The 224,479-nt window shown below is 70.9% G+C and carries 211 protein-coding genes, 2 tRNA genes and 1 riboswitch; of the genes, 123 read left to right on the top strand and 90 right to left on the bottom strand.

The window, feature by feature from the left end:
• Positions 1-669 carry a TetR/AcrR family transcriptional regulator gene (locus KVS71_RS11960; protein ID WP_217584646.1) on the bottom strand — a complete coding sequence of 223 codons (669 nt, stop codon included), beginning with the start codon at positions 667-669 and terminating at the stop codon, positions 1-3.
• A 70-nt stretch (positions 670-739) separates the two neighbouring features.
• On the opposite strand from KVS71_RS11960, the gene KVS71_RS11955 reads away from it, so the two are divergent.
• Positions 740-2,353, top strand: coding sequence for an amidohydrolase (locus KVS71_RS11955; RefSeq protein WP_217584645.1), 1,614 nt, complete (start codon positions 740-742; stop codon positions 2,351-2,353).
• A gap of 52 nt (positions 2,354-2,405) precedes the next feature.
• Positions 2,406-3,851 (top strand): Na+/H+ antiporter NhaC family protein, encoded by a 1,446-nt coding sequence (locus KVS71_RS11950; protein WP_217584644.1) that lies wholly within the window; start codon positions 2,406-2,408, stop codon positions 3,849-3,851.
• Between the two features lies 1 nt (position 3,852).
• Here KVS71_RS11950 and KVS71_RS11945 read toward each other — a convergent pair whose 3' ends face one another.
• Both KVS71_RS11945 and KVS71_RS11940 read right to left on the bottom strand, forming a co-directional pair.
• Complete coding sequence (locus tag KVS71_RS11945; protein WP_144881884.1) at positions 3,853-4,152, bottom strand: hypothetical protein; 300 nt, start codon at positions 4,150-4,152, stop codon at positions 3,853-3,855.
• Positions 4,153-4,172: 20 nt separating this feature from the next.
• A complete protein-coding gene (locus tag KVS71_RS11940) occupies positions 4,173-5,456 on the bottom strand; it encodes an Nramp family divalent metal transporter (RefSeq protein WP_368874700.1) in 1,284 nt (427 codons plus the stop codon).
• 127 nt (positions 5,457-5,583) lie between these two features.
• Between KVS71_RS11940 and KVS71_RS11935 the strand changes: the two genes are divergently transcribed.
• Complete coding sequence (locus tag KVS71_RS11935) at positions 5,584-6,249, top strand: TrmH family RNA methyltransferase (protein WP_217584643.1); 666 nt, start codon at positions 5,584-5,586, stop codon at positions 6,247-6,249.
• Positions 6,250-6,276: 27 nt separating this feature from the next.
• Here the strand turns inward: KVS71_RS11935 and KVS71_RS11930 are convergent, their stop codons facing one another.
• Together KVS71_RS11930 and KVS71_RS11925 are read right to left on the bottom strand one after the other, a co-directional pair.
• Positions 6,277-6,603, bottom strand: coding sequence for a hypothetical protein (locus KVS71_RS11930; protein WP_217584642.1), 327 nt, complete (start codon positions 6,601-6,603; stop codon positions 6,277-6,279).
• Positions 6,604-6,713: 110 nt separating this feature from the next.
• A complete protein-coding gene (locus KVS71_RS11925; RefSeq protein ID WP_217584641.1) occupies positions 6,714-8,036 on the bottom strand; it encodes an MATE family efflux transporter in 1,323 nt (440 codons plus the stop codon).
• 94 nt (positions 8,037-8,130) lie between these two features.
• On the opposite strand from KVS71_RS11925, the gene KVS71_RS11920 reads away from it, so the two are divergent.
• The 4 genes from KVS71_RS11920 (at position 8,131) to KVS71_RS11905 (ending at position 12,443) form a co-directional block, all read left to right on the top strand.
• Positions 8,131-8,676 (top strand): DUF1992 domain-containing protein, encoded by a 546-nt coding sequence (locus tag KVS71_RS11920; RefSeq protein ID WP_105950554.1) that lies wholly within the window; start codon positions 8,131-8,133, stop codon positions 8,674-8,676.
• A 45-nt stretch (positions 8,677-8,721) separates the two neighbouring features.
• Positions 8,722-10,707: a M13-type metalloendopeptidase gene (locus KVS71_RS11915; RefSeq protein WP_217584640.1), complete on the top strand. Its 1,986-nt coding sequence runs from the start codon at positions 8,722-8,724 to the stop codon at positions 10,705-10,707.
• A 111-nt stretch (positions 10,708-10,818) separates the two neighbouring features.
• Positions 10,819-11,784 (top strand): serine hydrolase, encoded by a 966-nt coding sequence (locus tag KVS71_RS11910; protein ID WP_060921515.1) that lies wholly within the window; start codon positions 10,819-10,821, stop codon positions 11,782-11,784.
• 260 nt (positions 11,785-12,044) lie between these two features.
• The gene (locus tag KVS71_RS11905) at positions 12,045-12,443 is read left to right on the top strand and encodes a hypothetical protein (protein WP_217584639.1); all 399 of its coding nucleotides are present in this window, start codon (positions 12,045-12,047) and stop codon (positions 12,441-12,443) included.
• A 90-nt stretch (positions 12,444-12,533) separates the two neighbouring features.
• Here the strand turns inward: KVS71_RS11905 and KVS71_RS11900 are convergent, their stop codons facing one another.
• The gene (locus tag KVS71_RS11900) at positions 12,534-13,973 is read right to left on the bottom strand and encodes an MFS transporter (RefSeq protein WP_217584638.1); all 1,440 of its coding nucleotides are present in this window, start codon (positions 13,971-13,973) and stop codon (positions 12,534-12,536) included.
• Between the two features lie 56 nt (positions 13,974-14,029).
• Between KVS71_RS11900 and KVS71_RS11895 the strand changes: the two genes are divergently transcribed.
• Both KVS71_RS11895 and KVS71_RS11890 read left to right on the top strand, forming a co-directional pair.
• The gene (locus KVS71_RS11895) at positions 14,030-14,650 is read left to right on the top strand and encodes a hypothetical protein (protein WP_060921517.1); all 621 of its coding nucleotides are present in this window, start codon (positions 14,030-14,032) and stop codon (positions 14,648-14,650) included.
• A 47-nt stretch (positions 14,651-14,697) separates the two neighbouring features.
• Complete coding sequence (locus tag KVS71_RS11890; RefSeq protein WP_060921518.1) at positions 14,698-15,387, top strand: GNAT family N-acetyltransferase; 690 nt, start codon at positions 14,698-14,700, stop codon at positions 15,385-15,387.
• A 12-nt stretch (positions 15,388-15,399) separates the two neighbouring features.
• On the opposite strand, the gene KVS71_RS11885 is transcribed toward KVS71_RS11890, so the two are convergent.
• Positions 15,400-16,869: a peptide MFS transporter gene (locus tag KVS71_RS11885; RefSeq protein WP_105950549.1), complete on the bottom strand. Its 1,470-nt coding sequence runs from the start codon at positions 16,867-16,869 to the stop codon at positions 15,400-15,402.
• Positions 16,870-16,985: 116 nt separating this feature from the next.
• Here KVS71_RS11885 and KVS71_RS11880 point away from each other — a divergent pair, with 116 nt between their 5' ends.
• The 3 genes from KVS71_RS11880 to KVS71_RS11870 all read left to right on the top strand — a co-directional run bounded on the left by KVS71_RS11880 (position 16,986) and on the right by KVS71_RS11870 (position 21,058).
• A complete protein-coding gene (locus KVS71_RS11880; protein ID WP_060921520.1) occupies positions 16,986-18,371 on the top strand; it encodes a glycine--tRNA ligase in 1,386 nt (461 codons plus the stop codon).
• A gap of 46 nt (positions 18,372-18,417) precedes the next feature.
• The gene (locus KVS71_RS11875) at positions 18,418-19,098 is read left to right on the top strand and encodes a hypothetical protein (RefSeq protein ID WP_217584637.1); all 681 of its coding nucleotides are present in this window, start codon (positions 18,418-18,420) and stop codon (positions 19,096-19,098) included.
• Between the two features lie 280 nt (positions 19,099-19,378).
• A complete protein-coding gene (locus KVS71_RS11870; protein WP_217584636.1) occupies positions 19,379-21,058 on the top strand; it encodes an ABC-F family ATP-binding cassette domain-containing protein in 1,680 nt (559 codons plus the stop codon).
• Positions 21,059-21,148: 90 nt separating this feature from the next.
• On the opposite strand, the gene KVS71_RS11865 is transcribed toward KVS71_RS11870, so the two are convergent.
• From KVS71_RS11865 to KVS71_RS11855, 3 genes are read right to left on the bottom strand one after another with little or no spacing between them, the layout of a single operon-like run.
• Positions 21,149-21,574, bottom strand: coding sequence for a DUF1801 domain-containing protein (locus KVS71_RS11865; protein WP_217584635.1), 426 nt, complete (start codon positions 21,572-21,574; stop codon positions 21,149-21,151).
• Positions 21,574-22,164 carry an HhH-GPD-type base excision DNA repair protein gene (locus tag KVS71_RS11860; protein ID WP_025104879.1) on the bottom strand — a complete coding sequence of 197 codons (591 nt, stop codon included), beginning with the start codon at positions 22,162-22,164 and terminating at the stop codon, positions 21,574-21,576. Before KVS71_RS11860 ends, KVS71_RS11865 begins: the two co-directional genes overlap by 1 nt.
• A 25-nt stretch (positions 22,165-22,189) precedes the next feature.
• Positions 22,190-23,506: a glutamyl-tRNA reductase gene (locus tag KVS71_RS11855; RefSeq protein WP_217584634.1), complete on the bottom strand. Its 1,317-nt coding sequence runs from the start codon at positions 23,504-23,506 to the stop codon at positions 22,190-22,192.
• Positions 23,507-23,578: 72 nt separating this feature from the next.
• Here KVS71_RS11855 and hemE point away from each other — a divergent pair, with 72 nt between their 5' ends.
• The gene (hemE, locus tag KVS71_RS11850) at positions 23,579-24,601 is read left to right on the top strand and encodes a uroporphyrinogen decarboxylase (protein WP_060921526.1); all 1,023 of its coding nucleotides are present in this window, start codon (positions 23,579-23,581) and stop codon (positions 24,599-24,601) included.
• A gap of 51 nt (positions 24,602-24,652) precedes the next feature.
• On the opposite strand, the gene KVS71_RS11845 is transcribed toward hemE, so the two are convergent.
• Complete coding sequence (locus tag KVS71_RS11845; RefSeq protein WP_217584633.1) at positions 24,653-25,546, bottom strand: NAD(P)H-binding protein; 894 nt, start codon at positions 25,544-25,546, stop codon at positions 24,653-24,655.
• 66 nt (positions 25,547-25,612) lie between these two features.
• Between KVS71_RS11845 and KVS71_RS11840 the strand changes: the two genes are divergently transcribed.
• The 11 genes from KVS71_RS11840 to KVS71_RS11790 all read left to right on the top strand — a co-directional run bounded on the left by KVS71_RS11840 (position 25,613) and on the right by KVS71_RS11790 (position 34,472).
• Positions 25,613-25,924 carry a metalloregulator ArsR/SmtB family transcription factor gene (locus KVS71_RS11840; RefSeq protein WP_060921528.1) on the top strand — a complete coding sequence of 104 codons (312 nt, stop codon included), beginning with the start codon at positions 25,613-25,615 and terminating at the stop codon, positions 25,922-25,924.
• Between the two features lie 92 nt (positions 25,925-26,016).
• Positions 26,017-27,525, top strand: coding sequence for an FAD-dependent oxidoreductase (locus tag KVS71_RS11835; RefSeq protein ID WP_217584632.1), 1,509 nt, complete (start codon positions 26,017-26,019; stop codon positions 27,523-27,525).
• A gap of 169 nt (positions 27,526-27,694) precedes the next feature.
• Positions 27,695-28,108 (top strand): hypothetical protein, encoded by a 414-nt coding sequence (locus tag KVS71_RS11830; RefSeq protein WP_060921530.1) that lies wholly within the window; start codon positions 27,695-27,697, stop codon positions 28,106-28,108.
• Between the two features lies 1 nt (position 28,109).
• A complete protein-coding gene (locus tag KVS71_RS11825) occupies positions 28,110-28,517 on the top strand; it encodes a phage holin family protein (RefSeq protein WP_025104873.1) in 408 nt (135 codons plus the stop codon).
• Positions 28,504-28,776 (top strand): hypothetical protein, encoded by a 273-nt coding sequence (locus KVS71_RS11820; protein ID WP_025104872.1) that lies wholly within the window; start codon positions 28,504-28,506, stop codon positions 28,774-28,776. The genes KVS71_RS11825 and KVS71_RS11820 overlap by 14 nt, the downstream gene beginning before the upstream one ends.
• A gap of 79 nt (positions 28,777-28,855) precedes the next feature.
• Positions 28,856-29,533, top strand: a complete 678-nt coding sequence (hemQ, locus tag KVS71_RS11815) for a hydrogen peroxide-dependent heme synthase (RefSeq protein WP_174521419.1) — start codon at positions 28,856-28,858, stop codon at positions 29,531-29,533.
• Between the two features lie 5 nt (positions 29,534-29,538).
• A complete protein-coding gene (gene hemC, locus KVS71_RS11810) occupies positions 29,539-30,540 on the top strand; it encodes a hydroxymethylbilane synthase (protein ID WP_144881916.1) in 1,002 nt (333 codons plus the stop codon).
• The gene (locus KVS71_RS11805) at positions 30,537-31,334 is read left to right on the top strand and encodes a uroporphyrinogen-III synthase (RefSeq protein WP_060921535.1); all 798 of its coding nucleotides are present in this window, start codon (positions 30,537-30,539) and stop codon (positions 31,332-31,334) included. The genes hemC and KVS71_RS11805 overlap by 4 nt, the downstream gene beginning before the upstream one ends.
• A complete protein-coding gene (gene hemB, locus KVS71_RS11800) occupies positions 31,331-32,308 on the top strand; it encodes a porphobilinogen synthase (RefSeq protein ID WP_062637133.1) in 978 nt (325 codons plus the stop codon). The genes KVS71_RS11805 and hemB overlap by 4 nt, the downstream gene beginning before the upstream one ends.
• A gap of 90 nt (positions 32,309-32,398) precedes the next feature.
• On the top strand, positions 32,399-33,721 hold the full coding sequence (locus tag KVS71_RS11795) for a glutamate-1-semialdehyde 2,1-aminomutase (protein ID WP_217584631.1): 1,323 nt from the start codon (positions 32,399-32,401) through the stop codon (positions 33,719-33,721).
• Between the two features lie 301 nt (positions 33,722-34,022).
• The gene (locus KVS71_RS11790) at positions 34,023-34,472 is read left to right on the top strand and encodes a hypothetical protein (protein WP_025104866.1); all 450 of its coding nucleotides are present in this window, start codon (positions 34,023-34,025) and stop codon (positions 34,470-34,472) included.
• A gap of 57 nt (positions 34,473-34,529) precedes the next feature.
• Here the strand turns inward: KVS71_RS11790 and KVS71_RS11785 are convergent, their stop codons facing one another.
• On the bottom strand, positions 34,530-36,524 hold the full coding sequence (locus KVS71_RS11785; protein WP_217584630.1) for an ATP-binding cassette domain-containing protein: 1,995 nt from the start codon (positions 36,522-36,524) through the stop codon (positions 34,530-34,532).
• Between the two features lie 110 nt (positions 36,525-36,634).
• Between KVS71_RS11785 and KVS71_RS11780 the strand changes: the two genes are divergently transcribed.
• The gene (locus tag KVS71_RS11780; protein WP_368874696.1) at positions 36,635-37,696 is read left to right on the top strand and encodes an enoyl-CoA hydratase/isomerase family protein; all 1,062 of its coding nucleotides are present in this window, start codon (positions 36,635-36,637) and stop codon (positions 37,694-37,696) included.
• An 8-nt stretch (positions 37,697-37,704) separates the two neighbouring features.
• Here the strand turns inward: KVS71_RS11780 and KVS71_RS11775 are convergent, their stop codons facing one another.
• Both KVS71_RS11775 and KVS71_RS11770 read right to left on the bottom strand, forming a co-directional pair.
• On the bottom strand, positions 37,705-38,100 hold the full coding sequence (locus KVS71_RS11775) for a GntR family transcriptional regulator (RefSeq protein WP_217584628.1): 396 nt from the start codon (positions 38,098-38,100) through the stop codon (positions 37,705-37,707).
• On the bottom strand, positions 38,097-39,119 hold the full coding sequence (locus KVS71_RS11770) for a hypothetical protein (protein WP_217584627.1): 1,023 nt from the start codon (positions 39,117-39,119) through the stop codon (positions 38,097-38,099). The genes KVS71_RS11775 and KVS71_RS11770 overlap by 4 nt, the downstream gene beginning before the upstream one ends.
• A 203-nt stretch (positions 39,120-39,322) precedes the next feature.
• Here KVS71_RS11770 and KVS71_RS11765 point away from each other — a divergent pair, with 203 nt between their 5' ends.
• Both KVS71_RS11765 and KVS71_RS11760 read left to right on the top strand, forming a co-directional pair.
• Entirely contained in the window at positions 39,323-41,050 is a 1,728-nt protein-coding gene (locus KVS71_RS11765) for an ABC transporter ATP-binding protein (protein ID WP_060923393.1), read from the top strand.
• Positions 41,047-43,356 (top strand): ABC transporter ATP-binding protein, encoded by a 2,310-nt coding sequence (locus KVS71_RS11760; protein WP_217584626.1) that lies wholly within the window; start codon positions 41,047-41,049, stop codon positions 43,354-43,356. The genes KVS71_RS11765 and KVS71_RS11760 overlap by 4 nt, the downstream gene beginning before the upstream one ends.
• Positions 43,357-43,414: 58 nt before the next feature.
• Here the strand turns inward: KVS71_RS11760 and KVS71_RS20010 are convergent, their stop codons facing one another.
• A complete protein-coding gene (locus tag KVS71_RS20010) occupies positions 43,415-44,902 on the bottom strand; it encodes a D-alanyl-D-alanine carboxypeptidase family protein (RefSeq protein ID WP_144881923.1) in 1,488 nt (495 codons plus the stop codon).
• Positions 44,903-44,972: 70 nt separating this feature from the next.
• A riboswitch (TPP riboswitch) is annotated at positions 44,973-45,082 on the top strand.
• Here KVS71_RS20010 and KVS71_RS11750 point away from each other — a divergent pair.
• The 5 genes from KVS71_RS11750 to KVS71_RS11730 all read left to right on the top strand — a co-directional run bounded on the left by KVS71_RS11750 (position 45,075) and on the right by KVS71_RS11730 (position 50,912).
• Positions 45,075-45,716 carry an ECF transporter S component gene (locus KVS71_RS11750; RefSeq protein ID WP_060923390.1) on the top strand — a complete coding sequence of 214 codons (642 nt, stop codon included), beginning with the start codon at positions 45,075-45,077 and terminating at the stop codon, positions 45,714-45,716. Its footprint overlaps the riboswitch before it by 8 nt.
• Positions 45,716-47,170, top strand: a complete 1,455-nt coding sequence (locus KVS71_RS11745) for an ABC transporter ATP-binding protein (RefSeq protein ID WP_197676700.1) — start codon at positions 45,716-45,718, stop codon at positions 47,168-47,170. Before KVS71_RS11750 ends, KVS71_RS11745 begins: the two co-directional genes overlap by 1 nt.
• A complete protein-coding gene (locus KVS71_RS11740) occupies positions 47,167-47,958 on the top strand; it encodes an energy-coupling factor transporter transmembrane component T (protein ID WP_217584625.1) in 792 nt (263 codons plus the stop codon). The genes KVS71_RS11745 and KVS71_RS11740 overlap by 4 nt, the downstream gene beginning before the upstream one ends.
• A 101-nt stretch (positions 47,959-48,059) precedes the next feature.
• Positions 48,060-49,430: a glutamate decarboxylase gene (locus KVS71_RS11735; protein WP_217584624.1), complete on the top strand. Its 1,371-nt coding sequence runs from the start codon at positions 48,060-48,062 to the stop codon at positions 49,428-49,430.
• Between the two features lie 9 nt (positions 49,431-49,439).
• Positions 49,440-50,912 (top strand): amino acid permease, encoded by a 1,473-nt coding sequence (locus tag KVS71_RS11730; RefSeq protein WP_254635696.1) that lies wholly within the window; start codon positions 49,440-49,442, stop codon positions 50,910-50,912.
• A gap of 13 nt (positions 50,913-50,925) precedes the next feature.
• Here the strand turns inward: KVS71_RS11730 and KVS71_RS11725 are convergent, their stop codons facing one another.
• Complete coding sequence (locus tag KVS71_RS11725) at positions 50,926-51,651, bottom strand: aminoglycoside 3'-phosphotransferase (protein ID WP_217584623.1); 726 nt, start codon at positions 51,649-51,651, stop codon at positions 50,926-50,928.
• Positions 51,652-51,784: 133 nt separating this feature from the next.
• On the opposite strand from KVS71_RS11725, the gene KVS71_RS11720 reads away from it, so the two are divergent.
• Together KVS71_RS11720 and KVS71_RS11715 are read left to right on the top strand one after the other, a co-directional pair.
• The gene (locus KVS71_RS11720) at positions 51,785-52,543 is read left to right on the top strand and encodes an SDR family NAD(P)-dependent oxidoreductase (RefSeq protein WP_144881931.1); all 759 of its coding nucleotides are present in this window, start codon (positions 51,785-51,787) and stop codon (positions 52,541-52,543) included.
• 79 nt (positions 52,544-52,622) lie between these two features.
• Positions 52,623-53,456, top strand: a complete 834-nt coding sequence (locus KVS71_RS11715) for an NAD(P)-dependent oxidoreductase (protein ID WP_217584622.1) — start codon at positions 52,623-52,625, stop codon at positions 53,454-53,456.
• Positions 53,457-53,599: 143 nt separating this feature from the next.
• Here the strand turns inward: KVS71_RS11715 and KVS71_RS11710 are convergent, their stop codons facing one another.
• Genes KVS71_RS11710 through KVS71_RS11700 form a run of 3 tightly spaced genes read right to left on the bottom strand, consistent with a single transcriptional unit; the run spans position 53,600 to position 55,719 of the window.
• Entirely contained in the window at positions 53,600-54,349 is a 750-nt protein-coding gene (locus tag KVS71_RS11710; RefSeq protein ID WP_060923668.1) for a sulfite exporter TauE/SafE family protein, read from the bottom strand.
• Positions 54,346-55,047, bottom strand: coding sequence for an ankyrin repeat domain-containing protein (locus tag KVS71_RS11705; protein ID WP_217584621.1), 702 nt, complete (start codon positions 55,045-55,047; stop codon positions 54,346-54,348). Before KVS71_RS11705 ends, KVS71_RS11710 begins: the two co-directional genes overlap by 4 nt.
• A 33-nt stretch (positions 55,048-55,080) precedes the next feature.
• Positions 55,081-55,719 carry a bifunctional 4-hydroxy-2-oxoglutarate aldolase/2-dehydro-3-deoxy-phosphogluconate aldolase gene (locus tag KVS71_RS11700; RefSeq protein WP_060923635.1) on the bottom strand — a complete coding sequence of 213 codons (639 nt, stop codon included), beginning with the start codon at positions 55,717-55,719 and terminating at the stop codon, positions 55,081-55,083.
• Positions 55,720-55,851: 132 nt separating this feature from the next.
• On the opposite strand from KVS71_RS11700, the gene rlmN reads away from it, so the two are divergent.
• On the top strand, positions 55,852-57,141 hold the full coding sequence (gene rlmN / locus KVS71_RS11695; protein ID WP_231919663.1) for a 23S rRNA (adenine(2503)-C(2))-methyltransferase RlmN: 1,290 nt from the start codon (positions 55,852-55,854) through the stop codon (positions 57,139-57,141).
• A 122-nt stretch (positions 57,142-57,263) separates the two neighbouring features.
• Positions 57,264-58,754, top strand: coding sequence for a DUF4407 domain-containing protein (locus tag KVS71_RS11690; protein ID WP_217584620.1), 1,491 nt, complete (start codon positions 57,264-57,266; stop codon positions 58,752-58,754).
• Here the strand turns inward: KVS71_RS11690 and KVS71_RS11685 are convergent.
• Complete coding sequence (locus tag KVS71_RS11685) at positions 58,742-59,071, bottom strand: hypothetical protein (RefSeq protein ID WP_217584619.1); 330 nt, start codon at positions 59,069-59,071, stop codon at positions 58,742-58,744. The two genes, KVS71_RS11690 and KVS71_RS11685, sit on opposite strands and share 13 nt — an antisense overlap.
• Before the next feature lie 19 nt (positions 59,072-59,090).
• Here KVS71_RS11685 and KVS71_RS11680 point away from each other — a divergent pair, with 19 nt between their 5' ends.
• The 3 genes from KVS71_RS11680 to KVS71_RS11670 are packed head-to-tail and all read left to right on the top strand — an operon-like array spanning position 59,091 to position 62,157.
• On the top strand, positions 59,091-60,584 hold the full coding sequence (locus KVS71_RS11680; RefSeq protein ID WP_217584618.1) for a PLP-dependent aminotransferase family protein: 1,494 nt from the start codon (positions 59,091-59,093) through the stop codon (positions 60,582-60,584).
• Positions 60,585-60,593: 9 nt separating this feature from the next.
• Entirely contained in the window at positions 60,594-61,091 is a 498-nt protein-coding gene (locus tag KVS71_RS11675; protein WP_060923270.1) for a hypothetical protein, read from the top strand.
• A 52-nt stretch (positions 61,092-61,143) separates the two neighbouring features.
• Positions 61,144-62,157, top strand: a complete 1,014-nt coding sequence (locus KVS71_RS11670; RefSeq protein ID WP_217584617.1) for an aldo/keto reductase family protein — start codon at positions 61,144-61,146, stop codon at positions 62,155-62,157.
• Between the two features lie 66 nt (positions 62,158-62,223).
• Here KVS71_RS11670 and KVS71_RS11665 read toward each other — a convergent pair whose 3' ends face one another.
• The 4 genes from KVS71_RS11665 to KVS71_RS11650 form a co-directional block, all read right to left on the bottom strand.
• Positions 62,224-63,144, bottom strand: coding sequence for a carbohydrate ABC transporter permease (locus KVS71_RS11665; protein ID WP_217584616.1), 921 nt, complete (start codon positions 63,142-63,144; stop codon positions 62,224-62,226).
• Complete coding sequence (locus KVS71_RS11660) at positions 63,141-64,088, bottom strand: carbohydrate ABC transporter permease (RefSeq protein ID WP_025105358.1); 948 nt, start codon at positions 64,086-64,088, stop codon at positions 63,141-63,143. Before KVS71_RS11660 ends, KVS71_RS11665 begins: the two co-directional genes overlap by 4 nt.
• A gap of 3 nt (positions 64,089-64,091) precedes the next feature.
• Positions 64,092-65,414 carry a sugar ABC transporter substrate-binding protein gene (locus KVS71_RS11655; RefSeq protein ID WP_217584615.1) on the bottom strand — a complete coding sequence of 441 codons (1,323 nt, stop codon included), beginning with the start codon at positions 65,412-65,414 and terminating at the stop codon, positions 64,092-64,094.
• 61 nt (positions 65,415-65,475) lie between these two features.
• Positions 65,476-66,711 (bottom strand): aminotransferase class V-fold PLP-dependent enzyme, encoded by a 1,236-nt coding sequence (locus KVS71_RS11650; RefSeq protein ID WP_217584614.1) that lies wholly within the window; start codon positions 66,709-66,711, stop codon positions 65,476-65,478.
• 166 nt (positions 66,712-66,877) lie between these two features.
• Here KVS71_RS11650 and KVS71_RS11645 point away from each other — a divergent pair, with 166 nt between their 5' ends.
• A complete protein-coding gene (locus tag KVS71_RS11645) occupies positions 66,878-67,555 on the top strand; it encodes a FadR/GntR family transcriptional regulator (protein ID WP_060922368.1) in 678 nt (225 codons plus the stop codon).
• Between the two features lie 104 nt (positions 67,556-67,659).
• On the opposite strand, the gene KVS71_RS11640 is transcribed toward KVS71_RS11645, so the two are convergent.
• The 5 genes from KVS71_RS11640 to KVS71_RS11620 all read right to left on the bottom strand — a co-directional run bounded on the left by KVS71_RS11640 (position 67,660) and on the right by KVS71_RS11620 (position 71,522).
• Complete coding sequence (locus KVS71_RS11640) at positions 67,660-68,175, bottom strand: glycine cleavage system protein R (RefSeq protein WP_062637081.1); 516 nt, start codon at positions 68,173-68,175, stop codon at positions 67,660-67,662.
• Between the two features lie 21 nt (positions 68,176-68,196).
• Positions 68,197-69,255 (bottom strand): PLP-dependent cysteine synthase family protein, encoded by a 1,059-nt coding sequence (locus KVS71_RS11635; RefSeq protein ID WP_102209423.1) that lies wholly within the window; start codon positions 69,253-69,255, stop codon positions 68,197-68,199.
• Positions 69,256-69,328: 73 nt separating this feature from the next.
• Positions 69,329-70,141 (bottom strand): GntR family transcriptional regulator, encoded by an 813-nt coding sequence (locus tag KVS71_RS11630; protein WP_025105364.1) that lies wholly within the window; start codon positions 70,139-70,141, stop codon positions 69,329-69,331.
• Entirely contained in the window at positions 70,141-70,545 is a 405-nt protein-coding gene (gene rbsD, locus KVS71_RS11625; protein ID WP_105950520.1) for a D-ribose pyranase, read from the bottom strand. Before rbsD ends, KVS71_RS11630 begins: the two co-directional genes overlap by 1 nt.
• A gap of 14 nt (positions 70,546-70,559) precedes the next feature.
• Positions 70,560-71,522 carry a ribokinase gene (locus KVS71_RS11620; RefSeq protein WP_136051837.1) on the bottom strand — a complete coding sequence of 321 codons (963 nt, stop codon included), beginning with the start codon at positions 71,520-71,522 and terminating at the stop codon, positions 70,560-70,562.
• Between the two features lie 118 nt (positions 71,523-71,640).
• Between KVS71_RS11620 and KVS71_RS11615 the strand changes: the two genes are divergently transcribed.
• The gene (locus tag KVS71_RS11615; protein ID WP_025105367.1) at positions 71,641-72,303 is read left to right on the top strand and encodes a transaldolase family protein; all 663 of its coding nucleotides are present in this window, start codon (positions 71,641-71,643) and stop codon (positions 72,301-72,303) included.
• 4 nt (positions 72,304-72,307) lie between these two features.
• On the opposite strand, the gene KVS71_RS11610 is transcribed toward KVS71_RS11615, so the two are convergent.
• On the bottom strand, positions 72,308-72,985 hold the full coding sequence (locus KVS71_RS11610) for a FadR/GntR family transcriptional regulator (protein ID WP_025105368.1): 678 nt from the start codon (positions 72,983-72,985) through the stop codon (positions 72,308-72,310).
• Positions 72,986-73,032: 47 nt separating this feature from the next.
• Between KVS71_RS11610 and KVS71_RS11605 the strand changes: the two genes are divergently transcribed.
• On the top strand, positions 73,033-73,932 hold the full coding sequence (locus KVS71_RS11605; protein ID WP_217584613.1) for an amidohydrolase family protein: 900 nt from the start codon (positions 73,033-73,035) through the stop codon (positions 73,930-73,932).
• A 357-nt stretch (positions 73,933-74,289) separates the two neighbouring features.
• Here KVS71_RS11605 and KVS71_RS11600 read toward each other — a convergent pair whose 3' ends face one another.
• On the bottom strand, positions 74,290-75,081 hold the full coding sequence (locus tag KVS71_RS11600; protein ID WP_060922360.1) for an SDR family NAD(P)-dependent oxidoreductase: 792 nt from the start codon (positions 75,079-75,081) through the stop codon (positions 74,290-74,292).
• Positions 75,063-75,923, bottom strand: coding sequence for a fumarylacetoacetate hydrolase family protein (locus KVS71_RS11595; RefSeq protein ID WP_217584612.1), 861 nt, complete (start codon positions 75,921-75,923; stop codon positions 75,063-75,065). The genes KVS71_RS11600 and KVS71_RS11595 overlap by 19 nt, the downstream gene beginning before the upstream one ends.
• A gap of 123 nt (positions 75,924-76,046) precedes the next feature.
• Between KVS71_RS11595 and KVS71_RS11590 the strand changes: the two genes are divergently transcribed.
• Genes KVS71_RS11590 through KVS71_RS11580 form a run of 3 tightly spaced genes read left to right on the top strand, consistent with a single transcriptional unit; the run spans position 76,047 to position 78,742 of the window.
• A complete protein-coding gene (locus KVS71_RS11590) occupies positions 76,047-77,342 on the top strand; it encodes an L-fuconate dehydratase (protein ID WP_217584659.1) in 1,296 nt (431 codons plus the stop codon).
• Positions 77,329-78,297, top strand: coding sequence for an aldo/keto reductase (locus KVS71_RS11585; RefSeq protein WP_060922367.1), 969 nt, complete (start codon positions 77,329-77,331; stop codon positions 78,295-78,297). Before KVS71_RS11590 ends, KVS71_RS11585 begins: the two co-directional genes overlap by 14 nt.
• A 25-nt stretch (positions 78,298-78,322) precedes the next feature.
• Complete coding sequence (locus KVS71_RS11580; protein ID WP_025105374.1) at positions 78,323-78,742, top strand: RbsD/FucU family protein; 420 nt, start codon at positions 78,323-78,325, stop codon at positions 78,740-78,742.
• A gap of 95 nt (positions 78,743-78,837) precedes the next feature.
• On the opposite strand, the gene KVS71_RS11575 is transcribed toward KVS71_RS11580, so the two are convergent.
• Complete coding sequence (locus tag KVS71_RS11575; protein WP_217584611.1) at positions 78,838-79,839, bottom strand: LacI family DNA-binding transcriptional regulator; 1,002 nt, start codon at positions 79,837-79,839, stop codon at positions 78,838-78,840.
• A 188-nt stretch (positions 79,840-80,027) separates the two neighbouring features.
• On the opposite strand from KVS71_RS11575, the gene KVS71_RS11570 reads away from it, so the two are divergent.
• The 4 genes from KVS71_RS11570 to KVS71_RS11555 all read left to right on the top strand — a co-directional run bounded on the left by KVS71_RS11570 (position 80,028) and on the right by KVS71_RS11555 (position 84,750).
• Complete coding sequence (locus KVS71_RS11570) at positions 80,028-80,897, top strand: sugar phosphate isomerase/epimerase family protein (protein ID WP_217584610.1); 870 nt, start codon at positions 80,028-80,030, stop codon at positions 80,895-80,897.
• A 179-nt stretch (positions 80,898-81,076) separates the two neighbouring features.
• Positions 81,077-82,579 (top strand): sugar ABC transporter ATP-binding protein, encoded by a 1,503-nt coding sequence (locus KVS71_RS11565; RefSeq protein ID WP_025105377.1) that lies wholly within the window; start codon positions 81,077-81,079, stop codon positions 82,577-82,579.
• Positions 82,579-83,613: an ABC transporter permease gene (locus KVS71_RS11560; RefSeq protein ID WP_174521432.1), complete on the top strand. Its 1,035-nt coding sequence runs from the start codon at positions 82,579-82,581 to the stop codon at positions 83,611-83,613. The genes KVS71_RS11565 and KVS71_RS11560 overlap by 1 nt, the downstream gene beginning before the upstream one ends.
• 135 nt (positions 83,614-83,748) lie before the next feature.
• Positions 83,749-84,750 carry an ABC transporter substrate-binding protein gene (locus tag KVS71_RS11555; RefSeq protein ID WP_060922356.1) on the top strand — a complete coding sequence of 334 codons (1,002 nt, stop codon included), beginning with the start codon at positions 83,749-83,751 and terminating at the stop codon, positions 84,748-84,750.
• A 166-nt stretch (positions 84,751-84,916) separates the two neighbouring features.
• Here the strand turns inward: KVS71_RS11555 and KVS71_RS11550 are convergent, their stop codons facing one another.
• The 7 genes from KVS71_RS11550 to KVS71_RS11520 all read right to left on the bottom strand — a co-directional run bounded on the left by KVS71_RS11550 (position 84,917) and on the right by KVS71_RS11520 (position 91,296).
• Positions 84,917-85,213: a putative quinol monooxygenase gene (locus tag KVS71_RS11550; RefSeq protein ID WP_060922355.1), complete on the bottom strand. Its 297-nt coding sequence runs from the start codon at positions 85,211-85,213 to the stop codon at positions 84,917-84,919.
• A 23-nt stretch (positions 85,214-85,236) separates the two neighbouring features.
• Positions 85,237-86,205 (bottom strand): aryldialkylphosphatase, encoded by a 969-nt coding sequence (locus KVS71_RS11545; RefSeq protein WP_217584609.1) that lies wholly within the window; start codon positions 86,203-86,205, stop codon positions 85,237-85,239.
• Positions 86,205-87,149 carry a shikimate dehydrogenase gene (locus KVS71_RS11540; protein ID WP_217584608.1) on the bottom strand — a complete coding sequence of 315 codons (945 nt, stop codon included), beginning with the start codon at positions 87,147-87,149 and terminating at the stop codon, positions 86,205-86,207. Before KVS71_RS11540 ends, KVS71_RS11545 begins: the two co-directional genes overlap by 1 nt.
• Positions 87,146-88,147 carry a phosphoglycerate dehydrogenase gene (locus KVS71_RS11535; protein WP_217584607.1) on the bottom strand — a complete coding sequence of 334 codons (1,002 nt, stop codon included), beginning with the start codon at positions 88,145-88,147 and terminating at the stop codon, positions 87,146-87,148. Before KVS71_RS11535 ends, KVS71_RS11540 begins: the two co-directional genes overlap by 4 nt.
• Positions 88,123-89,613: a xylulokinase gene (gene xylB / locus KVS71_RS11530; protein WP_060923619.1), complete on the bottom strand. Its 1,491-nt coding sequence runs from the start codon at positions 89,611-89,613 to the stop codon at positions 88,123-88,125. Before xylB ends, KVS71_RS11535 begins: the two co-directional genes overlap by 25 nt.
• 9 nt (positions 89,614-89,622) lie before the next feature.
• On the bottom strand, positions 89,623-90,198 hold the full coding sequence (locus KVS71_RS11525; protein ID WP_217584606.1) for a glucose-6-phosphate isomerase family protein: 576 nt from the start codon (positions 90,196-90,198) through the stop codon (positions 89,623-89,625).
• A gap of 123 nt (positions 90,199-90,321) precedes the next feature.
• Complete coding sequence (locus KVS71_RS11520) at positions 90,322-91,296, bottom strand: acetylxylan esterase (protein WP_217584605.1); 975 nt, start codon at positions 91,294-91,296, stop codon at positions 90,322-90,324.
• 80 nt (positions 91,297-91,376) lie between these two features.
• On the opposite strand from KVS71_RS11520, the gene KVS71_RS11515 reads away from it, so the two are divergent.
• The gene (locus KVS71_RS11515) at positions 91,377-92,186 is read left to right on the top strand and encodes a DeoR/GlpR family DNA-binding transcription regulator (RefSeq protein ID WP_025105387.1); all 810 of its coding nucleotides are present in this window, start codon (positions 91,377-91,379) and stop codon (positions 92,184-92,186) included.
• Positions 92,187-92,197: 11 nt separating this feature from the next.
• Here the strand turns inward: KVS71_RS11515 and KVS71_RS11510 are convergent, their stop codons facing one another.
• The 6 genes from KVS71_RS11510 to KVS71_RS11485 form a co-directional block, all read right to left on the bottom strand.
• A complete protein-coding gene (locus KVS71_RS11510; protein ID WP_231919662.1) occupies positions 92,198-93,085 on the bottom strand; it encodes a LacI family DNA-binding transcriptional regulator in 888 nt (295 codons plus the stop codon).
• A 68-nt stretch (positions 93,086-93,153) separates the two neighbouring features.
• On the bottom strand, positions 93,154-95,415 hold the full coding sequence (locus KVS71_RS11505; RefSeq protein WP_217584604.1) for an FAD-dependent oxidoreductase: 2,262 nt from the start codon (positions 95,413-95,415) through the stop codon (positions 93,154-93,156).
• Between the two features lie 37 nt (positions 95,416-95,452).
• Positions 95,453-97,258 carry a BNR-4 repeat-containing protein gene (locus KVS71_RS11500; protein WP_217584603.1) on the bottom strand — a complete coding sequence of 602 codons (1,806 nt, stop codon included), beginning with the start codon at positions 97,256-97,258 and terminating at the stop codon, positions 95,453-95,455.
• A gap of 11 nt (positions 97,259-97,269) precedes the next feature.
• Positions 97,270-98,595: an extracellular solute-binding protein gene (locus KVS71_RS11495; protein ID WP_217584602.1), complete on the bottom strand. Its 1,326-nt coding sequence runs from the start codon at positions 98,593-98,595 to the stop codon at positions 97,270-97,272.
• Positions 98,596-98,645: 50 nt separating this feature from the next.
• Positions 98,646-99,551, bottom strand: coding sequence for a carbohydrate ABC transporter permease (locus KVS71_RS11490; RefSeq protein ID WP_217584601.1), 906 nt, complete (start codon positions 99,549-99,551; stop codon positions 98,646-98,648).
• Complete coding sequence (locus tag KVS71_RS11485) at positions 99,548-100,402, bottom strand: carbohydrate ABC transporter permease (RefSeq protein ID WP_174235390.1); 855 nt, start codon at positions 100,400-100,402, stop codon at positions 99,548-99,550. Before KVS71_RS11485 ends, KVS71_RS11490 begins: the two co-directional genes overlap by 4 nt.
• A gap of 245 nt (positions 100,403-100,647) precedes the next feature.
• On the opposite strand from KVS71_RS11485, the gene KVS71_RS11480 reads away from it, so the two are divergent.
• The 4 genes from KVS71_RS11480 (at position 100,648) to KVS71_RS11465 (ending at position 106,592) form a co-directional block, all read left to right on the top strand.
• The gene (locus KVS71_RS11480; RefSeq protein ID WP_105950504.1) at positions 100,648-101,091 is read left to right on the top strand and encodes a hypothetical protein; all 444 of its coding nucleotides are present in this window, start codon (positions 100,648-100,650) and stop codon (positions 101,089-101,091) included.
• A 161-nt stretch (positions 101,092-101,252) separates the two neighbouring features.
• Positions 101,253-105,326 carry an Ig-like domain-containing protein gene (locus KVS71_RS11475; protein WP_217584600.1) on the top strand — a complete coding sequence of 1,358 codons (4,074 nt, stop codon included), beginning with the start codon at positions 101,253-101,255 and terminating at the stop codon, positions 105,324-105,326.
• Positions 105,317-105,922, top strand: a complete 606-nt coding sequence (locus KVS71_RS11470; protein WP_217584599.1) for an SGNH/GDSL hydrolase family protein — start codon at positions 105,317-105,319, stop codon at positions 105,920-105,922. Before KVS71_RS11475 ends, KVS71_RS11470 begins: the two co-directional genes overlap by 10 nt.
• A 19-nt stretch (positions 105,923-105,941) precedes the next feature.
• On the top strand, positions 105,942-106,592 hold the full coding sequence (locus KVS71_RS11465; protein WP_105950849.1) for a GntR family transcriptional regulator: 651 nt from the start codon (positions 105,942-105,944) through the stop codon (positions 106,590-106,592).
• Positions 106,593-106,901: 309 nt separating this feature from the next.
• Here KVS71_RS11465 and KVS71_RS11460 read toward each other — a convergent pair whose 3' ends face one another.
• From KVS71_RS11460 to KVS71_RS11425, 8 genes are all read right to left on the bottom strand, one after another.
• Positions 106,902-107,711, bottom strand: coding sequence for an amidohydrolase family protein (locus tag KVS71_RS11460; RefSeq protein WP_217584598.1), 810 nt, complete (start codon positions 107,709-107,711; stop codon positions 106,902-106,904).
• A gap of 21 nt (positions 107,712-107,732) precedes the next feature.
• Positions 107,733-108,677 (bottom strand): aldo/keto reductase, encoded by a 945-nt coding sequence (locus tag KVS71_RS11455; RefSeq protein WP_060922548.1) that lies wholly within the window; start codon positions 108,675-108,677, stop codon positions 107,733-107,735.
• On the bottom strand, positions 108,647-109,429 hold the full coding sequence (locus KVS71_RS11450; RefSeq protein ID WP_060922547.1) for a dimethylmenaquinone methyltransferase: 783 nt from the start codon (positions 109,427-109,429) through the stop codon (positions 108,647-108,649). The genes KVS71_RS11455 and KVS71_RS11450 overlap by 31 nt, the downstream gene beginning before the upstream one ends.
• A complete protein-coding gene (locus KVS71_RS11445) occupies positions 109,426-111,342 on the bottom strand; it encodes a hypothetical protein (RefSeq protein ID WP_217584597.1) in 1,917 nt (638 codons plus the stop codon). The genes KVS71_RS11450 and KVS71_RS11445 overlap by 4 nt, the downstream gene beginning before the upstream one ends.
• Positions 111,339-112,193, bottom strand: coding sequence for a carbohydrate ABC transporter permease (locus tag KVS71_RS11440; protein ID WP_017204137.1), 855 nt, complete (start codon positions 112,191-112,193; stop codon positions 111,339-111,341). Before KVS71_RS11440 ends, KVS71_RS11445 begins: the two co-directional genes overlap by 4 nt.
• A complete protein-coding gene (locus KVS71_RS11435; protein WP_231919661.1) occupies positions 112,193-113,176 on the bottom strand; it encodes a carbohydrate ABC transporter permease in 984 nt (327 codons plus the stop codon). The genes KVS71_RS11440 and KVS71_RS11435 overlap by 1 nt, the downstream gene beginning before the upstream one ends.
• Before the next feature lie 99 nt (positions 113,177-113,275).
• A complete protein-coding gene (locus KVS71_RS11430) occupies positions 113,276-114,544 on the bottom strand; it encodes an ABC transporter substrate-binding protein (RefSeq protein ID WP_060922545.1) in 1,269 nt (422 codons plus the stop codon).
• 140 nt (positions 114,545-114,684) lie between these two features.
• Positions 114,685-115,221 carry a CGNR zinc finger domain-containing protein gene (locus KVS71_RS11425; protein WP_217584596.1) on the bottom strand — a complete coding sequence of 179 codons (537 nt, stop codon included), beginning with the start codon at positions 115,219-115,221 and terminating at the stop codon, positions 114,685-114,687.
• A 38-nt stretch (positions 115,222-115,259) separates the two neighbouring features.
• On the opposite strand from KVS71_RS11425, the gene KVS71_RS11420 reads away from it, so the two are divergent.
• The 6 genes from KVS71_RS11420 (at position 115,260) to KVS71_RS11395 (ending at position 122,484) form a co-directional block, all read left to right on the top strand.
• Positions 115,260-116,204 carry an EamA family transporter gene (locus tag KVS71_RS11420; RefSeq protein WP_217584595.1) on the top strand — a complete coding sequence of 315 codons (945 nt, stop codon included), beginning with the start codon at positions 115,260-115,262 and terminating at the stop codon, positions 116,202-116,204.
• Between the two features lie 194 nt (positions 116,205-116,398).
• Complete coding sequence (locus KVS71_RS11415; RefSeq protein WP_025105405.1) at positions 116,399-117,064, top strand: GntR family transcriptional regulator; 666 nt, start codon at positions 116,399-116,401, stop codon at positions 117,062-117,064.
• Complete coding sequence (locus tag KVS71_RS11410) at positions 117,061-118,587, top strand: MmgE/PrpD family protein (protein WP_217584594.1); 1,527 nt, start codon at positions 117,061-117,063, stop codon at positions 118,585-118,587. Before KVS71_RS11415 ends, KVS71_RS11410 begins: the two co-directional genes overlap by 4 nt.
• Positions 118,588-118,705: 118 nt before the next feature.
• Positions 118,706-119,614 (top strand): methylisocitrate lyase, encoded by a 909-nt coding sequence (gene prpB, locus KVS71_RS11405; RefSeq protein WP_217584593.1) that lies wholly within the window; start codon positions 118,706-118,708, stop codon positions 119,612-119,614.
• Positions 119,615-119,691: 77 nt separating this feature from the next.
• Positions 119,692-120,825, top strand: coding sequence for a bifunctional 2-methylcitrate synthase/citrate synthase (locus KVS71_RS11400; protein ID WP_217584592.1), 1,134 nt, complete (start codon positions 119,692-119,694; stop codon positions 120,823-120,825).
• Positions 120,826-120,996: 171 nt separating this feature from the next.
• Positions 120,997-122,484 carry an MFS transporter gene (locus tag KVS71_RS11395; protein ID WP_217584591.1) on the top strand — a complete coding sequence of 496 codons (1,488 nt, stop codon included), beginning with the start codon at positions 120,997-120,999 and terminating at the stop codon, positions 122,482-122,484.
• A gap of 13 nt (positions 122,485-122,497) precedes the next feature.
• Here KVS71_RS11395 and KVS71_RS11390 read toward each other — a convergent pair whose 3' ends face one another.
• Together KVS71_RS11390 and KVS71_RS11385 are read right to left on the bottom strand one after the other, a co-directional pair.
• The gene (locus tag KVS71_RS11390) at positions 122,498-123,100 is read right to left on the bottom strand and encodes an antibiotic biosynthesis monooxygenase (RefSeq protein ID WP_254635694.1); all 603 of its coding nucleotides are present in this window, start codon (positions 123,098-123,100) and stop codon (positions 122,498-122,500) included.
• A gap of 154 nt (positions 123,101-123,254) precedes the next feature.
• The gene (locus tag KVS71_RS11385; protein ID WP_217584590.1) at positions 123,255-124,229 is read right to left on the bottom strand and encodes a hypothetical protein; all 975 of its coding nucleotides are present in this window, start codon (positions 124,227-124,229) and stop codon (positions 123,255-123,257) included.
• A gap of 394 nt (positions 124,230-124,623) precedes the next feature.
• Between KVS71_RS11385 and KVS71_RS11380 the strand changes: the two genes are divergently transcribed.
• The 4 genes from KVS71_RS11380 to KVS71_RS11365 all read left to right on the top strand — a co-directional run bounded on the left by KVS71_RS11380 (position 124,624) and on the right by KVS71_RS11365 (position 129,120).
• A complete protein-coding gene (locus KVS71_RS11380) occupies positions 124,624-126,123 on the top strand; it encodes a CoA-acylating methylmalonate-semialdehyde dehydrogenase (protein ID WP_217584589.1) in 1,500 nt (499 codons plus the stop codon).
• 61 nt (positions 126,124-126,184) lie between these two features.
• The gene (locus KVS71_RS11375) at positions 126,185-127,366 is read left to right on the top strand and encodes an acyl-CoA dehydrogenase family protein (protein ID WP_217584588.1); all 1,182 of its coding nucleotides are present in this window, start codon (positions 126,185-126,187) and stop codon (positions 127,364-127,366) included.
• Positions 127,363-128,241 (top strand): 3-hydroxyisobutyrate dehydrogenase, encoded by an 879-nt coding sequence (mmsB, locus tag KVS71_RS11370; RefSeq protein ID WP_217584587.1) that lies wholly within the window; start codon positions 127,363-127,365, stop codon positions 128,239-128,241. The genes KVS71_RS11375 and mmsB overlap by 4 nt, the downstream gene beginning before the upstream one ends.
• A gap of 102 nt (positions 128,242-128,343) precedes the next feature.
• The gene (locus KVS71_RS11365; protein ID WP_217584586.1) at positions 128,344-129,120 is read left to right on the top strand and encodes an enoyl-CoA hydratase; all 777 of its coding nucleotides are present in this window, start codon (positions 128,344-128,346) and stop codon (positions 129,118-129,120) included.
• Positions 129,121-129,212: 92 nt separating this feature from the next.
• On the opposite strand, the gene KVS71_RS11360 is transcribed toward KVS71_RS11365, so the two are convergent.
• Genes KVS71_RS11360 through KVS71_RS11350 form a run of 3 tightly spaced genes read right to left on the bottom strand, consistent with a single transcriptional unit; the run spans position 129,213 to position 130,659 of the window.
• Complete coding sequence (locus KVS71_RS11360) at positions 129,213-129,656, bottom strand: YdeI/OmpD-associated family protein (RefSeq protein WP_217584585.1); 444 nt, start codon at positions 129,654-129,656, stop codon at positions 129,213-129,215.
• Entirely contained in the window at positions 129,653-130,123 is a 471-nt protein-coding gene (locus tag KVS71_RS11355; protein WP_217584584.1) for an SRPBCC family protein, read from the bottom strand. The genes KVS71_RS11360 and KVS71_RS11355 overlap by 4 nt, the downstream gene beginning before the upstream one ends.
• On the bottom strand, positions 130,123-130,659 hold the full coding sequence (locus KVS71_RS11350) for a MarR family winged helix-turn-helix transcriptional regulator (RefSeq protein ID WP_025105418.1): 537 nt from the start codon (positions 130,657-130,659) through the stop codon (positions 130,123-130,125). The genes KVS71_RS11355 and KVS71_RS11350 overlap by 1 nt, the downstream gene beginning before the upstream one ends.
• A 175-nt stretch (positions 130,660-130,834) precedes the next feature.
• Between KVS71_RS11350 and KVS71_RS11345 the strand changes: the two genes are divergently transcribed.
• The 5 genes from KVS71_RS11345 to KVS71_RS11325 are packed head-to-tail and all read left to right on the top strand — an operon-like array spanning position 130,835 to position 135,902.
• Positions 130,835-131,611, top strand: coding sequence for an electron transfer flavoprotein subunit beta/FixA family protein (locus KVS71_RS11345; protein WP_217584583.1), 777 nt, complete (start codon positions 130,835-130,837; stop codon positions 131,609-131,611).
• 1 nt (position 131,612) lies between these two features.
• On the top strand, positions 131,613-132,584 hold the full coding sequence (locus tag KVS71_RS11340) for an electron transfer flavoprotein subunit alpha/FixB family protein (RefSeq protein WP_217584582.1): 972 nt from the start codon (positions 131,613-131,615) through the stop codon (positions 132,582-132,584).
• 2 nt (positions 132,585-132,586) lie between these two features.
• Positions 132,587-134,260 carry a cytochrome b/b6 domain-containing protein gene (locus KVS71_RS11335; RefSeq protein ID WP_217584581.1) on the top strand — a complete coding sequence of 558 codons (1,674 nt, stop codon included), beginning with the start codon at positions 132,587-132,589 and terminating at the stop codon, positions 134,258-134,260.
• 3 nt (positions 134,261-134,263) lie between these two features.
• Positions 134,264-134,737, top strand: coding sequence for an ASCH domain-containing protein (locus KVS71_RS11330; RefSeq protein ID WP_217584580.1), 474 nt, complete (start codon positions 134,264-134,266; stop codon positions 134,735-134,737).
• Between the two features lie 13 nt (positions 134,738-134,750).
• On the top strand, positions 134,751-135,902 hold the full coding sequence (locus KVS71_RS11325; RefSeq protein ID WP_217584579.1) for an acetyl-CoA C-acetyltransferase: 1,152 nt from the start codon (positions 134,751-134,753) through the stop codon (positions 135,900-135,902).
• A 53-nt stretch (positions 135,903-135,955) separates the two neighbouring features.
• Here the strand turns inward: KVS71_RS11325 and KVS71_RS11320 are convergent, their stop codons facing one another.
• Positions 135,956-136,465, bottom strand: coding sequence for a GNAT family N-acetyltransferase (locus tag KVS71_RS11320; RefSeq protein WP_060922628.1), 510 nt, complete (start codon positions 136,463-136,465; stop codon positions 135,956-135,958).
• A 130-nt stretch (positions 136,466-136,595) separates the two neighbouring features.
• Here KVS71_RS11320 and KVS71_RS11315 point away from each other — a divergent pair, with 130 nt between their 5' ends.
• The 7 genes from KVS71_RS11315 to rocD all read left to right on the top strand — a co-directional run bounded on the left by KVS71_RS11315 (position 136,596) and on the right by rocD (position 145,438).
• Positions 136,596-137,156 carry an acyl-CoA thioesterase gene (locus tag KVS71_RS11315; protein WP_025105424.1) on the top strand — a complete coding sequence of 187 codons (561 nt, stop codon included), beginning with the start codon at positions 136,596-136,598 and terminating at the stop codon, positions 137,154-137,156.
• Between the two features lie 64 nt (positions 137,157-137,220).
• Entirely contained in the window at positions 137,221-140,895 is a 3,675-nt protein-coding gene (locus tag KVS71_RS11310) for a bifunctional proline dehydrogenase/L-glutamate gamma-semialdehyde dehydrogenase (RefSeq protein WP_217584578.1), read from the top strand.
• Positions 140,896-141,429: 534 nt separating this feature from the next.
• Positions 141,430-141,864, top strand: coding sequence for a hypothetical protein (locus KVS71_RS11305; protein WP_217584577.1), 435 nt, complete (start codon positions 141,430-141,432; stop codon positions 141,862-141,864).
• Positions 141,864-142,094: a helix-turn-helix transcriptional regulator gene (locus KVS71_RS11300; protein WP_060922632.1), complete on the top strand. Its 231-nt coding sequence runs from the start codon at positions 141,864-141,866 to the stop codon at positions 142,092-142,094. The genes KVS71_RS11305 and KVS71_RS11300 overlap by 1 nt, the downstream gene beginning before the upstream one ends.
• The gene (locus KVS71_RS11295; protein WP_217584576.1) at positions 142,091-143,089 is read left to right on the top strand and encodes an NAD(P)-dependent alcohol dehydrogenase; all 999 of its coding nucleotides are present in this window, start codon (positions 142,091-142,093) and stop codon (positions 143,087-143,089) included. The genes KVS71_RS11300 and KVS71_RS11295 overlap by 4 nt, the downstream gene beginning before the upstream one ends.
• 163 nt (positions 143,090-143,252) lie before the next feature.
• Positions 143,253-144,131 (top strand): dimethylargininase, encoded by an 879-nt coding sequence (gene ddaH, locus KVS71_RS11290; RefSeq protein ID WP_060922634.1) that lies wholly within the window; start codon positions 143,253-143,255, stop codon positions 144,129-144,131.
• A complete protein-coding gene (rocD, locus tag KVS71_RS11285; RefSeq protein WP_217584575.1) occupies positions 144,128-145,438 on the top strand; it encodes an ornithine--oxo-acid transaminase in 1,311 nt (436 codons plus the stop codon). Before ddaH ends, rocD begins: the two co-directional genes overlap by 4 nt.
• A gap of 90 nt (positions 145,439-145,528) precedes the next feature.
• On the opposite strand, the gene KVS71_RS11280 is transcribed toward rocD, so the two are convergent.
• From KVS71_RS11280 to KVS71_RS11270, 3 genes are read right to left on the bottom strand one after another with little or no spacing between them, the layout of a single operon-like run.
• Positions 145,529-145,813 (bottom strand): hypothetical protein, encoded by a 285-nt coding sequence (locus tag KVS71_RS11280; protein WP_060922636.1) that lies wholly within the window; start codon positions 145,811-145,813, stop codon positions 145,529-145,531.
• A 60-nt stretch (positions 145,814-145,873) separates the two neighbouring features.
• Positions 145,874-147,205, bottom strand: coding sequence for an MFS transporter (locus KVS71_RS11275; RefSeq protein WP_060922638.1), 1,332 nt, complete (start codon positions 147,203-147,205; stop codon positions 145,874-145,876).
• 5 nt (positions 147,206-147,210) lie between these two features.
• Complete coding sequence (locus tag KVS71_RS11270; protein ID WP_060922637.1) at positions 147,211-147,651, bottom strand: MarR family winged helix-turn-helix transcriptional regulator; 441 nt, start codon at positions 147,649-147,651, stop codon at positions 147,211-147,213.
• A 71-nt stretch (positions 147,652-147,722) separates the two neighbouring features.
• Between KVS71_RS11270 and KVS71_RS11265 the strand changes: the two genes are divergently transcribed.
• The 5 genes from KVS71_RS11265 (at position 147,723) to KVS71_RS11245 (ending at position 153,102) form a co-directional block, all read left to right on the top strand.
• Positions 147,723-148,481, top strand: coding sequence for a copper homeostasis protein CutC (locus KVS71_RS11265; RefSeq protein ID WP_144882015.1), 759 nt, complete (start codon positions 147,723-147,725; stop codon positions 148,479-148,481).
• Between the two features lie 9 nt (positions 148,482-148,490).
• Positions 148,491-149,345 carry an alpha/beta hydrolase gene (locus KVS71_RS11260; protein ID WP_217584574.1) on the top strand — a complete coding sequence of 285 codons (855 nt, stop codon included), beginning with the start codon at positions 148,491-148,493 and terminating at the stop codon, positions 149,343-149,345.
• A 917-nt stretch (positions 149,346-150,262) separates the two neighbouring features.
• A complete protein-coding gene (locus KVS71_RS11255; protein WP_217584573.1) occupies positions 150,263-151,000 on the top strand; it encodes a DUF1684 domain-containing protein in 738 nt (245 codons plus the stop codon).
• 33 nt (positions 151,001-151,033) lie between these two features.
• Positions 151,034-152,083, top strand: coding sequence for a biotin/lipoate A/B protein ligase family protein (locus KVS71_RS11250; RefSeq protein WP_217584572.1), 1,050 nt, complete (start codon positions 151,034-151,036; stop codon positions 152,081-152,083).
• A 101-nt stretch (positions 152,084-152,184) separates the two neighbouring features.
• Positions 152,185-153,102, top strand: a complete 918-nt coding sequence (locus KVS71_RS11245; protein ID WP_217584657.1) for a site-specific DNA-methyltransferase — start codon at positions 152,185-152,187, stop codon at positions 153,100-153,102.
• A 23-nt stretch (positions 153,103-153,125) separates the two neighbouring features.
• Here KVS71_RS11245 and KVS71_RS11240 read toward each other — a convergent pair whose 3' ends face one another.
• The 3 genes from KVS71_RS11240 to KVS71_RS11230 are packed head-to-tail and all read right to left on the bottom strand — an operon-like array spanning position 153,126 to position 155,370.
• Positions 153,126-153,476 (bottom strand): cupin domain-containing protein, encoded by a 351-nt coding sequence (locus KVS71_RS11240; RefSeq protein ID WP_217584571.1) that lies wholly within the window; start codon positions 153,474-153,476, stop codon positions 153,126-153,128.
• Positions 153,473-154,876 carry an FAD-dependent oxidoreductase gene (locus KVS71_RS11235; protein WP_217584570.1) on the bottom strand — a complete coding sequence of 468 codons (1,404 nt, stop codon included), beginning with the start codon at positions 154,874-154,876 and terminating at the stop codon, positions 153,473-153,475. Before KVS71_RS11235 ends, KVS71_RS11240 begins: the two co-directional genes overlap by 4 nt.
• A 26-nt stretch (positions 154,877-154,902) precedes the next feature.
• Positions 154,903-155,370: an Lrp/AsnC family transcriptional regulator gene (locus tag KVS71_RS11230; RefSeq protein ID WP_025105441.1), complete on the bottom strand. Its 468-nt coding sequence runs from the start codon at positions 155,368-155,370 to the stop codon at positions 154,903-154,905.
• Between the two features lie 99 nt (positions 155,371-155,469).
• On the opposite strand from KVS71_RS11230, the gene KVS71_RS11225 reads away from it, so the two are divergent.
• Entirely contained in the window at positions 155,470-156,918 is a 1,449-nt protein-coding gene (locus KVS71_RS11225) for a gamma-aminobutyraldehyde dehydrogenase (protein ID WP_254635693.1), read from the top strand.
• A 13-nt stretch (positions 156,919-156,931) separates the two neighbouring features.
• Here KVS71_RS11225 and KVS71_RS11220 read toward each other — a convergent pair whose 3' ends face one another.
• A complete protein-coding gene (locus KVS71_RS11220) occupies positions 156,932-157,459 on the bottom strand; it encodes a GNAT family N-acetyltransferase (RefSeq protein WP_217584569.1) in 528 nt (175 codons plus the stop codon).
• Positions 157,460-157,627: 168 nt separating this feature from the next.
• Here KVS71_RS11220 and KVS71_RS11215 point away from each other — a divergent pair, with 168 nt between their 5' ends.
• From KVS71_RS11215 to KVS71_RS11205, 3 genes are read left to right on the top strand one after another with little or no spacing between them, the layout of a single operon-like run.
• The gene (locus KVS71_RS11215; protein WP_217584568.1) at positions 157,628-158,773 is read left to right on the top strand and encodes an ROK family transcriptional regulator; all 1,146 of its coding nucleotides are present in this window, start codon (positions 157,628-157,630) and stop codon (positions 158,771-158,773) included.
• A gap of 23 nt (positions 158,774-158,796) precedes the next feature.
• Positions 158,797-159,723, top strand: a complete 927-nt coding sequence (locus KVS71_RS11210) for a polysaccharide deacetylase family protein (RefSeq protein WP_217584567.1) — start codon at positions 158,797-158,799, stop codon at positions 159,721-159,723.
• Complete coding sequence (locus tag KVS71_RS11205) at positions 159,720-161,045, top strand: MFS transporter (RefSeq protein ID WP_217584566.1); 1,326 nt, start codon at positions 159,720-159,722, stop codon at positions 161,043-161,045. The genes KVS71_RS11210 and KVS71_RS11205 overlap by 4 nt, the downstream gene beginning before the upstream one ends.
• A 2-nt stretch (positions 161,046-161,047) precedes the next feature.
• Here the strand turns inward: KVS71_RS11205 and galE are convergent, their stop codons facing one another.
• The 3 genes from galE to galT are packed head-to-tail and all read right to left on the bottom strand — an operon-like array spanning position 161,048 to position 164,440.
• Positions 161,048-162,025, bottom strand: coding sequence for a UDP-glucose 4-epimerase GalE (galE, locus tag KVS71_RS11200; protein WP_217584565.1), 978 nt, complete (start codon positions 162,023-162,025; stop codon positions 161,048-161,050).
• A gap of 46 nt (positions 162,026-162,071) precedes the next feature.
• A complete protein-coding gene (gene galK / locus KVS71_RS11195) occupies positions 162,072-163,256 on the bottom strand; it encodes a galactokinase (protein ID WP_217584564.1) in 1,185 nt (394 codons plus the stop codon).
• Complete coding sequence (galT, locus tag KVS71_RS11190; protein ID WP_368874682.1) at positions 163,253-164,440, bottom strand: galactose-1-phosphate uridylyltransferase; 1,188 nt, start codon at positions 164,438-164,440, stop codon at positions 163,253-163,255. Before galT ends, galK begins: the two co-directional genes overlap by 4 nt.
• Positions 164,441-164,521: 81 nt before the next feature.
• Here galT and KVS71_RS11185 point away from each other — a divergent pair, with 81 nt between their 5' ends.
• On the top strand, positions 164,522-165,511 hold the full coding sequence (locus KVS71_RS11185) for a LacI family DNA-binding transcriptional regulator (RefSeq protein ID WP_254635692.1): 990 nt from the start codon (positions 164,522-164,524) through the stop codon (positions 165,509-165,511).
• 6 nt (positions 165,512-165,517) lie between these two features.
• Here the strand turns inward: KVS71_RS11185 and KVS71_RS11180 are convergent, their stop codons facing one another.
• Both KVS71_RS11180 and KVS71_RS11175 read right to left on the bottom strand, forming a co-directional pair.
• A complete protein-coding gene (locus KVS71_RS11180; RefSeq protein WP_217584563.1) occupies positions 165,518-167,473 on the bottom strand; it encodes a DUF2264 domain-containing protein in 1,956 nt (651 codons plus the stop codon).
• Positions 167,470-168,483 carry a hydroxyacid dehydrogenase gene (locus KVS71_RS11175; protein ID WP_217584562.1) on the bottom strand — a complete coding sequence of 338 codons (1,014 nt, stop codon included), beginning with the start codon at positions 168,481-168,483 and terminating at the stop codon, positions 167,470-167,472. The genes KVS71_RS11180 and KVS71_RS11175 overlap by 4 nt, the downstream gene beginning before the upstream one ends.
• Before the next feature lie 136 nt (positions 168,484-168,619).
• Between KVS71_RS11175 and KVS71_RS11170 the strand changes: the two genes are divergently transcribed.
• From KVS71_RS11170 to KVS71_RS11120, 11 genes are all read left to right on the top strand, one after another.
• Positions 168,620-170,455 (top strand): heparinase II/III family protein, encoded by a 1,836-nt coding sequence (locus tag KVS71_RS11170; protein ID WP_217584561.1) that lies wholly within the window; start codon positions 168,620-168,622, stop codon positions 170,453-170,455.
• Positions 170,452-171,552, top strand: a complete 1,101-nt coding sequence (locus KVS71_RS11165; protein WP_060922876.1) for a substrate-binding domain-containing protein — start codon at positions 170,452-170,454, stop codon at positions 171,550-171,552. Before KVS71_RS11170 ends, KVS71_RS11165 begins: the two co-directional genes overlap by 4 nt.
• A 102-nt stretch (positions 171,553-171,654) precedes the next feature.
• Complete coding sequence (locus KVS71_RS11160) at positions 171,655-172,824, top strand: Gfo/Idh/MocA family protein (RefSeq protein ID WP_217584560.1); 1,170 nt, start codon at positions 171,655-171,657, stop codon at positions 172,822-172,824.
• On the top strand, positions 172,821-174,041 hold the full coding sequence (locus KVS71_RS11155; RefSeq protein WP_217584559.1) for a DUF993 family protein: 1,221 nt from the start codon (positions 172,821-172,823) through the stop codon (positions 174,039-174,041). The genes KVS71_RS11160 and KVS71_RS11155 overlap by 4 nt, the downstream gene beginning before the upstream one ends.
• A complete protein-coding gene (locus tag KVS71_RS11150; RefSeq protein WP_217584558.1) occupies positions 174,038-174,955 on the top strand; it encodes a sugar phosphate isomerase/epimerase family protein in 918 nt (305 codons plus the stop codon). The genes KVS71_RS11155 and KVS71_RS11150 overlap by 4 nt, the downstream gene beginning before the upstream one ends.
• 102 nt (positions 174,956-175,057) lie before the next feature.
• A complete protein-coding gene (locus KVS71_RS11145; RefSeq protein ID WP_217584557.1) occupies positions 175,058-175,822 on the top strand; it encodes a sugar phosphate isomerase/epimerase in 765 nt (254 codons plus the stop codon).
• A 43-nt stretch (positions 175,823-175,865) separates the two neighbouring features.
• On the top strand, positions 175,866-176,933 hold the full coding sequence (locus KVS71_RS11140) for a LacI family DNA-binding transcriptional regulator (protein ID WP_217584556.1): 1,068 nt from the start codon (positions 175,866-175,868) through the stop codon (positions 176,931-176,933).
• Positions 176,930-178,033, top strand: a complete 1,104-nt coding sequence (locus KVS71_RS11135) for a glycerate kinase (protein ID WP_217584555.1) — start codon at positions 176,930-176,932, stop codon at positions 178,031-178,033. The genes KVS71_RS11140 and KVS71_RS11135 overlap by 4 nt, the downstream gene beginning before the upstream one ends.
• A gap of 141 nt (positions 178,034-178,174) precedes the next feature.
• On the top strand, positions 178,175-179,026 hold the full coding sequence (locus KVS71_RS11130; RefSeq protein ID WP_025105461.1) for an ABC transporter permease: 852 nt from the start codon (positions 178,175-178,177) through the stop codon (positions 179,024-179,026).
• A gap of 30 nt (positions 179,027-179,056) precedes the next feature.
• On the top strand, positions 179,057-180,091 hold the full coding sequence (locus KVS71_RS11125) for an ABC transporter substrate-binding protein (RefSeq protein ID WP_217584554.1): 1,035 nt from the start codon (positions 179,057-179,059) through the stop codon (positions 180,089-180,091).
• Positions 180,092-180,102: 11 nt separating this feature from the next.
• A complete protein-coding gene (locus tag KVS71_RS11120; RefSeq protein ID WP_217584553.1) occupies positions 180,103-180,921 on the top strand; it encodes an ABC transporter ATP-binding protein in 819 nt (272 codons plus the stop codon).
• A 419-nt stretch (positions 180,922-181,340) separates the two neighbouring features.
• Here the strand turns inward: KVS71_RS11120 and pgm are convergent, their stop codons facing one another.
• The gene (pgm, locus tag KVS71_RS11115; RefSeq protein ID WP_217584552.1) at positions 181,341-182,984 is read right to left on the bottom strand and encodes a phosphoglucomutase (alpha-D-glucose-1,6-bisphosphate-dependent); all 1,644 of its coding nucleotides are present in this window, start codon (positions 182,982-182,984) and stop codon (positions 181,341-181,343) included.
• A gap of 45 nt (positions 182,985-183,029) precedes the next feature.
• On the opposite strand from pgm, the gene pheA reads away from it, so the two are divergent.
• Positions 183,030-184,013 carry a prephenate dehydratase gene (pheA, locus tag KVS71_RS11110; RefSeq protein ID WP_060923520.1) on the top strand — a complete coding sequence of 328 codons (984 nt, stop codon included), beginning with the start codon at positions 183,030-183,032 and terminating at the stop codon, positions 184,011-184,013.
• 166 nt (positions 184,014-184,179) lie between these two features.
• Here pheA and KVS71_RS11105 read toward each other — a convergent pair whose 3' ends face one another.
• The 5 genes from KVS71_RS11105 to KVS71_RS11085 form a co-directional block, all read right to left on the bottom strand.
• The gene (locus KVS71_RS11105) at positions 184,180-184,386 is read right to left on the bottom strand and encodes a hypothetical protein (RefSeq protein ID WP_025105466.1); all 207 of its coding nucleotides are present in this window, start codon (positions 184,384-184,386) and stop codon (positions 184,180-184,182) included.
• A 105-nt stretch (positions 184,387-184,491) separates the two neighbouring features.
• Positions 184,492-185,427, bottom strand: a complete 936-nt coding sequence (locus KVS71_RS11100) for a hypothetical protein (protein ID WP_217584551.1) — start codon at positions 185,425-185,427, stop codon at positions 184,492-184,494.
• A gap of 386 nt (positions 185,428-185,813) precedes the next feature.
• Positions 185,814-186,851, bottom strand: coding sequence for an LLM class flavin-dependent oxidoreductase (locus tag KVS71_RS11095; protein WP_217584550.1), 1,038 nt, complete (start codon positions 186,849-186,851; stop codon positions 185,814-185,816).
• Positions 186,852-186,887: 36 nt separating this feature from the next.
• A complete protein-coding gene (locus tag KVS71_RS11090) occupies positions 186,888-187,115 on the bottom strand; it encodes a DUF2795 domain-containing protein (protein WP_217584549.1) in 228 nt (75 codons plus the stop codon).
• A gap of 67 nt (positions 187,116-187,182) precedes the next feature.
• Positions 187,183-187,605: an Hsp20/alpha crystallin family protein gene (locus tag KVS71_RS11085; RefSeq protein ID WP_060922486.1), complete on the bottom strand. Its 423-nt coding sequence runs from the start codon at positions 187,603-187,605 to the stop codon at positions 187,183-187,185.
• Between the two features lie 129 nt (positions 187,606-187,734).
• Between KVS71_RS11085 and KVS71_RS11080 the strand changes: the two genes are divergently transcribed.
• Together KVS71_RS11080 and KVS71_RS11075 are read left to right on the top strand one after the other, a co-directional pair.
• Positions 187,735-188,043 (top strand): MerR family transcriptional regulator, encoded by a 309-nt coding sequence (locus tag KVS71_RS11080; RefSeq protein ID WP_060922487.1) that lies wholly within the window; start codon positions 187,735-187,737, stop codon positions 188,041-188,043.
• Positions 188,044-188,088: 45 nt separating this feature from the next.
• A complete protein-coding gene (locus KVS71_RS11075) occupies positions 188,089-189,819 on the top strand; it encodes a sodium:proton antiporter (RefSeq protein ID WP_060922488.1) in 1,731 nt (576 codons plus the stop codon).
• Between the two features lie 170 nt (positions 189,820-189,989).
• Here the strand turns inward: KVS71_RS11075 and KVS71_RS11070 are convergent, their stop codons facing one another.
• From KVS71_RS11070 to KVS71_RS11045, 6 genes are all read right to left on the bottom strand, one after another.
• Positions 189,990-191,411, bottom strand: coding sequence for a dicarboxylate/amino acid:cation symporter (locus KVS71_RS11070; RefSeq protein WP_217584548.1), 1,422 nt, complete (start codon positions 191,409-191,411; stop codon positions 189,990-189,992).
• Between the two features lie 142 nt (positions 191,412-191,553).
• Positions 191,554-191,895, bottom strand: a complete 342-nt coding sequence (locus tag KVS71_RS11065) for a hypothetical protein (RefSeq protein WP_025105474.1) — start codon at positions 191,893-191,895, stop codon at positions 191,554-191,556.
• A 162-nt stretch (positions 191,896-192,057) separates the two neighbouring features.
• A complete protein-coding gene (locus KVS71_RS11060) occupies positions 192,058-192,294 on the bottom strand; it encodes a helix-turn-helix transcriptional regulator (protein WP_060922489.1) in 237 nt (78 codons plus the stop codon).
• A complete protein-coding gene (locus KVS71_RS11055) occupies positions 192,291-193,043 on the bottom strand; it encodes a hypothetical protein (RefSeq protein ID WP_144882040.1) in 753 nt (250 codons plus the stop codon). The genes KVS71_RS11060 and KVS71_RS11055 overlap by 4 nt, the downstream gene beginning before the upstream one ends.
• Positions 193,043-193,678: a hypothetical protein gene (locus KVS71_RS11050; protein WP_217584547.1), complete on the bottom strand. Its 636-nt coding sequence runs from the start codon at positions 193,676-193,678 to the stop codon at positions 193,043-193,045. The genes KVS71_RS11055 and KVS71_RS11050 overlap by 1 nt, the downstream gene beginning before the upstream one ends.
• On the bottom strand, positions 193,678-194,301 hold the full coding sequence (locus tag KVS71_RS11045) for a hypothetical protein (RefSeq protein ID WP_217584546.1): 624 nt from the start codon (positions 194,299-194,301) through the stop codon (positions 193,678-193,680). The genes KVS71_RS11050 and KVS71_RS11045 overlap by 1 nt, the downstream gene beginning before the upstream one ends.
• A gap of 175 nt (positions 194,302-194,476) precedes the next feature.
• Between KVS71_RS11045 and KVS71_RS11040 the strand changes: the two genes are divergently transcribed.
• The 4 genes from KVS71_RS11040 to KVS71_RS11025 all read left to right on the top strand — a co-directional run bounded on the left by KVS71_RS11040 (position 194,477) and on the right by KVS71_RS11025 (position 199,080).
• On the top strand, positions 194,477-197,008 hold the full coding sequence (locus tag KVS71_RS11040) for an ATP-dependent Clp protease ATP-binding subunit (RefSeq protein WP_025105479.1): 2,532 nt from the start codon (positions 194,477-194,479) through the stop codon (positions 197,006-197,008).
• Between the two features lie 203 nt (positions 197,009-197,211).
• The gene (locus KVS71_RS11035) at positions 197,212-197,712 is read left to right on the top strand and encodes an amino-acid N-acetyltransferase (protein ID WP_217584545.1); all 501 of its coding nucleotides are present in this window, start codon (positions 197,212-197,214) and stop codon (positions 197,710-197,712) included.
• 60 nt (positions 197,713-197,772) lie between these two features.
• Positions 197,773-198,417, top strand: coding sequence for a hypothetical protein (locus tag KVS71_RS11030; RefSeq protein ID WP_217584544.1), 645 nt, complete (start codon positions 197,773-197,775; stop codon positions 198,415-198,417).
• Positions 198,418-198,660: 243 nt separating this feature from the next.
• Positions 198,661-199,080: a dehydrogenase gene (locus tag KVS71_RS11025; RefSeq protein ID WP_217584543.1), complete on the top strand. Its 420-nt coding sequence runs from the start codon at positions 198,661-198,663 to the stop codon at positions 199,078-199,080.
• A gap of 18 nt (positions 199,081-199,098) precedes the next feature.
• Here the strand turns inward: KVS71_RS11025 and radA are convergent, their stop codons facing one another.
• The gene (gene radA, locus KVS71_RS11020; protein WP_060922496.1) at positions 199,099-200,466 is read right to left on the bottom strand and encodes a DNA repair protein RadA; all 1,368 of its coding nucleotides are present in this window, start codon (positions 200,464-200,466) and stop codon (positions 199,099-199,101) included.
• A 100-nt stretch (positions 200,467-200,566) separates the two neighbouring features.
• Here radA and KVS71_RS11015 point away from each other — a divergent pair, with 100 nt between their 5' ends.
• From KVS71_RS11015 to cydC, 5 genes are read left to right on the top strand one after another with little or no spacing between them, the layout of a single operon-like run.
• Positions 200,567-201,241: a metalloregulator ArsR/SmtB family transcription factor gene (locus KVS71_RS11015; protein WP_060922497.1), complete on the top strand. Its 675-nt coding sequence runs from the start codon at positions 200,567-200,569 to the stop codon at positions 201,239-201,241.
• Complete coding sequence (locus KVS71_RS11010; RefSeq protein ID WP_060922498.1) at positions 201,228-202,643, top strand: cytochrome ubiquinol oxidase subunit I; 1,416 nt, start codon at positions 201,228-201,230, stop codon at positions 202,641-202,643. Before KVS71_RS11015 ends, KVS71_RS11010 begins: the two co-directional genes overlap by 14 nt.
• A 14-nt stretch (positions 202,644-202,657) precedes the next feature.
• On the top strand, positions 202,658-203,686 hold the full coding sequence (gene cydB / locus KVS71_RS11005; protein WP_060922499.1) for a cytochrome d ubiquinol oxidase subunit II: 1,029 nt from the start codon (positions 202,658-202,660) through the stop codon (positions 203,684-203,686).
• Positions 203,683-205,341, top strand: coding sequence for a thiol reductant ABC exporter subunit CydD (gene cydD, locus KVS71_RS11000; protein ID WP_217584542.1), 1,659 nt, complete (start codon positions 203,683-203,685; stop codon positions 205,339-205,341). Before cydB ends, cydD begins: the two co-directional genes overlap by 4 nt.
• Positions 205,338-207,005, top strand: a complete 1,668-nt coding sequence (gene cydC, locus KVS71_RS10995) for a thiol reductant ABC exporter subunit CydC (RefSeq protein ID WP_217584541.1) — start codon at positions 205,338-205,340, stop codon at positions 207,003-207,005. Before cydD ends, cydC begins: the two co-directional genes overlap by 4 nt.
• Before the next feature lie 3 nt (positions 207,006-207,008).
• On the opposite strand, the gene KVS71_RS10990 is transcribed toward cydC, so the two are convergent.
• A complete protein-coding gene (locus KVS71_RS10990; protein ID WP_217584540.1) occupies positions 207,009-207,791 on the bottom strand; it encodes a hypothetical protein in 783 nt (260 codons plus the stop codon).
• 175 nt (positions 207,792-207,966) lie between these two features.
• On the opposite strand from KVS71_RS10990, the gene KVS71_RS10985 reads away from it, so the two are divergent.
• From KVS71_RS10985 to KVS71_RS10960, 6 genes are all read left to right on the top strand, one after another.
• Complete coding sequence (locus KVS71_RS10985; RefSeq protein ID WP_060923424.1) at positions 207,967-209,013, top strand: hypothetical protein; 1,047 nt, start codon at positions 207,967-207,969, stop codon at positions 209,011-209,013.
• 45 nt (positions 209,014-209,058) lie between these two features.
• Positions 209,059-209,149 (top strand) — tRNA-Ser (locus KVS71_RS10980).
• A 265-nt stretch (positions 209,150-209,414) separates the two neighbouring features.
• On the top strand, positions 209,415-210,479 hold the full coding sequence (locus tag KVS71_RS10975) for a DUF2510 domain-containing protein (protein WP_217584539.1): 1,065 nt from the start codon (positions 209,415-209,417) through the stop codon (positions 210,477-210,479).
• 406 nt (positions 210,480-210,885) lie between these two features.
• Complete coding sequence (locus tag KVS71_RS10970) at positions 210,886-211,521, top strand: uracil-DNA glycosylase (RefSeq protein WP_217584538.1); 636 nt, start codon at positions 210,886-210,888, stop codon at positions 211,519-211,521.
• A gap of 190 nt (positions 211,522-211,711) precedes the next feature.
• Positions 211,712-212,011, top strand: coding sequence for a hypothetical protein (locus tag KVS71_RS10965; RefSeq protein ID WP_217584537.1), 300 nt, complete (start codon positions 211,712-211,714; stop codon positions 212,009-212,011).
• Positions 212,008-212,268, top strand: a complete 261-nt coding sequence (locus tag KVS71_RS10960) for an SHOCT domain-containing protein (RefSeq protein ID WP_368874673.1) — start codon at positions 212,008-212,010, stop codon at positions 212,266-212,268. Before KVS71_RS10965 ends, KVS71_RS10960 begins: the two co-directional genes overlap by 4 nt.
• Positions 212,269-212,533: 265 nt before the next feature.
• Here the strand turns inward: KVS71_RS10960 and KVS71_RS10955 are convergent, their stop codons facing one another.
• A complete protein-coding gene (locus tag KVS71_RS10955) occupies positions 212,534-213,601 on the bottom strand; it encodes a hypothetical protein (protein ID WP_217584536.1) in 1,068 nt (355 codons plus the stop codon).
• An 8-nt stretch (positions 213,602-213,609) separates the two neighbouring features.
• A complete protein-coding gene (locus KVS71_RS10950) occupies positions 213,610-214,215 on the bottom strand; it encodes a GIY-YIG nuclease family protein (protein ID WP_217584535.1) in 606 nt (201 codons plus the stop codon).
• Between the two features lie 20 nt (positions 214,216-214,235).
• On the opposite strand from KVS71_RS10950, the gene KVS71_RS20350 reads away from it, so the two are divergent.
• Positions 214,236-214,667 carry a histone-like nucleoid-structuring protein Lsr2 gene (locus KVS71_RS20350; protein WP_306663921.1) on the top strand — a complete coding sequence of 144 codons (432 nt, stop codon included), beginning with the start codon at positions 214,236-214,238 and terminating at the stop codon, positions 214,665-214,667.
• Positions 214,668-214,708: 41 nt separating this feature from the next.
• Here KVS71_RS20350 and KVS71_RS10940 read toward each other — a convergent pair whose 3' ends face one another.
• Both KVS71_RS10940 and KVS71_RS10935 read right to left on the bottom strand, forming a co-directional pair.
• Positions 214,709-215,467 (bottom strand): hypothetical protein, encoded by a 759-nt coding sequence (locus KVS71_RS10940; RefSeq protein ID WP_217584533.1) that lies wholly within the window; start codon positions 215,465-215,467, stop codon positions 214,709-214,711.
• Positions 215,464-215,844 (bottom strand): hypothetical protein, encoded by a 381-nt coding sequence (locus KVS71_RS10935; RefSeq protein ID WP_217584532.1) that lies wholly within the window; start codon positions 215,842-215,844, stop codon positions 215,464-215,466. The genes KVS71_RS10940 and KVS71_RS10935 overlap by 4 nt, the downstream gene beginning before the upstream one ends.
• An 896-nt stretch (positions 215,845-216,740) precedes the next feature.
• Here KVS71_RS10935 and KVS71_RS10930 point away from each other — a divergent pair.
• The 7 genes from KVS71_RS10930 (at position 216,741) to KVS71_RS10900 (ending at position 224,167) form a co-directional block, all read left to right on the top strand.
• Positions 216,741-217,814, top strand: a complete 1,074-nt coding sequence (locus KVS71_RS10930; RefSeq protein WP_217584531.1) for an SIR2 family protein — start codon at positions 216,741-216,743, stop codon at positions 217,812-217,814.
• The gene (locus tag KVS71_RS10925) at positions 217,811-219,547 is read left to right on the top strand and encodes an ATP-binding protein (protein WP_217584530.1); all 1,737 of its coding nucleotides are present in this window, start codon (positions 217,811-217,813) and stop codon (positions 219,545-219,547) included. The genes KVS71_RS10930 and KVS71_RS10925 overlap by 4 nt, the downstream gene beginning before the upstream one ends.
• 26 nt (positions 219,548-219,573) lie before the next feature.
• Positions 219,574-220,077 (top strand): SLATT domain-containing protein, encoded by a 504-nt coding sequence (locus KVS71_RS10920; RefSeq protein ID WP_217584529.1) that lies wholly within the window; start codon positions 219,574-219,576, stop codon positions 220,075-220,077.
• Positions 220,078-220,458: 381 nt separating this feature from the next.
• Positions 220,459-220,531: transfer RNA gene (locus KVS71_RS10915), tRNA-Ala, on the top strand.
• Positions 220,532-220,677: 146 nt separating this feature from the next.
• On the top strand, positions 220,678-221,406 hold the full coding sequence (locus tag KVS71_RS10910; RefSeq protein ID WP_217584528.1) for a GntR family transcriptional regulator: 729 nt from the start codon (positions 220,678-220,680) through the stop codon (positions 221,404-221,406).
• 151 nt (positions 221,407-221,557) lie between these two features.
• Positions 221,558-222,772 (top strand): alpha-hydroxy acid oxidase, encoded by a 1,215-nt coding sequence (locus KVS71_RS10905; protein ID WP_144882062.1) that lies wholly within the window; start codon positions 221,558-221,560, stop codon positions 222,770-222,772.
• 42 nt (positions 222,773-222,814) lie between these two features.
• The gene (locus KVS71_RS10900) at positions 222,815-224,167 is read left to right on the top strand and encodes an MFS transporter (protein ID WP_234024162.1); all 1,353 of its coding nucleotides are present in this window, start codon (positions 222,815-222,817) and stop codon (positions 224,165-224,167) included.
• The last annotated feature ends 312 nt before the right edge of the window (positions 224,168-224,479 follow it).

Raw genomic sequence — 224,479 nt, 5'->3', positions numbered from 1 at the left:
CTACGGCGCGGACCGGTCTCCGCCCCCGCGCGCCCAGGCCGTGAGGCCCCGGATGAGGGCGCGCACACCGATCTCGAACGTCCGTCGGGCGGGGTCGTCGCTGAGCTCGGCCCTGGCACTCTCCGCCGCGGCGAAGGTGGGGTAGGCGGGGGCGAGCTCCTTCGGCGCCATGTTGTCGGCCGGAGCGAGGGCGTCCAGCGCGGAGCCGATGATGAACGACTCCAGCGCGACGATGGCGTCGACGATCGTCTCGCGGGGCCAGCCGTCGTCGGAGAGCAGCACCGCGATCTGCTCGTAGTCCGCGAACGAGCCCTCGTCGGCATCGATGGGGGAGCTCGCGAGCATGACCATGGCCTGCGGGGCGGCGACGGCCGCGTCGCGATAGCTGTGCGCCCAGGCCAGCAGGGCCTCCTCCAGCGGCCGTTCGCGGGGCACCGGGGTGGCGAGGGAGCGGCTCACGCGGCCGCGCATGGCCCGGATCACGGCGTCGCGGTTCTCGAAGTGGTGATAGAGCGCCGAGGTGCGCACCCCGAGGGATTCCGCGAGCGCGGTCATGGTGAAGCGCTGCGGGGTGCGTTCGGCGCTGAGTCGGAAGGCGGCATCGAGGATCCGCTCCTCGGTGAGCACCCGGCCGGAGGGGCGGCCCACGCTGCGGGGAGTCTTCGTCATCGGGGCTCGATTCGGGTTCCGTGTCTGCTACTTTATTGAAACTCTTTCAATTCGCTCGAGGAAGAACGTCATGACGGGTTTCGACGCCGACACTATCGTCACCGGCGCGCGCGTCGTGACGATGGACCCCCGCCGCCCGGAGGCCACGGCCTTCGCCATCCGCGACGGGCGCTTCCTGGCGGTCGGCGACGACGACCTCGTCCGCGAGCTGCGCGGGACCGGCACCGTCGTGCATGACCTCGGCGGCGCCGCCGTCACCCCCGGGCTCATCGACGCGCACCTGCACCCGCTGCAGGGCCTCGAGCTCACCGCGGGAATCGACCTCGGGGGCATCACCACCGCCGCGGCGTTGCGCGCCGCCCTGCGCGCCGAGGCGGACCGGGCGCTCGCCGAGGACGCCGAGCCGTGGGTGCGCGGGTGGAATCTCGACTACGACGTCTTCCACGAGGTCCCCATGACCGCCGACGCCATCGAGGACGCGGTGCGCGGCCTCCCCGCGCTGCTCATCGTGTTCGACGGGCACACCGCGCTGGCCAGCCGCGAGGGGCTGCGGCGCGGCGGCATCACCGGGCCGCGCGAGACGGACGACTCCTCCCTCGTCGTGGTCGACGCCGAGGGGATCCCGACCGGCGAGCTGCGCGAACTCGGCGCCTACGAGCCCGTGCGCCTCGCCGCCCCCGCCCTGGACCGTGCGCAGACGCTCGCCGCCGGCCACGAACTGCTGCAGGGGCTCCGGTCCTCCGGCCTCACCGGCGGCACGATCATGGACGGCGGCTTCGCGACCCTGGACCTGCTGGACGCCATGGAGCAGGGGCCGGGTCTACCGATCCGCATCGTCTCCGCCATCGACCACGAGCCCGGGTTCGACACCGCCCGCACGGCCGAGAACCTCCGGATGCGCGACCGCCGAGGAGAGCGCTGGCGGGGCGGGGTCGTCAAGCTCTATGCCGACGGTGTGGTGGAGACGGGAACCGCCTGGCTGTACGAGCCCGACACGGCGGGGGAGGGGACCGCGCCGTTCTGGAAGGACGCCGCCGCCTACGCCCGCACCGTGCGCCGCTATGCCGAGGCCGGCTTCCAGGTCGCGACGCACGCCATCGGCGACCGAGCGGTGGGGGAGGTCATCGATGCGTACCTCGCCGCCGGGGTCCGCAGTGCCGGTGGCGCACCCCACCGGATCGAGCACCTGGAGACCACGACCGATCGTGACGTCGCGCGCCTCGCGGCCGCGGGGATCACCGCCTCGATGCAGCCGCTCCACCTGCAGTGGCGCAAGGCCGACGGCTCGGACGACTGGTCGCGGCGTCTCGGACCGGCCCGTGCCGCCCGTGCCTGGCGCGTGCGCGACTACTGGGAGGCCGGAGCCCCGGTCGCCCTGGGATCGGACTGGCCCATCGCCCAGAACGACGCCCGCATCGGCCTCGCCTGGGCCCAGCTGCGCCGTCGTCCCGGCGACCGCGACGCCCCCGTCTTCGAGCCCCACCAGGTGCTCACCCCCTACCAGGCGCTGCACGGCTACACCGTGGGTGCCGCGCGTGCTCAGGGCGACACCGACCTCGGCCGGATCGCCCCCGGGTTCCGCGCCGACTACGCCGTGTGGGCGGAGAACCCGCTGCACGTCGCCCCGGACGACCTCCCCGACCTGCCCGTACAGCGGACGGTCGTCGGCGGCGTCGAGCCCTGACCCCCGCTCGACCCCTCATACCCCCTTCCTTCTTCACACCGAGGTGAACCCCATGCCCGAATTCGGCGCCCTCGCGCTCCTGCCCATCGCGGTGATCCTCGTGGTCGCCGTCGCCACCCGGCGCACCCTCTTCGCCCTGCTCTGCGGCACCGTCGCCGGCGCCCTGATCCTGGGCGGCTGGGGCGGCTTCGACGTCTGGGTCGAGTACACGGGAACAGCGCTGTCCAACGAGACCGCCCAGTGGCTGCTGCTCATCGTGGCGCTGTTCGGCATCCTCATGATGCTGTTCGAGAAGTCGGGCATCGTGACCGACTTCGCCCGCTGGGTGGAGCGGTTCGTGACCTCCCGCCGGAAGTCGACACTGCTGACGTTCCTGCTCTCGGTGGTCCTGTTCGTGGACGACTACCTCAACGTGCTCACCACCGGCACCTCGATGAAGCAGGTGACCGACCGGTACCGCGTCCCTCGTACGCAGCTCGGCGCGATCATGAAGATGACCGCCGCGCCGATCGCGGTGCTCGTCCCGGTCTCGACCTGGGCGCTGTTCTTCTCCGGACTCTTCGAGGCCCAGGGCGTGACCGTCGGAGGCAGCGGCTTCGGCGCCTACCTGCAGTCGATCCCGTTCATCTTCTTCGGGTGGACGGCGATCGCGGTCGCCCTGCTGATGAGCATCGGCTGGCTGCCCCGATTCGGTCCGCTGAAGAAGGACGCCCTGCGGGCGGAGCGCGACGGCGACGTCTTCCCCCTCGGCACGACGGATGCGGAACGCCGCGCGGAGGGCGCGGCCCTGCTCTCCGAGCTGCGCGCGGACGACCCCGACGGTTCGACGGCGCAGCGGGTCGCCGTGGCGCTGGAGACCTCGACGGAGGAGGGGCGCCGCCCCCAGCCGTGGTCGTTCCTCCTCGCGATGGCGGTCCTCGTGGGTGTCACCATCGCGACCGACGCCAACGTCGTCGCCGGCACCGCGGCCGCGCTCGCGGTCACGATCGTGCTCGTCCTCGTGCAGCGCCGCCTCTCCGTGCGGGGCGTGCTGGACGCGGCGCTGGAGGGCATCGAGAGCATGCTCTTCGTGATGGTGCTCACCGTGCTGGCGTTCATGGTGCAGGAGATGAACATCACTCTGCAGCTCGCCGAGTTCGTCATCCAGGTCACGGAGCCGGTGCTCACCCCGGCGCTGCTGCCCGCCATCGTGTTCGCCGTCTGCGGCGTGTACGCCTACGCGACCGGCTCGTTCTGGGACCTGGCGGCGGTCATCACCCCGGTGGTGCTGCCGCTCGCGCTGGCCCTCGGCGCGGACCCGATCCTGGCGGGCGCGGCGGTGTTCTCCGGGGCGGCGCTGGGCAGCACGACCTGCCTCTACGGGGACGGCATCATCCTCGCGTCGCGGTCCGTCGGCATCAAGCCGATCAACCTCATGCTGGCCATCCTCCCCTACGCGGGGATCGCCGCCGGGATCTCGCTCGTGCTCTACCTCGTGACGGGCTTCGTCGCGGCCTGAATCAGGCGCCCGCGGAGCCGAGCAGGATCACGGCCGCCTGCCCGGCGAAGAAGAGCACGAGGAATCCCAGGAGGGCGGCGGCGAGCGACAGACGCCCGTCGAAGCCCTCCACCTCGGCGATGCCGACCTTGCGGGCGCGGAACGCGAAGATCAAGGTGGCGACGCCGAGCGCGAGCTGCACCCACGGGCTGGCGGGGCCGATGACCTTCGGGAACGCGATGAGCAGACCGCCGATGACGCCGGTCGCGAAGCCGCTCCAGGTGAGGAGGCGGACGGTGCGACGGGCGGAGGCGGCAGACATGATGTCGAGCCTATCCGGCGTCATGCCCCCGTCAGCACCAGCCAGAGCAGGGCGCCGTTCAGGGCGATGAGGAGCACCGAGGCCACGATGCCGGCGGCTGTCGTCCACGCCCGGTTGACCCAGACGCCGAGCGTGCGGCGCTGCGCCGTGAGGGCGACGAGCGGGATCAGCGCGAACGGGATGCCGAAAGACAGCACGACCTGGCTGAGGACGAGGGCGAGCGTGGGGTCCACCCCGATGCCGAGGATCACCAGCGCGGGGATGAGCGTCACGAGGCGGCGGGCCAGCAGGGGGATGCGCACGTGCAGGAGGCCGTGCATGATCTCGGCGCCCGCGTACGCGCCGACGGAGGTCGAGGCGAGACCCGAGGCGAGCAGTCCCACGGCGAAGAAGGTCGCCACGACCGGGCCGAGACCCGCGGCGAGGGCGGCGTGTGCGCCCTCCAGCGAGTCGGTCCCCGCGACGCCCGCGAGGTTCGCCGCCGCGAGCAGGAGGATGCCGAGGTTCACGGAGCCCGCGATGACCATCGCGATCGTCACATCCCAGCGCGTCGCCGTGAGCAGGCGGCGGATCCGCGAGGTCTCGATCCGGGCCGCCTCCTCTGTCGTCTCGGCGCTCGTCGCACCGAACCGGTCGCGGGCCAGGGAGGAGTGCGCGTAGATCGCGTGCGGCATGATCGTCGCGCCGAGGATCGAGGCGGCGAGGAGCACGGACCCCGTGTCCTCGAAGCGCGGCACGAGGCCGCTCACGACGCCGCCCGGGTCGGGTGGCGCGAGGAACAGGCCGGCCATGAAGCCGATCGTGATCACGAACATGAGGCCGATGATCACGAACTCGAACGGCCGGGCGCCGCGACGGTTCTGCACGGCGAGCAGGACCATGGACACGGCCCCGGTGATGAGGCCGCCCCACAGCAGCGGGACGCCGAAGAGCAGGTTCAGGGCGACGGCGCCGCCGATGACCTCGGCGAGGTCCGTCGCCATCGCGACCAGCTCCGCCTGCAGCCAGTAGGCGCGGCGGGCCCAGGGGCGGCGCAGCCGCTGGCCCAGCACCTCCGGGAGGCTCTGGCCGGTGACGACGCCGAGCTTCGCGGACAGGTACTGGATCAGCCAGGCCATCACGTTGCCGGCGACGACCACCCACACGAGCAGATAGCCGTACTGCGCCCCCGCCGTCATGTTGCTGGCGACGTTGCCCGGGTCGAGGTAGGCCACGCCCGCCACCAGCGCCGGTCCCAGCAGCCACAGCAGGCGCGGTGAAGCGGTGCGAGCGGGGATCACGGAGGCGGCGGGATTTTTAGGCACACCGAAACCGTAGCGTATTTTTCGGCACACCTAAATATCGTGTCGTGATGGCCGGGACCCCTTCGACGACGGGGCGCCGGCTCCTCCGCCCGACGGCGACAGGCGGAGGCGGCGATAGCCTGGCGGGATGGAAGCGCAGCGCCCCGAGAGCACGGAACCGACCGCCCCCGGGGGGTCCTCGGCGCAGCCCGGATACGGCGTCGGCCCCTGGCCCGGAGGGCCGTCGGCCTGGCCTGAGGGAGAGCAGTACGATCCCGAGCTCCTCGCGCACGGCGACACGCGAAACGTCATCGACCGCTATCGCTACTGGCGCATGGAGGCGATCGTCGCTGATCTCGATACGCGGCGTCATCCGTTCCACGTCGCGATCGAGAACTGGCAGCACGACATGAACATCGGTTCCATCGTGCGCAGCGCCAACGCGTTCCTCGCCGATACGGTGCACATCATCGGCCGCCGTCGCTGGAACAAGCGCGGCGCCATGGTGACCGACCGCTACCAGCACGTCGTGCACCACGAGGACATCGCGACCTTCGCCGTCTGGGCGGCCGCCGAGGGGCTGCCCGTCATCGCGATCGACAACGTCGACGGGGCCGTGCCGGTGGACCGCGCCGACCTGCCGCGCTCGTGCGTGCTCCTCTTCGGTCAGGAGGGGCCGGGGCTGTCGCCGGAGGCACTGGCTGCCGCCTCCGGTCACATCGAGATAACGCAGTACGGCTCGACCCGCTCGATCAACGCGAGTGCCGCCGCCGCCGTCATCATGTACGAGTGGTGTCGTCGCCACGCGGAGTGAGCACGAGGAGCGGTCGTACCTGCTCTGTCAGGCCGGATCGATGCCGAAGAGGTGCCGCGAGATCGCGCTGACGTCGCGGTCGAGGCCGTCCATGCGCCGGCTCAGACCGTGCACCTCCTTCCGGAGATCCCCGATCTCGGCTTTCACGCCGACGATCTCGCCCTTGATCCCGCCGATCTCGCCCTTGATCCCACCGATCTCGGTGTGGATCCCGCCGATCTCCGTGCGGACCGTGCCGATCTCCGTCTTGATGATCCTCACGAACATCGTCGCCATGAGCGTGATCGTGGCGTACATGCCCGAGGCGAGAACCCCGATCGTCGTCCATACCTGCGCGTCGTTCATCCCCAGCATCCCTTCAGTGTCGCTCCATGCTGGACCGGAGCGACAGAGTGGCGGGGCGCTGTATTCCGCTGTGCCCGGGGGCGGGGGATAAGTCGTTCTTCGGGTCGACTGTGGAGGAGCTACGCCGACGCGGCGAGCCATCGCCCGGAGCGCACTCGCCACCCCAGCGTCGCCAGCCGTGCGAGCAGGTACACCCCGAAGAACGCGACGGCGAGCCACACGAGGCCGGCGGTGCCGTCGACCCCCGTCGCGGCGATGATCGCCAGGGTGGGCAGGAACGGCACGAGGTTCAGACCGCCCGCGATCGCCAGGTACCGGGCGTCGTTCGCTCCCATGAGCACTCCGTCCAGCACGAACACCACGCCCGCGACCGGCTGCGCCACCGCGAGCACGATCAGGGCCGGCTGCACCACCTCTGCCACGCCCTGATCGCCGGTGAAGACGATGCCGAGCACCCCGGAGAGGGCGGCGATGACGGCGCCGACCACGACGCCGAACCACGCTCCCCACGCGACCGTCCGCGCCAGCACTCGGCGCACCTGCTCCTCGTCACCGGCACCCAGCTCCTTGCCGATCAGCGCCTGCGCGGCGATCGCGAGCGCATCGAGGGCGAAGGCCGCCGCCGAGAAGATGGTGAACACGATCTGCCACCCGGCGAGCTCCTCCGTGCCGATCCCGGTCGCCACGGCCACGGTCGCGAGCAGGGCGACGCGCAGGCTCACGGTGCGGAGGAACAGCCAGCCGCCCGACGTCGCGGTGTGGCGCAGGCCCTCCCGCTGGGCGCGCAACGAGGCGCTGTGCCGGGTCGCCAGACGCCGGACCACGAGCGCGTACGCCGCGACCATGCCCCATTGCGCCGTCACCGTACCTGCCGCGGAGCCGGCGATGCCCCAGCCGAGGCCGTAGATGAAGAGCCAGTTCAGCAGGGCGTTCGCCGCGAAGCCGAGCCCCGCGATCCACAGTGGGGTCATGGTGTCCTGCATCCCGCGCAGCAGCCCGGTGGCGGCGAACACGATGAGCATCGCCGGGAGCCCCCACATCGAGATCACGAGGTACTCGTTCGCCTGTGCCGCGACCTCCGCGCTCGCGCCGAACAGGGAGACGAGCCAGGGCGACGAGACGGCGCCGACGACGGCGAGCACGGCACCCAGGCCGAGCGCGAGCCACATGCCGTTGATCCCGACCGAGACCGCCTCTCCCGGACGCCCGGCCCCGAACCGACGCGCGACCGCGGGGGTCGTGGAGTACGCGAGGAACACCATGAGGCCGACGATCGTCTGCAGCACGGCTCCGGCGATGCCGAGCCCGGCGAGGGGGACGGTGCCGAGATGGCCGACGAGGGCGGCGTCGACGATGAGGAAGGCCGGCTCCGCGATGAGCGCACCGAGGGCGGGGACCGCCAGGCGCAGGATCTCGCGGTTCAGGGAGGTGCGGGCGGCCATCCTCCGAGCCTATGACCTGTCGTCGACACCCGAGACCGCCGGCCTCGACCGGACGTAGGGTGAAGGAGGAGCTCCCAGCGGACGGAGGCGCACCATGACGGATCCCCGGGAGGCGGCCGCGCGCTATCGAGCGCGGCAGCAGCAGGGCGGCAGTGCTGAAGACGACAGCGAAACCGGCACCCCGTCCGCGGCCGCGGCGGTCGATAGAGCCGCCTTCGTCGAATCCGCCATCCAGGTCGCCATCCGTCGCGGCGACTTCGACGATCTGCCGGGAGCCGGGAAGCCGCTCGAAGGGCTCGGCGACCACCACGACCCGGACTGGTGGATCCGTCGGAAGATCGAGACGGAGGGACTGACCGGGCTCGGCCCTCCCGCGATCCTGCTGCGCACCGAGGACCGGGAGCTCGACGCCCAGCTCGACCTCCTCGGCAGGGAATCCGACGTCCGCGAGGTGCTCGAGGACTTCAACCGCCGCGTGCGCGAGGCACGCAGGCAGCTGCAGGGCGGGCCACCCGTCGTGACACCGCTGCGCGACGTCGACGCCGAGGTCGCCGCATGGGCGGAGCGCCGGGCCGCGCGGACACCGGTGCCCGAGACGTCACCCCGGCGCCGACGCTTCGGGCGCCGACGCCGGGACTGAGGTCTTCTGGACACCGTGGGGGACCCCGGCCATAGGCTGGAGCGCATGACCGACGTGCTTCCCGCGGGCCTCGCGCTCGACGACCTCAGCCCCGACATCCGCCCGCAGGACGACCTGTATCGCCACGTGAACGGCGCCTGGATCGCTCGCACCGAGATCCCCGGAGACAAGGCGCGCTGGGGCTCCTTCCATCTGCTGGCCGAGCAGGCCGAGAAGGACGTCCGTGCGATCGTCGAGGAGTCGCAGGACGCGCAGGAGGGCACCCTCGCCCGCAAGATCGGCGACCTCTTCGCGAGCTTCATGGACACCGACCGCATCGCCGCGGCCGGCGTGACCCCGCTGGCCGAGACGTTCACCGAGATCGACGCGATCGATGGCATCCCGGCCTTCCTGCGCACCGTCGGCGCCTACGACCGGGAGGGCCGGGCGGCGGTGATCGGCCTCTACGTCGACGGCGACCCCGGGAACCCGGAGCGCTACCTGCCCGTGCTCGTGCAGGCCGGACTCTCGCTGCCGGACGAGAGCTACTTCCGACTCGACACCTTCGCGGAGACCCGCGCGGCGTACCGGGAGCACCTGGAGCGCCTGCTCTCGCTCGCCGGCGTGACCGATGCCGCGGCGCAGGCCGAGCGCTCCATCGCGCTGGAGACTGAGCTCGCCGGACACCACTGGGACAACGTGCGCAGCCGTGACGCGGTGGCGACCTACAACCTCAAGACGTGGGACGAGCTGCAGGAACTCGCGGGCGTCGACCTCACTCCGTGGCGCGAAGCCGTGACGCCGACGAACCCGCAGGCGTTCGACGAGGTCGTCGTCGCGCAGCCGAGCTTCTTCGAGGGGCTGGGCGCTCTGCTCACTCCGGAGCGGCTGGACGACTGGAAGGCCTGGCTGCGTGCGAAGGTCGTGCACGCGGCGGCGCCCTACCTCACCGACGAGCTCGTGCAGGAGAACTTCTCGTTCTACGGCACCCAGCTCACCGGCGTTCCGACGCTCCGCGAGCGCTGGAAGCGCGGCGTCTCCGTCACCGAGGGGGCGCTGGGCGAGGCGATCGGCAAGGTCTACGTCGAGCGGCACTACCCGCCGACGGCGAAGGCGGCCATGGACGAGCTCGTCGCCAACCTCGTCGAGGCCTATCGGCAGAGCATCGAGACCCTGGAGTGGATGACCGCGGAGACCCGGCAGCGGGCGCTGGCGAAGCTGGACGCGTTCACCCCGAAGATCGGGCACCCCGAGGTGTGGCGCGACTACTCGGCCCTCGTGATCGACCGGACCGATCTCCTCGGCAACGTGCGCCGCGCGGCGATCTTCGAGCACGACCGCAACATCGACAAGGTCGGGAAGCCGATCGACCGCACCGAGTGGCACATGCCGCCGCAGATGGTGAACGCGTACTACAACCCCTCGATGAACGAGATCGTCTTCCCCGCGGCCATCCTCCAGTACCCGTTCTTCGACGCCGGGCGGGACGCGGCGGCGAACTACGGCGGGATCGGCGCGGTCATCGGGCACGAGATCGGCCACGGCTTCGACGACCAGGGCAGCCGATACGACGGCGAGGGGCGCCTGCAGGACTGGTGGACCGACGCGGATCGCGCGGCCTTCGAGGAGCGCACGAAGGCGCTCATCGCGCAGTACGACGCCCTCGTGCCGGAGGGGCTGGACGCCGAGCATCACGTGAACGGCGCCCTCACCATCGGTGAGAACATCGGCGATCTGGGCGGCCTCGGGATCGCGCTGAAGGCGTACGAGCTGTCGCTGCGGGCCGATCCGTCGGTGCCGGAGCGCGTCGAAGGGCCGGTCATCGACGGCTACACCGGGGTGCAGCGGCTGCTCCTGTCCTGGGCGCAGGTCTGGCAGCAGAAGAGCCGCGAGGCCGAGACGCTGCGCCTGCTGACGATCGATCCGCATTCGCCGAACGAGTTCCGGTGCAACCAGATCGTCCGCAACATCGACGCGTTCTACGAGGCCTTCGGGGTCACCGAAAACGACGCCCTGTGGCTGCCGGAGTCGTCACGGGTGACCATCTGGTGACGAACCTCCGGACTCTGTGAGGTGTGCCCCGGCGGTGGGGTTACGATATCCCTGCCGCCGGGGCGCCCTTCCCGGATGCGCAGTATCCCTCCCCCTCCTGAAGGACCACGCGTGGGTGCGACCGACCCTGGTGACGCGTTCCGGAACCCCTCGGCTCCCGGAGCGTCCGGGAGTGCGCCTGAGTCGTCCCGCGGTCGGCGTTCGCAGCGGCCGGGAGCCCGTCGGCTGCCCCGCCGCGTGGCCGTCGGCCGGCGGTCGTTCACGTCGACGCTGAAGGCTCTCGAAGGCCTCGCGAACTCCGGGGCGCAGGTGTCCGTGCACGTGGTCGACCTCGACTCCCATGTGCACGTGCTGGCGGGAGACGACCACGTCACCATGCCCGTCGCCGGCCTCGGTGTGGTCCCGCTGCTCATCGAGGTGGCGGCGGCGTTCGAGTCCGGTGCCCTCGACCCTCTCGAGATCGTGGAGCGCACGAGCGTCGAGGCCGTGGAGAGCTCCGGGCTGTGGCGGCACCTGCGGGCCCCCGCGCTGCCGCTGGAAGACCTCGCCGTGCTGGCCGCGACCGCCGGCGATCCGATCGCCGTGAACATCCTGCTGGAGAAGGTGGGGCACGACCGGGTGCGCGAGCGCATCGAGGGGCTGGGGCTGCGTCGCACCGCCCTGCTCGACCGGTTCCGCGACCGTCGTGGTCCGGACGACGCCCCGCAGGTCGCGGTGGGGTCGGCGCGCGAGCTGGCCGGGCTGTTCTCCGCGCTCGTGAACTCCCAGGTCGTGGATGCCGCCGTCAGCGCCCAGGTGTCGGAATGGCTCAGCCTCAACCAGGATCTCAGCCTCGTGGCCGCCTCGACCGGGCTCGACCCCTTCGCACACGAGCACGACGCGCACGGCCTGCTGTTCGTGAACAAGACCGGGCGCGACCGGGGAGTGCGCGCCGAGGCGGGGGTGCTCGCGGGGCCGCGCGCCGGGGTCGCCTACTCGATGATCGTGTGCTTCGACGACCTGTCGATCAGCCACCGTCTCCGCGCGCACGACGCCTTCCGCGTGCTCGGCGTCGAACTCATGGAGTACACGCACTGACCCCCTGACCCCGCGCGAACAGGCATCCGCGCGAGATCAGGCGTCCGGAGTGACAACGAGCCTGATGTCCCGCGCTCGCCTGACCTCGCTTGTTCCCCTGTTTCCACGTCCGCTGGATCCCGCGCGCGAACGCAGACATTCGCGTCGCATCAGGCTTTCGGGGGCGCAACTGCCTGATGTCGCGCGCTCGCCTGATGTCGCGCGAGAGCCTGATGTCGCGCGAGAGCCTGATCGTGCGACGCGCGGGCTAGCATCGGGGCATGCCTCAAGCCTGGACCCCGCACCGCCGCGACGACGGCGAGCTGCTCGGCTGGATCCATCCGGAGGGCGAGGACTGGGTCGCCGCCGATGTCCTCGGGCGCAGGGTCTTCGGCCCCGGCGAGTGGCTCGACGCGGAGGCCGCGCTCGATGAGCACGGCATCGCCTGGCTCGCCGATCCGTGGATGCTCGAGGGAGAGGGTGACCGCCCGCTTCGGGTGCGCATCCTCGAAGTCACGCCGGACGAAGAGGGCACGCCGGGGCGCATCGTCGTGAAGGTCGACGACTTCGGGGACATGACCCGACCCGCGACCGCGCGGTTCACCCTGCCGTGGCCGCTTCCCGCCCGGCTGCGGCCACCGCGTGCCGACGACCCGGATCCGCGCACGATCTTCCGCTGACCCTCCGCCGCAGGTCGCAGATCCGCTGCAGGTCGCACGCTCTGCGGGAGTCCCTGCGACCTCGATGCGAATCCACGACCGCCGAACGGGTCAGCGCAGCGAGGGGTGCGGCTCCGTGGCGCGTCGTCGCGGGATGAGCAGGGACAGGACCACGGCCAGGATGCCGGCGGCGATCGCGAGCCAGAAGCAGACCTCGAACGCGGCCCGCGTCGGCACGGCCACGCCGCCGACGTCCACGCTCATCGCCGCGAGCACCCCGCCCATCACGGCCGAGGCCGTGGAGGTGCCCACGGAGCGGAACAGCGCGTTGAGGCCGTTCGACGCCCCGGTCTCGTTCGCGGGCACGGAGCGCATGATGATCATGGGCATCGCGGCGAAGGTGAACCCGATGCCGACGCCGATGAAGATGTTGGCGACGAAGATGTGCCACACCTCGGTCGACCACAGCAGCACGAAGACGTAGGCGAGGACGATCGCGATGGCCCCGACGGTGAAGAGCGGCCGCGGCCCCACGGTGCGCTCAAGCCACCCGGACAGGGGCGAGATCACCATCATGACCAGACCCGCCGGCATGATCACGAGGGAGGCCGCCACCATGTCGAGCCCGAATCCGGCGCCGCCCACCGCCGGCATCTCCAGCATCTGCGGGAACGTGACGTTCGAGGCGAACAGGGCGAAGCCCATGCCGATGGCGGCGATGTTGGTGAAGAGGACGGCGGGCCGGGCGGCGACGCGCAGGTCGAGCAGCGGATCGTCCGTGCGCAGCTGGTACCAGCCCCACAGCAGCAGCACCGCGACGCCGCCGATCACGCAGACGAGCGTGAGCGGCGCCGTCCAGCCCCACTCGGCGCCGCGCGACACGAACAGCAGCAGACCGGTGAGGCCGATCGCGAGTCCGATGGCCCCGAGCACGTCGAGCCGACCGGGGGAGCGGAGCACGTCCTCCGGCACCACGGCGAGCACCAGGAGCAGCCCGAGGACTCCGAGGGCGGCGGCGAGCCAGAACAGCATGTGCCAGTCGGCGTTCTCGGCGAGCAGCGCGGCGACGGGCATGCCGATCGCCCCGCCGACGCCCATGGTGGCGCTCATCAGGGCCACCGCGGTGCCGAGGCGCTCGGGCGGCAGCACGTCGCGCATGATCGCGATTCCGAGGGGCACGACGCCGGTCACGGCCCCCTGGAGGGCACGGCCGATGATGACGCCGACGATGGATCCGGAGAGCGCGGCGATGATCGAGCCCGCGATGAGGATCGCGAGGAGCACGATGACGACGCGGCGCTTGCCGTACATGTCGCCGAGACGGCCGGAGATCGGGGTCGCGACGGCGGCCACGAGCAGGGTGATCGTCACCACCCAGGTGGTGTCCTCACGGGAGGAGTTCAGCAGCTGCGGAAGCTCGGCCTGCAGCGGCACGACGAGCGTGAACATGAACGAGGAGCACAGGCCCGCGAACGCGAGCACCGCGATGATTGCCCACCGCGGAGGGGTACGGGAGAGGCGTTTCCTGGCTCTGTCGTCGTTCGCACCCACCGGCTCAGGCTATCGGCGATCCCGGAGGGGAGGGGCCGATGTGGTTGCATGGCCGGATGACCGACGACATCGCGCCCGCGCAGCACCCCGCCGACTCCGCGTACCACCGCCGGCTCCCGATCGGCGAGGTGCTCGACGCCTCGGCGCTCGCGGAGGGTCTGCCGTGGGCGTTCGAGAGCGTAACGATGCGACCGCTGGAGCCGATGCTCGTGCCGGAGAAGCCCCGCGCCGGCGAGCACGACCCGGCCGCGTGCGGTCACTGCGGTCCGAGCGTGCACACCATCTGGCACGACGACCTCTGGCAGGTGCGTGCCGGGTGGGACGTCGGCGGTCTGCCCTTCATCGGCGGCGTCGCACCGCGCGAACACTGGCTCCTGGAGAACGCGCCGCAGGACGTGCTCGCCGCGCTCGGGCCGCTGATGCAGCGCGTGTCCGAGGCGGTCAAGAGCATCCCCGGCGTCGCCCGCTGTCACTTCGGGCGCTGGAACGACGGCTCCGCGCACATGCACATGTGGGCGCTCGCCCGACCGGCCGGGATGATGCAGGGCCGCGGCGCGGTGCTCGCGTTCTGGGACGGGATCCTGCCGCCGCTGCCGGCGGAGATGGCCGAGGACCACCTCCGCATCGTCGCGGAGGCGCTCGCCGCGGGCGGGGGCGAGGCGTTCCCGTACCGCTGAGCCGGGTCGGTTTCCGCGAACGGGCGGAGGAGGGGCAGACTGGGATCGTGCGAACCATCCGCGATCTCGACACCGTTGAACTCATCCTCGACGCCCAGAGCCTGCTCGACTCCATCCGGGGCCCGCAGCGCGTGGTGGACGCCGGGACCCTCCGTGCCCTGCAGCAGTCGGGCAACTACGTCGTCGGCTTCTTCGACGGCGAGGGCGACGAGGAGCGCATGGTCGGCGCCTCGATCGCCTTCTTCGGCGAACCGGCCCGCCGCGCCATGCACTCGCACATCACGGCTCTGCTGCCCGAGTACCGGGGGCGCGGATGGGGCCGTGAGCTCAAGGAGCACCAGCGGCAGTGGGCGTTCTCCCGCGACGTCGGGCGCATCACCTGGACCTTCGACCCGCTGGTCGCCCGCAACGCGCACTTCTTCCTCACCGTCCTCGGCGCGCGCGCCACGGGCTACTCGGTGAACCGGTACGGCATCTTCGGCGGCGGCGACGCGGGCGACGAGAGCGACCGCCTCGACGTCGAGTGGGCCCTCGCGGACATCGCCAAGCCGCCGGCGAAGGACGCCGTCGTGGAGACGCTGGAGATCCCGGACGACATCGAGGGCATGCGGGAGTCCGACCCCGCGGCCGCGCACGAGTGGCGGCTGCGGCTGCGCGCGCAGATGGAGGGCCTGCTCGGCAGCGGCCTCCACATCGCGGGCTTCGAGACCGGCCGGGGCTACCTCTTCACCGCGTGATCGCCGGGGCCGTCACCGCACGCCCCGCATGAGCCGCAGCACGGGCTTCACGCTCAGCAGTAGGCCGATGCCGACGAGGATCGCGATGCCGCCGAGGATCGAGAAGTACGGCACCTCGTTCTCCGGATCGTAGAACTTCACGAGCTCGCCCGAGATGGCGGTGCCGAGGGCGATCGACAGGAAGAACAGCGCGACCATCTGCGTGTGGAACACGGCCGGGGCGAGCTTCGTCGTCACCGACAGCCCCACGGGCGAGAGCAGCAGCTCGGCGACCGTGAACACGAAGAGGATGCCGACGATCGCGAGCAGCGGCGTCGAGTTCGCACCGCCGCCGGAGAACGGCAGGAACAGCAGGAACGCGGAGCCCATGATGATGGCGGCCAGTCCGAACTTGACGGGGGTCGACGGCTGGCGCTTCCCCAGCTTGGTCCAGATCGCCGCGAACACCCCGGACAGGATGATGATGAACACCGGGTTGATGGACTGCACCCACGACACCGGCATCTCCCACCCGAACAGGTCGCGGTCGAGTCGCTTGTCGGAGTAGATCGTCAGCACCGTGAACTGCTGCTGGTACAGCGACCAGAACGCGACGCTCGTGAGGAACAGCGGCAGGAACCCCCAGACCCGCGAGCGCTCGGTGGCATCGATGCGGCGGCTGCCGAGGATCACCGCGAAGTAGGCGACCGCGGCGACCACGGTGACCGCGATCACGATGGTGGCGAGGTTGTCGGCCTGGATGACTCCGGTCAGCACGAGCACCGCGATCACGACGACCGCACCGACCGCGATGCCGGCGACGAGCGGGTAGCGCGCGCGGGGGAGCGGGTTCGGCACCTCGCGCGCGGAGGCGGGCAGGCCGCGGCGGCCGAACGAGTACTGCACGAGACCCAGCGTCATGCCGAGGGCGGCGAGGCCGAACCCCCAGTGGAAGCCCAGGGTCGACTGGAGCAGTCCGGTGAGGATCGGACCGAGGAAGGCGCCGAGGTTGATGCCGAGGTAGAACAGCGAGAACCCGGCGTCGCGTCGTTCGTCGTCCGGACGGTACAGCGTCCCCACGACCGACGTGGCGTTGGCCTTCAGACCGCCCGAGCCCAGGGCCACGAGCACGAGTCCGACCCCGACGCCGACGAACCCCGGCAGGAGTGCGAGGGCGAGGTGGCCCGAGACGATGACGATGGCGCTGACGAACAGCACCCGCTCGGAGCCGAACAGTCGATCGGCGAGCCAGGCCCCGAGGATCGTGGACAGGTACACCGAGCCGCCGTACGCGCCGACGATCCCGCCCGCCACCGCTTCCGGGAGGCCGAGGCCGCCATCGGCCACCGAGAAGTACAGGTAGATGAGCAGGATGCCCTGCATGCCGTAGAAGCTGAAGCGCTCCCACATCTCCACGCCGAAGATGTGCACGAGCGACCACGGCTGTCCGAAGAAGCGGGTGTCCTCGTCGCGGGAGGCGGGCGGCTGCGCGGTGGTGCTCATGCGTGGGACGGTACTCCTCCCGCGGGTCCCGCGGCCAGGGGTTGCGCTCAGGCCCCGGATAGAATGGGGGTGCCCGTGCTCACGGGCATTCTCCGCTTCCGACCATTGGAGCCACCGTGGCCGAACAGTCCCGCCTCGACAAGGTCATCGCCCTCGCCCGCCACCGCGGTTTCGTCTTCCAGGCGGGTGAGATCTACGGCGGTTCCCGGTCGGCCTGGGACTACGGACCCCTCGGCACCGAGCTGAAGGAGAACATCCGGCGGCAGTGGTGGCAGACCTTCGTGCGCGGCCGCGGCGACATGGTCGGCCTCGACTCCAGCATCATCCTGCCGAAGCGCGTGTGGGAGGCCTCGGGTCACGTCGCGACCTTCACCGACCCGCTCGTCGAGTGCCTGCAGTGCCACAAGCGCTTCCGTGCCGACAACCTCATCGAGGACTTCGAGGCGCGCAAGGGCCGCAAGGCCGAGAACGGTCTCGCCGACATCCCCTGCCCGAACTGCGGCACCAAGGGGCAGTACACCGAGCCGAAGGCCTTCTCCGGTCTGGTGAAGACGTACCTCGGCGTCGTCGATGACGAGTCCGGCCTCTACTATCTGCGCCCCGAGACCGCGCAGGGCATCTTCGTGAACTTCTCGAACGTGCTCACCGCGAGCCGCAAGAAGCCGCCGTTCGGCATCGGCCAGGTCGGCAAGGCGTTCCGGAACGAGATCACCCCCGGCAACTTCATCTTCCGCACCCGCGAGTTCGAGCAGATGGAGATCGAGTTCTTCACGCCGCCCGCCGAGGCGCCGCAGTGGTTCGACCACTGGGTCGAGGCGTGCTGGAACTGGTTCATCGACCTCGGCATCGACCCGGAGAACATGCGCCAGTTCGACGTGCCGGAGGAGGACCGCGCGCACTACTCGGCCGGCACCATCGACGTCGAGTACCGCTTCGGCTTCGCAGGCAAGGAGTGGGGCGAGCTCATGGGCGTCGCCAACCGCACCGACTACGACCTCTCCAGCCACAGCGAGGCCTCCGGCCAGAGCCTGACCTACTTCGACCAGGCCACGGGCGAGCGCTATACGCCGTACGTGATCGAGCCGTCCTTCGGCCTCACCCGCGCGATGATGGCCTTCCTCGTCGACGCGTACGTCGAGGAGCAGGTGCCCAACGCCAAGGGCGGCACCGACACCCGCACCGTGCTCAAGCTCGACCCGCGCCTGGCTCCGGTCAAGGCGGCGGTGCTCCCGCTGTCGCGCAACGAGAACCTGTCGCCGCTCGCCCGCGAGGTCGCCGACACGCTCCGCGGCTCGTGGGCCGTCGACTTCGACGACGCCGGCGCGATCGGCCGCCGCTACCGCCGCCAGGACGAGATCGGCACGCCGTTCTGCGTCACGGTCGACTTCGACTCGCTCGACGACCGTGCCGTGACCGTGCGCGACCGCGACACGATGGCGCAGGAGCGCGTCCCGATCGACGAGCTGCACGCCTACCTGACGGAGCGCCTCCGCGGCGCCTGACGTGACGGCACCGGGGGGAGCCGGCGCACGGGGAGAAGCCTCGCCCGTGCGTCCGGTCGCGGCCATCGTGCTCGGGGCGCTCGCCGTGTCATGGATGATCCTCACGGTGCTCGACCTGCGGGAGAACGACGGCGCCGGGCCCATCATCGCGATGTTCGGCATCCCGGCGCTCGCGGCGGCGGTCATCATCCAGATCGTGATGACGCGGCTGGGGGACCGGAAACGCGTGCCGAAGGCCGTGTTCTGGTGGGTTCTCGCGGTGCTGCCGCTGGGCACCCTGGCGGGCTTCGTCGTCGCGATCCTCCGCGACCCGGACTACTTCATCGCCGACGAAGGCCCCTGGATGCTCCTCTGGGTGCCGGTCTTCATCGTCGTGGGGCTGCTGCTCGGGGCCCTCGTCTGGTTCTTCTTCGTGTTCCCCTTCGTCTCGATCGTGACCGTGATCCGCTTGATCGCGCGCGGGGAGGCGAAGCCCGGCGCCCTCATCATGCCGATCGTGCTGCTGAGCCTGGGCGTGCTGAGCATCGTGGGTGGACTCTCGATCGACACCGACAGCAGCGGTCGCGCGTCGTGGGGCTCCATCATCGCCGCGTTCCTCGGCCTCCCCGGGAACTACGAGGTGATCTGGGAGCCCGGCCTCTGGATCGTCCGCGGCATCGTCCTCGCGATCATCCTCCTCTTCGCCGTCCCCGCCGCCCTCCCCCGCCTCTCCTCCCGCCCTCGCTGATCCGCCGAGACCCCGGGTTCTCGCCGAGACCCCGGGGCGCGTGCGGGGGTACGTCGGGGTCTCGCCGAGAAAGCGGGGTCTGGCGGGCGCTGAGCGACCCTGCTATGGTCGCTCCTCGTGGGTACTCTGATTCGCTAGATCGGGACGCCGCGTCGAGAGCTCTTCTCCGCGGTGGGTCCTGAGCGAACGCGCCCGACTCCGGGTGCGGTCGAGGTTCCTGTTCCCCGCGTCATCGACGCAGATCCCGGCGGTGCGCGTGCGCCGCTGGAGAGGATCCCTCATGTTCCCTGTACTCTCGACCCCTTCCGACTCCTCGGCCCGCGCTCATCGCGAGTGCGCGCTGCAGGCCGCCTCCGTCCGGTTCGCCGACCGACTCGTCCTGGACCGGATCGACCTCGTCGTCGGCCCCGCCGACCGCCTCGCCGTCATCGGCGACAACGGCGCCGGGAAGTCGACTCTGCTCGATCTGCTCGCCGGTGTTCTCGCGCCGACGTCCGGGGAGGTGCAGCTCGACCTTCCCGGCGGGATCGCGCATGCTCGGCAGAACCCGGTGTTCGCGGACGGAGCGACGGTGGCCGACGCCATCGACGAGCTCCTCGGCGACCTCCGCGCGCTGGAGCACGACCTCGCCCGTGCGTACGACCTCCTCGCCGCCGCGACCCCTTCCGAGCGTGCGCAGCAGATGGCCGCCGTGGCCCTGTTGCAGGACCGTTTCGAGTCCCGCGGCGGATACGAGGTCGACCGTCGCATCGACACCGCCCTCGAACAGCTCGGGCTGGGCGGGCTGGACCGCGGGCGATCGGTGGCCACGCTATCGGGCGGAGAGCGGGCGCGGCTCGCTCTCGCGGTCGCGCTCTCTTCCGCAGCCGAGCTGCTGCTCCTCGACGAGCCCACGAACGACCTCGATGACCGGGCGCTGACCTGGCTCGAGGACCGTCTCGCGGCGCATCGGGGAGCGCTGGTGGTCGTGACGCACGACCGTGACTTCCTGGACCGTTTCGCGACCGCTGTCGTGCAGGTGGAGGACGGTCGGATCCGGCGCTACGGCGATGGTTACGCCGGGTTCCTGCGGGCGCGCGAGGCCGAACGCCGGGCGGCGGTCGCGCGCCACGAGGAGTGGAAGGCCGAGGTCGCCCGCACAGAGTCCCTGCTCGCGGCCAACGCGTTCCGGCTGCAGGCGATCCCGCGCAAGCTCGAGCTCGACGGCTTCGGTCATGGCGCGTTCCGGGCGCGGAGCCGCGACCACGGGGCCGTCGGGCGCATCCGCATGGCGAAGGAGAGGCTGTCGCGGCTGCGGGAGAACCCGTGCCCGGCGCCGCCCGAGCCCCTGCGGTTCACGGTCGCGGCAGAGGATCGCGCACCGCTCGACGACCCGCTCCTGACCCTCGATGCCGTGTCCCTCCGCGAACCGGGACGACGGCTCGCCATGTCGCAGTGGACGATCGAGGCCGGTTCGCGGTGGCTCGTGACCGGGCCGAACGGAGCCGGGAAGACGACACTCCTCCGTCTCCTCGCCGGCGAGCTCCTCCCCGCATCCGGGACGCTCGTCCGCGGGGACAGGCTGCGGATCGCGTTCCTCCGGCAGGAGGTCGACACGCGCCCGCGGGGTTCCGCTGTCGAAGTCTTCGCGGCTCTGACCGGGACGCCGCCGGCGGATGCGCACGACGCTCTCCTGGCTCATGGACTCTTCCGCGGGTCGGAGGGGGACCGCGACGTGCGGGCTCTCTCCGTCGGGCAGCGTCGGCGGCTGGATCTCGCGGTCGCGCTGTCGTCGCCGTTCGATCTGCTGCTGCTCGATGAGCCCACGAACCACCTGGATCCCGAGCTCGTGGAGCAGCTCGAGCACGCTCTCGCGGACCATCCCGCCGCCGTCGTCACGGTGACGCACGATCGGCGGTGGCGTCGTCACGCGGCGGACGCACAGCGCGTGCAGGTTGAAGAGGGGGTGGCCACCACCTGAGGCCCCGCCTCCCCGCCGAGACCCCGGACTCCCCACGTCCGCACGCCGGGGTTTCGGCGGGAACCCGGGGTCTCGGCGAGAGCACGAGAGCTACGACGTGACGGTCAGCTGCATGCGCGCGTCGCCGCCGGACTCGACCCAGGCGCGCGAGCGCTCGAGGATTCCGCGCAGCACGACGAGGTCGACCTCGTCGAGGTCCTTGAGGTAGAGGCAGCCCACCCCCGTCGTGTGCGGGCCGAGCGCGCCGAGAGCCTCCGCGTGGGCGTCCACCCCGTCGAGGAGGTAGATCGTGGTCGCGGCCTTCCGGGGGGCGAAGCTCAGAATGCCGCTGTCGCCCTCCGTCCCGGTGGGGTAGCGGTAGTGGCAGGAGCCGAACCCGATGATCGACCCCCAGGTCTGCGGCTCGCGCCCGGTGATGTCCTGCAGGAGAGCGGTCAGCGTCTCCGCATCACGGCGACGCACGGCCGGGGAGGAGCGGGCGATCAGGCCCGCGACGTCGTCCCCGGTCGGCTGCACTACTTCGCCGCCTTCGCCGCGGCCTTCATCGCCTTCTTGTACTCGCGCACCTTCGTCAGTGACTCCGGCGACACGATGTCGGCGACGCTGCGGTACGACCCGTCCTCGCCGTAGGGCGCCGAAGCCTCCCGCCAGCCCTCGCCGGTGAACCCGTACTGCTTGCCGAGGAGGGCGAGGAAGATCTTCGCCTTCTGCTCGCCGAAGCCGGGAAGGGCCTTGAGTCGTCTGAGTACCTCGGCACCGCTCGGCTGGGTCCCTGAGTCTGTCGACGGGCGCGTCCAGAGGGCGGCGGCATCCCCGTCCCAGTCGTCGACGAGCGCCTGGCACAGGGTCTGCACCCGCGTCGCCATGGAGCCGGGGAACCGGTGCACCGCGGGGGTCTGGCGGAAGGCCTCCAGGAACTCCTCGGGTGCCATGCCCGCGATCGCCGCAGCATCCGCGGCTCCCGTCCGCTGCTCGATCTTGAGCGGTCCGGTGAACGCGGTCTCCATGGGGATCTGCTGGTCCAGCAGCATGCCGATGAGCAGAGCCGTCGGGTTCTCGGTCAGCAGGGCGTCGGCGGCGGTGTCTCCGGTGATGTGAAGGGCCATGCCTCCAGTCTCCCACCCCGCCGGATCAGGCTGTGGCGGCGTCTTCGACCGTGTCCGCGGCAGGGGTGATCCCGTACAGTGTCGCGAGCGCGGCGGCGAACTCGTCCGCGCGACCGGCGGCGGCGAGCTCATGAGCCCGCACGGTCGGCGTGTGCAGCAGCACGCCCGAGAGGTGCCGCAGCGCCTGCTCGACCTTGCCGTCCTCGTCGCCACGCGCACGCGCACGATCGATCTCGCGCTCCAGCAGTTCGAAGATGTGCGAGCGGAACGCGACGACCGACGGGGTCACGCTCTGGCGGGCACCGACCACGTGGAAGGTCTCCGCGGCTTCGCGGACGACGCTCCGGGCGGCGTCCGTCGCCTGCAGCTCCTCCAGCGGAGCGTGCAGGCGGATGGTCTCCAGGTCGAGCAGCGCGACGCCCTCCAGCGCGGCCACGGCCGGGTCGACGTTCCGCGGCATGCCGAGGTCGACCACCAGCCGGCTCGGGACCCCGGTGGTGCCGCTGGTCGCGGCGACGGGGCAGCCCGCGGCGGCGAGGCCGACCGGGAGCTGCAGGTGCTCCGGGCCGAGCACGGGCTCGGTCGCGGTGGTGCAGGTGATCAGCAGCGTGGAGTGCGCCGCCGTGCGGGCGTACTCCTCGGCCGGCACCGGGCGGATGTCGTGCTTGGCTGCGAAGATCTCCGCGCGACCGGACGGGGAGTAGACGGAGATGTCGACGGCGCCGCGCTCGCGCAGGGTCGCGAGGGTGACCGCCGCGTAGGCGCCCGTGCCGACCAGCAGCACGCGCTCGGCGGACCAGTCGGCGATGCGGCTGTCGGCGAGCTCCAGCGCGAGGCGCACGAGCGAGCGACCGGCGCGGCCCAGGGCGGTGACGTTCTTGACCTTGCGCTGCGCCTGGCTCGCGCGCTGGAACAGCCGCTCGAGTTCGGGGGAGGTGGTGCCGTCCTTCCGGGCGGACTTGAGCGCCCGACGGACCTGGCCGGCGATCTCGCCCTCACCGGAGACGACGGACTCGAGGCCCGAGGCGACGGAGAACAGGTGCTCGGCGACGCGGCGGCCGGAGTGCACGGCATAGGCGCCGTCGAGATCGGCGGCGGAGATGCCGGTCGCGGACTCGACCGCCTCGATCACGGCTTCCACGCCGATGGCGCCGGCCGCTGTCACCGGCTCGTCCATCTCCACGTACGCCTCGAAGCGGTTGCACGTCGCCAGGACCACGGCACCCTGCACGCACGGCGCCATGCCCACGATGGTGGGAGCGACGTCGTCGGGGGTGCGGCTCAGGCGTTCGAGCAGTTCGAAGGAGGCGGTCTTGTGACTCGCCGTCACACACAGCAGCACCCTTCGATTGTACCCGAGCATCCGAAGCCGAGACTCGGCTGCTCCCTATACGCCGGATGGGAGGATGGACGCATGGCACTCTCCGACGCCCCGCTGTTGCGCGCCCTCACCGGCGACCGCCCCGCCACCGCTCCGGTCTGGTTCATGCGCCAGGCCGGCCGCTCCCTGCCCGAGTACCGGGAGCTGCGGGTCGGCACGAGGATGCTCGACGCCTGCCTCACTCCTGACCTCGCCGCCGAGATCACCCTCCAGCCGGTCCGACGGCACGGCGTCGACGCGGCGGTGTTCTTCAGCGACATCGTCATCCCGCTGCGTCTCGCCGGCGTGGAGGTCGAGATCGAGCCCGGCCGCGGCCCCGTCTTCGCGAACCCGGTGCGGACGGTCGCGGACGTCGACCGCATCACGGCGATCGATCCGGAGAGCCTGGACGGCAGCGCGATCGCGGAGGCTGTCGGCATCGTCGTCGCGGAGCTCGGCGACACCCCGGTCATCGGCTTCGCGGGAGCCCCCTTCACGCTCGCCGCGTACCTCGTCGAGGGCGGTCCGTCCAAGGAGCACCTGCGCGCCCGCGGCATGATGCACGCGGAGCCCGAGGCCTGGCACCGTCTCGCGGGCTGGCTGGCGCAGATCTCGCGGCGGTTCCTGGAGACGCAGCGCGATGCGGGCGCCGCGGTCGTGCAGCTCTTCGACAGTTGGGCGGGCTCGCTCAGCCCCGCCGACTACCGCGCCTTCGTGGCGCCGCACTCACGGACCGCTCTGGACGGCATCGGCGTCCCGACCATCCACTTCGGCGTCGGCACCGGTCCCTTCCTCGGCGATATGCGGCTCGACGGCATCGCGGACGGTGTGGGGGTCGACTGGCGCCTGCCCCTCGACGAGGCCGCCGCGATCCTCGGCCCCGACGTCTCGGTGCAGGGCAACATCGACCCCGCGTTCCTCGGCGCGCCGTGGCCGGTGCTCGAGGCGCATGTCCGCGACGTGCTCGAGCGCGGTCGCGCGGCCCGCGGGCACATCCTCAACCTCGGCCACGGCGTGCCCCCGGAGACCGACCCCGATCAGCTCACGCGCATCGTCGAGCTCGTGCACGCCGGCTGACCTCCGTTCGAATCGCCTGCTTTGCTGCATCTGCGGCCCAGATGCAGCAAATCAGGCGATTCGAAGCGCGCGCGCCAGCCGCAGGTCCGACAGGCCGAAGCGCCCGGTGGGCAGTGCCGCGCGGATGCTGTCGTCGTCGAACGGCCGTGAGGGGCGGATGTCCTCCGGCGGCTCCGGCGCCCACGGGGCCGGCTCGCTCACACCCTCCGCGAGCATCCGCGCCTGCGCCTTCGCGACCAGGGGCACGACCATGGTCCACTCGGTGAGCTGCGCGAGCACCCGCACGACCCAGGTCGGCACCGGGAGGAACGCGGGGCGGCGTCCGGCGACGCGGGCGATCCGGCGGATGGCCTCTCCGAGCGTCACCTCGTCCGCCCCCATCACCGCGACCGTCGGCTCCGGGATCCGCCCCTCGAGTGCGGCCACCAGCACGTCTGCGGCATCCTCGACCGGGACAGGGCGGGCGGTGCGTTCGCGGTAACCGACCGTCCAGAAGAAGGGGAGGGTGCGGACGGCGCGGGTCACGTGATCGACCATGTGATCGCCGGGGCCGTAGATCATCCCGGACTTCAGGATCGTGTGCGGCAGCCCGGAGCCGCGGACGATCTCCTCGGCCTCCCACTTCGACTCGTGATACCCGGAGCCGCAGTCGGGACGGGCGCGGAGGAAGCTCACCATGACGAGGCGTCGGACCCCGGCGCGGCGGGCGGCTTCGACGACGGCAGCCGTCCCCTCCACGTGCACGCGGCGGAAGGTCTGGTCGCCGATCTCCCGGTTGATCCCGGCGCAATGGGCCACCGCGTCGCATCCGGCGAAGGCCGCGGTCAGCGCGTCGACGTCCGTGATGTCCGTTCCGGAGCGTCGGGAGATCACCACGGGCTCCTCCAGGCGATCGGCGAGGGCGCGGCCGACGAATCCACTGCCTCCGGTGATGGCGACCTTCATGGTGTTCTCCTTCGCTAATTAGCTACCTGGCGAAACTGTATCTAGCGAAGGTGCTATATTGCAAGCATGGCCGACAGCGCATCCGACATCTTCGCCGCGCTCGCCCATCCCACCCGGCGGCAGATCCTGCAGGACCTCAAGGAGGGGGAGCTCGCCGCGGGGGAGATCGCGTCCCGGTTCTCCGCGAGCGGACCGACCATCTCCCGGCACCTGAGCGTGCTCCGGCAGGCGGGCCTCGTCAGCGAGCGTCGCGACGCCAACCGCATCTTCTACTCGCTCGTCGGCGAGCGCCTCGCCCTCTCCGTCGGCGACTTCCTGTCCACCGTCTGCCCCGAGCAGATCGTCCTCCGCGAGGTCCGCAAGCGCGGTCGGGCCTGACCTCCGTTCGAATCGCGCACCTGGCGGCATCGGCGGCGATTATCCGGCCAATCGGGCGATTCGAAGCACAGGGGCGGTGAAAGGATGGAGGCATGAGCCCCGAGCACCCCGCACCCGCCGAACCGGCCGACCTTGCCGCCCGCGCCGCACGGAAGCACGTCGTCGTGGTGGGCGGTGGCGTCGGCGGACTGGTGGCCGCCCGCGAGTGCGCGAAGGTCGGCATGCGGGTGACGCTGCTCGAGGGGTCAGACGCCCTGGGTGGCGTGATCCGCCGGGTCGCCCTGGACGGGGTCGTCGTCGACGCCGGGGCGGAGAGCTACGCGACGAAGGGCGGGCACGTCCGAGCCCTCGTGGACGACCTCGGCCTCTCCGACCGCGTCGTGACGCCGCAGGCGGGAGGGGCGTGGCTCGCCGGACTCCCCGGCGGTGGCGCGGCTCCGCTCCCGGCCGGCGGCATCCTCGGCATCCCCGGCAACCCGTTCCAGGACGACGTCCGCCGCATCATCGGCTGGTCCGGCGCCTGGCGGGCCTATCTCGACCGGGTGCGCCCGCCGCTCACGATCGGGCACCAGCTCAGCCTCGGTCGCCTCGTCGCCTCGCGCATGGGGGAGAAGGTGCGCGACCGCCTCGTCGCGCCTGTCACCACGGGGGTCTACTCCGCCTCCCCGGACGACGTGGACATCGATGTCGCCGCCCCCGGACTCAACGCCGCCCTGACCCGCGTCGGATCCCTGTCCGGTGCGGTGCTGGCCCTCCGCGGAGAGGGTGCGTCGCGCGGCGCGAAGACTCCGGGTGCCGCCGTGGAGGGCCTCGTCGGCGGCATGAGCGAGCTCGTCGACGCCCTCGCGGCCGACCTCGACGAACTCGGTGCGACCGTCCGCACTCGCGTCCGAGCCCGTCGTCTCACCACCGACGGCACCACCTGGCGCATCGTGGTCGAGGAGCCCGACGCAGACGAGCCGATCGAGGGGGAGGAGGCGACCCAGGAGGCGGAACTCGTCGCCGACGCCGTGATCGTCGCGACCTCCGAGCACACGGCGCGGGAACTGCTCGCGGGCGGCGTGCCCGCCCTCGCGGACGCCGACGCCGCGCCCGCCCCCGAGATCGAGATCATCAGCCTGCTGCTCGACGTGCCCGCGCTGCGCACCCCGCCCCGCGGCACCGGCGTGCTCACCGTGCCGCACAGCCACACGGCGAAGGCGCTCACGCACTCCACGGCGAAGTGGTCGTGGGTGCGGGAGGCCGCGGGCGACCGTGAGGTGGTCCGCGTCTCCTTCGGTGCGCAGGGGGAGCCGGCGGCCACCGCGGCGCTGGATGACGAGGCCGCGATCGACCTCGCCCGTCGGGAGGCCTCGGCGCTCCTGGGTGTCCCGCTGTCGCCCGACCAGGTCGTGGCGGGTCATCGTGGGCGCTTCGTGCAGGCACAGCCCGCGTCGATCATCGGCTCGGGGGAGCGGCGTGCCGCGGCGCGTCAGGCCGTGCAGGCCGTGCCAGGGCTGGCCGCTGTGGGTGCCTGGCTCGCGGGCACGGGGCTCGCGCAGGTCGTGCCGGATGCTGTGGAGGAGGCGGACCGCCTGCGCCGCGCTCTCCTCTGGGACTGAGCGTCCGCCGAGCACGCGCGAGTGCGCTCGGCGGCTCCGTGTCAACCCTCTGATCGATTGATGCCGAAATCGGCATACGGCGTTACGCTGGGTACCTGATCGCGGTGGAGAAGCGGGCGATCGGCGTCCCCCGGGACGGACCACAGCCGGAACAACGTGAGGAGACCCCATGAAGGGGAAGATCGGACTCGTCGTCGGACTCGGCGTCGGCTATGTGCTCGGCACCCGCGCAGGACGCGAGCGCTACGAGCAGATCAAGACGCAGTGGCTGAAGGTCTGGAACACCGACCCCGTGCAGGAGCGCGTCGACAAGGTCAAGGGCTTCGTCGGCGACAAGGCCGCCGCGGTTCCGGGCGCCGTCTGGACCGGCGCCGTGAAGATCGTCAAGTCGGTCACCGGGGACGGCACGCCCGGGCAGAAGCTCGATGCCGTCATCGCCTCCGGCAAGGACGCGGCCGAGGAGATCTCGGACGCCGCGGAGGACGCGGTCGACGAGGTCAAGGAGCGCGCCGCCGAGGCCCAGAAACCCGCTGCCTCGAAGCCGGCCGCGAAGAAGCCCGCCCCGCGGAAGTCCGACGACTGACATGCCCCGCGGATATCGGGATCGCGCCGACGACAGTCTGCTGACGCTGCTCGGCGACCTGCCGGAGCTCGTCACCAATCTGGTCAAGGCCGAGATCGACGCGGCCAAGGCGTGGGTGTCGCGCACCGCGAAGGACGCGGGGGTCGGCTCCGTCTGGTTCCTCGTCGCGCTGTTCTTCCTGTTCTGGGCCGTGCCCGTCATCCTCGTCTTCGCGATCGCGGGACTGTCATCGTGGTGGCCCGTGTGGCTGTCCGCGCTGGCGGTGTTCGGCATCCTCATCATCGCCGTGCTGCTGTTCGCACTGCTCGGCATCCTGAAGTTCCGCAAGGTGCTCCGTCGCCAGAACCCGGCACAGGCCGTGGCCGAAGACATCCGAATCGTGAAGGAGGCCGGCGATGAGCACCCCTGAGTCGCTGCCGCGTACCGCGGTCCCCGCGGGAATCGTCGATCCCGTCGCCTCCGCGCGCGCCGAGCTGAAGGCGGCCCTCGCCGCCATCGAGGTCAAGGGGAACATCCCGCGGCGCGTCGAGAAGGCGTCGGCGCGGGCCGCCGTCAAGGCGCGCGCGTTCGCGGACCGCAACCCGGCTGCCGCGATTGCCGCGACGGTCGGGATCGCCGCCGCCGTCGGCGGGGCCGTGTGGGCCATCGCCCGCGCCATCGCGCGCTGAGCGACCCCCGCACCGCCCTCGGGCGGGGGCAGTATTCCCCTGATTAGCGGCGCCTCCGCAAAGGGGGCAGACTGGGATCATGTCCGACCTGCGCGAAGAGAACCCGTCCGGTTACACCCTCTGGGCCGTCTGGCGACGCAACCCCGACGCCCCCGTCACCGAGAACGATGCGACCGAGCTCGAGTCGATCGTCTCGCACATCGAGGACTCCGGCGTCACCGTCCGTGGCTTCTACGACGTCTCCGGGCTCAAGGCCGACGCCGACCTCATGGTGTGGCTGCACGGCGCCACCGCCGAGGAGCTGCAGAAGGCTCTCCGCCGCCTGCGCCGCACCGAGATGCTGCGCTCGCTCCTCCCGGTGTGGAACGTCATGGGCGTTCACCGTGACGCGGAGTTCAACCGCGCGCACGTCCCCGGCTTCCTCCGCGGCATCGAGCCCAAGGACTGGCTCTGCCTCTACCCGTTCGTCCGCACGCCGGAGTGGTACCTCGCCCCGGAGAGCGAGCGTCGTGCGATGCTCGCCGATCATGGGCGCAAGGGTGCGGCATTCACCGGCGTCATTGCCAACACCGTGGCCTCCTTCGCCCTCGGTGACTACGAGTGGCTGCTGCCGCTCGAGGCCGACGAGCTGACCGATCTCGTCGACATGATGCGCGATCTCCGCTACACCGACGCCCGCATGTTCGTGAAGGAGGAGGTGCCGTTCTACACCGGGCGCCGCCTGCGCTTCGACGAGATCGCGGACGTGCTGCAGTAAGCGCCATGAGCACCCCCATCCGTCTCGGCACCCGTCGCAGCGCGCTCGCGCAGGCGCAGTCCGGTCATGTCGCCGCCGCACTGGAGAAGGTCACCGGTCGTCGCGTCGAACTCGTCCCGATCACCAGCGAGGGCGACACCAACCGCGCCTCGCTGTCGGAGATCGGCGGCCTCGGCATCTTCGCCACCCGTCTCCGCGAAGCCCTCCTCGCCGGCGAGTGCGACTTCCTCGTGCACTCGCTGAAGGACCTCCCGACCGCGGTTCCGGAGTCGCTCGTCATCGCCGCGACGCCCCGGCGGGAAGACGCCCGCGACGTCGTGCTCACCCGCCACGGCATTCCCCTGCACGAGCTCCCGGCGGGGAGCGCCGTGGGTACCGGGTCGCCGCGACGCATCGCCCAGGTCCACCGTCGTGCGCCCCGCGCCCACGTCGTGGACATCCGCGGCAACGTCGACTCCCGTCTCTCGCGGGTCGCGTCCGGCGAGCTGGATGCCGTGATCCTCGCCGCCGCCGGCCTCTCGCGCCTCGGCACGGACTCGCCGCTGCAGCGCGAGGAGCTCGGCCTCGCGGAATGGCCGACCGCTCCCGGCCAGGGGTCCCTGGCCGTCGAGACACGGGCGGACGCGCCGGAGGAGCTGCGCACGGCACTGTCGGCGCTGGATCATCGGGAGACCCGGCTCGCCATCACCGTCGAGCGCGCCATCCTGGAGGGACTGGACGCCGGTTGTCAAGCCCCCATGGCGGCGCACGCCGTCGTCCAGGACTCCGAGATCCGCGTCAGGACGGTCGTCTACGCCCCGGACGGCGGTCGGCGGATCGGTCTGGACGTCACGGAAGCCCTGAACGGGGAGTATATTCATCGGAACGGCAGTGGCAATGGTGCGGATGCTGCCGATGGTGCAGACCCGATGCACGCAGCGCGTGAGCTCGGGCTCGCTGTTGCCCGTCGGCTGCTCGATCAAGGGGCGGCCGACCTCGTCCCTCAAGAGCAATCCGAATTGTCATGACCACTTCTGAAAGCAAGCAGGACCGACCGCTGGACGGCTGGCGAATCCTCGTGCCCCGTGGCGGCCCCTGGGGCGACAGCGTCGCCGCGAGCCTCCGCGCTCTCGGCGCCGTCCCCGTCGTCGCCCCGCTCATCAACTTCGCTCCGACCACGGATCAGGCGACCCTCGACCGCGCGCTGGAGCAGCTCGCGGCCGGCGAGTTCGACTGGCTGACCGTCACGAGCGCGACCACGGTGGATGTGCTGTTCGCCCACCGTGCCGTCGTGCCGAAGACCACGAAGATCGCGGCCGTGGGGGAGACGACGGCCGCGGCGCTGCAGGCCGTGGGCTACGAGGTGGCCCTGGTCCCCGAACAGGACAACTCCGCGCAGGGCATGGCGCAGCAGCTCATCGCTCTGGAGCACGAGCCCCGCCGCATCCTGGCGCTGCGCAGCGAGATCGCCAAGCCCGTCCTGAGCATCCTGCTGTCCGACGCAGGACACGACGTGCACGGCGTCGTCGCCTATCGCACGGTCGGCGTTCCGGTGACGGAGCGCATCCGCCGCGACGTCGAGAACGGCCGGATCAACGCGATCCTCATCACCAGCGGTTCGGTGGCCGAGCAGGTGCGGGAGCAGTTCCCCGAGATCCCGGACGAGACGCTGCTCGCGGCGATCGGCCCGCGCACGGCCAAGGACGCCGAGCGCGCCGGCCTGCCCGTCTCGGTGGTCGCCGATCGGCAGACCATCGATGCGCTGATCGATGCCGTGTCGCAGTTCACCCTTCCGCACGCGGCAGACGAGTTCGCGCCGTGAGCTTCCCCGACATCCGTCTGCGCCGACTGCGTCAGTCGCGCGCCGTCCGCGACCTCGTGCGTGAGACCTCTCTCGAGCCGCGTCAGCTCGTGCTCCCGCTCTTCGTCCGCGAGGGGATCAGCGAGCCGGTCGCCATCGGGTCGATGCCCGGCGTCGCCCAGCACTCGATCGACTCGCTGCGTTCCGCGGCCGTCGAGGCCGCCGAGGCCGGAGTGGGCGGCGTCATGCTGTTCGGCGTTCCCGCGGTCCGCGACGCCCGAGGCTCCGGTGCGGACGACCCACAGGGCATCCTGAACGTCGCCACCGAGGCGCTGGCGGCGGAGGTCGGCGACGCGCTCGTCGTGCAGACCGACCTCTGCCTCGACGAGTTCACCGATCACGGTCACTGCGGCGTCCTCGCCGCAGACGGTTCGGTGGACAACGACGCGACCCTGGAGCGGTACGCCTCGATGGCCCTCGCCCAGGCACGTGCGGGATCGCAGCTGCTGGGGCTGTCCGGGATGATGGACGGCCAGGTCGCCGTGATCCGTCAGGCGCTCGACGCCGAGGGCTTCACCGACACCCTCATCCTGGCGTACGCCGCGAAGTACGCGAGCGCGTTCTACGGCCCGTTCCGCGAGGCCGTGGACTCGCAGCTCCAGGGCGACCGCCGCACGTATCAGCTCGACCCCGGCAACCGTCGCGAGGGCGTGCGGGAGGCGCTGGTCGACGAAGACGAGGGCGCGGACATCGTCATGGTGAAGCCGGCGATGGCCTTCCTCGACGTGCTCCGCGAGGTCCGCGACGCCGTGACCGTCCCGGTCTGGGCGTACCAGGTGTCGGGCGAGTACGCGATGATCGAGGCCGCCGCCGCGAACGGCTGGATCGATCGGCGCGCCGCGGTCCTCGAGTCGCTGCTGTCGATCCGCCGGGCGGGCGCCGACGCGGTGCTGACGTACTGGGCCACCGAAGCGGCCCGCTGGCTGCGCGGCTGAGCCTTCGTCGGCCGCGGCCTCGGAAGGGCAGGGGGCGGGTTAGCCTGGAAGGGATGCCGGGAGAGCGCCGTGCATCACGGAGGAGCCTCGATGACCGACCGCAATGACGACCTTTTCTCTGCCGCCCGTGCGGTGATCCCCGGCGGGGTGAACTCTCCGGTGCGGGCCTACGGGTCGGTCGGCGGGACGCCGCGGTTCCTCGCCTCGGCGCGCGGCGCCACCGTGACCGACGCCGCGGGTCGTGAGTACGTCGACCTCGTCGCGTCCTGGGGTCCCGCACTGCTCGGACACGCGCAGCCCGAGGTCGTCGCCGCCGTGCAGGCGGCCGCCACCCGCGGGCTCTCCTTCGGCGCGCCGACCGAAGGGGAGGTCGAGCTCGCCGCGCTCATCGCCGACCGCGTGCGCTTCGGCGAGATCCGTCCCGTGGAGCGCGTCCGTCTCGTCTCGACCGGCACCGAGGCCACCATGACCGCGATCCGCCTCGCCCGCGGCGCGACCGGCCGTGATCTGCTCGTGAAGTTCGCGGGTCACTATCACGGCCACTCCGACGGCCTGCTCGCCGAGGCGGGCTCCGGGGTCGCCACGCTCGCGCTGCCCGGTTCGGCCGGCGTGCCCGCGCCGATCGCCGCGCAGACGCTCGTGATCCGCTACAACGACCCCGAGGCGCTCGCCGCCGTCTTCGCCGAACACGGTCCCCGCATCGCGGCCGTCATCGTCGAGGCCTCGGCGGCGAACATGGGCGTGGTGCCCCCGCTCCCGGGCTTCAACCGCCTCATCGCGGAGACCGCCCACGCCCACGGTGCGCTGATGATCCTCGACGAGGTCCTCACCGGCTTCCGGGTGCACCCCGCGGGTTTCTGGGGGCTCCAGGCGCAGGCGGGGGAGGACTACCTCCCCGACATCCTGACTTTCGGCAAGGTCGTCGGCGGCGGTATGCCGCTCGCGGCTCTCGGCGGTCGTGCCGAGGTCGTGGATCTCCTGGCGCCGCTCGGCCCCGTCTACCAGGCGGGCACGCTCTCCGGGAACCCGCTGTCCGTGGCCGCGGGCCTGGCCACGCTCCGCCTCGCGACGCCGGAGGTCTACGCGACGGTCGATGCCGCGGCGGCCCGGGTCTCCTCGGCCCTCGACCGCGCGCTCGCCGACGCCGGGGTGACCCACTCTCTGGCGTCCGCCGGGAACCTCTTCAGCGCCTCGTTCCGCGCGTCGGCCCCGCGCGACTATGCCGAGGCGCAGGCGCAGGAGTCGTTCCGGTACGCGGCGTTCTTCCACGCGATGCGCGAGCACGGCGTCGCGCTGCCGCCGAGCGTCTTCGAGGCCTGGTTCCTCACCGCCGCGCACGGCGAGGACGAGCTCCAGCGGATCGAGGAAGCCCTGCCGCACGCCGCTCAGGCGGCCGCCACCGCGCGCCCCTGACCGCCGCCGCCGCTGCCTTTCTCCCGCGAGGACCGGCGTCCGCGCGGGAACAGGCACCGCTGGACCCTGCTGCATGATGCCGCGCGGATGCCTGCGTAGGGAGCGGTGGTCGCGAGGTCGTCGGCATCAGGTCTTCGCGCGGAGTCAGGCTTACGTCCGCGGCAGTGCCTGTTCCTGCGCGGGAGCCTGTTCTTGCGAAGGAGTTGTGCGCGCGGAGCGTGGGGGATTCCGACAAGGGATCGTTGCGTTCCTGTGAGCAACTTCCAGCCAACCGGGAGGACGGCGCTGGCAGACTGGGGGCATGGTGACGTTGTTGCTGGACCAGACGCAACTCGAGGTCGTGCTCTCGCCCATCGAACGTGCCGCCACCTTCCACCGCGAGAACGTCCGCATCGTGCGCGACACGATCACCAAGGTCCAGCTGACGGATGACGCCTGGACCTGGCTCCGCGGAGTCCCCAACCCGGGTACGCACATCCCGGGCGTCCTGGCAGCCGGGAGCTGGAAAGCGGCAGGCAGCCTCGACTTCGTGCTGATCCGCCGCCGACGCCCCAGCGTGGTCGTCGATCTCGAAGGCGACCCGCAGTACAACCGCCTGATCCTGACCACACGGCACGGCCTCGCGCTGACGCAGGCGCTGCGCCTCCCGGTCTCCGAGGAGCCCACGACGGTCGAGGAGATCGTCGCCACGGCTCCGACCCCGGTGTCGAAGGGCAGCCGGCGCCCGGTCATCCGACCACGTCCGGCCTGATCCCGGATGCAGAACGCCCTCCCGGTGGACCGGGAGGGCGTTCTGCTGTGCGAGGGCTCAGTCGCGGTGTTCGTCGTCGTGGTGCTCGTCCCCACGGTCATCCGCGGGGGTGTGCTGTTCCGCCGCGGTCTCCGTGTCGTCTGCAGACTCGTCGCTCCCGATCTCGTCCTGCGGAGCCCCCTCGCCGGACGACGTCTCCTCGGCAGGAGCGAGCGGGTAGTCGCGCGGTTCGTCCTCGTAGTAGGCACGCGCGGCGGCGGCCAGCATCGAGCTCACGGCGGCCGATCGCGGGTCGTCGTCGGACGCAGGAGAGGCGTCCTCGCCCTGCGCTGCGGCCTCGGCGGTGTCCTCGGACGGCGCGGTCTCGTCCGCTGCCGAGGTGTCCAGGCCGGTGAAGAACTCCACCCCCGCGGGCTCCTCGTCACCGGAGGCGCTGTCGGGCGCGTCGGTGCTCGTGCTGTCGGCCGGTGCATCGGCAGCGGAGCCGACGGCCTCGGCGGGGGTATCGTCGGTCGTCGACGGCGACTCGGTCTCAGTCTCGGTCGTCGACGGCGACTCGGTCTCAGTCTCGGACTCGGTCTCGCCGGGTGCGTCCGTCGCCGCCGGCTGCGCGGACGACTCGGCCTCCGCGTCCGCAGACGCCGTTGCGAACAGGGCGGCGAAGGACCGCCGCGGGGACTCGGCGGCGGGCGCGGGCGCACCGAAGAGGATGTCGTCGAACGACGGCGCGTCCTCGGCCTCCGTGTCCGCGCCCTCTTCCGCGTGTTCCGCCTCTGCAGGCTGCGTGCCTTCGGCTGCGTCGATCACCGGCAGGATCCGGGTGGTGTCGGCGTCCGCGGCGACGACGGGAAGAGCGCGGGTCGCATCCTCGTCCGCCGCGACCTCCACCTCCGCCTGCTCCGTCGGGGCGGCGTCGGCGGCGATCGTCCCGGAGGTCACGGGGCCCGTGGCCTGAGTCGTCAGGTCGTCGGCGAGGGCGGCGGTGCCGCCGGCTGCGAGAGCCGCAGCGGCGGTGCCCGCGGCGGCCTCATCCGTCGACACGTCGTCCGTCGGAGCTTCCTCCGCAGGCGCCTCGGCGTCGGTCGCGGACTCGGCCTCCACCTCGGCATCGGCCTCCGTCGGAGACTCCGTCTGATCGAGCGCCGGGGCCGTGTCGAAGCGCCCGCCCCGCATGAGGTCGATGAACACATCCTCCAACGTCGGACCGCGCTGCACGAGAGTGCTGAGAGCGATACCGGCGTCCGCCGCAACGGCGCCCACCCGGCTCGCGTCCGTCCCCCGCACGGTCAGACCGGAGCGGAGCACCTCGATGTCGAATCCCGCGGCGACCAGGGCGGTCGTGAGGCCGGGGCGATCGACGGAATCGACCACCACCGAACCGCCGGCCGGGTCGGCCAGCGTCTCGATGCCGCTGGACAGCACGAGGCGTCCCTTGGAGAGCACGAGCACGTGGTCGGCGACCTGCTCGATCTCGCTGAGCACATGGGAGGAGACCAGGACCGTGCGGCCTTCGTCGGCGAGACGACGCATCAGCAGGCGCATCCAGCGGATGCCCTCCGGGTCGAGACCGTTCGCCGGCTCGTCGAAGACGAGCGCTCCCGGGTCGCCGAGGAGTGCGTGGGCCACGCTGAGGCGCTGACGCATGCCGAGCGAGAATCCGCCGATGCGCGTGTCCGCTTCGCCCTCCAGGCCGACGAGGGAGATGACCTCGTCGACGCGCGCCAGGCGGATGCCGTTGGCCTTCGCGGCGATCGTGAGCTGACGGCTGGCCGTGCGGCGTGGACGGTAGGCCGTCTCCTCCAGCACCGCGCCGATGGTGCGCAGCGGCTGGCGCAGCTCGGCGTACGCGACGCCGCCGATCGTGGCGGTGCCGGACGTGGCGCGCACCTGGCCGAGCAGGATGCGCAAGGTCGTCGTCTTGCCCGCACCGTTGGGGCCGAGGAAAGCAGTGACCGCGCCGGGCTCGACCCGTGCGGAGAAGTCCGAGACGGCCGTCACCTCGTTGAAGCGCTTCGTCACATTCGTGAATTCGAGCACCTGTCCTTCGGGCATCCGGGACCTCTCGTTGCGATGAACAGTTCCTCCTATCCTGCCGGAAAACCGCCCCGGAACCCGCATTTCGTGCGGAATCCGGCCGCATGCGACGGGGTAGCCTGGCACCCGTGACCGATACCCCCGCCGCGCCCCGTGTCCTCATCCGCACCGAAGGAGCGCTCGGGCGGCTCACGCTCAACCGCCCTGAGGCGATCAATGCGCTCGACGAGGACATGATCGCGATCATCACGGAGGCGCTCGTCGCCTGGCGCGAGGACTCCGACGTGCAGATCGTCCTCATCGACGGCGAAGGCGAGCGTGGGATGTGCGCAGGTGGCGACGTGCGCCGCCTGCACCGCCAGATCACCTCGGGTCATCCGGAGCAGTCCGCGGAGTTCTTCCGAGCCGAGTACGCGATGAACGCCATGATCGCGGAGTATCCGAAGCCCGTCGTCGCGCTCGCCGACGGCATCACGATGGGGGGTGGCATCGGTCTGGCGGGGCACGCCGCGATCCGCGTGGTCACCGAACGCTCGAAGCTCGCCATGCCGGAGACCCGGATCGGTTTCACGCCCGATGTCGGCGGAACGTGGCTGCTGGGGCGGGCGCCGGGGCGCCTCGGCGAGTACCTCGGTCTCACGGGGACGACGATGAACGGTGCCGATGCCGTGTACGCGGGTTTCGCGGATCATTTCGTCCCCTCCGACCGCCTCGACGCGCTGCGCGAGGCTCTGGCCTACCGCGCCGACCCGACGAGCCCCAGCGAGATCGTCCTGCTCTTCGACGAGACGCCGGAGCCGCCGTCGCTCCCCGCTGCGCGGGAGTGGATCGACGAGGCGTTCGCCGCCCCGACCGTGCCCGAGATCCTGGAGCGGCTCCGCGGGCTCGGCACCGACGAGGCGGGGGCCGTCGCCGACCTGCTCGACGGGCTGGCCCCGACCGGTCTCGTCGTCACTCTCGACGCCGTGCGGGAGGCTCGGGAGATGTCCGGGCTCCGCGCCGCGCTCGAGGGCGAGTACCGCCGGGTTCTCTGGTTCGTGAACGAGCACCCCGATCTCGTGGAGGGCATCCGCGCGCAGCTCGTGGACAAGGACCGCAACCCGCGGTGGCAGCCCGCCACCCTTGCCGAGCTCGGACCCGACGCCGGGGCGGCCGCCCGCGACTTCGTCCCGCAGTCGGCGCTGTTCTGACGCGCGCCTCAGCTCTCTTCGGGGACGACGGCGGCGCGGCGGCCGGAATCCCAGGTCGCCCGGATCACGTCGGTGACATCGCCGGGTTCGAGGCCGGCCTCCTGCGCGGTGTCGACCAGCTCGCGGATCCTCCGGATCACCGCCGCCGGCAGCACGGCGGCGGAGTCTGCGACGCGCGTGCCCGCCGCGGTGCGTGAGACGACCAGGCCGTCGGCTTCGAGCATCTTGTAGGCGCGCGCAGCCGTCCCCGGAGCGACGCCGAGGTCGCCGGCCGTCTGCCGGACCGAGGGCAGCCGTTCGCCGGCGCCGAGTTGGCCGGAGACGATGAGCCCGCGGAACTGCCGATAGATGTCCCGGGCCGGAAGCGTATCGTCGGCGGCGGACAGCGGAGAGCGCGGCGTCATCGCGCGCCCTCCGGCTGCCGTGTCGCCGCCGTCGCGGAACCCCTCGACCTGCGGGCGCCGTCCGGCAGCAGGGCCGGTGCCGCGAGCACCAGGAGTGCTACGGCCACGACCTCCAGCACCGGGGCCGCCGCACCGGCCGCGCGGGCGATGTCGGCATACCGCCAGACGATCTCGAACGTGCCCTCGCCCTCGATCGTCAGGGGGCCGATCCGCCCCGCGCTCCCGATGAACCGCCAGGCGGCGGCCAGCGTGAGCAGGATGCCTCCGGTCGCGACCTGGGCGACCCCCGCGGCGATCCGGCGACGTTCGCGGTGTTCGGCGGGAACGGTCTCGGGGCGGAGGAACGGACGCGTGGCGTTCGTCGACAGCGCCCAGACGACAGACGCGGCGACCAGCGCGCAGCACAGCAGCACGGCGACGCCGTACGCCCATCCGTAGAACCACAGCCGCACCGGGTCGACGTCGGTGTTCGGCGCGGGGATCTCCAGGAACACGAAGGGCCCGCCGTCGATGTTCGAGGAGGCGCAGCCGGCCGCGATCGTCGTGAGGATGAGCCCGAGCAGCGCGATACCCGCCGCCACAGTGCCGCCGCGGGGGCTGAACGAGAGCCAGGTCCGCCGGGTCCCGGTGGCCACCGGCTGCGTCGCGTGGCGCGCACCCCGCACGCTGATCGCGAGCGCCAGCGCGGCGATGACGGCGGCGGTGGCGAACACGGGGGCGGCGTAGCGCCACCAGGACACCTCGCCGTTCAGCGGCAGCACGTACCGGGCGAGCACCTCCACCGTCACCCCCGTCCCGAGGACCACCAGGGCGCCGCCGGCGAGGAGCCGTCGCTCGGGCGAATAGCGTGCGCCGACGGCGACCGCTTCATCGCGCGTCAGCCGGGTCGCCGTCGCCGCACGCGCGCGCCACCAGGGTGTGAGGCCCAGCAGCGCGGCGATGATGAGGCCGACGACAAACGAGACGGCCGGTGACGAGAGGACGGCGCCGACGATGTCCGGCGGGGTGGGGTTCGGCATGGCGGACTCCGTTCTTTGTGCCATATGTCTATCACAAGTTGTGTCATTCAAGCGATACATATGGTGGTTCGCTCTGAGCGAAGGTCCTCCCGGAGGGGGATCCGAATGTCGCCGCTTCGTGGCACCCTGTCCTATGGCCGGTCGTCGGTCGGCATCCGTCTGCCGGGAGACCCGCCGCCTCCTCCTTCCGAGAAAGTACGCCTGTGCTGGGAAAACTCCTCCTCCGATATCTGTCTCGCTACAAGTGGCTCCTCGTCGCCGTGCTGGTCTTCCAGTTCGCCAGCGCGGCCGCCACCCTCTACCTGCCCCGCCTCAATGCCGACATCATCGACAACGGCGTCGCGCAGGGCGACACCGCGTACATCTGGCGCACCGGTCTGTTCATGCTGGCGGTGTCGCTCGGCCAGATCGTCGCCTCGGTCATCGCGACCTACTTCGCCGCCCGCGCCGCGATGGGGGCGGGCCGTGACATCCGCGCCGACGTGTTCGGCAAGGTCAGCGGCTTCTCCGAGCGCGAGGTCTCGCAGTTCGGCGCCGGTTCCCTCATCACCCGCAACACGAACGACGTGCAGCAGGTGCAGATGCTCGCGATGATGGGCGCGACCATGCTCGTCACGGCGCCGCTGCTCGCGATCGGCGGCATCATCTTCGCCGTGCAGACCAACGCCGGGCTGAGCTGGCTGATCGCCGTCTCCGTCCCGGTGCTGCTCCTGCTCGCGGCACTCGTCATCGGCCGGATGGTGCCGCTGTTCCGCAGCTACCAGGGCAAGCTCGACAACGTGAACCGCATCATGCGGGAGCAGCTCACCGGAGTGCGCGTGGTCCGGGCCTTCGTCCGCGAGCGCATCGAGGAGGAGCGCTTCCGCGGCGCGAACACCGACATCATGGTCGTCGGCCGCAAGGTCGGCTCGCTGTTCGTGCTGCTCTTCCCGCTGTTCATGCTCATCCTCAACGTGACCGTGGTCGCCGTCATCTGGTTCGGCGGCATCGAGGTCAACAACGGAACCGTGCAGGTGGGCACGCTGTTCGCCTTCATGCAGTACATCGGTCAGATCATGGGCGGCGTCATCATGGCCAGCTTCATGGCGATGATGATCCCGCGCGCCGCCGTCTCGGCCGAGCGCATCGGTGAAGTGCTGAACACCGAGTCGACGATGACGCGTCCGGCGGACGGCGTCACCGCCTTCCCGACGCCGGGAGCGGTCGCGTTCGACGACGTGGAGTTCACCTACCCGGGCGCCGACGCCCCGGTCCTCAGCGGCATCAGCTTCGCCGCCGAACCGGGCGAGACCGTCGCGGTGGTCGGCTCCACCGGCTCGGGGAAGACCACGCTCGTCTCGCTCATCCCTCGCCTGTTCGACGTCTCGGGCGGTGCGGTGTACGTAGGGGGCACGGACGTCCGCGACGCCGACGTCGAGGCGCTGTGGGACAGCATCGGCCTCGTGCCGCAGCGTCCCTTCCTCTTCACGGGCACCGTCGCGTCCAACCTGCGCTATGGCCGCGAGGACGCCACCGACGAGGAGCTCTGGCACGCGCTCGAGATCGCTCAGGGGCGGGACTTCGTGGAGGAGATGCCGGACGGCCTCGACTCACGCATCGCCCAGGGCGGCACGAACGTGTCCGGCGGCCAGCGACAGCGCCTCGCGATCGCGCGGGCCCTCGTCCATCGCCCGCAGGTGCTCGTGTTCGACGACTCGTTCTCCGCGCTCGACCTCACCACGGACGCCCGGCTGCGGCAGGCGCTGTGGCGGGAGCTTCCGCAGGTGACGAAGATCGTGGTCGCGCAGCGCATCTCCACCATCACCGATGCCGACCGCATCGTGGTGCTGGAGGGCGGCACGATGGTCGGAGTCGGCACCCATGAGGAGCTGCTGGAGACCAGCGAGACCTACCGGGAGATCGTCGAGTCGCAGCTGGGGGTGGACGCATGAGCGAGCAGGATCCTTCCACAAGCCCAGGGACCCAGGGAGCGGGCCCTTCGACAAGTTCAGGGACCCAGGGCCAGCGGCGCCGCGGACGGGGCAAGACACCGGCGCCCACGGCCGAGCGGGAGCTCACCGCAGAGGAGCAGTACGAGGCCGAGCTCGCCGAGCAGGCACGGCAGAACTCCGGCGACTGGGACAGCGTCGCACCGGGCAAGGCCGACCACTTCGGCCCGAGCTTCGCCCGGATGATCGGGCTGCTCAAGCCCTCCGCGGTCTGGTTCGTCTTCGTGTCGATCCTCGGAGCGATCGGGGTCGTGCTGACCGTCGCCGCCCCGAAGGTGCTCGCCGAGGCGACGAACATCGTCTACCGCGGCTTCATCTCCATCCAGCTCGGTCAGCCCAGCGGCGACTTCCCGGGATTCCCGGCGGGGACGCCGCAGGACGTGGTGGTCGACGCCCTGCGCGACGCCGGACAGACCGACTTCGCCAATCAGGTCGGAGCGCTCGGCGACTTCCGAGTCGGCGACGGCATCGACTTCGACGCGCTGCGCTGGGTGATCGCCGCCGTCCTCGCGATCTACGTCGTGGCCGCATTCCTCAGCTGGCTGCAGGGGTACGTCATCAACGTCATCATGGTCCGGACCATGTGGCGCCTGCGCGAGTCCGTCGAGGCGAAGATCAACCGGCTCCCGCTGGCGTACTTCGACAAGGTGCAGCGCGGCGAGCTGATCTCCCGCGTGACGAACGACATCGACAACATCACCCAGACCATGCAGCAGTCGCTGTCCGGTGCCCTCACCGCCGTGCTGACGGTGATCGGCGTGCTCGTGATGATGTTCTCGATCTCGTGGCAGCTCGCCCTCGTGGCGCTCGTGGCACTCCCGCTCATGGGCGTGATCTTCGGCGTCATCGGACCGCGCTCGCAGAAGGCCTTCGGCACGCAGTGGCGCAAGGTCGGCCGGCTCAACGCCCGGGTCGAGGAGGCCTTCTCCGGGCACGCGCTGGTCAAGGTGTTCGGCCGTGAGCAGGACGCTCTGGACAAGTTCAAGGCCGAGAACGAGGAGCTGTTCCAGGCGAGCTTCAAGGCGCAGTTCCTCTCCGGCATCATCATGCCGGCGATGACCTTCGTCGGCAGCCTGACCTATGTCGGCATCGCGGTGCTCGGCGGCCTCATGGTCGCGAGCGGGCAGCTGCGACTCGGCGACGTGCAGGCCTTCATCCAGTACTCGCAGCAGTTCACCCAGCCGCTGTCGGAGCTGGGCGGCATGGCCGCGGTCGTGCAGTCCGGCACCGCATCAGCGGAGCGGGTGTTCGGCCTGCTCGATGCCGACGAGCAGGAGGCCGACGATCCTGAGGCCCCCGCGCTTCGCGAGGGGGAGGGCGTGATCGAGTTCGAGAACGTCTCGTTCTCGTACTCGCCGGAGCGGCCGCTCATCACCGATCTGTCCTTCCGGGTGGAACCGGGACAGACCGTCGCCATCGTCGGGCCCACCGGCGCAGGCAAGACGACGCTGGTGAACCTCATCATGCGGTTCTACGAGCTCAGCGGCGGGCGGATCACGCTCGACGGTCAGGACATCTCGACCATCACGCGCGACGAGCTGCGGTCCCGCACCGGCATGGTGCTCCAGGACCCCTGGCTCTTCGCCGGGAGCATCCGCGAGAACATCCGCTACGGCCGCTCGACCGCGACGGACGAGGAGGTGCTCGCCGCGGCGAAGGCGACCTACGTGGATCGCTTCGTGCACGCCCTGCCGGACGGGTACGACACCGTGCTCGACGAGGACGCGTCGAACGTCTCAGCCGGTGAGCGCCAGCTCATCACGATCGCACGGGCCTTCGTGGCGCAGCCGTCGATCCTCATCCTGGACGAGGCCACCTCGGCGGTCGACACCCGCACCGAGCTGCTGCTGCAGCACGCGATGGCCGCGCTCCGGCAGGGGCGCACCTCGTTCGTCATCGCCCACCGCCTGTCGACCATCCGCGACGCGGACCTCATCCTCGTGATGGAGCACGGTGACATCGTGGAGAAGGGCACGCACGACGAGCTGATCGCCGCGCAGGGCGCGTATTGGCGCCTGTACCAGTCGCAGTTCGAGCAGGCGGCGACCGACCTCGACGCCGAAGCGGCTCTCACCGGATCCTCGCCGGTCGTCGTGACCGGCGACGCGGACGAGGAGGCGAGCGCGCAGGAGCAGGCGGCGGACGCGGTGGCCGGAGCGGCGGTCGGCGCCCAGCTCCCGGCGGCCGAGACCGCAGCGGCTCGGGCACTTCTCGACGACGGCGCTGACGGCTCCACGTCTCCGTCCTGACCCGCCTCACGCACGACGCCCCACTCCGGATCCGGAGTGGGGCGTCGTGCGTGAAACCTCAGTCGTCTCCGGCGATGCCGAGGAGTTCGAGGGGGTGGGTCAGTCGCCACCATGGGCTCGGACCGTCCAGGTCCTCGTCGAGGACGAGGGCGGTGTCCGTGCTGTCGACGGGACCGGTCGTGGTCAGGGTGCCGACCGTCCCGTCCGCTTCGCGTTCCTCCCCGAGATCGAACACCGGCGTCGCCGTCGCGCTCGCTCCGTTCCACAGCACGACATCGGCGTCCTCACCGGCGACCACATCGACGCGCTCGCCCCAGACGGTGAGGACGCGCCCGACCACCGTGCCTGCCGGGACGGCCGGGCCCTGGGCCTGCAACGCCGCTTCCGTCTGAGCGAACAGGGCGCGGGTGAGGGCGAGGCGCGCCTCGTCGTCCTCCTGGTTCAATGCCGCGGCGTAGAGCCGGACCGTCGCGTCGCCGATGACGACGTCCTTGGCGGTCAACAGGTTCCAGCCGACGAGGGTGCCCGTCTTGATGCCGACGACTCCCGGATCGGCGAGCATGCCGTTCGTGTTCTCGACCGTCCCGGCCCCCGGCAGGTCGACGGACCGGGTACCCACGATCTCGGCGAACACCGGATTCCGCATCGCCATCTCGCCCAGGGCCACGAGGGCCTCCGGGGTGGCGACGTTGCGCTCGTCGAATCCGGACGGCGTGACCACGGTGATGCCGGAGAGTCCGCGCTCGCCGAGCCAGACCTCGGCCGCGGCGGCGAATTCGCGGTCGGACCCCCAGATCTCCGACGCCAGCCGGTCGATGTAGTTGTTGGCCGAGCCGAGCAGGGTGCCCTGCAGAAGCTGGTACTCGGTCAGCACTCCGCCCACCGGCACATCGAGCGCCGACTGATTGGCGATCCGATAGTCCCAGTAACGGACGCTGTCGGCGTAGGTGAAGGAGAACTCCGGGCCCTGTTCGCCGGGGGCCAGCGGCAGCCGGTCCAGCACCATGAGACTGCTGACGACCTTCGTGATGCTCGCGATGCTCACCGGCGCGGTGGTCGACGCCGCGGTGGTCATCCCGGCGATGCCGACCGCCCCGTCGCCGACCGCCGGCCAGGCGAGCGCGGCGGTGGGGGCGGCGACCGGGGTGAACTCGACCGCCTGGACGGTCGGGGCGACCTCGTGCAGCGGCCAGAGCAGCGTGGTGCCGGCGTAAGAGGCGATGAGGCCGGCGAGGACGCCGAGGGGGACGAGCAGGCCGGGTCCGGCAATCGCCGGGCGCAGCCGGGCGTCGCGCAGCAATCCCGTCTCCTCCTCCGTGCCGGCCGAGGCATCGAACTCGGGCGTCGATGACGCCGCAGCGACGATCGACGGGTCCACCCAGGTCAGCGCGGTCGGCGGTGCCGAGGCATCGGCCCACGCGGCAGCTTCCGGAACCGGACCCGGCTGATCGTCCGCGGGCGCGGCAGAGGCGGGTGCGGAGTCTTCGGGCCGCGCGTCGACGCCCACGCCGCCGGACGCCTCTTCAGGGGGATCGGAAGCGGTCACTCGCTTACGGTACCGAATCCGGCCCCGAATCCGCCGTGCGCGGCGCGGGACGCGCGGACGGTAGGATCGACAGCACAACCACGGGAGTCCGGCGAGCCGGGCTGAGAGGGAGCGAATCGCGCTTCGACCGTCGAACCTGATCTGGGTCATGCCAGCGCAGGGAGGAGTTCACATGAGTACGTCCACGTCCGCATCCCCGTCGAGGAACACCACGGCCGCTCCGGCGCGGGGCTACCTGCGCTGGCGCGTCATCGACATCGTCGTCGCCAGCGTCCTCGGTGTCGCCGCCGGTCTGATCTTCCTGGCCTGGAACGTCGGATACCTGGGGCCGAAGGCCATGCTCGAGCCGCTGCTTCCCGGCCTCCAAGGGCTCCTCGACGGCCCGTGGCTCTTCGCGGGTGTGCTCGGCGGGCTCATCATCCGCAAGGCGGGTGCCGCGATCTACGTCGAGCTGCTGGCCGCCGTCGTCTCGGCGCTCATCGGCAACCAGTGGGGCGGCTTCCTCACGCTCGAGGCGGGTCTCGTGCAGGGCCTCGGCGCCGAGCTGGTCTTCTTGCTGTTCTTCTACCGCCGCTGGTCGCTGCCCGTCGCGATCCTCGCCGGGGCCGGTGCCGCGCTCGCGGGCGGCATCAACAACCTCGTCCTCTGGTATGCCGGGTCAGGTCCCGCCTTCACGACGATCTACCTCCTCAGCACCGTGATCTCCGGGGCGGTCATCGCCGGTGCGCTGTCGTGGGTGCTCGCCCGCGGCATCGCGGCGACCGGGGCTCTGGACCGCTTCGGCTCCGGGCGCGAGGCGCGCGTCCGCGTCTGATGTCCGCGCAGTTCGCTCCCGCCGGCGTCGAGGCCCGCGGCTGGGGTTGGCGACACGCGAGCCGCCACGCCTGGGCGCTGCGCGACGTCTCGTTCCGCATCGAGCCCGGCGAGCGCGTGCTCGTGCTCGGCGCCTCCGGCGCGGGGAAGTCGACGCTGCTGCACGGCCTCGCCGGTGTGCTCGGCGGTGAGGAGGAGGGGGAGAGCGAAGGCGCGCTGCTCGTCGGCGGCGACCCCGCCGCGGCGACCCGCGGGCGGGCCGGGCTCGTGCTCCAGGATCCCGACTCGCAGGTGATCCTCGCCCGTGCCGGCGATGACGTCGCCTTCGGGTGCGAGAACCTCGGTGTGCCGCGTGCCGAGATCTGGCCCCGCGTCGAGGCCGCGATGGCCGGCGTCGGACTGGACGTGCCGCTCGATCACCCGACCGCGGCGCTCTCCGGCGGTCAGAAGCAGCGGCTCGCCCTGGCCGGCATGCTGGCGATGGGCCCCGGGCTGGTGCTGCTCGACGAGCCGACGGCGAACCTCGATCCGGAGGGCGTGCGCGAGGTCAGGGATGCCGTCGAGCGGATGCTCGCCACGCGTCCCGCCACCCTCGTGGTCGTGGAGCATCGGCTCGAGGTGTGGTTGCCGCTCCTCACGCGGGTGATCGTGCTGGGTGCCGGCGGGGTGGTGGCGGACGGCACTCCTGCGGATGTGCTCGGCGCGCAGGGCGAGCGCCTGGCCGCGGACGGCGTCTGGGTGCCCGGCCGACCGCCCGCCGAGCCGCCGGCACCGCGGACGGCTCCCGGGGAGGTGCTGCTGTCGGCGCGCGGGCTCGCGGTCGCACGGGTGAAGGGGCGCCCCGTGGCACAGGGCATCGACCTGGAGGTGCGTGCGGGGGAAGCCGTCGCGATCACCGGGCCCAACGGTGCGGGCAAGTCCACGCTGGGTCTGACCCTCGCCGGACTCCTCCCTCCCGTCAGCGGTGCCGTGTCCGCGGCCCCGGTGCTCGCGCAGGGGGCGGACCCGTCCCCGATCCGCTGGGCCTCCCGCGAGCTCCTCACGCGGATCGGGATGGTTTTCCAGGAGCCGGAACATCAGCTCCTCGGCAAGACGGTGCGCGAGGAGCTCGCGGTCGGCCCCCGCGCCCTGGGCCTCCCCGAAGGCGAGATCGAGGCCCGTATCGACGAGCTGCTGGCCCGGCTGCGGCTGGCGCATCTGGGGGCCGCGAATCCGTACACGCTCTCGGGTGGAGAGAAGCGCCGGCTCACGGTCGCGGCCGCGATCGCCACGCGACCCCGGGTGCTGATCCTCGACGAGCCGACGTTCGGCCAGGACGCCCGCACCTGGGCTGAGCTCGTCGCGATGCTCGCCGCCCTGCGGGACGAGGGCTCCGCGATCGTCACCATCACCCACGATCTCGACGTGGTGCGCGCCCTGCACGCCACGCGGTTCGCGCTGGGGGCACCGGCATGACGGCTCTCGCCCCCGCGTCCGCCCGCACCGGCGTCGTCGCCCGGATCAATCCGGTCGCGAAGCTGGGGGTCAGCGCGCTCATCGCCGTGCCGCTGGTCCTCACCCTCGACCCCGTGTCGGCGGCTGTCGCGCTGGTGCTCGAAGCGGTGCTGTTCCTCTTCGCGGGCATCGGCTGGCGGGAGTTCTGGGTGCGCACGTGGCCGGTCTGGCTCGCGGCTCCGCTGACCGGTCTCACCATCGCCCTCTACGGAGAGACGAGCGGCACCGTCTACGTCGACTGGTTCGTGCTCCGCATCAGCGAGGGGTCGCTCGCGCTCGCCGTCGCCACGATGCTCCGGGTGCTCGCGATCGCCCTGCCCTCGGTGGTGCTCTTCATCACGGTCGATCCCACGGACCTCGCCGACGGCCTCGGGCAGATCCTTCGGCTTCCGGCCCGTTTCGTGCTGGGCGCGCTCGCCGGACTGCGCATGGCCGGACTGTTCCTCGACGACTGGCGTGCCCTCGAGCTCGCCCGTCGCGCGCGCGGCGTGGCCGACCGCGGGCGCATCCGCCGCTTCCTCGGCATGGCCTTCGCCCTGCTCGTGCTGTCGATCCGCCGCGGTGCCAAGCTCGCGACCGCGATGGAGGCACGCGGCTTCGGGGCGGCGGGACGACGGACGTGGGCGCGGGACTCGCGCTTCGGCGCGCCGGAGTGGCTTCTGCTCGCCGTCGGGGCGGCGATCTCCGCGACGGCGATCGCCGCCGCGGTCGCGACCGGGGCCTGGAACTTCATCCTCGGGCCGTCCTGACCCTCACCCGTTTCGGACGAGGGTCCCTGGAGGTCGGTCGGTGGCCGGTCTAGCGTCCGCTGGAGACAGTGCCAATCGACACCGACCGAAAGGGACGTCCCATGAGCATCTCCTCCGCCGACGACCAGCCGCTCTTCACGCGGCCGGGCGAGGCCACCGTCGCACCGCGACACGTCATCCCGGATTCCGAGTCGCTTCCCGCGACGGCGAAGCAGATCGTCGAGGACGAGACCATCCTCGACGGCAACGCACGCCTCAACCTCGCCACCTTCGTCAGCACCTGGATGGACGACGAGGCGAAGCAGGTCTACGTGGCCTCGTTCGACAAGAACATGATCGACAAGGACGAGTATCCGCAGACCGCTGCCATCGAGGACAACTGCTGGCACATGCTCGCGAACCTCTGGAAGGCTCCGGACGCGGCGAAGAGCATCGGCACCTCGACCATCGGCTCCTCCGAGGCGTGCATGCTCGGCGGTCTCGCGTTCAAGCGGCGCTGGCAGCACGCGCGCCGTGCCGCCGGCAAAGACGCCTCCGCGCCGAACCTCGTGATGTCGAGCGCCGTGCAGGTGTGCTGGGAGAAGTTCTGCAACTACTTCGACGTCGAACCGCGCTACGTGCCCATCAGTGAGGAGCACAAGACACTCGACGGCCATGATCTCGAGAAGTACGTGGACGAGAACACCATCGGCGTCGTCGCCATCATGGGTGTCACCTATACCGGCATGTACGAGCCGGTGGCGGAGATCGCCGCGGCGCTGGATGCGATCCAGGAGAAGACCGGCCTCGACATCCCGATCCACGTGGACGGCGCCTCGGGAGCGATGATCGCCCCGTTCCTCCAGCCCGACCTGGTCTGGGACTTCCGGCTGGAGCGCGTGCACTCGATCAGCACCTCGGGGCATAAGTACGGTCTCGTCTACCCCGGTCTCGGCTGGGTGGTCTGGCGCGACACGCAGTGGCTGCCGGAGGATCTGGTGTTCAAGGTGAGCTACCTCGGCGGGGAGATGCCGACCTTCGCCCTGAACTTCTCCCGCCCTGGGGCGCAGGTGCTGCTGCAGTACTACCTGTTCCTCCGCCTCGGGTTCGAGGGCTACCGGGCCATCCAGCAGGCCTCGCAGGACGTGGCGAAGTTCCTGTCCGCGGGGATCGCGAAACTGGACGCGTTCGAACTGTGGAACGACGGCAGCGACATCCCCGTCTTCGCCTGGCGCCTGAAGGACGGGCACACCGACAAGTGGACGCTGTACCACCTGCAGGATCGACTCCGGATGCGCGGCTGGCTCGTCCCCGCGTACCCGATGCCCGCCGATCTGGAGGACCTCACGGTGCAGCGGATCGTCGTGCGCAACGGGCTCAGCATGGATCTGGCCGCCGAGCTGCTCGACGCCATCACCGCCGAGGTGGCCCACCTCGACGCGCTCACGGCACCCATGCCGTCCGACCACCCCGACTCGGCGTTCCACCACTAGGGGGCTGACATGTCCGCCCCGCAGTCTGGTGCCGCCGGCGCCGCCTCCACGCCGCGCGTATCCCGTCCCGCCGTCGCCGTCCTCGGCATCGGCCAGCTCGCCCTGCTCACCCTCGTCGTCGTGGCGAGCCTGCGGTCCCTGCCCGCGATGGCGATCTACGGCCTCGGCAGCATCACGCTGTACCTCATCCCCGCGGTGCTCTTCCTCGTCCCCACCGCCCTCGTCGCCGCGGAGCTCGCGACGGGGTGGAAGGGCGGGGTGTACGTCTGGGTGCGGGAGGCCCTCGGCAACCGCTGGGGGTTCACCGCAGTGTGGCTGCAGTGGATCCAGAACGTCGTCTGGTTCCCCACGCAGCTCGCGTTCGTCGCCGGCGCTCTCGCCTTCGTGTTCCTCGACCCCTCGCTGTCCAGCTCCGGTTTCTTCACGGCGGTCATCATCATCGTCTGCTACTGGGGCGCCACCCTGGTCACCCTCCGCGGTGGCGATCTCTTCGCCAAGCTGGGCTCGTGGGGCGGCATCATCGGCACGCTGTTCCCGGCGGTGCTGCTCATCGTTTTCGGGGCGGTGTGGGTCTTCAGCGGGGAGAAGAGCCAGGTGCCGCTGGATGCCTCGGCGGTGATCCCGCCGTTCACGGGTCTCGCGTCCATCGTGCTGATCGTGTCGAACGTGCTGGCCTACGCCGGCATGGAGGTCAACGCGGTGCACGTGAACCAGATGAAGGATCCGGGCAAGGGCTACCCGCGTTCGGTGTTCCTCGCCGCCGGCCTGATCCTGCTCGTCTTCATCCTGCCCACCATCGCGATCGCGGTCGCTGTGCCGAAGAAGGAGCTCGGGCTGACGAACGGCATCATGCTCGCGTTCGGGGAGTACTTCGACCACTGGGACATGGGGTGGGCGACGGCCGTCGTCTCCGCGCTCATCGCCGCCGGGGCCCTCGCCTCGGTCGTGACGTGGGTCGCCGGTCCCTCCAAGGGTGTGCTGGCGGCGGCGGAGACGGGACTGCTCCCGCCGCTGCTGCAGAAGCGGAACAAGGCCGGTGTGCAGTCCGGCATCCTGATGCTCCAGGGGACCATCGTCACGATCCTCGCGGCGATCTTCATCATCGTGCCCAACGTCAGCGCCGCCTTCGTGGCGCTCATCGACATGGCCGCCGCGCTGTACCTCATCATGTACATGCTCATGTTCGCCTCGGCGATGGTGCTGCGGCGGAAGGCGCCGGACGTCCCCCGTGCCTACCGCGTGAAGGCCCTCCCGTTCGTCGCCGGGGTCGGGTTCTTCGCCTGCCTCGCGGCGTTCCTGCTCGCCTTCATCCCGCCCGACGGCTTCACCGCCTTCCCGGCGGCCGCGTACCCGTGGATCGTCGGAGCGGTGATCGTCGTGCTCGGCGCCCCGCCGCTGCTCTTCTACGCGCTGCGGAAGCCCTCGTGGGATCGGCGGCCCGCCGACGGGAGCCTCCTGAGCGACGCGCACCCGGAAGCCTGAGCCGGGGGCCGGGTCAGGTCTCGTTCCAGAGGCGTCGGTAGTACTCCAGCCGGACGTGGTCGGGCTCGACGCCGTAGGCCGCGATGAGGGTGTCCTCCCACCCGGGTCCGAAGTTCCACAGCGTGCTCATGGCGGCGACGGCGATGTCGGCCCACCGGTCGGCGACCCCGAGCGCGGCGAGGTCGACATGGGCGAGGGGTCGGCCGTCGTCGTCGAGCAGGGTGTTCGGCAGGCATGCGTCGCCGTGGCAGACCACGAGCCGGTCGATCGACGGCGGCTCGAGCAGGTCCGTCGGTACCGTCGTGCCGCGGTCGGCGGCGTTCGCGATGCGCTCCGCCGTGCTCCACGTCCACGGGCACTCCGCGACGGGGAGGGCGTCGTGCAGGAGGCGCAGACCGAGCCCGACTGCGCGGACGGCGGCCTCCGGAGAGGCGGCCCACCGCGGATCCACGGCGCTGCTGCCGGGGAGGGCCGCCGTCACGAGCCACTCGTGTGCCTCGTCCTCGCCCTGGGAGAGCACCTCGGGCACCGTGATCCAGGTGCGGGCCCAGCGCATCCGCTCGGCCTCGTCGCGCATGTTCGCCTCAGGATCGAGGGGGCCCCATTTGATGTAGCGGCCGTCGTCGGTGCGGAAGGTCAGGCCGCCGAGCGCGTTGCGCCACGCGGGGGTCAGCGCGGCCCCGGCGGCGAGTTCGCGGACCCGGGCGGGGACCTCGACGGAGGCGGCGGGGATGCTCACCACTCCATCCTGCCGGAACCTCGGTGTCGTAGGCTCGGGTCGACGCACTGGGCCTGCGGTGACACCAAGAACCGCATAGGCTGGGACTGCGTTCCAGGCATGTCGCACGACGACGTTCGAAGGAGAACATCAGATGCAGATCAGCGGACAGGGTGCCCTCGTCACCGGCGGCGCCTCCGGACTCGGGCTGGCCACCGCCCGTCGGCTCACCGCCGCGGGAGCCCACGTCACCATCATCGACCTCGCCTCGTCGAAGGGGGAGGAGATCGCGTCCGAGCTCGGCGGTCTCTTCGTGCCCGCGGACGTGACGAGCGTCGACGAAGTCAAGGCCGCCGTCGCCGCGGCGCAGGCCGCCGCACCGTTGCGGGTGGTCGTGAACTGCGCCGGCATCGCCCCGCCCGCCAAGGTGCTCGACCGGGACGGCACGCCCGCCGTGCTCGCCGACTTCGAGCGCATCGTGCGCATCAACCTCGTCGGGACGTTCAACGTGATCTCCCAGGCCGCGGCTGTGATCGCCGCGAACGAGCTGCACGACGAGGAGCGCGGGGTCATCGTCAACACCGCGAGCGTCGCCGCGTTCGACGGGCAGATCGGGCAGCCGGCGTACTCGGCGTCCAAGGGCGGCGTGCACGCCATGACCCTGCCGATCGCTCGCGAGCTCGCCCGTCACGCCATCCGCGTGTGCACGATCGCCCCCGGCATCATGGAGACGCCGATGCTCATGGGCCTTCCGCAGGAGGCGCAGGACTCGCTGGGACAGCAGGTGCCGTTCCCCGCTCGCCTCGGACGCCCCGACGAGTACGCCGCCCTCGTGCAGCAGATCGTCGAGAACGGCTACCTCAACGGCGAGACCATCCGCCTCGACGGCGCCATCCGCATGGCCCCGCGGTGACCCCTCCCGGCTTCGAATCGCCTGAATGACCCGATTCGACCCGGAAATCCAGCCAATCAAGCGATTCGAAACGAGAACCATGAGCACACTCGCCGGAAAGACCATCCTCATGTCGGGCGGCAGCCGCGGGATCGGCCTCGCGATCGCCCTGCGCGCGGCCGCGGACGGCGCGAACATCGCGATGCTCGCCAAGACCGACTCCCCGCACCCGAAGCTCGAGGGCACCGTGCACAGCGCGGCCGAGCAGATCCGCGCCGCCGGCGGCCAGGCGCTGCCGATCGTGGGTGACGTGCGGGACGACGACCACATCACCGAGGCCGTCATGAAGACGCAGGGCGAGTTCGGCGGGATCGACATCGTCCTCAACAACGCCAGCGTCATCGACCTCTCCCGGTCGCTCGACCTCTCCGCCAAGAAGTACGACCTGATGCAGGACGTGAACGTCCGCGGCACCTTCATGCTCTCCCGGGCCGCGGTGCCCATCCTCAAGGACGCCGAGAACCCGCACATCCTCTCGCTCTCGCCGCCCCTGAACCCCACCCCGAAGTGGCTCGGTGCGCACACCGGGTACACGTTGGCGAAGTACGGGATGACGATGGTCACGCTCGGACTCGCGGCGGAGTTCGCGGCCGACGGCATCGCCGCCAACACGCTGTGGCCGCGCACGACGATCGCGACGGCCGCGGTGCAGAACCTCCTCGGCGGCGACAAGGTGATGGCCGCGAGCCGCACGGCCGACATCTACGCCGACGCTGCCTACGTCGTGCTCACCCAGCCGGCGCGTACGTACACCGGGCAGTCGCTCATCGTGGAGGAGGTGCTCGAGGCGAACGGCGTCACCGACTTCTCGGGCTACGCCGCCGTCCCGGGGACTCCGGACAGCGCGCTGTTCCCGGACATCTTCCTCGACTGACGCGCTTCGACAGGCTCAGCGACCCAGATCTGGGTCCCTGAGCCCGTCGAAGGGTGGGTCCCTGAGCCCGTCGAAGGGTGGGTCCCTGAGCCCGTCGAAGGGTTGGGTCCCTGAGCCCGTCGAAGGGTGAGCCCGTCGAAGGGCTAGAGCAGCAGGTACACGGCACCGAGGATCGTCAGCACGATCACGATGCGGTCGAAGAGTCGCTGGTCCAGGCGCCGCGCCACCCGCAGACCGAGCAGCGCACCGAGCACCACGAGCGGCGCGAGGATCGCATCGGTGAGCAGCACGGGCCCGGTGAACAGCCCGATGCCGGCGAGGAACGGCACCTTGATCACGTTGATGATCGCGAAGAACCAGGCGGAGGTGCCGAGGAACACCTGGACGGGCGTCCGCGTGGCGAGGAAGTACATCGACATGACCGGACCGCCCGCGTTCGCCACCATGGTCGTGAAGCCGCCGAGCGTGCCGTAGACGCCGGCCAGCAGCGCGCCGCCCCGCGCCGCAGCCTCCTGCTCCGCCCGCGCCTGCCGCCATCGCCGCCACAGCGTCACGGCGATCATGAGCAGCAGGATCACGCCGATGGCGCGGCGCACGACCCCGTCTCCGGTCAGGGCGAGGAAGGCGAAGCCGAGGAGGAGTCCCGCGACCACCGCCGGTGCGAGGCGGAGCAACGTCGGCCAATGCGCGTGCCGTCGGTAGGCCAGCAGCGCGAACACGTCGCCCACCATCAGCAGCAGGAGGGTCGCGGCCGTGGAGGTGCGTGCGGGGAGGACCGCGGCGAACAGGGCGATCGCGAGGATGCTGCCGCCTGGAAGAGCGGTCTTCGAGATCCCGATGACGACCGCGGCCACGCCCAGCGCGGCCCAGGCCCAGGGATCGAGCGCTGTCACCGCCGGAGCTCGGCGGCGATGGCGTCATACCCGCGGTCGGTCGCGAGGTCCAGCGGCAGCACGCCGTCGCCGTCGCGGATGGTCGCATCGGCGCCGCCGTCGAGGAGCGCGCGCACCACCTCGACGTAGCGGGCGGAGCCGTCGCCGAGCACGATCGCCTCGTGCAGGGCGGTCCAGCCGAGGTTGTTGATGTGATCCGGATCGACTCCTGCGTCCAGCAGGATCTCGACCGTCGGCAGCAGACCGCGCTCGGACGCCGGGATCAGCGCCGTGCCGCCGAAGCGGTTCGTGCTGCGGAGGTCGGCCCCGTGCGCCAGGGTCATTCGCAGGATCTCGTCATGCCCGCGGGCGCCGGCGTAGAGATAGGCGGAGTCCTGGATGTCGTCCTTCGCGTTCACGTCGGCGCCGGCCTCGATCAGGAGCCGTGCCGCGTCGACGCGGTTCGCCTTGGTGGCCGCGACCAGGGGAGTCATGCCGCCGTCGCCGCGGGCCTCGATGTCGGCGCCCGCGTCGAGCGCGCGGCGGAGGGCGTCAGCGTCGCCCGCGGCGGCCGCGGCGAGCAGATCGGACGTCGCGTCGGTCATGGGAGCCTCCGGGGTCGGTGGTGCGGGATGCGACGGCGCGGCCGTGCAGGCCGAGGCGAGCAGCAGCGCGCCCGCGATGCGACAGCCGCCGCCACCCGTCGCATCCGCATGCATCCGGTATACCAAATGATCCCGGAGGTGGGCGGTTCAGCCTCGCGTAGCAGCGAGGGCGGCCGCGAACCGCGAGGCCCGCTGCTCGATGTCCGCCCAGTCCGCGTTCGCGATCGCGGCGCCGTTCGCAAGGTCGCCACCGGCCCCCACGGCGACCGCGCCGGCCGCGAACCAGTCGGCGAGGTTGTCGGGCTTCACGCCGCCCGTGGGCATCAGCGGGGCGTCGGGGAACGGTCCGCGCAGGGCCCCGAGGTAGGACGGGCCGCCGAGGGAGGCGGGGAAGATCTTCACGACGTCGACGCCCAGTTCGAGGGCCCCCATGACCTCGGTCGGCGTCATCGCACCGGTCATCACCACGCGGCCGGTGTCGAGCATGGCGCGCGTGAGGTCGGGGAGGGTTCCCGGGCTGACGAGGAAGGCGGCACCCGCGTCGGCGGCCTGGGTCGCCTGCTCCGCCGTCGTGACGGTGCCCGCGCCGATGTACGCGGCGTCCCCATGGCGGGCGATGAGCTCGCGGATCACGGCCGGCGCGTCGGGGGTCGAGAACGTCACCTCGATACCCGAGACGCCGCCGCGGATGATCGCCTCCGAGGCCTCCAGAGCCAGCTCCGGCGACGGGGCGCGGAGGACGGCGAGGATGCCGGTGGTGCGGGCGCGGGCGAGACGGTCGGACATGCTGCTCCTTGATCGAGGGGGATGCGCCCATTCTTCCGCACCGCAACTTGTCATTACAAGTAGGCGTGAAGCGGCCGGGCGACAGGCATCGTGCCCAGGCGCCTCCCACCCGCATCCCGGTACCCTGGAGGGATGGCCGAGAACCCCCGCACACCCGAGACGCGCTCCGCGACAGCGCCCGCGTCGTCCCGTTCGGGGGCGATCCGCGAGACCCGTGCCCCGCAGGTGCGCCCCGCGACCGAGGGCTGGACCCAGAAGAAGGACGCCGAGGGGCGCCCGCTGCTGCAGTTCGCGAGCCCGAAGCGCGGCAAGCCGCCGGTCCACCTCGCCGACCTCACCCCGGCCGAGCGCATCGAGAAGGTGAAGGAGCTCGGACTCCCCGGGTTCCGCGCCAAGCAGCTCGCCACGCATTACTTCCGCCACTACACGTCCGACCCCGCGGAGATGACGGACCTCCCCGCCGGCATCCGTGAGGAGCTGGTCGCCGGCATGCTCCCGCCCCTCATGACCGAGGTGCGGCGACTGGAGACCGACCGCGGCGACACCATCAAGTTCCTCTGGCGTCTGCACGACGGCGCGCTCGTCGAGTCCGTCCTCATGCGCTACCCCGGCCGCATCACGCTGTGCGTGTCGAGCCAGGCCGGCTGCGGCATGAACTGCCCGTTCTGTGCGACGGGCCAGGCGGGGCTGACCCGCAACATGTCCACCGCCGAGATCATCGAGCAGATCGTCAGGGCCAACCGGGCCATCGCGAACGGCGAGCTGGGCGGCAAGAAGCGCGACGACCACAGCATGGAGCGCGTCTCCAACATCGTCTTCATGGGCATGGGGGAGCCGCTCGCCAACTACAAGCGCGTCATGGACGCGGTGCGCACCATGGTCGCCCCGCAGCCCGACGGTCTCGGCATGAGCGCCCGCGGCATCACCGTGTCGACCGTGGGACTCGTGCCCGCGATCCGCAAGCTCGCCGACGAGAACATCCCCGTCACGTTCGCCCTGTCGCTGCACGCCCCTGACGACCACCTGCGGGACGAGCTCATCCCCGTGAACTCGCGGTGGAAGGTCGACGAGGCGCTCGACGCGGCCTACGACTACTACGCCAAGACCGGGCGCCGCGTGTCCATCGAGTACGCCCTCATCAAGGACATGAACGACCACGCCTGGCGGGCCGATCTCCTGGCGGACAAGCTCAACCAGCGCGGTCGCGGGTGGGTGCACGTGAACCCGATCCCGCTGAACCCGACGCCGGGATCGATCTGGACCTCGTCGGAGAAGGACGTCACCGACGAGTTCGTGCGACGGCTGAACGACGCCGGCATCCCGACGACCCTCCGCGACACCCGCGGCAAGGAGATCGACGGCGCCTGCGGGCAGCTCGTCGCGACGACCGAGGACGAAGCTGCCGCCGCGGCGATGGCCTGACCCCGGTTCGAATCGCTCACCTGGCTCCAAATCCGGCCCGGATGCCGCCATTCGCGCGACTCGAAGGCCTGTCCAAGGGATCTTCCACGGTATGCACAGGCGGAGTTTCGTAGATTGTCGGGATGCCCTATTCCGCCCACCGCCCGGGTCGCTTCGACTCGCAGGGTCGGATCATCCTCGACGGCGACCCGAACGCCGAGACGGATGACCTCGACTTCCTGCGCGAGTACGAACCGACCGGCGACACGTCCGCGCAGTCCGACGTCGCGTCCGACGACCCGACGCCCGAGCCGGTGACGGCGCCGGATGCCCCGGCCGACGCGGAGCCCGTCCCCGACCGGAAGGCGCGTCCGCCGCGCGTCCGGAAGCCGCGTCGCCGTCGCACCGCCGCCGAGCGCCTCCGTGCTCTCGCGATCCTCGGCGGGGCGGAGGGCGAGATCCTCGACCGGGTCCCCGGCGAGACCCCGCGCTTCGTGCAGATGTTCTTCGTGCTCGCCGGGACCGCCCTGGTCAGCGCGATCTCCATGCTCTTCGCCCTCACGACGGGCGTGCGCGCGGCGGTCTGGTTGGCGATCCCGCTCGCGATCGTGTGGGCGCTGATCATCTTCAACCTCGACCGCTTCCTGACCTCGACCATGACGTCGACCCGCAACGTCTGGAAGCTCATCGGCCTCGCGATCCCCCGCGTCATCATGGCGGCGATCATCGGTTTCGTCGTCGCGGAGCCGCTCGTGCTGCAGATCTTCCACAACGACATCTCCCGCGAGGTCGCCGCGACCAACATCGTCCAGGCGCAGGCCGACCAGGAGGCGCTCGAGACCGGCCCGGAGAAGAAGGCGCTGGACGCGGCGTCCGAGCGGGTCGCGGCGCTGGAGAACCAGGCGGCGACGGGAATCGTCGCGGGGACCGAGTCGTCGTCGGCGACCGAGTCCGCCGCCCAGTCCACGGTCGATGACCTGACGGCCAAGCTCACGGAGCAGCAGGCCGTGATCGACCAGGCGCGGACGCTGTACCAGTGCGAGCTCACGGGCGAGGGCGCGGGTACCGTCCCCGGCTGCACCGGCGTGAACGGCGAGGGCGCGAGCTCTCAGGCCGCCCAGGCCCAGCTCGCCGAGGCCCAGCAGACCTACGACGCGCTCGCGGCCCAGCTCCGCACCGCGAACGAGGAGCTCGCCGCTGCCGGAAGCGCTGCCAAGGAGAACACCACGGCCTCGGAGTCGCAGAACCGTCAGCAGGCGAAGGACGAGCTCCCGGCCGCGCGCGACACGTACGAGCAGGCGCTCGCGGCCTACAACGCCCGCGCGGATTCCGTGGCGCAGGGCAACGCCGGGGCGGTGGGGCTGCTGAGCCAGATCAGCGGCCTCAACCGCCTGAGCGAGAAGGAGCCCGCGATCCTCTGGGCGCACATCCTCATCGCGGCGCTGTTCTTCATGATCGAGTTGCTGCCGGTGCTGGTGAAGGTGCTCACGAGCTACGGCGACCCGAGCCTCTACGAGAAGGCCCTGGCCATCCGCAAGCAGGTCGCGCTGGACAAGGTCACGGCGGAGGGCTTCCGCGACCGCGCCGACATCGTCACCACTCCCGTCTCGGGCGCGGGGGCTCAGGCCACCTGACTCGTTTCGAGTCGCGCACTGTGCTCCATTCCGGCCGGATTCGGAGCAAAGTGAGCGATTCGAACGCGGGAGAGGCCTCCGGACCGGGACGCGAGCGCGAGAGAACGGATCAGGGCGACCGTGGACGGGGCGACCGTGGACGGCGCGGTCGACCACGGGGTGCCGGTCACGGCGGCCTCGATGCGGGCCAGCGGTTCGCGGAGGGCCGGGTCGTGCGTGCGGGCGTCGTCCTCGAGCCACGAGAGGAGCTCGCCGATGGTCCAATCCCGCTGAATTGGACCGAGATCGAGACCGAAGCTGGTCGTGAGAAGTGTCATTGGTCCAGAATCGGATCTCATGGACACCCTCGACAGGGCCAATGCGACGCCGGTGGCCCACGGATCGGCCTCCGGGCCCCTCGTCCAGGCCGGGGAGGTCTCCGCGACCGCCCTCGCCGCACGCCTCGGACGCTGGTCCCACGGCGACGGCACCCTCTCCACCCGACTCGCCGCGGCGATCGCCGCCCTGATCGGCAGCGGTGAGCTGCGCCCCGCCGACCGCCTGCCTGCCGAACGCGCCCTCTCCGCGGCGGTCGCGGTCTCGCGGGGCACCGTCGTGTCGGCCTATGCGTCCCTCGCCGAGCAGGGTCTCGTCGAGCGCCGGCAGGGCAGTGGGACGAGGGTGTCGGGGGCGAGGACGGCGCCCGCGGCGGACCGCCGTCCCGGCCGCGGCGAGGCCCTGTTCTCGGCTCTTCCCAACGCGATCGATCTGCTCCGCACGGTGCCGCAGATCCCGGACCTCGGTGTGCAGCTCATCCGCGACCACCAGCCGCGGCTCGACCTCGCCCTGCTCCCCGAGACCGACCCCGCGGGGCTCCCCGCGCTCCGCGAACTCATCGCCGACATGTACCGTGCCGAGGGGACGCCGACCACGCCCGAGCAGATCCTCGTGACCCACGGCGCGCAGCAGGCCATCAGCCTCGTCGTCAACGCGCTCGTGGAGCCGGGTGACGTCGTGCTCGCGGAGGAGATCACCTGGCCGGGCGTGACCGACTCCGTGGGGCTGCGCGGCGGCACCGTGCACGGCGTGCCGATGGGCGCGGACGGCCTCGACGTCGACGCGCTGGAGCAGGCGATGGCCCGGCTGCGTCCCGTGCTCGTCGCGCTCAACCCGCACCACCAGAATCCCACGGGGACGCGACTGCCCGCGGCGGCCCGGCACCGTGTGGCCGAGCTCGCCGCGCAGTACGGGGTGCCCGTGATCGAGGATCGCGTCGTCGCCGGCATCTCGTTCGACGGGGTCGTCCCGCCCACGCTCGCCTCGGAGCGGCCGGACGCCCCGGTGCTCGTCGTCGAATCCGTGTCGAAGTGGGCCTGGGCCGGGCTGCGGATCGGGTGGCTGCGGGCCGACCCGGTGCTGGTCCGGCGGCTCCGCGGCGCCCGGCAGCTCGCCGACCAATCCACGAGCGTGCCCGGCCAGCTCCTCGCGCTCGACCTCATCGCGCACGCGACGGAGCTCCGCCGCGCCAACAGCCGCGTGCACCAGGAGCGGCTCCTCCTGCTGCAGGAGCTGATGGCCGCGCACCTCCCCGACTGGACCTCTGAGACCCCGCGGGGTGGACTCTCGCTGTGGGCCGCGCTGCCTCGGGGCTCCGCATCGGCTCTCGCGCGCGTCGCCGCGGCGCACGGGGTCTCGATCGCGGGCACCGGGGCCTTCGCGGTCTCGGCCGCCGCGCCGGACGACCACGTGCGCTTGCCGTTCACCGCGCCTGACGACGTGCTCACCGAGGGGGTGCGCCGCTTGGGCGACGCCTGGCGTGAGTACCGGGAGACTCTCAGCAGCCCTGCCTAGGGTGACCGCATGACACCGGTGCCGCGCCCCACCCTCTGGATCTGCGTCGCGGGCGTGCTCGCCGTCACCGCGTACGCCGCCCTCGCCGCGGTGCAGATCCTCGTGCTCAACCCGATCGCCGCGGCTCCGGGCAGCCTCTCGCTGGACGAGGTCCGGGCCGCGATGTCGAACGCCGGGGAGAGCCTCATGGCGCCGACCGTCCTCGGCATCCTTGCCGCGGGCGTGTGCCTGGCCATCGGGACGGCGGTCGTCTGCCTCCTCACGCGGGCTCCGGCGGTGGTGGCCGGCATGACCTTCCTCGCGCTGCTCATGGGCGGGGCGCCGGCCTACTTCGTCGCGTCGTTCGGTCCGGGCATGGGGCTCGCCGACACCTTCGGCATCAGCGGCGCCGATGCCTCCCCGTGGGCCCTGCCCCTGTACGCCGTCAGCGCGCTCGCCGCGGTCGGGGTGCTGGTCGGGGCCGCGCTCACGTCCCGCCGCCGCGGACCGGCGCCTGCCACCGCCTGACGATCACGGTCGATCCGGCCCGCCGCCCCGCCGGCGGGACTAGCGTTGGTCCATGGTCAACTATCGCTATCTCGGCAACAGCGGTCTCAAGGTCTCGGAGATCACGTACGGCAACTGGGTCACGCACGCCTCGCAGGTCGAGGACGACGCCGCGGTCAAGACCGTGCACGCCGCCCTGGACGCCGGCATCACCACGTTCGACACCGCGGACACCTACGCCAACACGGCCGCCGAGGTCGTGCTCGGCAAGGCTCTGGAGGGCCAGCGTCGGGAGGGCCTCGAGATCTTCACCAAGGTCTACTTCCCGACCGGCCCGAAGGGTCCGAACGACACCGGTCTGAGCCGGAAGCACATCATGGAGTCGATCAACGGCTCGCTGCAGCGCCTCGGAACCGACTACGTCGATCTGTACCAGGCGCACCGCTTCGACTACGAGACCCCGCTCGAGGAGACGTTCCAGGCCTTCGCCGACGTCGTCCGGCAGGGCAAGGCGCTCTACATCGGGGTCTCGGAGTGGACCGCGGAGCAGCTCCGCGAAGGGCACGCCCTGGCGAAGCAGCTCGGCATCCAGCTCATCTCCAACCAGCCGCAGTACTCCATGCTGTGGCGGGTCATCGAGGGCAAGGTCGTCCCGACGTCGGAGGAGCTCGGCATCTCGCAGATCGTCTGGTCGCCGATGGCGCAGGGCGTGTTGAGCGGGAAGTACCTCCCGGGCCAGCCGGTGCCGGAGGGGTCTCGGGCGACGGATCAGAACTCGGGCGCGGGCTTCATCAAGAGCTTCCTGCAGAACGACATCCTCACCGCGGTGCAGCGCCTCAAGCCGATCGCGGAGGAGGCGGGGCTGTCGATGCCGCAGCTCGCGATCGCGTGGGTGCTGCAGAACCCGAACGTCGCGGCGGCCCTCGTCGGCGCCTCCCGTCCGGAGCAGCTCGCCGACACGGTCAAGGCCTCCGGCGTGACGCTCGACGCCGACACGATGACCGCGATCGACGAGGCCCTCGGCGACACGGTCAACCGCGACGCCGAGCACACGTACTCGGTGTCGCCGAAGTCCCGGCTCGTCTAGGCCTTCGAGTAGCGCAAATGGTCCCATTCCGTCGCGGAATGGGACCATTTGCGCTACTCGGGCGGGTTACTCCTTGACGGCCCCGGCCGTGAGGCCCTGGACGATCCAGCGGCTGGCGAGCGCGAACATCACCATCGTCGGGAGGATCGTCAGCACGGCCGCAGCGCTCATGGAGCCCCAGTCGATGTTGAACGTCGAGATGAAGCCGTTGAGCGCCGAGGGCACGGTGCGGTTCGCATCGGTGTTCATCAGCACGACCGACAGGAACAGCTCGTTCCAGCAGTTCACGAAGTTGAAGATGAACGCGGCGATGATGCCGGGGGTCATCACCGGCACGAGCACCCGGAACAGTGCGCCAAGCCGCGAGCAGCCGTCGATCATCGCCGCCTCCTCCAGCGCATCGGGGACGTTCTCGAAGAAGCCCCGCAGCATCACCGTGGAGAACGGGATGCAGATCGCGATGTAGACGAGGATGAGCCCCGGCTTGGTGTCGACGAGTCCGAGGTCGGTCATCATCGAGTACAGCGGTCCGAGGGCGATGAACGCCGGGATCATCTGCGTCAGCAGGAACGCGATGAGCACCGTGCCTTTGCCGCGGAACTCGAACCGCGCCAGCACGTAGGCGCTGAGCAGGGCGATGAGCGTCGCCACCGCGCCGGCCGACACCGCCACGATGGCCGAGTTCGCCAGGAACGTCCCGAAGGAGCTCTTCTCGAACAGGCTCGTGAAGTTGTCCAGCGAGGGCTCGCTCGGCCAGTACTCGATCGGGAAGCGGTTGATGGTCCCCGGCGACTTGAACGCGGTGAGCGTGATCCAGTACAGCGGGAACAGCGTGATGAGCAGCCACAGCCCCAGGCCGACGATACGCACCACGCCGCCCACCGAGACGCGGGGCTTGGGGCGCGGAGCGGCTTTCGGGTCGGGCACCGTGATGCGACGGGTCTCCGTGACCGAGGAGCCGGTCCGGATGGATGAGGTGATGGTCATCGCTGCACTCTCCGCATCGCCATCAGGTAGAACGCGCAGAACACCATGAGGAAGGCCACGACGATGAGCCCGATGGCGCTCGCGATGCCGTAGTTGCCCTGCTGCGTGTAGTTGATCATCCACGTCGTGATGATGTGGGTCTGGTTGGCGGGGCCGCCGTTCGTCATCGCGTAGATGATGTCGGGGAAGTTGAAGATCCAGATCACGCGCAGCAGGATCGTCAGCAGCAGCGTCATCGAGATGTACGGGATGATGATCGAGAACAGCTGCCGCACCTTGCCGGCGCCGTCGAGGCTCGCCGCCTCCAGCATCTCGTCCGGCACCGACTGGAGAGCCGCGAGGATCATGATCGCGAAGAAGGTCACGCCGTACCAGATGTTCGCGACGATCACGGCGAACATCGCGAGTTTCGGGTCGGCCAGCCACGGCAGCGGCGCGTCGATCAGGCCGGCCTTCATGAGCAGGTCGTTGACGACGCCGAACTCGGCGTTGAACATCCAGCGGAACAGCATGCCGATGAGGAAGCCGGACACTGCCCACGGGAAGAAGACCAGCGCCTGGTAGAGACCGCGGAAGCGGAACCGCTTGCGCAGGGCGAGCGCGATGAGGAACCCGATCACGAGCTGCGGCACGAGCGAGCCGACCACCCAGAGCACGGAGTTCCAGGCCACGGTCGGGAACGCCGGGTCGCGGAAGACGGCGAGGAAGTTGTCGAAGCCCACGAACGGCGTCGACGTGAGATCCCACAGGTTCCAGTCGTGGAAGGCCATGCGGGCGCCCTGCAGCATCGGCCAGTAGGTGAACCAGCAGACGAAGACGATCGCCGGCGCGAGGAACGCCAGCAGCGTGAGTGCGGTGCGGCCCCGGAAGGGGCGACGACGCGATGCCGGGGAGGCCCCGCCGGCGGTGCCGACGGAGCCCCCTTCACGGATGGTGCGGGCCACGGATCAACCCTTCTCCGCGGCGTACTTCTCGGTCCAGAACGCGTCCCACGAGGCGAGGAGGTCCTTGGTGGACATGTTGCCGAGCAGCACGCTCTGCACGTCCTGGTCGGACTTCTGGATCCACTCGGTCCACCAGCTCACGCCGCGCGGCTGACGCACGTTGACGTAGGTCTCCGGGTCCTCGGTCATGGTGACGTAGCTGGTCCAGGGGCCGGTGGAGTAGAACTCGTCGTCCGCGGCCGCCGCGATGATCGGGACGAGGCTGTTCGCCTGCGCGAACTCGGTGGCGGGCTCGGCGGACGACAGGAACTCGACGAGCTTCACCGCCGCCTCCTTGTGCTCGCTGTTCTCCGCGACACCCCAGCCGGCGACGGCGAGGGGCTGTGCGGCCTTGCCGGACGGGCCGACGAGCAGCGGCGCGGTGTCCCACTGGTCCTCGGTCAGCGAGGAGTCCTGCACCGTCGCGATGACCTCCGGGTCCTGCAGGAGGAAGGCCGTGGTGCCGTTGGTGAACCCGGCGACCATCTCGGGGTAGCCCCACGAGACGGCGGACGGCGGCGAGGCCTCCTTGAACAGGTCGAAGTAGTCGTCGACGGCCTCCTGCGCCTCGGGGGCGGCGAAGATCGTCGAGCCGTCCTCCATGAGGAACGCGTCTTCCGTGTCGAGACCGTCGATCGTGTAGGCCTCGATCGCGGCGACGACGTTGCTGTTCGCGTTCTGACCGCCGCGGAACGCGTACCCGTAGATGTTGTTCGACGGGTCCTGGATCGCCGACGCCTGCTCCAGCAGGTCCTTCCAGCTGTGCGGCGGGCCGTCGAAGCCGGCCTGCTCGACGAGGTCAGTGCGGTAGAACAGCGACAGGCCGTAGAAGCCGTAGGGGACGAAATAGCTCTTGCCGTCCTCCGCGACCGAGGCCGACTGCGCGTTCTCGGTCAGGGCGTCCCAGCCGTCCCACTTCTTCAGATCCGGACCGAGGTCGTAGAGCCAGCCGTTGTTCGCGAACGGTCCGACGGTGATGTCGCGCACCTCGAGCACGTCGACGCCCTTGCCGGACTGCAGCATCTGCTGGATCTTCTGGTCGGCCTGCTCGGTGGGCGGGGAGACGAGGTTGACGGTGATGTCGGGGTTGTCCTTCTCGAACTCGTCGAGCAGTCCGCGGAGCAGCTCGGTGCGCGCCGGGTTCGTCAGGCTCTCGACCATCTGGAGGGTGACGCTGCCGTCGCCGCCGGACGAGCCGGAGCCTCCGGAGCCTCCGGAGCAGCCGGTGAGTGCGAGGACGGCGACGGTGCCGACTCCGGCTGCGGTCGTCAAGATCTTGTTCTTCACGATGTGCCTCTCGGTGGGGGTGGGTGGGTGTTCGGGTGGGTCGTGCGGAAGGTGAAGCGGGTCAGGGGAGGATGAGGGCGTCCGCGGGGCGGATGCCGGCGCGGCGCAGGATCGCGGGGACGCAGCGCTCGACGAACGCCTCGATGTCGGAGGCCTCCGTGTACAGGTGCGCGGACAGGCGGAAGTAGCCGACGCCGCGGAAGCTGGTGAACGCGGTCTCCACGCCGACCTCGTCGAGGAGGTCCATGCGCAGCGCGTCGGCTTCCTCTCGGGTGGCGCCGAGGCCGAGCGGCAGCCGGATGAGCCGCATGGACGGCACCGCCGAGGGGAGAGGGGTCAGCGGGTCCTCGTCGCTGAAGGGGCGCAGGGCTTCGGCGATGAGCTCGGCACCGGCGTCTGCCCGTGCGGCCATGGCGTCGCGGGCGGCCGCCCATCCGAACTCCGCCTCGATGAACTCGATCGCGGTGGGGGTGGCGAGGTAGGTCGTCGCGTCGATCGTGCCCTGGGTGTCGAAGCGCTCGGGATACGGCTCGCGCGCGGCCCAGGAGTCGATCAGCGGCCAGAGCTCGTCGCGGTCGGGGGCGGTGGTGACGAGGAGGGCGGAGCCGCGCGGGGCGCAGGGCCACTTGTGCAGATTCCCGAACCACCAGTCGCCGCCGGCGACGGCCGCCGCGTCCGGGATGAGGCCGGGGGCGTGGGCGCCGTCGACGAGGGTGCGCACGCCGCGCTCGGCCGCGAGGTCGGCGATGCGGCGGGTGGGCAGCAGGCGGGCCGTGGGCGAGGTGATCTGGTCGACGACGAGCAGCCGCGTGCGCGGGGTGAGGGCGTCGGCGAAGAGCTGCACGATCTCGTCGTCATCGGCGAGCAGGGGCAGGGCGACCGTGCGGACGGAGGCGCCGAAGCGTCGGGCGAGGCGCTCGGCGCCCATGGTGATGGCGCCGTAGCCCTGGTCGGTGACGAGGATCTCGTCGCCGCTGTCGAGCTGGAGGCCGTTGTAGACGACGGTGGCCGCGGCGGAGGCGTTGGGCACGAACACGCTGTCCTCCGCGCGGGCGCCGACGAACGGAGCCGTCCGCTGCCTCGCCTCCTGCACGCGCTCCGCGATCCGAGGGAACCACTCCACGGGGCTCAGGTCGGCGCGGCGGCGCAGGGCGTCCTGGTGGGCGACCACCACCGACGGCACAGCCCCGAAGGACCCGTGGTTGAGGTGGATCACGGTCGGGTCGAGCGGCCAGGCATCGCGCGCCCGCAGGCCGGAGTTCAGCGTGAGCGGAGCGGGGAACTGCGGAGCGGGCATCGGACCTCATCGGTGAGTGGGGGCGAGTTGTTGCACAACTTTGCCACACGCCTTCGGTTTTGGCTACGAAACCGCGAAGATGAAACATAGTTGTCATACGAGTTTGCGACGCCCGGGGCGTCCGACAGACTTCACGAGGGGTGGGGGAGTGGCAGAGAGGATGACGATGAGCGCACTCGACACGGCGCTGCACGGGCTGCGGGCCCTCATCGCCGACGGCGCTCTGCGCCCCGGCGACCGGCTGCCGAGCGAGGGGGAGCTGTGCGAACGGCTCGGGGTCTCGCGGGGATCGCTCCGCGAAGCCATCCGCACGCTCGCCGCACTGGGCGTGCTGGAGACGCGGCACGGTTCCGGCAGCTACGTCAGCGAGCTCCGCGCCGCCGACCTCATCGGCAGCCTGTCCCTCACGGTCGGACTGCTGCCGATGGCCGGAGTGCTGGAGTTGACGGAGCTCCGACGGGTGCTCGAGCCCCATGCGGCGGCGCTCGCCGCGGCCCGGATCGACGACGACACGGTGGCCGCGCTCGACGAGGTGCTCACCGAGATCGAGTCGACGACGGACTTCGAGGCGCAGTCCCGCCTCGACCACGAGTTCCACATGGCCATCTCGTCGGTCGCGGGGAACGAGGCCCTGACGAGCCTGATCGACGTGCTGCGCTCCCGCTCCCGCGCCTACCGGATCTCCGACCCGGAGGATGCCGCGGAGCTCAAGATCCACTCCGACGCCGGCCACCGCGCGATCCTGCGCGGTCTCGCCGCCGCGGATCCGGTGGCCGCATCGGCCGCCGCGTCCGCTCACGTCGCCTACACCGAGTATTGGGTGCGGCGGTACTCCGGCCTCTGACTCCTGGTTTCCCGGCCGAGCCACCCTCTTTCGTGCGCCCCGGCCCTATTCGGACGTCCGGAAGGGGGTGGGCGGCACCGAAGGGGGTGGGTCGGCGAACGGGGTCAGCCGAGGTTGATGTCGACCTGGATCTCGGACGCGAGGCGCTCGAGGTCGGCACGCAGGGCGTCGAGGTCGACCGTCGGCGGGACCTTCGCGATCACCGACGCCTCGAAGAGCCTTCCGCCGGCCATCGCAGCCTCGCGGGTCTCGGTCGTGAGCTCCTCGATGCTCAGGGCGTGCGCGTTCAGCACCGCCGAGACCTCGCGCACGATGCCGGGGCGGTCGTTGCCGAGCACCTGCATCACGAGCAGCTGCTCCTCGTCCTCGGACGGCCCTGGCGTGCCGGTGAGCACCGAGAGCGTGAGCAGACCCTGGCCCTGGATCCCTCGCAGCGCGGTCTCGAGCTCCCCGGTGCGCTCCGTCGGCACGGACACCTCGATGACACCGGCGAACGTGCCGGCGAGCTCGGCGAGGGAGCTGTTCTCCCAGTTGCCGCCGTGGGCGTCGACGACATCGGCGACGGCGGCCACGAGGCCCGGACGATCGGCACCCGCGACAGTGAGGATGAGTGTGGTCATGGGGTCAGCGTAACCCGAGGATCAGTCCGCCCAGACCCCGGTCTCCAGGAACCGCTCCAATCGTGCACGGTGCGGCGCGAGGTCCCACCCCTGCTGCGCGACCCACTCGTCCGAGTAGTACGTGCCGGCGTACCGCACACCGCTGTCGCAGATCAGGGTCACGACGCTGCCGGTCTCGCCCGCGGCACGCATCCGGGCGATGAGCTGGAACGCGCCGTAGAGGTTCGTGCCGGTGGAGCCGCCCGCCCAGTGCAGGGTGCGCTCGCGGAGGAGGCGGATCGCGGCGATGGAACCCGCGTCCGGCACCTGGATCATCTCGTCAATCACGGACGGCACGAAGGAGGCCTCCACCCGCGGCCGCCCGATGCCCTCGATGCGGCTCGGCCGTCCGGCAGGCGGGTCGACCGTGCCCGCCCAGCCGTCGTAGAAGGCGGAGCCCTCGGGATCGACGACGGCGATCCGGGTGTCATGGCGGCGGTACTTCACGTAGCGGCCGAACGTGGCGCTGGTGCCCCCGGTCCCGGCGCCCGTGACGATCCAGCGGGGGATCGGATGCCGCTCCTGGGCGAGCTGGCCGAACACGCTGTCGGCGATGTTGTTGTTGCCGCGCCAGTCGGTCGCACGCTCCGCGTAGGTGAACTGGTCGAGGTAGTGCCCGGTGCAGTCCGCCGCCAGGCGCTGCGCCTCGGGTGACATGTCCTCCGCGCGATCCACGAAATGGCAGGTGCCGCCGTAGAACTCGATGAGGTCGATCTTCTCCTGCACCGTCGACCGGGGCACGACCGTGATGAACTTCAGCCCCAGCATCCGGGCGAAGTAGGCCTCCGACACCGCGGTCGACCCGCTCGACGACTCCACGAGGGTCGTGTCCTCGCGGATGCGCCCGTTGACGAGTCCGTAGAGGAGGAGGGAGCGCGCGAGGCGGTGCTTGAGGGAGCCGGTCGGGTGCACCGACTCGTCCTTGAGGTAGAGGTCGATGCCCCACTCCGGCGGCAGCGGGAACAGGTGCAGGTGCGTGTCGGCGCTGCGGTTGGCATCGGCTTCCAGCAGGGCGATCGCGGTGCTGGTCCAGTCGCTCATGCCCTCGAGCGTACCGGGGCCGGCACCGTCATTCCGGCATGGGAGAACAGCCGCCCCGCCCGGGCGAGGCGGCTCAGCCCACCGTGCCCGCGGGGGAGGCGCCGCCCGATCCGTCCACGTGCATCAGCGAAGCCTGGGACTGCTCCTGCTGGAGCTGGAACTCGAAGCGCGAGCGGTCGCCGCGGTGGTACGCGATGAAGTACTCGATCGGCAGGCCATCCTCACTGCGGCTGATGCTGCGCAGGCGGAGGAGGGCGGAGCCGGCGCTCACTCCGAGGTGCTGGGCCTGCTCGTGCGTGGCGACCGTCGCCTCGGCGGAGCGGACGCCGTGCGTGGCGATGATGCCGTGGTCGGCGAGCAGCCGGTACAGCGACGCCTCGGTGAGGTCGGCGCCGAGCGTCACCGCCCCCACCGCCTCCGGCATCCACGTGGTCGAGAGCGACCAGGGCTCGCCGTCCACGTGCCGCAGCCGCTCGAGCACGATCACCGGCGATCCGACCGGCACTTCCAGGGCGAGGGCGACCTCCTCGTCGGCGACGGTCTGCTCGTGCCGGAGGACGTCGCTGTGCACGTGGCCGCCGCGCCGCTCGACGTCGTCGTACAGCCCGACCAGCGTGTGCACGAGACTCTCGCTCGTGCGCGGGCGGGAGACGAACGTGCCCTTGCCCTTCACGCGCTCGACGAGTCCCTCGTGCTCGAGCTGGGCGAGCGCCTGGCGCACGACCGTGCGGGAGATGCCGTAGCGCTCGCACAGCCGGTGCTCGCCGGGAAGCGGATCGCCCGGCTGCAGACCGTCGCGGGCGATGCCGTCGATGATGAGCTGCCGGAGCTGGTCGTACATCGGCGCCGCGCTGTGGCGGTCGATCGCATCCTCGATGAGAGACATCAGTACGCCACCCCCGCGTGCAGGATCACGTTCGCGTAGGGGGTGAACTCCCCCGAGCGCACGAAGGCGCGGGCGGCGTGCGTGCGCTCCTTGAACTCGACGTGCGGGACGAGCTCGATCTCGAAGCCTGCGTCGGCGAAGCGCTCGCGCAGGGCGTCGAGCACCTCCGGGCTCTTCTCGGCGATCTCGGCCGACACCGTCGCCCCCTCGACCACGAGCTCCGCGAGCACCGTGTCGAGCACGTCGAGGAAGGCGGGGGCGCCGGGACGGTAGGCGAGGTCGATGCGCTCGGAGCCCGGCGGGATGGGCAGCCCGGCGTCGGTCACGACGATCAGATCGGTGTGCCCGGTCTCGCTGATGACGCGGGAGAGCGCCGGGTTGATCGTGGTCGAGGTCTTGCGCATCGTGTGCTCCTGGTTCAGTTCGCGACGGGGGCCGCGGTGCGCGCGGCGAGGAAGGCCTCGACGTCGGCGCGGTGGGGGAGGCTCGGCGAGGCCCCCTGCTTCGTGACGGTGAGGGCGCCCGCGGCGGTCGCCAGCCGCACCGCATCGGTGAGGGCCGCTCCGCTCGCGAGCGCGGCACCGAGGTAGCCGGCGTAGGCGTCGCCCGCGGCGGTGGTGTCGACGGCCTCCACGGGGAAAGGCGGGACGACGGTGGCCCCCTCGGCGGTGACGACGCACGACCCCTGCCCGGCCAGGGTGATGACCGCGGCGCCCACGCCCTGCTCCAGGAACCAGTGCCCGGCGCGTTCGGCGGAGGCGGCGTCGGTCACCTCGATGCCGCTGATGAGCGACGCCTCGGTCTCGTTCGGGGTGACGATGTCGATGCTGCGCCAGATCTCCGGTGCCAGCTCCGCCGCCGGTGCCGGGTCGAGGATCACGGTCATCCCGTGCTCGCGACCGCGCGCGGTGATGTGCGCGGTCAGCGCGGACGGGGTCTCGAGCTGGGTGAGCAGGACGGAGGTCGTCGGGGCGAGAGCCGCGAGGGCCTCGTCGATCTGCGCCGTGCTGAGGGCGGCGTTGGCGAGCGGCACCATGACGATGTCGTTCTGCGCGGAGGCGTCGACGCGGATGTGCGCGATGCCGGTGGGGCCCGGCACGGTGCGCAGGTGCGCGAGGTCGACGCCGGCCGCGGTGAGCCCGTCCACCACGAGGTCGTGGAACAGGTCGTCGCCGACGCAGCCGACGAAGCTCGTGCGGGCTCCGGAGCGTCCGGCCGCGACAGCCTGGTTCGCGCCCTTGCCGCCGAGCATCAGCGTGAACTCGTCGCCGAGGATGGTCTCGCCGCGGGCGGGGAGCCGCTGGGAGAAGGTCGTGACGTCGGCCGTCACGCTGCCGACGATGACGACGCCGGAGCGGTCGCCGGGGTGTGCGGGTGTCATCTCGCTCCTGATCCTCCTCGACAGCGCGGGGCTCCCGGTCTTTGACAAGGTTCGGGAGCTGTCATTACATTAGCCGAAGCCCCACCTGTAACGACAGGTTGCCCGCGAGGAGACCCCGATGACCGCGATCGCGCCCCGCCTGTACGTCGACAGTGCCGACACCGACCGCGTCTCGCGGCTGCTCTCCGCCGGGGTGGTGCACGGCGTCACGACGAACCCCACGATCCTCGAACGCGGCGGGCGGACGGCCGCGGAGATCCCCGACCTCTATGCCCGCTGGGTGGACGAGGGTGCACGGGAGGTCTTCTTCCAGACGTGGGGTGGCGACACGGACTCCTTCCTCCGGAACGCGGAGGGCATCCGCGCGCTCGGCGACCGGGTGGCGGTCAAGGTGCCCGCGACCGCAGCGGGGTTCGCGGCGGCCTCGGCCCTCGTCCGGGACGGGGCCACGGTCCTCGTCACCGCGGTGTACTCCGTCGCGCAGGCGCTCGCGTGCGCCTCGATCGGCGCCCAGTACATCGCGCCTTACCTCGGGCGCATGCGCGACGCGGGCATGGACGGCGACGCGCTCATCGCCCGGATGCAGGAGATGTGCGCGGGCAGCGGCTCCAACGTCCTCGCCGCATCGCTGCGCTCCGCCGACGACATCACGGGGCTGCGCGCAGCCGGGGTGCCCTACTTCACCGCCGCGCCCGACGTGCTCGACCAGCTGCTGTTCCACGAGGTGAGTGACAGCTCGGCGGCCGAGTTCGACGCGGCGATGCAGCGCCTCGGGGCCTGACGACTCAGGCCGACGCCGCCTGCCGCAGCCACCGCTCGACACCCGCGATGTGGGCCGTGGCGAGGGAGGTCGCCAGTGCCGAGTCACGCTGGGCGATGGCATCGGCGATGGCGCGGTGCTCCGACAGGGTGCGCTCCACGGCGCCGCCCTCCGTGAGACCCCGCCACACGCGCGCCCGGACCGTCTGGCTGCTCAGGTGCTCGATGAGGCTCGCGAGGTAGGCGTTGCCCGCCATGCCCACGATCTCGCGGTGGAAGCGGATGTCGTGGTCGACGAGCTCCTCGATCCCGACGGACGCGTCGACGGCCTCGACCTCCTCCTGCAGGGCGGCGATCGCTTCGTCCGTGCCGAGGGTCGCCGCGAGACCGGTGGCCTGCGATTCGAGCATCCGGCGGACGGCGAACATCTCCAGCATCGAGTCGTCGTCGTGCATGTCCACGACGAAGGCGATCGCCTCCAGCAGCAGGTGCGGCTCCAGGCTCGTGACGTAGGTGCCGTCGCCGCGCCGCACGTCGAGCACGCGGATGACCTCCAGCGCCTTGACCGCCTCGCGCATGGAGTTGCGGGACAGGCCGAGGCGCTCGGACAGCTCCTTCTCCGGGGGCAGGCGATCGCCGGGGGCCAGTTCGCCCGACACGATCATCGCCTTGATCTTCTCGATCGCCTCGTCCGTGACTGCCATGGCGCTCATCCTCGCACAACATCCGATGTCTGCGGCAGGATGGGGACATGCGCATCCTCGACTCGCACCTGCACCTGTGGGACCCGGAAGCCCTCGGGTACACGTGGCTCGAAGGGCCGCTCGCGGGGCGCTTCGGCGCCGACGAGTTCGAGCGTGCGCGGGTCGAGCGGGCCACGGACGAGCGGGCCGTGTTCGTGCAGGCCGAGACCATCGAGGACGACTTCCTCGCGGAGGTGCGGTGGGTGGTCGGGCAGGCGGAGCGCCTCGGGGTGGTCGGCATCGTCGCCGGCGCTCGGCTCGATCGCGGGACCGACACCACGGTGCACCTGGAGAGTCTCACCGCGGAGCCCCTGGTGGTCGGGGTGCGTCACCTCCTGCAGGGGGAGCCGGACGGCGTGATGCTCTCGTCGGCCTTCATCACCGGAGCCCGGGAGGTCGCGGCGCACGGGTGGACCTTCGACGCGTGCGTGCGTGCCGCGCAGCTCCCGGACCTCGCACGACTGTCGGGTGCGATCCCCGAGCTGCGGATCGTGCTCGACCACCTGGGGAAGCCGGAGGTCGGGACGGCTTCTGCTCCGCGCACGCCCTCGGTGGAGTGGGAGCGCGATCTCGCCGAGCTGGCGCGACACCCCGGGGTGTTCTGCAAGGTGTCCGGACTGCCCGCGGAGGCCGGAGGGGACTGGAGCCTCGCGCAGCTCGAACCCTTCCTCGACACCGCGGCCGACGTCTTCGGTCCCGAGCGCCTGATGTGGGGGAGCGACTGGCCCGTGTCGGCGGTCGGTCCCGCGGAGCATGACGGCACGCACGCTCCCGCCGACGGTGCACCGGTGTATCAGCCGTCCGCCCGCAGCCGCTGGGCCGACGCCGTGGCGACGTGGGCCTCCTCCCGCGGCATCGATCCCGACGCCCTCTTCCACGCCACCGCCGCCTCCGTCTACTCCCTCTAACCCCACCCCGCCCCTAAGCGGAGCGGGTGCAATATGCCACCTCCGGAGCCCCGTCCGGGCCCGTTTCTGATCCGGGCCGCATGGGTGCCGTGCCGCTCACGGTCGTCCCGGCGGTGCGCCCTTCTGGCGCGCGGGATGGGAAACGGTCCGCGGGAGCCGCATCGAGGAGCGATTCTGATCCCGCCCGCGCGGCGAGGCGGCGTGCGGGATGAGAAAGGGGCCTGTGGGGCGGGGTGGGGGAGCGGAATTGATCCCGGATGGGGACGGGATGGGGCCAATGGGGACGGGATGGGTGGGGACGGGACGGGGACGGCCCGGGGTCTCGCGGGGAGACACCGGGCCGTCGGGAAGATCGGGTCACTCGGGGCGGAGGCGGAGCTGCGCCATCCCCCCGTCGACCTCGATGAAGGTGCCCGTGGTGGAGCCCGCGGCGGGACTCACGAGGTAAGCCACCGCGGCGGCGACCTCGTCGGGGCTCACCAGGCGTCCGTGGGGCTGTCGTGCCTCCAACGCGGCCCGCTCGGCGGCGGGGTCGGCCGCGGAGTCGAGCAGTCGTCCGACCCACGGCGTGTCTGCGGTGCCGGGGTTGACCGCATTGACGCGGATGCCCTCGCGCAGGTGGTCGGCGGCCATCGCGCGGGTCAGAGCCGACACGGCGCCCTTCGACGCGGAGTACAGCGCCCGCTGCGGGAGCCCGGTGGTCGAGGCGATCGAGGCCGTGTTGCACACCGCGGCGGCCGGGGACTTCCGCAGCCAGGGCAGTGCCGCCGATGTCACCCGTGCGATGCCGGTGACGTTGATGGAGAGGACGCGCGCCCATTCGTCGTCGTCGTTCGCGGCGATGTCGCCCTGCGCACCGATGCCGGCGTTGTTGACGACGATGTCGATGCGACCGAAGCGCTCGGCGACGGCGGCGACGGCGGCGTCCACGCTCGCGCGGTCGGAGACGTCGGCGGTGAACGCCGCGAAGCGCTCGTCGGCGTGTGTGGTGTCGCGGTCGAGGACCGCGACGGTGATGCCGTCCGCGTGCAGACGGTCGGCGATCGCCGCGCCGATGCCGGAGGCGCCACCAGTGACGATGGCCACGAGGCCTTCCGTGCCGGCGTCGGGTCCCTGAGCCTGTCGAAGGGTCACTTCTCTGCCTCCCATGCGATGAAGTCCTGGCGCTGGCGGCCGAGGCCGTCGATCTCGATCTCGACCACGTCGCCCGCCGCCAGGTAGGGGTACTTGCCGGACAGGGCCACGCCCTGCGGCGTGCCCGTGAGGATCAGGTCACCGGGCTCGAGCGTCACGTACTGCGACAGGTGGTGCACGATCTGCTCGGCCGTGAAGATCATGTCGCTCGTGTTCGAGTCCTGCCGCGGCTCGCCGTTCACGAAGCTGCGGAGGCCGAGCGCCTGGTGGTCCACCTCGTCCGGCGTGACCAGCCACGGGCCCGTGGGGTTGAAGCCGAAGGCGATCTTGCCCTTCGACCACTGCCCGCCGGAGACCGCCATCTGGAAGTCGCGCTCCGACACGTCGTTCGCGGCGACGAAGCCGGCGACGTGCGCCATCGACTCGTCCGGGGAGTCGAGGTACGCGGTGCGGGTGCCGATGACGATGCCGAGCTCGACCTCCCAGTCGGTCTTCTCGCTCCCGCGCGGGATGGTCACGGCGTCGTTCGGGCCCACCACCGTGTTGGGCGTCTTGAGGAAGATGATGGGGATGGTCGGCGGCTCCGACCCCGACTCCGCGGCGTGGGCGGCGTAGTTCATCCCGATGCAGATCACCGCACTCGGGCGGGCGATCGGGGCGCCGATGCGCATCGTCGCGGCGTCCGGCAGCTCGGAGAGCTCCCCGGCGTCGCGGGCGGCGGCGACGCGGGCGACGAAGTCTCCCGCAAGGAAGTCGCCGTTGACATCGGATGTCACCGGGCGGAGGTCGAGGTAGCGGTCACCCTCCAGGAGGACGGGGATCTCCGCCCCCGGGGTGCCGAGCCGCGCGAACTTCATGATTCTCCTGATCGTTCGGGAGGCCGCTGCTCAGCGGCCGGTCTCGTTGACAGTATAGACATCGGATGTTTACACTCCAAGAGATCCGCGCGGAAGAACGACCCGCGCATGGAGAGGAACCCCGTGAGCCGTATCGTCGCCCTCGACACCACCGACATCCGCTTCCCCACGTCGCTGAGCCTGGACGGCTCCGACGCGATGAACCCGGACCCCGACTACTCCGCCGCGTACGTCATCGTCCGCACGGACGCCGGCGACGGCATCGAGGGGCACGCCTTCGTCTTCACGATCGGCCGCGGCAACGATGTGCAGGTCGCCGCGATCGACGCGCTCGCCGGCCACCTGGTCGGGCGTGAGATCGAGCCGCTGCTCGACGACATGGGCGGCACGTTCCGCGAGATCATCGGCGACTCGCAGCTCCGCTGGCTGGGCCCGGAGAAGGGCGTCATGCACATGGCCATCGGCGCGGTCGTCAACGCGCTGTGGGACATCAAGGCCAAGCGCGCGGGCCTGCCGCTCTGGCAGCTGCTCGCCCGGATGACCCCGGAGGAGCTCGTCGACCTCGTCGACTTCCGCTACCTCACCAACGCCCTCACCCGCGAGGATGCGCTGGAGATCCTGCGCGCGGCGGAGCCCGGCCGGGCCGAGCGCGAGCAGCAGCTCCTCGCCACCGGCTACCCCGGCTACACGACCAGCCCCGGCTGGCTCGGCTACTCGGACGAGAAGCTCGAGCGCCTCGCCCGCGAGGCCATGGCCGACGGCTTCACGCAGATCAAGCTCAAGGTGGGCGCCGATCTCGACGACGACATCCGCCGCTTCCGCAAGGCGCGCGAGGTGTGCGGCCCGGACTTCCCCATCGCGATCGACGCGAACCAGCGCTGGGAGGTGTCCGAGGCGATCGAGTGGGTGAACGCGCTCGCCGAGTTCCACCCCGCCTGGATCGAGGAGCCCACGAGCCCCGACGACATCCTCGGCCACGCCGAGATCGCCCGCGGCGTCGCGCCCATCCGTGTCGCCACCGGTGAGCACGCGCAGAACCGGATGATCTTCAAGCAGCTCCTGCAGGCCGACGCGATCTCGGTCATGCAGATCGACGCCGTCCGCGTCGCGGGGGTCAATGAGAACATCGCCAACCTGCTGCTCGCGGCGAAGTTCGACGTGCCGGTGTGCCCGCATGCCGGCGGCGTGGGGCTGTGCGAGGCCGTGCAGCACCTGTCGATGTTCGACTTCGTGGCCGTCTCCGGCACGCGCGAGGGCCGACTGATCGAGTTCGTCGACCACCTGCACGAGCACTTCGTCGTGCCGACCGACATCCAGGGCGGCTCCTACATGGCCCCGACCGCGCCGGGGACGGGCATGGAGATGAAGGCCGACAGCATCGCGGAGTACACCTGGACGGGTGCGCATGTCCACGCCTGAGCGCCTGACCGTCCCGACCCTCGGCTACGGTGCCGCGAACGTCGGCAACCTCTTCCGTGAGCTGTCCGACGACGACGCATGGGCGGTGCTGGACGCGGCGTGGGAGAGCGGCATCCGCTTCTACGACACCGCTCCGCACTACGGCCTCGGACTGTCCGAGCGTCGCCTCGGAGCCTTCCTGCAGACCAAGCCGCGGGACGAGTACGTGCTCTCGACCAAGGTCGGCCGGCTGCTGCGCCCGAACCCCGACCACGCCGGCGGCCTCGACACCGCGAACGACTTCCACGTGCCGGACGACCTCCAGCGCGTGTGGGACTTCTCGGCGGACGGCATCCGGACGAGCCTGGACGAGTCCCGCGAGCGGCTCGGCATCGAGCGCATCGACCTCCTCTACCTGCACGACCCGGAGCGGCACGACCTCGACCTCGCGCTCGCCGAGGCCCTTCCCGCCCTGGAGCAGCTGCGCGCGGACGGCGAGGTGACCGCGATCGGCATCGGCTCGATGGTCTCGGAGGCTCTGGCGGCGTCGGTGCGCTCCGCAGACCTCGACCTCGTGATGGTGGCCGGTCGGTACACGCTGCTGGAGCAGCCCGCCGCCGTCGACGTGCTGCCCGCGTGCCGCGAGACCGGAACCGGGATCGTCGCGGCTTCGGTGTTCAACTCCGGACTCCTCGCGGCGAATGAGCCGCGTCGGGACGGCCGGTACGAGTACGGACAGCTCCCCGACGAGCTGTGGGACCGCCTCGTGCGCATCGCCGCGGTGTGCGCCGATCACGACGTGCCCCTGCCGGCCGCCGCGATCCGGTTCCCGCTCCAGGCCGACGTGGTGCGCTCCGTGGTGGTCGGCGGCAGTCGCCCGGCGCAGCTCCGGCAGAACGCCGAGTACGCTTCGCTGCAGATCCCCTCCGCGCTGTGGGAGAACCTCGCGGCCGAGGGCCTCATTCCCGCCTCCTGACGTCCGTCCACCGAGAGGAGCCGCCGTGCTCGAAGGAATCCACCCGCTGCTGACCGGGGAGCTGCTGCTGCATCTCGACCGGATGGGGCACTCCGACGCCGTGGTCGTCGCCGACGCGCACTTCCCGGCCTGGGGCCTCGGGGCGCGCGTGGTCGATCTTCCCGGCACCACGACACCCGAGGTCGTCGCGGCCATCCGCAGCGTACTGCCGCTCGACGACGCGCCCGGGATCGACCTGATGACCTCGGCCGACGGCGAGGTGCTGGACGTGCAGCGCGAACTGATGGCCGCCGCCGGCACGGAGCTCGACACCACGCGTTTCGTCGAGCGCTTCGCGTACTACGAGGTCGCGAAGGAGGCGTACCTCATGGTGCGTACGGGAGAGACGCGCAAGTACGGCAACGCACTGCTCCGGAAGGGCGTGGTCGGCCACCCCTCGGCCTGACGTCGTTCACAACTCAGGAGAACCGTCGGGGAAACGGCCGGACCGGCCGTTTCGACGCGGAGCGGCGCTCTTCTCCTGAGTTGTGAACGCGGGGTTCACCGCCCCACGGTCGACTCCCGCACGATGAGCTCGGCGGGGAACGGCGTGGGCGCCGGAGGCGCGGCGGTCGGATCGGCGAGGAGCTGCAGCAGCGCGGCCCCGGCGGCGCGGCCGATCTCGTAGCCGGGCTGCCGGACGCTCGTCAGCGGCACCACGCCCTGGTGTGCGGCGGCGATGTCGTCGAACCCGACGAGGGCGATCTCCTCCGGCACGCGGATGCCGTGGCGGAGCAGCTGCGTGAGCACACCGAGGGCCACTCCGTCGTTCGCGGCGAAGACCGCGTCTGGTCGCTCTTCCGCCGGGAGATCCGTCAGGTGCGCGCCGGCCCGGAGGCCGTCTTCCGTCGTGAGGTGTTCGACGTCGAGGACGGAGACGCGGGCGTCGGTCCCCGCCACCGCGTCGCGCAGTCCGGCGAGACGATCGTTCGACTGGCTCACCGTCGGGGCTCCGAGGAACAGGATGCGGCGACGGCCGAGGGAGAGCAGGTGCTCGCCGGCCAGCCGTCCGCCGCCGCGGTCGTCGAAGGTGACCGCGGCGACGGAGGGCGAATCCCGGATGGGGCCGACGACCACCGAGCGGATTCCGCGAGTCGCGAGCTGTTCCAGCCGTGGCACGACATCGCCGCGCGGGTAGATGACGATGCCCTGCACCCGGTGGGCCTCGAACATGTCGATGTTCTGCTCCTCGCGGGCGGCATCGCGGGCGCTGTCGCTGAAGAAGAGCGACCAGCCGCCCTCGCGGGCCACGTCGTCGACGCCGCGGGAGAGGTCGTTGAAGTACGGCAGCCAGGCGTCGAGGAGGATGAGGGCGAGGGCTTTGCTCGAGCCGGCGCGGAGCTGGCGGGCCGACTCGTTCGGCACGAAGCCGAGCTCGGCGATCGCGGCGCGCACGCGCTCCCGGCTGGCGGCGCCGAGGACGTGCGGGTGGTTCAGGTAGTTCGACACGGTCGACGCCGAGACCCCCGCGAGAGCCGCGACATCCTTCACGCTCGCGGGCATGGGCCTCCTTCGGCGGTGGGGCCGCAGACGCGCGGCCGGATGAGGCCCAGGCTAGCGGACGGGTTGTAACGTGCCAAGAAAGTTCTTGACACTTCCGCGGAGGGCGACGTAGCGTGACTCGAACACCGGACTTGTAACGTGCCAAGTCCGTGCGGCGACGGTGTCGGACACCCGCCGGAGGAGCGCTCATGAACATCGGCTGCCACGGACTCGTCTGGACGGGGACGTTCGATGCGGACGGTATCCGGCTCGCGGTCGAGAAGACGAAGCAGGCGGGCTTCGACCTCATCGAGTTCCCGCTCATGGACCCGTTCTCGTTCGACGTCGCCGCCGCCCAGGCCGCCCTCGCGGAGCACGGACTCGCGGTCAGCGCCTCGCTCGGGCTCTCCGACGAGACCGACATCACCAGCGGCGACCCCGCCGTGATCGCCGCGGGCGAGGCGCTCCTGCTCCGCGCGGTCGACGTGCTCGCCGAGCTCGGCGGTACGCACTTCTGCGGGGTGATCTACAGCGCGATGAAGAAGTACATGGATCCGGTGACGCCCGAGGGTCTCGCATCGAGCCGTCGCACGATCGCCCGGGTCGCCGACCACGCCGCCGCGCGGGGGGTCTCCGTCTCGCTCGAGGTCGTCAACCGCTACGAGACCAACGTGCTGAACACCGCACGGCAGGCGCTGGCGTACCTCGGCGAGGTCGACCGCCCGAACCTCGGGATCCACCTGGACACGTACCACATGAACATCGAGGAGTCGGATATGTTCGCGCCGGTGCTCGATGCGGCTCCCGCCCTGCGGTACGTGCACATCGGCGAGAGCCACCGCGGCTACCTCGGCACCGGGACGGTCGACTTCGACACGTTCTTCAAGGCGCTCGGGCGCATCGGCTACGACGGCCCCATCGTGTTCGAGTCGTTCTCCTCGGCCGTGGTCGCGCCCGACCTCAGCCGCATGCTCGGCATCTGGCGCAACCTCTGGACCGACAACGACGAGCTGGGTGCGCACGCGAACGCCTACATCCGCGACAAGCTCGTCGCCGTGGACTCGATCCGCCTCCACTGACGCCCGGGCGGCGGTTCGAGATCAAGATGTTATTACAGGTCTTCCCTCGCCGCCGATCGTTAGATACATTTAGATACAACTTGCACTGACCCGGGTGCAGGTCGCAGAATTGATCCGATGTTTACGGCGGAACGGTCCGCCGCAATCGCGACAGAACCTTCAAGGAAGCAGGTGAGCGCATGAGTGGACCCATCCTGAGGGTCGAGGGGATCAGCAAGGGATTCCCCGGTGTCCAGGCGCTGAAGGACGTGCATCTCGAGGTGCGCGCCGGCGAGGTGCTCGTGCTCGTGGGTGAGAACGGTGCCGGCAAGTCCACCCTGATGAAGATCCTCTCCGGGATCTACACCAAGGACGAGGGCACGATCACGTTCGAGGGGCAGGAGGTCGAGCTCACCAGCCCGCTGCAGGCGCAGGAGCTGGGGATCACGATCATCCACCAGGAGCTCAACCTGATGCCCGACCTCACGGTCGCGCAGAACATCTACGTCGGCCGCGAGCCCACGACGGGCCCGTTCCTGTCGGAGCGGAAGCTCAACCGGCAGACGGCCGAGCTGCTGCAGCGCCTGGACATCCACCTCGACCCCCGCCAGCGCGTGGGCGAGCTGACGGTGGCCGAGCAGCAGATGGTCGAGATCGCCAAGGCGCTGTCCTTCAACGCCAAGGTCCTCATCATGGACGAGCCGACGTCGGCCCTCACCGACAGCGAGGTCGAGACCCTCTTCGTCCTCATCGAGCAGCTCAAGGCCCGCGGCACCGGCATCGTGTACATCTCGCACCGCATGGACGAGCTGCGCCGCCTGGCGGACCGGGTGACCGTCCTGCGCGACGGCACATACATCGGATCACTCGACAAGTCCGAGATCACGATCCCGACGATCATCGAGATGATGGTCGGCCGCGTGATCGACGAGGGCACCCGCCCGCAGGCCCGGGAGCACCTCAACGACCCGATCGTGCTCGACGTGCAGGGGCTGTCCACGCGGAAGCTCCTCAAGGACGTGTCGTTCCAGCTGCACAAGGGCGAGATCCTCGGATTCGCCGGCCTCATGGGCGCCGGCCGCACCGAGACCGCCCGTGCCGTCATCGGCGCGGACCACCGCGACGGCGGCACGATCACGATCGGCGGGCGCACGGTCCGCATCGCGCAGCCCGCGGACGCGGTCAAGCACGGCGTCGGCTACCTCTCCGAGGACCGCAAGCTGCTCGGCCTCATGCTCGAGCAGGACGTCACCTTCAACACCGTGCTCGCGTCGCTCGGCTCCTACGCCAACGGCATCGGGTGGATGGGCGACAGCAAGGCCAAGAACCGCACCAAGGAGTACGTCCAGCAGCTGCGGGTGAAGACCCCCTCGGTCAACCAGGTCGTCAAGCTCCTCTCCGGAGGGAACCAGCAGAAGGTCGTCATCGCCCGGTGGCTGATGCGCGACTGCGACATCCTCATCTTCGACGAGCCGACGCGAGGCATCGACGTCGGCGCGAAGGAGGAGATCTACCGCCTCATGCAGCAGCTCGCCGACGCGGGCAAGTCCATCATCGTCATCTCGTCCGAGCTCCCCGAGATCCTCCGGGTCGCGAACCGCATCGCCGTGTTCGCGAACGGCCGCATCACCGGGACGCTCCGCAACGAGGAAGCCAGCCAGGAGAAGATCATGCAACTCGCAGCCCACGGGGAGGAAGACTGATGAGCACCCCACAGCAGTCCGGATCGTCGACGACGACGATCATCCAGACGGCCGTCAACGAGGACACCGACAAGCGCGACGTCGCCGGGTTCCTCAAGCGGCAGTTCCAGCAGTCGCTCGCGTTCGGCACCCTGATCGTCCTGGTCATCTTCTTCTCGATCGCCAGCCCGAACTTCTTCACCTTCAGCAACATCGCCACCGTGCTGCTGTCGACCGCGGTCATCGGCATCCTCGCCCTCGGCACGACGTTCGTCATCATCACGGGCGGCATCGATCTGTCGATCGGCACCGGCATGGCGCTCTGCGCCGTGATGACGGGTGTCCTCATCACCAACATGGGCCTGCCCGTGTGGGTCGGTGTGCTCGGCGGCATCGCGACCGGCGTGCTCATGGGCCTGGTGAACGGCGTCAACATCACGTTCCTGCGGCTGCCTCCGTTCATCGCGACGCTGGCCATGATGATGATCGCGGGCGGCCTCGCCCTCGTCATCTCGAACGTCGCGCCGATCTACTTCTCGACTTCGGCCCCGGACTTCAAGAAGATCGCGCTCGGCGTGCTCATCCCCGGCATCCCGAACGCCGTGCTCATCACCGCGGCCCTCGCGATCGTCGCCTGGCTCGTGCTGTCGAAGACGCTGCTCGGCCGCTACACGTTCGCGATCGGATCGAACGAGGAGGCCACGCGCCTCTCCGGCGTCAACACCCGTCGCTGGACGATCCTCATCTACATGTTCGCCGGCGCTTTCACCGGCATCGCGGGCATCGTGATCGCCGCCCGCCTCGACTCGGCCCAGCCGCAGATCGGCACCGGCTACGAGCTGCAGGCCATCGCGGCCGTGATCATCGGCGGCACTTCGCTGCTCGGCGGCCGCGGCTCGATCCTCGGCACCGTGATCGGCGCGCTCATCATGAGCGTCCTCGTCAACGGCCTACGCATCATGTCGATCCAGCCCGAATGGCAGAACATCGTCGTCGGCGTCGTCGTCCTGCTGGCCGTCTTCCTCGACTCGCTGCGCAACCGCCAGCGGACCTGAGACACGGCGGCGGCGAAACCCGTGCCCGCCGCCGTCCCCGGCTCCGGCCGGACCCCGCGGAAAACCTCCGCACAGGCACCACGAATGTCCACCCGCCGGTCCTGGCCGGCACCCACACAGAACAACGGAGTTTCCATGAAATTCGGCAAGAAGACCGCATTCGCGGCACTCGTGGCCGCATCCGCGCTCGTGTTCGCCGGCTGTGCCGGCGGCGGCGACGTGATCGAAGAGGGCTCGGGCAGCGACACCGGCAGCGGCGACGGCGAGATGTACATCGCCATGGTCTCGAAGGGCTTCCAGCACCAGTTCTGGCAGGCCGTCAAGAAGGGCGCCGAGGAGAAGGCCCAGGAGCTGGGCGTCAAGATCACCTTCGAGGGCCCGGCCGCCGAGACCGAGATCGCGCAGCAGCTCGAGATGCTGACCGCCGCGATCGACAAGAACCCGGACGCCATCGCCTACGCCGCCCTCGACCCCGAGGCGTGCGTCGCCCCGCTCGAGCAGGCGAAGTCGAAGGACATCCCCGTCGTCTACTTCGACGCCCCGTGCAACGGCGACGTCGGACTCAGCCTCTCCGCGACGGACAGCAAGGTCGCCGGCGCGCTGGCGGCCGAGCACATGGCCGAGCTGATCGGCGGCGAGGGCGAGGTCGCCATCGTCGGCCACTCGCAGATCAACTCGACGGGTGTCGAGCGTCGCGACGGCTTCGTCGAGAAGATCGAGGCGGACTACCCCGACATCGAGATCGTCGACATCCAGTACGGTGACGGCGACCACCTGAAGTCGGCCGACATCGCCAAGACGCTCATCGCGGCCCACCCCGACCTCAAGGGCATCTACGGCACCAACGAGGGTTCGGCCATCGGCGTCGTGAACGCCGTGAACGAGCTCGGCCTCGAGAAGGGCAAGATCACCATCGTCGGCTTCGACTCCGGTGCGGCCCAGATCAACGCCATCAAGGACGGCACCATGGCCGGCGCCATCACGCAGGACCCGATCGGCATCGGCGCCCAGGTCGTGCAGGCGGCCTACGACGCGGCCAACGGGGACGACGTCGAGGAGTTCTACGACACCGGTTCCTACTGGTACGACAAGAACAACATCGAGGACGACAAGATCGCCGCGGTCCTCTACGAGTGACCCGCACGACGGAGCCCCTCGCCTTCGGGCGGGGGGCTTCGTCGTGTCCGGGGGAACTCCGGCTCCGGTCCGTGGTCCGGGGCGGCTGCACGATCGGACCCCTGATCTCCTCGTGCACCCGTGTCGGGGTCGTGCGGCTGAAACAGGGAGACGGAGAGGGGTGGGGTCAGAGGGGGCGGAGGAACGTGAGGATCGAGGTGGGCTCGACGATGAGCTCCTGCAGGGCAGCGTTGAAGGGGATGCCGGCGGGTGCGTGCAGGTGGGCCTGGAAGGCGTCCTCGTCGCGGTAGACCTCGTACACGAAGAAGCGGTCAGGGTCGTCGACGAGGCGGTGGGCGTCGAAGACCATGTTGCCCTCCTCGGCGCGGACCACCTCGGCGAAGTCCCGCAGCAGCGCGGCGACCCGGTCGGCGGCTCCCGGCTGCGCGGTGAAGACGGCGTGGAGGACGGTGGGTTCGGGCATGACGACTCCTCGGGTTCGGGTGGTCAGGAGTGGAGGGTCAGGAAGCGCGCGGGCGTCGTCACGAGCATCCGGTGCACGGCGTCGTCACCCACGGCTTCGCGGAGCCGCGGAAGGTAGCGGTCGCCCAGGTAGGCGAGACCCGGCATGCCGCCGTACGCGATGTATCGGGTGCGGCGGGCGACGTCGCCCCCGAGCAGGATCCGGTCACCGGCGCCGCGCTCCACCACGGCGACCGTGAGTGCCAGCAGCTCGGCGTCGGAGCGGGTGCGCGGGCGGGCGAAGCCGTCGTACCCGAGGTGGGCACCGCGCTCGGCCAACGCGACGTGCAGACCGGGGTCGGGGTCGCGGTCGGCGTGGGCCAGCACGACGCGATCCGCCGGCACCCCCTCGGCTCCCAGCAGGTCGAGGACCTCGTGGGCCGCGGTACCGAACTCCAGATGCACCATGACGGGGGCTCCGGTCTCCCGGTGCGCCTGAGCGACGGCGACGAGGGTCGTCCGCTCGAACGGACTGAGGCGCCAGTAGTCGGCCCCGCCCTTGAGCATGCCGGCGCGGACGGGCTGCCCATCGGGACCCGCGGCGAGAGGCACGTCGGGCGTCTCGAACACCGCGGCGTCGTCTGCCGGCATCCCCCGCGTGAGGTCGGACACGAACAGGGCGGCGAGGCGGTCCGCGCCCCACACCTGCATCGGGTGGTCGGGGCCGTAGTGGGCCTCACGGTGCCGGCCCGTCGTGGCGACCACGTGCAGTCCGGTCGCGGCGCTGATGCGGGCGACGGCGGCGGGGTCGCGACCGAGGCCGAACGGGGTGGCGTCGACCATGGCCTCGAAACCGCTCGCCCGCAGCAGACCGGCCTCCTCGCCGGACGCGGCCTCGTCGTCGAGCTCGTCCCCGACCAGCAGCGGCGACACCTGGAAGAGGTGCTCGTGGTAGTCCACGCGCCCGAGCCGCGCCGGGTCGAGGTCGCCGAGGACGGTCCGCACGGCGGGCATCAGCGCACCGACTCCGCGGCCTCCGCGAGGCGCTCGACGGTCTCGGGCGTGAGGTCGAGGTCGAACACGTCCGCCACGACCTGCGACCAGCCGTGGATGAAGTACCGCCAGCCGTCGACCACGTGCAGGCCGCGGTCGTCCTCCTGTGCCTCGGCCTGGTGCAGGAACTCCAGGGAGCCGCGGTAGTTGAACTCCCACACGTACGCGCCCTCGGGGAACACGACGGCGTCGGTCAGCGGGGAGCCGGGGCGGTCCTTGCCGAGCCCGGTGGCGTTCGCGATGACCGATCCCGCGGGCGCAGCGGCGACCAGGGCGTCAGCCTCCTCCGGCGTCTCGGTGACGACGTAGCGGATCAGTCCCTCGGGGGTGCCGTGCTGGCGGTGCACCTCGCGGAGGTGGTCGAGCTTGTCCTGCGTGCGCGCGGTGACGGTGATGAGGGCCGGGGCATCCTCCCGCTCGGCGAGGGCCCAGCTCAGCGCGGTGCCCGATCCGCCCGCACCCAGGATGACGACCTCGGCCCCGGTGCGCGCGAAGTGGTCGGCGGGGAGGAAGTCGCGCAGCGCCAGGTCGACCGTGATCGGGTCCTTCGCGCGGCCGGACAGCGTGGACCCGCGCTTGGCGATGCTGGAGATCTCGGCGCAGGACACGGCGAACGGGTCGAGGTCGTCGAACAGGTCGGACGCCGCCGCGTACACGTTCATCTTGTGCGTGGTGACCAGCGCGCCGCGGTGGTGCGGGTCGTCGCGGATCTGCTCGACCATGGCGCGGTACTGGGCGGGGTCGGCATCCATCGGCAGATCGTGGCCGACGAGGGTCCGGGTGGGGAGGCCGAGGATGTCGGCCCACAGCGGGAACACCTTCATGATCGACGACGAGGCGGTGGTGACGCCGACGAAGCCCATGTAGTCGGCGGTGGCGGGGGCGGACGTCGCGGCGGTGGTCATCGGTTCTCCTCGGGAGCGGACGCGGGCAGGGGCACGGGGTGGGCGGGGTCGGCGCCGCGGAGGACGGCGAGCACATCCGCGAGCGACAGCTCTCCCATGTTGTCGACGGCCTGGGTGGTCTGGGCACCGAGGTGCGGGGTGACGATGACGCGGTCGGCGAGAGCCGGGTCGAGCAGGGGGCTGTCGTGCGCGGCGGTGTCGCCGTCGAGCATGTCGGCCGCGTACCCGGCGAGGATGCCGTCGCGGAGCGCGTCGGCCACGGCCTGCTCGTCCACGAGGTCGCCGCGGGCGGTGTTGACGAGCATGGTCCCCGGTCGCATCACGGCGAGGCGTTCGGCGTCGACGAGGCGCTGCCCGCCGGGGGCGTGCAGGGTGATCACGTCGGCGGTGCGGAACAGGTCATCGAGGCCGAGGGGGTCGGCGCCGTGGTCCCGCACGAGGTCGGCGGGGAGGAACGGGTCGGAGGCGAGCAGCCGCGGGCCGAACCCGCTCAGTCGCCGCGCGACCCCTTGGCCGATCCGCCCGAAGCCGACGATGCCGACGGTCGCGGCGCCGAGCTCCCGCCCGCGGCGGACGCTCCAGTCGCCGGTCCGCACGCGGCGGTCGCCGTCCGGAATGGTGCGCAGAGCGGCGAGCATGAGGCCGACCGCGTGGTCGGCGACCGCATCCGCGTTCGCGCCGGGGGTGTTCGTGACCGGGATGCCGCGGTTGCGCGCCGCCGCGAGGTCCACCGCCTCCGTGCCGACCCCGTAGCGCGCCACGACCTTGAGCTTCGGGCCCGCGGCGAGGTGCGCGTCGGTGACCGGTCCGGTGCCGGCGATCCAGGCGTCGGCGCCGTGCAGCAGCACGCGCAGCTCGTCGAGGTCGTGGTGGGCGGGGCCGCGGAGGATGCGGTGTCCGGCCTGCGCGGCGCGCCCGACCAGGTCGAGGTCGCCGTCCGAGAAGGAGCGGCTCGTGACGAGGATGACGCCCATCAGCGCGGCCTTCCGGCGAACCACGGTGCGAGGGCAGCGTACGCGTCGGTGAAGCGGGCGTGGCGCTCGGCGTAGACCGCATGCCGGGACGGGTCGGGCGTGAACTCGGCGGTGACCTCGCTGAGCGCCCGGGCGGCGGAGAAGTCGGTGAGGCCGAGGCCGACGGCTCCCGTGACCGCGGCACCGAGGCTGTTCGCCTCCTCCACGATCGTGCGGCGTCGCACCGGCACGCCCCACACGTCGGCGAGGACGGCGAGGTAGACGTCGCTCTGCGCCCCGCCGCCGACGGCGTCGATGCGGTCGATCGTCGCGCCGGCCTCACGGAACGCCTGGATGCAGGTGAGGAGGTTGAACGCCGTCCCCTCCAGGACCGCGCGCACGAGGTGGGCCCGCCCGTGGTGGCGGGCGAGACCGACGAAGGCCCCGCGCGCATCCGGGTCCCACAGCGGGGAGCGCTCGCCGAGCAGGTAGGGGAGGAAGTAGAGGTCGTCGGTGTCGATGTCGCTCGCGGCCTCGGCGACGAGGCGCCCCGTCTCCGGGTGCGCGGGGTCGACGGAGAGGGCTTCGGCGATCCACTGCACCGAGGCGCCGCCGGCCTGCATGGTCGCGGTCGGCACGAACGACGCGGGCACGACGTTGTCGAACGTGAAGGTGCGCATCGCGGGGTCGTGCAGCGGGGCGTCCGCTGCGAAGGAGATCCACGAGGAGGTGCCGAGGCACACGTAGGCGCCGTCCTCCGGCGCCACGACGCCGGAGCCGACCGCGGCGAGCGGTCCGTCGCCCCCGCCCATCACGACCTGGACGCCGGTGTGCAGCCCGAGCGCCTCGGCCGCGGCGGGCGTGAGCGGGCCCGCGATCTGCGTCGACTCCAGGATCTCGGGGAAGAGGGCGGGATCGAGTCGCGCGGCCGCGAGGATCTCCGGCGACCACGTGCCCGCGACCTGGTCGTACGCATTGGTGCCCGAGGCGTCCGAGCGGTCCGTGGCGAGCCGCCCGGTCAGCCGCAGCACGATGAAGTCCTTGGCGACGCACACCCGGCGCACGCGCTGCCACACCGCGGGTTCGTTGTCGCGCACCCACATGATCTTCTCGAGGGAGTAGGTGGGGTTCAGGCGGTGGCCGAGGATCCCGTAGGCGCGCTCGGCGCCGACCGCCGCCTCGAGCTCGCGCTGCTGGGCGCCGGCGCGGGTGTCCGCCCAGATGATCGCGGGCCGCGCGGGCTCGCCGTCGGCGTCGAGCAGCACGGCGCCCATCATCTGTCCGCTGACCACGAGGCCCGCGACCTCGGCGGCGGCGGTGCCGGTGCGCGCGAGGAGGTCGCGGGTCGCCGTGACGACCGCGTGCCACCAGTCGGCCGGGTCCTGCTCGGCGACGCCGCCGGCCGCGAAGTGGGCCGGGTACGGCACGGTGACCGCGGCGATCAGGCGACCGTCGTCGTGGTGCAGGGACGCCTTGTTCCCGGTGGTGCCGAGGTCGTGGGCGATGATCATGGCCGGAGCCTATTCCGCGTAGGGGCGCAGGTCGACGCCGGACTCCGCGCGGTATGCCCGCGAGCCCATGCCGTGCTCCAGCACCCAGCCGTAGTCGTGGCCGGCGCCGCCCGGGTACACCGCGAGGAAGGAGTAGGGCTCGTCCCCGGTGTTCACGGAGCGGTGCGCCCAGCCCGGCGGGATGTAGCCGATGGTGCCCGGGAGCATGTCGAGCCACTCGGTGCGCTCGCCGTCGAACATGAGCAGTCCGCCGCGGCCGTGCAGCGCGAGGTAGATCTCGCCCTGATGGTCGGGGTGCTGGTGGCCCTTGGTCATCCAGAGCTCGCCGCCCGTGTCGCCGGGCATGATCGTGGTGATCGACTGCGGCAGCTCCCGCTCGATCTCGGGGACAGGGGAGCTGACGACCGTGTAGACGATCGGGTCCTCGCCCGCGGCGGCAGCCGCCCAGACGTCGTGATCGCGGAACAGGCCCTCGAGGTCGGACATCCGCCGGGTCAGGGTGGGGCCTTCGGGGGAGAGGGTGAGCTTCTCGGCGTCGAAGGCGATCGCCATCGGGGAGATCGGCGGGGTCTGGTACTCGGGCATCCATGCTCCTCGAAACGGGTGCTGCGTCGTCGCGCAACCTGTAATGACAAGCTCACTGTACCTGTTATGACAGGTTGCGTCCAGTGCTCTCCTGCGCGGAGCAGGCCGCGCGCGCGATGGCCGTCAGCCGCCGAGCACCCGTTCCAGGTGCTCGCGCCCGCCCCGGATGGCGCCCGCCGTCACGTCCGCCGACCCCGGGTACTCGGCGTGACCGGCGGGAAGGACCGCGAGGTCGAGATCGCGCGCCCCGGCGGCGACCGCGAACTGCCCCTGCGGCGGCACGTACTGGTCCCACAGGGCCGCCTCCACCCGGACCGGCACCTCCGTGAAGCCGATCGCGGTCGAGGAGTCGAACCAGCGCAGCACCTCGCGGGCCTCGGGATGCCGCAGGACGTGCTGACGCACGGTCTCCCCGCTCCCCAGGCACGGCACCGCCAGCCGTTCGTCGTACTGGCCGAAGCTCGGCACGATGAGGGTGGCTCCCACGAACCGGTCGTCCCACGGCAGGGCGAGCGCGCCGATGCCGCCGCCGAAGCTCTCCCCGACGTAGTAGAGAGGAAGCGCGCCGACGACCGAGACGAGGACGTCGGCCGCCAGCCACAGGTCACGGGCGCAGAGGCCGAGCACGTAGCGCTCCGGGTCGTCGATGCCCGCGAGCACGTGCTCGGGGGTCGGCTCGGGCGCTCCGATCCCCGCGTTCAGCACGCCGAGCCCGCGGGCCACGGGATAGATCGCCGCCACATCGTCCGGCACCCGGGCGAGATCGACCGCGTCGCGACCCCCGTAGCCGTGGCCGTGCACGACGCCCGCGCGGGGAGAGCCGTCGAGGGGCTCGACCACCCAGGCCCGCAGCCGCACACCGTCGACGCCGGCATGCTCGACGACGGACACCCGACGGCCTTGCTCCTCGGAGGTGGAGAGGACGACGGGGGCCGCGTCCACCGCGGCGGCCTCGCGCCGCCAGCGCCGCCAGCGGTCGGCGAAACCGGGCGGCGCGGGCACGGGGCGGACGGCGCGGAGGTCGGCTTCGGTGCGGCCGTAGCTGCCGTCGAACGCGGCATCGGGGAACCAGGTGGCGTAGGGCTCGGGGAAGGTCATGCGGGCTGAGGGATCCTGTTCCGGGAGTGGGGCGGGCGGGGGTGCGTGGCAGACTGGAGGCTCCATCGGAAGGAGACCGCGTGCTGGTCACGGAACGACGCGAGCGCATCCTCGCCCTGACCCGCGATCGCGGTACCGCGTCCATCGGCGAGCTCGCGGCCACGCTGCAGGTGAGCGAGATGACCGTGCGGCGCGACATCGATCAGCTGGCCGAGGAGGGCGCGGTCGAGCGCATCCGTGGCGGCGTGCGGGCTCGGGGCCTCCAACGTCTGGTTCCGGCTCCGGCGGCCTCGGCCGAACGGCGCGCGATCGTCGCGGCGGCCGCGGATCTCGTGGAGCCCGGAATGGCGGTCGGCATCTCCGGCGGACCCACGGCCCTGGCGCTCGCGCGGGAGCTCGTGCGCGTCCCCGAGCTCACGATCGTCACGAACGCCCTGCCGGTCTCCGACCTGTTCTCGCCACCGGATCGCGCCGACGCCCCGTACACGCAGACGGTCGTGCTCACCGGGGGCGTGCGCACGCCCTCGCAGGCCCTCGTCGGGCCGGTCGCGGTCCGCGCCCTGGAGCACCTGCACTGCGATCTCGTGTTCCTCGACGCCCACGGCCTCGACGAGCAGGCCGGCATCACGACCATGAACCTGCTGGAGGCCGAGACCAACCGGGCGCTCATGGCTGCGGGCCGGGAGGTCGTCGTCCTCGCCGAGCACACCCGCTGGGGCGTGGTCGGACTCACGACCGTCGCCGACCTCAGCGACATCGACCGCCTCGTCACCGACGACGGCCTCGACGACGGCGCACGGGAGCTGCTCGCGGCCCACGTCGGCACCCTGCACGTCGCGCCGCGCGACGGCGGCGACGAGCGTGCGCTCGCGACGGCCCTCGCGGACTGAGTCCGCCGCCGTCATCGGGCCGTGCTCGCCCGCGGGATCAGCCGGGCGCCGACCGTCACGTGCCGCACCGGGAGATCCGCTCCCGGCGGCGCGGCGATCTGCCGTTCGAGCTCCGTGAACGCGGCGTCCACGAGGCGGGCGTGGTCGGGAGCGATGGTGCTGAGGGCGGGGACGGCGAAGCGCGCGGCCCGGATGTCGTCGATGCCGACGACGGCGACGTCACCCGGCACGCTCCGCCCCTGGGCCTGAAGGGCGGCCAGCGCACCGAGGGCGACGGAGTCGTTCGAGCAGACGATGCCGTCGAGGTCGGGGACCGCGGCGGCCATCGCCCCGGCGACGCGCTCACCCTCCTCCGCCGTGAAAGCGTCGACCTGTGCGGTGAGGGCGGGGTCGGCCGGGATGCCGGCGGCGGCCAGGGCCTCCAGGTACCCGGCGTGCCGACGGTCGGCGGCATCCGAGGGGCGGGCGTCGCGGCGTCCGACGAAACCGATGCGGCGGCAGCCGACCGCGAGCAGGTGCTCGGTGGCCGTGTAGGCGGCGGCCCGGTTGTCGATCGTGACGTGCGTGAACGGGCTCACCTGGATGTGCTCGCCCAGCAGCACGAGCGGCCCGGGGGAGGTGCGGCGCGTGAGGTCGGCGACCGTGAGCGAGCGCGGGATGTGGATCAGCCCGTCGATGGGCGGCAGACCGACGCCGTTGGCGACGTCGATCTCGCGGCCGTGGTCGCCCTCGGTCTGCACGATGAGCACGGCCAGCCCTCGGTCGTCGGCGCCCCGGACGATGCGCGAGCCGAGCTCCGCGAAGTACGGCTCCTCCAGATGCGGCACCGCGAGCGCGATGAGTCCCGTGCGGGTGGCCCGCGCGACGGGGAGCACGCGGCCGCCGGGCGAGGTGGTCACCTGCGGCCTCCTGGAGGGACGACGGTCTCCGCCGGGACGACGGATGCCCTTCACGTTAGCGCTCTCCGTCACGATTGCACTCGGAACGCGATCACGCGTGCCTCCGCGACGCCGTTCGTCCGCTCCACCACGAGGCGGGCGGCCGTGAAGGCACCGAGGTCCGCCGCCAGCGGATGCACCCGCAGGCGATGACGGTTGTCCCGCTCCTCGGCCACGGTGCGCCACTCCTCGGAACCCGCCTGCTGCACCTCGACCCGGTAGTCGCGCACGAGCTGGGGCAGCACCTCGTCGGGGCTCCGGTGGTGATGCAGGGTGTTGAGCTCGAGGTCCACGTCGTCGTCGAACACGAGGCGGATCTCGGAGGCCGAGACCGGCTGCTCCCAGTCCAGGCGCAGCCACTGCGGACCCTCGGCCTCCGGGGCGGACGCCCACAGGTGCGGTCCGCCGAACGGGCGGTTGTACCCGGAGACGGCGCGCTCCGGCGCGACCGCCTCGGAGTCCGGGCTCGTGCGGAACGCGGGCACCCGTCCGCGCAGCGGCTTGGTCGGCCACTGCACGAGGAGACCGTCGCGGTCGACCTGCACGTTCCGGTCGTCGTTGTCGACCCGGTGCACGAGGGTGAGCACTCCGGGCGGGAGCTCGTCGGCGAGCTGCACCTGCACCTGCGGGTTCGCGCGGAGCACGATGATCGCGTTCTGCGGGTCCTCGGGGGCGAAAGGCGTCTCCGCCCGCACCCAGGACGGACCACCGGCGGGGACGTCGATCACGGTGCGGTGCTCGAGCACCGCGGGCACGATGTTCTGCGGACGGCCCGTGGACCAGACCTCCACCGTGACCTGCGTGTCGACCTCGGCGCCGAGCAGCAGCTCGGTCGTGTCGAGGCGCGGGTGCACGGGGACGACGATGCCGAGGTCGTCCGTCAGGGTGTGCGGGGTCGCCGCGGCCAGGGTGCTCTCCGGGGTGCCGATCGTGCGCAGGGTGCTGGACGCGGTGACGGCGGCGGTGCGGGCGAGGTCGGAGGGATCCTCGTTCGCGACTCCGATGAGGGAGGCGTCGGCGCGGAGCAGCGTCTGCCGGAGTTCCGCACGATGGTGCTCGTACAGCGCGCGGGGCGTGGCGTCGTGCGCGTAGCAGAGGGCGGCGGCGGTGCCCGCGGCCTCGCCCATCGCCGCGCACGTGGCCATCACTCGGGCGGCACCGAAGGCGATGTGCGTGGCCGAGATATCGCGACCCGCCATGAGCAGGTTGTCGACGTTGACGGAGTAGAGCGAGCGGAACGGGATCTCGAAGACGCCGTCCGAGAAGCGCTGCACCGCGCCCGCCCCCGTCGCGTACATGCCCTCGGCGGGATGGAGGTCGATGGACCAGCCGCCGAACGCGATGCCGTCGTCGAACGACGTCTGCTCCAGGATGTCCTGCTGGCGCAGCGTGTAGTCGCCGATGAAGCGGCGGTACTCGCGCTTGCCGGGGATGTTGCCGATCCACTCCAGGGTCAGGTTGTCGGCGTCGAACTCGCCGGAGTTCTTGATGTGGTCCCAGATGCCGAGGATCACCGACCGCAGCTCGTCGCGGATGGCCTCGTTGTCGTCGACGATGTCGAGCGTGCCGCCCCACTCGATCCACCAGTAGTGCGCGCCGCTGTCGCCGCTGCGGATGATGCGCGACGAGGGGATCGGGGTGGTCGAGATGTCCTTCGCGCTCTCCGGCGCGACGTACTTCACCGGGTGCCCGAGATCCTTCGTATAGAAGAGGAGCGTCGAGCCGAGGAACTCGCGCACGGGCTGCTCGGGCGCCCAGTCCTCGCCGAACTCGCTGCGGCTCTCCTTGCCCAGTCGGTGCCGGGCGCCGACGAGCCGTCCGACCAGGCCGTCTCCGGTGCAGTCGAGGAAGAGCGGCCCGCGGAAGACGGTGCGGATCTCCGAGCCCATCGTCCAGCCGGTCACCGACCGGACCCGACGGGCGTCGTCGGGTCCGGTGGCCTCGGCCTCGAGCACCTCCGTGTTGAGGAACAGCGTGAGGTTGGGCTCGCGGCGCACGATGTCGAGCACCACGTCGTCCCAGTACACGGGGTTGCCCTCGGGGTTGCGGAACTGGTTCTCCCGGTACATCTCGCCGATGATCCCGGTCTCCCGCGCCCACCGCTGGTTGCCGTGGGCGGTCGCTCCGCACACCCAGACCCTCACCTCCGAGGAGGAGTTGCCGCCGAGCACCGGCCGGTTGTTGATCAGCACGGTACGTCGGCCGAGGCGGGCGGCCGCGACGGCGGCGCTCACTCCGGCGAGGCCGCCGCCGACGACGATGATGTCGGCTTCGACGGTCTGGGTGCGCATGGGGATGGGTTCCTTTCGGGAGGGGGGATGATGCCGCTCAGCGCGCGGCGATCGCTTCGATCTCGTAGACGCGGGCGACGTCGGTGGCGGAGTCGGACGGGTCGGTGATGACGAGGCGCACGGCATCGGCCGTCCGCCCCTGGGCATCGACCACGACCGTCGTCTGCGTGTTGCCGGTGACGGTGCCGACCGTGACCCAGCCGCTCGCGGTGCGCAGCTGGACGGCGAAGTCGCGCAGCACGGAGGTCTGCGGCGGGCCGACCGTGTACCCACTGCGGACCCGGACGACGTCGAGCGGCGCGGCCTCGTCCCACTCGACCGTGATGGTCGGCTGGGTGTCGGAGGCCGCCGAGATCCACCGGCTCGCATCCGTGCAGCCGCCGTCGATCGCCTTCTCCGGGCCGGTGTCGGCGCGGAGCTGGGACGAGGCGGTCGCGGTGCCGCCGAGCGCCAGGTTCTCGCCGCCGGCGTCGCCCCGGAGGGAGGCCACGATGGCGGAGAGGCTGGTGGTGCCGGGCTGCCCGTCGCGCGGGATCTCGGCATGCCGCAGCGTCCCTCCGCTGGGGACAGCAGGGGCGCTGAGGTAGACGACGTCGGTGCCGTCCGTGCGGGTCGCCGCGCGGAGGCGCTGCTGGCCCACGACCGGATCGCCCACGGTGTCGGCGGTCCATCCGGACGCTCCGGCGGTCAGCAGCACCGTCTGACTGCGGGTGATGCCGCAGTCCTGCACCGACACCACGGCGTAGACGCGGGTCTCGCCGCCGGCGGTGGTGGTGTCGAGCGCCGCGATGGTCTGTACGCCGCCACCGAGGGCGTCCGTGTCCACGAGGGTCTCGCTCGTCCAGGCGGAGCCGGTCCAGGTCGCCCACCGCACGTCGAAGGCGTTCTCGGTCTCGTCCGCGTACCGGTAGGTCACGCCCACGAGCTCGCCGTCGGCCAGGGCCATCTTCGCGGTCTGCACCGCGGGCACGGCGTCGCCGATGGTCTCGCCGGGCTCGTAGCCGCGCCACACGACGGCGCCGGGGGTGTCCGGGCGGATCGGGGTCGGCAGCGCCTGCCCGGCGACGTCCCGGAAGCCGCCCGCGGCCGGGTCGTACACCGCGTAGGAGCCGAGGTGGCGGTAGGGATCGGCGGGCCACGGGCCCCACTCCCACAGCACGTGCACCTTGCCGCTGGCATCGACCTCGAGGTCGTCCGGGTAGAAGGAGTGGTTCACGGCGGCGGCGATCGTCGTCTCGCGGGTCCACGTTCCGGCCACGGGGTCATAGTGGTACAGCACCCCGTCGCGGCGAGCCTGCGGATCGGCGCCGATGCGCACCATGAGCCAGATGTCGCCGTCGGCTCCCTGCGCCGTGACCGGGTAGGAGACCGCGGCCCCGGCGTCGGGCATCTCCGCGCTCGCATCGACGAGCGAGGTCGCGTCGTACGGCGCGGTGGAGCGGAAGTACTTCCAGGGCTCGTGGTGCATCGAGACGAACGCGTGGATGTAGCCGTCGCCGTCGATCGCGATCGACGGCTGGTTGTGGCCGTTGTCGTCCGCGTACTCGGCGCAGGCCCCGGTCGCCAGACGCAGGCAGCCGGTGGTCCACGTGCCGTCGGCGGCGCGGACCGAGAGGTTCACCTGGTGCTTCGCGGCCACCGAACCGGGCACGTTGTACGCGAAGTACGTCTCGTCGCCGTCGACGACGAGCGGGTTCCACCAGCCGGACTGGTTGGAGCTGTCGACCGTGACGGGCACGGTCTCGACGTCGGGGGTCGCGGCGGCGGCCGGAGCGGGCACGGCGAGGACGAGCGCGGCGAGGGCGGCGGCAGCGGTGGCGCCGGCCTTCCAGCGGAGGGTCATGGCGATGCTCCTCAGCCCAGCAGCTTCTGCGCCTGGTCGCCGGCCTGCGCCATCGCGTCCTTGGCGCTCTGCTGACCGACGAGGACGGCCTGCACGCGGTCGGCGATCACGGTCTCGATCTGGGCGTACTGCGGGTACTGCCAGAACGGGTTGGTGGTGGCGGTCGCCGTGATCTTCTCGGCGAAGCGGGCGCCGAACGCGTCGGACGCCACCTCCTTCGAGGACTGCGCCTCCTCGGTCACGGGCGGCAGGCCGCGCAGCTCGTAGTCGCCGAGCACCGCCTTCAGGTCGCTCGTGGCCCACTGGCCGAAGTCCGCGGCCGTGCGGGTGCTGTCGCCGGAGCCGCCGCCGACGATGGCGATGGCGCCGCCCCAGACGAGGGCGCGCGGGGTGTCGCCCTTCTTCAGCACCGGGCGGGACTCGGGCACGAGCTTGGAGGCGAGGTCGGGATCCGGCGAGTCCTTCGTGACGGACGCGCGGCCCACGGGGGCGTCGTCGTAGATCGCGGCGCGGCCCTGGGCGAACAGGGAGCGGGCGTCGAAGCGGTCGACGTCGGCGGCGATGAGCCCCTGGTCGTACAGCGACTTGTACCAGGTCACCGCCTCGATGCTCGCGTCGTCGCCGATCGTGACCTTGCCGTCCTTAACGAGGTCGCTGCCGAACGTCTGCATCCAGATGAGGACGTCCTTGAGCTGGGCGGCCTTGGTCGAGGCGGCGTAGGGGATGAGGCCGCCGCCGAGGGCCTTGAGCTTCTTCAGCGCCGCCTCGAAGTCGTCGACGGTGGTCGGGAACGTGGAGATCCCCGCCTTCTTCAGGAGCTCGGAGTTGGTGATGAGCCCGATCGCGCCGATGGTCCACGGGAACGCGTACTGCTTCCCGTCGAGCTGCGTGGCCTCCAGGCTCGAGGCGGTGTAGCCGCGGCCCATTGTGAGTGCCGAGACGTCCTCCAGCTTGCCGAGCGCGGCCAGCGAGGCGAGCCAGGCGACGTCGACGTGCGCGGCGCCGGTGAACTGCCCGCCGCGCACCTGCAGCATGAGCTGCTTGAAGTACTCGTTGTAGGGGAAGGAGACCTCGGTGATGCCGACGTCGTTGGTCTTCTTGTAGCCGTCGAGCAGCGCGCGGGTGGCCGGGGCGGCGGCCTCCTCGGTGAGCGACCAGCTGGAGAAGGAGAAGTCGGTGGCGGTGAAGTCGCCCGCGCCGAGCCCGGCGCCGGGGGAGGAGGACGGACTGCCGCTGCCGCCGCCGCTCGGCATGCAACCGGCGAGGAGGAGGCCGGCGGCGCCGAGCCCGGCGAACTGCAGCAGCTGGCGACGGGAGACGGTGGTGTTCTCGGACATGAGGGTGCTCTCTCTTCTTCGAGGGACTGCGGATGAGGGGGTGGTGCGGGTCAGCCCTTGACCGCGCCGGCGGTGAGTCCGCCGACGAGGAAGCGCTGCAGGGCGATGAACGCGATGGCCACGGGGAGCGAGACCACGAGCGAAGCCGCCATGAGCTCGGGCCAGGCGGTGGACGCCTCGCCGATGAACGTGTTGACGAGTCCCGGCGGCAGGGTCTGCTTGTCGGGACCGGCGAGCGTGAGGGCGAAGATGAAGTCGTTCCAGCCGCGGACGAACGCGAACAGTCCTGCGGCGATGAGGCCGGGGGCGGCCAGCGGCAGCACGATCGAGTGGATGATGCGCAGGCGGGAGGCGCCGTCGACGCGGGCGGCCTCGATGAGCTCGTCCGGGATCGTGTCGAAGAAGCCCTTCAGCATCCACACGCACAGCGGCAGCGTGAACGTCGTGAACGACAGCACGAGCGCCGTGTAGGTGTTGAGCAGGCCGTAGGCCGAGAACACCGCGTAGAGGGTGATGAGCAGCAGCGCCTGCGGGAACATCTGCGACGCCAGCACGAAGTACATGAGGCTGCGGCGGCCGCGGTAGCGGAACTTCGAGAACGCGTAGCCCATGTACGCCGATACCAGCACCGAGAGGATCGCGGTGATGACGGAGACGACGATGCTGTTGCGGAGGTAGCCGAACAGGGCCGGGTTGTTCGCGAGGGCGGCGTAGGCCGCGAACGTGATCTCGGTGGGGAACAGCTTCGGCGGGTAGCTGAACACCTCGGTACGCGGGGTCAGCGACGTCGCGAGCAGCCAGTACACGGGCAGCAGGGCGAACCCGCCGAACACGACGACGGCGATCCAGGCGCTCACGGTGGAGGCACGGCGGTCGGCGCGGTGGCGCCGACGGCGGGGCGCGGCGGGCGGGGCGGAGACGGCGGCCACCGTCTCCTCGGTCAGCACGGCGGTCATCGCTTCTCTCCCTTCTCGGACAGACGGACGTAGACGACGACGAGCGCCATCAGCAGGATCATCCAGAGCAGGCCGATCGCCCCGGCGTGGCCGAGGTCGAAGCCGTCGAACGCGGTCTCGTACACCGCGGTCGCGAACGTCTGGGTGGAGCCGGCGGGACCGCCGCCGGTGAGGACGTAGATGATGTCGAAGTGCTGGAAGTTCCAGATGAACTCCAGCAGGATCACGAGGCCGATGATGCCGCTCATCTGCGGGACCGTGATGGAGAAGAAACGGCGGATGGTGCCGGCGCCGTCGATCTCGGCGGCCTCATGCAGCTCGATCGGCACGGTCTGCAGGCCGGCGAGGAGCATGACCATCATCCAGGGGAACGACTGCCAGGTCTTCGCGACGATCACGGCGATCATGGCGGTGGTGGGGTTCGCGAGCCACGCCTGGGGGGAGTCGATGAGGCCGACGGTCTCCAGGGCCGCGTTGAGCACGCCGTAGTTGGCGTTGAAGATCCACATCCACAGGAACGACACGACCACGCCGGGGATCAGCCACGGGATGAGCATGAGGCCGCGGAGCACCTTGGCGCCGCGGATGCGCGTGTTCAGGGCGAGGGCGAGGCCGAAGCCGATCACGAACGGCGCGATGGTCGTGCCGAGGGTGAAGACGAGCGTCTGGGTGAGGAGCGGGAAGAACTCGCCGGTGAGCACGTCGACGATGTTCTGGAAGCCCACGAACTCGCGACCGGGCTCGACGAGGCTCTGCTTGTAGAACGCGGTGATGAGGGCCGTGATCAGCGGGTACACGACCACGGCGGCGAGGAGCGCGAGGCCGGGAGCCGTGAGGAGGAGCGCGAACATCCCGTCCGAGAGGCGACGGGGCCGGCGACCTGTTCCTATCTGTGAGGAAATGGTCTGTTCTGTCATCTAGGTCATCCTTGGCCTGGGGTGATGTGTCCGCACTCTCGCGGTGCGGTCTCGGGCTTCCTCAGTATTTCCGGCAGATTACGGCGACGTCAACTGGAGAGCGCAATAGTCAAAAACTGGTGGAAAGTGTTTCTTTTGTGAACTGATTCCGCGAGAGTAGCCCTCGGTACGATCGCGACATGGGGTTCTCACTGCTCGGCCTGGCGGTGAGTCTCGCGATCTTCCTGCCGAACCTGCTGCTGATCCCCTTCCCGCCGAGACCGAAGCTCGAGAGCCCGGCGGTGCCCCGAGTGCTCCTGGTGTTCGAGAGGGCAGGGCAGGCGCTCTGCATGACGGTCCCTGCGATCACGGCGGCCGGCCCGATCGCGTGGGGGTGGGCGGTGCCGGTGGCGCTGGCGGTGCTCGCGTACGGGGCCCTCTGGATCCGCTACCTCCGCCGCGGCCGGCCCGGGTCGGCGCTGTTCGACACCGTCCTCGGCATCCCGGTCCCGATGGCCCTCGCGCCAGTGGCCGCCTTCCTCGGCACAGCGGCTTGGCTGCAGAACCCGTGGATCGCGCTGGCCGCGGTCGTCCTCGCGGTCGGGCACATCCCGACCTCCCTCCTCGCGGCCCGAGAACATTAGGCGCACCTGCTCGGCGTGGGGCGCGCGTCCTGATGCAGCGACGAACCGAAACGATCAGTATCGATCCTTGCTAGTCGATTATCGATTGGCTACGGTCGGAGCAGCCGCTCCCGCGGCGCCGCGCGCATCGGCCGTGCGGGAAGCGACAGTTCGGAGACGCGATGAAGCGTGTACTGGCAAGCCTGACCCTGGCGGCGGTGTTCGGATCCGCCCTCGCTGCGGCGGTCCCGTCGGCGGCTGCGGCCGCGGACGATGACGCCCTCTACCTCGCGCCGGGAGGTGACGACACGGCCTCAGGCACGATCGACGACCCGCTCGCGACGCTGGAAGGCGCCCGCGACCGGATCCGCGCGCTGAAGGCGGACTCCGCGCTCCCGGACGACGGCCTCACGGTGTACCTCCGGGAGGGCACGTACCCCCGCTCGGCGTCGTTCGAGATCGGCGCGCAGGACTCGGGCACTGCCGACGCCCCCATCACCTACCGCTCGTACCCGGGGGAGACCGCCACCCTCACCGGCGGTCGCGAGCTGCCGCGCGACCAGTTCGCCGCGGTCGACGACGCGGCGGTGACCGACCGCATCATCGACCCGGCTGCCCGCGACCGCGTCGTCGGGATCGACCTCGCCGACCTCGGCATCACCGACTACGGCCAGCTCAGCCGCCACGGCTACTGGAAGGCCAACGACGTCAGCACCACGCCGCCCATGGAGCTGTTCATCGACGGCCAGGGCATGACCCTCGCGCGATGGCCCAACGCCGACGCGGCCACGCCGACCGTGCAGATGGGGGACATCATCGACGCCGGCCCCGACCGCAACGACGCCGACCTGCAGGAGCGCGGCGGCACGTTCAGCTACGGCTACGACCGCCCGAAGCACTGGACCCAGGCCGAGGACGTGTGGCTGGACGGCATCTTCGGCTACAGCTGGGAGTGGTCGTACAACAAGATCGAGAGCATCGACACCGAGGCGAAGACCATCACCCTCCGCTACGGCGAGATGTCCGGGATCATGAAGAGCTGGTTCCCCGACTTCCACTTCGCGCAGAACCTGCTGGAGGAGCTCGACGCTCCCGGCGAGTACTACATCGACCGCGACGCCGGGAAGCTGTACCTCATCCCGAACGCGGCCTTCACGTCCGGCCGCGGCGCCGTGACGGTCACGACGCTCGACGAGCCGATGCTGCGCGCCGACGGCGCCTCGTACGTGAACTTCGACGACCTCGTGATGGAGTACGGACGCGCGACGGCCGCGGTCATCCTCGGCGGCTCGCACGTGACGATCTCGCACAGCGACATCCGCAACTTCACCGACGGCGGCGTGCTCATCAACTCGCCGGGGCGCTACACGTACGACGGCATTCCGGTGAACCGCGGCGGGCGCGACCACGCCGTGACCGACAGCCGGCTCACGCACGTCGGCGGCGTCGGCGTGGTGCTCCAGGGCGGCGACAAGACGACGCTCGAACCCGGCCGCAACCGGGTCGAGAACTCCGAGATCGCCGACTTCGCATACTACCACAAGGCCTACAATCCGGGCGTGATGTTCGACGGCGTCGGCAACATCGCCAGGGACAACGAGATCCACGACGCCCCGCATCCCGGGATCATCGTGCACGGCAACGACCACCTGTTCGAACGCAACGAGGTGTACGACGTCTGCAAGCAGTTCCACGACCTCGGTGCGATCTACATGAACTCCGGCAAGACCCCGCAGCAGCGCGGCCACGTGTTCCGGGAGAACTACTTCCACGACATCGGCGTCGGCATGGCGGGCGTCGAGGGCATCTACGCCGACAACTTCACGTGGGACCTCACGATCGAGAAGAACGTGTTCGTGAACATGGGCAACGGCGCGATCAAGAGCGGCTCGGCCGACTACATCGAGGCACGCAACAACGTCTTCGTCGACGCCTACGCCCCGTACGACAACTACGAGCAGTGGATGGGCGACCAGGAGGGCAACGTCGTCGACCGCGACTACATGCCGGCCTGGGAGAAGGTGTTCGCCGACAACAACGACTTCGTCGGCACGCCGTATCTGACGAAGTACCCCGAGCTCGCGCACTTCTTCGAGGACGACCACTACTTCCCGAACCACAGCACGTTCGCGGAGAACGTCGTGTGGAACCCGAACCGGGCCCGCATGGCCGGCGTCAACGAGCACGGCGCGAAGGACGGGAAGAACCTCCTGAACTACGAGGACAACTGGGTGGCCGACGCCGACCCCGGCTTCGTGGACGCCGCGAACGGCGACTACACGCTGAAGGCGGACGCGGCCGTGTTCGACCAGATCCCGGGCTTCGAGGCCATCGCGTTCGGCGAGATCGGCGTCGACGGCGCGATCGGGCAGACGCAGCAGCCGCAGACCATCCCGCTCGAGGACATCGCGTTCGACAGCGACACGCTCACGATCGACGCGGGCGACGAGGTGCGCGTGCGCGCCGTTCCGCTGCCCTGGAACGCCGACGACGCCGCGGTGACCTACGCCTCGGCCGATACCGCCGTCGCCTCCGTCAACGACAAGGGCGTGGTGCTCGGCATGGGCCCCGGCACGACCACGGTCACGGCGACGGCGAAGGCCGATGCCGCCAAGACCGCGACCATCGAGGTGATCGTCGAGGAGGGCGACGGCGTGCTGCACTTCACCGACTTCGAGTCGGGGGCGAACGGCTGGCCGACCGACCCGAACCGCTCCATCCAGGTGGATGCGTCGGGCGACAAGGTGTACCGCATCCTCAAGGGAGCCAACAGCATCCTGCCGCGGGACTTCACGGAGTTCGTGCTCGACTTCGACGTCACGGCCCCGGCCACGACCCCCGCCAACGCGGGACTCATCGTCTACGACCGCAACGGCAAGGGCGGCGGCTACATCCGCTTCCGCCAGGCCGCGGCGGGGCCGACCTGGACGATCTTCGACGACGCCTGGAAGGTCGTCGCCGAGAAGGTCGTGCCGGCGGCGCAGGGCCTGACCCCCGGGGAGACCTCGCACGTCCGCATCGCTGTGCAGGACGGGCAGATCCGGATCTCCGTGAACGGGGCGATCGCGTTGGAGGGCGCCGACCCCGGCCCCGGCAAGGCCGGTCGGGTCGGGTTCTACGTGGAGAACTACGCCTCGCTCGACTTCGACGACATCGGGTTCTCGCTCTCCGGGGTGCCGGTGACGGGCGTGAGCCTGGACGCCGACGCCGTGGGACTGACCGTGGGGGAGCGGCGGTCCGTCGCGGCCACGGTCGCCCCGGAGGACGCCAGCGACGCCCGGGTCACCTGGACGACCGACGCGCCGGAGGTCGCCACGGTCTCCGGCGGACGCATCGCCGGGGTCACGGCCGGCACGGCGACGATCACCGCGACCTCGGTCGCCGATCCGAGCCTCAGCGACACGGTCACCGTGACCGTGGACGATGCCGAGTACCCGACCACCCGCCTGGACGGCCAGCTGAAGGACGGGGCGAACTGGAGCCAGTCCGACCTCATCGCGGTGGACGACACGGGTGTCGTGATCAGCGGTCAGGGCGTGCACGGCTACGAGGCCGAGCGCTTCGGCGACACCCTGCTGCAGTTCGAGGCGGAGTTCGGCGCCTTCGACGGGGGCTGGTACGGCTTCCAGGCGCGCTCCGACCAGACCGGCCTTCCCGCCTGGCAGAACTCCAACACCGGATACCTCGCGGTGATCAAGGAGGACGTGATCGAGTTCCAGAGCTGGACCCCGGGCCAGACCATGCTCGACAGCATCCCCAACACGGTCATCGAGCCGAACTCCACGCACCGGATCGAGTTCGGGGCCGTCGCCGAGGACGGCGGCACCCGCATCGTGCTCCGGGTCGACGACGTGACGGTGTGGAACATGGTCGACGCCAGGGAGAACCTCCGCGTCGGTGCGGACGGCTTCTTCAACGTCTACCACTACGGCAAGACGAACACCCTGGCCGTGCGGCCGACACCGCCGCCCGCGACGGTGACCGGCATCTGCTGGGCGCCCGAAGCCGACCCGAAGACCCGCTACGTGCGCGGCGAGGAGCTCGACGTGACCGGCATGCTGCTGGGCGTGGACTGGAGCGACGGATCCCGCACCACCCAGAAGGTGACGGCGGACATGGTCAGCGGCTTCGACAGCAGCAAGGTGCGCCCGCACCACACGCTCACCGTGACGTACGCTGGCGCGAGCGTCGAGCTCCCGATCTCGGTGCGACCGAAGCTCAAGAACGACGAACAGGACGTGCCACGATGCGGGTGACCTTCATCGGAGACTCGATCACCGACGCGGGGCGCGATCGCTCCGACCCGGAGTCCTTCGGGGACGGCTTTGTGTCGCTCCTCGCCCCCGAGCTGCAGGCCGCTGGGGCGACGGTCCGCAACCTCGGGGTCGCGGGGGACCGCGCCCGCGACCTGGCCGCGCGGTGGGACGCGGAGCTGCTGCCGACGGCGCCGGAGCTGCTGACCGTGTACGTCGGCGTGAACGACATGTGGCGGCGGTTCGACAGCGACGACCCGACCTCGGCCGAGGACTTCGCCGCGACGCTCGGCGACCTCCTCGGCCGCGCGGTGGCCGCGCACGCCCCGCGGCTGATCCTCATGGAGCCGTACTTCCTTCCGGTGACGGAGGAGCAGCGCACGTGGCTCGACGACCTCGACGGGAAGCGGGCGGCGGTGCGGGCTCTCGCCGCGGAGCACGGGGCGGCGTTCGTGCCCCTGCACGAGGTGTTCACGGCGGCGACGGAGCAGTATCCGGTCGTCGAGCTCGCGCCGGACGGGGTGCACCCGACGCCCCGCGGATCCGCCCTCATCGCGGATGCCTGGCGCACGGCCGCGTCCATTAGCGATAGTCGATAATGGACGTAGACTGATGGTCATGACGGATGCTCTCGGCACGGCCGGACTGCAGCGCGGACTGCTGTCGGATCAGATCTACGCGCTCATCAAGGCGATGATCAAGGACTCGACGCTGGCCCCCGGCGAGCAGCTCGTGGAGTCGCAGCTCGCCCGGCAGATGCAGGTGAGCCAGGCGCCCGTGCGCGACGCCCTCAAGCGGCTCGCGCACGAGGGGCTCGTGTCGCACGTGCGGCATCAGGGCAACTTCGTCGCGAGCTACTCCGCGGAGGAGGCGGCGCAGGCGAAGGTCGCGCGCGTCGAGCTGGAGGGGCTGGCGGGACGGCTGGCCTGCGGAGCGCTCGACCCCGCTCGCCGGGCCGAGCTCGTCGGCCTCATCGCGCAGATGCATGAGGCGGCTGAGGCGGAAGACCTCGCCCGGTTCCGCGAGCTCGACTTCACCTTCCACCGTGCGGTGATCGAGGCCAGCGGCAACGTGTACCTCCCCCGCATGTGGGACCTCCTGGAGCCGAGCCTGCGCGTCATGCACGTGCTCGGCGACCCCACCTTCACGGGGGACTGGCACGAGGTCGCGGACTGGCACAAGGGCCTGCTCGACACGCTGGAGGCCGGCGACGAAGAGGCCGCGTCCTCCCTGTTCCGCGCCCACGCTGCCGGCACCCTCCTCGACTGACCCCCGCTTCCCGCCGCGCAAGGTCGCAGTTTCGCACCGAGGTCGCATGGCTGGCCGGAGTCCCTGCGACGCGGTGAGGATCTGCGACGGGGGTGCGGAAGTGTCCGGGGTGGGGAGTCCCTGCGCGAGGTCGCAGTTTCGCACCGAGGTCGCATCCATCCCCGGAGTCCCTGCGACGCGGTGCGAATCCGCGACGGGACGCGACTCTGCTTCCGGGACGGGGTGTTCCGGCGCGAGGTCGCAGATTCGGCACGCGGTCGCATCCATCCCCGGAGTCCCCGCGACCTCGGGGCGAAACTGCGACGGGGGCTACGCGGTGAAGGGGGAGAGGCGGTCGGCGGTGCCGGACCAGAATGCTCGAGCCTCGGCAGCGGAGAGCGGAGGAAGAGCCTGCCGGGTCGCGGCGAGAACCTCCCCGTAGGTCGTGGTCCGCGTGGACATCGGCCAGTCGCTGCCGTACATCAGTCGATCCGCGCCGAAGAGGGCGAAAGCGGAGCGCAGCAGTTCCCGCGACTCGTCCGACCCGCGCGCCGTGAGGTCGAGCCCGGAGACCTTCGCCGACACCCCCGGAGCCGACGCGGCCTCGGTGAGGGCGGAGAGCCATGCGGCATCGGCCGTCCGGGCGCCGAGGCCGAGGTGGCAGACGACGATCGCGGTGTCGGGGTGCCGTCGAGACAGCGCGGCGGCGGCGGGCAGCTGGTCAGGGCGGATGAGCAGTTCGAGGGTGCGGGCGGTCGCGCCGAGGTGGGCGGCGAGGGCGTCGAGGCCGTCCACATCCGAGAGATCCGCGGCGAACTGCGGCACCGCGGCGCGCACGCCGACCACGGCGGGAGAGAACGCGACCGCCGTGGCGCCGGCGGCTCGTCCCGGCGCGGGGGTGTACTGCAGCACCACGCGCCGCAGGAACGGGTCGCGGGCGGCGGTCGCGGTCAGCCACTCCGCCTCCGCCACCGAGTCCGCCGCCTGCACGGCGATGGCGGAGGAGACGCCGGCGTCGGCCAGCTCCCGTCCGAGACGAGCGGCCGCGGCCTGCCGGGGGAGCCCGAGGTCGTCGCGGAACCACGGGATCGGCACGGCGTCCGCGTCCCAGACGTGCACATGGGCGTCGACGATCCGCACGTCAGCTCCCGGGCCGCGCGGTCATGCAGCCTCCGCATCGAGGGCGTCCCACAGTGCGGCGGGCAGCGCGGCGTCGAGGCCGTCCACGAACGCGTCCACCTCGGCGGGGGTCCGTGCCCCGACGACCACCGCATCCGCGCCCTGCCGCAGCGGGAACTGCACCGCGGCGTCCGCGAGGTGCACGCCGTACGAGGCGCAGACGGCCTGCAGGCGCTGTGCCCGCTCTCGGAGCTCCGGGGGTGCCGGCTTGTACTCGAAGAAGGGGGAGCCGACCGGGTCGACGAGGATGCCGGAGTTGAACACCGCGGCCGCGAGCACCCCGATGCCGCGGGCCGCCGCGGTCGGCAGCAACCGGTCCAGGGCGGTGCGGTCGAGCAGCGTGAGCCGACCGGCCTCCATCACCACGTCGAGCGGCGCCTCGGCGACGTAGCGCTCGAGGGGGTCGAGCCGTCCCAGCCCCACGCTGATCGCGCGCACCACCCCTTCGTCGCGCAGTTCGACGAGGGCCGGAAGCGCCGTCGCGAACGCCGCCTCCACGTCCAGGGGATCGTGCAGATGCAGCACGTCCACGCGATCGACACCCAGCCGGGCGAGGCTGCCGTCGAGGCTCCTCCGCACGCCGTCCCTGCTGAGGTCGACGACGGAGTCGTGCCCGCTCGCGGCGCCCGCGACGGGGCGGCCGTCCGCATCGACCAGCACCCGGCCGACCTTCGTCGCGATCACGTAGTCGTCCCGCGGCACGCCGCGCAGGGCGAGGCCGAGCTTCCGCTCGCTCTCGCCCGAGCCGTACAGCGGTGCGGTGTCGAAGAAACGGACATCGCGGGCGAGCGCGGCCTGCACGGTCGCCACCGCGTCGCCGTCAGGCACGGGGGCGAAGAGGTTGCCGATCGGCGCGCACCCCAGTCCGACGTCGTCGCGCGCGGCGACCTCGGGATTCAGCGGACGGAGCTCTGGACGGAACGCCATGCCTCGTACTCCTCGCGGCTGTCGGGGGTCAACGGGTAGTAGTCGCTCAGGCGTGCGCCCTCGTCGAGACGGCGGCGGCTGAACACCTCCCACTCCTCATGATCGCGCGCGTCGTCCACGACCCGCGGCGCCATGGCCTGCGGCACCACGACAGGGCCGTCGTCGTCCGCGACCACGAGGTCGCCCGGCATGCACAGCGCACCGCCCACCGCGACGGGCACGTCGTACGCCCACGGCACCAGCTCCGACTGCGAGGCGTAGTGCGGGGTCGTGCCCGTCGACCACACCGGGATCCCGAGCTCGCGGATGCGGCCGGCGTCGCGGATGCGGCCGTCCACGACGATCCCCGCGCCCCCCTTGCGCGCGAAGTATCGCGCCAGGATGTCGCCGATGCACCCGGAGAACCGGCTGCCGTACGCCTGGATCACCAGCACGTCGCCGGGTTGCACGGCCTCGAGCACGTGCCACAGGGCGGTGTGCCGCTCGGCGTACTCCTGCCCGTCGCCCGAGGCCATGTCCTCGCGCTGCGGCATGAACTGCAGGGTCAGCGCCGAGCCGACGACGCGCTGGCCGAGGCTCAGCGGCTCCGGTCCGTCGATGTAGCTGCGGCGGATCCCGAGTCCGTGCAGCTTGGCGCACGCGGTGGCGGAGGAGATCGCGTCGAAGGACTCGACCACCTCGGGCGAGGGCCGCTGGTAGGCCCCACCCCGCACGGGCAGGGCGAAGTCGGGTCGGATCAGATCGGCGCTCATGCGTCTCCTTCAGGGAACAGGTGGCGCGGCGATCCGGTCGCACGCGCGATGGTCAGGTCGAGATCGGCGCTGTGCGCCGGGGGCAGGGTCACCACGAGGTCGTCGTCCACGTCGAGAGTCGTGGTGACGGTCGGGGCGCCCGGGGCGGTGTACGTGCCCGAGGCGCCGGGCCAGAGGCCGGGCTCCTCGCCGGAGGCCGTGACCCGCACGATCCGGTCGAGGCCGAAGCGCCCGCCGCGCAGCCGCACGGTGCGGGTGTGCACGGCAGAGGTGTTCACGAGCTGCACGCCGATGCCGTCGTCGTCGAGGCGGTGCACGAGCGCGGCGACGTCCTCCGGGAGTCCGGGCCGCGCGCGGTCGACGTCCTCGTAGCGGAGCGCCGTGAAACCGAGTCCGCCGTTGTAGAGCACCTGTGGCGCCCCGCCGACGAGCTGCGTCAGCACCTCCGTCACCACGGGATTCACGCGCTGCCAGAAGTGCAGGTGTGCGGCGTCGGGATCGCGGTCGTCGGCGAGCATCATCGCGGCGCGACGTGCCACCTGGCCGAGCGCCATCTCCAGCGCCCGCACCGGATAATCGGGCAGGTCGCCGGAGAGGTACGCGAACCAGCCGGCCTCGTGACCCGCCTCCTCCTTGTCGCGGAACGGCGCGACGAGGTCGGCGGAGGAAGGGAGGCCGGCGATCGCCGTCTCCAGCCGCTCCCGGTCGGACGTGCGTCGCGACCACCACCACAGCCACAGGGGGAGATCGAGCTGCAGCGGACCGTAGTCGAACCAGCCGTCCGAGCCGTGGCGGTAGGGGACCAGCAGGGCGGGCTCGGTGGCGGCGGCGCCGAGCCGAGCCATCCACCCGCCGCGCAAGCTGTACGTGGACTCCGCGACGCTGCCGCTGCGCGCCTCGGCGAGCACGGTGTCGAGCATGGTGCGAACGAGGTCGAGGGCGCCGTCGTCGCCGGTGACGAGCGCGTGGTTGAGCGCGCCGATCAGGGCGCTCATGCCGACGGAGTGCAGCCCGTGCGGCCAGGCCCAGCCGTAGTGTCCGCCCCACCAGCGGCCGTCGTGGAGGGAGCCGACGGTGCCGTCGGGGCCGACGTTGTCGGGGAGCAGGCCCCCGTCCGCCCGCGCGCGCCAGCCGTCGACGTACCGGCGGATCCACGCGGCCGTCTCCTCGTCGCCGTCGTAGAGCCAGCGATTCGCGGCGAGGGAGGTCGCAGCCAGGTTCACGGCGATGTCACCCGCCGCGCGGCGCTGCATCTCCTCCGCCATCCGCTGGGCGTGGGCGGGGTCGGCGAGGTCGTCCCAGGAGGCGATGCCGTCCAGGCCGTGCAGCGGCAGACCGTAGGGGCGCATCTCGTCCCGGTCGGCGGTGTACGGCACGATCTTCTCGTCCAGCCCCTCGCGGGCACCCAGAGCGCCGTTGTGCGGCGAGCGGATCATGTTGCGCTCGGCGTCGTAGTTGCCCTTCGCGGGGTCGGTGAAGAGGGCCGAGAACCGGGCGGCACGCGCGGCGAACGCGGTGTCGGCCGGGTCGGCGGCGCAGATGCCGGCGAGGAACAGCAGCGACTCGCCCTGATGGAACCAGTCGTAGCCGTTGTCGTACTCCTCGGTGAGCATGCCCGCGTCGGCGAGCTGCACGGTCACGCCCTCCCAGTGCCGCTTGGCGTCGGCGAGCACCTCGTCGGAGCCGCCGAGCAGATAGAACGCGGGCCAGTTGAAGAAGGGCTCGTACAGGTCGTCCACGCCGTCGCGGTCGATGAACTCGGCGACGCCGCGGAGGCGGCCGTCCGGCAGCGTGTAGCGGTCGCCGAAGAGGCGGCGGGCCTCCTCGACCTCGGCGAAGAGCCGGCGCTGCAGCACGGCCCAGGCCGGGATCGTGCGCAGCGGACGGGTGAGCGGGGTCTCCGGCACGGTCATCCCTTCGTCGCTCCGGCGACCAGGCCGCCGATGATGTGGCGCTGCATCACGATGAAGAACACCATCGCGGGCAGCACGGCCAGCAGGAGGGTCGGGAACACCTGGGTGTAGTCGGTCGAGAACTGTCCGACCGCCGCGTAGACGCCGGTGGTCACCGTGTAGATCCCGGAGCTGGGCCCGAGGATGATCTGCGGACTCACGAAGTCGTTCCACACGCCGATCGAGTTGAGCACCACGACCGTCGCGACGACGGGCTTCATGATCGGGAAGATGCACGCCCAGAACGCGCGGATGGGCCCGGCGCCGTCCAGCGATGCCGCCTCGTCGATGTCACGCGGGACGCTGCGGAGGTAGGCCGTGAACAGGAAGATCGTCACCGGCAGGGTCGCCGCGGTCTCGAAGAGGATGAACCCGGGGATCGTGTTGATGAGCCCGAGCACCCGCAGCACGAAGACCACGGGGATCAGCGTCACCTGGCCGGGGATGAAGAGCCCGGAGACGAAGAGGAGCAGCAGTCCCAGGTGCCATTTCGACCGCCCGCGGGCGATGACATAGGCGACGGGCGCGGCGAGGGCGATGCAGCAGAGGTTCACGAGCACGACGAACAGCAGCGTGATGCCGTACGCGGCGATCACGTTGAACTTGCTGCTCGTGATCGCGGCCCACAGGTAGTCGAACGTGAACATCTGCGGAGTGATCAGCAGCGGGTTCTCGATGATGTCGGCCTGCGGTTTGAACGCGTTGATCAGCATCGTGTACATCGGGATCAGCATCGTGATCGCGACGACGCCGAGGACGATCCACCGGATCGTGCTGACGGCGAGGGCCGGGCGGTTGCGGGTCTGCTTCATCAGTCGGTCGCCTTCTGCTCGGCGCGGCGTCGCACCAGCGTGACGGCGAGGCCGACGACCGCGGTGACGATGAGGAGGATCATGGACTGCGCGGCGCCGAAGCCGAGCGCCGAATTCGCGAAGGAGTCCTTGAGGATCTGGTAGACGATCGTCTGCGTCGAGCCGGCGGGTCCTCCGTCGGTGAGCGACAGCACCACGTCGTACGCCTTGAGGAGCCCGACGAGGGTGAGCACGAGGTTCACCGTGAAGACGGGGGCGATGAGCGGCAAGGTGATGGAGCGGAACTGCTGCCACCGCGAGGCGCCGTCCACGGTCGCCGCCTCGTAGTACTCCGCGGGGACGGACTTGATGCCGGCGAGGAACAGGATCATGTTGAAGCCGAAGTGCGACCACACGATCGTGAAGATCACGCTCGCCTTGGCGAAGGTCGGGTCCGTGAGGAACGGCATCGCCGGGAGGCCGAGCGTGCTGAGCAGGCCGTTGACGGCGCCGGTGGGGGAGAGCATCGCCGACCAGAGGAAGCCGATGATGAGGGCGCTGATCACGTACGGGTAGAAGAAGATCGTGCGCAGGATCGTGTTCGAGCGGCCGGGCCCGGAGATGAGAGCGGCGATCGCGAGGCCGATGGCGTTGCAGAGGATCGTGCCCACCACCGCGATGATGCCCGTGAAGATCGCGGCCTGGGTCGAGCGCGGGCTGCGGAACGCCTTGATGTAGTTGTCCCAGCCGATGAAGTTGAAGTTGAGGCTGTACCCGTTCCAGTCGGTGAAGCTGAGCACCGCCGCGAGGATCATCGGGATGACGAACATCGCGAGGAAGACCGCGACGGCCGGGCCGCCCATGAGGATGCCGGGGATCCGGTTCCGCCACTGCTGCAGCGCCGTGCGGCGGCGCGGGGCGGGGGGCGAGCTCATCGGCGTCGACGGTCCTGTCGGGGTGGCCGCGGCGGCGGGCGGCGGCGCGGTCGTGGTGGGCGGAGTCATGGCGGCACTCTCGTTCTCGGTGGCGCGTTCAGGGGGAGGCGCTGGGGCAGCGCCGGGACGGCGCCCGGGACGGATGTCGCGTCCCGGGCGCCGCGAGGGTCAACCGGCGTTGGCGGCGAACCAGTCGTCCATGGCCTGCAGCACCTGGTCGGCGGGTGCGCCGCCGAGCAGGGCCTGGGTCTGGGTGTTGATCTCGCCCGAGTAGCCGTCGGGGAGCGTGCGCTCGCCGTAGCCGCCGCCGGTGGGCGTGTAGGCCTCAGCCGGGGTGTCGGCCACGATCTGCAGCAGCTCCTCGCCGAGCGGCGTCATGTCGTACTCGTAGCCGTCGCGGAAGTTGCCGTCGACCGCGAGCTGGTCGCTCACCGCGGTCTGGTCGGTGGTGAGGAACTCGATGAGCTTCGCCGCCGCGTCCTGGTTCTTGCTCGCCTTGAGGATCGAGTACGGGCTGGCGATGTTGGCGCCCATCGCGGGCTGCTCGTCGGCGCTCATGGCGGGGGCGCGGAAGACGCCGATGTCCGCGGAGTCGGCGGCCTTCGCCTGGGTGCCGGCGAACCAGCTTCCCATCGAGTACACCGCAGTCTTGCCCGAGAGGAAGGCCTGCTCGGCGTCCGGGTACTTGATGCCCAGGGCGTCGCCCGGGATGTAGCCCTCGGACACCCAGTCCGCGTAGGTCTCGACCGCATCGCCGTAGGTCTCGCTGAAGGTGACGTCGCCCGCCGAGATGTCCTGGAACCACTCCGGGTCCTCGGCGATGATGGTCGGCAGCCCGAGCGCCTGCAGGGTGTGGCTCGTCATCCAGTCGCCACCGGTCTGGACGGGCGTCCACCCGGCGTCCTTGAGCTTGCCGAGGGCTTCGGTGAGCTCGTCGACCGTGGTCGGCACCTCCGTGATCCCCGCCTCCTCGAACGCGGTCTTGTTGTAGAAGAAGAGGCTCTGCAACTGCACGCCGATGCCGGCCATGTAGTTCTTGCCGTCGATCGAGTACTGGTCGGCGAGCGGACCGGACGACGCCCACTCGTACTGCGAGAGGTCGACGAGCTCGGGAGCGAGCTTGGTGGTGGGGGCGATGGACTGCACGACGTCGGGAGCGTCGCCGGCGGCCAGCAGGCGCGGCACGGCGGCTTCGACGCCCTCCGCACCCGGGTTCTGGATGACGACGTCGATGTTCGGGTTGGCGTCCTCGAACGGCGCGACGAGGTCGTTCCAGAACTCCTCGGTCAGGTTCGGGGTGACGTTCACGAGCATGCGGACGGTGACGTCGCCACCGGCATCGCCGCCGTCGTCGCCGGCGGTGGTCGAGCAGCCGGCGATGGCGAGGGCGGATACCGCCGCGATGCCGACGAGGGGGAGGACTCGGGCCTTGATCATCGTTGATCCTTTCCTGATGCATGAGGGAGGGCCGCTCGCGACATTACACTAATCGATAATCGTTTGTGAAGAGCGGGCAGCATGGATTCCGCTCGGACCGCGTTCCGGTCTGCGGTCTCCGAGCGGGGCGCGTGGCGTGGTCAGCCGGCGGCGCGGCGGGCGCGGTACGCCGCGACGGCGTTGCGGTTGGCGCAGCTCGTCGAGCAGTAGCGCTTGGAGCGGTTGCGGGAGAGGTCGAGGGCGATCGCCTGGCATGTCCCGTCCGCACAGACGGTGAGGCGAGAGCCCTCGTCCGTGCGGATGACGTCGATCAGGGCCATCGCGGTCTCCACGAGCACCCGTTCGGCGAGCGGGCGTTCGTCGGCGAGGCCGTGCAGGTGCCAGCCCAGCTCGTCGTGGCGCACGAGCCGCGGGGTCAGGCGCACCTCGGCGAGAGCGGCATTGACGTGCGCGGCCATCTCGTCGCGCGGAGCGAGCAGCATGGCGCGGAGGCGCGGCCGCAGAGCGCGGAGGTCGTCGAGTTCCACCGTGTCCCCGTCGACCCGTCCCGTGTACGGGAACACCTGAAGGAAGGCCTTCTCGTCGTCGATGTCGACCAGGGTGTCCGGGTCCTCCGCCGAGTTCGCGAGCCAGACCGCCGCGCGCAGCGCATCCTCTGTGTCATCGGTGAAGACCATGTTGACAGCTTACTCCCGCGGGCGTAGCGTCATCCCTCATGAGCACCGTGGCTGATGACACTCCGCGCACCCGGACCGGGGTGCGCCTCGGGCTGCCGCTCGCTGTCGCCGCCGCCTTCGCGTTCGGCTCCTCCGGGGCGTGGGCACGTGGACTCATCGACGCGGGATGGACGCCGGGCGCTGCCGTCACGGTGCGGGTCTGGGTCGCGGCGCTCGTGCTGCTCGTCCCCACGGTCCTCGCGCTCCGCGGGCGGTGGCGTGCCCTCGGGCAGAACGCGGGGATGGTCGCTGCCTACGGCCTCCTCGCCGTCGCCGCCACCCAGCTCTGCTACTTCCAGGCCGTGGCGTTGATGGACGTCGGGATCGCGCTGCTCATCGAGTACACCGCCCCGGTCGCCGTGCTCCTCTGGCTCTGGCTGCGCCGGGGCGAGCGTCCCACGCGGCGCAGCGTCCTCGGTGCCGGCATCGCCTTCGTCGGGCTCGTCCTCATGCTCGACATCGTCACCGGGGCGCAGGTGGATGTCGTCGGTGTCCTCTGGGCACTCGGGGCGATGGTGGGGGCCGCGAGCTACTTCGTGCTGTCCGCCAGGGCCGACACCGGGATCCCGCCGATCGCCCTCGCGGGCAGTGGGCTGCTGCTCGGTGCCGTGGGTCTGAGCCTCGCCGCGCTCGTCGGCGTGCTGCCGTTCGCGTGGACGACGGCCGACGTCGACTACCGGTTCGGTGCGGTGCCGTGGTTCGTGCCGGTCCTCGCGATCGGCGTGATCGCCACGGCCCTCGCGTACGTGCTCGGCATCGTCTCGACGCGGATGCTCGGCTCCCGGCTGGCCTCGTTCGTCGCGCTCGCCGAGGTCGTGGCGGCCCTGCTCTTCGGCTGGCTCCTACTTGGGCAGCTCCCCGGCCCGCTGCAGGCCCTCGGGGGCGTGCTCGTGCTCGCCGGCGTGGTCGTCGTGAAGCTCGGCGAGCCCCGCCCCGCCCCCTGAGCGGCGTCCCGCGGGCACGACTTCGGAGATCGGAGCCGACACGCCGGCCTCCCGCCCCGCGGTGCGGCGTGTCCCGGGCGCTCTCCGAAGCTGTGCCCGGGTGCGGGGCGGGTGGACGGAGATTATGTATACGAATCGACCACCCGCGCCCGAGAAGGGGACCACCTCGGGAGGTTTATGTATACACTGACGGAATGGTTCTCCCTGTCGAGCGCACGTCCATGGGTGATCGCGCCTATGCGGCGCTCCTCGACGGCATCCAGTCCGGGGAGCTGCCGGCCGGGTACGTGCTCGGCGAGGTGGAGCAGGCCGAGCGCCTCGGCGTGAGCCGGACCCCGCTGCGAGAGGCGCTGCGCCGCCTGGCCGCCGACGGCCTGGTGGTGCAGCAGTCGCCCCGCGTGACCGTGGTCGCCGACCTCGACGCCGACGACATCCGGTCCCTGTTCGAGATCCGTCGCGCGCTGGAGGAGACCTCCGCCCGACTGGCGGCCGTCCGGGGCGACGCCGACCGGTTCGCCGCGCTCGCCGCGGAGTTCGCCCACGTGGACCTCACCAGGGCGGAGGGCCGCGATGCCTACTACGCCCTGATCGCACGATTCGATGCGGCCCTCGACGACGCCGTCGCCAACGACTACATCGCTGCGGCGCTGCGCACGGTCCGCACCCACCTCGTCCGCGTGCGGCGCATGGCGCGGGACAAGCCCGCGCGGCTCGCCGCCTCCGCGGCCGAGCACCGCACCATCGCCGAGGCGCTCGCCGCCCGCGACGGCGACCTCGCCGCCCATGCCACGCACGTGCACCTGCACAACGCGCTCACCGGCATCCTCGACTCCCTCCCTGACAGCGAAGGACACTCATGACCGTCACCCACCACGTCCGCGTGCACGCCAGCTCCGAGAACCTCGTCCGCGAGGATCAGCTCGCGTGGAAGATCGCCGAGGTCGCAGTCGACCAGGTCGAGGTCGAGCAGCCCGTCGTCGACATGATCATCAACCGCATCATCGACAACGCCGCCGTCGCCGCCGCCTCCCTCACCCGCGCGCCGATCGTCGCCGCCCGCGCGCAGGCGTTCAGTCACCCCGTCTCCACCGGTGGTGCCGGCGCCAACCTCTTCGGAACACCGCTCGACCGCCGCACCAGCCCGGAGTGGGCGGCCTGGGCGAACGGCGTGGCCGTGCGCGAGCTCGACTACCACGACACATTCCTCGCCGCCGAGTACTCGCACCCGGGCGACAACGTCCCGCCGATCCTCGCTGTCGCGCAGCACACCGGCAAGGACGGCCGCGCGCTCGTGCGCGGCATCGCCACCGGCTACGAGATCCAGATGGACCTCGTGCGCGCGATCTGCCTGCACAAGCACAAGATCGACCACGTCGCGCACCTCGGCCCGTCCGCCGCCGCCGGCATCGGCACCCTCCTCGGCCTCGACGTCGAGACGATCTACCAGGCGGTCGGCCAGGCGCTGCACACCACGACCGCCACGCGCCAGAGCCGCAAGGGCGAGATCTCCACCTGGAAGGCGCACGCCCCGGCCTTCGCCGGGAAGATGGCCGTCGAGGCCGTCGACCGGGCGATGCGCGGACAGACGAGCCCCGCGCCGATCTACGAAGGCGAGGACGGCGTGATCGCCTGGATGCTCGACGGGAAGGACGCGGCCTACGAGGTGCCGCTGCCCGCCGCCGGCGAGGCCAAGCGCGCGATCCTCGACTCGTACACGAAAGAGCACTCCGCGGAATACCAGGCGCAGGCGTGGATCGACCTCGCCCGCAAGCTCGGCACCGCGAACCCGGCCCTCCGCGACCCCGCGAACATCGCCTCGATCGTGCTGCACACCAGCCACCACACGCACTATGTAATCGGCTCGGGAGCGAACGACCCGCAGAAGTACGACCCGACGGCCTCCCGCGAGACCCTCGACCACTCCATCCCGTACATCTTCGCGGTGGCGCTGCAGGACGGCGGCTGGCACCACGTCGACTCCTACACGCCGGAGCGCGCAGGCCGCCCCGACACCGTCGCGCTGTGGCACAAGATCACCACGGCCGAGGACGCGGAATGGACCCGCCGCTACCACTCGGAGGACCCGGACGAGAAGGCGTTCGGCGGCCGCGTCGAGATCCGCCTCACCGACGGCTCGACCGTGGTCGACGAGATCGCCGTCGCCGACGCCCACCCCCTCGGCGCGCGCCCGTTCGCGCGGGAGAACTACATCGCCAAGTTCCGCCTGCTCGCGGAGCCCGTGCTCGAGCCCGCCGAGATCGAGCGGTTCCTGGAGCTCGTGCAGCGCCTGCCCGAGCTCACGGCCGCCGAGGTCGCCGAGCTCTCGATCGTCGCGAAGCCCGGTCTGCTCGACGACGCCGCGGCGCCCGCCGGTCTGTTCTGATGCCCACGCCGTTCATAACTCAGGAGAATCGGCGCGGAACGCGTCGGCTGACCGCCTACACGGCTCTCTCCCCCGCCGGTCTCCTGAGTTGTGAACACCGATCGAAGGGGAGCAACTGATGCTGTACTCCACCACGACGCCGGCCGAGAAGCGGCGCCTGTTCCGGGAACGGCTCGCCTCAGGGGAGCTGCTGCGCTTCCCCGGCGCGTTCAACCCCCTGAGCGCCAGACTGATCGAGCAGAAGGGGTTCGAGGGGGTCTACATCTCGGGCGCCGTGCTCTCCGCCGACCTCGGTCTGCCGGACATCGGGCTGACCACGCTGACCGAGGTCGCCGGGCGGGCGAAGCAGATCGCCCGCATGACCGACCTCCCCGCGATCGTCGACGCCGACACCGGCTTCGGCGAGCCGATGAACGTCGCGCGGACGATCCAGGAGCTCGAGGACGCCGGTCTCGCGGGAACGCACATTGAGGACCAGATCAACCCGAAGCGCTGCGGACACCTGGACGGCAAGGCCGTGGTCGACGAGGACACCGCGATCAAGCGCATCCGCGCCGCCGCCGACGCCCGCCGCGACGAGAACTTCCTGATCATGGCGCGTACCGACATCCGGGCGATCGAGGGGCTGGACGCGGCGATCGACCGGGCCAAGGCGCTCGTCGACGCGGGAGCCGATGCGATCTTCCCGGAGGCGATGCGCACGATCGGCGAGTTCGAGGCCATGGCCGCGGCGCTGGACGTGCCGATCCTCGCGAACATGACCGAGTTCGGCAAGAGCGAGCTGTTCTCCGTCGATAGCCTCCGCGATGCCGGGGTGCGCGTGGTCATCTGGCCGGTGTCGCTGCTGCGGATCGCGATGGGGGCGGCGGGCCGTGCGCTCGATACGCTGAACGACGAGGGGCACCTGACCTCGAAGCTCGGGGAGATGCAGCACCGCGCCGACCTCTACGAGCTGATCGACTACGAGTCGTACAACCGTTTCGACTCCGGCGTCTTCAACTTCACACTCGACAACACCGGTCGCTGAGCGCAGCGAAGCGGACACACGACGCGGTTGCTGAGCGAGGAGCGCAGCGACGAGTCGAAGTACACGAAGGAGTGACCATGACCGAGCCGGACATCAAGAAGGGCCTCGCGGGGGTCGTCGTCGACACGACGGCGATCTCGAAGGTCAACCCAGAGACGAACAGCCTGCTCTACCGCGGCTATCCGGTGCAGGAGCTCGCAGACACGCAGTCCTTCGAGGCCGTGGCGTACCTGCTGTGGAACGGCGAGCTGCCGACGGGCGACGAGCTCGCGGCGTTCCGGCTGGAGGAGCGGAAGCACCGCGCCCTGGCCGACAACGTGAAGGCCGCCATCGACCTCGTGCCCCTCGAGGCGCACCCGATGGACGAGGTGCGCACGGCCGTGAGCCTGATCGGCGCATCGGACCCCGAGGCCGGCGGTTCCGTGCTCGACGCCGGTGGCAGCCCCGAGCAGAACCTGGCGCGCAGCATCCGCCTGTTCGCCGCGCTGCCGGCCATCGTCGCCTACGGCCAGCGTCGCCGTCGCGGCCAGGAGCTCATCGCTCCGCGCGACGACCTCGACTACTCGGCGAACTTCCTCTGGATGACCTTCGGGGAGGAGGCCGACCCGGTCGTGGTCGACGCGTTCAACCGGTCGATGATCCTCTACGCCGAGCACTCCTTCAACGCCTCGACCTTCACCGCCCGGGTCATCACCTCGACCCTCAGCGACATCTACTCGGCTGTGGTCGGGGCCATCGGCGCGCTCAAGGGCCCGCTGCACGGCGGGGCGAATGAGGCCGTGCTGCACATCTTCAAGGAGATCGGTTCGGCGGACGCCGTCGAGGCCTGGCTCGACAAGGCCCTCGCGGAGAAGCGCAAGATCATGGGCTTCGGACACCGCGTCTACAAGAACGGCGACTCACGCGTGCCGACCATGAAGGCCGCGCTCGACACCCTCGTCGCGCACTACGGCCGGGAGGACGTCGCCGAGCTGTACGACGCGCTGGAGTCACAGTTCGTCGAGCGCAAGGGGATCCACCCGAACCTCGACTACCCGTCCGGCCCCGCGTACAGCCTCATCGGCTTCGACACGCTCACCTTCACGCCGCTGTTCGTCGCGGCGCGGGTGACGGGGTGGACGGCCCACGTCATCGAGCAGGCCGGCGCGAACGCCCTGATCCGCCCGTTGTCGCACTACGACGGCCCCGACGAGCGGCACGTGGCCGGCTGACTCCGTTCCGTTCGAATCGCCTGAATGGCTCCATCTCACCGCGGGATGGAGCCATTCGCGCGATTCGGAGCAGTAGCGTGCCGACGGCCCGGGGTCAAGCGGATGCGGCGGATTTCGGGGAGGAGTAAACCGGATCCGGGACGACAGCGTGTCCCGCGAGAAGGAGGCCCCATGTCCGCGTCCGACGTCACCGTCAAGGAGGTCCGGTCGCTCGTCGCCGCGCGCATGGACCGGCTCCCCTGGTCGCGCTTCCACTGGATGATCGTCGTCGGACTCGGGTTCTCCTGGATCCTCGACGGCCTCGAGGTGCAGATCGTCGCGGCTAACGGCTACGCGCAGACGCTGGGGATGGGCCCGGCCGAGGTCGGCCTCGCCGGCACCTGCTACCTGCTCGGACAGGTTTTCGGCGCCCTCGTGTTCGGCCGTCTCGCCGACCGTCTCGGCCGCAAGAACCTCTTCCTGCTCTCCCTCGGGGTGTACCTCGTCGGGTCGGCCGTCGCCGGTCTCGCGTTCGCCCCGTGGTTCTTCTACATCTGGCGCTTCGTCGCCGGGGCGGGCATCGGCGGCGAGTACGCGGCCATCAACTCGGCCATCGACGAGATCATCCCCGCGAAGTACCGCGGCCGTGTCGACATCGCCATCAACGGCACCTACTGGGGTGGTGCGGCGCTCGGCGCCGTCGCCAACATGTTCTTCCTCAACACCGACATCCTGCCCGCTGACATCGGCTGGCGGCTGAGCTTCTTCGTCGGCCCGATCCTCGGCCTCCTCATCATCTGGCTGCGGCGGCACATCCCGGAGAGCCCGCGCTGGCAGATGACCCACGGTCGCGAGGAGGAGGCGGAGCGCAACGTCGACGAGATCGAGGAGCGCATCCGCAAGGAGGGCAAGACGATCGAGCCCGTCGACGAGAGCAAGGCCATCACGGTCAAGGAGTACGGCAGCGTCCCGTTCCTCGTGATCGCGAAGGTGCTGTTCAAGAAGTACCCGCGGCGCACGCTCGTCGGCATCACGATGATGGTCACGCAGTCCTTCCTCTACAACGCGATCTTCTTCACGTACGCGCTCGTGCTGGAGAACTTCTACGACACCCCGCCGGCATCCGCGTCGCAGTACTTCATCGTCTTCGCGGTGGGCAACCTCGCCGGCGCCCTCATCCTCGGCCACTTCTTCGACACGTGGGGTCGTCGGCGGATGCTGTTCGGCACCTATGTGCTCGCGGGACTGATCCTGCTCGTCAGCGCCTTCCTCTTCAACGCGGGCGTGCTGAACGCGGGCACGCACACGGCATTCTGGTGTGCGTCGTTCTTCTTCGCCTCAGCCGGGGCCTCCGCCGCGTATCTGACGGTGAGCGAGATCTTCCCACTCGAGCTGCGCAGCCAGGTGATCTCGTACGTCTTCTCGATCGGGCAGCTCGTCGGCGCCATCGCCCCGGTGCTCTACGGTGCACTGATCGGTGCGAGCGCGGAGTCCGGCGACCGCGGTCCGCTTTTCTGGGGCTACGTGCTCGGTGCGGCGATCATGATGTTCGGCGGTGTCGTGTGCGGTGTCTTCGGAGTCAGCGCCGCCGGGAAGTCGCTGGAGGACATCGCCGATCCGCTCTCGCTCGTGGAACCGGCGAAGAAGGGCGTCACCCCGGGCGCGGAGTCCGGCTCCTGAGAAGGCGGTTCCGCTAGCGGGCGAGCCAGTTCCGCAGGGAGCGTGTGACGAACGGCAGCACCCAGTACGTCATGATCGGCGTGAGCACGAGGGTGGTGATGAGCACCCGGAGCCACAGCGGCACGGCGTCCCATCCCGGCACCGGGCTCATGGCGTAGGTGAACGCGAGGTTCACGGGGAAGAAGCCAAGCCAGATCGAGACGGCCTGCTTCCACCGCGGCGGCGCGGGGGCGACGGTCACGGTGCTGGTCGTGCCGTCCGGGTCTACGACGGGGATGGAGCCCGTGGACGGCTCGTCGAACCAGCCCTCGATGCCGGAGCGGCGCTTGGACCGCTCGCTGCGGACGAAGCCCTGGCCCATCGACAGCCACCACGCGCGTTCCCCGGACTGTTCCCACGCGGTGAGCGCGTCCTCGCTCGCGAAGCGGTAGAGCATGTGCCAGACCTGGGAGTCCTCGCCGGCACGGACCCAGCCGGAGCCGAGGAATCCCGGGTACTTCGTCGCGAGGTTCACCCCGGTCTGCACCCACGCGGTGGCCTCGGTGATGCGCTCCGGGTCGACCTCGCGGCGGATGGAGACGGTGACGGGTTCGGACACAGGGGCGGATGCGGACATGGTGCGGTCCTCGGGGGTGAGCGGCGTCGGGGTGCGGACGCGGGGTGGCGGCGCCAGGGTCGCGGCGCCTGGTCGATTCTAGTTCCCGTTCGAGTCGCGCGATTGGCTGTGAATCCGGGCCGGATGCCGCCATTCGCGCAACTCGAACGCGGGGTCATCGCCCCAGCGCCGACGCCACACGGCGGATCAGCTCCTCGGGTCTGTGGAGGAGAGGTGCGGTGACCTCGATCACCGTCCACCCGGCAGCCCGGAGCGCCGCCACCCGCTCGACATCCCGTGCCCACTGCGCGCCGTGCATCATGCCGTGATACTCCGCCGCGACGCGTTCGGCCTCCCAGACCATGTCGACGCAAGCGAGGAAGCGACCCCGGTCGTCGAGCACGTCCACGTTGAGCTGCGGTTCCGGGATTCCGGCTGCCACGAGGAGGCACCGCATCCGGCTCTCCCGCGGCGACCAGGAGTCCTCCCGCACGAGCTCGACCGCCTCCCGCAACCGTGCCGCCCCGCGTCTCCGCCCAGCCGCCAGCATCTCCCGCAGCTCATCGATCGTCGCCCAGGGCTGCCTCGTGACATCCGGCCGCCCGACCCCTGGCCTCCAGTGTCGGCAGAAGTAGTCGCCGAGCGCCACCAGGTCCACCAGCGGCAGCGTGCCGAGGGAGACCCAGGTCGCGGCGGGGGAGGTCACCCGGAGGCCGTCCCGATAACGGATCGAGGTGAGGCTGGACAGCGTGCGGTGTCCGGTCACGCCGCGGGCGCGAGGGAACGGGATCCCGCCGGACGCGCTGACATGGAGGGCGAGGTCGTCCGCCGTCGCGACGCTCCCGCGGTCGTCGAAGGCGAGCGGTAGCGGACCTCCCCAGATCGATGCGGCGGTCTCGTGACTGAAGAAGTGTCCGGTGTGCAGGATCGGCGCGTAGGACTGGGCTCGTGCCACCCGCGCGTGCCGCTGCCGCTCGTACGGGTCTGCGATGTCGGGCCCGGGAGCCGGGTGGGGGTGCACGCGGACCCCGTGGAACGGAGCCTCGAGGTCGGATCCGCGCAGCCGTCCGCGACTCACGCCGTGCAGTCGCGCCGTCCGGACCGCGAAGTCCGCCTCGAAGCGGGCCGGAAGCTGCTGTCGTCGTCCCATGCCCCCACGCTCCCACCCCGGCGGCCGCGCCAGGATCGGTCTCCACAGCCCCGGTTCGAATCGCGCACTGTGCTCCATCTCCGGCCGAAATGGAGCAAAGCAAGCGATTCGAAGGGAAGAAGAAGACCCCCGCCGACCCGATTCGGCGGGGGTCTCGGGAGCGAGAGTGCTCACCGTGTGCACGGGAGACGCGACTACCCGATCCGGTCTGAGTCTGTGCCGTGCATCTGCAGTTGTAATCGGCCCGGATGTCTGGCGGGTGAACGGCCGGAGAACGGCCGACGGCGGCATCCGAACGCACGGCGACGAGAGATACAAGGACGTCCTCGTATTTTCACGGTCGTCGGAGTAAACTCGCCGATGTGCCAAAGAGGGCACGGAGGGATGTCGCACAATGACCCGTACTATCCCGCACTTCGTGGGCGGAACGCATGTCACCCCGGAAGACGGACGCTTCGCCGACGTCTTCGACCCGAGCACCGGAGCCGTGCAGGCCCGGGTGCCGCTCGCGTCCGCGGAGGAGGTGCGCCGCGTCATCGCGAACGCCGAGCAGGCTCAGGCCGCGTGGGCGGCGACCAACCCGCAGAAGCGCGCCCGCGTCCTCCTGCGGTTCCTCGACCTCGTGCAGCAGGAGATGACCTCGCTCGCCGAACTCCTCGCGAGCGAGCACGGCAAGACCGTCGACGACGCCAAGGGTGACATCCAGCGCGGCCTCGAGGTGATCGAGTTCTCCGCCGGAGCCCCGCACCTGCTCAAGGGCGAGTACTCCACAGGGCCCGGGGCGGGCATCGACGTGTACTCGATGCGGCAGCCGCTCGGGGTCGTCGCGGCGATCACGCCCTTCAACTTCCCCGCCATGATCCCGCTGTGGAAGGCCGGGCCCGCGCTCGCCGCCGGCAACGCCGTGGTGCTCAAGCCCAGCGAACGCGACCCCTCGGTGCCGGTGCGCCTCGCCGAGCTCTTCCTCGAAGCGGGGCTGCCGGCCGGCGTCCTCAACGTGGTGCATGGCGACAAGGAGGCGGTGGACACGCTGCTCACCGACGACCGGATCCGCGCGGTCGGTTTCGTCGGCTCCACGCCCATCGCCGAGTACATCTACGCCACCGCGGCCGCCCACGGCAAGCGCGCGCAGTGCTTCGGCGGCGCGAAGAACCACATGATCGTGATGCCGGACGCCGACCTCGACCAGGCCGTCGACGCCCTCATCGGCGCCGGCTACGGCTCCGCGGGGGAGCGGTGCATGGCCATCTCGGTCGCCGTGCCGGTCGGCGAGGAGACGGCAGACGCCCTCGCGGCCAAGCTCACCGAACGCGTCGCTCAGCTGCGGGTCGGCCCTTCCCTCGCAGCGGACGTCGACTACGGACCCCTGGTCACGCGGGCAGCCGTCGAGCGGGTGGAGGGCTACATCCAGCAGGGGATCGACGAGGGCGCGACGCTACTCGCCGACGGCCGCGGCTTCACGGTCGACGGGCACGAGGAGGGCTTCTACCTCGGACCGACCCTGTTCGATCACGTGACGACCGACATGGCGATCTACCGCGAGGAGATCTTCGGCCCGGTGCTCGTGATCGCCCGCGCCACCGACTACGAAGAGGCGCTGCGCATGGCCTCCGAGCACGAGTACGGCAACGGGGTCGCCATCTTCACGCGCGACGGTGACGCCGCCCGCGACTTCGCCGCACGCGTGGAGGTCGGGATGGTGGGCGTGAACGTGCCCATCCCGGTGCCGATCGCCTACTACACGTTCGGCGGCTGGAAGCGCAGCGGTTTCGGCGACCTCAACCAGCACGGCGCCGACGCCTTCCGCTTCTACACGAAGACCAAGACCGTGACGAGCCGCTGGCCGTCGGGGATCCGCGAGGGCGCCAGCTTCGTCATCCCCACCATGCATTGACCCTTCGACCGGCTCAGGGCCCTTCGACAGGGCTCAGGGACCCATATCTCAAGGACACGCGATGACCATGACCACCGTCACCACCACCGACGAGGAGCGCGAGGCGATCCTCGACGCCGTGCGAGAGTTCGCCGATGCGGAGCTCGCCCCGTTCGCCGCGGAACGCGACGAGAAGCACCTGTTCCCGCGGGAGTCGCTGCAGCGCGGCGGCGAGCTCGGCCTCGGCGGGATCTACGTGGGCGAGGAGTTCGGCGGCACCGGCCTCACCCGCGTCGACACCGTCGCCATCTTCGAGGAGCTCGCCAAGGCCGACCCCGCCGTGGCCGCCTACATCTCCATCCACAACATGGTGGTGTGGATGATCGACACCTACGGCGACGACGAGCAGCGGTCGCGCTGGCTGCCGTCGCTGACCGCCATGCAGGAGTTCGGCGGCTACTGCCTCACGGAGCCGGGAGCCGGATCCGACGCGGCGAACATCGCGACCAGCGCCGTCCGCGAGGGCGACGAGTACGTGCTGACCGGCGTGAAGCAGTTCATCTCCGGAGCCGGTGAGGCCGCGGTGTACGTCGTCATGGCGCGGACCGGCGAGCCGGGAGCGCGCGGGATCAGCGCCTTCCTCGTCCCCGGCGATGCGGAGAACCTGAGCTTCGGCGCCCCGGAGAAGAAGATGGGGTGGCACGCGCAGCCCACCCGCCCCGTGATCATGGACGGCGTGCGGGTGCCGGCGTCCGCGATGCTCGGGGACGAGGGGCGCGGCTTCGCGATCGCGATGTCGGCGCTCAACGGCGGACGCCTCAACATCGCGGCGTGCTCTCTCGGTGGAGCGCAGGCCGCGCTCGACAAGGCCGTGCAGTACGTGCATGAGCGCGTCGCGTTCGGGGAGCCGCTGGCGGAGAAGCAGTCGATCCTCTTCGCGATCGCCGACATGCGCACCGACCTGCAGGCCGCGCGGCTGATGGTGCGCGACGGCGCGGAGGCGGTGGACGAGAAGGCGCCGGACGCGACGATGCGCTGCGCGATGGCCAAGCGCTTCGCGACCGACGCCGGCTTCGAGGTGGCCAACCGCGCCCTCCAGCTGCACGGCGGCTACGGCTACCTGCAGGACTACGGCATCGAGAAGATCGTCCGCGACCTCCGCGTGCACCAGATCCTCGAGGGGACGAACGAGATCATGCGCCTGATCGTCGGCCGGGAGATGCTGCGACCCGCGGGGTCGGCGTCGATGCGGAGCGCATCATGACCCGCGTGGCCTTCCTCGGGCTCGGGCACATGGGGCTGCCGATGGCGAAGAACCTCGTCGCCGCCGGACACGAGGTGCACGGCTTCGACCTCGTGCCCGCGGCCGTCGAGGCGGCGCGGGCGGCCGCGATCCCCGTGGCGGCGAGCGGCGCGGAGGCGGTGGCGGACGCGGAGGCCGTGGTGACGATGTTCCCGGCGGGGAAGCACGTCATCGAGGCCTACCGCACGGAGCTGCTGGCGGCCGCGCGCCCCGGGACGCTGTTCATCGAGTCGTCGACCATCGCCGTGGACGAGGCGCGGGCCGCCCATGCGCTCGCGCTCGCCGCGGGCCACCGGCACATCGATGCTCCGGTCTCCGGCGGCGTGGTCGGGGCGGAGGCGGGGACCCTGGCGTTCATGGTCGGGGGCTCCGACGACGACTTCGCGGCGGCGCTTCCGCTGCTGGAGATCATGGGGAAGCGCATCGTGCACTGCGGCGGACCGGGACTCGGTCAAGCGGCGAAGGTCTGCAACAACATGGTGCTCGCGGTGTCGCAGATCGCCGTCGCCGAGGCGTTCGTGCTGGGCGAGCGGCTGGGGCTGGAGCATCAGGCGTTGTTCGACGTGGTGTCCCAGGCGTCCGGGCAGTGCTGGGCGCTCACCACGAACTGCCCCGTCCCCGGTCCGGTGCCCACGAGCCCCGCGAACCGGGACTACCAGCCGGGGTTCGCGGGCGCCCTCATGGCGAAGGACCTCGGTCTCGCGCTGCAGGCCATCGAGCAGACCTCGACGGACGCCCGGATGGGTCGTCTGGCGCAGGAGCTGTATGCCGCCTACGCCGCCGGCGAGGGCGCGGCCCGCGACTTCTCCGGCATCATCACGGACATCCGTGGCTGACCTCCGGCTTTCGAATCGCCTGAATGGTCGCGAATCCGGCCGAAATGCAGCAAATCGGGCGATTCGAAGGAGAGGGTGGATGACGACAGGGAGGCGGGAGCGATGACCGAGTACGAGACGATCCTGGTGGAGCAGCGCGGACGGGTGGGCTGGATCACCCTCCACCGTCCGGAGGCGCTCAACGCGCTGAACAGCCGGCTCGCCGAGGAGGTCACCGCGGCCGCGCAGGCCTTCGATGCGGATGACGGGGTCGGGGCCATCGTCGTGACCGGCTCCGAGAAGGCCTTCGCGGCCGGCGCCGACATCAAGGAGATGGAGGGGATGTCCGCGGCGGAGATGCTCGAGACCGACCACTTCGGCGTCTGGCACGACTTCGCGGCCGTGCGCACGCCGGTCATCGCGGCGGTCTCCGGATTCGCGCTCGGCGGCGGCTGCGAGCTGGCGATGATGTGCGACATCATCCTCGCCGCGGACACCGCGAAGTTCGGACAGCCCGAGATCAAGCTCGGCGTGATCCCCGGCATGGGCGGCACCCAGCGGCTCATCCGCGCGGTGGGGTACTACAAGGCGGCGGAGCTCGTGCTGTCCGGCCGCTTCATGGGCGCCGAGGAGGCGGAGCGCTCCGGACTCGTGTCCCGCGTCGTCCCCGCGGCGGACCTCCTGGCCGAGGCGACGACGTTGGCGGAGACGATCGCGTCGAAGTCGCTGCCGTCGGTCTACGCCGCCAAGGCCGCGCTCGATGCGGCGATGGAGACGACGCTGTCCGCCGGCCTCGCCCACGAGAAGCAGGCGTTCGCGGCGCTGTTCGACACGCACGACCAGAAGGAGGGGATGGCGGCCTTCCGCGAGAAGCGCACGCCGGACTTCCAGAACCGCTGACCGCGGTTCACAACTCAGGAGAATCGGTCGCGGAATCGCCGTTCGGCGGTTGCGCGTGGTTGTGGGCCGCAGTTCTCCTGAGTTGTGAACGATCAGCCGCGCAGGGACTCCACGATCTTCGCGATCCGGCGCTCGCGCGTCGCCTCCTGCTTGGCCTCGGCGACCGCCCTGGCGTGCTCCTTGCGCGCCGACGGGGAGAGGGCGTCGAACGCCGCGCGCACGGCCGGATCGGCGTCGAGGGCGCCGGCCAGCGCCGGCGGCACCTCGACCGCGCGTTCGGCGGTGTCGAGCCGGATCACGGCGTCGACCTCCTGGTCGATCTCGACCCCGAGGTCCGCGCGGGCGGCCTTGCTGAGACCGATCATGTTCTCGCCGCCCATGCGGGCCAGGCGCAGGCGAGCAGTGCGCCCGCCGATCGTGACCGCGACCGGGAAGGCCTTGCCGGCGCCGAAAGACGCCACCTGCTCGTCGGTGAGGAGGATCGCCGCGGCGGGGCCGCGACCGGCGAGGACGGTGTGCACGCGCAGTTCGCTCATGCAGGAAGAGTACGCCCGCCGTCCTCGATCGCGGCGACCAGAGCGGAGTTGCGTTCGGCGATGAGCCGCTCCATGTACCGGCCGAGCACGACGGCGTCGACGACGCGGCCGAGGGGCCCGAAGGGCGACCGGAACACGATCGTGTCGCGCATGAGGGTGCCGCGCGGGTGCTCCTCGAACACATGCTCGTGCCGGAGCTCGCGGAACGGCCCGGCGATCTGTCGGTCCGTGAACCGATGCGGCGCGTCGATGTCGAACACCACGGAGCGCAGGCGGAAAGGGATGCCGAAGTGCCGCGCGCGCCAGGTGACCGTGGACCCCTCGGTGAACGCGCCGCCCGCGGGCTCCTCGATCATCGTCTCGTCGTAACGCGCCATCGACTGCAGATGCAGTTCCGGGTCCAGTGCCGCGGCGAAGACGACAGCGCGCGATGCCGCGATCACGGTCTCGAGCACGAACCGGGGCATCAGAGCGGTTCGGGGAGGGGGCGCGGATCGATGAAGTCGCCGGCGTCGCGACGCAGGCGGGCGACGATGGCGACGAGCTCGGCGGCGTCGGCCTCGCTCATGCCGGGGTCGGCGAAGACGTCGGCGTTGAGCGCGGTCGTGGCGCGCTCGACGAGATCGCGGCCGTCGTCGGTGAGGGCGAGCATCGCCGCGCGTCCGTCGTGCGGGTGCGGTTCGCGGACGACGAGGCCGTCGCGCACGAGGCGCTCGGCCGTGCTGGTGATGGTGGTGGCGTGGACCTGCAGCCGCGCGACCACGCTCGACAACGGCAGGCGTCCCGCCCGGCTGAAGGCGAGCAGCCGCAGGACCTCGTAGCGGGCGAAGCTCAGCGCGAAGGGCTTGAGGGCCGCGTCGACACGGGCGAGGAGGAGCTGCTGGGCGCGCATCACCGAGGTGACCACCGTCATGCCGTCCGCGGCCTCGGTCCAGCCGTGCGCGATCCACTGCCGCTTCGCCTCGGCGAGCGGGTCGACGGGAAGCGGGCGGGGTCGGACCACGTCTCTACGGTACCGGGGGAGGCCGCCCCCGGCTGTCAGCGGCGAGCCGCGGGGCCCGACTGTCGACTATGTATACATTCGCGGCCGAAATCGGGGGTACCACCTGCGGATCCCTCCGCCTTTGGCTACATAGAAGACCGTGCGGATAGACTCAGCGTGTCGTGAGGAGCATTCGATGAAGATCTTCGTCCTGGTCAAAGAGGTGCCGGACACCTATGGCGATCGCACGTTGAATCTCGAGACCGGACTCGCCGAACGCGGCGCGGGGGATGTGGTCCTCGACGAGATCACGGAACGGGCCCTCGAGGTCGCCCTGGCCCACGCCGACAAGAACGAGGGCACCGAGGTCGTGGCCCTGACGATGGCGCCGGAGAGCGCGACCGCCTCCGTGCGACGCGCCCTGGCGATCGGAGCCGCTTCCGCGATCCACATCGTCGACGAGCAGCTCGTGGGCGCCGACCTGGGCCTCACCGCCGAGGTCCTCGCCGCCGCGATCCGCCGCGGAGCGCCCGACCTCGTCATCACCGGCAACCTGTCCACGGACGGCGCCGGCGGCGTCCTCCCCGCCATGCTCGCCGAGCACCTCGGCTGGGCGCAGGCCACCGCCCTCACCGCGGTCGAGATCACCGCCGAGGGCGTCTCCGGTACCCGGGGTGCCGACGCGGGCAACCAGCAGGTCACCGCGCCGCTGCCCGCCGTGATCTCCATCACCGAGGCGCTCCCGGACGCCCGGTTCCCGAACTTCAAGGGCATCATGGCGGCGAAGAAGAAGCCGCTGGAGGTGCTGTCCCTCGCCGACCTCGACGTGTCGGCCGACCCGGCGCTCGCTCCGCGCACCATCATGACCGCGGTCTCGGAGAAGCCCCCGCGGGCCGCCGGGGTCAAGATCGTCGACGAGGGCGATGCCGCCGAGAAGCTCGTCGAGTTCCTCGTGCAGAACAGGCTGGTGTGACATGGCGTACCCCGAGAACCCGATCCTCGTGCTCCTCGACGTCGACCCGTCCGGTGCACTCGCCAGCAGCACCGCCGGACTCCTCGGCGCGGCGGCAGGCATCGGCACACCGGTCGCGGTGATCGTCGGCGGCTCCGACGCCGCAGTCGCCCAGGCGGCGGAGGCCGGAGCCACGGTCGTGCTCACGGCCGACGGCGACCCGTCCGCGCTGACGGTCCCGATCGTGGACGCGCTGCAGGCCGCCGCCGCGCAGGTGCAGCCCGCGGCCGTCCTCATCTCGAACTCGATCTCCGGCCGCGATGTCGCCGGGCGGTTCGCGGTGCGGACGAAGAGTGCTCTCGCCGTGGATGCGGTCGGGGTCTCCCGTGACGACGAGGGCATCGTCGCCCACCACTCGGTCTACGGCGGGGCGTACCTCGTCGACGCGGCCGCGACGTACGGTACGCTCGTCGTCACGGTGCGCCAGGGTGCGGTGGAGGCCAGGGCCGAGGCGGTCGCCTCCCCGCAGGTCGAACAGCTCGCGGTCACTCCGTCCGGAGCGGTCGCCGCGACGGCGGGGCCCGTCGAGACGGTCGAGGCCACCTCGTCCCGGCCCGAGCTGCGCGGAGCGACCCGCGTGGTCTCCGGCGGCCGCGGTCTCGCCTCGAAGGAGAAGTTCGTGCTCGTGGAGGAGCTCGCCGATGCCCTCGGGGCCGCGGTCGGCGCCTCGCGCGCCGCAGTCGACGCGGGCTACATCCCGCAGTCCCACCAGGTCGGGCAGACCGGGGTCTCGGTGTCGCCGCAGCTTTACGTCGCGCTCGGGATCTCCGGCGCGATCCAGCATCGCGCCGGCATGCAGACGTCGAAGAACATCGTGGCGATCAACAAGGACCCGGAGGCGCCCATCTTCGACGTCGCCGACTTCGGCATCGTCGGCGACGTGTTCGCGATCGTCCCGCAGGTGATCGCCGCGCTCGAGGCGCGGAAGAAGTAGTCATGGCGACGCGGGTGCTGCGCCGCGGGCTTCCGCGGGTGCCGGGCGGCGAGCCGTGGCCGCCCGCCGACGTGACCGTCGATGCGGTCGATGCGGTCGATGCCGTCGAGGTGGCCGCCGTGGCCGAGGTGGCCGCCGTCGAGGCGCCGGTGTCCGCGACGACGGAGCGCGTCGAGCGCGGGGCCGCCGAGGTCGAGGCCGCTGTCGCGACCCCCTCGCTGTCGGAGGACGCCGCACCGCGTCCGGCCCTCCGTCGGGGCCTTCCGCGCGTGCCCGGCGACGATCCCTGGCCGCCGTCCGAGGTCGGAGCTGCGCCGACGGCCCCGTCCCCACCCGCCGCGCTTCCGGGGGCGGCCGCGCCGTCCGCTGCCGCTGCTGCCGCTGCCGCTGCTGCCGCTGCCGCTGCGCCTGCTGCCGAGCAGGCTGCCGCCGCGACGGCCTCGGCGCCTGCGGCGACGCCCGCCGCTGCGTCGCCCGCCGGAGGCGAGAGCGTCCGTCGTGGACTGCCCCGTGTCCCGGGCGGCGAGCCCTGGCCGCCCGCGGGGACCGTGCCCGCACGGGCGACCGCCGACACCTCCTCGGCCGTGGCGGCGGACGCCCCCGCGATCGCGGAGACTCCGGCTCCGGCCGCGGCACCCGCGACGGCGGAGCCCGCCATCCCCGGCACCGCGCTCGCCCCGGCCGCCGACATCAGCACACCGCTGCCCTGGACCCGCACGGTCTGGAACGGTCGTGCCCCCCGACACCTCCCGGCCGCCGCCTCGACCACCCCGCCCGCTCGCCGGCGCCCGACCTGGACCCAGGCGATCGCGGTGCTGTTCGGCGCCGCCGCTCTCGGCGTGCTCGCGGCCGCGGCCGTGGCTCTCGTCCGCACGCTGCTGAGCCTCCCGTTCATGCAGGACTTCCTGGCAGCCTTCCCGGGCGAGTACGAGCCGCCGATCCCGGTCGAGCCCGGCTTCGCGCCGTGGGTCAACTGGGCGCACTTCTTCAACATGTTCCTGATCGTGCTGATCATCCGCTCGGGGCTGCAGGTGCGCACCGAGAAGCGTCCGAGCGTGTTCTGGACGCCGCGGAACAACCCGAAGGGCAAGATCAGCCTGAACCTCTGGTTCCATCAGGCGCTCGACATCCTGTGGCTGCTGAACGGCGTGATCTTCGTGGTGCTGCTGTTCGCCACGGGGCACTGGGTGCGGATCGTGCCGACGAGCTGGGAGGTCTTCCCGAACGCGCTGTCGGCGGCGCTGCAGTACATCTCGTTCGACTGGCCGCACGAGAACGGCTGGAACAACTACAACAGCCTGCAGCAGCTCGCCTACTTCGTCACCGTCTTCCTCGCGGCACCGCTCGCCGCCGTCACCGGGTTCCGCATGTCGGGGCTCTGGCCCAAGAAGGCGGAGCGCCTGTCGAAGGCGTACCCGGTGGAGTGGGCGCGCGCCCTGCACTTCCCGGTGATGCTCTACTTCGTGGCGTTCATCATCGCGCACGTCGCGCTCGTGATGCTGACCGGCTTCCTGCGCAACCTCAACCACATGTTCGCCGCCCAGGATGCCGCGACGTGGACGGGGTTCTGGGTGTTCATCGCCTCGCTCGTCGTGATCGCGATCGCGTGGGTCGCGGCGCGCCCGCTCGTGCTCGCGCCGATCGCGAAGGCGTTCGGCAAGGTCTCGGGACGCTGATCCATGACCGACCGCACCGCCATCGAGGAGTACTGGCGAGAGGCCCGCATCGCGCTGCCGCACCTGCCCGAGGCTCTTCCCGAGGCGTGGGGTTTCGGCGCGACGCCGGAGCACGCCGACGAGCTCCTGGAGCTCGTGCTCCGCGGCATCAAGGTGGGCACGGCGTCCTCCGTCTGGGACTACGAGGAGACGGGGGATCCGCTGCCGACCGTCGGCGAGCTCAGCATCATCCTCGACGGAACCGGCGCCCCGCGCGCCGTGATCGAGACCACGGCGATCGACATCGTGCCTTTCGACGAGGTCGACGCGGCGCACGCCTTCGCCGAGGGGGAGGGGGACCGCACCCTGGCGCACTGGCGCGAGGTGCACGAGCGCTACTGGCGCACCCACTCCGAGAGCCCGCGCGGCTACGCCCCTGACATGCCGGTGCTGTGCGAGCGCTTCCGGCTGCTCCTGCCCGCCGGCACGGAGGACTGAGGAGAGGGAGATCATGGCAGAGGCCTACATCGTCGACGCGGTCCGTTCGCCGGTCGGACGCCGAGGCGGCGCTCTCGCGGAGATCCACCCCGCCGACCTCGGCGCGCACAGTCTGCGGGCCCTCGTCGACCGGACCGGCATCGACCCCGGCGCCGTGGACGACGTGATCCTCGGAGCCATCGATGCGATCGGCGGGCAGGCCGGGAACGTCGCCCGCACCGCGCTGCTCGTCGCCGACTTCCCGGAGCACGTGCCCGGCGTGACGATCGACCGCCAGTGCGGATCCAGTCAGCAGGCCGTGCACTTCGCCACGCAGGCGGTGCTCAGCGGCACCAGCGACCTCGTGATCGCCGGCGGGCTGCAGAACATGTCGCGGATCCCGCTCACCGCGGCCGCGACCGTCGGCCGGGAGTACGGCTTCACGACGCCGTACGCCGAGTCGCCCGGATGGCAGGAGCGGTACGGCGACCAGGAGATCTCGCAGTTCCGGGGTGCGGAGCTCATCGCCGAGCGGTGGAACATCTCGCGGGAGGAGATGGAGCAATACGCACTGGAGAGCCACCGCCGGGCGGCCGTCGCCCAGGACGAGGGGCGCTTCGCGGCGGAGATCGCGCCGCTCGCCGGGCTCGACCACGACGAGGGCGTGCGCCGGGACACCAGCCTCGAACGCATGGCCGGGCTGCCGCCGCTCACGCCCGGCGGGCGGATCACCGCGGCGGTCGCGTCGCAGATCAGCGATGCGTCGAGTGCCGTGCTCATCGCCAGTGCGCGGGCGGTGCAGGAGCACGGCCTCACCCCGCGCGCTCGCATCCACCACGTCTCCGTCCGCGGCGACGACCCCGTGCTCATGCTCACCGCGCCGATCCCGGCCACCAGGCACGCGCTGGAGCGCACAGGGCTCCGGATCGAGGACATCGACCTGTTCGAGGTCAACGAGGCGTTCGCCTCGGTCGTGCTCGCCTGGATGCGCGAGACCGGTGCGCCGCACGAGAAGGTGAACGTCAACGGCGGCGGCATCGCGCTGGGACACCCGATCGGCGCGACCGGCACCCGCATCCTCGCGACCCTGCTCAACGAGCTGGAGCGCACCGGCGGCCGGTACGGCCTGCAGACGATGTGCGAGGGCGGCGGCGTCGCGAACGTCACGATCATCGAACGCCTCTGAGGGCAGACGAAAAGGGCCGCCCCGCGGGGCGGCCCTTCCGGTGAGGACGAGGGTCAGGGACGCACGAAGCGGACCTCGGTGAGCGTCTCGCCGAGGAACGGCTCGGTGTGCGCGGCGCCGTCGAGGTGGAACCCGTTGCGCGTGTAGAACCGGTGCGCGCGGGGGTTGTCCTCGGCGACCCAGAGGTAGAGCGGCTCGTCCTTCTCGACGGCCGCGTCGAAGAGCTTCTGTCCGATGCCCGTCGAGTGGTATGCGTCGAGCAGGTAGATGAAGTACAGCTCGCGGAACGCCGGGGCGTCCTTGTCGCGGGCCGGACCCGAGCCGACGAAGCCGACGATCTCGCCGTCGACGAGCGCCGCGTTCATCTTGAAGTCGGGACCCTGCGAGGCCCAGTGCGTCCACAGCTCGGCCATACGGCGGGGCGAGACCTTCTCCAGCGCCGCCTTGCTGATGAGGTGATCGTAGGTCTCGTGCCAGCACTGCGCATGCACGCGACCGAGGGCTTCCGCATCCACATCACGGACCGGACGGACGATGACTTCGGGCTGGGCTTCGGCGCTCATGCGGTGACTCTACGGCGGGTCCGTGGAAATCGGAAATCGGGGTGACGGCCGCCGAGAGGGCCACCGGGGGCATGGAGGAATCGGACAACGAAGTTCGACCGTCGTGCGCGGATGGCTACGATCAGTCCTCGTGAACGTGATCTGGCGGACCCTCCTCGTGATCCTCGGTGCGCGTCGTCGCGTGCGGCAGGGGAAGACCCTCGACCCCACCGCCGTCGGCACCGTGACGGTGACCACCCTGCCCACGGACCTCGACATCCTCCGCCACATGAACAACGGCCGCTATCTGTCGCTGTTCGACCTCGGCCGCTGGGACCACCTCATCCGCACGGGGCTGTTCGACGTGATGAAGGAGCAGGGCTGGTACGCGGTCGTGTCGAGCGAGACGATCACCTTCCGCAAGTCGCTCCAGCTCTGGCAGCGGTTCGAGGTGCAGTCCCGCTTCATCGGGCACGACGAGAAGGCCCTGTTCCTGGAGCATCGCGCCGTGGTCGGCGGCGAGGTCTACGCCCGGGCCATCGTGCGGGCCCGCGTGCTGCGGCGCTCCGGCGGCACGGTCAGCAACGAGGAGCTCTTCGCCGCGGTGGGCAAGCCCGACGGGGTGCCCGAGATCGACGCGTGGGTGCACGACTGGGCCGCCGCGTCCGCCCTCCCTCCCGTGCGCACCCCCGCCCCCAGCATCTGGAACTGACCCGACTGGGGCCCGCCCGGTCGGGCACCCCGGGATTCCGCGACCGGAGACCTAGGGTGGTCACATGGCAGAGTCGTCGTCATCCTCCGCGGAGGCGGGGGCATCCGCATCCCTCGCCGATCAGGCCGTCGAGCTCGCGCGCCGCTGGGTGATCGAGGCGGCCGCGGCCGACGTCGACCCCGCCGCGGAACGCCTCGCCGGTGTCCTGCGCGACGCCAACGGTCTGCCGTTCACCCTCGGCTTCGTCGACGGCGTGATGCGGCCGGAGAGCCTGACCGCCGCGGCCGCCCAGCTGCGCCGGATCGCGCCCATCGTGCCGGAGTTCCTGCCGTGGTACCTGCGCTCCGCCGTGCGGCTCGGCGGCGGCGTCGCCCCGGTGCTGCCGACCCCGGTCGTCCCCCTCGCGCGGCGGGCGCTGCGCGAGATGGTGGGGCACCTCGTGGTGGACGCGCGACCCGCGAAGCTCGGACCCGCGATCGAGAAGCTGCGGGAGTCGGGCTCGCGTCTGAACCTCAACCTCCTCGGGGAGGCGGTGCTGGGCGAGGCGGAGGCGCAGCGGCGGCTCGACGGCATCCACGAGCTCATCCGGCGTCCGGACGTCGACTACGTATCGGTCAAGGTCTCCGCGATCGTCAGCCGCATCTCGATGTGGGGCTTCGACGAGGTCGTCGACCGGGTCGTGGAGCGGCTGCTCCCGCTGTACGTGACGGCTGCGGGAGACGGCACCTTCATCAACCTCGACATGGAGGAGTACCGCGACCTCGACCTCACGATCGCCGTCTTCACGCGGCTCCTGGAGGACCCGCGGCTCACCGGACTCGAGGCCGGGATCGTGCTGCAGGCCTATCTGCCCGACGCGCTCCCGGCCCTCCAGGAGCTCACCGCCTGGGCGCAGGACCGCGTGATCCACGGGGGAGCCCGCATCAAGGTACGCCTCGTGAAGGGTGCGAACCTCGCGATGGAGCACGTCGAGGCGACGCTGCACGGGTGGACGCCCGCACCCTACGACACGAAGCTCGACACCGACGCCAACTACCTGCGCTGCCTGGACTGGGCGCTGCAGCCCGAGCACACGTCCTCGGTGCGGATCGGCGTGGCCGGCCACAACCTCTTCGGCATCGCCCACGCGTGGCTGCTGGCCGGGGAGCGCGGCGTCCGCGACGCGGTCGAGTTCGAGATGCTGCTCGGCATGGCCCAGGGGCAGGTGCAGGCGGTCTCCCGGGAAGTGGGTCCGGTGCTGCTGTACGTGCCGGTCGTCGCGCCCGCCGAGTTCGACGTGGCCATCAGCTACCTCGTGCGGCGGCTGGAGGAGAACGCGTCGTCCGAGAACTTCCTCTCCGCGGCGTTCCACCTGCACGACGACGAGACGCTCTTCGCCCGGGAGGCGGACCGCTTCCTCGACGCTCTCGACCGGGCGGGTGACCCGGCCCTCGGCCTCGGTCCGCGCCGCACGCAGGACCGCCTCGCGCCGGTGCACGAGTCCGTGCGGCCGGCGCCGGTCGGCCCGGTCGCAGAGGCCGATCTCACGAAGGCCGTGCTCGGCATCGTGCGCGGCTCGGACGACGCCGACACCGGCGCCTACCTCGAGACCGCCGTGTACGCGGCGCGCGAGCGCGGGGAGGACACCGGGGGCGCCCCGGGCTTCGAGAACACGGCCGACACGGATCTCGCCCTCCCCGCCAACCGCGAGTGGGCGGCGGGGATCCGCGCCCGGCTCGCGGACTCGACGGTCGGGACGGAGGTTCTGGACGCCGCCCGCGTCGACGACGCCGACGACCTCGGACGCATCGTGCGCGGCGTGCAGGGCGCGGCGGCGGCGTCGGGATCGCGTCCTGCGGCCGAACGCGCCGAGGTGCTGCTGCGCGCGGCGGCGGCGCTCGAATCCCGGCGTGGGGAGCTGATCGAGGTCGCGGCCGTGGAGACCGGCAAGGTCTTCGCCGAAGCCGACGTGGAGGTGAGCGAGGCCGTCGACTTCGCCCGGTACTACGCCGCGACCTGCCGTGAGCTCGATGCGATCTCCGGCGCCGTGTTCGTCCCCGCCCGCGTGACCGTCGTCGCGCCGCCGTGGAACTTCCCGCTCGCGATCCCCGCGGGTGGCGTGCTGGCGGCGCTCGCCGCGGGCTCCGGCGTGGTCCTGAAGCCCGCCCCGCAGGCGCGGCGGTGTGCGGCCGTGCTCGTGGAGGCCCTGTGGGACGGCGGCGTTCCCCGTGAGGCTCTCGCCCTTGTCGACATCGAGGAAGGCGACCTCGGCCGTGCGCTCATCACGGACGAGGCGGTGGACCGGGTGGTCCTCACCGGGTCGTGGGAGACCGCGGCGCTGTTCCGCTCCTGGCGTCCCGACCTGCCCCTGCTCGCGGAGACCAGCGGCAAGAACGCCATGATCATCACGCCCTCGGCCGACCTCGACCTCGCCGTGGCCGACCTCGTGAAGAGCGCGTTCGGGCACGCGGGGCAGAAGTGCTCCGCGGCGTCGCTCGCGATCCTCGTCGGGCCGGTGGGGCGCTCGCAGCGTTTCGCCCGTCAGCTCGCCGACGCGGTCCGCTCGCTGCGGGTCGGCTGGCCCTCGGATCCGCTCGCCGAGGTGGGCCCGGTGATCGAGAAACCCGAGGGGAAGCTCGCCTGGGCCCTCTCCGAGCTGGAGGGCGACGAGCGGTGGCTCATCGAACCCGCCCTCGACCGCGCCGACGACGGCAGCGGACGGCTCTGGCGCCCCGGCGTGCGGGTCGGCGTGCAGTCCGGCTCCCGCTTCCACACCGAGGAGTTCTTCGGCCCGGTCCTCGGGATCATGCACGCCCCGACCCTCGCCAAGGCCGTCGACCTGCAGAACGCCGTCGCCTACGGCCTCACCGCGGGGCTGCATACGCAGGACCCGGACGACCTCTCCTTCTGGCTCGACCGTGTGCAGGCCGGGAACCTCTACGTCAACCGCGGCACCACGGGGGCGATCGTGCAGCGGCAGCCGTTCGGCGGGTGGAAGCGCTCCTCCGTCGGGGCCGGTGCCAAGCCGGGCGGGCCGAACCACCTCATCGGACTCGGGTCGTGGCGCGCCCAGCACGGGTCCCCGGCGTCGAGCACCCTTCATCTGCGGGGGCTCGACTCCCGGATCACGGGGCTCATCGAGGCCGCGCAGCCGTCCCTCCCGTTCGAGTCCTTCGAGTGGCTCCGGCGGTCGGCCTTGTCGGACGCGTTGGCCTGGGACCGGGAGTTCGGGCGGGTGCGGGACGTGTCGCGGCTGGAGATCGAGCGCAACCTCTTCCGCTACCGGCCCGTCCCCGTGGAGATCCGCGCCACCGAGGACGCCGCCCTGCACGACCTGCTGCGGGTCGTGATCGCGGGGGTGCGTGCGGGCGCCGGCTTCGTCGTGTCGACTCCGGTCGGGCTTCCGGCGGGCGTGCGGCATGCTCTGGGCGACCTGGACGCCGTGGTGTTCCTGGAGACGGAGGACGAGTGGCTCCAGCGGATGCAGGTGGCCGAGGGCGAGGGGTCCTCGGGAGACGCGGGGGTTCCGGTGCTTCCGCGGCATGAGCGCGTGCGGCTCGTGGGCGGACGGGAGTCGGTGGCGGCGCTGCGCTCCGCGTTGGCGGTGGCCACCGGCGGTGACCCGGACCTCGCGGTATACGACGCGGAGGTGACGGCGGCCGCCCGCATCGAGCTCCTTCCGTTCGTGCACGAGCAGTCCGTCTCGATCACCGCCCACCGCTATGGAAACCCCGACCCCTGGAGCGCCTCCGTCATCTGACCCCCGCCCGTCTCCGGTGCGGGTGCGAAAACGTGCCGCTCCGGGCCATCCGGGGTGCGTTTCTGATCCCGCCCGCCGGGGGCGCCGCGCCGGTTTCGGTGCGGGTGCGAAAACGCGCCGCTGCGGAGCGACGGGGGTGCGTTATTGATCCCGCCCGACCGGGGGGGGGGGCGCCGGTTTCGGTGCGGGTGGAAAGACGTGCCGCTGCGGAGCGACGGGGGTGCGTTTTCGATCCCGCCTGCGGTGGGTGTGCGGGAGGCGGGGGCTGCGGCGGGCAGGGGAGGTTCCTGGGACGCGGGATCGGAAAGGTGCGTCGGGGGCCTGGGGAGGGGCGTTATTGATCCCGCGTCGCGGGGTGTGGGGGAGGGAAGGGGACGCGGGATCGGAAACGGACGGGAGAGGCGGTGCGGGGGTGCGATTGTGATCCCGGGAGAGGCTGTGGGGAGGGACGCGAACAGGTGTAAAAGATTCTTGACACGCTCGGGAGCGCGGTCGTAGTCTCGTGTCAAGAATTTTTGACACGAGGAGATTCGCATGGTCTACGAGGAGCGCAACGTCTGGGCCGGGCTCATCGTCAGCCCGATCGTCGCGGTCGTCTACGTCGTGCTGCTGCTGCAGCAGGCCGGCGGCGGTCCGCTCACCGCCACGGACTGGTTCCCGCTGATGCTGTGGACGATCGGCGGGGGCATCGTCGGGACGATCGTGCTCAGCGTCCTCTGGGGGATCATCGCCGGGATGTCCGATCCGGACGGCGTCGGCCGCTCCGACATCCGCGACCGGGACATCGGCCGGATGGGAGCCCGCGTGGAGCAGGCCTTCGTCACCATCGCCGGCCTCGGGGTCATCGTCCTCTGCGGTCTTGGCGCCGACGTGTTCTGGATCGCGAACGCCATGTTCGCCGGGTTCCTCGTGGCGGCCGTCGTCGGCGGTGTCGCCCGGGCGATCGCGTACCGCCGGGGGCTCCGCTGATGGTCAAGCCCACCCTCGTCTCCAACACCATCCGCGCCCATCGCGAGCGCGCCGGACTCACGCAGGCCGAGCTCGCCCGCACGATCGGGGTCACCAGGCAGACCCTCATCGCGATCGAACAGCAGAAGTACTCGCCGACACTCGAGCTCGCGTTCCAGATCGCCCGGGCGTTCGGGGTCGGGATCGACGACCTGTTCGCGTATCCGACCGACCCCGGAGGTGCCGCATGACCGAGACGATGCCCGCCTGGACCCGCGAGACGTACGGCCCGGCCGCCGGGACGACACTGACCCGGCAGCCCGTCCCCCAGGCGCATCGCGGCGAGGTCGTGCTGCGCGTGCAGGCCACCGCCCTCAACGCCGGCGACGTGCGGCTGCTCCTCGGCGACCCGCTGCTGGTCCGGCCGTTCTTCGGGCTCACCCGCCCGAAGCACCCGGTGCGGGGACTCGACGTCGCCGGCACCGTCGTGGCGGTCGGCGCCGACGTGGTGAACGCCGAACTCGGTGAGCTCGTCGTCGGGGAGCTCCAGGGCGGCGGCGGCCTCGCCTCCCACGCCCGCATCGCGGCCGACCGCGTCGTGCCCGTCCCGCCCGATGTGACGCCCGAGGCGGCGGCCTGCCTGCCGATCGCCGGAGGCACCGCGTGGCAGGCGCTCGACGCCGCCGGGGTGGGGCTGCGGCACCGTGCGCAGCGGGTCCTCGTGATCGGGGCGTCCGGCGGCGTGGGGACGTTCGCCGTGCAGCTCGCGGCGCTCCGCGGGGCCGAGGTCTGGGCGACGTGTGGCGCGCGCAATGCCCTGCTGCTGGAACGCCTCGGAGCCGTGCGCACGCTCGATCACCGCACGTCTCCGCTCACGCACCTGCCCTCCTCGCGGTTCGACGCCGTCATCGACATCGCGGGAGGGGTGCCGATCCGCGAGCTGCAGCGCCTCGTCCGGCCGGGTGGCCGCGTGGTGCTCGTGACCGGCGACGGCGGACGCGTGCTCGGTCCGGTGCCGCGGATGATCCGCGCCGCCGTGCTCTCGCTCCGCGGGCCGCGGGTGGTGTCGCTCACGGCGACCCCGCGCCCTGAGGTCCTCACGAAGCTGCTCGAGCTCGTGGAGGAGGGGCATCTGGTGCCGGTGATCGAGCGCACGTATCCGTTCGACGACGGGGTGTCCGCGCTCGCGCACGTCGAAGCCGGGCACACGGTCGGCAAGGTCGTGGTGACGCAGCGCGAGGGCTGAGGGCGACACGGGACGGATGCTGGTGGCGCCCAGGGTCCGGTGGCACAATGGTCACCGGCGTGCCCGAGTCGCATCTTCCCCTCCGCCTCTTCCGAGCAGGGGGTCGAAGGACCGCCGGGCCCCTGGACAGCGTCCGCCGCGCCCGTTCACACGAGGAGCATCCATGTCGACGCCGGAGACCGCCGTCACCACCGCCCCCACGCGCACCGCGCACCGCCGCCACTACCTGATGTGCCGTCCCGAGCACTTCACGGTGAACTACTCCATCAATCCGTGGATGGAGCCGTCGCGGCCGACCGACACCGCCAACGCCGTCGCCCAGTGGCAGAAGCTCTATGACCTGTACGTCGAGCTCGGTCACGAGGTCGAGCTCATCGATCCGCTCCCCGGCTACCCGGACATGGTCTACACGGCCAACGGCGGCTTCCTCATCGATGGCCGCGCCTACGTGCCGGAGTTCCGGTTCGTCGAGCGCCAGGGCGAGGCTCCGGCCTTCGCCGACTGGTTCCGCGCCGCCGGCTACGACACGGTGATGCCGAAGGAGGTCAACGAGGGCGAGGGCGACTTCCTGCTCGTCGGCGACGTGATCCTCGCGGGCACGGGCTTCCGCTCCACCGGCGACAGCCACCGCGAGGTCGGCGAGGTCTTCGGCCGCGAGGTCGTGTCGCTGAACCTCACCGACCCCCGCTTCTACCACCTCGACACCGCGATCGCGGTGCTCGACCCCGTGCAGGGCGTGGAGAACGGCGGTCCCGAGCGGGCGAACATCGCCTACCTCCCCGGGGCCTTCGACGACGCCAGCCGTGCCGAGCTGGAGAAGCGCTTCCCGGACGCGATCCTCGTGTCGGACGAGGACGGCGCGGTGTTCGGCCTGAACTCCTCGAGCGACGGCTACAACGTCATCATCTCGCCGCGGGCGAAGGGCTTCGAGCAGCAGCTCCGGGAGCGCGGCTACAACCCGATCACCGTCGACCTGTCCGAGCTCCTCCTCGGTGGCGGCGGGATCAAGTGCTGCACGCTCGAGCTGCGGGGTGCGAAGTGACGATCGAGCAGGCGGCGGGCGCTTCGACGAGCTCAGCGACCCAGGGAACGGACGCTTCGACCCAGGGGGCGGACGCAGCGACCCAGGGAACGGACGCTTCGACCCTTCGACAGGCTCAGGGACCCAGCGCGGTCGCCGAGCCGCACGTCGCGCACAACTACCACCCGCTGCCGGTGATGATCGCGCGCGGCGAGGGGGCATGGGTCACCGACGTCGAGGGCAAGCGGTACCTCGACCTGCTCGCGGCCTATTCCGCGGTCAACTTCGGGCATCGTCACCCCGCGCTCGTCGCGGCACTGACCGAGCAGCTCGGTCGGGTCACGCTCGTCAGCCGGGCGTTCCAGAGCGACATGCTGGAGCCCTTCGCCGCCGCCCTCGCCGAGCTCTGCGGCAAGGAGCTCGTGCTGCCGATGAACACGGGCGCCGAGGCGGTGGAGACCGGAATCAAGGTCGCCAGGGCCTGGGGCTACCGCGTGAAGGGCATCCCCGAGGGGAAGGCGCGGATCGTCGTGGCGAAGGGCAACTTCCACGGCCGCACGACGACGATCGTGAGCTTCAGCGACGACGAGACTGCGCACGACGACTTCGGTCCCTACACGCCGGGCTTCGACCGCGTGCCGTTCGGCGACGCGGAGGCGATCGCCGCGGCGATCACGGAGGACACGGCGGGCGTGCTCGTGGAGCCGATCCAGGGCGAGGCCGGGGTCGTGATCCCGCCGGAGGGGTACCTGCGCCGCATCCGCGAGATCTGCGACGAGAAGAACGTGCTGTTCATCGCCGATGAGATCCAGGCCGGCCTTGGCCGGGTCGGCGAGACCTTCGCGTGCGACCGTGAAGGCGTCGTTCCGGACCTGTACCTGCTGGGCAAGGCGCTCGGCGGCGGCATCCTGCCGGTCTCGGCCGTGGTGGGGAACACGGATGTGCTGGGCGTGATCCGCCCCGGCGAGCACGGCTCCACGTTCGGCGGCAACCCGCTCGCGGCGGCCGTCGGCCTCCGCGTGGTGGAGATGCTGCAGACGGGCGAGTTCCAGGAGCGTGCGCGGGCGCTGGGCGCGCACCTCGAGCAGGCGCTGCAGCCGCTGATCGGCAAGGGGGTCACGGGTGTGCGCATCGCCGGGCTGTGGGCGGGCGTCGACATCGACCCTGCCATCGGCACCGGCCGCGAGATCGCGGAGAAGCTGCTCGACCGCGGTGTGCTCGTGAAGGACACGCACGGGCAGACCATCCGCATCGCCCCGCCGCTCGTCATCCGGGCCACGGAGCTCGACTGGGCCGTCGAGCAGCTCAAGGTGGTACTCGACGCCTGACCGCGGCCGACCCACCCCCTTCTGCACGAGCCACCCCCTTGCGAACGTTCGCAAGGGGGTGGCTCGTCTCGAAAGGGGTGGGTCGACGGATCAGGCCGGCGGGGAGTCGGGGTCGAGCGTGCGGAGGGTGTCCTCCTCGGCGGCGTTGTCGGCCGCGAGCTCGTCCTCGGTGTTCTCGTCGCCGCCCAGCGGAGCGTCGCGGCCCGGGCCGGAGCTGCCCTGGATGGCGCCGCCGGTCGACTCGCCGCGGGAGCTGTCGCCCTGGATCGCGCCGCCGGTGCCGTCGCCCTGGCCGGAGTTCTCGTCAGGGACGTCGACGCCGGGAGCGCCTTCGGCCGGATCCTGCGGGTGCGGGGTGCTCATGTTCTCGTCCATGACCCGACGCTACGACCGCCGGGCCGTGATGAGGAAGGCGTTGACAAACGCCTTCGCAGCTCACTCGCCGTCGCGGCGCGGGAGGCGGATGGGCGTGGTCGCCGCCGCCTTCTCCGTGTAGTCGACCGGCTCGACGGGCTGCACGACGCGCAGCGGCCGGGTCTCGTCGAGCGTCAGCCGGAAGCGGCTGCTCTCCTCACGGCGCAGACGCCCTGACGTGAGCACCCAGGTCACGCCGATCGCGCACGCGATGAAGCCGGCGGTCCCGCCGAGCATGATGGCGGCACGAGGACCGAACGCGTCGGCGACCCAGCCGGCGATCGGCGCGCCGACCGGAGTCGACCCCATGATGACGGCCATGTAGAGGGCGAGCACGCGTCCGCGCAGTGCCGGATCCGTCGTGATCTGCACGTAGCCGTTGGCCGTGGTCAGCAGCGTCACGATCATGAAGCCGGTGAACGTGAGCGTGACCGCATAGGAGAGGTAGGTGGGCATCGCGGCCGAGACGAAGGCGGCGATCCCGAAGCCGCCCGCCGCGAGGATCACCACGCGCACCCTCGCCCGGTCCCGACGCGCGGCGAGAAGGGCGCCGATCAGGGACCCGATCGCGAGCACCGAGCTCAGCACCCCGTACCCGTCGGCGCCGGCTCCGAACTCCAGCGCCATGGTCGAGGCGAAGATCGGGAAGTTCATGCCGAACGCGCCGATGAGGAACACGGTCACGAACACGACCTTGAGGTCGCTGCGCGCCCAGACGTACCGGAACCCCTCGGCGAGGCCGCCGCGGTTGCGGTTCTTCGGCCGCGGTGCGAGCAGGTGCGTGCGCATGAGCAGCAGCGCGACGATCATGGCGAGGAACGTCGCGGCGTTGACGATGAACACCCAGCCGGAGCCGATCGCGACGATGAGCAGACCGCCGACCGCGGGGCCGATCATCCGGGCGAGGTTGAAGGAGGCGGAGTTGAGCGCCACGGCGTTGGAAGTCTCGGTCGCGGACACCATGTCCGACACGAAGGCCTGCCGCGCGGGGGCATCGAAGGCGTTGACGATGCCGAATCCGAGGGCGAAGGTCAGCATCATCGGCAGGGTCATCACCCCGGCGAGCAGCAGGGAGCCCACGGCGATCGCGAGAGCGAGGAGCGCGGTCTGCGTGGTCAGGAGGATCTTCCGCCGGTCGAAGCGATCCGCGACCCAGCCGGTCAGGCTCACGAGAACCAGGGGAGGACCGAACTGCAGCGCCATGGTGACGCCCATCGCGGTCGCGTCGTTGTCGGTGAGTTCGGTCAGCACGACCCAGTCCTGCGCGGTGGCCTGCATCCACCCGCCGACGTTCGACACGAGGGCTCCGGCGAACCAGATCCGGTAGTTGATGTTCGCGAAGGAGCGGAACATGGCGTTCATCGCTCCACCACCCTCCGCATCAGGGCGCTGGCTTCTCGCAGCGTCGCCAGCTCCTCCTCGGTGTAGTCGACCTCGCGGAGCATGTCGGCCAGCAGCACGTCGCGGCGGCGGATGGTCTCGACGACGATCTCGACGCCGGCGGGGGTGATGTCCACCTGCACGCGGCGGCGGTCGTCCTCGTCGGGGGTGCGGGCGACATAGCCCTGCTCCTCCAGGCCGTTCACGATGCTCGTCATCGACGGGGCGGTCACGCGCTCGCGCTCGGCGAGGGTGGAGATCGTGCGCCGACCGTTCATGCGGAGGTCGGCGAGGACGGCGAGCTGAGTGTCGCTCATCATGTCGGCGGCACGGGCGCAGCGGAGCCGGCGGGCGAGCCGGAACGTGGCCATGCGGAGGTCTGTGGCGGTGAGGTGCAGGGAATCATCGGACGCAGACATACTTAGTTAGTCTATCTAATATTTCTGCCCCGAGGGCCGGGGGAGCCGGGGTCAGCGGGCACAATGGAGGGGTGACCCGAACGATCGCTCTCGAAATCGCCGTCCAGGATCCCGCCGGAGTGCGCATCGCCGCCGAGGTCGGCGCCGCCCGCGTCGAGCTCGCCACGGCCCTCGCGCTGGGCGGGCTCACCCCGTCGCCGGCCACCCTGGAGCTCGCGCTCGAAGCCGCGGGGGCGAGCGGCCCCGAGGTGCACGTCCTCATCCGTCCGCGCGCCGGCGGCTTCCACTACAGCGCCGATGAGCTGGCCGTCGCCGAACGCGACGTGCGGCACGCGGTCGCGGCGGGCGCAGCGGGAGTGGTGATCGGCGCGCTCGACGGCGAGGGCCGACTGGATCGCGACGCCATGGCCCGGCTGCGGGATGCGGCCGGGGGAGCTCCGGCGACCCTGCACCGCGCGATCGACGTGACCGCCGACCCGGTGGCGACCCTGCGGGCCGCGAGGGAGCTCGGGCTCCGGCGCGTGCTCACCTCCGGAGGGGCGTCCGCGGCGATCGACGGCATCGACACCCTGCGCGCGCTCGTCGCCGCAGCCGAGGGGCAGATCGAGGTGATGGCCGGCAGCGGCGTCGACGTCGCGAGCGCTCCGGTGCTCGCCCGGGCCGGGGTGGACGCCCTCCACTTCTCCGCGAAGCGGGCCGTGACCGAGGACGGTGGCGTGCGCATGGGCTCCGCCTCCGACGGGGTCGGCGGCTACGAGGTGACGGATCGCGACATCGCCTTCGCCATCCGCGACGCCATCCGCGACGCCCTCGCGGAGACCGACCGGTAAGGCAGGACCATGACCGAGACCCGCGAGTACACCGACAGCCACGGCATCGCCATCGTCTACGACGTCCACCCGGCGGAGGGGACGCCCCGCGGCGTCGTCCAGCTCCTGCACGGGGTGGGGGAGCACGCGGGACGGTATCCCGCGCTGATCGCCACACTCACTGGAGCGGGATTCACCGTCTACGCCGACGACCATCGCGGGCACGGGCGCACCGGCATGCGCCAGCACGGCGACCCCGCCCGCCTCGGACGGCTCGGTCCCGGGGGACTCCGGGCGGCCAAGGACGCGGTCTGGCAGCTGACCGGCATCATCCGCGACGAGAACCCCGACCTCCCGCTCGTGCTCCTCGGGCACTCGTGGGGGTCGTTCCTCGCGCAGATGCTGGTGAACGAGCACGCGGAGGCCTTCGATGCGGTCATCCTGTCGGGCTCGGCGCTGCGCACGCCTCGCTCCCTGAACCCGGCGCCGCTGAACGCCGCGTGGGCCGCCGACGACGCGACCGGATACGAGTGGCTGAGCCGTGACCCCGCGGTGTGGAAGGCCTTCGAGGAGGATCCGCTCACGACGGGAGTGCCGCTGCTCAAGCTCTTCGGCCTGCTCGACGCGGCGCGACTCTACGGGCGTCCGGCGAAGCACCTCGCGCGCGACCTCCCGGTGCTCCTCCTCGTCGGCCGTGACGATCCGGTCGGCGGTCCCCGCAGCGTCCACAAGCTCGCCGACGCGTACCGCCGACGCTCCGGGCTCACGGACGTCACGACCCTCGTCTACCCCGACGCGCGGCACGAGATCTTCCAGGAGCTCCAGCAGGACGAGGTGCGCGCCGACGTGCTCGCCTGGCTCGACGCCCACATCCCGGCCCGCTGACCCCCCGCCGCCCCGGTCGGCCCGTTCCGTCCGGGATCACTTTCGCGCCTTCCGTCCGGGATCACTTTGGTGCCCGGAACACGTCCCAGAGGCGCGTTCTTGCGCTCGCGACGAGTGTGGGGCCTCGGCGCGCGTCGACGAGGCAGCGTCTGCGGCGACGTGTCGGGATCACGTTCGCGCCTCCGGCCATCCCGCGGGATCACTTTCGGGCCGCGGGCCGTCTCGCGGGATCACTTTCGGCCCTGCGACGGGCTGCGAAAGAGCGTTTTCGAACACGCGCGGTGAGCGGGTGCGTTGGCGCCCGCGCTCATCGTCGAGATCGCGGGCGCCTCACCCCACTCCGGGACAACGTTCGTGCCTCCCTCCGGCCCAGTGCGGGATCACTTTCGGGCCCGGGGTGGGCGGCGGGAGAGCGTTTTCGAACACACGCGGTGAGCGGGTACGCCGGTGGCCGCGCCGCTGATCGGGGCGGTGGTGGTGAGTTCGGAGCGTACGCGTGGCCGAGGGCCGCGCGGTGGCGGGATCAGAAATGGGCTGGAGGACGGGATGGCGGGTGCGGTTTCGATCCCGAGGGAGGTGTGTGGCGGGCGTGTCCGGGTGGCGGGATCAGGAACGGGCGCGGAGCGCGGTGCCAGGGGGACGGTTTTGATCCCGCGCGGGAGGGGTGGCGGGCTGCGCGCCGGGGGCGGGATCAGGAACGGGCGGGGGAGGGGGCGGGGAGGGGCGGGTTTGATCCCGCACGGGAGGGAGGGACGGACGGGAGGGAGGGGCGGGGCTGAGGGACGGGGCTGAGGGCGGAGGGAGTGTGACGCGGGATGACGCGGGGTGAAGGCGTGTGACGGAGGGAGGCCACGGGCCGTGGGGGCAGCTCTAGATTCGGGGCACATCCGCACGAGCGAGGGGGAGGGCCCGCGGCGATGAGCTTCCTGACCGACTGGCATGAGTGGCACGCGGCGCGCGAGCGCTATGCGGGGTCGGAGTACGGGCCGTCCGCGCTGGAGTCCACGAACTGGCTCATCACCGAACCCGCCGCGGTCGACGGCGTGCCCGGACTCTGGGCCCTCACCGGGGACGGCGGCATCCGCGGCAGCGAACTGGGACCGTCGGGGTCGGTCGTCACCCTCCGCGGCACCCAGACCCTGCGCCTCGGGCGGCGCGAGCTGCGTGTGTTCGACCGCAACGGACTGCTGGCCCTCCGCGTCTGGAACCCCGCTCGTCCGCAGCGGGAGTGGTTCACGGCGATCGACGCCTACGCCCCCGACGAACGATGGCGGATCCCGGCCACGTTCGAGCCCGCGCCAGACGAGCGGATCGTCGTCACGGCGGTCGACGGCGAGGAGCGCGAGACCCCGATCGCCGGACGCCTGCGGTTCGAGCTCGCCGGGGCCCCGCGCGAGCTCACGGTCACCCGCAGCGGGAGCGGAGCGCTGAGTGCGGTCTTCGCCGACGGGACGAACGGGCTGGAGACGTACCGGTTCCGGTTCCTCCCCGTCGACGAGCCCGCCGCCGACGGGTCCGCCGTGATCGACTTCAACCGGGCGTACCTGCCGCCGTGCGCCTTCTCCGACCAGTTCATCTGCCCCCTGCCCACGCCCGGCAACCGCTACTCCACGCCGATCAGGGCCGGGGAACGCGTGGTCGTGCTCGGCGGCTGACCACGGCGGCAGCGTGCGCCTTAAGCTGGATCCGTGCACGGTGAATACAAGGTTCCTGGGGGCAAGCTCGTCGTCGTCGACCTCGAGGTCGAGAACGACCGGATCGCGCGGTTCCGGCTCGCCGGGGACTTCTTCCTCGAACCGGACTCCGCGCTCGACGACATCAACGCCGCCGTCGAGGGCCTCCCCGCCGAGTCCGACGCCACGGCCATCGCCGCGGCCGTCCGCGGTGCCCTCCCCGAGGGGGCGCAGCTGCTCGGCTTCAGCCCCGAGGCCGTGGGCACCGCCGTGCGTCGCGCTCTGGTCACCGCGCCCGGGTGGCGCGACTTCGACTGGGAGATCGTCCACGAGAAGGCGGTCTCGCCGCGCATGAACCTCGCCCTCGACGAGGTGCTCACCTCCCGGGTGGGCGAGGGGCGCCGTCGTCCGACGCTGCGCATCTGGGAATGGGACGAGTCGGCCGTCGTCATCGGGTCGTTCCAGTCGTACCGCAATGAGGTCGACCCCGAGGGTGCTGCGACGCACGGCTTCGACGTCGTCCGCCGCATCTCCGGCGGCGGGGCGATGCTCATGGCCGCGGGGCAGATCATCACCTACTCGCTGTACGTGCCGGCCTCGCTCGTGGCGGGTATGACCTTCGCCGACTCCTACGCGTTCCTCGACGACTGGGTGCTGCAGGCGCTCCGGTCGCTCGGCATCGACGCCGTCTACCAGCCGCTCAACGACATCGCGAGCCCGACCGGCAAGATCGGCGGCGCCGCGCAGAAGCGCCTCGCGAACGGTGGCGTGCTGCACCACGCCACCCTCTCCTACGACATCGACGGCCAGATGATGACCGAGGTGCTGCGCATCGGCCGCGAGAAGCTCAGCGACAAGGGCACGACCTCGGCAGCCAAGCGGGTCGACCCGCTGCGCAGCCAGACCGGACTGGAGCGCGCCGAGATCATCGAGCGCTTCAAGGACACGTTCCGCTCGCTCACCTCCGCCGAGGACGGCGGCATCACGCCGGACGAGTACGCCGATGCCCAGGCGCTGGTGGAGTCGAAGTTCTCGACCGACGCGTGGCTGCACCGGGTTCCGTGAGCCCTTCGACAGGCTCAGGGACCCCTTCGACAGGCTCAGGGACCCCTTCGACGGGCTCAGGGACCCAAGGGGGCGGCTCAGGGGTCCAGGATCCGGGGCGGGTGTCGGTGATCGAGGGGGACAACCTCGCGGTCGCGGCGACCCTCCCGTCCGCATCCTTCACGCTCGTCTACCTCGACCCGCCGTTCAACACCGGAAGAGTGCGGGAGCGGCAGGTGGTCACCGCCCGCCGCACGTTCACAACTCAGGAAGAATCGGCGGATCCGGACGGGAGCAGCCCCGAATCGGCCGACACCGCATCGGATCTCCTGGGATCTGAACGGGCGCCCGGCGAGCCCGAGGTGCGACACGGCTTCCACGGGCACCGGTATGAGCGGGTGCGCGGCATGCTGCGCGCCTACGACGACAGCTTCGACGACTACGGCGCCTTCCTCATGCCGCGGCTGGAGGAGGCCTGGCGGCTGCTCGCCGACGACGGCACCCTGTATCTGCACCTGGACTACCGCGAGGCGCACTACGCGAAGGTCATGCTCGACGCGGTGTTCGGCCGGGACTGCTTCCTCAACGAGCTCATCTGGGCGTACGACTACGGCGCGAAGTCCCGGCGGCGGTGGCCCACCAAGCACGACACGATCCTGGTGTACGTGAAGAACCCGCGGACGTACGTGTTCAACTCCGACGACGTCGACCGGGAGCCGTACATGGCGCCGGGACTGGTGACCGCGGAGAAGGCCGCGCGCGGCAAGCTCCCGACGGACGTGTGGTGGCACACGATCGTCCCCACCACGGGGCGCGAGAAGACGGGGTATCCGACGCAGAAGCCGGAGGGCGTCCTGCGGCGCATCGTGACCGCGTCGAGCCGGCCGGGCGACCGGGTGCTCGACCTCTTCGCGGGCAGCGGCACGACCGGAGCCGTGGCCTCTGCACTCGGTCGGGAGGCGGTGCTCGTCGACGACAACCCGGAGGCGGTGCGGGTCATGGCCGCGCGCATCCCGCACGCGGAGGTCCGCCGGGCCTGAGCGGGCCTGGTCGAAAGCGGCCGTCAGAGCCCGATCGAGACCTTCCGCAGGGTCTCACTCACCGTCCAGACCGTCCGCATGCCGGCCGTGAGCCGCATCACGGACCCCGGTCCGAGCTCCACCGGAGGGAGCGCGGGCGCGGTGAACGTCACGGTCGCGCGCCCGGAGAGCACGACGAACACCTCGTCCTCCTCGACGTCCACCGCGGTGCCCGGCGTCATCTCCCACACGCCGATCTCGATCCCGCCCGCATCGTCGAGCACCGCGTAGGCCGTGGTCGGCGCGCCGTCGCGGACGTCCTCGTCGGGCAGCGGGGCGTGCGTCAGCGCGAGGCTCCCCGCGTCGACGACGGCCCCCGGGGGGAGCGCGGTCACGAGTCGAACCCCATGCCGAGAGCGTCGAGCGTCTTCAGGAACAGGTTCCGGCGCCCCTCGTTGTGATCCGCCCTGTCCATCGCGGCGCGGACGAGGTTGATGCCGACGGACGCGGCGGGCTCCGGCGGGAACGGGATCGGCTTCTCGCGCACCATCCGGAGCTGCGTGCGCTCGGTCTCCTCGCCGGCGAGCTTGTCGAGCATCACGTCCGCAGCGAACCGGGCGGCGCCGACCCCGAGGCCGGTGAAACCCGTGGCGTAGGCGACCCGGCCGCCGCGGGCGGTGCCGAAGAACGCGCAGAACCGGCTCGACGAGTCGATCGCTCCGGCCCAGCGGTGCGTGAAGCGGAGGCCGGCGAGCTGCGGGAACGTGGTGAAGAAGTGCGAGGCCAGGCGCCGGTGGCTCTCCATCCGATCCTCGTAGGCGGGGCGCACCTTGCCGCCGAAGTGGTAGACCGCGTCGTAGCCGCCGAACAGGATCCGGTCGTCGGCGGTGAGGCGGTAGTAGTGGAACTGGTTGGCGCTGTCGGCGAGCCCCTGGCGGTTCCGCCAGCCGATGGACGCGAGCTGCTCGGCCGACAGCGGCTCCGTCATCAGCACGTAGTCGTACACGGGAACCGTCATGAGGCGGTTGCGCTTCAGGAGCGAGGGGAACACGTTCGTCGCGAGCGCCACCGTGTCGGCCGTCACCCGGCCGTGCTCCGTGACGAGGGTCACCGGACCGGAGTCCGCGCCCTCGATCCGCCGGACGAGGCTGTGCTCGTGGATCTCCACGCCGAGCTCGGCGGCCACCCGCGCGAGCTCCAGGCCCAGCTTCGCCGGGTGTACGAGAGCGCAGCCGTCCCGGTCCCACGCGCCGGCGAGGAACGTGGGCGAGTGCACCTCCGCCTGCACCGCCTCCCGGCCGAGGAAGCCCTCCTCGTCGCGCAGCCACTCGACCTGATGCGGCTCGACGGCCACCGCGAGCTGGCCCGTCCGCTCGAACTCGGCATCCATGTCGTACCGCCGCACGGTCTCGGCGATGCTGTCGAGGTTCTCGTGGCCCAGCTCCTCCAGACGGTCGATCTCCTCGGGCCAGCGGTTCACGCCGTTCTCGTGGCCGTGCGTGAGGCTGGACTCGCAGAAGCCGCCGTTGCGCCCGGACGCCGCCCAGGCCACGCGGGACGCCTCGAGGAGGACCACCCTCCGCTCCGGATCCCGCTCCTTCGCGCGCACGGCTGTCCAGAGTCCGGTGTAGCCGCCGCCGACGACCACGAGGTCCGTGTGCACGGTGCCGCGGAGCGGCGGATGCGCGGGGCGCTCGACGTCGTCGAGCCAGAAGACCGACAGGGCGGTGTCGCGCAGGGCGTCGTCGATGACGGACTGCGGAGGACGCCGGCGTTCGAAGACCGTGGTGCCCATGTTCACTCCGATGCGAGGGGAGCGCTTCAGCGCGTTCCCCAGTTGTAGAGGTCTTTGTAGAGGCCGGCGTAGAGCAGGCTCTCCGTCTGGATGATGCCGGGAATGGTACGGATGCGGGTGGCGATGAGGTCGAGCAGGTGGTCGTCGTCCTCGCACACCGCCTCGACGAGGATGTCGAACGTCCCGAGAGTGACCACGACGTACGCGAGCTCCGGGATCGCCGTGAGCTCCTCCGCGATCGCGCGGGGGTCGCCGGACACCCGGATCCCGATCATCGACATGCGGTGGAAGCCGAGCTGCAGCGGGTCGGTCACGGCGACGATCTGGATCAGGCCCGATTCGGTCAGCCGCTGCACCCGCTGGCGGGCCGCGGCCTCGCTGAGCCCCACCTCCCGGGCGATCTCCGCATAGGGACGCCGACCGTCCTCCTGCAGCAGCTCGACGATGCGCTTCGAGATGTCGTCGAGGGCGGGGGGAGGCGTCTTCGGACTCATGTACCGATCGTGACACTCGGATGGGGGCTGCGCAACCGAATCCGTCGATCTGTGGACGAAAAGCTACAGATTCCGCGTTCTGATGGCTACCATGGCGCTATGTCCTCACCGTCGACGATGACCGTGCCCCTGCAGAACTTCATCGGCGGTCGCGCCGTCACCGCAGCGGGGAGCGGGCGCCTGCCGCTCATCGATCCGGTGACGGAGGAAGCCTACGGCGAGATCCCGATCTCCGACCGCACCGACGTGGATGCCGCGTATGCCGCGGCCGCGGCGGCGTTCCCGATCTGGCGGGACACCCCGCCGTCTGCGCGCCAGCTCGCGCTGTTCCGCATCGCCGAGGAGATGGCCGCGCGGGCCGAGGAGTTCGCCGACCTCGAGTCGAAGGACACCGGCAAGCCGCGGGCGACGATCGTCGCCGACGAGATCCTGCAGTCCGTGGACCAGCTGCGGTTCTTCGCCGGCGCCGCGCGGAGCCTCGAGGGTCGAGCCGCCGCGGAGTACCTCCCCGGGCACACCTCCTTCGTGCGCCGGGAGCCGATCGGCGTGATCGGGCAGGTGACGCCGTGGAACTACCCCCTGAACATGGCGGTGTGGAAGATCGCTCCCGCGCTCGCCGCCGGGAACACGGTCGTGCTGAAGCCGGCGGAGTCCACGCCGCTCACCACCCTGCTGCTCGCGGAGATCGTCGCGCGCCACACCCCCGCCGGCACCCTCAACATCGTGCTCGGCGACCGTGAGACCGGAGCGGCCCTCGTCGAGCATCCGACGCCGCAGATGGTGGCCATCACCGGCTCGGTGCGCGCGGGCATGGCCGTGGCCCGCTCGGCGGCCGACGACGTCAAACGCGTGCACCTGGAGCTCGGCGGCAAGGCGCCCGCGATCGTCTTCCCCGACGCGTCGATCGAGAAGGCGGTCGAGGGTATCGTCACGGGGGCCTTCTTCAACGCGGGGCAGGACTGCACCGCGGCGACCCGGGTGCTCGTGCACGCGTCGGTGCACGACGAGCTCGTCGCGGCACTGGTGGAGCGGACCCGCACGCACGCGCGGACCGGGGCGCCGGACGAAGAGGGCGTGCTGTACGGACCGCTGAGCAGCGCGGCCCAGCTCGCGCAGGTGCAGGGCTTCGTCGACCGGCTTCCCGGGCATGCGACGGTTGCGACCGGCGGGGCGCGGCAGGGTGACCGGGGCTACTTCTGGGAGGCGACCGTCGTGACCGGCGTGCAGCAGGACGACGAGGTCGTGCAGGGGGAGATCTTCGGTCCCGTGCTCACCGTCCAGCCCTTCGACACCGAGGAGGAGGCGCTCGCGATGGCGAACGACGTGCCGTACGCGCTCGCCGCGTCGGTGTGGACCCACGATCATGCCCGCGCCATGCGCTTCTCCCGGGATCTCGACTTCGGGTGCGTCTGGATCAACACCCACATCCCGTTCGTGTCGGACATGCCGCACGGCGGTTTCAAGCACTCCGGATACGGGAAGGACCTGTCGCAGTACGGCTTCGACGACTACACCCGCGTCAAGCACGTGATGAGCGCGCTCGACTGACGGCGGGACCGCTTCAGCGCGGGGCGAGGTGCTTGACGCGGCGGTGCTCGCGGAGCGTGAACTGCGGGCGCTGATCGATCTTCGTGGCCCCGTCGAGCTCCCACCCGTGCCGGGCATAGAAGCCGTCGGCGCGGTCGTTGCCGTCGAGCACCCAGAGGTAGGCGCGGGTGTGGCCGGCGTCGATCATGCGCTGCTCGGCGGCGTCGAGGAGGGCGTGCCCCGCCCCCGTCGACCACGCGGTCGGGTCGGCGTAGATGCCGTACAGCTCGGCGTCGTCCGGGCCGTCGGGGTCGCGGCCGGAGCCGAACGACGCCCAGCCGACGACGGTGCCGTCGCGCTCGGCCACCAGGGTCCCGAGGCTCGTGGGCAGCGGGTCGGCGAAGATGCGGCGCCACCCGTCGGCCCGCTCCGAGACGGACAACCCGTCCAGCACCTCCTGGTCGATGAGGCCCTCGTAGGCCGCCTGCCACGAGCGCACGTGCACTCCGGCCACGGCCTCGGCATCGTCGGCGACGGCGTCTCGGATCACCAGGGGCGTCATCCCTCCACCCTATGCGCGCCCGCCGACGTCCTTCCGTCCCCTCCCGGTACTCGGTGACCCGGTGCAGGCGACCCGGCCGGAGAAGACGGGTCGACGGGTGCGACGCGATGTGGCAGGCTGGCGGGCACCGACTCCGCACGAGAATCGACCCCCCAGAGGTTCCGCCGCATGTCACGACCCCTCGCAGGACCGCAGACCCTGCTTCGTACACTCAACGGCCGCGCGATCCTCGAGCGCCTCGCCCGGAGCGGACCGCAGACCCGGGCCGAGCTCATGGCGGCGACCGGCCTCTCCCGCACGGCCGTGACCCAGGTGCTCCGGATGCTCGACAGCGCCGGGGCGGTCACCGCGGCCGGGGTGGACCGCGACACCCGCGGGCCGGCGGCCGGCCGTGTCGCGCTGCACCCGGCCCTCGGCTTCGCGGCCGCCGTGCACGTGGACCATCACGCCGCCCACGTCGTCCTCGTCGACGCCACCGGCGCGGTCAGGGCCGAACGGCACGGAGCCTTCCCCGTGGGCGAAGACCGGGTCGCGCACATCGCCGCGCTCGTCACGGCCTGCCGTCGATCCGTGAAGGGCGCGCTCCACCTCGCCGTCGTCGGAGTGCCCGGGATCGTGGCCGCCGACGGCGCGATCCGCGACGACCAGGGGCCGGACGGCGGCGCCTTCCGCGCGGCTCTCGCGGCCGCCCTCGACTGCCCGGTCCGCGTCGAGAACGACGTCAACCTCGCCGCGCTCGCCGAGTCGACCAGCGGCGTCGGCATCGACCTCTCGAGCTTCGCGCTCCTGCTGCTCGACGACGACCTCGGCGCCGGCATCGTGATCGACGGGGCGCTGCATCGCGGGTTCTCCGGAGTGGCGGGCGAGGTGATGTACCTCCCGCAGACGCCGGTCCCCATCGGCGCCCCGGTCGCGGGCGCCACGGTGGTGCGGGACCTCGCTCTCGGCCTCGGACTGGATGTCGACGCGCCGTTCCTCGCCCACCTGGAGGCGGCGCGGCACGGCGACGAGGCGGCGCAGGCCCTCGTCGCCGAGATCGGACGGCGGCTCTTCCTCGCGGCGGGCAGCGTCGCGCTCGTGCTCGATCCCGAGGCCTTCATCCTCGGCGGGGAGGCGGTGCACCCGGCGCTCCTGGACGCGATCGAGCGCGTCGCGGACGAGTTCTCCGCGCAGCTGCCGCTCCGCTTCCTCGCCTCGGCGTTCGGGCCGGAGGCGCCGCTCGTCGGAGCCGTGGGCGAGGCGGCCTCCGCGCTCCGTGCCGACGTCTTCACCCGGATCCTCACCCCCGCCCGCGCAGCCGCCGCCGGCCGCTGACCGCCCGCCCGACAGGACACGCCATGACCGCCTCCTCCGCCCTCGCCGACCGACTCGGACTGCCGTCCGGAGCCAGGGCGGTCATCCTCAACGCCGACGACTTCGGGATGTGCCATGCCGCGAACGCCGCGATCTCCGTTCTCCTCGTGCGCGGCCGGATCGACTCGGCGACGGTGATGGTGCCCTGCGCGTGGTCCCCGGAAGCGCTCGCCTTCGCCGCTGCCCACCCGGACCTCGACGTGGGCGTGCACCTCGTGCTCACGAGCGAGTGGCGCCGGTACCGATGGCGTCCGCTCACCGGGGCCTCGACCCTGGTCGACGCCGACGGCTACTTCCCCGCCGACGTCGCGACGGTGGAGCAGCACGCCTCCGAAGCGGACGTCGCGGCCGAGATCGCCGCCCAGCTGCAGACCGCGCTCGATGCCGGCGTCGACGTGACCCACCTCGACAACCACATGGGCTCCGTCTACGGGCTGCTGACCGGCCGCGACTTCCTGCGCGCCGTCTTCGAGCTCGCCGCCCGGCATGGCCTCCCCTTCCGCCTGCCCCGCGAGATGGAGGGGGCGGACGCCGATCCGATGCTGCAGGCGAAGCTCACCGAGGCCGCGGCGGTGGCCGATGCGTTCGGCGTCGAGATCGTCGACCGGCTGTGGACGCACCCGTTCGAGCTGCGCGGCGAGGGCACCGCCGACGAGGAGTCGTACGAGCAGGTCCGAGACGGCTTCCTCGCGGTGCTGCGCGCCGTTCCGCCCGGGGTCACCGAGATCTACCTGCACCCGATGGCCGACGGCGAGGAGCTGCGCGCGGCGGTGGACTTCGCGGCGGCCAAGCGCGGCTACGAGCTGCGGCTGCTCGACGACCCTCTCGTGCAGCAGACCATCGCCGAGGAGGGCCTGGTCCGCGTCGGCTGGCGCGCGCTGCGGGAACTACAGCGGGGAGACGCCCGATGACGACGCTCGGCGAACGGCTGCGCGACCGCCGTCTCGACGCCGCTCCCACCCGCTCCCAGACCATCGCCTTCGGGGCCTCGGGGTTCCCGACGCAGTTGATGACGCAGACGTTCTCGGCGTTCGTCGTGTACTTCTACGTCTCGCACCTCGCCGTCCCCGCGGGGTGGGTGGCGGCGGCGATGATCGCGCACGGCATCCTCAACGCGGCGCTCAACCCGGTCGTCGGGGCGCTCTCCGACCGGATCCGCACGCCGTGGGGCCGCCGCATCCCGTGGATCGGGCTCGGCATCGTGCCGCTCGTCGTCGCCTTCGCCCTCGTCTGGATGCCGCCCGCGCTCCCGGCGGCCGGGCTCATCGTGTGGTTCCTCGTGGTCGTCGCGGTCTACGACATCGCCTTCGTCGTGGTGGTGCTGAACATCTCCGCGCTGTTCCCGGAGATCTTCCGCACCACGGAGGAGCGCGCCCGCGGGAACGTGCCGCGGCAGATCTTCGCGATCCTCGGCATGGTGCTCGGCACGGCCGGAGCCCCCGCGCTCTATGACGCGATCGGCTGGCCGGGGATGGCGCTCGTGCTGTCCGGTGTCTGTCTCGTGCTGCTCGCCTGGTCGTTCCTCGGCGGGATGATCGAGCGCCGGGTGCCGGAGGCCGCCTCCGAGGCGATGCGCTGGCGGGATCAGCTCGTCTACACGTTCCGTAACCGCGCCTTCGTGCCGTACGTGCTGGGCTCGCTCTGCGTGCAGACCTCGATCGCCGTGATCCTCGCCGCCGTCCCCTTCTACGTCCGTTACTCGCTGGGGGCGGCCGAGGGCGAGGGGAGCCTCCTGCTCGGCGCCATCTTCCTCACGGCGATCCCGTCGATCGTGCTGTGGAGCGCGGTGGTCCGGCGCACCTCCCCGCGCACGGCCCTGCTCTGGAGCGTCGGGGTGTTCGGGGTCGCGGTGCTCGGGTACCTCATCCCGACCTCCGTGGGGGCGGCGGCTCTCGTCGGGATCGCGGTCGGGGTCGGCGTCGGCGGGCTGCTGCAGCTCCTCGAGGTCATGCTCGCCCAGATCATCGACGACGACGCGCATCGCACGGGCCACCGCCGCGAGGGCGCCTACTTCGGCGTGAACGGCTTCGTCGTCCGCGGCTCCGTCGTCCTCCAGGCGATCGTCGCCGCGGCCGTGCTGACCGCGACCGGCTTCGACGCCGAGCTCGGCGACGCGCAGCCGGAGGCCGTCGACGGCGGCATCCGGCTCATGCTGGCGGTCATCCCGCTGGCGTTCACCGCCGTCGGATGGCTGTGCTTCTGGCTCTACCCGCTCCGCACCCGCGACGTGTGAGGTCAGCCGGCGGCGCGGCGGGCCTCCCAGCCCGTGCGCACCATCTCGTCGACCGTGTAGCGCATGGTCCAGTCGAGGTCGCGGGCCGCGAGCTCGCCGGTCGCCACGATCCGATCCGGGTCGCCGGGGCGGCGAGGGCCGATCTCCGGGGTGAAGTCGATGCCGGTGACGCGGGCGACCGCATCCATGATCTGCTTCACGCTGAGGCCATCGCCGGAGCCGAGGTTGTACGCGGGCTCGATCGGAGCACCCGAGGCCAGGCGCTGCGCCGCGGCGACATGGGCGGCGGCGATGTCACCCACGTGCACGTAGTCGCGGACGTTCGTGCCATCAGGGGTGTCGTAGTCGTCGCCGAAGATCTTGGGAGTGCGGCCCTCGATCAGCGCCTCGAAGACGATGGGGAAGAGGTTGTGGGGGCTGACGTCGTAGACCGTCGGGTCGGCCGAGCCCACGACGTTGAAGTACCGCAGCGAGGTGTGGCGCAGCGGGCGGTCGGAGTCGGCGGTGGCGATCGCCTGATCGCGGAGCAGCCATTCTCCGATGAGCTTCGACTCGCCGTAGGGGCTCGCGGGCCGCTTGGCGGTGTCCTCGACGACGAGGGAGACGTCCGGGGTGCCGAACACGGCCGCCGAAGACGAGAAGACGATGTTCGCGACACCCGCCGCCGCCATCGCCTCGAGGATGATCCGCGTCCCCTCCACGTTCTGGGCATAGGTGTGCAGCGGGCGCTGGACCGAGACTCCGGCGTACTTGTAGCCCGCGACGTGGATCACGCCCTCCGCCTCGTGGGTGCGCAGCGTCTCCTCGACGAGGGCGCGGTCGAGGATGCTGCCCCGCACGAACGGCACGCCCTCCGGCACGAACGAGGCCACGCCGCTGGACAGGTCGTCCAGCACGACGGGGGAGAGGCCGGCCTCCGCGAGGGCGCGGATGACGTGGGCACCGATGTAGCCGGCGCCGCCGGTGACGATCCAGGACATGCGTTCCTCTCCTGCCGCGGCGGTGGCGGCTCGACCCTTCATTGTGTCAGGCGTCGCGGCGCGGACCTGCGGACGGGCTGACCTCGAACAGGTGCGGGGCGACGAAGCCCTCCGCGGCGAACCGCCCCCGCACCGCATCGGCGAGGTGGGGCACGGCGTCGCGGTCGACGAGGGCGATCGCGGCACCCCCGAACCCGCCGCCGGTCATGCGTGCACCCACCGCGCCCGCGGTGAGGGCGGTCTCCACGGCGGCGTCGAGCTCGGGCGTGGAGATCTCGAAGTCGTCGCGCATCGACGCGTGGGACGCGACGAGGAGGTCGCCGATGCCGCGTGCGCCCGCGGTGCGCAGCGTCGCCACGGTGTCCTGCACGCGCTGGTTCTCCGTGACGATGTGGCGCACGCGGCGGAAGGTCACGTCGTCCATCAAACTCTCGGCGCGGGCGAGGTCGGCCACGGCGACGTCGCGCAGCGCGGGCACGCCGAGGATCGCGGCTCCGCGTTCGCATGCGGCGCGGCGTTCCCGGTAGCCGCCGGTGGAGTGCGCGTGCGTGACGCGGGTGTCCATCACGAGCACCGCGAGGCCGGCGTCTGCCATGCCCAGCGGCACGACCTCGGCGGCGAGGGAGCGGCAGTCGAGGAAGATCGCGGCGTCGGGCTCCCCGAGCATCGAGGCCATCTGGTCCATGATGCCGGTGGGCGCGCCGACGGCCTCGTTCTCGGCCGTCCGCCCGACGCGGGCGAGGGTCACGGCGTCGAGACCGGTGTCCCAGAGCTCGTTCAGTGCCGCGGCCGTCGCGCCCTCGATCGCGGCGGACGACGAGAGCCCGGCGCCGACCGGGACGTCGGAGGCGATCGCGATGTCCAGGCCGGAGACCGCGGTCATGCCGGCCACTGCACGGAGCGCCCAGGCGACGCCCAGCGGGTAGGCGGCCCACTCCGGCACCGCGGGCTCCGTCCCGGGCGGGGTGGGGAAGAGGCGGTCCAGCTCGTCGAGGTCCACTTCCACTGGCTCGTCCGCGAAGGTCGAGGCGACGCGGAGCCGACCGTCGGCGCGACGACCGACCGCGGCGACCGTCCGCTGCGGGATGGCGAACGGGAGCACGAAGCCGTCGTTGTAGTCGGTGTGCTCGCCGATGAGGTTCACGCGTCCCGGTGCCGACCACACGCCGTCCGGGGTGCGCCCGGCGAGAGCGGCGAAGAGCTCGGCGGCGGCGTCGTGTGCGGAGGTCATGCGGAGGCTTCCTGATCGGTGCGGGCGAGGGCTTCGCGGAGTCGGGCGGCGCCCTGCTCGGGCGCGACCTCGGCGGCCCACGCCCACATCGCGGCCTCGGAACCCGCGAGGAACTTGAGCTTGTCGGCGGCGCGGCGCGGGCTCGTGAGCTGCAGGTGCAGGCGCACGGTGTCGCGGCCGACGTGGACGGGGGCCTGGTGCCAGGCGGCGATGTACGGCGTCGGACTGTCGTAGAGCGCGTCGACGCCGCGGAGGAGGCGGAGGTAGAGCGGGGCGAGCTCGTCGCGCTCCTCCGCTGTGGTCTCGGCGAGGTCCGGCACGTGCCGATGCGGCATGAGATGCACCTCGAGCGGCCACCGCGCCGCGAAGGGCACGAACGCCGTCCAGTGCTCGCCGCGGAACACCACCCGCTCGGACGCCTGCTCCTCGGCGAGGATGCGGGCGAAGAGGTCGGGCGGGGTGCGGTCGACCGCGTCCAGCACCCGGGCGGTGCGTGGGGTCACGTAGGGGTACGCGTAGATCTGGCCGTGCGGGTGGGGGAGCGTGACGCCGATCGCCTCGCCCCGGTTCTCGAACGGGAAGACCTGCTGGATGCCGGGGAGGGCGGACAGGGCGGCGGTGCGGTCGGCCCAGGCCTCGATCACGGTGCGGGCGCGGGTCTCGGTCTGCGTCCCGAAGGAGCCGGAGTGCTCGGGGCTGAAGCACACGACTTCGCAGCGGCCGACGGCGGTACGGGTGCGCCCGAGTCCGAGGGCCGCGAGGTCGTCGAGGCCGCGCGGGGGGTTCGTCGCCCCGGGGGCGGGGCCGACCGGCTCGGCAAGGGCGGGGCCGAACGCGGGGGAGCGGTTCTCGAACACGGCCACGTCGTACCGGGACGGCACCTCGGAAGGATTCCCCGGCGTCTGCGGCGCGAGCGGGTCGGCGTCGGCTCCCGGCATCATGACGCGGTTCTGGCGGTTGGCGGCGACGGTGATCCAGTCGCCCGTGAGCACGTCGAGCCGCATGGTCGCGGTGTCCGGTCGAGGTGCCAGGGTGCGGGCGTCGACCGACCGCTCGGCACCCAGAGTGGTGTCCGGATCGTCGTAGTAGATGAGGTCACGGCCGTCGGCGAGGGTCGTCGCGCGTTTGACGACGCCGGCGCCGAGAAGCTCGGTGCGGATCTCAGGAGATTCGGGCGTGTTCACGTCAACATGCTAAGTGGGGCGCCGTGCTAACGTCAACATCACTGAGTTGTGAACGGAGGATCCGTGGTCGAGAAGCGCCCGATGGCGACCGCTGCTCGCGTCTCCATGGCGACCGTGGCGGCGCGTGCTGGCGTCTCCGGGCAGACCGTGTCCCGCGTCGTCAACGGCAGCCCGCGCGTCGATCCGGACACCCGGGCGCGGGTCGAGGCCGCGATGTCAGAACTGGGATACCGGCCGCACCGGGCCGCGCGGGCCCTGCGCACCGGCCGCAGCCACACCATCGGCCTCGTCGTGACCACCCTCGCCACGGTCGGCAACTCGCGCATGTTGCAGTCCACGGCCGAGGCGGCGGCGGAGCGTGGCTACGCGCTCACGGTCGTCACGGCCGCGGACGGACTGGATGCCGCGTTCGCCCGGCTCGCCGATCAGGGCGTGGACGGGGCTGTCGTGCTGAACGAGGCGTCCGCGCTCGTCCCCGCCGCGACCCTGCCGCCGGAGCTGCACCTCGTCGTCGTGGATGCCCCCGCCGGCGCCGGAGTGGCCGTGGTGCACAGCGATCATGCCGCGGGAGCGCAAGCCGCCACCCGCCACCTCCTCGATCTCGGGCACGAGACCGTCCACCACCTCGCGGGACCGGCGGGCTCTTTCGCCGCCGCCGAGCGCGAGCGGGGCTGGCGCGAGGCCCTGGCGGATGCCGGCGTCCTGCCACCGCAGGTCGTGCGCGGGGACTGGAGCGCGGAGTCGGGCTTCGCCGCGGCTGCGGCCCTGGCTGGGGCGACCGCGGTGTTCTGCGCCAACGACCAGATGGCGCTCGGGCTGCTGCGGGCCGTGGCGGAGTCCGGGCGCGCGGTGCCCGGCGACGTCAGCGTGGTGGGCTTCGACGACATCCCGGAGGCGGCGAACTTCCTCCCGCCGCTCACGACCGTCCGGCAGGACTTCCCGGCGCTCGCGCAGCGGGCGGTCACCGCCCTCATCGCGGCTGTGGAGGGCGACGGGACGGCAACGGATCCCGCAGTACCCGTGGTGGTGCCGACCCGGCTCGTGGAGCGGGCGAGCACGGCACGCCGCTGACGACGCTCAACCGCGGGGCAGGAACTCCTCGGGGTGAAGGGTCGTCGCGGCGCCGTCCGGCCACGACACCGTCACATCGTCCTGCCGCAGATCGAGCCGGGGAGCCCCGGGCGAACTCCCGAGCAGCACGCCCGCCGCGATCCAGGCGTCGGGCCGCACCGCCGCGGAGAGCCACGGGGTGGCGGTCTCCGGGCCGAGCGGCGTCACGTCCCGCTCCCGCCGGACGCCTGCGGTCGCGTCGTCGAGGCCGTGGAGGCCGACCACCCGGCTCTGCGTCTCCCCGCCGGGAGTGAGGGCGGCGACGGCCGCGGGGCCGGTCTCGACGACGATGGGGGCGGATAGCGCCCACCCGCCGATGCGGAGGACGTCGCCGTCGTGGATCGCCCCCTCCGTCCTCGCGCCCGACCGGACCCGCACGAGCCGCACCTCCCACGGTCCGCGTACCACCGACACCACATCGACCACGGGGCCGATCGTCGTCTCGGCGGCCGCGCCGCCTCCGCCGACGTCGAACTCCGAGCGGACGCCGTCGTGCCAGTGCACGGGGCCGGAGGAACCGCCGAACGCCGTGCCGTCCGTCTCCCTCAGCATTCCCGTCAGGAAGCCCGAGCGGTGGCTCGCTCGGCCCCCGCGCACCACGGCGACCGTGCCGTCGAGCGGGTCGCGTGCCCCGGGGCCGGCGAGAACGGGGGCGGCCGCCGTGGAGTATCCGAGCTTCGCGTACAACGGCGCATCCGGCTGGTGGGCACCCGGCGTGCGGTGGTCGGTGCCGTGGTTGACCACCCGCACGATGCCGTCCGCGGTGCCCGTCGCCAGCCATCCCGGGGCGAGGAGGACGCGGGCGAACGGACCCCGATCGATCGGCAGGGGCTGCTCGACGGCGGTCCAGAACGGATGCGCGGCGGGAAGCGCGAGGGGCAGAAGGCCCTTCGCCGCCCAGTACGGGGAGCCGGGGCCGGAGTAGTCCTGGGCGAGCGGACGCCAGGGTCCGTGCCAGCCGAGAGGGAGAACTCCGGTCGCGTCCGGCGCGCCCCGGTCGGCGAAGTGCCGCACCTGCCCGCTCATCGCGCGGCGCAGCAGGCCGGGGTGGTGCCGGGACGTGCCGCTGAACGCGGCCACCCCGGCCGCGGCCGCCGTGGCGAAGCGGTAGGTGAGGCTGCGCCCCTGAAGGAGCGGTCCCCCGTCGGCGCCGACGAGGTGCAGCGCGTCGTCGAGGAACGCGTCGAGCCGGCGGCGGTACCGGGCGACCCGGTCCGTGTGCCGCGGCTCCTCGCCGACCATGTCCGCCCAGAGCAGCGGATAGAAGGACAGCGCCCAGCCGGCGTAGTGGTCGAACGACCGGGCGGCACCGTCCGCGCTCCAGCCGCCCGCGCGTTCGAAGCCGTCGAGGAGTGCGAGGTCGGCGGCGCGGTCCGCGGCGGAAGTCGGCCCGCCGACGCTCTCCAGGAACTGCTCGACGAGCACCCGGAACCACGCCCAGTTGTTCGGCGGGTAGCTGCCGCCGACGAATTTCGCGAGGTAGTCCACGGTGTGGGTCCGTGCCGTGTCGTCGAGGCGCGCCCACACCGTGTCGCGCGTGAGGTGCAGGCCCACCGCGAGCGCCGCCGCCTCGACCTTCGCCTGGTCGACCTCATCAGGGCGCGGCCACCGTTCGGCACCGTCGGGGTCGACACCGGCAGCGAGGCCCCGGGCGTACCGGTCGGCCAGCGACTCCGTGCCGAGCGGGTCGCCGGCGATGCGGAACGCGGCCAACAGGAACGTGCGGCTGAATCCCTCGAGCGCATCGACCGCCGAGCCGAAGCCACCGGGGGCGCCGGGGTAGCGGATGCCCGCACCCGCCGGGCTCGCATGTCGGGCGGCCCCGTCGAGGATTGCATCGGCCACCGTCATCAGGTGCGCACGCGTCCATCCCGTGTACGGGGAGAGCGCGCGGTCGTCCAGAGGCAGCGCGAGGAGGGTCATGCGCTGTGCGCGAGGTCGGCGCGGTGCACGGGGTGCCGCGGCGGAAGGCCGGTCACCCACGCCTCCAGCTCGTCGAGGGCGGCGTCGGCCAGCCGGTGCGCCTCGGTGCCGAGGGAGCCGGCGAGGTGCGGGGTGACCGCGACGTTCGGCAGGTGCAGCAGCGGGTGGTCGGGCGGAAGCGGCTCCGGGTCCGTGACGTCGAGGATCGCGTCGAGGCGACCGGCGGCGCACTCCGCGAGAAGCGCCTCGTGATCGAGGAGGGCGCCCCGCGCGGTGTTGAGCACCGTGGCGCCGTCGCGCAGGGCCACGAGCTGCGCGCGGCCGATCATCCCCCGCGTCGCGGGCAGGGCGGGTGCGTGCAGGGAGAGCAGATCGACGGCGGGGAGCAGGGCGTCGAGCGGGACGAGCCGGGCACCGGCCGCGGCCACCTCCTCGGGATCCGCGTACGGGTCGGCGACGAGCACCTCAAGGCCGGGGAAGGGCCGCAGCAGGTCGACGACGCGGCGGCCGATGCGGGAGAACCCGACGATGCCGACCGTGCGGTCGAGGTTGCCGATGCGCCCGCCGACGCGAGGCCCGACGCGCAGGTCGTGCTGCGCGTCGTCCGCACGGAGCGGGAGGAGGGCGCGCTTGCCGGCGAGCAGGATCATCGCGAGCGTGTACTCCGCGACCGGGGCCGCGTTGGCCTCGGCGGCCGAGGTGAGCAGGATGTCGCGCTCCCAGAACGCGTCGGACACGAGGCCGCGCACGCTTCCCGCCGCGTGGAACACCGCGCGCAGCCGGGGGAGCCGATCGAGCAGGGGCGCGTCCAGGACCGGAGCGCCCCATCCCGTCACCAGGACCTCCACGGCGGCGAGGCGGTCGTCCAGCGTCGGGGCGTCGAGAGCGGGGGCGTGTACCGGACCGCCGGGCGCGGCGAGGGTCTGCAGGCGGGCGCGCCGCGCATCGTCGAACACGAGGTCCCACGCCTCCGTCGAGAGAGCGGCGAGGACGACTGGTCGAGGGGTCATGGGTCTCCGCGGGTCTCGGGTATGCGCTTGCCGAAGCGCGCGGTTCCAGTGAAGACTGTGCGTTCGAGTGCAGGCAACGTGATCGAACCGAAACCCTGCTGATCGAACAGACTCGAACAATGAAGGCGAGAACCGGATGCTGATCCCCCGCGGCACCCTGAGCGATCTGTGGCGAGAGCACGGCGCCGTCGATCGGCCCGTCGTGCCGCCGAGCACCGACCGCGGGACATGGACGTCCGTGGCACCCGAACTCCGCGCGACCATCCTGGCGGCGGCGGACGGCGAGCGCGGCACCGCCTGGGCGCAACCGCTCCTCTCGCAGTGGGCCGCCTACGCCCGCACCGGTGACCGAGCCGGCTGGGAGGGGGCGGTGTTCCGTCGCGACCTCCGGCTCCGTCGCGCCGTCCTGGCCGCTGCCGTCGACCCGGCGGCCGAGCGGCTGGACGAGGTGGCGGACGGACTGTGGCTCCTGGTCGAGCAGTCGACCTGGTGCTGGCCCGCTCACGACGACGCGTTCGCCCGCGGGCGGCGCGCCCCCGACATCGAGCGCCGCGTCCTCGACCTCGGCGCGGGGGAGGCGGCGGCGCTGGCGGGGTGGGCAGTGCTGGTGCTCGGCGAGGCTCTCGACGCGCACGCGCCCGGTCTGGTCGCACGGGTACGGGACGAGACGGTCCGCCGGGTGCTGCGCCCGTTCGTCGACCGCCGCGAGTGGGCGTGGGAGGGGTCGGAGGAACGCGTGCACAACTGGGCGCCGTGGATCCACGGCAACCTGCTGCCGGCGGCGCTCGCCTTCGCGGACGAACCGCTGCGTGCGCGGGTGCTCGCCCTCAGCATCGACGGCCTCGATCGCTATCTCGCCCAGCTTCCCGCCGACGGCGGCATCGACGAGGGCTTCGCCTACTGGTGGCAGGGAGCGGGGCGGGCGTTCGATGCGCTCGGCCTCCTCGACGCGCTCACCGCCGGAGCAGTGGCCGCTGCGATCCGGGACGGACGCCTCGCCGGGCTGCGGGAGCTCGCCCTCTTCCCGGAGCGCGTGCAGCTCGGGGAGGGGTGGGTGGCGAGCTTCTCGGATGCGGAGGCGCGCACAGGGGAGGCCCTCCCGTGGTCCGTGCTCCACCGGGCCGCCGTCCTGTGCGGTCTGGAGGCGACGGCCGCGTTCGCCGCGCGGCACCGCCGTCCGGGGCGCGTCATCGGAGACGAGGCCGATGTCGTCGCCGGTCTCGGCCGGACGCTGGCCGAGCTGTTCGACGCCGACTGGCAGGCGGCGCATCCGGGGCCTGCGCCCCTGCCCGGGCGCGTCGAGTTCGCCTCCCTCGGCGTGGGTCTGCGCCGTGAGCGGAGCGGGGATCCGCGGGGGCTCGCGGTCGTCGTCAAGGGCGGTCGCAACGACGAGAACCACAACCACAACGACCTCGGCACGGTCGCGATCGCGGTCGACGGCGTCCCGGTCGTGATCGACGTCGGTCGGGCGACGTACACCGCGGCGACCTTCTCGGATGCCCGCTACCGCTTGTGGCACGTCACCAGCGGCTGGCACTCCACGCCGCTGGTCCGCGGGCGCGAGCAACAGCCGGGCGGCGCCTGGCGGGCCGCGGTGCAGGCGCGGAGCGACGGCTGGACCCTCGACCTCGGTGCGGCGTTCCCGGGCGGCGACCCGTGGCTGCGGACGGTGCTGCTGCGCGGTGGTGCGGTGACCGTGCGCGACGAGAGTCCGGCGCTCGCCGACCCGGCGACCCGCCTCGTTCTCGTGTGCGCGGGGACGCCCGAGGTGCACGGTGACGGCGTCCTCCTCCCGGGTCCGGAGGGGAAGCGGGGTCTGCGCATCGCCCACGATCCGGCGGACGTCGTCGTCGAGAGCAGGGCCGTGGACGATGCGCTCCTGGAGCGTTCGTGGGGGCCGGTGGTCTCGCGCGTCCTCTTCGCACCGCTCGACCGTCCGGAGCGCTGGGAGCTGCAGGGGAGGGCGGCATGACCGAGGAGCGCCCGACCCCGCGTTTCGGCCTCTCCCGCCGGGAACGGATCCTGGACGAGCTGCGCCGCACGGGGGCGGTGCGCGTGGCCGATCTCGCCCGCGACTTCGGGGTGGCGGAGCTCACCATCCGCCGCGACATCACGATGCTGGCGGACCGCGGGCTGCTGACCAGGGTGCACGGGGGTGCGGTGCTGCGGAGCGCGCTGGACACGACCGTCGCGCGGGCCGCCCTCCCCGGGCCGCAGTTCCGCATCGGGATGGTGGTGCCGTCGCTGAGCTACTACTGGCCGCAGGTGGTCGTCGGCGCCCGGAGCGCTGGGATGGAGGCGGGGGTGCAGCTCGTGCTCCGCGGGGCCAGCTACGCCGCTCAGGACCAACGCCGCCAGATCGCGGCGCTCCTGGAATCCGGAACCGTGCACGGGCTCATCGTGGCCCCCGAGACGCAGGGCGCCGATGGCCATGCGCTGCTCTCCTGGCTGGACACGCTCCCGGTGCCGGTCGTGCTCGTGGAGCGCCGGACCCCGCCGGCTCTCGCCCTCACCCGGATGCAGACCGTGGCGACCGACCACGCGTTCGGAGGCGCGCTCGCCGCCGGGCACCTCGCCGCGCTCGGACACCGGCGGGTCGGGATCCTCACCTCGCCGCAGTCGCCGACCTCCGCCGGGCTGCGGCAGGGCTGGTCGCGGGCCGTCGCCGAGCTCGGGCTCACGGTGACGGTGGACCGCGACGCGGCGCTGGACCGGATGGAGGGGGCGGTGCAGGCGGAGGTGGTCTCGGCGGTGCTCGCCGAGATCCGTGAGACGGGGGCGACGGCGCTGCTCGTGCACTCCGACCCGCAGGCGCTCCTGCTCCAGCAGCACCTGCAGGACGCGGGCTGGCGGCTGCCCGACGACCTCTCGCTCATCGCCTACGACGATGAGGTCGCCGAGCACGGGTCCCCACCCCTCACTGCGCTGCGGCCGCCGAAGCAGCACGTCGGGCGCCGTGCGGTCGAGCTCATCCGCGAGCGCCTGCGCGAGGGGGCGGCGCGGCCCGCGGAGCGCGTGGAGGTGGCTCCGGCGCTGCACGTGCGCGCCAGCACGGCCCCTCCGCGCTAGGGACGGTTGCGAGGTCGTGCGTCTCATGCCATGATCTCGGAAAGCGCTTACCAAGATTCCCCTGTCAGCGCCGACAGCTTCCACCGAGAGGAACGGACCGAGATGGCACAGGCCCCCACCCGCGAGATCGGGATCATCATGAACGGCGTCTCCGGGCGCATGGGATACCGGCAGCACCTGGTGCGGTCGATCCTCGCGATCCGCGACGAGGGCGGGATCGAGCTTCCGGACGGCACGCGCGTGACCGTGCGGCCGATCCTCGTCGGACGCAGCGAGGCCAAGCTCGCGGAGCTGGCCGCGAAGCACGGCATCGAGGACTGGACGACCGACCTCGACGCCGCCCTCGCCGACCCGCGATGGGAGATCTACGCCGACTTCCTCGTCACGAAGGCCCGGGCGTCCGCGATCCGCAAGGCCATCGCCGCCGGCAAGGCGATCTACACCGAGAAGCCCACCGCCGAGTCGCTGGACGAGGCCCTGGAGCTCGCCCGCCTCGTCCGCGACGCCGGCGTGAAGACCGGCGTCGTCCACGACAAGCTCTACCTCCCGGGGCTGCAGAAGCTCAAGCGCCTCATCGACTCCGGCTTCTTCGGCCGCATCCTCTCCGTCCGCGGCGAGTTCGGCTACTGGGTGTTCGAGGGCGACTGGCAGCCCGCGCAGCGTCCGAGCTGGAACTACCGCACGGAGGACGGCGGCGGCATCATCACCGACATGTTCCCGCACTGGAACTACGTGCTGGAGAACCTCTTCGGCGAGGTCAAGAGCGTCTACGCGCAGGCCGCCGTGCACATCGCCGACCGCTGGGACGAGAAGGGCGAGCACTACACGGCCACGGCCGAGGATACCGCCTACGGCATCTTCGAACTCGATGGCGGGGCGATCGCCGAGATCAACTCCTCGTGGACCGTGCGGGTGAACCGTGACGAGCTCGTGGAGTTCCAGGTCGACGGCACGCACGGCTCCGCCGTCGTGGGGTTGTTCGGTGCCAAGATCCAGCCGCGCAACGCCACGCCGAAGCCCGTGTGGAACCCCGACCTGGAGGACAGCCACGACTACGACGCCGACTGGCAGCAGGTGCCGACGAACGACGTGTTCCAGAACGGCTTCCGGCAGCAGTGGGAGGAGTACCTCACCTCGTTCGTCCTCGGCACGGACTACCCGTTCGACCTGCTCGCCGGCGCGCGCGGGGTCCAGTTCGCCGAGGCCGGACTCGCGTCCAGCGCCGAGGGGCGCAAGATCGTGCTCGAGCCGCTGACCCTGGACCGGGCATGACCACGCTCCGCCTGCTCGCCGCCGACGGCCGCACCGCCGACACGGAGCTCCGGGAGGCCGACGCCGTCACGCGGCCGGAGGGTCCGCTCCGCAGCCGGGTGGCCTACGCCGCCGCGCACGTCGTCCCGAAGGCGTACGCGGACAACACCCCGGGGCAGCCGGCCGACATCGACTGGGACGCGACGCTCGCGTTCCGCCGCAACGTGTACTCGTGGGGACTCGGCGTGGCCGACGCGATGGACACCGCACAGCGCAACATGGGTCTGGATGCGACGGCGGTGCGCGAGCTCATCGCCCGCAGTGCGGAGGTCGCGCGCGAGGAGGGCGGCTCAGTCGTGGTCGGGGTCAACACCGACCACATCGAGGAGGCGCGCATCCCGCTCGATCAGGTGATCGCCGCCTATCTCGAGCAGCTGCACTTCGCCGAGGAGCAGGGGGCGGGGCCGGTGCTCATGGCCTCGCGGCACCTGGCCAGGGTCGCGGAGAGCGCGGACGACTACCGCCGCGTGTACCGGGAGGTGCTCTCCCGCGCATCGGTCCCCGTCGTGCTGCACTGGCTCGGCACCGCGTTCGATCCGGAGCTGGCGGGGTACTTCGCGCCCTCGTCCTCCGGGGGGAGCGGCGGTCCCGCGTGGCAGGAGGCCGCCGAGGTGCTGCTCGACATCATCGGCGAGAACCGCGCCGCGGTCGCCGGCGTGAAGATGAGTCTGCTCGACGCGGAGTCCGAGGTCTGGGTCCGCGAGCGGCTGCCGGAGGGCGTGCGCATGTTCACCGGCGACGACTTCCACTACGTCGGCCTCATCGGCGGGGACAGTCTGACCGGGGCTGCCGCGCCCGAGGGGTCCGCGTCGCGCGGCCACTCGGATGCACTGCTCGGCGCGTTCGCCGCTCTCGCCCCGGTGGCCTCCGCCGCGATCCAGGCGCTCGACGCGGACGACCCCGAGCGGTACCTCGCCCTCCTCGGACCGACGGAGGAGCTGAGCCGGCAGGTGTTCGCGGGGCCGACCTTCTATTACAAGACCGGGGTCGCGTTCCTGTCCTGGCTCAACGGTCATCAGCCGGCGTTCCAGATGGTCGGGGGGCTGCACTCCGCGCGGAGCCTGCCGCACCTCAGCCGCATCGTCGAGCTGGCCAACGGGGCGCTCGCCCTGGAGCGGCCGGAGCTCGCGCGGGAGCGCTGGCACGGCCTGCTCCGGCTGAACGGGGTGGACGCATGACCGCCCCGCGGAGCCTGGCGGCGGAGCGCGAGTCCCGGGCGGCCGCCGTCGGGACCGTGCCGCACCCGCGGCTCTCGATCAACCAGGCCACCGTGAAGCACGCGGACCTCGCGACGGCCCTGCGTGTCACGGCGGCGGCGGGGGTCGAGGCCATCGGTCTGTGGCGGGAGCCCGTGCAGGAGGTGGGCCTCGATGTCGCCGCCCGCATGCTGACCGACTCCGGACTGCGCTTCACGACGCACTGCCGCGGGGGCTTCTTCACGCTTCCGGCAGGTCCGGAGCGCGAAGCCGCGCTCGACGACAACCGGCGGGCGATCGAGGAGACGGCCACCCTCGCGGCGGCCGGTGCGGAGGGTTCGACCGCGGTGCTGGTCCTCGTCGCGGGTGGTCTGCCCGAGGGGTCGCGCGACCTCATCGGGGCGCGGGAGCGCGTCCGCGACGCCATCGGCGCCCTCGCGGACGACGCTCGAGCCGCCGGGGTCACCCTCGCGATCGAGCCGCTGCATCCGATGTACGCCTCGGACCGTGCGGTGGTCTCGACCCTCGGCCAGGCGCTCGACATCGCCGCGGACTTCGACCCTGCCGTGGTCGGCGCTGCCGTCGACACGTTCCACATCTGGTGGGACCCGCAGGTGCTCGACCAGATCGCCAGGGCCGGACGCGAGGGCCGCATCGCCACGTATCAGGTGTGCGACTGGAAGACCCCCCTCGCCGCAGATCCCCTCCTCTCCCGGCACTATCCGGGGGACGGTGTGATCGACTTCGCAACCCTCACCCGGGCCGTGCAGGACACCGGTTACGACCGCGACATCGAGGTGGAGATCTTCCATGCCGACGTCTGGGCCGATGACCCGGCCCGTGTGGTCCGCCGCACGGCCGAGGCCTTCGCGACGGCGGTCGCCCCCCACCTGTGAGTCCGGACTCCCCGGTCCTCCGTGGTTCCGGATGCACGACGACGGCGGAGGGAACGGGCCGGAAGGGGTCGGGGGGATCGGGAGGACTGAGAGGATGACGGGATGACGGGGATCCGTGCGGGACTGTGCTCGGTGACGTTCCGTGCCCTGCCGCCGGAGAGGATCGTCGCGCTCGCGGCCGCCGCGGGTCTCGACGTGATCGAGTGGGGCGGAGACGTGCATGTGCCGCCGGGAGAGGTCGACCGCGCGGCGGAGGTCGCGCGGATGACCACGGATGCCGGACTCGCCGTCGCGTCGTACGGGTCGTACTTCCGCGCCGGTCCGGAGGAGTCGCTCACCGCGGTCCTCGACAGCGCCACGGCCCTGGGTGCTGACCGCGTGCGGGTGTGGGCCGGTGAGCACGGCTCCGCGGAGGTGTCCGCGCCCGAGCGTGCCCGCGTCGTGACGCGCCTCCGCGCGGCGGCGGTCGAAGCGGCTGCCCGGGGCATCGGGCTCGCCCTGGAGTTCCACGGCGGCACGCTCGCCGACACCGCCCCGGCCACCCTCGAGCTGCTGCACGAGGTCGATCATCCGATGCTGTCGACGTACTGGCAGCCCACGGTCGGCGCCCCCGTCCCCGTGGTGCTCGAGGAGTTCCGCCGGCTCGGCCCCCATGTCTCCGCCGCTCATGTCTTCTCCTGGTGGCCGCGCACCGAGCGCCATCCGCTCCGCTCGCGGTCCGCACTGTGGACCCGGTTCTTCGCGGACGCCGCCGCCTCCGCGCACCCGCCGCGCGACGCCCTGCTGGAGTTCGTGCCCGACGACGCCCCGGAGCTCCTCGCCGGGGAAGCCGCCGCCCTCCTCGGGTTTCTCGGGCGGCAGCCGTGAGCGCCCCTCGAAGCGGTTCCGTTCCCGTCGGTAGGCTCGGAGCATGACCCCGTCCGCCACACCGGCAGAGCCGCCGGCCGCGCGTCGCCCCCGTCACGCCCGGGGACCGGCGCCCACGTTGCATGACGTCGCACTCGAGGCCGGTGTGTCGCTGGCGACCGCGTCCCGCGTGCTCAACGGCTCCGAACGCAAGGTCGCGGCGCCCTTCCGGGAACGGGTGGAGGCCGCCGCCGAGGCCCTCGGCTACACGGCCAACGTCTCCGCGCAGGCGACCGCCCGCGGACGCTCGCCGGTGATCGCGCTCCTCGTCGCCGACATCGCCGACCCCTACTTCGGCCTCATCGCGTCGGGCGTCGCCCGCGGAGCCGATGAGCAGGGCCTCGTCGTGACCGTGGCCATCACCGAGCGCGACCCGGCGCGGGAGGCGCGCATCGTCCGCGCCCTGCGCGGCCAGCGTCCGCAGGGCCTCATCCTCGCCGCCTCGCGGACGCAGGAGGAGGGGCAGGCCGAGACCGCTCGCGAGCTCGCCGAGTTCACCCGGCTCGGCGGCCGCGTCGTCGCGTTCGGCGCGGACGGCGACGGCGATCGCCGGGTGGAGATCGACAACCGGGCCGGGGCCGCCGCGCTCGGGCGTCGCATGGCGGAACTCGGATACCGCTCGGCGGTACTCGTCGGGGCGGCGGAGGGCGTGCGCACCTCGGACGACCGGCTGGCGGGATTCCGCGCCGGATTCGCGGAAGGCGGCGGAGAGGTCGCGCAGACCGTCCGCGGAGACTTCCGTCGGGAGTCCGGGGCGACGGCGATGACCGAAGCCCTCGCCGCCGGTGTCCCCGAGGGCACCGTGGTGTTCGGCATCAGCGACGTCGTGGCGATCGGCGCGATGGCGGCCATCCGTGCAGCGGGCCGGGAGGTCGGCGCCGACATCGCGGTCTGCGGCTTCGACGACGTGCCCTCGAGTCGCGACGTCACCCCGGCCCTCACCACGGTCTGCGTGCCGCTGAGCGATGCCGGCTACCAGGCCTTCCGCGCGATCGTCGACGAGGACTGGCAGCAGCCGACGCTCCCGCTCGAGGTGGTCGTGCGTGCGAGCACCCCGGGGCTGCGGGCATGACCCGGGTCGTCATCGCGCCGGACAGTTTCAAGGGCACGATCACGGCGGCGGACGCTGCCGCGGCACTCGCCGACGGCTGGCGGGAGGTCGGGCCGGCTGCGGACATCGTGCTCCGTCCGATGGCCGACGGCGGGGAGGGGACCGTCGCCGCCTTCGCCACGGCGGTGCCCGACGCGCGACGGATGCCCATCACGGTCGACGGTCCGGCGGGCGCTCCCGTCGAGACGTCGTGGCTGCTCCTGCCGAGCACGACCGACGCCCCCGGCGGCACCGGCGTCGTCGACATCGCCTCGACCTCGGGCATCGAGCTCCTCGACGGTCTGCGCCCCTGGGACGCCGACACGACCGGCTTCGGGCAGGCGATCGCCGCGGCGCTCGATCACGGCGTCTCACGCCTGATCCTCGGCATCGGCTCCAGCGCCTCCACCGACGGGGGCACGGGCATGCTCACCGCCCTCGGGGCACGCTTCCTGGACGCGGGCGGCGATCCGGTCGCGCGGGGCGCGCGCGGGCTGGCGGACATCGTCACGGCGGATCTCGGGGCCCTGCGCGCGGCACCCGACGTCCGCGTGCTGACCGATGTCACGAATCCGCTCACCGGCCCGCGCGGCGCGGCAGCGGTGTTCGGCCCGCAGAAGGGGCTCACGGCACCGGAGGACATCGCGCGCGTCGACGACGCGCTCGCCCATCTCGCCGCCCTCTTGCCCGTCGACCCGGAGCTGCCGGGCACGGGGGCCGCCGGGGGGACGGGCGCCGCTCTCGTTCGCTGGGGCGGGGTCCTCGCTCCGGGGGCGGCTGAGGTGGCCGCGCTCATCGATCTGGCTGGCGCCGTCCGTGGTGCCGGGGTCGTGATCACCGGCGAGGGGTCCTACGACGGCCAGTCGGGCGACGGGAAGGTGCCGTCGTTCCTCGCCGCGCTCGCCGCCGAGGCAGGGGCGCGTCCTCTGCTCGCCGCGGGTCGGATCGCGGACGACGCAGACACGAGCCTCTTCGCGGAGGCGGTGTCGTTGACCGCGCTGGCGGGGTCGACGACCGCCGCCCTGACCGATCCCGCACGCTGGCTGCGGGTCGCGGGCGCGGCTCTCGCCCGGACGCGGTGACCGGCCCGGACGCCCCTCCTGCGGGGGCGACGACGGTGCGGACACGGCCATGCGTTGACACGGCAGAAGCGTCGGCATAGACTCGCAACACCGAACGGGAATGCGCTTTCCCGAATCCTTCACGAAGATGTCGAGGACCCCATGTCGTCTGCCCCCTCCGCGACCATGACCCTGGCGCTGGCCGCCGATCGTCCCGAGCCTCCGGGCATCGTCCGCTGGTGGAGCCGCCACTGGCATCCGCTCGTCTTCGTGCTCGCGGTGCTCGCGCTCTGGTGGGTCTCCACGAGCCTCGGGTGGGTGCCGGCGTTCATCATCCCGTCGCCGGCCGACACCTGGGCCGCCTTCACCGACAACGCGGCCTACCTCGCGCAGAACACCTGGGTCACCACTTACGAGACCGTGATCGGATTCGTCATCGCGGTCGTCGTCGGCGTCCTCGTCGCCGTGCTCATGGTCTACTCGCGGGGCCTGGAGCAGACGCTCTATCCCGTCATCCTCTTCGCGCAGGTCATCCCGAAGATCGCGATCGCCCCGCTGTTCGTCGTGTGGCTCGGGTTCGGGGCGGAGCCGAAGATCCTTGTGGCCGTGCTCATGGCGTTCTTCCCCGTCGTCATCTCGGGCCTCGCGGGTCTGCGCACCGTCGACCCGGAGATCCTCCAGCTCGCGTCGACCATGGGAGCGAGCCGCTTCAAGACCTTCCTCAAGGTGCGGCTGCCCGCGGCGCTGCCCGAGCTCCTCTCCGGCCTCAAGGTCGCCGCGACGCTCGCGGTCACCGGTGCCGTCGTCGGCGAGTTCGTCGGCGCGAACGAGGGCCTCGGCTACGTGATCCTCCAGGCCAACGGCAACCTCGACACCGCCATGCTCTTCGCCGCGCTCATCATCATGTCGCTGCTCGGCGTCATCCTCTTCGGCATCATCCAGATCGCCGAGCGCTTCCTCATCCCGTGGCACGCCTCCAAGCGCGACGTCGCCGCGGCCACCGTCCGACTCTGACCCCCCTCGCCCCCACGAAAGAAGGCACTGATGAAGAAGTCAGGCACCATCCTCAGCTCGATCGCCCTCGCGTCCGCCGCGGTGCTCGCCCTCTCCGGCTGCGGAGGATCGACGGCCCCGGCGAGCTCCGGCGACGGTGACGGCGGCGAGCTCACGCCGGTCACCCTCATGCTCAACTGGTACCCGTACGGCGAGCATGCCGCGTTCTACTACGGCGTCGACCAGGGCATCTTCGAGGAGCACGGCATCGACCTCACGATCAAGGCCGGCCAGGGCTCGACGAAGACCGCGCAGGCCGTCGGGCAGGGGCAGGTCGACTTCGGCTGGGCGGACACCCCGGCCGTCCTCGCGAACATCGACAAGGGCGTCGGCATCAAGAGCGTCGGCGTCTTCCTGCAGACCACGCCGTCGGCCGTCCAGGTCTTCGCCGACTCCGGCATCTCCAGCCCGGAAGACCTCAAGGGCAAGACCATCGCGGTCTCCGCGGGAGACGCCCCGACCACGACCTTCCCGATGTACCTCGAGGCCGTGGGGCTGGAGGAGGGCGACGTGACCCAGCAGAACCTCGACGCCGCGGGCAAGATCGCCGCCATGCTGTCCGGGAAGGTCGACGGGCTCATCGGCTTCGCGCACGACCAGGGCCCGACCATCGCCGACAAGAGCGGCAAGGACGTCGAGTACCTGCGCTACTCCGACGCCGGCCTGAACTTCTTCAGCAACGGCCTCATCGCGCCCACCGACACCATCGAGAACGACCCGGAGCTCGTCGAGGCGCTGGTCGCGGCGACCTCCGAGGCCTTCGAGGCCGCGCAGGAGGACCCCGAGGCGGCCGTGGCCGCGATGGAGGGCAAGGACCCGCAGATGCCGTCGCAGGAGGTCCTGCTGCACCAGTGGGAGGAGACCATCGAGCTGCTCCACACCGACGCCACCGAGGGCCAGGCTCCCGGCGCGAACGCCACCGAGGACTGGGAGTCCACGCTGGAGGTCCTGTCCGAGGCCGGGCTCATCTCGGGCGACGGCGACGTGGACACCTACTTCGACGACGCCTTCACCCCCGGGAAGTGAGACCGATCGTCATGGATACTCACGTTCAGCAGGAACGCGGACTCGCGGCCACGAGCACCGCTCCGGCGCTCGAGGTCTCTGATCTCGCGATCACCTTCGCCTCCAAGCGGCGCCAGGTCACGGCTCTCGAGGGCGTCGACCTGCGCGTCGAGGAGGGGGAGTTCCTCTCCATCGCCGGGCCCTCGGGATGCGGCAAGTCGACGCTCCTGAAGGCCGTGGCAGGACTCACCGCTCCGAGCCGCGGCAGCATCCGCCTGCGCGGCGACGAGGTCCGCGGTCCGCGGCAGGATATCGGCTACGTGTTCCAGCGGGCGGCGCTCCTGGAATGGCGCAGCGTCCGCGGCAACATCCTCCTGCAGGCCGAGATGCGCGGGATGGACATGCGCAAGGCCCAGGCCCGTGCCGACGAGCTCATCGAGATGACCGGGCTCACCGGCTTCGAGAAGTCGCTGCCGCACGAGCTCTCCGGCGGTATGCAGCAGCGGGTGTCGCTGTGCCGCGCGCTGCTGCACGAGCCGCGGGTGCTGCTCATGGACGAGCCGTTCGGTGCCCTCGACGCCCTCACGCGCGAGCGCATGAACGTCGAGCTCAACCGGATCTGGAGCGCCACCGGCACGACCGTGCTGCTCGTCACCCACTCGGTCGCGGAGGCGGTCTACCTCGCCAGTCGCGTGATCGTGATGGGGCCGCGACCCGGGCGGATCCTGGAGGAGCACCGCGTCGACCTCCCGGCCCGCCGCGGCTACGCCGATGTTCTGGAGACGGAGGAGTTCCACCGCGTCTCCAGCCGCGTCCGAGAGCTCCTCGGCTCCTCCACCGACGCCGACTGACCCCCCGCCCCCGCCCCCGTCCCTCGCCCGCGTGCAGGATCAAAACCGCCCCTCCCCAGCGTCCCCCGGACCCGTTTTCGATCCCGCGGCAGGGGCAGTCAGCGGAGCGGGATCGAAAAGGTCCCTCCGAGTTCCCCGGCGAGCCCGTTTTCGATCCCGCAAGAGGAGCGGCAGACGGACCGGCGCCGGCGGCCTGTTCTCGATCCCGCCACGGGCTTCGCGCGTTCCATCCCCCCACGCCCCGGCTAGCGGGATCAACAACGTCCCTCCCCGATGTCTGGTGGGCCCGTTCTTGATCCCGCCGCGGGCTCGTCCGTTCCGAGCCGCAGGGTGGGATCGAAAACTCCCCCCGGCGGCGGCCGAGGGGAGCGGTTTCGATCCCGCAGCACGCCCGGGAGGCGGCGCCGAGGGAGGGAGGATCAGTCGCCGAGGGCGGCGGACACCACGGCGCGGGCCTCGGCCTGCACCTCGGCGAGGTGCTCGGGACCGCGCAGGCTCTCGGCGTAGAGCTTGTAGACGTCTTCGGTTCCGGACGGCCGCGCGGCGAACCAGGCGTGCGGAGTCTGCACCTTGAGGCCGCCGATCGCCGCACCGTTGCCGGGGGCGTGCGAGAGCTTCGCGATGATGTCCTCGCCAGCGAGAGTGGTCGCGGTCACCGACTCCGGGGCGAGCTTGCCGAGCGTCGCCTTCTGCTCGGGGGTCGCGGGGGCGTCGACGCGCTGATAGGCGGAGGCGCCGAAGGCGTCCTCCAGTTCGGCGTAGCGCTGCGACGGGGTCTTGCCGGTCACCGCGAGGATCTCGGCCGCCAGCAGGCAGAGAAGGATGCCGTCCTTGTCGGTCGACCACACGGAGCCGTCGTGTCGGAGGAACGAGGCCCCCGCCGACTCCTCGCCACCGAACGCCACGGAGCCGTCGAGCAGTCCGGGCACGAACCACTTGAAGCCGACCGGAACCTCGAGCAGACGCCGCCCGAGCGACTCGGCCACGCGGTCGATGATCATCGACGACACCAGCGTCTTGCCGACCGCGGCCTCACGCGGCCAGTGCTCCCGGTGCGAGAAGAGGTAGTCGATGGCGACGGCGAGGAAGTGGTTCGGGTTCATGAGCCCGGCGTCGGGGGTGACGATTCCGTGCCGGTCCGCGTCAGCGTCGTTCCCGGTGAGGATGTCGTAGTCGCCCTTCTTCGCCACGAGCGATGCCATGGCCGACGGGGACGACGGGTCCATCCGGATCTTCTCGTCCCAGTCCAGGGTCATGAAGCGCCAGGTGGGGTCGACCTCGGGGTTGACGACCGTGAGATCGAGGTCGTGCATCTCGGCGATCAGCGACCAGTACTCCACCGAGGCGCCACCCAGCGGGTCCGCGCCGATACGCACGCCGGCGCGGCGGATCGCCTCGATGTCGATGATCGACGGGAGGTCGCGCACATAGGCGTCGCGGAAGTCGTATCCGGTGATCGCGTCCCAGTCCACGTCGGCGAAGCGCTCGCGGCGCACCTCGGTCAGGCCGTCGGCGATGAGCTGGTTGGCGCGGTCGGCGATCCAGCCGGTCGCATCGGTGTCGGCGGGACCGCCGTGGGGCGGGTTGTACTTGAAGCCGCCGTCGCGAGGCGGGTTGTGCGAGGGGGTCACGACGATGCCGTCTGCGCGACCTGGGTCGTCGGCGGCGCGGTCGCGGTTATAGGTGAGGATCGCGTGGCTCAGCGCGGGGGTCGGTACCCAGGAATCCCGGGCGTCGACGCGTACGTCCACCCCGTTCGCGAGCAGGACCTCGATGGCGCTGCGCTCCGCCGGGAGGGACAGCGCGTGAGTGTCGCGCCCGAGGAAGAGCGGACCGGTGATGCCCTGCGCTGCGCGGTAGTCGACGATGGCCTGCGTCGTGGCGAGGATGTGGTTCTCGTTGAAGCTCTTCGTGAGCGACGAGCCGCGGTGCCCGCTGGTGCCGAACACGACCCGCTCGCTCGCGACATCCGGATTCGGCACGCGGTCGTAGTAGGCGGCGATCAGCTCGTCGACGTCGATCAGGTCACTTTCCTCCGCGGGGAGGCCGGCACGGCTGCTCATGCTCTCAGTCTGCCTCGTGAGGCGGATGCTCGCATCCGCCTTGACATGCGGGATCGCGATGAGTCACCGAGGGATAGGCTGAACGCCGTGACTGCACGCCGCACCTACAGCTACCTCGGACCGGCCGGAACCTTCACGGAGGCGGCGCTCGACCAGGTGGCCGAAGCCAGGGGGCAGGACTGGCGACCGGTGCACAACGTGGGCGAGGCGCTCGCGGACGTCCTCGAAGGACGCAGCGACGCAGCCATGATCGCGATCGAGAACTCCATCGAGGGCGGGGTCTCCACCACCCAGGACGCACTGGCGACGCTGCCGGGGCTCCGGATCATCGGCGAGTACCTGGTGCGGGTGAACTTCGTCCTCGTCGCGCCGCGCGGCACCACTCTCGACCAGGTCGAGGTCATCGCCGCGCACCCCGTCGCCTACGCGCAGTGCCACGGCTGGCTCGGCGAACACCTCCCGACGCATTCGCACGTGCCGGCGGCGAGCAACGTGGCGTCGGCCATCGGCGTCCTCGACGGCACCTCGCCCGCACAGGCCGCGATCGCCGCTCCCGGCATCGTGCAGCACTACGACGTTGACGTGCTCGCCGAGGGCATCGGCGACAACGCGGCGGCCGTGACCCGGTTCGTCCTCGTCACCCGCACCACGCGTTCGCCTGCGCCGACCGGTGCCGACAAGACCTCGCTGATCGTCGAGCTCCCGCACGACCACCCTGGTTCGCTCCTCGAGATGCTGGAGCAGTTCTCGACGCGCGGCATCAACCTCTCTCTCATCGAGTCCCGGCCCATCGGCGACGAACTCGGCCGGTACCGGTTCGTGATCGACGCGGACGGTCACATCGAGCACGAGCGGATGGCCGACGCCCTGCTCGGGATCCGCCGCTTCAGCCCCCGCGTGGTGTTCCTCGGGTCGTACCCGCGCGCCGACCGGCAGATCGTGCAGTATCCCGACCGCTACTCCGACGAGGTCTTCATCGAGGCCCGCGACTGGCTCCGCGGCATCCTCTCCGGCGAACCCGAGTCCTGACCCGCCCGCACGCGCGTACCTCCCGGTTGGCGGGATCGATAACGCGCGTTCGCCGCACGCGCGCCCGCCGCCGCGATCTCCCACCGCAGCAGGTCTCGCGGGATCAGAAGTGCACCTCGTACCGGCTCGGGAGGCACTGTTTCGATCCCGCACGACGAGGAGCGGGTCAGTGCTCCTGGAATCGCGGCCAGGCGCTCCCCGGCAGCATACGGGCGTGCAGCGCGCCCTTCGCGGAGGCGAGGCTGGGATAGGTTCCGGCCGCCGCATCCGCCCCCGCCATGGTCACCACATAGCCGTTCTCATCGTGGCGGATGCTCCCCACCACCCCGTTCGTCCCGTACGCGACCCAGAGTGCGAGTGTCTTGGTGCTCATCGTCGAACCCCTCTCTCTGCCGCCGAGGCTACGCCTCCGTGACATCCGGGGCCAGTCCCTCCCCGGGAGTGGGGGGCGGGATCAATGCCCGTCCCCGAGCAGGACTCAACCCCGGATGCCCTGGCGAACCGTGAGCGCACGGCGCACACGGGCGGCGAGGGCAGCGCCACCGTCGCGCAGATCGAGCTCGGTGACGCGGATCACGAGCCATCCGTGATCTTCGAGGTCGCGCTGACGCCGAATGTCGATCCGCCATCGGTCGCGGTCCGTCCGATGGCCGTCGCCTTCGTACTCGATGGCGATGCGGCATTCGGGGTAGGCGAGGTCGACCCGGGCGAGGAAGCGTCCGTCCACGGTGACGATGTGCTGGATCGCGGGCTCCGGGAGGCCGAAGCTCGTGAGGAGCAGACGCGTTTCGGTCTCTTTCGGCGACTCGACGCCCGCGCGCGCGAGAGGAAGCGCGTCGCGGATGCGACCGCACCCGGGGAACCGCCCCCATCGCGTCAGCTGTCGGTCGATGCTCTCGGTGGTGGCGACGGGCCGACCCGTCCGCAGTCCCGGATAGGCGTCGGACGAGGTGAGCAGGGCATCGAGCGCGACGATCATCGGCATGGATACGAACTCCCGCGCGCAGAGGAACAGCGCACTGACCGGATCGACCGTCGGCACTCCGTGGATGCGCCACGTGTCTGCCCTCCCCGGGGCGATGCGGCGCCCGCGGACGCCGATCGTCCGGGGCGGCGAGGTCCCTGTGTGCACGGCGACGTCGAGGGGCTCATCGGGGGCCCATCGGACGGGCGCGGGAAGCCCCCACAGCCGGAGGGCCGTGCGTCCGGCGAACGCCTGGCCATCACGGAGGCGCGGAAGGTACGCGGCGACTTGATCGTCGAACGTGGCGGGCTCAATCGCCGACCGCACCCCGGCGAACGGCCGCGCGAGGTCTCGGCTGGAGTACCTCTTCCGCCCGACTCCGATGGCAGCGGCGTCACGGACGGCGAAATGAGGGCCGAGGTGGGGCGGGAGGGGCACACGGTGTCGCATCCGTCCATGCTGTCCGTGCACGATCGGCGTCCCGACGGATGATCCTCCTCCGCCCGGCTCTTGTGGACAACTCGAGCGCACCTGCGATTGTGGCGGAGGTCCTGCTCTCGCGCCGGATCAGAAGTGGCCCTTCAATCGTGGCCGAAGGCACGTTTTCCGTCCCGCATGCCGGCGGGATCAGAAAGGTGCTGCGGGAGGCGCGCCGGGGACCGTTATCGATCCCGCACCAAGTGACCGATCGGACGCGGGATCAGAAACGTGCCGCCCGGGTCGCGTGGGGGAGCGTTAGTGATCCCGCCACGGAACGCGCACGCGCCCGCGACGGCACGCGCCCGCGACGGCACGCGCCCGCGACGGAACGTGCACGCGCCCGCGCTCGCGCCGGGTCACGCCCCCGCGACGAGCTCCAGCGTCTGAGCGCGTCCCGCGGCCGAGTCCTTCGGCTCCGCGTCGTAGGCACCGGCGACGGGGGAGAGCATGACCTCGTCCACCCCGTAGGTCGACGCGAACGAGCGCACCTCGGCGGCGACGGACTCCCCGGTGCCGACGAACCACCGCGACCGCGCGGCCTCGACCACCTGATCGGTCGCGGCGTCGTGCTCCGCGGCGAGGGCCTGCTCGACGGTCTCCAGCGCGACGAGCGGCTGGTTGAGTCGGAGTCGCGCCATCATCCGCAACTGCGGCAGGGCGCGGGCCTCGGCCTCCTCCGCCGTCGGGGCGGCGACGGCGTTCACGGTGAGGAAGGTCCGCGGCTCCGGGTGCTCCTCGCTCGGACGGTAGTTCGTGCGGTAGAGGTCGAGGGCGCGTTCCAGGCCCTGTCCGGAGAAGTGGTTCGCGAACACGTACGGCAGGCCGAGGGAGGCGGCGAGCTGCGCGGAGTAGTCGCTCGACCCCAGCAGCCACACCTCGGGCACCCCGGTCGCGGCGGGGGTCGCCCGCACGGTGTACTCCCCGCCGGAGGTGAAGCGCACCGTGGCGCCGTCGGTGGTGAAGAGCGTCGCGATGTCCTGCACGTGGCGGGGGAACTGCTCCACGTCGCTCGTCGTCCCTGACCCGCGGAGGAGCTGGGTGATCACGGGGTCGCTGCCCGGCGCGCGGCCGAGGCCCAGGTCGATGCGGCCGGGGGCGATGGCCTCGAGGGCGGCGAACTGCTCGGCCACGATCAGCGGCGCGTGGTTCGGCAGCATCACGCCGCCGGAGCCGAGGCGGATGCGTGAGGTGCGCGTGGCGGCGGCCGCGATGAGGACCGGAGGCGTGGTCGACGCGACCGCGGGCATGTTGTGGTGCTCGGCGAACCAGTACCGGCGATAGCCGAGCCGGTCGGCGGTCGCGGCGAGGGAGAGGGAGGCGGTGATGGCCTCGGCACTGGTCTGGCCGGAGCGGACCGGCACGAGGTCGAGGACGGAGAGGGCGACGTCGTTCATCTCCGGATGCAACCTCGGCGGCCGCTCCGGCATTCCCTACGCGGCGAGGCGCGAGGCGGGGGCGAGCGCGTCCGCGAGCGCGTTCCTGGCGAGACGGTAGCGGATGAGCCAGGCGGCGCTGAAGCTCTGCTCCGGCAGGTCGTGCAGCGCCGCGCGGTCGTCCGTCGGCAGCCCCTCCCGCGCGGCTTCGCGCAGGAGGTCGTCGCGGGTCGCCGGGTACTCCATGTCGGCGAGGAACCGGTCGAGGGTCGAGGAGAGTGCCATGGTTCGTCCTTTCCGTGAGAAGAGAGGAGTGCGGCCGGGGCGGTGCCGCAGCACCGCCCCGGGGTGATCAGGCGTCGATCGCCTGGCGCTGTTCGCCGGACTCGACAGTGATCTTGCGCGGCTTCGCCCGTTCGCTGACGGGGATCACGACCGACAGGACACCGCTCTCGTACGAGGCGCTGATGTTGTCGAGGTCCACTCCGTCGCCGAGCGAGAACTGGCGCAGGAACGATCCGGCGCCGCGCTCGCGGGCGAGCCAGCGCACGCCTTCGCGGGTGTCGGCCGTGCGCTGGGCGCGGATCGTGAGCTGCCCGCCGTCCAGGTCGACGTCGATGGAGCCGGGGTCGGCGCCGGGGAGGTCGGCGTGCAGGATGTAGCGGTCCCCGTCGCGGTACAGGTCCACCGGCATCGACCGGGGCGCGCGCACGGAGTCCAGGACGCTCGCGGCGAAGCGGTCGAGCTGGCTGAAGGGATCGAAGGTCAGTGCCATGAGGTGTCTCCTTTCGTGCGGCCCTGCAAGGGCTGAGGTGTTGTGCAGATTATCTGCACCTGAGGTATAGATTTGTTATAGAACACACGCAGGAATCTTCGCAACCCCGATCCGGAGACGAGGACATTCATGACCGCACGCGACTCGCGCACCCCGCTCTACGGCATCGCCGTGGCCGCGCAGCTCGTCGACCTGCCCGAGGCGACGATCCGGCTCTTCGAGAGCAAGGGCCTCCTCGCGCCGGCCCGGAGCGACGGCGGCACGCGCCGGTACAGCGACGACGACATCACCCGCCTGCGCCGCGCGGCCGAGCTCCGCGGCGACGGCATCAACATCGCCGGGATCGCGCGGGTGCTCGACCTGCAGGACGAGAACGCGGGCCTCCGGGAGGCTCTCGATGCGGAGGCGCCGGAGCGCGTGCGCTCCGCCCGCGACTGACGCCCGGCGGACAGGGGGCGCCGACGACGCCGCTACGCTTTCCGCATGGAAGCCGGGATCTTCTACGTCCTCGTCGGAGCTGTCGCCGTGGCGGCCGTCGCGCGGTCGCGGGGGTGGCCGGCCCCGCTGCTCGTGACCGTCGTGGCGCTCGCCGCCTCGTTCCTGCCGTTCGTGCCGGAGCTGGAGATCGACGGGCACCTGCTGCTCGGGCTCGTGCTGCCTCCGCTGCTGTATTCCGCTGCCCTCGACGTGTCCTTCGTCGGGTTCAAGCGCAGCCTGCCGCAGATCCGCCGTCTCGGGATCTGGCTGGTGCTGCTCACCGCGTTCGCCGTCGGACTCGTGGCCTGGTGGATCCTGCCGTCGCTCACGCTGCCCGGCGCGTTGCTGCTCGGAGCCATCGTCGCCCCGCCGGATGCGGTGTCGGCGGCGGCGATCGGCCGTCGTCTCGGTCTGCCCCGCCGCATCATGACGGTGCTGTCCGGGGAGAGCCTCATCAACGACGCGACCTCGCTCACGCTCTACCGGGTGTTCGCCGCCATCCTCGCCGGGGCGACGGTGTCGATCTGGGATGGCATCGGGCAGTTCCTCCTGGCCGTCGGTGTGGGGGTGGGCATCGGACTCGTCTTCGGGATCGTCCTGCATCAGCTCCGCATGCGCATCGGTGACCCGGTGGTGATCGGCACCTTCGGTCTGCTCGCCCCGTTCGGCGCGTACAACATCGCGGAGCACCTGCTCGGCTCCGGCGTCCTCGCGGTCGTGGCCATGGGGCTGTTCGTCGGCTTCAACGCCCCGCGCACCGACTACACGACCCGGCAGCAGGAGGCGCCGCTGTGGCTGTCGGCCGACCTGCTGCTGGAGAGCTTCGTGTTCGCCTACATCGGCCTCCAGTTCCCGCGGGTGCTCAGCGATCTCGGCAGCGAGTCGGTGGGGCACATCCTCCTGCTCTCCGGCGCCGTGCTGCTCGTGGTGCTCGTCGTGCGGCCGCTCTACATCTACCCGATCAGCGCGTGGTCGAACTTCCAGGACCGTCGCCGGCTCGCCCGCATGGATCGCGGCATCGCATCCGGGGAGTTCGACGAACGGCGACGGCGGTCCCGGCGGTGGCGTGATCAGAGCACGGATGAGCTGCGGACGCAGATCGTCCGGGAGCGCATGGCGGGCCTTCAGCTCACGTGGAAGGACAACGCCGTCATCTCCTGGGCGGGTATGCGTGGCGTGGTGACCCTGGCGATCGCGGTGGCCGCCGCGGATCTGGCCGGGCTCGACACCGAGGCCGCGCACGCCATCGTCGTCGTCGCCTTCATCGTCACGGTGGGCACGCTCCTGCTGCAGGGGCTCACACTGCCGCTGCTCATCCGCCGTCTGGAGATCGCGGGTGACGAGGAGCACGAGGAGGACGTCGCGGCGCTGGAGATGGTCAAGGCCAAGAGCCGCGAGGCCGGCAAGGCGTACCTCGCCGAGAAGCGCCGGGAGTGGGAGCAGAAGCACGGCGAGGTCGACCTCGGCATGTTCGATGCCTTCACCAAGCGCATGACCCGGGTGGAGAAGGACACCGACGACGCGCAGCAGGTCGAGGACACCGTCGCCCGCCCGTCCTACGACGACCTCGTCGCGCTGACCAAGGGATGGCTGCAGGTGCGACGGGAGATCCTCGTCGCGGAGCGCGATGCCGGGGAGCTCGACGAGGAGGTCATGCGGGAGCTGCTTGCCGCGATGGACGCCGAGGAGCTCGCGCTCGACACCCGCGGCGCGACCCGCCCCCTGAGCCGCAACTGACCCCTCCCTCCCCTCGACCCACCCCCTTCCGGTCGACCCACCCCGTTCCGGCCGTGCGCAAAGGGCCGGGACGCACGCAAAGGGGTGGGTCGGCGGGGGAGGGGAAGGGGGACACGCAGAGCGCCCCACCTCCTGGATGAAGGAAGTGGGGCGCTCTCGAGGAGACCGGGTCAGCGTGCCCCGGCGGGCTCCGGGGTGGAGGCGGCGTCGGCCTCGGGGGTGTCGTCGCCGGAGTCGTCGGCGAAGGGCAGGCCCTCGCGAGGTGCGTTGTAGAGCTCCTCGTTCAGGATGCCTTCACGCTTCGCGACGATCGCGGGGACGAGCGCCTGACCGGCGACGTTCACGGCCGTGCGGCCCATGTCGAGGATCGGGTCGATCGCGAGCAGCAGACCGACGCCCTCGAGCGGAAGCCCCAGGGTGGACAGCGTCAGCGTGAGCATGACGACCGCGCCCGTGGTGCCCGCGGTGGCGGCGGAACCGACGACCGAGACGATCACGATCAGCAGGTACTGCACGAAGTTCAGCTCGATGCCGAAGAACTGCGCGACGAAGATCGCGGCGATGGCCGGGTAGATCGCTGCGCAGCCGTCCATCTTCGTCGTCGCGCCCAGCGGCACGGCGAACGAGGCGTAGGAGCGGGGCACACCGAGGTTGCGCTCGGTCACGCGCTCCGTGAGGGGGAGCGTGCCGATGGAGGAGCGGCTCACGAAGGCGAGCTGCACCGCCGGCCACGCACCCGTGAAGTACTGCTTGATGGAGAGGCCGTGCGTGCGCACCAGGATCGGGTACACGACGAACAGCACGAGCGCGAGGCCGATGTAGACCGCGGCCGCGAACCAGCCGAGCGACGCCAGCTTCTCCCAGCCGTACTTGATGACGGCGGAGCCGATGAGGCCGAACGTGCCGAGCGGGGCGATGCGGATGATCCACCACAGCACGCGCTGGATGACCTTGAGCAGGGACTCGGTGAAGACGAGGAACGGCTCCGCCTTCTTGCCGGCCTTGAGTGCCGCGATGCCGACGACGGCCGCGACCACGATGACCTGCAGGATGTTGAAGCCGACGCTCGAGGTGAACGCGCCCGCGGTGGCTCCGGGGGAGGTGCTGACGGTCAGGCCGAGGAAGTTCTGCGGGATGAGGCCGAGGAGGAAGTTCCACCAGGTGCCGACGGTGTACGGCTCGCCCGGCTCCAGGCCCTCGCCGGCGCGGCTGCCCGGCTGGATCACGAGGCCGAGGACGATGCCGATGATGACCGCGATGAAGGCGGTGATCGCGAACCAGAGGATCGTCTGCCCGGCGAGGCGGGCGGCGTTCTGCACGCGACGGAGGTTCGAGATGCTCGCGACGATCGCGGTGAAGATCAGCGGGACGACGGCCGCGCGGAGCAGCGTCACGTAGGAGCTGCCGATCGTGTCGAGGGTGGCCGACAGGGCGGTCGGGTTCTCGGCCGTGGCGCCGAGCTGGCGGCCGATCAGACCGGCGGCGATGCCGAGGACGAGGGCGGCGATGATCTGGAAGCCGAACGAGGTCAGCAGCTTCCGGACCGGCCCGCGGGTGTCTGGCGCCTTCTGGGCGCGTGCGGTGGTGCTCATTGAGGTGGGGACTCCAGAATCGCGGCGCGCCGGGTGCACGCCATGAGGCTCAACGCTAGGAGAGCCTGAGAATTCCCTGGGCGGATATGACGAAGGATGACGGCCGCCCTCCCAGGCCGTCACCCTTCGCTGCGTGCCGCCCTCAGGGCGTGACGCAGTCCTGGAGGTTGTCCTGGATGATCTGGGTCGTGAGGGCCTTGTCGGCCTCGTCCCGCTGCTTGTCCTCGCCGTCGGCGATGTAGCCGAGCGTCTCGTCGCTGAGGTCGGAGTCGACCAGGGCTTCAGCCAGGCAGGTGGCGGCGTCGTCGGTCATGGCCTCCTCCTGCGGGGTGCCCTCGAAGACCTTCTGGATGCCGTCGGCGACCTCGTCGACCGAGGGGCGGCTCTCTCCCGCGCAGGCGGCGAGGGAGAAGGCGAGGGCAGCGGCCGGGACGATCGCCAGGAGGCGGAGGCCGCGACGCGAGGGGATGCGGGTGCTGATCATGAGGCGACGGTACCCACTCACAGCCGACTCATAGAAGGGGCTTGCATTCCCGTGCGTGACCATGCTCGCCCTCCCGCCGAGCCACCCCCTTCCGTGCGCTCCGGCCCCCTGCGTGCGTCCGTAAGGGGCCGGGGCGCGCGGAAGGGGGTGGGTCGACAGGGGTCAGCGATCGGCGAGGACGAGGAGGTCGCCGACCTCGCAGTCGAGCGCCTCGCAGATGGCCCGCAGCGTGGAGTAGCGGATCGCGCGGGCGCGGTCGTTCTTCAGCACGGACAGGTTCACGATGCTGACGCCGACGGCGGCGCTCAGCTCCGTCAGCGTCATCCCGCGGGCGGCCAGCAGCTCGTCCAGACGGCAGTGGATGCCGGTGAACTCGTCGTCGCTCTCCGCCGGGCTCACACCAGCCCCTCCGTCTCGCGCTCCAGGGCGGCCCGCTCCTGCTCCACGCGCATGCCCTGACGGAACACCGCGGCGAGGGCGAGGAGGCCGAGTGCCGCGGCGAACGGCAGCGGCGTGACGGTGAGCCAGTAGGTGTGCGGATACCAGGTGCTGTCCGCCGGCAGGGCCTCCCGCAGTCCGGTGGTGGCGGCGATGCCGCTCAGGAGATCGGAGAGTACGCCCAGCACCGCGAACGCGATCGCACCCCCGACGAGGGCCCGGGTCACCGTGCGGGAGAACGCGCGGCCGCGGAGGGTGTGGAAGCAGATGAGTGCGAGGATCACCGCGGGGATCGTCGTGAGCGCGAGGGTGCTGAGCTGCGCGGCCGCGGCGAGGAGGCGCAGCCCGAGCGAGGCGTTGCCCACCGTGAAGTCCGACAGCTCCGTGCCGCTGCAGGTGAGCATGGTCGTCGTGCTGTCGCCGTACTCCGAGCACGGGAGGTTCGAGGGCCAGTCGAGGAAGACGATCGTCCGGCCGTGCAGCTCCGCCCAGTCCACCGCGAACGCCTTGATGATGAACGACACCGCCCCCAGCGCGGAGAGCGTGATCCACCATCCGGACAGCGTGAGCGCCGCGTCGAGGGCGACCGTGCGGCTGCCACGGCGGCGGCTGTTCCAGACGACGAGGGCGACGACGGCCGCACAGACCGCGAGCGCGATCCCGATGTTGAGCAGAGACGGCCAGACGGCCTCCGAACCGAACGAGATCATCAGACCAGTCCCTCCGTCTCCTTCTCCAGCACGACCTTCTCCTGTTGCAGCCGGATGCCGCGACGGAAGGCGACGGCGATGAGGCCGACGGTGACCCCGGTGGCGAAGATCGGCGCGATCGCCCAGAACTCGATCGGGTGCACGGGTTCCCCGTCGCCGAGGCCGAGCGCCGCGGTCACGCCGTTGCGTCCCATCGTCTCGAGCATCACGATCGCCATCGGCGCGAGCACCAGTGTCCAGCCGATCACGTCGAAGGCGCGCGCATTGCCCGCCACGAAGAACCGTCCGCGGAGGAAGTTCCAGGCGACGAGCGTGACCGCGCCGATGACGGCGACGGCGGCCAGAGCCCACAGCGCGATGGCAGCGACGATGGCGGCGATCGACACGCCGTTCACCCCCGTCGCGAAGACCATCGCCTCCTGCGCGATGCCCTCGATCGAGATCTGCCCGGAGTCGGTGGTCGCCGAGATCGGCTGCTCGTCGATGGGGAGCGACCACGCGATCCCGTCGTCGCGGAAGGTGCTGCCCACGCGGAGCACCGTCGCGATGCCGACGGTCACGAGGGCCGCCGCCGCATAGAGGATGACGGTGATCGCGTCGGCCCGCTCGGAGCGGGTGGTGGTGGCGGCGGCCATCAGACCAGCCCCTCCGTGTCGCGCTGCAGGCGGCGGCCGATCGTGAACACGCCCGCCACGAGGGCCAGTGCGAAGGCCCACCCGACCGGTGCGAGGTCGAACTGCACGAGCAGCGTCCACAGCACGTCCTCGACCGCGGGGTCGGTCGCGGCCAGATCCTTCACGATCTCGGCCCGGCCGATGCCACCGGCGAGCTGCCCGAACAGCGTGCCCGCCATCAGCAGGCAGGCGGCGACAGCGAACATCCACCCGAGGGAGGCGCGGAACGGCCGGGAGCGGATGAGGGACACGCCCAGCCACCAGACCACGGCGCACAGCGCGACCGTGGCGACCGCGGGGAGCGCCGTCTCCAGCAGCAGCAGCCAGCGAGCGCCGGTGGGCGGCGCGGTGAGGGTGACGAGGGCGGAGTCGACGGCGGCGCCCTCGATCCCCGCTACGCCGTCGAGGGCGGAGAGGTCGACGTCGTGCACCGGCATCGCGACCGTGGGCGAGGGAGAGAACAGCGCACCGGCGGCCTGGGCGACGGCGACGATGGCGCCGATCCCGACGCTGACGGCGCCGGTGGCGATGAGCCCGAGCGCGATGCCGTCGGCGAGCGAAGGGCGTCTTTCCGTGGCGAGCATGAGCTCCTCCTGAGAGTCGGGGTTTATCGACTTTCGTTAACATAACGACTGTCGATAAACCCGTCAAGGCCTCGCTATGCCCACGGCGAACACGGGCATACCCGCCATTTCTGGTCGTTACTCTCGATGTACAAGCGCTTCATGCGTCTTCGCCCCGTGCGAATAAGGAGTCAACATGTTCGAGAGATTCACGGACCGAGCCCGTCGAGTGGTCGTCCTCGCCCAAGAAGAGGCGAAGATGCTCAACCACAACTACATCGGCACCGAGCACATCCTGCTCGGCCTCATCCACGAGGGCGAGGGCGTCGCAGCCAAGGCGCTGGAGTCGCTCGGCATCTCCCTCGACGCCGTGCGCGAGCAGGTGCAGGACATCATCGGCCAGGGTCAGCAGCAGCCGACCGGCCACATCCCGTTCACGCCGCGCGCCAAGAAGGTGCTCGAGCTGAGCCTCCGCGAGGCCCTGCAGCTCGGTCACAACTACATCGGCACCGAGCACATCCTCCTCGGCCTCATCCGCGAGGGTGAGGGCGTGGCCGCTCAGGTGCTCGTCAAGCTGGGCGCCGACCTCAACAAGGTGCGCCAGCAGGTCATCCAGCTGCTCTCCGGCGCTCCGGGCCGCGAGCCCGCGTCCGTCGGCGCGCAGTCCAACGACACCCCTTCGGGTGCGCAGGGCGGCTCGCAGGTGCTCGACCAGTTCGGTCGCAACCTCACGCAGGCCGCGCGCGACAACAAGCTCGACCCGGTGATCGGGCGCGAGAAGGAGGCGGAGCGGGTCATGCAGATCCTCTCCCGCCGTTCCAAGAACAACCCCGTCCTCATCGGCGAGCCCGGCGTGGGCAAGACCGCCGTGGTCGAGGGCCTCGCCCAGGCGATCGTCAAGGGCGATGTGCCCGAGACGCTGAAGGACAAGCAGCTCTACTCGCTCGACCTCGGCTCGCTCATCGCCGGTTCCCGCTACCGCGGTGACTTCGAGGAGCGCCTGAAGAAGGTCACCAAGGAGATCCGCACGCGCGGCGACATCATCGTCTTCATCGACGAGATCCACACCCTCGTGGGTGCGGGTGCCGCCGAGGGCGCGATCGACGCCGCCAGCATCCTCAAGCCGCTGCTCGCCCGCGGTGAGCTCCAGACGATCGGTGCCACCACGCTCGACGAGTACCGCAAGCACTTCGAGAAGGACGCCGCGCTCGAGCGCCGCTTCCAGCCGGTGCAGGTGAACGAGCCGACGCTGCCGCACGCGATCAACATCCTCAAGGGTCTGCGCGACCGCTACGAGGCGCACCACAAGGTGCAGATCACCGACGGCGCGATCGTGGCCGCGGCGAACCTCGCCGACCGCTACGTCTCCGACCGCTTCCTTCCGGACAAGGCCATCGACCTGATCGACGAGGCCGGCGCACGTCTGCGTCTGTCGATCCTGTCCAGCCCGCCCGAGCTGCGCGAGTTCGACGAGAAGATCGCCGCCGTGCGCGAGCAGAAGGAGATCGCCTCCGAGGAGCAGGACTTCGAGAAGGCCGCCTCCCTGCGCGACGAGGAGAAGAGCCTCCTCGCCGAGCGTCTGCGTCTCGAGAAGCAGTGGCGTGCGGGCGACGTCGCGACCCAGGCGGTCGTCGACGAGGGCCTGATCGCCGAGGTGCTTGCCCAGGCGACCGGCATCCCCGTGTTCAAGCTGACGGAGGAGGAGTCCAGCCGACTCGTCTTCATGGAGAAGGCGCTGCACCAGCGCGTCATCGGTCAGGAGGAGGCCATCGCGGCGCTCTCCAAGACCATCCGTCGTCAGCGTGCCGGCCTCAAGGACCCGAAGCGTCCCTCGGGCTCGTTCATCTTCGCCGGCCCCACGGGCGTCGGAAAGACGGAGCTGGCCAAGGCGCTCGCGGAGTTCCTCTTCGATGACGAGGCCGCGCTCATCTCGCTCGACATGAGCGAGTTCGGCGAGAAGCACACCGTCTCGCGGCTGTTCGGTGCCCCTCCCGGGTTCGTCGGCTTCGAAGAGGGCGGCCAGCTCACCGAGAAGGTGCGGCGCAAGCCGTTCAGCGTGGTCCTCTTCGACGAGATCGAGAAGGCGCACCCGGACATCTTCAACTCGCTGCTGCAGATCCTCGAAGAGGGTCGCCTCACCGACGGTCAGGGTCGGATCGTGGACTTCAAGAACACGGTCATCATCATGACCACGAACCTCGGTGCGCGCGACATCGCCGGCGGCCCCGTCGGCTTCCAGATCGAGGGCAACAACGCCACGAGCTACGAGCGGATGAAGGGCAAGGTCAACGAGGAGCTCAAGCGGCACTTCAAGCCCGAGTTCCTCAACCGCGTCGACGACATCATCGTCTTCCCGCAGCTGAGCAAGGACGAGCTGGTGCAGATCGTGGACCTGTTCACGAAGCGCCTCGGCGAGCGTCTGCTCGACCGCGACATGACGATCGAGCTGTCGCAGTCCGCCAAGGAGCGCCTGATCGAGATCGGCTTCGACCCGGCCCTGGGTGCTCGTCCGCTGCGTCGCGCGATGCAGCACGAGATCGAGGACCGTCTGTCGGAGAAGATCCTGCACGGCGAGCTCGACTCGGGTGACCACGTGAAGGTCGACGCGAAGGACGGGGAGTTCCTGTTCGAGCACGGCCCGCGCGGCGAGAAGGTCGCGGTCGGCGTCAACACCGGCGGCGGCGCGATCTCCGGCACGCCCGACCTGGCGATCACCGGCAACGACTGATCCTCGACACGATCACCCGAAGGGGCGGATGCGACAGCATCCGCCCCTTCGTCGTCTCCGCTCCGCCGCCCTCGTGGGCACGACTTCGGAGATGAGAGACGACACGCGGGGCGAGGCTCCCTGGCGCCGGGGTGTCGGCCGGGATCTCCGAAGCTGTGCCGCGTCTGGGAGTCGTCGGGAGGGGCGGGTCCTAGGCTGGTCGGGTGAGCGCGTACATCGTCCGGCCGGCCCGCAGCGCCGACATCGTCAGCATCCGGAACCTGCTCCAGCCGATGGTGGAGCAGCGCATCCTGCTCGGCAAGGACCTCGCCGTGCTGTACGGCGCCGTGCAGGAGTTCGTCGTGGCCGAGGCCGACGGCGAGCTGATCGGCTGCGGCGCCCTGCACGTGATCTGGGAGGACCTCGGTGAGGTGCGCACACTGCTCGTCCGCGAGGACTGGCTGCACCACGGCGTCGGGCGGGCCATCGTCGAGCGGCTCGAGGAGAACGCGCGGTCGCTCGGGCTCACCCGCCTGTTCTGCCTCACGTTCGAGGTCGACTTCTTCGGGCGTCGCGGCTTCACCCCGATCGGGGAGCAGGTCGTCGATCCGGACGTGTACTCGCAGCTCCTGCGCAGCGGAGACGCCGGCGTCGAGGAGTTCCTCGACCTCGCGCACGTGAAGCCGAACACGCTCGGCAACACCCGCATGCTCAAGGTGCTCTGAGCCCCGGACCACCGCCTCGCGCCTCCCAGGCTTGCGGAGGGGATCGCTTAACCTGGAGGCATGCCCCGTCACTCCGCCGCCGTGTACCGTCGTCGGCGGCTGGCGGTGCTGCTCGGGCTGATCCTCGTCCTCGCGATCGTCGGCGCGTCCGTCTGGCTCCTCATCGCCCGGCCGTGGGCGTCCACGGGCGCGCAGGAGCCGGCACCCGCACCCACCTCCTCCGCCTCTCCCGGACCAACGCCGTCCGGTTCTGCCTCCCCGGCCCCCTCGCCGTCCGCCGACGCCACACCGGCTGTCGTCGCGTGCGAGGCGAAGGACGTCGAGGTGAAGGCCGTGACGGACGCGGAGTCGTACGCCGACGGCGCGACGCCGAAGCTCTCCATCTCGCTGACCAACAAGGGCACCAGGGACTGCACGATCGACGTGGGCTCCACGACCCAGGTCTTCACGGTCTCCAGCGGCTCGGACGTGTGGTGGCGTTCGACCGACTGCCAGGAGAACCCGAGCAGCATGATCGCCACGCTCACCGCCGGGTCCACCGTGGTGAGCAAGGAGCCGGTCATCTGGGATCGCACCCGATCCAGCGTCGAGACCTGCGCGCAGGAGAACCGGCAGCGCGCTCCCGGCGGTGGCTCCTCGTATCACGTGGGCGTGTCCATCGGCGGGTTCCCCAGCGCCACCACCACCCAGATCCTCCTGTTCTGAGAGCCGCGGCCGGTGCTTGTGCTGACAGGGGCCCGGTCTTTGGGATACCATAGAGGTGACTCTCCCGCTATGCGGCAACATGCCATCCCCAGTGGCGTCGAATCACAGCGTCCCCAGCGCTTCGACACCGCCGCTCGAGAGTCCGAGGGCCCTCTCGAGTACCCCAGTCCCCAATGGAGGACTCGAGAGGGCCCCAATCTTTCTCCGGCGCCGCCGCGCCGCCCCGATGCCTAAGCTGGAACCATGGCAGCGAAGAAGGCGAAGTCCGCGAAGAGCGCGAAGAAGAAGCCCGCCCCCGAGGACTTCCGGTCGGAGGCTCTGGCGCTCGCCCTCGAGAAGCAGGACGTCGCGGCCGTCGCCCTCGCGTTGCGCCACGGCACCACCGTCGTCCCGCTCATCAAGCCCGGAGCCCGCGACAACCCGCTCGACAGCGGAGAGGTGTGGACCTATCGGGACCCGAACTCGGGCGACCTCGCTCTGCTGCTCTTCAGCGACGCGAAGAACAAGCCCGCGAACCTGCCGCCCGGCGTCGGCATCTACGACGCCGCCTGGCTGCGCGCCTTCCTCTCCGCGCACCCGATCACGACCGTGTTCCTCGACATCGCGGGACCGCACCCGATGCAGGCCGACCCGGTGGAGCTGCTCAAGGCGCTCGACGCCTGAGCCGGACGCCCGTCCGGCTCAGAACGGCGGGATGTCGCGGTCGGGCCGACGGGTGTTGTTGCGTGCCCTGATGTCGCCCAGCGCCGCGCGCAGTGTCTTCGAGCGGTCGTCGACCACCTGCTCGTAGCCGAGCCGGGCGGCCTCGGACCGCCGCTGCGCGGCCTGCGTCACCGGCCGCACCTCGCCCGCGAGGCTGAGCTCGCCGACGGCGGCGACCGTGCGCGGAACCGAGATCATCTGGATGGACCCGGCGACGGCGATCGCGATGGCCAGATCGGCGGCGGGCTCCGTGAAGCGCACCCCGCCCACCGTGGACACGTAGACGTCGAGGCTGCCGGTGGGTACCCCCGCCCGGCGTTCGAGGATCGCCAGCACCATGGCCACCCGCGAGGAGTCGAGGCCGTGCACGATGCGCCGGGGGTTCGGGGCGTTGCTCGGCACGGTGAGCGCCTGCACCTCGACGGGGAGGGCGCGACGGCCCTCGAGGGAGATGGCCACACAGGTCCCGGGTTCGGAGGCGCCCTGCGACAGGAACAGGCCGGAGGGGTCGGGCACCTCGGCGATGCCGTCTCCGGTCATCTCGAAGCAGCCGACCTCGTCGGTGGGGCCGAAGCGGTTCTTCAGCGCGCGGATGAAGCGCAGCGAGGTCTGCCGGTCGCCCTCGAAGTGGCACACCACGTCGACGAGGTGCTCCAGCACCCGAGGCCCCGCCACCTGGCCGTCTTTCGTCACGTGCCCGACGATGACGATCGGCAGATCGCGCTCCTTCGCCACCCGGATCAGGGTCGCGGCGACCTCCCGCACCTGGCTGGGCTGACCGGCAGCGCCGTCGGTGAGGGACGACGACACGGTCTGCACGGAGTCGACGATGACGAGCTGCGGCTGCACCTCGTCGATGTGGCCGAGGATGGTGGCGAGGTCGGTCTCGCTCGCGAGGTAGAGCTCATCGTGCAGGGCGCCCGTCCGCTCCGCCCGCAGGCGCACCTGGGCCGGCGACTCCTCGGCGCTCGCGTAGAGCACCCGACGCCCGCTCCGCGCGGCCTGCGCGGCGACTTCGAGCAGCAGGGTCGACTTGCCCACGCCCGGTTCTCCGCTGAGGAGGATCGCGGCACCCGGCACGATGCCGCCGCCGAGCACCCGGTCGAACTCGCCGACGCCGCTCGTGCGTCGCGGCGCATCCTGCGTCGTGATCTGCGTGATCGGTCGCGCCGCGCGGTCGGCGGTCGGAGCGAGCGCGTTCACGCGACGGAGGATGCCGGTCTGCGCGGCCTGCTCCTGGACCGTGCCCCACTGCTGGCACTCCCCGCAGCGACCGACCCACTTCGCCGTCGTCCACCCGCACTCGGTGCAGACGTACGCGGGGGGAGCGGGTTTCCGGGTGGCCATGCCCTCAGGCTATCGGCGGCATCAGACATCCCTATCGACCAGGCGATTATTCACGGCCCGGTTCCCCCGACGGCCACCGGCCCCGGCCGATAATTGAGACATGTCCAACGGCGGGTCCGTCTGCGGGCCGATCTCCAGCTACTCCCGGGTGCGCATCCTGCACCTCCTCTTCGAGGCCGGGCACTCCGGTGCCTCCGGAGAACTCGCGATCGGCGATCTGTGCGAGGCCACCGGCCTCCACCCGAACACCGTGCGGGAGCACCTGCAGCGGCTCATCGAGGGCGGCTACGTCATCCCGACCGTTGAGCACCGCACCACCCGGGGGCGCCCGCGCACGCTGTACCGCGCGGCCACGGGGGCCCCGGACGCCTCCAGCCCGGTCGCACGGAACAAGGCCAAGGCCGCCGCCCGTCGCGGCGACCTCCTCCGCAGCGTCCTGCCCGGCACCGGGACCACCCTGGGGAAGGACGCCACCTACCAGCTCGACGCGCTCGTCGAGCACCTGGAGGAGAGCGGCTTCGAGCCGGTCGTGGACGACCGCGGTCTGACCGTCGATCTGAGTCCGTGCCCGCACGCGGCCGGCCGGCCGGAGGACCGCCCGATGCTGTGCCAGGTGCACCTCGGGCTGATGCAGGGCATCCTTGCAGAAGCGGGGGGTCCGCTCGAAGCCGAGTGCGTGCGCGAGGCCGCGCTGCCCTCCGAATGCACCGTGCAGCTGCGCGACACCGCCGCGCAGGCGTCGAACAGAACGGGAGTCGCTCATGGAATGGCTTGATCCGCTCGCCCTGGCCCGATGGCAGTTCGGCCTGACGACCGTCTACCACTACCTCTTCGTCCCGCTGACGATCGGCATGGCGCTCGTCGCCGCGATCTTCCAGACGGCGTGGGTGCGTACCGGCAAGGTGCAGTACCTGCACCTCACCCGCTTCTTCGGCAAGATCTTCCTCATCAACTTCGCGATGGGCGTCGTCACCGGCATCGTGCAGGAGTTCCAGTTCGGCATGAACTGGTCGGACTACTCCCGCTTCGTCGGCGACGTCTTCGGCGCCCCGCTCGCCTTCGAGGGCCTGCTGGCGTTCTTCTTCGAGGCGACCTTCATCGGCCTCTGGATCTTCGGCTGGGACAAGCTCCCGCAGAAGATCCACCTGGCCACCATCTGGTGCGTCTCGATCGGCAGCATCCTGTCGGCGTACTTCATCATCGCCGCCAACGCGTTCATGCAGAACCCGGTCGGCTACACCTACAACGAGGTGACCAACCGCGCCGAGCTCACCGACTTCTGGGCGCTGCTGACCAACCCCGTCGCCCTCGCCGCTTTCCCGCACACCATCTTCGGCGCGCTCATGTTCGCCGCCGGTGTCGTCATCTCGGTGTCCGCCTGGCACCTGGCGCGCGGGCAGCACTTCGACACGATGCGCATCTCGCTGAAGTTCGGCCTCTGGGCGATGATCTTCTCCACCGCGGGCGTCGTGCTCACCGGCGACCAGCTGGGCCTCGCGATGTACGCCGCGCAGCCGATGAAGATGGCCGCCGCCGAGGCGACGTTCAACACCGTCTGCGGCGCCGACGCCTCCTTCAGCATCTTCACGCTGGGCACGCCGGACGGCAGCTCGGAGCTGTTCTCGATCCGGGTGCCGTACCTGCTGTCGCTGCTGTCGACCCACACGCTCGACGCCTGTGTGCACGGCATCAACGACCTGAACGCCGAGTACGCCCAGACCTATGCGAGCACCGGTCTCACCGACTTCGCCCCCGTCCTGTGGATCACCTACTGGTCGTTCCGCTGGATGATCGGCCTCGGTATGGCCGCCGCCCTCGTCGCCGTCGCCGGCCTCTGGGTCACCCGCAAGAAGGCCACCAAGCCGGTCGCGCCGTGGATGTGGAAGGTCGCGATCTGGTCGTTCCCGCTCGCGCTCGCCGCCAACATCATGGGCTGGGTGTTCACCGAGATGGGTCGACAGCCCTGGATCGTGTTCGGTCTGATGTCCACCCGCGACGGCGTCTCGCCCGGCGTGAGCGGACTCGAGGTCCTGATCTCGCTGATCGCCTTCACCGCGATCTACGCCGCGCTGGCCGTGGTCGAGGTCCGGCTGATCGTCAAGGCCGCCCAGAAGGGGCCCGACACCGACGAACAGCCCCATGAGGAGACGGCTCAGTTGCCGTCGGTCGTGTACTGAGAGGAACGAGCATCATGGATCTCGCAACGATCTGGTTCTGGGTGGTCGCCTTCCTGTTCGTCGGCTACTTCGTCCTCGACGGGTTCGACTTCGGTGTGGGCATGTCGCTGCCGTTCCTCGGCAAAAACGACGTGTCCCGCCGGCAGGTCATCAACACGATCGGCCCCGTGTGGGACCTCAACGAGACGTGGGTCATCGTGGCCGGGGCCTCGCTGTTCGCCTCGTTCCCCGAGTGGTACGCCACGCTGTTCAGCGGGTTCTACCTGCCGCTGCTGCTCATCCTGCTCGCGCTCATCCTCCGCGGCGTCTCTTTCGAGTACCGCCATCAGCGGGAGAGTCGCAAGTGGAAGCAGGGCTTCGACCGGATGATCGTGATCGGGTCGGTCGTCCCGGCACTGCTCTGGGGCGTCGCCTTCGGGAACATCGTGCAGGGGGTGGCGATCGATGAGAACCACATCTACGTCGGCGGCTTCTTCTCGCTGCTCAACCCGTATGCGCTGCTGGTCGGCGTGACGACCCTGCTGCTCTTCTTCCTGCACGGCGTGCTGTTCGTCGCGCTGAAGACGGACGGCCAGGTACACGAGGACGCGCAGAAGCTCGCGAAGAAGGCCGCCATCCCGACGATCCTCGTCGCCGCCGCGACGGTGATCTGGACGGTCGCGATCGCGATGGGCCGCGAGGCTCCGCTGCTCTGGCTGGTCATCGGAGCCGGAGCGCTCGCGGCGGTCAGCCTGATCGCGGCGGTCGGCTTCTCGCTGGTCCGCCGCGAGGGGTGGGCGTTCTTCTCCGGCATGCTCACGGTCATGTTCGCCGTCGTCATGCTGTTCTCCGCCCTGTTCCCGTTCGTCATGCCGTCGACCATCGATCCGGCGTACAGTCTCACGATCGCCAACGCGTCCAGCACTCCGTATACGCTGCAGATCATGAGCTGGACCGCGCTGATCGCCCTCCCGCTGGTCATCGCGTACCAGACCTGGACCTACTGGGTGTTCCGCAAGCGCGTCACCCGCCGGTCGATCGAGGGGGCTCCGGCGCACGCGTGAAACCCGTCGATCCGAGGCTGCTCCGATACGCGGCCGCCGCCCGGGGGTTCCTCCTGGCGTCGGCCGCGATCGGCGTCTGCCAGACCGCGGTGACGATCGCCTTCGCGTGGCTCCTCACCGAGGCGGTCGTGGGGGCCATCGCGGGGCGCGACGTCACCGTGACCCTGCTCTGGCTGCTCGGGACCGCCCTCCTGCGAGGTCTGCTCATCGCCGCCTCCGATGCCGCGGGCACGCAGGCCGCCGCCCGCACCGGGATGCAGCTGCGCGCGGCGCTCGTCGCGGCCGTCGGACGCCTCGGCCCGGGGTGGCTCGCCCAGCGCAACCAGACGCAGATCGCCGTCACCGCCGGTCACGGCCTGGAAGCCCTGGACGCGTACTTCGCGCGGTACATCCCGCAGCTCGTGCTCACCGTCATCGCGACGCCGGTGCTCGTCGCGGTCATGTGGTGGCAGGACTGGCCGAGCGGGCTCACCGCCGTCATCACCCTGCCGCTCATCCCGCTCTTCCTCATCCTCATCGGGATCGCGACCCGCACGGTGCAGAAGAAGCAGTGGCAGACGCTGCAGCACCTCGCCGCCCGCTTCGCCGACACGGTGCAGGGGCTGTCGACGCTGCGGCTGTTCGGCCGGGACCGTCGGGCGGCCGACCGCATCGAGGTGACCGCCGACGAGTACCGTCGCGAGACCATGAAGGTGCTGCGGTTCTCGTTCCTGTCGGGGTTCGCGATGGAGCTGCTGTCGTCGCTCGCGGTCGCGCTCATCGCGGTCGCGGTCGGGTTCCGGCTGCTGTCGGGCGACCTGAGCCTGGAGGTCGGTCTCTTCGTGCTGCTGCTCGCCCCCGAGGCGTTCCTCCCCATCCGTCAGGTGGGCGTGCAGTTCCACGCGGCGGCCGAGGGCGTCGCGGCCACGGAAGACGTGTTCGACGTGCTGGATGCGGCGCGCGACCGGGACCGGGGCGGCATGCGCCCGCACGACCCCGGCACGGATGCACGACCGAACCCCGTGGACTCGTCCGGCAGCCGGGCCGACGTCGTGCAGGCGGGACGGGAACTCGTGGTCGAGGGGCTGCGCGTGCGGGATCTGCTGCCGGTGTCCTTCGTCGCGGAGCCGGGGTCGGTGACCCTGATCGAGGGGCCGAGCGGCTCCGGGAAGTCGAGTCTGCTCGCCGCCCTCCGCGGGGCAGTGGAGTCCACGGGCTCCGCGACCTGGGGCGGACGGGACGTCGCCGAACTCGCGCCGTCCGACTGGCTCGCCTGGGCCGGGCAGACGCCGGGGCTGATGCGGGGCACGGTCGCGGAGAACGTCGCCCTCGGCGGTGGGTCTCCCGACCTCGCCCGTGTGCGCCGGGCGCTCGACGCCGCGTGCGCCGAGGGCGTCGAGGCCGACCGCGTCCTGGGCGTGCAGGGCGCAGGGCTGTCGGGAGGACAGGCGCAGCGCGTCGCGGTGGCCAGGGCGCTGTACCGCCACGACGCAATGCCGGAGCGGCTGCTCGCGCTCGATGAGCCCTCCAGCGCCCTCGACGCCGACACTGAGGAGCGGCTGTGGCGGTCGCTGCGCGCGCGAGCGGATGCCGGCGCGACCATCCTCCTCGTCTCGCACCGCCGCTCGGCCAGGGACATCGCCGACCGGATCGTTGCGCTGGGGGTGAGCGCATGAGCGAGACGACCCGCAGCGACCGGGTCCGGGCGGTGCTCCGGCTCGCGCAGCCGCCGTTCCGACGCTTCCTCCCCGGACTGATCTGGGGTGTGCTGTCGGCGACCGCCGCGGTGAGCCTCCTCGCGGTGAGCGGCTGGCTGATCGTGAGCGCGTCGATCGTCGACTCCCTCGTGCCGCTGTCCATCGCGGTCGTCGGGGTGCGGTTCTTCGCCGTGACCAGGGCCGTCACGCGGTACCTCGAGCGGCTGAGCGGTCACGACGCTGCGCTCCGGCAGCTCGCCACGACCCGGTCCGACATGGTGCGCCGCCTCATCCCGCTCTCGCCGGCGGGGCTCGGCGCGACGGACCGGGGCCAGGTGCTCGCGGCCCTCGTCGACGACGTGGAGAACCTGCAGAACCTCCCGCTCCGGGTCGTGCAGCCGCTCGCGGTCTCGGGCGTCGTCGCCCTCGGAGCGGTGGGTTTCCTCGCCTTCGTCTCGCCGCCCGCCGCGCTGGCCCTCGCCGTCTGCCTCCTCGTCGCCGCGCTCGCCGCCGTCGGGCTGGGCTGGATCTTCGGCTCCCGTGCGGAGGCCGCGGTGTCGGCGCGTCGGGCCGAGGTGTCCGCGGCCCTCGTCGACTACTTCGGCAGCCTCGACGTGCTGCTCGCGTTCGGAGCGGAGGCGCAGGCCCGAGAGCGGATCCGCGTCGCGGATGCCGCCCTGCGTCGGGTCGTCGGTCGGGCGTCGTTGGCGCAGGCCGTCGCCGCCGGCGTCGTCTCGCTGATGGCCGGCGCCGCCTCGGTGTGGGCGCTGGCGGTGGCAGCCCCAGGCCTCGCCACCGGGGCCATCGACGCCCCGTGGCTCGCGGTGGCGGTGCTCGTGCCGATGGTCGTGTTCGAGGTGTTCGGCGCCGTGCCCATCGCGGCGGCCTCGTGGCGGAGCGTCCGCGCGAGCGCGGAGCGCATCGTGGACGTGCTGCCCGAACGGATGCCGCCGGAGCTGCGGACCGACGCGGGGGAGGATGTCGAGGTCGACGGCGTCCCCGCGCTCACGCTGCGGGGAGCCACGGCGCACTGGCCCGGAGGAGCGCCGGCGCTGACCGGCGTCGACCTCGACCTCGCGCCCGGCGAGCGGGTGCTCGTCTCCGGGGCGAGCGGGGCGGGCAAGAGCTCGCTGGCGGCCGCGCTCGTGGGCTTCCTCCGTGTGGACGGCGAGTACCGGGTCGGCGATCTCGAGGCGGCGTCGCTGTCCGGGCCGTCCCTGCGCCGCGTCGTCGGTCTGTGCGAGCAGCGGCCGCAGCTCTTCGACGAGGACGTGCGGCAGAACCTCCTCTTCGCCAGGGACACGGCCACCGACGAGGAGCTCCTCGCCGTGCTCGACCGCGTGGGACTCGCGGCGTGGGTGCGCGAGCGCGGGGGGCTCGATGCGCGGGTGGGTGACCGCGGTGCGCTGGTGTCCGGCGGTCAGGCGCAGCGGATCGCCCTGGCTCGCGCGCTGCTCCGCGGCTTCCCGGTGCTCGTGCTGGACGAGCCGACGGCGGGCGTCGACCCCGAGGCCTCGGACGCTCTGCTGCGCGACCTGCTGCAGGCGACGGGGGAGCAGTCGGTGCTGCTCATCTCGCACGTGGCGCCGCCCGCGGGGACGGTCGACCGGGTCGTGCGGATCGAGGGCGGCCGGACGGTCTGAGCCTCAGCCGACGAGGTTCATGTCGGCGGGCGGCTCCATCACGATGCCCTGCGCCTCGAACGCGCGACGGCGCTCCTCGATCCGGCGGTGCATCTCGACCTGCGCCTCGTCCACCAGACGCGGGTCGAGGTCGACCGTCGGCGGATGCGGGTCGCCGTGGTGCGCGGCGATGTACGCGTCGAGCTCGGGGCCGCTGGTCCAGGAGGTGATGAGCGCGTACCGGGGACCTGTCCCGCGATGCCACACGGCATGCCAGAAGCGCTGCGTGTCGACGATGATCCGGGAGCCGGCGCGCAGCGGCAGCCGCACCTCCGTGGCCGGGTCGAACCGGTCGGAGCGGAGGATGAGCATCGAGTCGGTGTCGTCGGTGAGGTTGTAGTACCCGCGGACCACCCAGCCCGTGCCCGGCTCATTGAGGCGGTTGTTGTCGTCCTGGTGCAGATTGTAGATCGCGTCAGCGTAGTCGTTGGGCTGGAGCTCGATGACCCGGCAGCGGCCGACGCCGGCGCCCGGGGCCAGGGCACGGCGCTGCAGGGTCGGAGCGACCGCGACCTGCGCCGGGATCCAGACGCCGTCCTTGTCGGTGCGCGGGGGTGTGTGGTTCCAGAAGCCGTTGCAGTCGATGTCGCCGGCGTAGCTCGTCAGGGGTGCGAAGCGGGTGATGCCGGAGGAGCGCCAGCCGACGTACTCGAGGTCCTGCCACTCGGACGGGTCCACCGGGGTGGTCTCGTCGTCGAGGACCACGTACCCGGTCTCGGCGAGCGCCGCAGACGTGATGAATCCCATGCTGCTTGCATCCTTCCCGTCGTTCTGCCCCCGGAGGCGGCGGGTTCTTAGGCAATCCTAATCCCGACCTCCCTCGCCGACCCACCCACTTGCGTGTGTCCCACCCCCTTCCGCCCGCGCGCAGAGGGGTGGCTCGGCCGGAAGGGGGTGGGTCGGCGAGGGATATCCTGAGGCCATGACGCAGCCCCAGGGTGCCCTTCTCGTGGGCAGTGTGAACTTCGACGACGCCGAGACCACGATGCGCACCGCTGCGGAGCTGCTCGGCGACCGGTTGCGTCGCATCCCGGACGGCGAGGTGGGCAAACGGTTCCACTGGATCATGTTCCAGCCCGACGTCATCGGCCAGGCGGACGGCATCGAGCGGATCGGCGACGAGCCCATCCCGTTCCCCGCCGGCATCGACGCCCGGGGCCTGCGGATCGCCGAGGGCGTGGACCCGGCGACGATCGCACTGCCTCCGCTGGGGTACGCCTCCGCGGCGATCGAGTCGTACGGGCTCTTCGCCCGGCTGCGTGAGGAGGGGGCGGTGCCGGCGGGCACCCGGTTCCAGGTGTCGCTGCCCACCCCGCTCGCCGTCATCTCCTCGTTCTTCCACGGCGACGACCGGGCCGCGATCGAACCCGTGTACACCGCCGCGATGCTCCGCGAGCTCGACGAGATCCTCGCCGCGATCCCGCACGACGACCTCGCCGTGCAGTGGGACGTCGCGAGCGAGATGGGCATCATCGAGGGTGCCTCCGGGTACGGGGCCGTCATGGAGGCGTGGTGGCCCGGCGACCCGTTCGACGGCCTCGTCTCGCGTCTGGCCGCCCTCGTCGACGCGGTCCCGGACGACGTCGAGGTGGGCGTGCACCTCTGCTACGGCGACGCGGGGGAGAAGCACTTCTTCGAGCCGACCGACGCCGGCTCCCTCGTCCGCTACGCCAACGCCGTCATCGCCGCGGCCCACCGTCCGCTCACCTGGCTGCACCTTCCCGTGCCGATCGGCCACGATGACGAGGCCTACTTCGCCCCGCTCGCCGCGCTCACCCCGGTCGAGGAGCTCTACCTCGGCCTCGTGCACCGGGAGGACGGCGCGGAGGGTGCCCGTCGCCGGATCGCCGCCGCCGTCCCGTTCGCGCCGGAGTTCGGCGTCGCCACGGAGTGCGGCATCGGGCGCGCCCCCGCCGGGTCCACGGAGGGCATCCTCCGCGCCCACGCCGAGGTCGCCGCCGCCTGGTGACCGGCCGATTCGCGCGCTCGGCCCCGGTGTCGTAAACTGATCCGCGGTGACGTGTCCGAGCGGCCGAAGGTGCAACTCTCGAAAAGTTGTGTAGGGTAACCCCCTACCGTGGGTTCAAATCCCACCGTCACCGCCACCACGAAGGCCCCGACTCCCCTGAAACACGGAGATGCGGGGCCTTCGTCATGTCTGGGACGGCGGTTGCAGTAACCCAGCGGTAACGCGTTCACAGGTTCTGTGGTCAGAGCGGGATTGTGCTGAGACGAGCGGTGCTTGTCTGAGGTGCTCGCGCACTCCCGGTCACAGGCGCTCTCGTGATCGCTGGCTTCTCGACCGGGACGCGACCCCGGGCGATAGATTCTCGATAGCGCCAAATGTGCCATGAGACGAGGGGATCCCGAATGACCACCGCTTCTCCACCCGTTCCTGCCGCGTGGCACCCCGATCCTTCCGGTCGGAATCAGTATCGCTACTGGGATGGCGTCGCCTGGACGGACTGGGTCGCGAACGACGGCGTGCAGGCGACGGACCCTCTTCATATGCCCGCTGCGCCTTCCGTGGCTCAAACGAGGAGTACCGCAGCCGAACGGCTCACGAGCAACAACGAGCCCGAGCGGGAGAAGGCGACTCGAACGGGATACCTCCTTCTTGGCGCGGACGGATACCCGAACACCGAAGTCGCTGGCGAATTCGCCCGGATGGACAGCATCCACAAGGCGATCGGTCGAAAGCCGAAGAAGGACGAGGAGATCGAACGCACTGATCTGATCGCTGCTCTCGTTCCAGAACCGACCAATCCGCACGACAGGAACGCCGTCATGGTGCAGATCAATGGCCAGCTCGTCGGGTATCTGGAGAAGGAGGTCGCAGCCCTCTACGTTTCCGCAATCCGCGATGTGTGGGAGTCCGGACACGTTGCGGCAACCGGCGCACGCGTCTGGGCCTCAGCTCGGGATTCGTGGGACGCATCGCGCAAGCTGAAGTATGTGGCGCGCGTGTCGGTCGCCTTGAGTGAGCCCCATCTCGTGTTGCCCATGAACGAGCCGCCGGCTGGTGCCTACAGCATCTTGCCCTGGGGTCCCGCGCTCCAAGTCACTGGTGAAGAGCAGCATCAGGATGTCCTGTCGGGCTTCATCACCAGCGCCGGTGACGGCTTCGCCTTGGGCACGCTGGCGGCGTTCGAAGGCGGGACGGCGCGCGCACCGAAGACGCTGATCGAGATCCGGCTCGATGGAGAGCGGGTCGGTCAGCTTACGCCCGCGTCCAGTCAGCACTTCGTGCCGACCGTCCGCCATCTGGAATCGCAGGGGCAGGCGGCGGCCGCCTGGATCAGGGTGAAGGGGAGCGCGATCGCTGCTCAGGCGACCATCCAGGCTGCCAAAGCACACGAGCTGCCAGCAGATTGGTTCGCAGAGCCGAACACGATCCCAGCACTGCAACGGAACGCGAGACCAGCGAGAAACTGAAGCTATCGGACGGCCTAGCGCAGGTGCCGCGCCAAACTCCCACCACTTTTTCTCACGGGACGATCCCTGCGCCGATAGTGCTGATAACTGTGAATATCGGCGGCTAGAAACGCACCCCTTGAAGCGAGATGGGGCTGAGCACGAGATTAAACATCTCGGTCACTCGATTACGAGAGGATCCGACGTTTTTACACGTCTTCGCCCATAGTCCGCGGCGATATTGATGCTTGCGGGAACAGCCGAGCCGGGGGAGGCTGATGAGGCCGAACCGTCGCGGGCACCCGCGGGTCTGGTATCTGGGGAACGAGGCCGGGGAGGCCTCATGCGGGGTGCCGCACTCCGGCGACCCGTGGGCCGCGTGGGGAATCCTGCACACCCGCGCAGACGGGGCTGATACCGTCGGCGAATGCCGAGACGGATGGCGGACCCGGCGTTCCGCGAACAGCAGTGGGCCGAGCGTTATGCGCCGCACATCGCGCCGGTGAACGAGTACGTCGATCACCTGCGCGAAGAAGGTCGCGGGTGGGTTCCGTATGTCGCGCCGATTCACGGCGGCGTGAGGGCACGCGTACTGAGCATCCTCCGTGATCCTGGCCCTGCGACGCAGGACGGGAAGGGATCGGGCTTCATCTGCGTCGAGAACAACGACGGAAGCGCGGAGCTGCAGGCGGTGTTGCTGGGGGAAGCGGGGTTGTCGCCGTTCGATCTGCTCCCATGGAACGCGTACCCGTGGTACATCAACCGGGTGCCCAACGCCGCCCAGCTGGATGCCGGCGTCCAGACGATCATCCAGCTGCTGAAGCTGGTGCCGGATGTGAGCGTGGTGCTGCTCCAGGGCAGGCACGCGGAGCGTGCATGGGGGCGGCTGCTGAAGCTCGAGCCTGCGATCGAGCAGGACAGGGCGCTCAGCATCGTTCGCACCTGGCACCCTTCTCCGCAGGCGCTGTTCGTGCGGGACCCCGAGCAGCGGGCGGCTCGGGTCAACCGTCGGCGCGAGGCCTTCTTTGAGGTGGCACAGCTGTTGCGTGGGCGGTCGACGTGAACGGGGCGAACAACGTGCCAGCCCCTCCGCTACTCTCAGCTGAGATGGACCCCACGAAGGAGAAAACATGGGCCTGTTCGACGAGGTGAAGGATGCCGCCTCCCAGGCGGCTCAGGCAGGCATGGACTAGGCGCGCGCCGCGGTCCCTGTGGCATCGACGGCGTCACCCGTGGCCCCGGCCGAGCCTGCGATGACGACGACCGCAGAGCCGCGGCCGATCATCGAGCTGGAGAGCCACATCGACGGCCGCAACGCGAAGGTGCGGCTCTGGGCGGACCGCCTCGAGTGGGAGCGCCCGCGCGGAGTCTCCGACGGGAAGATCACCGCCGGAGTGCTGACAGGTGGCGTCTCGCTGCTGGCCACCGGTGTGAAGGGCGCCAAGGACGAGCACGACATGGTCCTGCTCAAGCACTCACGAACGTCACCAGCCGCAAGGACGGGCTCAAGTTCTACGCCGTCGACGTGCAGACATCTGCCGGTGCCGCGGTGAACACGATCACTTTCCGAGTCAGCCGGGATGAGGCAGGGCAGTTCCGCTCTGCGATCCTCGGCGCGATGCAGGAGCAGGAGGCGAAGGCATCGTCCCCTGTGGTCGTTCAGGCGGCGGCGCCGGCGGCCGCTGCGCCGGCGGCCGCTGCGCCGGATCTCACCGCTCAGCTGCAGCAGCTCGCAGCGCTGCGGGATGCCGGCGTGCTGACCGAAGAGGAGTTCGCATCGAAGAAGGCGGATATCCTCGCAAGGATCTGACGGCGCGAGCTGAACGTCAGGGCCGCCCGAGCGATGACGCTCCGGGCGGTTCTTTCGTGTGGGTGCGGTGGGTCGCCAGACCATGCCGCCCCTCGGGCGAGGCGCCCGCCGAGGGGGAGTGGTTCGGCAGACGCCTCGTCAGCTCGTGGCGCCGTCATGCGCGGCCCCCGCTCCGTCGCGCTTCGGCCCGAGCAGGTCAAGGATGCGTCTATCCCTCGCCCAGCGCAATGCTCTTCATCCGGAATTGAGGATCCGTGGCCAAAGGTCAATACGCGGAGAAGTCCCGGCGCCTCATGATCTTGTCGACTCCGACGAGGCCAGCGAAGCGTGCGACGTCGCGGCCACCCATGACGCGGTTCAGGGTGAACTTCGCAGGAAACTGCTCCAGGAGAGGATTCTCGCCATCGAAGGAGCGTGAGGTCTTGAGAGCGAAGATCCGCGTGGTGTCGAGCGCGCGGAAGCTGTCGATCGAGAGGATCGAGGTTCGCGGAGACTCGTACACCAGGCGATCGAGCTGCTTCTGGTTGGTCCAGTGCTGGCGGATGCGCTTGGCGATCCCGACCCTGTCGCTGGTGGCGCCGACGTAGACCTGGGCATACGCGTCGAGAACCATGACGTAGAGCCCGGGCACACCGTCCCACTCGTTGAGGTCAGTGACCTCGACCATGCCGGATTGGCTCGCGATGACTGCCTGCAGGGCGGTCTCGAACTCAGCCCGGTCGAGCGCGGCGAAGTGGGCCATGTTCAGGTCGTAGTTCATGAGCGCCCGCGTCTGCAGCTCCTGACACCACGCGTCGGTGTACGTGCGATGGTCAGCGTCTTCGAAGAACTCGTCGACGCTGTCCCACAGCTCGGGATCCATGTCGCGAGACCAACGAGGCTCCGAGGAGCGCTTGTTGATCCGAGCGTAGTTCTCACGCGTCATGCGCAGGCCGAGCCCGCGGAGGCTGCGGACGGTCACACCGAAGTGGACAGCGCTATCGGTGCCGACGGCACGAGTCTTTCCCCGAGGCGGAATGGCCACGGTGACGCCCCAGACCTTCCGAGAGAGCCTCGTCTGCCAGCGGTGCCAGACCAGCCGATGCCCGGAGTCCACCAGCGCCTGAAGGCTCGCGTTCGCGTCTGCGCCGGTCACCACGTCGAAGATCCGCTCAGGGTCGAACTCGGTGCCCTGACCCTCTGGGATCAGCCCTGCGTCCTCCAGCCCCCAGGGGTGGGCGTCGTAGACGAGGAAGCCGGCATCTGAGAGCTCACGCCGCAGCGTCGCAGCTTGCTGCGGGCCCGGCGCCCACACGTGCGTCTCACGTGGGGTGCTCGTGATCTCGAGGTCCATGGATGCGCTCAGCTCTCGGCGCGCCAGCGTGCGGCCTCGGCGGCCATCTCGGCCCGCGCAAGGCGGAGCCGCGCGAGCTTGCCAGGGTTGGCGTCCAGGTTCAGCGGGGGCGTGAAGTGCACGATTGCTGCTGTCTCGATCTCAACGAGCGGAACCGGCATGTCCGAAGGGGCCGGCCATACTGCCAGCGTGAGCCGTGCGTGCATCCACTCGTTGAGGCGGGCGTCGCTACCCGCGTCGAGGGCGTAGTTCGCGAAGCGCTCGGGGCGGGCGAGGTTGCGGGGCACGGCGTGAAGATCGAGTGTTTCGCGTAGGAGAGCGGCGAAGGAGCGCCTGACGGTCGATCCGCCGGTGCGCGGTGCGGACTTGACGTTCGTGGCGAAGTGGCCGTTCAGGTTGCGAGAGGCCAGGCTCTTTTCGGCCTTGCCTACGTAGAGCGGCGCACCTGGCGAAGGCTCCAGCTGGAGATCCTGCCATGCCTGGCCGTCGCCGTAGATGGCATAGAGTCCTGGGCGACCGGGAACATGCTCCGCGGCATCCGCGATCACCCAATGCCCTGCAGAGAGCGTGGCAACGGCGGCCTCAGCAAGCTCCCGCATGAGCTGTGTGGTCATAGGGTGACTCTAGTGTCGGGCTGATCGATGTTCTCCGCCGGCAGCGCGGCGAGGCCGTCCTTGGCCAGCGCTCGAGCTCGTCCTCGTGGCGAGCCTCTCCAGCACTGCCGAGTCCATATCGGTCGAGCCGAACCCCGCGAAACTCGGAAAGGCCGCGGCACCGCGCTCGGGCGCTGACTGCGCGGGAGCAGATCGGGGCGCCTGCTCAGCTTCGTCAGAAGCTGGAGTCAGCGTGCAGGAGCTGCCCATCGACGTCGTACATCACGGCCGGGCGCCGGGTGTCGGGAAGGGCGAGCACAGCGCGCCGTGCGCGGGGTGGCCGTTGGCGATCCGCCGGGAGTGGGCGCGATCTCGCCGCGATCCGGGCGTGGGCGAAGGAGAATGGGCACCGCGTTTCCGATCGCGATCGCGTACCGGATGCAGTCCTCGAGGCCTACGACGCCGTGCACTGAGAGTCGGTAGTCAAGCGGCGTCGGCGTCATTCCTGGCTGCGTCAGAAGACCTTGATGCGAAATCTCTCCGCTACGACCTTCAGTGCATCGTCGGTGACGAGGATCGGGTCGGGGGAGAGAGTGAGAACGTCACCGGCGGCGGGGTGATCCAGCCAGAGCGCTTTGCACCATGCAGCGCCATGCTTGCTGCCGAAGTGGATGCCAAGCGGCTTCTCGAAGTTGTTCAGCACGACGTCATGCAGATTGGCGGCGATCGCTGTTGTGATCGAGCGCTCCTCACCGCGAAGAACGCCGGTCGTCAGCTGGGGGACTCCAAGCCGTGAGAGCTCCAGCTCCATCAGGCGTTCGATGGCTGCCATGGAGTCGGGATGTTCGATATCGATGAACCACCCGTTCTCCGGGAGCACGACGGGGATCATGCCTCGGTCGTAGCGCCAACCGGCGGGGATCGCGCCGAGCCCCATGAAGTCCCGTTCAGACCAATCGCGAGCGACTTCCTCGACGAACTCCTCCAGCGTCATCGCCATCGACTCGGCGTCCTTGGTCAGCGGGTCAGCGGAGCCGTTGGCCCGCTTGAACGGTGCGAGCACCTCTGCGTATGCGCATTGACGCGTCTCCGCGACGTAGAACGTCTGGCCCGGAACGTCGTAGCGGTTCCACCCGTCGCGCCATTTCGGATCGGTCTCACGGGTGATCGCGGACAGCGGCGGGTACTCGGTCTTTCCGACGTGGAAGCAGTACGCCCCCGAATCGGAGACGAGGTGCAGGCCTGTCTTCTCGCAGGTCCACTCCCGCCTCATGCGGCGGCTGGGCCGCTGATGAACGACTGCACCGCATCTGCGACATCGCTGTGACGGTCCTCGCGGATCGCCGTGATCGGGGTGTCCTCGCGCAGCATTGGATTGCCCCCGATGAACCACTGGCGGGCGACGTGCTCGCCATCGGCTGCCGCCAGCAGCGTCCATTGGCGGTGCGCGAAGGTGAGCCGGCGCGAAGCCTCGAAGCGCGGCTCAGGGCCGTCGTCCTTGGCCCAGCGGATGGGCAGCTTTCGGTCCTTCGACCCCGCCAGCGCCGCGACCAGAGTCGGGCCGAGAGACGCGTTGAGCTCACGGACGATCTGGTGGATGTCCATCCTCATGGTGCGCCCGTGCTGTGTGGTGGGGGTCAGGGTCTCCATCCCTTTAGGGTACCTACGTTCGGCCCAGAAAACCACCCTAGTTACACCCCTAAGATCAGGATGAGACGCGTCGGAGAACCTCCTGCGCGAGCTCAGTGTCGCTGTAGTCGGCGAGCGCACGAGCAACGATCAGGACCTCGTTCGACAGGTCCGCAGCGTCGAGGTAGCCCGCCGCGAGCAGCCCTTCGAGAGGACTGCGCCTGCACGCGATGTCTGCACAGCCTCACGCGGGCTCGGAGGTCGTTCGCCACGTCGCCAGTAGCTCACCGTCGAGGCTGAGGCCTGAAGACGTACGGTCGACCCGTGCGATCCTCACGCAGCCTCGCGACCCTCGGATGCCGGGACGAGTGAGCAGTTTGATGACCCTCCACGCCCAGAGCTCATGACGAGGATGGAGTCTGTTCTCGCCCGACGGATTCGCCTTCCCCAAGGCAGGCTCTTGTTCGCGACATCTGCTGAAGGTTCCGAATGGGTGTTCGGGTAGGAGACACGAGGCGGCAGGCCCGAACTGGAGGAGCTTGTTAGTACGCTTTCACGCCGTGGGCGCGGTCACCGAACAACTGCTCTGCTGATGGGGCTGATTTGATGGGCGGCGTCTGAGCAGTCGCTGAGCGAAATCACTGTGGATCCCGCGGGCCGCAATGCAGATCGGCGCGAAAGCTGGGGATGCGTGGCGGCTTTTCGGCGGCTTTTCGGCGCCGTCGACAACGCAATTGCGGTTCGGAGCTCGCGGCGCAGCTCTGCACTCGTCGGATGATAACGAGCGCCGCGGACTCGGCGACGCCCGCAGCGGCCGTCGCGAGCCGACCGCTCGGGCCGGCCGAGGATGTGAGGGGCCGGCACGTTCACCGCGCCGTGCGCGAGGTGCGGAAGAAGGATGTCAGTATGTGTGGCATGTGTCTTTCACCGCGAGGGGGAACGTGGCGTTAATTCAAGACAGCGTCTTCGCCTACATCCAAGGGTTATTTCAGCGAGGCGTGGTGCTCATCGTTGGTTCAGGCGCATCTTGTGCGTACGGGCTGCCCAGCATGAGGGAGCTGGCTGAGCACCTTCTCGAGGTGGTGCCCGGCGACCTCGCAGATGACGAGGATGCCCGGCGGGAGTGGGAACGAATCGCGACGGGCTTGGCAGCAGGGGAAGGTCTCGAGTCGGCGCTCGGCGAGCGGCCGTTACCAGAGTCACTGGCCGATCTGCTTACGGCAGCGATCACTTATCGAGTTCAGCTTTCGGAAGGCGCGGCGATCGCGGAGATTCTTGGCGCCGAGCAAGTCTCTCCGTTCGGGCGTCTGCTTGAGCATGTACTGCGATCTGCGACGCAGGCGGACGTGATTACTACCAACTACGATCGGTTGATCGAAGTGCACGCAGCACGCGCTGGCGTTCGGGTGGACTCCATGTACTACGGGCACACCGTCGGCCGGCTAGATTCCGGTCTCAGCCGCGATGAGTTGTTCGAGGCCCACGTCGCCGCTGGCCGGCGCATGCGCGGCGTCAGCGTGCGCATGCGTCCGCATATTCGTCTCGCAAAGCCGCATGGCAGCCTGGACTGGTTCGCTCACGATGGACAGTACTATCGTAGCGATCTCGCCATCCCGGGCTCGCGGCAAATCATCGCGCCGGGTGGCAACAAGTATCGGCTCGGTTACGAGGTGCCGTTCGATCAGCAACGCAACCGCGCCAATACCGCCATCGACGAGGCGGCATCACTGTTAACCGTAGGTTATGGGTTCAACGACGAACATCTTCAGACCCATTTACGTTCGAAGTTTGCACAGGTGCCGGCGGTCGTTGTTAGCCACTCGCTCACCTCGAATGCGCTCAACTATCTCGGTTCCAACTCCGGGGCGATCGGCATCGAAGCGATCGCGGACGGACAGGGAAGTCGGATCGTGCAAGCTGGGGAATATCTTGAACTCGATACGCCAATCTGGGACTTGGAACATCTCGTAAAGGAAGTGCTCGGCATATGACTGATCCTGCTCTCGACTTTCCCCGTGAGGAAGCCCTTGGGCGCGTTTTCCGAGTGGACACGACAAGCGTCTGGGCGGAGGCCTCGGATCACGAGCGGCTGACTCGCATCGGGGTCGGCAGCCTTATCGCGTTCCAAGGGTCCAACCCGTCCGAGTTCCTTGTCGGCATGTTGGATCGCGTTACCCGGGATCTTCAGGAAGAAGCCCTGCTCGACGAGATCAGCCCAGACGGCGACGTACCGATGGAGATACGCCAGCGGGATCTCCTGCGCGTGGTCCTGCTCGGTACCTATCGCACCGTGGACGGAACCAGAAGAAACACGTTCAAGCGCGGTGCGGATAGTTATCCACTCGTCGAGTCGCTTTGCTGGGTAATCGACGGCCCCAACCTTCAACGGCTCATGGGCCTGCTTGCTCGCCAGCTCGAGCCGGAGAAGCGGCTACGTCTCGGAACGTTCGTCGCTGATTCGACAGCCGAGGCCGTCGCAGATGGTGATCGCCTCTTTCAGCGGCACGCGGCACTGCTGGGAAGCACCGGTTCAGGCAAGAGCTGGGCAGTCGCCCTCATTCTCGAGCGAGCGAAGTCGCTCGCCCATCCAAACCTTGTCGTGTTCGATATGCATGGAGAGTACACGCCCCTGACAGAGGGCGACGCCCCGATAGCGCGCGCGTTCCATATCGCAGGGCCAGGGCAACGGCCGGACGACGATCAAGCCCTTTACCTCCCGTGGTGGTTACTCAACCAAGAGGAGATGCAGGCCCTTCTCCTCGACCGATCCGAGGAGAATGCCCCCAACCAGGCGGCTCGACTCACCCATCACGTGCGCGAACTCAAGCGTGAAGGACTTCTTGCAGACGGCAAGACTGTACTCGCGGGTAGGTTTACCGTCGACAGTCCGGTCCCGTACGATCTCGCCGAACTTGTCAAACGCCTCGGCGCTGACGACACTGAAATGGTGCCAGGGGCGCGCCCTGGAAGTGAGAAGCAGGGACCCTTCTTCGGCAGGCTCACGCGACTAGTGAGCCGGATGGAAGCCAGGGTCGGAGACCGTCGTTACGGGTTCATGTTCGATCCGCCCGCTGACCACCTCGGGTACGAGTGGCTCCACGACTTCGCTGGACGTCTGCTCGGCACCGCTCCCGGGATCAAGGTTGTCGACTTCAGCGAAGTGCCGAGCGACGTCTTGCCGATCGTTGTCGGCGTCATGGCGCGCGTGCTCTACGAGATCCACTTCTGGACCGCTGAGGAAAAGCGCACACCCGTAACCCTCGTATGCGACGAGGCGCATCTCTATTTGCCGGCCGGCAACGCAGGCGCCGCCGACCTGCGAGCTCTCGACTCCTTCGAGCGAATCGCAAAGGAGGGACGGAAGTATGGCATCTCGCTGCTCGTTGTCAGCCAACGCCCGTCGGATGTCAGCCGCACAGTGCTCTCCCAGTGCAATAACTTCATCGCTCTGCGTCTCACGAACGACCAGGACCAAGCTGTCGTGAAGCGACTCATGCCTGACAGCATGGATGGACTTACGGCGGCGTTGCCGCTACTAGACGTCGGAGAAGCACTGATACTGGGCGACGCGATCATCCTGCCCACTCGTATTCGACTGGATGCCCCAACGGTGAAGCCCACCAGCGCAACTATGAACTTCTGGACCGATTGGAACGGCGCACCTGTGGACAATGACGCTCTCATCGCGGCCGTCGAGGCGATGCGAACGCAGTCGCGTCGCTAGTAGTCATCGGGAGAGAGGCTGTAGTCATGAGGAAGAACTCAGCGCCGAGCGGTATCGACTCAGTACCGCCTCCACCGTCCGGGTCGAGCCTGTCGCAGATCGTCGATCACTACCTCGATGGTTACGAAAGGCAGTTCAGAAAAGCGCGGCGTACTGTCAAGAGGCGCGCATCAGGGGTGACAATCGCGGCCTCGATTCTCACCGGTTTGGTTGCAGTCCTCGGGTCGATCAGCGCCGTGCTCGCGACTGACTGGTGGAGCGGGGGCTTAGCCGTCGCGACAACGCTCACATCTGCGACCGTTACGGTTCTGACCGCGTGGAACGACCACTTTCGTCATCGAGAGTTGTGGATCCAACGTTCTGCGGTTCTCGCGCAAATCAACGAATTGCGCCGAAGCTTTGCCGCTCGAGCGATATCGCCCTGGTATAGACGAACCTCGACGCGGGCTGAAGCACGCGCCGTCCTCGCCGAGCTCAACAAGATCCTTCGTCAAGATCTCGAGACGTGGACCAAGATCCAGAGCCGCTGAATTGACTCCGTCGCAGACCGAGCGTGGCAGTCGTCCGGCAGGTCTCCGCCGCGCTAGGGCTCAGGGCGCCATATGGGCCCGGATCCGTATGTCCATCGACGCGCCAGCTGGCGGCGTGGACGCGCGAGCCGCAGCGGATCGCGGTGCATTTTGGTGCAGGGGAGGCGGCGGACACTTGTTTGCACGTGTGCGCAGAAGCGGCGAATCTCCGCATTAACGCGTCGATCTGGAATCCGAGTCGGGCGTTCAAGACGGGTGTCAATGGGTTCAAATCCCACCGTCACCGCCACCACGAAGGCCCCGCCTCCCGTTGTAACGACGGAGATGCGGGGCCTTCGTCATGTCCGGGATCCCGAGCGTGATAACGTAGATGTCGTTCACGGGCCTATGGCGCAGTTGGTAGCGCGCCTCGTTCGCATCGAGGAGGTCAGGGGTTCGAATCCCCTTAGGTCCACAGGAACAGAACGAAAGAACCTCGCCCCGCATCCTCGCGGGGCGAGGTTCTTTCGTTGGAGCTGGCGCATGGGGCCGATCCGATCGCCGCGACGAGACTGCTCGGCAGCGGCCGGGGGCTCGATTCGGTGCCCCTAGGCTGAGGACATGGACGCGACGCCCAGCGAATCCGGCTCGACCCTGCACACGCATGCCGTCGACAGCCAGCGCCGTGCCGCAGCCCTCGGCGAGGGGAATCGGGTGCTGTCCCGCACGCAGAAGGTGTACGTGGCGCTACGGGACGACATCGTCCGCACGCGGCTCGCGCCGGGCGAGGTCGTCATCGAACCCGAGCTGGCCGCGCGGTTCGGGGTGTCGAAGACGCCGGTGCGTGAAGCCCTGCAGATCCTCGTCGTCGAAGGGCTCGTCGTCGCGCTCCCTCGTCGCGGTTACGTCGTCCGCCCGCTGGGCATCAGCGAGGTGCGCGAGGTGCTCGACCTGCGGTTGATCATCGAACCGCCGATGGCGGCAGGGGCGACGCGCTACGGCAACGAGGCCTTCATCGAGGAGCTCAGCTCGATCCTGGACGCGCAGCGCAGCGGCTCCGGTACGGCGGAGCTGACCGATGCGGCCCGCGCGTTCCACGAGTGCATCCTCGGCGCGGCACGCAACGCTCGGGCGAAGACGCTCATGAGCGGCCTGTTCGACGAGACGACGCGGAGTCATCACCTGATCCCGGCGATCGATGCGCGCATCCACTCGGACGTCGAGAACAACGGGCACCAGCAGGTGCTCGAAGCGATCCGCACCGGCGATCCGCGGGCGGCCGAGGAGGCCATGCGCCGACACCTCGTCGAGCTGCGGGAGTTCGTCCTCCAGGCGCTCCTCGAAGCCTGACCCACCCTGGCCTCGTCCTCGTGGCGTCATGAGCACTTGAGATATATCTGAGGTATATGCCTATTGTGCACAAGATATTCGGGAGCTATGGTGGTGCCGACACCGCGGTCGGCTCTTCGGCCTCGATGGGAGTTGCCGAGAGGATCCAGGTTTGTTGCGACGTCGCATCCGCACCTTCACCGAGCTGTTGAGCTTCGCTCCGCCCGCGCTTCCCACCGAGGCGACGCGCGTGGCTGAAGCCCGCAGCCTCGACGACCTCCGACGGCTCGCGAAGCGACGCGTTCCCGGATTCGTCTTCGATTACGTCGAGGGGGCCGCGGTGACCGAGCAGGCTGCGCGCGACAACGAGTCGGCCTTCGCCCGCCGGAGATTCGTGCCATCCGTCACCGAGAGCGCAGCGGGAGCGTCGCTCGCCACCCGGCTGCTGGGACGCGAGCACGCGATGCCCATCGGCATCGCCCCGATCGGCCTCACCGCCCTCATGCGTGCGGCCGGCGAGACCGACGGTGTGCGTGCGGCTGCGAACCGCAACGTGCCCTTCGTGCTCTCCACGATGGGCACGCGGAGCATCGAGCACGTCGCTGACGCGGCCCCCGATGCGCGCCGCTGGTTCCAGCTGTACCTGCGGCGCGATCGCGCCGCGTCGCTCGCCCTCATCGAGCGGGCCGCCGTAGCAGGGTTCGACACGCTCGTGCTGACCGTCGACACCCGGGTCCCGGGGCAGCGCTACCGCGACGACCGCAATCGACTTTCGATGCCGCCGCGTCTGACGCTGCGCACTGCCGCGCAGTCTGCACTCCACCCGGCGTGGTCGCTCGACCTTCTGGCGCACGACGCACCGGCCATGGCGAACTTCGGCCCGCGGTCTGGAAGCGTCACCGACGTGGTGAGCAGCATGTTCGATCCCGCCCTGTCCCTGGACGACGTGCGGTGGCTGAGGGGGAACTGGAACGGGCCGATCGTGGTGAAGGGCGTCCTGTCCGCCACCGACGCCGAGCGCTTCATCGACGCCGGCGCGGACGCCATCTGGCTCTCCAACCACGGGGGGCGCCAGCTCGACCGTGCGATCGCGCCGATCGAGGTCGTGGGCGCCGTGCGGGCCGCCCTCGGCGACGACGTCCCCATCGTGCTCGACTCCGGTATCCGCAGTGGGCTCGACGTCGTGGCCGCGATCGCCGCGGGGGCCGACTTCGTCTTCCTCGGCCGGGGATACATGTACGGCCTCATGGCGGGCGGCCGGGTGGGGGTCGAGAGGGCGCTCGACCTGGTGGCGAACGAGACCCTGTCGACGATGCAGCTCCTCGGTGTGCGCACGACCGCCGAGCTGCGCGGCCGGGGGACCGCGGTCCTCGCGCCCACCGGATAGCCACGACCACGCCAGCACTTTTCAATGACGAAAGGACACCCCATGGCCAACGAACAGCAGCGCACCATGACCCCGCAGGCGAGGCGCGCGATCGCCGCAGCCTACTTCGGCACCCTCATCGAGTGGTACGACTACGCCCTCTACGGCGCCGCCGCGGGCCTCGTGATCGGCCCGCTCTTCTTCCCGGACGTCATCCCGGCCTCCGCCTCGATGCTCGCCTTCGCGACCTTCGCCGTCGGCTTCGTCGTGCGGCCGCTCGGCGGCCTCCTCATCTCCCACCTCGGTGACCGGGTCGGCCGGAAGCCCGCGATGATCCTGACCATCGTGCTCATGGGGATCGCGACCGTGGGCATCGGGGTCCTCCCGACCGCCGAGGCGATCGGGTTGGCCGCGCCGATCCTGCTCATCCTGTTCCGCTTCATCCAGGGCTTCGGTGCCGGAGCGGAACTCGCCGGTGCCCTCACGCTCGTCGCGGAGTACGCACCCGAACCGCGCCGGGGACGGGTGATCGGACTAGTCACCTCGGGCGCACCTGGCGGAGCATTCCTCGCGACGTTGGCCTTCACGTTCGCGTCGATGCTTCCCGGCGACGTGCTGCTCGGCTGGGCCTGGCGCATCCCGTTCCTGGTCTCCGCCGTCCTCTTCGTCCTCGCGCTGTGGATCCGTCGCCGCCTCGAGGAGACGCCTGAGTACCGGGACGCCGTGGCGAACGCCGAACACGCCGCGACGAAGGTGCCCCTGGCAGAGCTCTTCCGCCGCAGTCCCCGCGAACTCATCCTCGGCTTCTTCAGTGTGTGCGGTCACAACGTGACGAACTATGTGCTCAGCGCCTTCGCCCTCAGCTACCTCACGCTGACGGTCGGGATGCCCCGGGTCGAGGCGCTGATCGCGGTCCTGGTCTCTTCACTGCTCACCGCCTTCGCTCCCGTCCTCGGCGGGGTCGCGGTCGATCGCTTCGGGGCCAAGCGCGTGGTCGTCTTCGGCTCCGTCGCCGGGATCGTCCTCACGTACCCGGTCTTCCTCTCGCTGCAGTCCGGCGACCCGGTGCTGGCCGCCCTCGGGATGACGGCGCTCGGCGTCGTTGCCGTGGGCGCGACCGCGGCCTCCACGGGGACCTTCCTCACGAACCTCTTCCCGACCCGGTACCGCTTCACCGGCGTCGCGACGGCCCGGGAGCTCAACGGCGCCCTGGTCGCCGGCCCGACTCCCCTCATCGCCACCGCTCTCGTCGCGGCCGCCGGGGGAGGACTCTGGCTCGTGGTGCTGTTCGTGATCGGCGCCTGCCTGGTGTCCCTGCTGGCCGTCGTCGCGACACCGAAGCGCATCGGGGACCTGCAGCCCGAGGACCTCTCCGGTGCCTCTCGGTTCGCGCCGACCGGAAGCGCGTCAGAGTGAGGGGAACGGGCGACACGCCCGGGAATCGGCGGTGATTTGCCCGATGCCCGGAACCCACGTAAGTTATTACCTGTTCGCCCCAAACGGTTGAGCGGAGGTCTTCGGACCGGCTCCCGTCAAGCATCGAACACCTCCCGAATCCCACACACTCACTGAGTGAACAGGATGAAGGATGCTGATCCGTTCCCACGGTCAGGCCGAAGAAACTCGGACTTGACAACGGAAACGAGATCGGTAAGATAGAGAAGTTGCCCTGCGGGCCTGGTCGTGATGGCTGGGTCGTGGGAGCATCCGATCCTTGAGAACTCAACA

Source organism: Microbacterium sp. GbtcB4 (genome assembly GCF_019091465.1).
GTDB lineage: Bacteria > Actinomycetota > Actinomycetes > Actinomycetales > Microbacteriaceae > Microbacterium > Microbacterium paraoxydans.
This window is presented reverse-complemented; position numbering and strand designations above follow the sequence as displayed.

Excerpts from the sequence above, each read along its gene's own strand:
- KVS71_RS11960 (WP_217584646.1), bottom strand. The coding sequence starts at position 669 with ATGACGAAGACTCCCCGCAGCGTGGGCCGCCCCTCCGGCCGGGTGCTC.
- KVS71_RS11955 (WP_217584645.1), top strand. The coding sequence starts at position 740 with ATGACGGGTTTCGACGCCGACACTATCGTCACCGGCGCGCGCGTCGTG.
- KVS71_RS11950 (WP_217584644.1), top strand. The coding sequence starts at position 2,406 with ATGCCCGAATTCGGCGCCCTCGCGCTCCTGCCCATCGCGGTGATCCTC.
- KVS71_RS11945 (WP_144881884.1), bottom strand. The coding sequence starts at position 4,152 with ATGTCTGCCGCCTCCGCCCGTCGCACCGTCCGCCTCCTCACCTGGAGC.
- KVS71_RS11935 (WP_217584643.1), top strand. The coding sequence starts at position 5,584 with ATGGAAGCGCAGCGCCCCGAGAGCACGGAACCGACCGCCCCCGGGGGG.
- KVS71_RS11930 (WP_217584642.1), bottom strand. The coding sequence starts at position 6,603 with ATGCTGGGGATGAACGACGCGCAGGTATGGACGACGATCGGGGTTCTC.
- KVS71_RS11925 (WP_217584641.1), bottom strand. The coding sequence starts at position 8,036 with ATGGCCGCCCGCACCTCCCTGAACCGCGAGATCCTGCGCCTGGCGGTC.
- KVS71_RS11920 (WP_105950554.1), top strand. The coding sequence starts at position 8,131 with ATGACGGATCCCCGGGAGGCGGCCGCGCGCTATCGAGCGCGGCAGCAG.
- KVS71_RS11915 (WP_217584640.1), top strand. The coding sequence starts at position 8,722 with ATGACCGACGTGCTTCCCGCGGGCCTCGCGCTCGACGACCTCAGCCCC.
- KVS71_RS11905 (WP_217584639.1), top strand. The coding sequence starts at position 12,045 with ATGCCTCAAGCCTGGACCCCGCACCGCCGCGACGACGGCGAGCTGCTC.
- KVS71_RS11895 (WP_060921517.1), top strand. The coding sequence starts at position 14,030 with ATGACCGACGACATCGCGCCCGCGCAGCACCCCGCCGACTCCGCGTAC.
- KVS71_RS11885 (WP_105950549.1), bottom strand. The coding sequence starts at position 16,869 with ATGAGCACCACCGCGCAGCCGCCCGCCTCCCGCGACGAGGACACCCGC.
- KVS71_RS11870 (WP_217584636.1), top strand. The coding sequence starts at position 19,379 with ATGTTCCCTGTACTCTCGACCCCTTCCGACTCCTCGGCCCGCGCTCAT.
- KVS71_RS11860 (WP_025104879.1), bottom strand. The coding sequence starts at position 22,164 with ATGGCCCTTCACATCACCGGAGACACCGCCGCCGACGCCCTGCTGACC.
- hemE (WP_060921526.1), top strand. The coding sequence starts at position 23,579 with ATGGCACTCTCCGACGCCCCGCTGTTGCGCGCCCTCACCGGCGACCGC.
- KVS71_RS11845 (WP_217584633.1), bottom strand. The coding sequence starts at position 25,546 with ATGAAGGTCGCCATCACCGGAGGCAGTGGATTCGTCGGCCGCGCCCTC.
- KVS71_RS11840 (WP_060921528.1), top strand. The coding sequence starts at position 25,613 with ATGGCCGACAGCGCATCCGACATCTTCGCCGCGCTCGCCCATCCCACC.
- KVS71_RS11835 (WP_217584632.1), top strand. The coding sequence starts at position 26,017 with ATGAGCCCCGAGCACCCCGCACCCGCCGAACCGGCCGACCTTGCCGCC.
- KVS71_RS11830 (WP_060921530.1), top strand. The coding sequence starts at position 27,695 with ATGAAGGGGAAGATCGGACTCGTCGTCGGACTCGGCGTCGGCTATGTG.
- KVS71_RS11825 (WP_025104873.1), top strand. The coding sequence starts at position 28,110 with ATGCCCCGCGGATATCGGGATCGCGCCGACGACAGTCTGCTGACGCTG.
- KVS71_RS11820 (WP_025104872.1), top strand. The coding sequence starts at position 28,504 with ATGAGCACCCCTGAGTCGCTGCCGCGTACCGCGGTCCCCGCGGGAATC.
- hemQ (WP_174521419.1), top strand. The coding sequence starts at position 28,856 with ATGTCCGACCTGCGCGAAGAGAACCCGTCCGGTTACACCCTCTGGGCC.
- hemC (WP_144881916.1), top strand. The coding sequence starts at position 29,539 with ATGAGCACCCCCATCCGTCTCGGCACCCGTCGCAGCGCGCTCGCGCAG.
- KVS71_RS11805 (WP_060921535.1), top strand. The coding sequence starts at position 30,537 with ATGACCACTTCTGAAAGCAAGCAGGACCGACCGCTGGACGGCTGGCGA.
- KVS71_RS11795 (WP_217584631.1), top strand. The coding sequence starts at position 32,399 with ATGACCGACCGCAATGACGACCTTTTCTCTGCCGCCCGTGCGGTGATC.
- KVS71_RS11790 (WP_025104866.1), top strand. The coding sequence starts at position 34,023 with ATGGTGACGTTGTTGCTGGACCAGACGCAACTCGAGGTCGTGCTCTCG.
- KVS71_RS11785 (WP_217584630.1), bottom strand. The coding sequence starts at position 36,524 with ATGCCCGAAGGACAGGTGCTCGAATTCACGAATGTGACGAAGCGCTTC.
- KVS71_RS11775 (WP_217584628.1), bottom strand. The coding sequence starts at position 38,100 with ATGACGCCGCGCTCTCCGCTGTCCGCCGCCGACGATACGCTTCCGGCC.
- KVS71_RS11770 (WP_217584627.1), bottom strand. The coding sequence starts at position 39,119 with ATGCCGAACCCCACCCCGCCGGACATCGTCGGCGCCGTCCTCTCGTCA.
- KVS71_RS11760 (WP_217584626.1), top strand. The coding sequence starts at position 41,047 with ATGAGCGAGCAGGATCCTTCCACAAGCCCAGGGACCCAGGGAGCGGGC.
- KVS71_RS11750 (WP_060923390.1), top strand. The coding sequence starts at position 45,075 with ATGAGTACGTCCACGTCCGCATCCCCGTCGAGGAACACCACGGCCGCT.
- KVS71_RS11745 (WP_197676700.1), top strand. The coding sequence starts at position 45,716 with ATGTCCGCGCAGTTCGCTCCCGCCGGCGTCGAGGCCCGCGGCTGGGGT.
- KVS71_RS11740 (WP_217584625.1), top strand. The coding sequence starts at position 47,167 with ATGACGGCTCTCGCCCCCGCGTCCGCCCGCACCGGCGTCGTCGCCCGG.
- KVS71_RS11735 (WP_217584624.1), top strand. The coding sequence starts at position 48,060 with ATGAGCATCTCCTCCGCCGACGACCAGCCGCTCTTCACGCGGCCGGGC.
- KVS71_RS11730 (WP_254635696.1), top strand. The coding sequence starts at position 49,440 with ATGTCCGCCCCGCAGTCTGGTGCCGCCGGCGCCGCCTCCACGCCGCGC.
- KVS71_RS11720 (WP_144881931.1), top strand. The coding sequence starts at position 51,785 with ATGCAGATCAGCGGACAGGGTGCCCTCGTCACCGGCGGCGCCTCCGGA.
- KVS71_RS11715 (WP_217584622.1), top strand. The coding sequence starts at position 52,623 with ATGAGCACACTCGCCGGAAAGACCATCCTCATGTCGGGCGGCAGCCGC.
- KVS71_RS11705 (WP_217584621.1), bottom strand. The coding sequence starts at position 55,047 with ATGCATGCGGATGCGACGGGTGGCGGCGGCTGTCGCATCGCGGGCGCG.
- KVS71_RS11700 (WP_060923635.1), bottom strand. The coding sequence starts at position 55,719 with ATGTCCGACCGTCTCGCCCGCGCCCGCACCACCGGCATCCTCGCCGTC.
- rlmN (WP_231919663.1), top strand. The coding sequence starts at position 55,852 with ATGGCCGAGAACCCCCGCACACCCGAGACGCGCTCCGCGACAGCGCCC.
- KVS71_RS11690 (WP_217584620.1), top strand. The coding sequence starts at position 57,264 with ATGCCCTATTCCGCCCACCGCCCGGGTCGCTTCGACTCGCAGGGTCGG.
- KVS71_RS11685 (WP_217584619.1), bottom strand. The coding sequence starts at position 59,071 with ATGACACTTCTCACGACCAGCTTCGGTCTCGATCTCGGTCCAATTCAG.
- KVS71_RS11680 (WP_217584618.1), top strand. The coding sequence starts at position 59,091 with ATGGACACCCTCGACAGGGCCAATGCGACGCCGGTGGCCCACGGATCG.
- KVS71_RS11675 (WP_060923270.1), top strand. The coding sequence starts at position 60,594 with ATGACACCGGTGCCGCGCCCCACCCTCTGGATCTGCGTCGCGGGCGTG.
- KVS71_RS11670 (WP_217584617.1), top strand. The coding sequence starts at position 61,144 with ATGGTCAACTATCGCTATCTCGGCAACAGCGGTCTCAAGGTCTCGGAG.
- KVS71_RS11665 (WP_217584616.1), bottom strand. The coding sequence starts at position 63,144 with ATGACCATCACCTCATCCATCCGGACCGGCTCCTCGGTCACGGAGACC.
- KVS71_RS11650 (WP_217584614.1), bottom strand. The coding sequence starts at position 66,711 with ATGCCCGCTCCGCAGTTCCCCGCTCCGCTCACGCTGAACTCCGGCCTG.
- KVS71_RS11645 (WP_060922368.1), top strand. The coding sequence starts at position 66,878 with ATGAGCGCACTCGACACGGCGCTGCACGGGCTGCGGGCCCTCATCGCC.
- KVS71_RS11640 (WP_062637081.1), bottom strand. The coding sequence starts at position 68,175 with ATGACCACACTCATCCTCACTGTCGCGGGTGCCGATCGTCCGGGCCTC.
- KVS71_RS11635 (WP_102209423.1), bottom strand. The coding sequence starts at position 69,255 with ATGAGCGACTGGACCAGCACCGCGATCGCCCTGCTGGAAGCCGATGCC.
- KVS71_RS11630 (WP_025105364.1), bottom strand. The coding sequence starts at position 70,141 with ATGTCTCTCATCGAGGATGCGATCGACCGCCACAGCGCGGCGCCGATG.
- rbsD (WP_105950520.1), bottom strand. The coding sequence starts at position 70,545 with ATGCGCAAGACCTCGACCACGATCAACCCGGCGCTCTCCCGCGTCATC.
- KVS71_RS11620 (WP_136051837.1), bottom strand. The coding sequence starts at position 71,522 with ATGACACCCGCACACCCCGGCGACCGCTCCGGCGTCGTCATCGTCGGC.
- KVS71_RS11615 (WP_025105367.1), top strand. The coding sequence starts at position 71,641 with ATGACCGCGATCGCGCCCCGCCTGTACGTCGACAGTGCCGACACCGAC.
- KVS71_RS11610 (WP_025105368.1), bottom strand. The coding sequence starts at position 72,985 with ATGGCAGTCACGGACGAGGCGATCGAGAAGATCAAGGCGATGATCGTG.
- KVS71_RS11605 (WP_217584613.1), top strand. The coding sequence starts at position 73,033 with ATGCGCATCCTCGACTCGCACCTGCACCTGTGGGACCCGGAAGCCCTC.
- KVS71_RS11600 (WP_060922360.1), bottom strand. The coding sequence starts at position 75,081 with ATGGGAGGCAGAGAAGTGACCCTTCGACAGGCTCAGGGACCCGACGCC.
- KVS71_RS11595 (WP_217584612.1), bottom strand. The coding sequence starts at position 75,923 with ATGAAGTTCGCGCGGCTCGGCACCCCGGGGGCGGAGATCCCCGTCCTC.
- KVS71_RS11585 (WP_060922367.1), top strand. The coding sequence starts at position 77,329 with ATGTCCACGCCTGAGCGCCTGACCGTCCCGACCCTCGGCTACGGTGCC.
- KVS71_RS11575 (WP_217584611.1), bottom strand. The coding sequence starts at position 79,839 with ATGCCCGCGAGCGTGAAGGATGTCGCGGCTCTCGCGGGGGTCTCGGCG.
- KVS71_RS11570 (WP_217584610.1), top strand. The coding sequence starts at position 80,028 with ATGAACATCGGCTGCCACGGACTCGTCTGGACGGGGACGTTCGATGCG.
- KVS71_RS11565 (WP_025105377.1), top strand. The coding sequence starts at position 81,077 with ATGAGTGGACCCATCCTGAGGGTCGAGGGGATCAGCAAGGGATTCCCC.
- KVS71_RS11560 (WP_174521432.1), top strand. The coding sequence starts at position 82,579 with ATGAGCACCCCACAGCAGTCCGGATCGTCGACGACGACGATCATCCAG.
- KVS71_RS11555 (WP_060922356.1), top strand. The coding sequence starts at position 83,749 with ATGAAATTCGGCAAGAAGACCGCATTCGCGGCACTCGTGGCCGCATCC.
- KVS71_RS11550 (WP_060922355.1), bottom strand. The coding sequence starts at position 85,213 with ATGCCCGAACCCACCGTCCTCCACGCCGTCTTCACCGCGCAGCCGGGA.
- KVS71_RS11545 (WP_217584609.1), bottom strand. The coding sequence starts at position 86,205 with ATGCCCGCCGTGCGGACCGTCCTCGGCGACCTCGACCCGGCGCGGCTC.
- KVS71_RS11540 (WP_217584608.1), bottom strand. The coding sequence starts at position 87,149 with ATGACCACCGCCGCGACGTCCGCCCCCGCCACCGCCGACTACATGGGC.
- xylB (WP_060923619.1), bottom strand. The coding sequence starts at position 89,613 with ATGATCATCGCCCACGACCTCGGCACCACCGGGAACAAGGCGTCCCTG.
- KVS71_RS11525 (WP_217584606.1), bottom strand. The coding sequence starts at position 90,198 with ATGCCCGAGTACCAGACCCCGCCGATCTCCCCGATGGCGATCGCCTTC.
- KVS71_RS11520 (WP_217584605.1), bottom strand. The coding sequence starts at position 91,296 with ATGACCTTCCCCGAGCCCTACGCCACCTGGTTCCCCGATGCCGCGTTC.
- KVS71_RS11505 (WP_217584604.1), bottom strand. The coding sequence starts at position 95,415 with ATGCGCACCCAGACCGTCGAAGCCGACATCATCGTCGTCGGCGGCGGC.
- KVS71_RS11500 (WP_217584603.1), bottom strand. The coding sequence starts at position 97,258 with ATGACCCTCCGCTGGAAGGCCGGCGCCACCGCTGCCGCCGCCCTCGCC.
- KVS71_RS11495 (WP_217584602.1), bottom strand. The coding sequence starts at position 98,595 with ATGTCCGAGAACACCACCGTCTCCCGTCGCCAGCTGCTGCAGTTCGCC.
- KVS71_RS11490 (WP_217584601.1), bottom strand. The coding sequence starts at position 99,551 with ATGACCGCCGTGCTGACCGAGGAGACGGTGGCCGCCGTCTCCGCCCCG.
- KVS71_RS11485 (WP_174235390.1), bottom strand. The coding sequence starts at position 100,402 with ATGTTCGCGCTCCTCCTCACGGCTCCCGGCCTCGCGCTCCTCGCCGCC.
- KVS71_RS11480 (WP_105950504.1), top strand. The coding sequence starts at position 100,648 with ATGGGGTTCTCACTGCTCGGCCTGGCGGTGAGTCTCGCGATCTTCCTG.
- KVS71_RS11475 (WP_217584600.1), top strand. The coding sequence starts at position 101,253 with ATGAAGCGTGTACTGGCAAGCCTGACCCTGGCGGCGGTGTTCGGATCC.
- KVS71_RS11470 (WP_217584599.1), top strand. The coding sequence starts at position 105,317 with ATGCGGGTGACCTTCATCGGAGACTCGATCACCGACGCGGGGCGCGAT.
- KVS71_RS11465 (WP_105950849.1), top strand. The coding sequence starts at position 105,942 with ATGACGGATGCTCTCGGCACGGCCGGACTGCAGCGCGGACTGCTGTCG.
- KVS71_RS11455 (WP_060922548.1), bottom strand. The coding sequence starts at position 108,677 with ATGGCGTTCCGTCCAGAGCTCCGTCCGCTGAATCCCGAGGTCGCCGCG.
- KVS71_RS11450 (WP_060922547.1), bottom strand. The coding sequence starts at position 109,429 with ATGAGCGCCGATCTGATCCGACCCGACTTCGCCCTGCCCGTGCGGGGT.
- KVS71_RS11445 (WP_217584597.1), bottom strand. The coding sequence starts at position 111,342 with ATGACCGTGCCGGAGACCCCGCTCACCCGTCCGCTGCGCACGATCCCG.
- KVS71_RS11440 (WP_017204137.1), bottom strand. The coding sequence starts at position 112,193 with ATGAAGCAGACCCGCAACCGCCCGGCCCTCGCCGTCAGCACGATCCGG.
- KVS71_RS11435 (WP_231919661.1), bottom strand. The coding sequence starts at position 113,176 with ATGACTCCGCCCACCACGACCGCGCCGCCGCCCGCCGCCGCGGCCACC.
- KVS71_RS11430 (WP_060922545.1), bottom strand. The coding sequence starts at position 114,544 with ATGATCAAGGCCCGAGTCCTCCCCCTCGTCGGCATCGCGGCGGTATCC.
- KVS71_RS11425 (WP_217584596.1), bottom strand. The coding sequence starts at position 115,221 with ATGGTCTTCACCGATGACACAGAGGATGCGCTGCGCGCGGCGGTCTGG.
- KVS71_RS11420 (WP_217584595.1), top strand. The coding sequence starts at position 115,260 with ATGAGCACCGTGGCTGATGACACTCCGCGCACCCGGACCGGGGTGCGC.
- KVS71_RS11415 (WP_025105405.1), top strand. The coding sequence starts at position 116,399 with ATGGTTCTCCCTGTCGAGCGCACGTCCATGGGTGATCGCGCCTATGCG.
- KVS71_RS11410 (WP_217584594.1), top strand. The coding sequence starts at position 117,061 with ATGACCGTCACCCACCACGTCCGCGTGCACGCCAGCTCCGAGAACCTC.
- prpB (WP_217584593.1), top strand. The coding sequence starts at position 118,706 with ATGCTGTACTCCACCACGACGCCGGCCGAGAAGCGGCGCCTGTTCCGG.
- KVS71_RS11400 (WP_217584592.1), top strand. The coding sequence starts at position 119,692 with ATGACCGAGCCGGACATCAAGAAGGGCCTCGCGGGGGTCGTCGTCGAC.
- KVS71_RS11395 (WP_217584591.1), top strand. The coding sequence starts at position 120,997 with ATGTCCGCGTCCGACGTCACCGTCAAGGAGGTCCGGTCGCTCGTCGCC.
- KVS71_RS11390 (WP_254635694.1), bottom strand. The coding sequence starts at position 123,100 with ATGTCCGCATCCGCCCCTGTGTCCGAACCCGTCACCGTCTCCATCCGC.
- KVS71_RS11385 (WP_217584590.1), bottom strand. The coding sequence starts at position 124,229 with ATGGGACGACGACAGCAGCTTCCGGCCCGCTTCGAGGCGGACTTCGCG.
- KVS71_RS11380 (WP_217584589.1), top strand. The coding sequence starts at position 124,624 with ATGACCCGTACTATCCCGCACTTCGTGGGCGGAACGCATGTCACCCCG.
- KVS71_RS11375 (WP_217584588.1), top strand. The coding sequence starts at position 126,185 with ATGACCATGACCACCGTCACCACCACCGACGAGGAGCGCGAGGCGATC.
- mmsB (WP_217584587.1), top strand. The coding sequence starts at position 127,363 with ATGACCCGCGTGGCCTTCCTCGGGCTCGGGCACATGGGGCTGCCGATG.
- KVS71_RS11365 (WP_217584586.1), top strand. The coding sequence starts at position 128,344 with ATGACCGAGTACGAGACGATCCTGGTGGAGCAGCGCGGACGGGTGGGC.
- KVS71_RS11360 (WP_217584585.1), bottom strand. The coding sequence starts at position 129,656 with ATGAGCGAACTGCGCGTGCACACCGTCCTCGCCGGTCGCGGCCCCGCC.
- KVS71_RS11355 (WP_217584584.1), bottom strand. The coding sequence starts at position 130,123 with ATGCCCCGGTTCGTGCTCGAGACCGTGATCGCGGCATCGCGCGCTGTC.
- KVS71_RS11345 (WP_217584583.1), top strand. The coding sequence starts at position 130,835 with ATGAAGATCTTCGTCCTGGTCAAAGAGGTGCCGGACACCTATGGCGAT.
- KVS71_RS11340 (WP_217584582.1), top strand. The coding sequence starts at position 131,613 with ATGGCGTACCCCGAGAACCCGATCCTCGTGCTCCTCGACGTCGACCCG.
- KVS71_RS11335 (WP_217584581.1), top strand. The coding sequence starts at position 132,587 with ATGGCGACGCGGGTGCTGCGCCGCGGGCTTCCGCGGGTGCCGGGCGGC.
- KVS71_RS11330 (WP_217584580.1), top strand. The coding sequence starts at position 134,264 with ATGACCGACCGCACCGCCATCGAGGAGTACTGGCGAGAGGCCCGCATC.
- KVS71_RS11325 (WP_217584579.1), top strand. The coding sequence starts at position 134,751 with ATGGCAGAGGCCTACATCGTCGACGCGGTCCGTTCGCCGGTCGGACGC.
- KVS71_RS11320 (WP_060922628.1), bottom strand. The coding sequence starts at position 136,465 with ATGAGCGCCGAAGCCCAGCCCGAAGTCATCGTCCGTCCGGTCCGTGAT.
- KVS71_RS11310 (WP_217584578.1), top strand. The coding sequence starts at position 137,221 with ATGGCAGAGTCGTCGTCATCCTCCGCGGAGGCGGGGGCATCCGCATCC.
- KVS71_RS11305 (WP_217584577.1), top strand. The coding sequence starts at position 141,430 with ATGGTCTACGAGGAGCGCAACGTCTGGGCCGGGCTCATCGTCAGCCCG.
- KVS71_RS11300 (WP_060922632.1), top strand. The coding sequence starts at position 141,864 with ATGGTCAAGCCCACCCTCGTCTCCAACACCATCCGCGCCCATCGCGAG.
- KVS71_RS11295 (WP_217584576.1), top strand. The coding sequence starts at position 142,091 with ATGACCGAGACGATGCCCGCCTGGACCCGCGAGACGTACGGCCCGGCC.
- ddaH (WP_060922634.1), top strand. The coding sequence starts at position 143,253 with ATGTCGACGCCGGAGACCGCCGTCACCACCGCCCCCACGCGCACCGCG.
- KVS71_RS11280 (WP_060922636.1), bottom strand. The coding sequence starts at position 145,813 with ATGGACGAGAACATGAGCACCCCGCACCCGCAGGATCCGGCCGAAGGC.
- KVS71_RS11275 (WP_060922638.1), bottom strand. The coding sequence starts at position 147,205 with ATGTTCCGCTCCTTCGCGAACATCAACTACCGGATCTGGTTCGCCGGA.
- KVS71_RS11270 (WP_060922637.1), bottom strand. The coding sequence starts at position 147,651 with ATGTCTGCGTCCGATGATTCCCTGCACCTCACCGCCACAGACCTCCGC.
- KVS71_RS11260 (WP_217584574.1), top strand. The coding sequence starts at position 148,491 with ATGACCGAGACCCGCGAGTACACCGACAGCCACGGCATCGCCATCGTC.
- KVS71_RS11255 (WP_217584573.1), top strand. The coding sequence starts at position 150,263 with ATGAGCTTCCTGACCGACTGGCATGAGTGGCACGCGGCGCGCGAGCGC.
- KVS71_RS11235 (WP_217584570.1), bottom strand. The coding sequence starts at position 154,876 with ATGGGCACCACGGTCTTCGAACGCCGGCGTCCTCCGCAGTCCGTCATC.
- KVS71_RS11230 (WP_025105441.1), bottom strand. The coding sequence starts at position 155,370 with ATGAGTCCGAAGACGCCTCCCCCCGCCCTCGACGACATCTCGAAGCGC.
- KVS71_RS11225 (WP_254635693.1), top strand. The coding sequence starts at position 155,470 with ATGTCCTCACCGTCGACGATGACCGTGCCCCTGCAGAACTTCATCGGC.
- KVS71_RS11220 (WP_217584569.1), bottom strand. The coding sequence starts at position 157,459 with ATGACGCCCCTGGTGATCCGAGACGCCGTCGCCGACGATGCCGAGGCC.
- KVS71_RS11215 (WP_217584568.1), top strand. The coding sequence starts at position 157,628 with ATGTCACGACCCCTCGCAGGACCGCAGACCCTGCTTCGTACACTCAAC.
- KVS71_RS11210 (WP_217584567.1), top strand. The coding sequence starts at position 158,797 with ATGACCGCCTCCTCCGCCCTCGCCGACCGACTCGGACTGCCGTCCGGA.
- KVS71_RS11205 (WP_217584566.1), top strand. The coding sequence starts at position 159,720 with ATGACGACGCTCGGCGAACGGCTGCGCGACCGCCGTCTCGACGCCGCT.
- galE (WP_217584565.1), bottom strand. The coding sequence starts at position 162,025 with ATGTCCTGGATCGTCACCGGCGGCGCCGGCTACATCGGTGCCCACGTC.
- galK (WP_217584564.1), bottom strand. The coding sequence starts at position 163,256 with ATGACCTCCGCACACGACGCCGCCGCCGAGCTCTTCGCCGCTCTCGCC.
- KVS71_RS11185 (WP_254635692.1), top strand. The coding sequence starts at position 164,522 with ATGGCGACCGCTGCTCGCGTCTCCATGGCGACCGTGGCGGCGCGTGCT.
- KVS71_RS11180 (WP_217584563.1), bottom strand. The coding sequence starts at position 167,473 with ATGACCCTCCTCGCGCTGCCTCTGGACGACCGCGCGCTCTCCCCGTAC.
- KVS71_RS11175 (WP_217584562.1), bottom strand. The coding sequence starts at position 168,483 with ATGACCCCTCGACCAGTCGTCCTCGCCGCTCTCTCGACGGAGGCGTGG.
- KVS71_RS11170 (WP_217584561.1), top strand. The coding sequence starts at position 168,620 with ATGCTGATCCCCCGCGGCACCCTGAGCGATCTGTGGCGAGAGCACGGC.
- KVS71_RS11165 (WP_060922876.1), top strand. The coding sequence starts at position 170,452 with ATGACCGAGGAGCGCCCGACCCCGCGTTTCGGCCTCTCCCGCCGGGAA.
- KVS71_RS11160 (WP_217584560.1), top strand. The coding sequence starts at position 171,655 with ATGGCACAGGCCCCCACCCGCGAGATCGGGATCATCATGAACGGCGTC.
- KVS71_RS11155 (WP_217584559.1), top strand. The coding sequence starts at position 172,821 with ATGACCACGCTCCGCCTGCTCGCCGCCGACGGCCGCACCGCCGACACG.
- KVS71_RS11150 (WP_217584558.1), top strand. The coding sequence starts at position 174,038 with ATGACCGCCCCGCGGAGCCTGGCGGCGGAGCGCGAGTCCCGGGCGGCC.
- KVS71_RS11145 (WP_217584557.1), top strand. The coding sequence starts at position 175,058 with ATGACGGGGATCCGTGCGGGACTGTGCTCGGTGACGTTCCGTGCCCTG.
- KVS71_RS11140 (WP_217584556.1), top strand. The coding sequence starts at position 175,866 with ATGACCCCGTCCGCCACACCGGCAGAGCCGCCGGCCGCGCGTCGCCCC.
- KVS71_RS11135 (WP_217584555.1), top strand. The coding sequence starts at position 176,930 with ATGACCCGGGTCGTCATCGCGCCGGACAGTTTCAAGGGCACGATCACG.
- KVS71_RS11130 (WP_025105461.1), top strand. The coding sequence starts at position 178,175 with ATGTCGTCTGCCCCCTCCGCGACCATGACCCTGGCGCTGGCCGCCGAT.
- KVS71_RS11125 (WP_217584554.1), top strand. The coding sequence starts at position 179,057 with ATGAAGAAGTCAGGCACCATCCTCAGCTCGATCGCCCTCGCGTCCGCC.
- KVS71_RS11120 (WP_217584553.1), top strand. The coding sequence starts at position 180,103 with ATGGATACTCACGTTCAGCAGGAACGCGGACTCGCGGCCACGAGCACC.
- pgm (WP_217584552.1), bottom strand. The coding sequence starts at position 182,984 with ATGAGCAGCCGTGCCGGCCTCCCCGCGGAGGAAAGTGACCTGATCGAC.
- pheA (WP_060923520.1), top strand. The coding sequence starts at position 183,030 with ATGCGGGATCGCGATGAGTCACCGAGGGATAGGCTGAACGCCGTGACT.
- KVS71_RS11105 (WP_025105466.1), bottom strand. The coding sequence starts at position 184,386 with ATGAGCACCAAGACACTCGCACTCTGGGTCGCGTACGGGACGAACGGG.
- KVS71_RS11100 (WP_217584551.1), bottom strand. The coding sequence starts at position 185,427 with ATGCGACACCGTGTGCCCCTCCCGCCCCACCTCGGCCCTCATTTCGCC.
- KVS71_RS11095 (WP_217584550.1), bottom strand. The coding sequence starts at position 186,851 with ATGAACGACGTCGCCCTCTCCGTCCTCGACCTCGTGCCGGTCCGCTCC.
- KVS71_RS11090 (WP_217584549.1), bottom strand. The coding sequence starts at position 187,115 with ATGGCACTCTCCTCGACCCTCGACCGGTTCCTCGCCGACATGGAGTAC.
- KVS71_RS11085 (WP_060922486.1), bottom strand. The coding sequence starts at position 187,605 with ATGGCACTGACCTTCGATCCCTTCAGCCAGCTCGACCGCTTCGCCGCG.
- KVS71_RS11080 (WP_060922487.1), top strand. The coding sequence starts at position 187,735 with ATGACCGCACGCGACTCGCGCACCCCGCTCTACGGCATCGCCGTGGCC.
- KVS71_RS11075 (WP_060922488.1), top strand. The coding sequence starts at position 188,089 with ATGGAAGCCGGGATCTTCTACGTCCTCGTCGGAGCTGTCGCCGTGGCG.
- KVS71_RS11070 (WP_217584548.1), bottom strand. The coding sequence starts at position 191,411 with ATGAGCACCACCGCACGCGCCCAGAAGGCGCCAGACACCCGCGGGCCG.
- KVS71_RS11065 (WP_025105474.1), bottom strand. The coding sequence starts at position 191,895 with ATGATCAGCACCCGCATCCCCTCGCGTCGCGGCCTCCGCCTCCTGGCG.
- KVS71_RS11055 (WP_144882040.1), bottom strand. The coding sequence starts at position 193,043 with ATGATCTCGTTCGGTTCGGAGGCCGTCTGGCCGTCTCTGCTCAACATC.
- KVS71_RS11050 (WP_217584547.1), bottom strand. The coding sequence starts at position 193,678 with ATGGCCGCCGCCACCACCACCCGCTCCGAGCGGGCCGACGCGATCACC.
- KVS71_RS11045 (WP_217584546.1), bottom strand. The coding sequence starts at position 194,301 with ATGCTCGCCACGGAAAGACGCCCTTCGCTCGCCGACGGCATCGCGCTC.
- KVS71_RS11040 (WP_025105479.1), top strand. The coding sequence starts at position 194,477 with ATGTTCGAGAGATTCACGGACCGAGCCCGTCGAGTGGTCGTCCTCGCC.
- KVS71_RS11030 (WP_217584544.1), top strand. The coding sequence starts at position 197,773 with ATGCCCCGTCACTCCGCCGCCGTGTACCGTCGTCGGCGGCTGGCGGTG.
- KVS71_RS11025 (WP_217584543.1), top strand. The coding sequence starts at position 198,661 with ATGGCAGCGAAGAAGGCGAAGTCCGCGAAGAGCGCGAAGAAGAAGCCC.
- radA (WP_060922496.1), bottom strand. The coding sequence starts at position 200,466 with ATGGCCACCCGGAAACCCGCTCCCCCCGCGTACGTCTGCACCGAGTGC.
- KVS71_RS11015 (WP_060922497.1), top strand. The coding sequence starts at position 200,567 with ATGTCCAACGGCGGGTCCGTCTGCGGGCCGATCTCCAGCTACTCCCGG.
- KVS71_RS11010 (WP_060922498.1), top strand. The coding sequence starts at position 201,228 with ATGGAATGGCTTGATCCGCTCGCCCTGGCCCGATGGCAGTTCGGCCTG.
- cydB (WP_060922499.1), top strand. The coding sequence starts at position 202,658 with ATGGATCTCGCAACGATCTGGTTCTGGGTGGTCGCCTTCCTGTTCGTC.
- cydC (WP_217584541.1), top strand. The coding sequence starts at position 205,338 with ATGAGCGAGACGACCCGCAGCGACCGGGTCCGGGCGGTGCTCCGGCTC.
- KVS71_RS10990 (WP_217584540.1), bottom strand. The coding sequence starts at position 207,791 with ATGGGATTCATCACGTCTGCGGCGCTCGCCGAGACCGGGTACGTGGTC.
- KVS71_RS10985 (WP_060923424.1), top strand. The coding sequence starts at position 207,967 with ATGACGCAGCCCCAGGGTGCCCTTCTCGTGGGCAGTGTGAACTTCGAC.
- KVS71_RS10975 (WP_217584539.1), top strand. The coding sequence starts at position 209,415 with ATGACCACCGCTTCTCCACCCGTTCCTGCCGCGTGGCACCCCGATCCT.
- KVS71_RS10970 (WP_217584538.1), top strand. The coding sequence starts at position 210,886 with ATGCCGAGACGGATGGCGGACCCGGCGTTCCGCGAACAGCAGTGGGCC.
- KVS71_RS10965 (WP_217584537.1), top strand. The coding sequence starts at position 211,712 with ATGACGACGACCGCAGAGCCGCGGCCGATCATCGAGCTGGAGAGCCAC.
- KVS71_RS10955 (WP_217584536.1), bottom strand. The coding sequence starts at position 213,601 with ATGGACCTCGAGATCACGAGCACCCCACGTGAGACGCACGTGTGGGCG.
- KVS71_RS10950 (WP_217584535.1), bottom strand. The coding sequence starts at position 214,215 with ATGACCACACAGCTCATGCGGGAGCTTGCTGAGGCCGCCGTTGCCACG.
- KVS71_RS10940 (WP_217584533.1), bottom strand. The coding sequence starts at position 215,467 with ATGAGGCGGGAGTGGACCTGCGAGAAGACAGGCCTGCACCTCGTCTCC.
- KVS71_RS10935 (WP_217584532.1), bottom strand. The coding sequence starts at position 215,844 with ATGGAGACCCTGACCCCCACCACACAGCACGGGCGCACCATGAGGATG.
- KVS71_RS10925 (WP_217584530.1), top strand. The coding sequence starts at position 217,811 with ATGACTGATCCTGCTCTCGACTTTCCCCGTGAGGAAGCCCTTGGGCGC.
- KVS71_RS10920 (WP_217584529.1), top strand. The coding sequence starts at position 219,574 with ATGAGGAAGAACTCAGCGCCGAGCGGTATCGACTCAGTACCGCCTCCA.
- KVS71_RS10910 (WP_217584528.1), top strand. The coding sequence starts at position 220,678 with ATGGACGCGACGCCCAGCGAATCCGGCTCGACCCTGCACACGCATGCC.
- KVS71_RS10900 (WP_234024162.1), top strand. The coding sequence starts at position 222,815 with ATGGCCAACGAACAGCAGCGCACCATGACCCCGCAGGCGAGGCGCGCG.